Raw genomic sequence first — 230,686 nt, forward strand, 5'->3', positions numbered from 1 at the left:
TAGATTCACCATCGTACTCACGTACTTCTTTTCTTCCTACTGCATCAGCTAAGCGATGTTGCGCTTCAATTTGTACTTTAATGGCTTCGTGTGCAAACTTTATTGCTTCTACCATATCTTCTTCTGAAATCTCATCCATTTCACCTTCCACCATCATCACACTGTCTGCTGAAGCACCAATCATCATTTCGAGATCAGATTCTGCTAATTGCGCTCTTGTTGGGTTGATGATGAATTTACCATCTACACGACCTACGCGGGCTTCGGAAATAGCGCATTCAAAAGGAAAATCTGATAATTGAATAGCTGCTGAAGCGGCTAAACCAGCCATTGCTTCTGGCATCACATCTTCGTCGTGAGACATTAATTGGATCATTACCTGTGTTTCGGCACTGTAATCCTTTGGAAATAATGGACGTAATACGCGATCTACTAAACGCATCGTTAAAACTTCACCATCACTTGGTCGAGCTTCTCTTTTAAAGAAACCACCAGGATAACGTCCTGCTGCCGCAAATTTTTCACGGTAATCTACTGTTAGGGGAAGAAAAGGAAGGTCTTTTTGTTCATAGTTTGAAACTACGGTACAAAGCAACATACATTTTCCAGATTGTACAACAACAGAGCCGTGGGCCTGTTTTGCCAATTTTCCTGTTTCGATAGAGATTTCTCTACCATCGCCAAGGTCTATAACCTCTTTAAATACTTTAGGTATCATATTGTTTTTCATTGTTGTGCATAAGGTTATGCACAGTTAAAATTGGTCGTTGTCCGGTTGTCGAACAAAAGTTGTGTTGTTGTGGTGACCAATGAAAAACCTAGTGGTAGCTTTTTCTATTTGTTTCTACTCTTTCGTAGAAAATTTCAGAGGTGTTGAATTTCTGAATTTTAAACAATAAAGGGGCTTAAAAAGCCCCTTTAAAATAATTACTTACGTAATCCTAATTCTTTAACAATTTCACGATATCTTACAATGTCTTTTTTCATAAGATAATCTAGTAATGATCTACGTTTACCTACTAATTTTACCAAAGATCGTTCAGTATTGAAGTCTTTTTGGTTGCTTTTAAGGTGTTGTGAAAGGTGCTCAATACGTTGTGTAAACAATGCAATTTGCCCTTCTGTAGAACCGGTGTCATTTTCAGACTTACCGTGTTTTTTAAATAATTCTTTTTTCTCGTCTGCAGTTAAATACATGCCAATATTATTAAAATGATTTTTATGTACTGAATACCACTTTGGTAATCAAGCGGCAAAGATAAGCTAAAAAATAATAAATATGCTTTTAATGCTATTGTTTTTATATTTTATCTAAAGCTAATTTTTTAGCTGTTTTTGGATAATTAAAATTTAGTAAATTTGCGTCGTGAAAATAAAATTTCTACAGAGTATTTCTTCCTTTCTATTGGCAATATTAATTTTATTGTCAACGAGCTCTTTTACTATAAAAAAACATTTTTGTAGTGGGTTTCTTGTCGATTCGACAATTTTTACTCAGGTAGAAAAGTGTGATGAAACGTCCTGTTTTAGTACTTCAGAAACTTCTGTGGCACAACCCGATTGTTGTGATGATGAGGTGCATTTAGTGGAGGGGCAAGAAGTAGTCACCTCTAAAAAAATTGACGATTTAGATTACGAAAAACAACTGATTCTGTTTACTCTGTCGGAATCATATTTTTACCTCTTTGAAAACATACCAGCTCAATTTTCTCCACACAAAGAATACATTCCGCCCATTTTGGTGACTGATATCCAAATTTTACATCAAGATTTTTTAATTTGATTTTAGATTTTATGAAATCAAGATAGTTCTCTTTTCTTCTTTGAAAACTTGAGAAGATATCTTCTAGAAGCCTATCCATAAAATTTATAAATTAAATAATGAAAAATATAATAATAACTATAGTTATATCTTTTCTTCCTATACTTACATTTTCTCAAACTCAAGTAGAAGGTGTAGTTTACGAAGAAGGAACAAACACACCCCTTTTAGGAGCTAATGTGTATTGGCTTGGGACGCAAGTGGGAGTAGTAACTGACTTTGACGGAAAGTTTTCAATCCGGTATAAAGAATCTTACAAAAAACTAATTGTAAGTTATGTAGGATTCACTTCGGATACTTTAGATGTAAGAAATCCCACAAAAAAAATAAAAGCCACTTTAAGTCCTAAAAGTAATTTAGAAGAAGTAAAGCTAGTCGCTAGAAAAAAAGCAACTTCAAGATCTTACATTGAAGCCCAAAATATAATTAACGTAAGTAGTGACGAATTGTTAAAAGCTGCTTGTTGTAATTTAGCTGAAAGCTTTGAAACCAATCCTTCTATTGACGTAAATTTTGCCGACGCTATTTCTGGTACCAGACAGATAAAAATGTTGGGCTTAACAAGTCCATATATTCTTATAGCGATGGAAAATATTCCTACAGTACGAGGAGCCGCACAAGCTTATGGCTTAACCTTTACACCAGGTACTTGGGTGGAAAGTATTCAAATAACCAAAGGAGCTGGAAGTGTTGTAAATGGTTATGAGAGTATTGCTGGGCAAATTAATGCAGAACTACAAAAACCTACGAAAGACGATAAGCTTTTTATTAATTTATATGGAGCCAGTAGTCAACGATTTGAATTAAACACACATTTTAACACCAGAGTAAGTGATAGGTGGAGCACAGGTGTTTATTTACACGGGAATACCCATCAAGAAAAACATGATGTAAATCATGATAACTTCTTAGATATGCCACTTTACAATCAAATAAATGTAATGAACCGTTGGCAATATACTGATACCGAAAATGGCTTTGTAGGGTTCTTCAATGTGAGGTATCTTAATGATGAAAAGCAAACTGGAGAGCTGGACTTTAACCCAGATATTGATAAACTAACCACCAATGCTTGGGGAAGCGAAATTGAAACCGAACGCTACGATTTTTCTGGTAAATTTGGGTATGTAAACCCAGAATTACCTTGGCGAAGTGCTGGTTTGCAGTTTGCAATAAGTAACCATCAACAAAACTCTTACTTTGGTTTACGAACCTATAATATTGAACACAATAGTATCTACTCGAATTTTACTTATAATTCAATTATTAGTGATTCGCGACATAAAATTAAAACCGGAGTTAGGTTTACTTACGATAAGTATGATGAATTGGTAGAAACCACTTCTTTTGAGCGTAAAGACAACTCCATTGGCGCTTTTTTTGAATATAATTTTGATGACTTAGAAGACATTAATGTTACGGCAGGTATGCGTGTGGATAACCATAATAGGTTGGGGCTATTTGTAACGCCAAGAATACATGCAAAATACACGCCTTGGGATAAATCTGCGTTTAGAGCCTCAATAGGAAGAGGAAAACGCTCAGCAAACATTTTTGCAGAAAACCAAAACCTCTTCGCTACTTCCAGAAATATTAATATTAATCCTTCTGCCGAAGGAAATATCTATGGGTTAGACCCAGAGATCGCTTGGAATTATGGTGTGTCTTATCTTCAAGGTTTTAATTTATTTGGAGAAAAAGCAGATGTAACATTTGATTTTTATAGAACTGATTTTCAAAATCAAGTAGTGGTAGATTGGGAAAATTCACAAGAAATTCGCTTTTACAATTTAGAAGATGAAAGTTTTGCTAATAGTTTTCAAACTGAATTTAATTATAATCCATTTACAGGATTTAATACGCGCTTGGCTTATAAATATTACGATATAAAAACAAAATATCAAACAGGTAAAAAAATTAAACCTTTAACAGCACAACATCGTTTTTTTGCAAATGCATCGTATGAAACACCTATTAAAAATAATAGTAAATGGAAGTTTGATGTAACCTATAATTGGTTAGGTAAACAACGGTTTCCTTCCACTCAAAATAATCCTTTAGAGTTCCAGTTACCAAACTATTCACCTAATGTAAATACGGTAAATGCGCAAGTAACTAAAGTATTTTCACCAAAATTTGAAATATATATAGGAGGTGAGAATATAACCAACGTTAGACAAAACAACCCTATTTTAGGGGCAGACAACCCCTTTGGCTCAAATTTTGACAGTACATTTGTATATGGTCCAATTTTTGGAAGCCTTTATTATGCAGGGTTAAGATATAGAATCATGTAATAAACCTTAAAATTTATAAAATATGAAAACAGCTATAAGCATATTAATTTTATTAATCACAACAGTAACTTTTGCACAGAATAAAAATGCAAGAACTTCTTTAGAAGTTGATGGCGTTTGCGGCATGTGTAAAGAAAGAATTGAAAAAGCAAGTATAAAAACCAAAGGCGTAAAAAGCGCAATTTGGGATGTTCAGACTCATGAACTTAAATTGATTTACAACGAAAAGAAAACCAATTTAGATGCTATTAAAGAAAACATTCTAGCAGTAGGGCATGATGTAGAGGAGTTAAAGGCTACTAACGAAGCATACAATAGTGTTCACCCTTGTTGTAAATATAGAGATGAAGCTATAAAAGACGATCATAAAGGAGAAGGAGAAAAAGAGGGTCAAAAATAATTGAAGATAAGAGATAAAAAAAGCAGCCAAATTTGGCTGCTTTTTTTATGCTGTTTTTTCACGCATAGGTCTATTTAGTACTAAATCTAAATATTGATTTACGCGTGTTTTTAGGTCTCTTCGGTGTGTAATAAAGTCTAAAAAGCCATGTTCCTTTAAAAATTCTGCGGTTTGAAACCCTTCAGGAAGCTCTTGCCCTGTAGTGTCACGCACTACACGAGGTCCTGCAAAACCAATTAAGGCTCCAGGTTCACTTATATTAATATCACCCAACATGGCAAAGGAAGCTGTTGTTCCTCCAGTAGTAGGGTCGGTACATAAAGAAACATATGGAATGCCAGCATCTGATAACTGTGCTAATTTGGCACTCGTTTTAGCTAATTGCATTAACGAAAGTACGGCTTCCATCATACGGGCGCCACCACTTTTTGAAATAATCATTAGTGGGATTTTCTTTTTTAACGAATAGTCTGCAGCACGTGCAATTTTTTCGCCTACAACACTTCCCATAGAGCCTCCAATAAAACTGAAATCCATACAGGCAACAACTAAGTTTTCGCCCATGGATTTTCCTACTGCCGTACGAGCCGCATCTTTAAGACCGGTTTTCTTTTGAGCATCTTTTAAACGATCTGGATATTTTTTCTTGTCTTCAAATTTCAAAGGATCTTTTGAAGTCAAGTTTTTATCGAGTTCTTTGTATTTATTGTCATCAAAAAGCAATTCAAAGTATTCGTTGCTTCCAATTCTTACATGATAGCCATCTTCAGGACTCACATAGAAGTTCTTTTCAAGCTCTTCAGAGTCAACTATCTTCCCTGTTGGAGATTTGTACCACAATCCTTTTGGGACGTCTTTTTTCTCTTCTGTAGGGGTTTGAATTCCTTTTTTTGTTCTTTTAAACCAAGACATAATTGAGGAGTTTTAAGTTATAATGTGTTTACGTTGTTAAGGTCTTCAAAAGCCTTTTCCAATCGTTTTTTAAATGTTAGTTCGCCTTCGCGTAACCACTTTCTCGGGTCGTAATATTTTTTATTAGGAACCTCTTCGCCTTCTGGATTTCCAATTTGGGTTTTTAGATAATCAATATTTTTGGTAACATAGTCACGTACTCCTTCATTAAAGGCGTATTGTAAGTCGGTGTCTATGTTCATTTTTATTACTCCGTAGCCAATTGCTTCTCTAATTTCTTCAACTGTAGAACCGCTTCCGCCGTGAAAAACAAAATCAATAGGGTTGTGGTCGGTATTGAATTTTTTCTGAACGTATTCCTGTGAGTTTTTAAGAATGACAGGTGTTAGTTTTACATTTCCAGGTTTATAAACACCGTGTACATTTCCGAAGGCAGCAGCGATGGTAAATTGATCGCTCACTTTTAATAATTCCTCATACGCGTATGCTACTTCTTCAGGTTGAGTATATAATTTTGATGAATCTACATCGGTGTTGTCAACTCCGTCTTCTTCACCACCAGTAATACCTAATTCAATTTCAAGCGTCATACCCATTTTACTCATGCGTTCTAGGTATTTTTTTGAAATTTCAATATTCTCTTCAAGAGGTTCTTCTGAAAGATCAATCATATGCGAACTGAAAAGCGGCTTTCCATGTTCTTTGTAAAATTGTTCGCCGGCATCTAAAAGACCATCAATCCATGGAAGTAATTTTTTAGCAGCGTGGTCGGTGTGTAAAATAACCGTCGCGCCGTATGCTTTTGCTAAATCATGAATATGTTTTGCTCCAGTAACACCACCAAGGATAGCAGCTTTTTGGTTTTCGTTGCTTAAGCCTTTTCCAGCATTAAAATAAGCTCCTCCGTTAGAAAATTGTATAATTACGGGAGAATTTAAAGCAGCAGCCGTTTCCATAACGGTATTAATACTATTAGAGCCAACTACATTTACGGCTGGCATAGCAAAGCCTTTATCCTTTGCGTACTGATGTATTTTTTGGACTTCTCTTCCGGTTGCTACGCCGGGTTGTATGGAATGATTCATAGTTGTTGATCGTTTTACCCGCAAAAATAAGAATTTTTAATGGGTTAGAAGGGATAGTTGATTCCTATATTATAAACGGCATTACTAAAATTATAATCCTTGAACCAACGTTCACCAACAGGTCTACCTGGGTCGTGTGTTTTAAAGCCTATATCAAACCGAAGTACAAAAAAACCAAAGTCGTAGCGCAGGCCAAATCCAGAGGCAACCCCCAGTTCTTTGAGGTCTTGTATTCCATTAAATCTAAAGGCTTCTCTAGACTCGTTATCAAGAACATTCCAAATGTTTCCCGCATCAACAAAAAACGCTCCTTTAAAAGCTCCTAAAATGGTATACCGGTATTCTGCATTGAAAGCTAGTTTAAAGTTAGCTTCATTAAAATCTAAGATGCCGCCACTGCTTCCTGGGCCTAAATCATACGCTCGCCACCCTCTGTTATCGTTTGCACCACCCGCAAAATAACTTCTAGTAAAGGGTATGGTGTTACTGTTTCCGTAGGGAATGGCGATACCGCCAAATGCTCTTACGGCTAAAATATTATCGTCGTTCAACGCCCAGTGCTTTATATATTCAGTTTCCCCTTTTATATATTGAGAATAAGCTACACCTAGGGTTTCGTAATTGCCGTTCGCATTTTTCTCTTGTCCGGTCGCTTTCGACGCTAACGATAAAAAATTACCAGCGCTTTCTAATTTCCAACGTAGACGTGAAAAATTATTATCATAAATATTTTCACGGGTATCTCGGGTCCAAGTGAAGTTTGATGCAAAAATAAGGTTGTCTTCTGTAAGCCTGAATTTACGTTCTGCAATTCCTAAAACCTCTTCGTAAATATCTGGAGATACTGTATTTGGGCCGCTGTTGTCCAGAATATCATCAATAAATTGGTTTGCCTCGTTAGGAATGCCCAATGTTGGATCTTCGGAAGTAACATCCATAAAATCGTAACCTATTTCTTCAGCAATTTCATTTAGACGACTATACGTGCTTTTATAAACATTGAAATAATTGTCTGTTCTAAGGTTTCGCACATACTGTACGTTTGCTAGGTTAAATTGGTTGGTGCGTATTTTTTTGGGTTTCCAACGGTAATTAAAGATTGCGTTTAAGTTTTGCCTATCCAAGCCTATATTGTTCTGTGCACTAAAACCGACGCTTATTTCGGTAGAAGGGGACATGTATTTTTTTATGAAACCATCGGTATTAAGAGGAAATAAAATTCTGGGGAACGAAAGCTTAACATCGCCACCTACATCTGATGTATTAAAGAAACCACCATCTTTATCTGCTGAAGAACCGACGCTCCCACGACCTGATATTTCTAAAATTTCAGCACCTTTAAAGACATTTCTTATTTGAAATGTAGAACTAAAACCAATTCCGAACTGTTGAATGGTAGAAGTATATGCATCAAAATCTACTCCTAGGTTGTATTTTTTCCTTGGACTGAGCAAGATGGTTGTTATTAATTTAGTTCCTGTGGTATCTCTTGGGTCCTCTTGATAACTAATGTTGGGATACTTAAAGACTTTAAGGTCATTTATTTGGTTGTAGGTTAACGTCCGGTCTATATCTTTAAAAATGGAATTAGGCGTAATGGAAATAGCATCGGTAATAGCTTTGGGGTTGTATTTTAACTTATCAAAACTATATAATTTGTACCCTTCATGTTCAACAGAGTCTGTAGGAGTCTCGTTTCGGTTTTCATAGCTAAAATCCGTCACAATACGAATTTCATTTACCGTATGTACTTTAAATGGTTCTGTATATGTACTGTCGCCTTCGGTTACTTCCCGATTTGGTATTTGGTATTTTATATTGGCTTTATGTCCTGTGTTTACTGTGTCGGCTTCAAAACCCACGTAGTCTTGGTCAAAATGAAATAATCCTGAATTTCTAAATTGGATGGTCAACCTATCCCGTTCATCTACAAAATCATTGGCATCATATTGTTTTCCAGATTTAATAAAGCTGTTACCAATTGAGGCTTTAAAAAGTGAATCGACTACAGGAGATGCAATTTCTTTATTAATAGAATCTACAATGTATGGTTGATGTCTATTTACATTATACGTTATACTAGCTCTTTTTTTCTTTTTTTCGAGCGGAGTAATTTTATAATCTGCTTCGGTATTAAAATATCCATAACTGGCATAATAGCGCTCTAAGCGTTCTTTTGAGCTTTCAGCTTTTTCTTTGTCAATGATTACGGGAGCGTCTCCAGATTTTCGTAACCAATTGTTTAGGCCTACATAGCTATTGCCAATTTCTTGTACTTGTTTTCTAGATAGAAATTTAACCAATCGCTTTTCACGTTTTGGCCTTTTATGCAACCATTTTTGATATGTAGAATCTGGGTGCGGGTCTGCTAGATTATAAATATGAAGCCCAAAAGGGATGCCTAATAATGGTATTTTAGGATTTGGTTTCTGCTTTAATTGGCTGTATACTCTAAGGTCACTTATTTCTAAGCTATCAACTACAATTTTATTTTCTGAAAGTAAAAACTGATCATCCGGTACGCGTTTTACGGCGTTACAGGATAGAAACAGTGCAATTACTCCTAAAAATAATGCTATTTTTGTGAGGGTTTGGGCCAAGTGTTCAGGTTTACTTAATTTCAAAAATACTATAATTTGATAAGTAAAAGTAAAATAAAGTCAATAACGAGTTTAAAGCAAAAAAAGTACCGAGAAAAACACGGACTTTTCGTGGGCGAAGGTCCTAAAGTTATTTCAGAATTAAAACAAGAAGGTTTAGAAATTCATTCTTTTTTTTCAGTAAATGAAGAGGAATTCATAAACGAAAACCATTTTCATGTTACGCAAGCCGAACTTCAAAAAATAAGCTTTCTAAAAACAGCAAATACCTCGGTGGCTGTTTTTAAAATGCCTGAAGTTAAACCAGTTAATAATAAAGGATTAACAATTGTTCTTGATGCCGTTCGTGACCCAGGTAATTTAGGAACCATAATTAGGTTGTGTGATTGGTTTGGAGTAAAGCAGTTAATTTGCTCAACCGATACTACAGATTGCTACAACCCAAAAGTTGTGCAAGCTACAATGGGTTCGCTAGCAAGGGTTGCCATTCATTATGTAGATATAGAAAACTATTTAAAGGCATCTTCACTGCCAATTTATGGTGCTTTTATGGATGGGGAAAATGTTTATCGCCAAAAACTTCAGCAAGATGCTATTATTGTAATGGGGAATGAGGCAAATGGTGTTTCAGAATCTATTGAAAAATTGATTACTGAAAAGATAGCGATTCCGCAATTTGGCAATCAAAGAACAGAAAGCTTGAATGTAGCAACCGCAACTGCAATTTTGTTAAGCGAAGTTAGGCGTTTTACTGAAATGTAAAGTTAATAAAAATACCGCGGGTAGACATTTGGCTTATGTTTCCGGTCCAAGGACTGTTTGGGTCTTCGTCGGGCACCAACTCGTCACTAGTAGCAAATACCCCTCGAATGGAAGGCGTAAACTTAAAATAAAAAAGATAAAAATCGATTCCAAAACCAAGTTCAAAATAATTGGTGGTCTTGGTCATTCTAAACTCACCACCTGAGTTGTCTTGCGGATTACCTTCGTTACTCGATAGGTTTAAGGAGGTAGAAATACCCCCAACTATAAAAGGTCTGAAATTATTTAATCGCTTAGTTGAAAGTTTTACAAGCAACGGAACGTGTATATAAGTAGATTTAACTTCGCGTAGAATGTCTTTCTCTTCTTCAAAACCAGGGAATCGTAAATTTCTTTGTGTGTAGTATAATCCGGGTTCTAACCGGATGTTAACATAATCGTTAACTCGCATATCACCTACAAGGCCTACATTAAAGCCAACATCTCCATCTACAAGAATATCTGTTCTATCATCAGGATTTTCATTTTCATATTCGAATTTAAAGTCATAACTATTAAAACCTAAAAAATATCCCCATGTTAAAAAACGTTTGTCAAATGTTTCTTGGTTTGCCAATCGTTCTTTGTTAAAGAGTTGTGCTTGGGCACTATGGGTTAAAAATAGTATGGCAAGTAGAAAAAATAGTTTCTTCATATTTATTTAGTAGCTATATAAATGGTGGCTACGCCAAAAGTTTGTGGTTTGTTTTTCACTTCTATAAACCCAGTTTTGCGTAAAATATTGTTTAAGATTTCTCCATGTGGAAAAACAGAAGCACTTTCGCTTAAATATTTGTAAGCTACTTTGTCTTTTGAAAAAACACGTCCTATAAACGGCATTATGCCTTTGGTGTAAATAGAATAGCCTTGTTTAAATGGAAACTTTTTAGGAACTGATGTTTCTAAAATAACAAAAATTCCTCCTTTTTTTAGAACCCTTAAAATTTCAGAAAGGCCTTTTTCAAGGTTCTCAAAGTTTCGAATCCCAAACGAAACGGTTATTGCATCGAAGGTGTTATCATCAAATGGTAATGCTTCGGAATCTCCTTTTACAAAACCAACTTTATTTTCTAATGGGGTTCCTTCTACTTTTTTTCGGGCTACGGAAAGCATTCCTTCAGAAAGGTCTAATCCTATAATTTTTGATGCCTCGCTGGTTTTTGCAAATTGTACAGCAAGGTCACCAGTGCCCGTTGCAATATCAAGAATAGCATCTGGTTTGGTGTTTAGAACCATCTTGATTACTTTTTTTCGCCACTTTATATCGCTTCCTAATGAGATAACACGGTTTAACCCGTCATATTCACCAGAAATGGTGTCGAACATTTTTTCAACCTGCTGCTTTTTATTTTCGGCAGAACCTTTGTAGGGTGTCACTTTTTTTTCTGAACTCATAGCAAAAGCAAAACTACGTTTTTTTTGATAGTTGTATGCCATCACATATAGATTTTGAGATAGAAACTCTAACATTATTTTTTAAGTTAATATAGATTTATAAATACTTCTTAATAACTAATTTTAAATTACATAACTTTGCCACACTTATTAGAAGACGTTTATGAAGATTATTATTGCCGGTGCCGGTGAAGTGGGATTTCATTTAGCTAAATTGCTGTCTTACGAGTCTCAAGATATTACCCTTATAGATACCAAAAAAGAATCTTTGGCATATGCGGATACCCATTTGGATATTCGTGTGGTAAAGGGTGACGCTACTTCAATTTCTGTTTTGAAAGATTCGAAAATAGCTTCTACAGATCTCGTAATCGCTGTGACCTCTAGTGAAACTACTAACATAACGGTTTGTGTCTTGGCAAAGCAATTGGGGGCCAAACGGACAGTAGCTCGTATTTCAAATACTGAGTTTATTGAGAAAAAGGATGAGGTAGGTTTTACTAAATTTGGGATAGACGAACTCATTTCCCCAGAAGCACTTGCCGCTAATGAAATTGCTTTGTTGTTAGGCCAAAGTGCTTTTAATGACACTTACGAATTTGAGGGTGGAGCCCTGACCATGATTGGGCTAAACTTATCCCGTACTGCAGCTTTTGTAGGCAAAACTGTAAAAGAGGTAGGTGATTTAAATCCAGACTTAAAATATGTACCACTAGCTATACAGCGTTTCGGAACACAATATACCTTAATACCAAGGGGAGATACGCAGTTTAAAGAAGGGGATCAAGTATACTTTACAACTACTGAGAAAGGCGTTGAAGAAATGTTTCATCTTACTGGAAAAGTGAGAGAAGATATTAAAAACGTAATGATTCTTGGAGGAAGTAAAATAGGGTATAAAACAGCTCAAGATCTCTGTAAAAATAGCTTTAAGGTAAAACTAATCGAAAGTAGTAAGGACAAAGCTTTTGATATAGCTGACGATATTCCTAGTTGTCTTGTCATCAATGGAGATGGTAGAAATGTAGATTTACTGCAAGAAGAATCTATTAACGAGATGGATGCGTTTATAGCAGTTACTGGAAACAGTGAGACCAATATCATGTCTTGTTTGGTTGCAAAATCTAAAGGTGTAAAAAAAACCATCGCTTTGGTCGAAAATATGGATTATTTTCAATTATCACAATCCATAGGTATTGATACTTTAATTAACAAGAAGCTTTTAGCTGCCAATAATATATTTCGGTATGTTAGAAAAGGTGAGGTTGTGGCTATGACAAAGCTTAACAACATGAATGCAGAGCTTTTGGAGTTTAGAGTTACCACTTCTTCAAAAGTATGCGACAAAAAAATAAAGGATATTGATTTGCCTAGATCTGCTGTTATAGGAGGGGTTGTAAGAGATGGTGAAGGTTTGATCGCTTTAGGTGATTTTAAAATTAAAAATGGCGATCATATTGTAATTTGCTGTTTACCACAATCTATTAATAAGGTGGAAAAACTCTTTGTATAATGCGATCCTTTGCAAGGCTTAATCTAAAAATCATAATTCACCTTTTGGGGTTGCTATTAGTAGTAAACGCTGGTTTTATGTTTTTATCTGCATTGGTTAGCTTTATTTATAAGGATGGCGTTGTTTTACAAATTTTCAATGCAGGCCTGATTACAATGGCAATAGGTGCAATTTCCATGTTAGTCACTCGGAATCACCGTAAAGAAATTCAGAAAAGAGAAGGATATCTTATTGTAGCTTTTGGATGGCTAACAATGTCCTTGGCAGGAACGTTACCGTATATGCTAAGTGGGGCAATACCCAGTATTACCAATGCTTTTTTTGAAACTATGAGTGGATATACCACTACAGGTGCTTCTATATTAAGTGATATAGAAAGTATCCCAAAAGGCGTGCTTTTTTGGCGAAGTATCACACATTGGATTGGAGGAATGGGGATTATCGTATTAGCCATTGCTATTCTGCCTTTGTTAGGGATTGGTGGTATGCAATTATTTTCTGCCGAAGCACCGGGTCCTGGCGGTGATAAGTTACATCCACGTATTACAGATACCGCTAAACGGTTGTGGATTATCTATGTAGGTTATACGTTAATTGAAACCTTGTTGTTGAAATTAGCAGGAATGAGTTTTTTCGACGCTATAAATCATTCGTTAAGTACATTGAGTACAGGTGGTTTTTCAACTAAAAATGCAAGCGTAGCTTATTGGAATGACCAACCTATTATACAGTATATTATTATTCTGTTTATGTTTTTGGCAGGTACTAACTTTGTACTGAGCTATTTTGCATTTAAAACTAAATTTTCTAAAGTTTTTAGGGATGATGAGTTTAAGTTTTATTGTTTATTTATAGGTTCTTTTACTGTCATAGCTACCTTACTTATCTATTTTAAAGCAGATATTTCACTATCTTCAATAGAGCATAGCATGGTGTGGGGAAGATTAGAAAGTTCTTTCCGGCACGGATTGTTTCAAGTACTTGCTATTATTACTACCACAGGGTTTGTTTCAGCAGATTATACATTATGGACACCATTTCTTACCATATTCTTTTTCGGTCTGATGTTTTTGGGTGGTTCCGCTGGTTCTACTGCTGGAGGTATTAAGATTGTACGTCATTTAATCATGATTAAAAATGGAGTATTGGAATTTAAACGTGCGCTGCATCCCAATGCTATTTTACCTGTACGGTATAATAATAAGGCTGTGGGGCAACCTATTGTGTATAATATATTAGGATTCTTTATTCTATATATGCTCTCATTTATAGTCGGGGTACTAGTTTTCTCTTGGTTGGGATTAGATTTTAAAACAGCATTAGGTGGTGCTGCCTCTTCTTTGGGGAATGTTGGTCCCGCATTGGGCGATCTTGGGCCTGTAGATAATTACGGGATATTGCCCGATGCTGCCAAATGGTGGGCTTCGTTTTTAATGTTGATTGGTCGTTTGGAGCTTTTTACAGTATTAATTTTATTAACACCTTTCTTTTGGCGAAACCGCTAAGATTAAACAAATCTAACTTTGAGAAAACTGAATTAAAGTTTTATTGAAATGCTATCGGCTAGTTTCCTAGCTTTTTTAGTCACTTCGGAAACAGAACTTCCTATGGAATCGTAAGCAACTACAACCCCCATTCTTCTATGTAAGCGTGAGGAAGTTTTACCAAATAGTCTAAAATCACATTTTGAAGCTCCTGAAACAGTTTCTAATCCTTCAAAAGTTGGATTTTTCGATTCTCCGGGAGCTAAGATAACTGCACTGGCACCAATCCGTTCTTGGGTTATTTCAGGGATAGGCAATCCTAAAACAGCTCTTAAGTGGAGTTCAAATTCATTAAAATTTTGAGTGTTGGCTAAAGTAACCATTCCTGTATCGTGTGGTCGGGGAGAAAGTTCAGAAAAGTAGACTCCATCGTCAGCTACAAAAAATTCGACTCCCCAAATTCCAGAGCCAGTAAGTGCTTGGGTGACTTTTTCTGCCATTTCTTGGGCAATTTTTAAATGCGTAGCTTCCATACTAGCAGGTTGCCAGCTTTCCATATAATCGCCACGTTCTTGTCTATGGCCAATAGGAGGGCAGAAAAGTGTTTTGCCATTTCGCTGCGTAACGGTGAGTAACGTTATTTCGTAGTTAAAGTTGACAAAAGCTTCTACAATTACTTCGGCAACATCACCACGAGAACCTTCTTGCGAATATTGCCATGCTTTAACAATATCGTCTTTGGATTTAATTGTACTTTGTCCTTTTCCGCTAGAGGACATTAAGGGTTTTACTACACATGGTATTCCAACTTCAGAAACAGCTTTTTCTAAACTTTCTGCTGAAGTCGCATAGCGATAAGCTGCTGTTTTAATACCTAATTCTTTTGCAGCCAGATCACGAATAGCCTTTCGGTTCATTGTATAATTGGCAGCTTTAGCTGAAGGAATTACGGTATAACCTTGTTTTTCATATTCGTAGAAACGTTCGGTTCGAATGGCTTCAATTTCGGGGACAATGTAATCCGGTTTATGTTTTTCAACGATAACATCTAGCGCATCGCCATCGAGCATATTGATAACCTCAAAAGCATCTGCAACTTGCATTGCAGGAGCGTTTTTATAGCTATCTACGGCTATAATAGTCTGTCCTATTCGCTGTGCAGCTATAGTGAATTCTTTACCTAATTCGCCGCTGCCAAGTAGAAGTATCGTTGCCATGAAAAGGGGTTTAATTTATTCTGAAAGAACTTTTTTAATTCGTTTCATTGCTTCCACGATATCAGCTTCTGAAGCTGCATAGGAAAGACGAATGCAATTAGGGTCACCAAAGGCTTCACCTGTAACGGTTGCAACTAGGGCTTCTTCTAGCAAGAACAATGAAAAATCGGTTGCATTATTTATTTTAGCTCCTTTTATTGTTTTTCCGAAGAAACTTGAAACATCTGGAAATACATAAAAAGCACCTTCAGGCTCATTGGTTTTCATCCCTGGAATTTCAGAAAGTAGATCTAATATTAGTTTTCTCCGGCTTTTAAAAGCCTCTACCATATATTGAATCTTACTTGGTGATTCTTCTAGAGCAGTTATGACAGCACGTTGCGCAATGCAGTTGGTGCCACTGGTAACTTGTCCTTGCATTTTTGTACAAGCTTTGGCAATCCATTCTGGTGCGCCAATATAACCAATTCTCCAACCCGTCATCGCATACGCTTTTGAAACTCCGTTTACAGTAACGGTGCGATCATACATATCGTCAAATTGTGCCATAGAAGCGTGTTGTCCTGTAAAATTGATATGTTCATATATTTCGTCACTGATTACAATAATATCAGGATGTTTTACCAGCACATCAGCTAAGGCACGAAGCTCCTCTTGGCTATAAACCGAACCGCTTGGGTTGCAAGGGGAGCTGTACATAATCATTTTAGTTTTTGGGGTAATCGCCGCTTCTAGGGCTTTAGGTGTAACTTTAAAGTCGCTTTCAATACTGGTTTTTATTTCAACCGGTACGCCTTCGGCCACTTTTGCAATATCGCTGTAGCTTACCCAATATGGTGCGGGTAATAAAACTTCATCGCCTTTATTCAGTAAAACTTGAGCTAAATTAGCTAATGATTGTTTTGCTCCTGTGGAAACCACAATTTGTGAAAGCTTATAATCTAGATTGTTGTCCCGTTTAAACTTTTTAATGATGGCCTGTTTTAATTCTCTATAGCCATCAACGGGTGTGTACGCGTGATAATCTTCTTGAATGGCTTTTATTGCTGCATCTTTAACAAATTCAGGAACAGTAAAATCTGGTTCGCCTAGGCTTAGGCCGATTATATCTTTTCCTTCCTCTCGAAGTTCTCTTGCTTTGGCAGCCATGGCAAGTGTTGCCGATGTGGCCATTTTATTAACGCGATCAGAAAGTTGTTGGTTCATAGTTATAGGAGGTTATGCTGGTATTGCGGGCTTTAAACCCATTTGTTTTAAGTACTTAAAATGCGCTATAATGGCACCTCTTGTTGTTTTGTATTCATTGTATGGTAAGTTGAACTCCAAAGCTGTTTCTCGTACAATTTCAGAAATTTTAGAATAATGCACGTGACTGATATTTGGAAAAATATGATGTTCTACTTGGTGATTCAGTCCGCCTGTAAACCAATTTACCAATTTATTCTTGGTCGAAAAATTAACGGTGGTAAACAATTGATGAATGGCCCAGGTGTTTTTCATATTTCCTGTTTTGTCGGGCAAAGGCATATCGGTGTCTTCTACAATATGTGCCAATTGGAAAACGATACTTAGAATCAATCCTGCCACATAGTGCATAATGAAAAAGCCGATTAATATTTTCCACCAGGCAATGTTGAAAAATAATATTGGGATTGCAATCCAAACTCCCATATAAATAATTTTTGTAATTATTAACAAACTCCATTGTGTAATGGGTTTTGGTAGTTTTCCGTAAGAAAGCTTTTTAGACAAATAGCGTTTGGTTTGTTTAAAATCGGTTGTTAATGCCCAATTAAATGTGAGCAAACCGTATAAGAAAACACTGTAATATTGTTGAAATTTATGAAAACGACGCCATTTAGCGTGTTTAGAAAACCGAATGATACGACCCGCTTCCATATCTTCATCGTGTCCATGTATGTTGGTGTAAGTATGGTGTAATACATTATGTTGTACCTGCCAATTATAAACGTTACCCGCTAAAATATACATACTGCCACCCATGAGCTTATTAATCCATTTTTTAGAAGAATAGGAGCCATGATTAGCATCGTGCATAACGTTCATACCTACACCAGCCATTCCCACACCCATGATAATGGTGAAAAGTATTTGTGCCCAAGTAGGGAAGTCTAATGTTAACAGCAAAAAATAGGGAGTAAGGTAGAGCGAAAACATCACAATTGCCTTTACGTGTATTTTCCAATTACCGGTGCGTTGTATCTCGTTTTCCTTGAAATAGGAGTTTACGCGTTTATTCAGCGTTCTGAAAAATTTAGCAGAATCAACGCGCGAAAATTTTATATGAGGAGTGTTCACTTAGTTTGAATTAGTACAGAATTTCTTCTGAAAAATTAATGGATAAAAATACATATCTTTAAACAAATACCCTGCCGCAATTATGGAAAATTTATTCATAAACCATACTTTTACAACTTAAACCATTGGAATGGACTTGATTTTAAAATATTTTCCGCATCTATCTGATAAGCAGCAAGATCAATTTGAAAAACTAGAAACACTTTACCAGGATTGGAATCTAAAAATAAACGTGGTTTCCCGAAAGGATATTGATGAGTTGTACTTGCGTCACGTGCTACATTCACTTGGGATTGCTAAAGTTCAATCCTTTAAAAAAGATGCAAGGATTTTAGATGTTGGTACTGGTGGAGGTTTTCCCGGTATTCCTTTGGCGATTTTATTTCCAGACACGCACTTTCATTTAGTAGATAGTATTGGAAAAAAAATTAAAGTGGTTGAAGAGGTTTCGCAAGGATTAGGCTTGAAAAATATAGAAATAACCAATGATCGAGCCGAAAATATTACGGGTCAATACGACTTTATAGTTAGTCGTGCCGTGGCTCAAATGGAAACCTTTGTACGTTGGGTAAAAGGTAGAATAGCCAAAAAAAGCTTACACGAACTTAAAAATGGAATCTTGTATTTAAAAGGTGGTGATCTTACCGAGGAGCTCGCTACCTATCCAAAAACGACCATTTATAATTTAACCGATTACTTTGAAGAAGATTTCTTTGAAACAAAAAGTGTGGTACATTTGCCTTTAAAATTTAAGGGATAATTTTTTCTGAAAAAGACTATTGTTTTATTTCGTTCATTTTGTGAAACAAAAACCATCGCAAGCCAATAATAATGTTTGCATCTTTAATTTCTTTTGAAATAGATAAGCCTATTTCGGCAACAGTTATTTTTACTAATTGGATGTCTTCATTTTCAGTTTCAACACCACCACCTTTTTCATTTTTATCCTTTAAAGAAACTTGTTCTGTAGAACCTCCTGAAGATGTGTAAAACTGAGATACAAGTTGAGGTTTTGTAATTTGATAGCCTAACTCTTCGAGGACTTCACGTTCCATGTAGCTTGATGGGTTTTTACCTTTTTTCAAAGAGCCTGCAGGTATTTCCAGTATCCAGCCTTCATTGTGTTGTGTAGTAGGATATCTAAATTGGTTGGTTAATAAAATACTGTCTGTGTCACTTTCATAAAGCACAATAGCAACGGAGTCACCTCTGTGAAAAGCTAGCCGTTCTGTTTTAATAACGTCACTTTTAAAACTATCATAGGTGGTTTCAGCTTTTAACATTTTATAATGATCATTAAAAACTACGCGTTCATTTGCAATGGAATATTTCATAGTAAAAAGATACAGTAAAGAGGTTTAAAAATATTTAAAAAAGTATAAAAAAGCCCCTAAATCAGGGGCTTTTTTGTATTGAATCAATTTAAATGATTAATCTTCACCTAAAAATGGGTATCTATAATCTGTTGGTGAAACAAAGGTTTCTTTCACCATACGAGGAGAAATCCAACGGTATAGGTTTAACTTACTTCCAGCTTTGTCATTTGTTCCACTCGCTCTAGCACCACCAAATGGTTGTTGTCCTACAACAGCACCTGTAGGTTTATCGTTTAAGTAGAAGTTTCCAGCTGCATTTTCAAGAATATCAACTCCTTGTTGCAATGCGTAACGATCTTCACTAAATACAGCACCAGTTAAAGCGTATTCACTAGTTTCATCAACTAAATGAAGGGTTTCTTCCCATTTTTCATCTTCGTATACATAAATGGTTACTACAGGTCCGAAAAGCTCAGTACACATAGTGGTGTATTTCGGGTCTTCAGTTTTAATAACTGTAGGTTGAATGAAATATCCTTCGCTTTTGTCATATTCACCACCAGCTACAATCTCTGCATTATCATCTTTTTTAGCTTGGTCTATATAACTTGCTAACTTATCAAAAGAACCTTCATGGATTACTGCATTAATGAAGTTATCCATATTTTCAGGGGTTCCCATTTTAAAGGATTTTAAATCTTCCTGAACATATTTTTTCACATCATTCCAAATACTTTTAGGAATATAGCAACGACTAGCAGCACTACATTTTTGACCTTGAAATTCAAAAGCACCTCTTGAAATAGCGGTTGCTACTTGCTTCGGGTTTGAAGTTTTGTGTGCGATGATAAAGTCTTTTCCACCTGTTTCTCCAACAATACGAGGGTATGTTTTGTAATTATGTATGTTGTTTCCTATTTGTTGCCAAATATTTTTAAATACATTAGTAGATCCTGTAAAGTGCAAGCCGCTAAAGTCTGGACTTGCCAATACTGTGTCAGTAATCATTTCTGGATCACCCATTACCATATTGATAACACCGTCTGGTACACCAGCTTCTTTAAATACATCTAACACTACTTTTGCTGAATATACTTGGCTGTCACTTGGTTTCCAAATTGCAACGTTCCCCATTAATGCCGCACTAGACGGAAGGTTTCCGGCAATAGCTGTAAAATTAAATGGCGTAATTGCGTAAACGAATCCTTCTAATGGCCGGTATTCTAATCTATTCCACGCAGCCGATGTAGATTCTGGTTGCTCTTTGTAGATTTCAATCATTGACTGAACGTTGAAACGTAAAAAGTCAATCAATTCACAAGCGGAATCAATTTCAGCTTGAAAAATATTTTTAGACTGCCCCAACATGGTAGCGGCATTAATTTTTGCTCGGTATGGCCCAGCAATTAATTCGGCAGCGCGAAGAAAAATGGCAGCACGGTTTTCCCATGGCATGGTAGCCCATTTTTTTCTAGCTTCAAGAGCACCTTCAATTGCATCTTCAATGTGCTTTTTTTCAGCTTTATGATACACGCCTAAAGCGTGTTTGTGATCGTGTGGAGGCGCCATAGTAGCAGTGTCTCCAGTTTCTATATGTTTCCCATTAATGTAAAGAGGCACGTCTATAGTGCTGTTGTACATTTCTTTATAGGCTTTTAAAACTTCTTCTCGTTCAGGAGTTCCGGGAGCGTAGCTCAAGATTGGCTCGTTTTCGGCTACCGGTACTTCAAAAAATCCTTTTCCCATAGGTATATTAATTTTTTATCGGTTCGTACTTATTATAAGGCTGCAAAGGTACAAATTTAGGTTGGAGAATTTGTGTTATGGGGTTGTTAAGTTATTCGTTTATAGAAGCTGACAGAGCTTGTTTTTTAAAGAGAAACTTTGCCTAGTTGATATCACAGATTGGGCTGTGTTTTTTGTAATTTTCAAGAAGAATTATAGACTATTATAAAATATGTGTACCCTTACTTTTATTCCAAATTCTAATAATGGCTTTGTTTTAACTTCTAATAGAGACGAAGCTCCCGGTCGTAATACACTGGCTCCTAAAGTGTATTCAGAAAAGAATACTCAATTATTATTTCCTAAAGATGAATTGGCTGGTGGAACTTGGATAGGGGTAAGTAACAAAAAACGTCTTATTTGTTTATTGAATGGGGGTTTTGCAGCGCACGAGCGTAAAGATTCTTATAGAATGAGCCGTGGTATTATTGTAAAAGATTTACTAACATCAGATGATGCTGTTTCAGAAATAGATACATACAATTTTGAAGGAATCGAGCCTTTTACAATTGTTATGGTAGATTGGTCGAATCATTTACGAATATTTGAGCTAGTCTGGGATGAGTCTCAAATTCACTTTACTGAAAAACCGCTTGCTCCACAAATTTGGTCTTCTTCTTTATTATATACTAAAGAAATGAAAGAAAAACGCGAGAAATGGTTTTCAGCGTTCTTATTTGAAAATTTGAAACCCACCGCTACAGATTTACTCCAGTTTCATAAAACGGCTGGAGAGGGAAATCTTGATGTAGATGTAATAATGGATCGCGGATTTGTAAAGACAAAAAGTATTACTCAAGTTGTAAAAAATCAAAATATAGCAATGCGTTACGAAGACCTTCAAGAAGAAAAAATTGTAACAGAATTTTTTTAAATCTAGTTTAGGGCAAAAGCGGCGTGTAGTTTAAAGACAGGAACGGGCACTCTAAACCTTGTTTTAGCATCAAGATCTATTAAGGTGTAATATCCTTCCATAGAGCCGATAGGAGATGTAAGTAGGCAGCCACTGCTATAGGTGTGTTTTTTGCCAGGAGGTAGCACGGGTTTTACACCAATTACGCCTTCACCTTTAACTGTTTCTGGGGGGTTTAACGCATCTTTTATTTTCCAATAACGCGTTAATAGTTGAACGGTGTTTTCACTTTGGTTTTCTATGGTAATGGTGTATGAAAAAGTATAGCATTCTCTTTGCTTGTTAATCAAAGTTCCTTCAAACCTTGAAATAACCGAAATTTTAATCCCTTTTGTTACTTGTTCAACCATATATTTAATAAATGGCAGCTGTTGCAGCAAAGAAAAGTATGGCGGCAAAAGTTGCTCCTATCCAAAAAATGAAATTTAAAAATACAAATTTTACAATAGTTATAAAACGGCTTTGCTTATAAAAGTTCCGAAGGGCTTTATAATAATAAAAAGGACCTATTAGCAAAAGAAGGATGTTTTGAAAAAAATCAGACCCTAAAATAGTATCTGGAAGTAGGCAAACTATTAATGCTAAAAACAAAAAGCTAAATACGTGAAATATAAAAATGGTGTGATCTATATAATTATGCTTTTTCTTTGAGTATATAAGCCAAAAAAACAGAGCGTACACTGGGGTAAAGAAGAAAATAAAAAATGGAATCTTTCTAAAAAGATAGTCTAAAAATCCTTTTGGGTTGTTGCTAATTCGTTCTATAGATTCGTTTTTATTGTAAAGCCACCTATTGTATAATGTGTTTTTATGATTAAGGCTATCTAGAGCAACACTTGCCTTTTTAATGGTATGGGTTTCATAAAAGTTTCGATACATTTTAAACCGTTCGGTGCTGCTTTTTAGCCAACTTAAAGAGTCTAAACTTTCTTCAGAAAAATAAGTGATTTGTGATATGTTTTTAGTGGGTAATAAGCTGTCTTTTCTTTCAGAAATAGAGTCTTCCGCCACCTTGGCTTTGGCCGAAGCTTCTTTTATTTGTTCATTTATAGATATGAATTTATCGTAAAAATCTTCACCTTCTATCTGTTCTCCGACATCGTCGTTAAACATTGAATCTTCTTCAGGCACTATAAACGCTATAAAGCCTTGTAGAATAAAGTAGATAATAGAAACACTTAAGAAAAACCGAAAGGGGTTCGCATACTTAAGTCGTTGTCCATTTATATAATACCGGGTTATGGTGCCAGGTTTAAATAAAAGGTCTTTTACCGTGTAGCGTAAGCGGGAATCGTAACTAACAATGCTATTGATAAATTCAGCAAAAAAGTCTTTAAAAGAAAGCTGTTTGGTGCTGTTTAATTGTGAGCAATACGGGCAATAAATATCACTTAAATCCAGAGGTTGTCCGCAATTAAGACATTCTATTCCTCTATATTTTTGGGCTTTACGACTGTTAGAAGGCACCGGTTTATGTTTGCTCATCCCGTAAAGATAAAAAGTTATTTAGTTATTGGTGATGTTGGTTGAATTGCCACGTCCCATTCCAATGATACGATCATACCGTGCGCCTAAATCTCTAAAATAAACCAGTACGGTATAGTCATTTTCTGTTTGCCAAAAATTTCCACTTATAGCGCCAGGTTCAATAGAGCCATCACGGTTTACTACTACATATTTATAGTTGTAAAACCCTTGCTTAAAAAGTCGTGAATTTCGGTAGGTGTCGCTCTGTGGATCATATTTCATGTACGTGGAGCCATCTATTGTCCAATTATTAAAATTTCCGTAGAGGTGGATTTCTTTGTCGCCAATGTCTTCAAAATATTGAAGATTAAAATGCAGTCTAACATATTCTGCTTCAATATCTTGATTGTTAGCGCTAATGTTCCGTACTACAAAATTTCCGTTTATATCTGGGTTGTATGTATAGGGGCGATTAAACCTTCCTATGTCTGTAAATAGGTAGTTTTCGTACACATCACTAACACTTATGCGACTAATATTGTTGCCAGCAGCTCGAACATCTTTGTTGTCAAAAGATAAAAACTCGTTTCCACCCCAAAAAGAAGATTCTTTGTCGTATTTATATATAAGTTCATTACCAATGGTGTATTGAGGCTTGAGGTTTGTAATTGCTGTTTTTAAATTACTATTTTTCATAACCAACGTATGCACCGTTTGTTTCGGGTTGATAAGAAGTAAGGAAGGTGAGTTGATGGTAAATTGCACCGTCTGTTTTTCGTCTATAAAATTAAGGTCACGCGATCGCCTTATCTCTACACTTACACCTGCAATTTCTTCAATAACCATAAATTTTCTTGAAAAAATTGGATTGTTGTCGCTATCAAAAATTGAGAGGAGGTAATTACCACTTTTTGTGATCCTGCGGGTTTCACGATTAGGGATTGATAGAGTATAGTGTGAAAAAATCTGTAACGTGTTCAGTGAATTTTCATACGTTTCAATACGTACATCATCAAAACCATCTAAATATTCACTTTTTGAAAGGTCGCTCTCAGTCCAATCAAAGTTATGATGAGTTATCGTGTAATAAAAATCTTCTTCCTCACCATTTAAAGCGTCGAAAGAGAGTTGAAGTCTTTCGCCTAAACGAATAATAGGTAGTTCACTTTGTGCACTTGTACCTTTAAATTGAATGGTTTTAATGTAATTAGGAGCTGGAATTTCAGCTAATTGTGAGAAAAGTAAGGATGGTGTGCCAAGTAGTAAAAGGCCGAATAATATCTTCTGAAACATATTAATAATAATTTTGGTTAAAGATAATCAAATTTTGTACCTAACTAATGCTGTATGATAGCGTGGTTTTATTTCTAAATAAAATTATAATTATTTGTTGTGCAAAGCGGTTATAAATTTATAAATTTGCACACCCGAATTTTTAGCCTTATTTGTGGCTCGGGAAAAAAGATAAATGTAACACACACTATCCTATGTCCAAAGACATTAAGATTAAAAAAGGTCTTGATATTCGTTTAAAAGGAGAAGCGGACAAAACACTCTCTAATGCGCCGCGCTCACGGACCTTTGTCGTTAGACCGTCAGATTTTCACCTTATTACCCCGAAAATGGTATTAAAAGAAGGTGGGAAATTACAAGCTGGAGATCCTGTTTTTTATTCAAGAGAGAACAAAGATTTAAAGTTTGTTTCACCTGTAAGCGGTACATTGACGGCTATTGAAAGAGGGGCAAAACGCGTTATTGAGCGTATTGTAATTGAAGCTGATCAACAAGATGCTTATAGAGATTTTGGAAAGACTGATGTAAACACGGCAGATGCAGCAATCATTAAAAGCCGTTTGCTTGAAGCCGGTTGTTGGCCGTTCATTAAACAGCGTCCTTATGATATTATTGCAGATGCTGAAACCACGCCAAAAGCAATTTTTATTTCAGGTTATGCAAGTGCACCGTTGGCTGCTGATTACGACTTTGCCTTAAAAGGAAAAGAAGCAGAACTACAAGCGGCAGTTACCGCACTTAGTAAATTAACTGACGGTGCTGTTCATGTTAGTATAGGTAGCAGTGGTACTTCTTCTTTTGATAACTTAAAAGACATTACACTACATAAAGTATCTGGTCCACATCCTTCTGGAAACGTGGGTACGCAGATAGGTAAAATTAACCCTGTAAACAAAGGAGAAACAGTTTGGACTGTTTCTGCTCAAGACCTAGTTATTATAGGGGAGTTGTTGTTGACTGGGAAATTTAATGCTGAGCGTATTATCGCATTAGCAGGTTCTTCGGTTAAAAATCCTAAATATTATAGAACAAAAATAGGAGCTGAGGTTTCAACTTTTATTTATGATTCTGGTTTAGATGAAGATAACGTTCGAGTTATTAGCGGAAATGTGCTTACTGGAAATAAAATTTCACCAAAAGGACATTTAGGTTATTACAATAATATGGTTACCGTGATTCCTGAAGGAGATGATTATGAGTTTTTTGGATGGAATAAACCAGTTTTCGATAAAATTTCACCGTCCAGAGCGATGACTTTTTCGTGGTTGTTTCCGAAGAAAAAATACGAGTTGGACACCAATACGAATGGAGAGCACAGAGCTTTTGTAATTACAGGAAATTACGAAAATGTATTCCCATTAGATATTTATCCATTACAGATATTAAAAGCCTGTATGGTAAAAGACTTGGACGAAATGGAAGCTTTGGGGATGTATGAAGTAGCTCCAGAAGATTTTGCATTAACTGAATTTATTTGTGTATCTAAACAACCACACCAGCAGATTATTCGCAATGGTTTGGATCAAATGATTAAAGAAATAGGATAACGCTATGGGATTGAAACAAAAATTACATACGCTAAAACAGAAATATAAGGGTACAAAGATGGCGCCTGCATTTAATGCATTGCACACCTTTTTGTACTTGCCCAACGAAACCACACATTCAGGTTCTCACGTTAGAGCGGCAGACGATTTAAAGCGTACGATGAATACGGTGATTATGGCATTAATTCCCTGCTTAATTTTTGGGATGTTCAATGCAGGTTACCAAACCAACTTACAAACTGACCCTGAAATCACAAAAGCATTAGGCTTTTTTAGTGGTGAATTCTGGAACTGGTCTAATTTCGTTATCGGCTTGTGGAAAGTACTTCCGTTGGTGATTGTTTCCTACGGAGTGGGACTTGCAGTAGAATTTTTATTTGCTGTAATTAAAGGTCATGAAGTGGAAGAAGGATACTTGGTGACAGGTATGTTAGTGCCTTTAATTGTACCTATCGATATTCCATTATGGATGTTAGTAGTGGCTGTTGTATTTGGTGTTGTTATTGGGAAAGAAGTTTTTGGAGGTACAGGGATGAATATTTTAAACCCTGCATTAACCATTCGTGCCTTTTTATTCTTCGCATACCCAACGTGGATGAGTGGAGATAAAGTTTGGGTACACGGTGCAGTAGAAACTGCTGGGAAACCTGATGCAATTTCCGGTGAGACTATTTTAGGTAGTTTAGCACAAGGACACGAAATTAGTTACAGTGTTATGGATATGTTCCTTGGGTTTATTCCAGGTTCAGTAGGAGAAACCTCTGCTTTGCTAATATTAATAGGAGCACTATTCTTGATATTTACTAAAATAGGGAGCTGGCGTATTATGTTGTCAACAGTACTTGGTGCATTGGCAATGGGCTTGATATTTAATGGAGTTGTTTCAGCTGGATGGATAGATAATTCGAGTAAATTTTTCGGATTGATGAATACGGAATTCTGGCATCATTTAATTATTGGTGGATTTGCTTTTGGAGCCGTATATATGGCAACAGATCCTGTTACAGCATCTCAAACCAACAAAGGGAAATGGATTTATGGATTTTTAATAGGGTTCATATCTATTCTAATTCGTGTATTTAACCCAGCATATCCAGAAGGTGTGATGTTGGCAATACTATTAATGAATGTATTTGCACCAACCATTGATCACTATGTAATACAGGGGAATATTAAAAAACGAATGAAACGTTTAAAAGTTAAAACCGCATAAGTAATGGCGATTAATACAGATAAAAATAGTTATACTATCATTTTTTCTATAGTTATGGTAGTTGTGGTAGGTTCCATCTTGGCAGGTTTTGCCAGTGGTTTAAAACCAAAGATTAAGGAAAATGAACGTTTTGAAAAGCAACAAAACATTTTGTATGCAATGGGTGTTAATGAAAATGAAGGCCCTAACGACGCAACATTTGTTTCTACTGATAAAGTAGAAGCAGAGTTTAATAAATTTATCACGAAGCAATTGGTGATTCAAGGTGACGAGATTACTGAAAATGATGAAGCTTACCTTATCGATATAAAGAAAGAAGAAACTAAAGCTAAAGATCCTGAGTATACCAGAAGATTACCACTTTTTGTAGGTGAAAAAGAAGGGAAAGAGGTATATGTAATCCCAGTTCGAGGAAAAGGATTATGGGATGCTATTTGGGGGTTTGTTGCAGTTGACAAATCGATGACCATTCAAGGCGTTTATTACGATCACAAAGGAGAAACACCTGGTCTTGGTGCTGAAATAAAACAACGCTATTTTATGGACGACTTTACAGGCGAAAGCTTTTTAAAAGGTGGTGCCTTTGAAGGTATAGAAGTTTCAAAAAGTAATAATGATCCTACAAATAAAGATACAGACGATAATGAAGTTGATGCCTTGGCAGGAGCAACAATTACCGGAGACGGTGTTGCTGCTATGTTAAGAAAGGATGTTAGATTGTACGTACCTTATTTCAAAAAATTAAATCAATAAGCTATGGGATTACTTTCAAAAAAAGACAGTAAATTAATAATGGACCCATTGGCGGACAATAACCCGATCACCATTCAGGTATTGGGAATTTGTTCAGCATTGGCAATTACTGCACAATTAAAGCCATCTATTGTTATGGCAGTATCTGTGTTGTTTGTAATGGGAGTTGGAAACGTAGTAATTTCGCTAATGCGAAATATAATTCCTTCTAAAATACGAATTATTGTACAACTTATCGTTGTAGCAACCTTAGTAATTATTGTAGACCAAGTATTGAAAGCGTTTGCTTATTCTCTTAGTAAAGAATTATCAGTATTTATTGGATTGATTATTACTAACTGTATTATTATGGGGCGTTTTGAAGCCTTTGCATTAGGGAACAAACCTTGGCGTTCTTTCCTTGACGGAATTGGTAACGCTGCTGGGTACGGAGTTATTCTTATAATTGTCGGTTTCTTTCGTGAGTTATTAGGTTCAGGAACTTTATTTGGGTTCCCAGTACTTGGTAATCCTGTTGAAAAAACTGGACTCTACGCAATAGGTTATGAAAATAATGGCTTTATGGTATTACCTCCTATGGCATTGATTGTAGTTGGTATTATTATTTGGGTACAACGTAGTAAGAACAAAGAGTTAATCGAAGAAAACTAAAAGTACTGAAGTATTAGCAGCGAAGCTATTTCAAAACTAATACGTCAATACTCAATACTATAAATAAATGGAGCATTTAGAATTATTTTTTAAATCGATTTTTGTAGATAACATGGTATTCGCATACTTTTTAGGTATGTGTTCATACTTGGCTGTATCTAAAAAAGTGAGCACAGCTGTTGGTTTAGGGGCCGCTGTAATATTTGTATTAACAGTAACAGTACCTCTTAACTGGTTATTAGATCAATATATATTGCAAGAAGGAGCATTAACTTGGTTAGGTGCAGAATATGCAGATTACGACTTAAGTTTCCTTTCCTTTATTTTATTCATTGCTACCATTGCAACAATGGTACAATTAGTAGAAATAGTTGTGGAAAAATTCTCTCCTTCATTATATAGCTCATTAGGTATTTTCCTTCCTTTGATTGCAGTAAATTGTGCCATTTTAGGGGGTTCATTATTTATGCAGTCAAGAGAGATTGGAAGCTTTGATTTAGCCCTTAATTATGGTTTTAGTTCTGGTATTGGTTGGTTTTTGGCTATTGTTGCCATTGCTGCCATTCGGGAAAAAATTCGATATTCAAATGTTCCTGCTCCGTTACGTGGACTAGGAATTACCTTTATCATTACAGGTTTAATGGCAATTGGTTTTATGAGTTTCGGTGGAATGTTAACCGGTGGAGATGAAGAAACGCCATCCTTAGATGAAAATCCTGATAACCTAGGAGTTCAAGTAGAAGAAAATAAAGAATCAACTGAAACACCTGAAGTTTCAACCCTACTAACAAAAAATTAATATGTTTTTAGCAGCAAGTACATTAGGAGTTATTATTGCAACGGTTTTGGCCTTTTTGGTACTTACCTTGTTATTGGTTGCACTTTTGCTTTTTACCAAACAAAAGTTGTCACCTTCCGGTCCTGTAACCATTACCATTAACGATGAAAAGGAACTAGAAGTAGAGTCTGGCGGAACGTTACTTTCCACCCTTAGTGGGAAAAAGATATTCCTTCCCTCTGCATGTGGTGGAGGTGGAACGTGTATTCAATGTGAATGTCACGTATTGGAAGGTGGAGGCGAAGCGCTTCCTACTGAAACACCACACTTTACTCGAAAAGAAATTAAAGAAGGCGCACGTCTTTCGTGTCAAGTAAAAGTAAAACAGGATATGAATATTCATATCCCTGAAGAAGTCTTCGGAATTAAAAAATGGGAAGCAACTGTAGTTCGTAACTACAACGTAGCTTCTTTCATTAAAGAATTTGTAGTGGAGATTCCTGAGGATATGAACTACAAAGCAGGTGGCTATATTCAAATTGAAATCCCACCTTGTGAAGTGAAATTCGAAGATATGGACATCACTGCTCACCCTGAAGAGCACGAAACGCCAGATATGTTTGAAGCAGAATGGGACAAGTTTGGTCTGCGACCATTAGTAATGAAAAATGACGAAATGGTTGAAAGAGCCTACTCTATGGCTTCTTACCCAGCTGAAGGTCGTGAGATTATGCTTAACGTACGAGTTGCAACACCACCATTTGATAGAGAAAAGAATGGATGGATGAATGTAAATCCAGGGATTGCCTCTTCATATATATTTAACGCTAAAAAAGGAGATAAAGTAACTATTTCTGGTCCTTTTGGAGAGTTCTTTATAAATGAATCAGAAGCTGAAATGCTTTATGTTGGTGGTGGAGCTGGAATGGCACCAATGCGTTCACACTTGTATCACTTATTCAAAACATTGAAAACCGGTCGTAAAGTTACGTACTGGTACGGTGGACGTTCTAAAAGAGAATTATTCTATTTGGAACATTTCCGTGAGCTAGAAAGAGAGTTTGATAATTTTAAGTTTTACTTAGCCCTTTCTGAGCCAGCTGAAGAAGATAACTGGAAAGTGAAGAAAGACATACACGATGAAGAAGGCGACGGTTTTGTTGGCTTTATTCACCAAGTCGTAATCGATAATTACTTGAACCACCACGAAGAGCCAGAAGAAATAGAATTGTATTTCTGTGGTCCTCCATTAATGAACCAAGCCGTTCAAAAAATGGGAGAAGATTTTGGTATTCCAGATGAAAATATTCGCTTTGATGATTTTGGAGGGTAAGATTATCTTTCAAAAATGTAATAAAAGAGACCTGCAAGTAAAACTTGCAGGTCTCTTTTATTTGTACCATCTTCATTTATATGTACTTAATTATATTTTATTATAAATTAATTAAGATAAAAAATTTGTTGTTTTAAATATTATACTATTTTTGAAAAAATTAACAATTTTTTTTGCATTTCCTTTCATATACAAACCAAATATCAACTTTATGACACTAACTACTTTTAAAAGGTATAGAATACTCATTTCTTTACCAGTCTTTTTTTTATTAGCTACTTTTCAGGGTATAGCACAAACAAACCCATCTATTAAAATAAAGAAGAGAGATGCTCATTCCAATAATAAAACAGCAACTAATAAAAACTCTCAGCAGTCAAGTGCTATAATAGCTAATTATGATCACGAAAAGTTATCTCGGTTATATAATAAGAATGCTACTAAACAAGCGAATTTAAAAAGAGAAGCAGAACAATACGCTTTACTTCATAATATCCCATTAAAGATATACAATGAGGATGGTTCTTTTTCAGAATTACAAAAATTGGCTGATGATGGTTCTTTGATATATTATACCTTAACTAACGTTGATGCAGCTACCTCTACAAGAGCAAATTTTTTGAATACAGGAGGAGGCTTAGGTCTAGATGTAAATGGTGATGGAATGACAGCCCATGTTTGGGATGGAGGTCCTACACGGCCTACACACCAGGAGTTTGATGGTTCTGGAGGAAATAATAGGGTAGCTATTAATGATGGAGTTACAACATTAAACGGAAATAGTTTCCATGCACAACATGTTACAGGTACCATTGTAGCTTCAGGTTTTGACTCTGATGCGAAAGGTATGGCTTGGCAAGCCGATGCATTAACGCATGACTGGAATAGTGATCTTTCCGAGGCCACTGCCGAAGCAGCCAATGGAATGTTGCTTTCCAATCATTCTTATGGGTATAGAGCATCTGATATTTCAGATCAATGGTTTGGTGCGTATAGGGAAGATGCACGTGATTGGGACGAATTGATGTACAACACTCCCTATTACTTAATGGTTGTTGCCGCAGGAAATGATGGAAATGACAATTCTTCAAATGGAGCTCCATTGGACGGTGAAGCTGATTACGATAAATTATCGGGAACATCTACTTCAAAAAACAACCTTGCTGTTGCAAACGGTCTAGATGCTACTATTGATGGTAATGGAAATGTAGTTTCAGCTTCTAGAAACTCAGGTAGTAGTGAAGGTCCCACGGACGATTACCGCATAAAACCAGACATAATGGGGAATGGTACAGGTCTATATTCCACTTATGATAATGCAGACAATGCATACAATAGTATATCAGGTACTTCTATGGCCTCTCCTAACGTAACGGGAACACTGTTGTTATTACAAGAGCATTATCATAATTTATCCGGTAATTATATGAAAGCTGCGACCTTAAAAGGGATCGCGCTTCATACTGCGGATGATGTAAGCACAACAGGACCAGACGCCCAAACAGGTTGGGGATTGCTTAATGGCAAGAAAGCTGCTGAAACCCTTACTACATCTACAGCTAGTAGTGGTTCAGCAATTGTAAACGAACTAACCCTTTCTCAAGGTCAAACCTATCAAATTACAGTGCAATCTAATGGTTCAGATCCTTTACAAGCTTCGATTTCTTGGACGGATCCTGCAGGAACTCTAAATAACAACACCAACGATAATACCCCAGCTTTAATTAACGATCTTGATGTTCGTTTAGATAATGGAACAAACTATTCACCTTGGCGCTTAACTGGAGTTACAACAAATGGGAGTGGTGACAATATGGTAGATCCTTATGAGCGTATTGATATAAATAGTGCCTCTGGAGTTTACACCTTAACAGTAACACATAAAGGGACGCTTTCTGGAGGGGCTCAAGATTTCTCACTAATTGTAACGGGAGTTGTGGTTGCTACTTCCCCAGAAATAAGCTTTGCTAGTCCAACAGGAAACACTGAAGAGAATACTAATTGTAGCTTTTCTGATATTGATGTCCCTTTAAATATTGCTCAAGGTGCTTCAGAAGATGCAGATGTAACTTTTACCGTGTCTGGCGGAACTGCAACAGAAGGTCTGGATTATGATTTATTGACCCCTACAATTACATTTCCGGAAGGAACAGTTGATTTGCAAAACATGACACTCAGAATATATCATGATGGTTTTGTTGAAAGTGACGAAACAGTCGATATTGAATTTACAGTTAACCCCAATGGGGGAGATGCAATAGCAAACACGAATGCAAATACCTTCACTTTGACAATAAATGATGATGATCTTGCTCCAACTTCTTCTCAAAACAACATACTCTTTTTTGAAGATTTTGATGATGGAGACTTTGAAGTTAGTACTTCAGGAGATGGGGATTCAGACTTTTGGGGTGTAGGAAACAATGCTGCCTTAACCAGTACTTATTGGACTACCACCGGCAATGCTACAGTATTTGCTTTTACAAGTGATGATATTTGTAATTGTGATAAGTCTAACGATTTATTGTTCACTAATAGCTTTAGCTTAGATGGAGAATATACAAATGCCACACTAACTTTTGATCATGCTTTTTCTAATATACCTGGTGAGACCGGTACTGTAAATATATCTGTAAATGGAGGTAGTAGCTTTACTACTATTAGCACACTTTCCAACTCATCTGTAGATCAAGGAGGAGGTAGTTTTTCTACTCCATGGGTAAATAACAATACTATAGATCTTTCCAGTTATATTGGAGAAGCAGACGTTATTGTGCAGTTTAAATATGACGATGGTGGAAATTGGCTTTACGGAATGGCTGTAGATAATATTTCTGTTACAGCAACTTCAAATACAAATGTTCAAACGGCTGTAAATTCTGGTGCTCCAGATGAAATTTCAATTCCAGGTTCGGGTACGGTATACGCTTCAGATCCTACTTCAGAAAATGTTATGGCAGATGTAGTTAACAATAACAATGATGATTATGGCTGTACAGAAATTTCAGTCTCTAGGGCAGGTACTGGCGCACAATCCTATAACGGAAGTGTATTACCAGATTTGGCTATGGATAAAACATTTACTATAAATACTGAAACTGCTATTGCTTCTGGAGATGTAGAAATAACGTTCTATTTTTCTGAAACTGAAATTGATGGATGGGAAAGTGCAACAGGTCTAACCATAAATGATTTAGAGGCAGCAAGAGAAGACAATGCAATAGAAACTTCTTCACTTACCGTTGGTTCCTTTGGAAGTAATGTAACGTTAACAGGAACTTTTACATCACTTTCCGGAACATATTATTTTGGTTCAGCAAATACATTTGATACTTGTACTGGCGTAGTTAAAACATGGAGTGGTTCAACTTGGAGCCCTTCTGGAGCGCCTGATGATACAAACCCAGTAATTATAAACGGAACATACAGTGCCTCAATACATGGAGACTTAACAGCTTGTACACTTACTGTTTCAAGTGGAGAAAATGTTATTGTAGGAGCGGATAAATTCATAAAAGTGAATGGTAATATTATCATAGATGGTGTATTAACTGTCGAACACGAAGGAAGCCTGGTGCAAGTGGACGACAACGCTACAGTTACCAACAACGGAACGATTACCGTTGAGAAAACGAGCCCGAGCATTGGCAATAGAGGTTTTATGATCGCCTCCAGCCCAATGACTGAAGATACAAAAGCTGCTTTTGGCAACCCGATACAATTCCGAAATCATATAACGGGTAATTTTGTGCCCAATCAAGATGTTGAAGATGATTTTCCAGATGCCAATAACTTTGCTGATGACAATGGTGATAACTGGCAACAGTACGCAGGAATGATAAATCCTGGGGAAGGGTATTTAATGATGCCCCAGACCACGCCGACTATTGGAACTCCTGCTAGTTATGATTTTGAGTTTGACCAAGGAACCCTTAACAATGGTGTAATTAGCTTTACACTGGGCTATAACGGTACACAAAATGGAAGTCCGAACATATTGGGTAACCCGTATGCTTCAGCCATAGATGTAGATGTGTTTTTTGACGATAACACAATGATAGACGATGTGTATTTCTGGGAACACTTGAACCCACCATCAAATTACCCAGGCTACAATGTCAGTAATTACGATATGGGCGATATTTCCATATACAATGAAACAATGGGAGGCGTACCAGCAGCAAATGGCGGGGCGACACCTAATGAGTATATTGCTTCGGGACAAGGATTTGGAGTAAAGCCAAACAGTGGAGGAACGGTAGTTTTCAACAACGCCATGCGAGTAACCGATAACAATAATACATACCGAAACAATGAAATAGAAAAAGACCGTGTATGGGTTAATGTGTTTAATGATGCTTATAAACTGGGAAGCACAACAATGATAGGTTATTCTGAGGTAACCACTGATGGATTTGATGATGGAGTTGACAGTAAACGATTGGCAACGCCTGTATCGATATATTCTGAATTGGAAACTGGAGAACAATTGGTTATTCAAGGTCGTAAGCCTTTTGATATTGAAGATGAAGTGATGCTGAGTTTTTCTACACAGATAGAAGAAGTACAGACCTACATAATCAGTATCCATAACCTTGAAGGGATTAATGTAAGCGATGCTACAGTGTATCTATTGGATACTAAAAATGGAAATCTAACCAATTTAAGCCAAGAGGATTATACCTTCAGTAGTAATGTAGGAACGTACCAAAACCGTTTTAAGATACTATACAAAGGGACGGTATTGAATACTTCAGATAATGTATTAGAGACTATTTCGGTATTTCCTAATCCGGCACAAGATATTATCAATGTTATTTCACCAAAAGCTACAATACAATCTATAATAATGACCGATATACGAGGTAGAAAAGTAATGATTGAACAAGCTAGTAATCAAAATGAGATACAAGTAGGTGTTTCATCATTAGATTCTGCAGTTTATTTTATGACGGTATCAACTACTGAGGGAACTATTACCAAACGAGTAGTAAAAAAGTAAACATTATTTTTAGTAAATAAAGTTAGCCGTTTCAGTTTTTCTGAAACGGCTTCTTTTTATACCTAAATACTTTATATTTTTGCAATATGAGCTTACCACTAACCGAACAAGAATTGCATAACCTGGCTATGAACATAGTAGGGAAAGACTTAGAAGCAAATGGATTTGAGTTTTTGGGTGTCAATTCAAAACTGAAAAAAAATCCACAGTTTGTAGCCTTGAAAAACAAAGACCTACATTTTATCATTGTTAGGGCAACTACTTATCCCGAAGATGCTAATACGTACGATCCCGTTTTTATGCAATCTATTAAAGCTCATGCCGATAAATTTGAAGCCAAAACCTATTATGCCGGCGTTGGTTTGGGGCATGGTGACGATTACGCAAAACCCGTAATAAAAGATGAAGATTACACTATGGTGTATAATGGTTTACAAGAAATAGTATGAAGTATTTACTGATTATAGTATCCTTTTTCCTTTTAATTTCGTGTACGGAAAACACGCAAGAAGAAGCTCATATTGAAGGTAAAGCCTTTGGCACAACCTACCATATAAAATATTACTCACAAGAAGAGTTTGATGCTCAAAAGGATATTGACTCCATTGTAGAGCTTGTTAATGAATCGGTAAGCACGTATATTCCTGATAGCGATATTTCAAAAATAAATCGTGGTGACTCTAGTATAGTTGTCGATAATATATTTAAGGATGTTTTTATTCTTTCAGAAGAAATCCATAGTAAATCCAATGGATATTTCGACCCAACCATTGGTGTGCTTCGCAACGCGTATGGCTTTGGCGATGTAAAACCACTTCAGGAAATAGACAGCACTACTTTAGATTCGTTGATGCAATTTGTAGGCTTTGATAAGGTGAAACTTACTTCAGAAAATACCATTCAGAAAAAATATTCACAGATTTATTTTGACTTCAATGCAATCGCAAAAGGCTACGGAATTGATGTAATAGGAAGTTACTTGGAAAGCAGGGGTGTAAGCAATTATTTAGTTGAACTGGGAGGGGAAGTTTTAGCAAAAGGAACTAATTTATCAAAGCAAAAACCTTGGACAGTAGGGATTGAAGCAATAAATTCTGATATCGATAATCGAAGTTTTGCTGAAACCATTCCGCTGAAAAATCAAGCGATGGCTTCGTCGGGAAACTATAGAAAATTTAGGGTTGATTCTCTAACCGGAAAAAAATATGTTCATACTATAAATCCGCTCACTGGAAAGGCCGAACAAAGCGATATTACCAGTGCAACCGTTATAGCGCCAACCTGTGCCTTGGCCGATGCTTACGCCACGTCTTTTATGGCTTTAGGACTCGAAAAATCTGAAAAACTTTTACAGCAATTGCCAAATATTGAGGCATACTTGTCTTATAATGATTCAACAGGAAGGGCTCAAGTTTTTAAAACTGCTGGTTTTAAAGATTTGAAGAAGTAGCTTATCTTTTTAGAGTAAAGTGTCCTTTAAAAGTTCGTCCATCCGTAAAAGCAATAGTAAACCAATAGTCACTTGCAGGAAGGGCTTTACCATTAAAAACTCCATTCCATCCCGGTCCTTCGGGTAGAATCTGTTTCAATAATTTTCCGAAGCGATCGTAAATATAAATTTTGGTAACGGGAAATTCATCAATTCCAATAATTTTCCAAAAATCGTGATATCCATCTCCATTTGGAGTGAAAAACCGTGGATAATCAAGTACAAGTATTTCTTTTGAAACCACACCACAACCATTTTTGTCCCGAACGTACACGGTATAATATCCATTTGAAAGACCCTCAAAAGTTGGGTTATCTTGGTATACCATTTTATCGCCTAGAGCAAATTCATAGTCACCAGGACCTTCAACCTCAATGGTAATCATATTATTTTGATTGTTAAAGTCTTTGATTATTACATTGGTAATTGTGGCAATATCCGAAGGGAACACCTCTGCGCTTACGGTGGTCGTGCAATTAAACTCATTAGTAACGGTAACGCTATACGTGCCAGGACTATTTGCTTGAATAGTGTTTAAGTCTGTTCCTTCTTCCCCAGTACTCCACAAATAATTCTTATAACCACTTTGTACCGAAATAGCAATCGGTTCAGAATCATTTAAACAATAAATATAAGAAGGCTGGTCAAATACGGGATCTGGTTTTGGACTTACTACGATTTCAAATTCAGTATAATCAAAACAACCGGTACTTTTTTCATGAAAGGTAACATATATGGTTTGTGGATTGCTTGTGTTTTGAAATGTTTCTCCAATCCTGTTGGAGTCTGAAACTCTATCTTCTTCTGATCTATAATAATAAATATTAAAATCTTCTGCGGAAAGATTCCCTAAAACCTCTGCATTTTTTTCTGAAAGATTGACGGTTATCGTACCATCAAAATCATTGTCACAAACTATAATATCACTTGGTTTTGTAGCAGGTATAATGGTGTTGACGTATCCTGAAAAAGAAGTGATACTATAACAGATTGTATCATTTTCATCGGTTACACGAACAAATATTTCTTTGGGAGTATTTGAAAACTCAATAGTTGGCCCAATTGGATTGCTATTGTTTTCAGCTTCATTTTGAGAGTTATGATAAGTAAAACTATAGCCTGTTGGATCGCTAATAACTTCAGGAATAATAGTGTCTAGTACGTATTCTCCGGTACTACCATAACTACAAAGTACTACATCTTCTGGTTCTGTTAGCGTGGGGTTTCCTATTAAAAGTGAAAAGGATGTAATATCATTACAACCGTTGACGCGTTCTGCACGAGCGTAGATTGTTTGTGGATTAGATGCATTTGTATAAGGACTGGCCAAAGGATTTATACCTATATTGGCATCGTTCAGGCTTTCGTGAAAGGTAACGTCAACATCTGTTTGGGTGCCTATAATTTGAGGCTTTAAGCTATCAAGGTTAAATTCGGTGCGTTCATCTTGTGTGCCATCTGTATCACATTTGGATAAGTCTTCAACCGGGTTTGCTGTTACGTTTTCTGGTAAGGTGGCTGTTCCGTTGTAGAACAAACTAAAGCCGCCAGAACCAACTGCACGGTCAACAAGTAAATAGTACACATCGCCCGCTTCTGCTTCAATAAACTTAAGATACCCGTTTCCATCTTGACCTGGGCCTTCCTCGGTATCTGTTTCTTCCATATTTAAACCAGTGTTTGCAGATACTTCGGCAGCTTCAGGATTAGTGCTCGAACATCGTATGGAGTTGCCTAATGTAGTGCAGGTTACTTGTGGGCCATATATGGCGAAATCGTAATCGGCACCGTCATCGGGAATAATATCGAACGTAAATGTTCCGGTTTGCTCAATTATAAATTTAAACCAAATTGTGTGTGAATCAAAACTATAACAAGGTGGTTGGGTATTGCCTGGAAGGGAAAATTCATCAAAGCCTACCCCTGTTGGGTCTATTCCGATATTAGAATCACCACAAATTACAATAGCGTTTACGCAATCATTTGGGTTCTGAGCGAAAAACTCTGAAGTAAATAATAGTATAGTAAGAAGGCAGAATAATTTTAGGTTCATTGAAGTTTTAAAAATGATGTAGGCCTAAAATAATAATTTATTTTTTACAAACAGGTAACAATTCGCCTTTTGCCAAGCGGTAGGTATTGATTTCTTCTTCAGAAAAAGCCTTTGTGTAATCAAGCGCTTGAACTGAAAACCCAATTGAAGTCAGTTTCTCGAAGTAATCCATTCCATAAATACGCACGTGATCATACTGTCCAAATATTTTAGCGCGCTCTTTTGGGTCGGTTATAGAGTCGTCTTCAAAAGTTGTTTTTCTATCGTTTTCTAAAGGTATTTGCAGAATTGCTGTTCCACCTGGAGCTAAAATGCGATATAACTCTTTCATGGCTGTAGCATCGTCTGGTATATGTTCTAATACGTGGTTACAGATTATAAAATCAAATTCACCGTTGGAAAAAGGTAAGTCACAGATGTCAGCTTTTACATCTGCAATAGGGGAGTTAAGGTCTGTAGTTATATACTTTAAATTCTTCATTTTCCTAAAACGCTTATAAAAAGCTTGTTCAGGAGCAAAATGAAGAACTCTTAATTTTGAAGAAAAGAAAGACGTTTCATTTTTTAAATATAACCAACACAATCGATGGCGTTCCAATGACAACGTACCGGGCGCTAATACATTTTCGCGTACTTTTTCGTAGCCATAAGGTAGAAATTTACGATAGGATTGACCATTAATAGGATCGGTATAGTTGTCACCTCTTAAAAAAAAGGCGACAAATGGTTTCACCAAATAGCTTAACCTAATTAATAGGGGACGAGGTATTATATTCAGAAAAAAAGTAGATAGCTTTTGCATGGCTGAGCAGGTTACAGCACCAATTCTTTTTGACGGAATTCATTCTCCTCATCACTTTCAATACCCAAAGCATCATAGATATAAGCAAATGTAGATAGTAATTCTGGTTTCCCATTTATCAAGGCTACATCATGCTCAAAATGGGCGCTGGGTTTACGGTCTGCAGTTAATATGGTCCAACCATCTTTTAATTGCTCAATACGTCTCGTGCCTAAATTAATCATCGGTTCAATAGCAACAGTCATTCCTTCAACAAACTTTTTGCCACGACCTCTACGGCCATAGTTTGGCATTTCAGGATCTTCGTGCATTTTCCGGCCTAAACCGTGTCCCACTAATTCGCGAACTACGCCATACCCGTGATCTTCGCAATAATTCTGAATGGCATAACCAACATCGCCTACGCGATTCCCTTTTTTAAATTCACGGATACCCACATAGAGTGATTCTTTAGTGACTTGTAATAGCTTTTTTACTTCGGGTGTTACTTCACCCACTTCAAACGTATAAGCGTGATCACCATAAAAACCATTTTTTACAGAGCCACAATCAATAGAAATAATATCTCCTTCTTTAAAAGGAACGTCATTTGGAATACCGTGTACCACCTGAGCGTTCGGACTCATGCATAAACTGTTAGGGAAGTCGTACATTCCTAAAAAACCAGGAACAGCACCGTGATCTCTAATAAATTCTTCTGCCAATTTATCCAAGTGAAGCGAGGTTACGCCGGGTTTTACTTCTTTGGCTAACATTCCTAATGTTTTGGAAACAATTAAAGCCGCTTCTCGCATTAATTCGATTTCTTCGTTGTTTTTAGGTATGATCATGTTCTTCTTTTTTAAAAAGGAAACCATCCTTTTCTCTTTTTCTTGGTTTGTATGACCGGCTTTTCTTCGCCAATAAACTGTTGGTATATTTGTCCCCATTCTAATAAACCGCCAATATTTCGGTCATCAATAAAAATATCGGCATTTATTTTTCTGCTATATTTTGGGTCGAATTTTTCTTCAGGAAAACTTTTATTTACGGAATAAAACTCAACTCCTTGTTCTTTACAAAAAGCTACTGCATCATCTAAAGTCTTACCATTTCTGTATGTCCATAATATTAACCGATGTCCATTTTCTTGAAGTTTCTTCAACGTTTCAAAAGCAAATAGTTTGGGTTTACCAATGTTTGGGTATTGATCCTCAACAATGGTTCCGTCAAAATCTATCGCAATGGTCAAGGTTTCAGTAATCATAGCTTATTGTAAACGGCAAAAATACAAATATTGTAGCACTTACTCTTCGTAAGCGTGCTTGTAATCTGCACCGCTTAAAATAGCATACACATCAGCCTCAAGACTTTCTATAGCATATTCCACAAAGCGACCCATTTCTTCACCATCTTTATAGAAAATTATGGTTGGGACATTGGTAATATTTAATCCCTCCTCATAACCGGAAGGTGTATCTTTTTCTCGCGAAACAGTAATTAATTTGAAATTATCATAATTATAGTTAGCCGCGTCAAGAATTTTGTACAAACGCGGTGTTTCTCGCTTGCTATCGCCACACCAAGTCCCCATGAAAGTTGTTATTTTCACATCCTTTAAAAGCGGTGCTATTTTAGAAACAAGTTCTTCATCTATATTGTAAGTTTCAAAATTTTTATCAAACCAACTGCCGAAAGGGGCTTTCTTTAAGCCACTGCGATTGGCTTTTCCAAGTAAAATTACAGACTCTTTGTAGGGTACTGTTTTATTAATTTCTTCGGAAGAACTTTTTTCTGAAACCATTTGGGGAGTTTTTGTAGTTACTTCAGTTTTTTCAGTATTCATAGCGGTTTCTTTTTTAGTAGCATCTTTTGAAGAAGAACAAGCTATAAAAGTGATTGCTGTAAGGGCAAAAATTATTTTTTTCATCTTTTTTTAAATTAAGGAATCTTGTGTCATGGATTCCGGTTTAGTAACTCCCATTAGTTTTAAAACGGTCGGTGCAATAGCTCCTAAAATACCTTTTTCTACTGTTTTAATATCGTTATCTACAATAATAATAGGAACTGGGTTTGTCGTGTGTGCGGTGTTGGGTGAGCCGTCTGGGTTTCGCATGGTTTCACTATTTCCATGATCTGCTAAAACTATTGTAGTATAATCATTTTTAAGAGCTGCTTCAATAATACTTTTAGAACAACTATCAACCGTTTCGCAGGCTTTAATAGCGGCTTCAAAAACACCGGTGTGGCCCACCATATCAGGATTAGCAAAGTTTAAACAAATAAAATCTGCCGATTTTGAATTGATTTCAGGAATAATTTTATCTCGAATTTCATAAGCGCTCATTTCGGGCTGTAAATCATACGTAGCTACTTTTGGCGATGGGCAAAGAATGCGACGTTCACCAATAAAAGGTTTTTCTCTCCCGCCAGAAAAGAAAAACGTTACGTGCGGATATTTTTCGGTTTCCGCAATGCGTATTTGGGTTTTATTATTTTGCTCAAGAACCTCGCCCAACGTTTCTTTAATGTTCGCTTTATTATAAACCACCGATATATTTTTGAACGACTCGTCATAATTAGTCAGGGTGATAAACTTCAAAGGCAACGTTTCCATGTTATATTCTGGGAAATTCTGTTGCGTCAATGCTTCGGTAAGTTGTCTTCCTCTATCTGTTCTAAAATTAAAGAAAATAACGACATCGTCTTTTTCAATTGTAGCAACGGGTGTTTCATTTTCCGTCAGTACGATGGGTTCGATAAATTCATCAGTTATGTTTTCAGCATAACTATCTTTAATGCTCTGTACGGCATTGGTTGAATGTTGGCCTTTTCCAAAGACCAACAAATCGTACGCATTTTTTACACGTTCCCAACGTTTATCACGATCCATGGCGTAATACCTGCCAATTACGGAAGCTAATTTCCCTTTGGTAGTTTTAAGATGTTCTTGTAAGTCTTGAATATGTCCCGCTCCAGATTTAGGGTCCACATCGCGACCATCGGTAAAGGCATGAACAAACATATTTTCAATCCCTTCGTTATCGGCCGCAGTAAGTAACCCTTTTAAATGGTTTATATGCGAATGCACGCCCCCGTTGGATACCAAGCCAATAAAATGAACTTTTTCGTTATGCTTTTTAGCGTAGTTAAAAGCTTCTTTTAAAACAGGTTCTTCTTTTAAGGTGTCATTTTCAACTGCTAAATTTATTTTTGCTAAATCCTGATATACAATACGACCAGCACCTAAATTCATATGGCCCACTTCGCTGTTTCCCATTTGACCTTCAGGTAAACCAACGTTCATCCCGTGGGTAAGTAATTGCGCATTCGGATATTTGGAATATAAAGAATCAATAAAAGGGGTTTCAGCTTCTTCTATAGCAGAAACAGCTGGATCTTGGGTAATTCCCCATCCATCAAGAATGAGTAAAAGGACTTTTTTGTTCATGGCAGTAATTGAACTACAAAGATACTAATTGATGAAGAATAAAATGAGGATGTAAATAAACTTGGCATTTCAAAAATAGCTTTTAGTAAAACTTCTATCATAACCCTAGATTAGGAATGTGTTTTATTTTATGATACGTTAAAGCCGCTTTAATGCACTTTTTCAGTTCAATTTCTGGAATTGTATCGTCCATTTGAAAAATGATAGCTCGATTTCCTTCAAAAGCAAAAATATCTTTATAAACCATTTTAAATGTTGGTACTAACTTGCTGGTACATTTAAAATATATGGCGTATTGATTTGGTGCTTTTTCTTTCCAATCAATCCGTATGGTGCTTCCTTTTTTAACCAAATAACTAGGCTCGCCCCATTTTAAAGTTTCTTCTAAATTTGTTATTTCCTCTGTGTTTTCTGCTGTTTCAACAATCAATTTCCTAAGGTTGGATAGTTTTTTCTGAATGAAATTGGGATAGTTGTTGAAAACGGCTTCCACTTTAGGATTTGTTTGAATATGTATATTTTCCATTTGTTTAAATTAAAAGCACTATCCTCCGTACTTTTCAATAGCTTCTTCAATTTTTTCAATTCGGTTTTCCGGATCTGGGTGCGTACTTTTAAATTCGGGTAAGCGGTTAGGGCCAGCGGCAGCTTTTAAAATTCTCATCACTTCAATCATTTCACGAGGATTGTATCCTGCATCGATCATAAACTTAATGCCTAGGTCGTCACTTTCTAGTTCGTCTCCCCGGCCGTTGCCAAGCAGTACATTTTGCCCGATCCCAGCAACTAAACCACCAGCATCGGCTCCAACGGAAGCTCCTTGTGAAACAGTCTGCCAAAATTCGGTTTCTGCAATTCGCTCTGCGGAATGGCGCCCCAGTACATGACCAATTTCATGACCCAAAACACCTGCTAATTGGTCTTCATTGCTAAGTTGAGAAAACAACGCTTGTGTAATAAATATTTGTCCGCCTGGAAGCGCAAAAGCATTCACCGTTTCAGCATCTGATAACAAATGAAACTCATATTGATACGGGGTATCTTTAGCCATGCTGTTATTGACTAATTTTGCTCCCACCATATCTACATAGTTTTGCCTGCTTTGATCTTGGTAGAGTCCGCCGTATTGATCAATCATTTGTGGTGCACTTTGTAGCCCAATAGCGATTTCCTTTTCAGTAGACATAGAAATAGTCTGCTCCTTCCCAGTGTACGGATTTTCTTCTGTATTTGCACATTTCTTGAAAAAGGCGAAAGCAACGATAGCCAGACCAATAAATATCCTAATTTTCCAACTGCGTCTTGAAGCCATAATATTGGTTTTTAGAATACTAAGTTACGAAAGTAATTCGGGATTAATATCAAGAACATTTTCAGAACGGTACTTTTCTATAAATGCTTCTGAAAAATGTTCACTTCCTTTAATTTTTTCTTTTTGTAGTATGTCTTTTACATCTAACTTTTTATATTCCTGAAGCATAGGGATAGAAACTGGAGCATAGCTAAAGTGCCAAGGCTCGTACTTAAAACCTTTTCGGTTGGCGTTGTCGGTATAGACTTCATAAAACCCAAATGAGTTGGCGTTTTCGGTAAGCCAGCTTTTTAATTTGCAAAAAGGACCGGTTCCATGAAAATGTTCGGGTTGTAATACGTTTTTAGGTCGTGGAGCATTCCCATCAATAATATCAATATCAGTGCCCCAATGGTGACGAGATGTCCCGGGAATAGTGGAATATTCAATTATTTTTTCAATCGCTTCAGTTGGCGAAAGACCTTGATTTGTAAACCTATTGTATTTTCCTTCAAAAATTTGTTTTTGGCGTTCAAAGCTTCGGTAAGCAGATACTACTTCAATCTGTATGTTTTCTTCTGCAGCAGCTTTCTTCATTTTTAAAAATGCTTTTTTTGCTTCTTTATGCATTTTTGAAGTATAACTATCGCCCACAATATCGGGATTGCCCTTTCCTATTAATTGATTAAGTGTAAATTGCTGCTGAACAGCGGTAAAAGACAAGTGGGGCAATACAGCCAATGCAGTTGCTGAAAGTATCGAGGTTTTTATAAATTGTTTTCGCTTCATTTGGTATCTTCGAGGTTTATTTAAAAGTACTATAATTATAAAACTTATGAAGCTCTCTTTTGGTATAATTCCTCCTTCTGAAATTTTAATTATTATTCCTTTACTTCAAAAACTAGAAGAAAATACGATTCCAGAATCAGTTTCTAGAGAACGTGTTTTGGCAATGTCGAAAGAAAATTACGAATGTCTGGGAATCTACGATTTAGAAAAATTGATAGGTATTTGTGGACTCTGGTTTCAAACCCGTCATTATGCTGGTAAAAGCATGGAACTGGATCACGTATATATTGATAATGAATACCAAAGTAAGGGAGTGGGTAAAAAATTAATGGAATTTGTTACTGAATATGCTGTTAAAAAAGAATGTAATTGGTTGGAACTAAATACGTATGTACATAATTTTGCTTCGCATAAATTTTATTATAACCAAGGGTTTGTAGCCAAAGGCTATCATTTTGTTAAAGAGCTTTAAGTTATTTTTTTAAAGCGTTAGCTGACTGAGCGAAGTAGAAGTAGCAACTTCTACAGGATCTTTTCCTTGCTTAAAAATACGAGCATTGTGTTCGCCTTCTAAAACGATTGAGCTACCATTAACCCGTAACCAGCTTCCTTCACGTAAACCTACTACTGGAATATTATTTTGAGTGTGAAACTCTTTTATTCTAGTTTCACGGGTTTCGCCCATATGTTCACTTGAAGGGTTCGGGTCTAAATAATGTGGATTTACATTAAACGGAATTACACCTAATGTTTTAAATGATGGCGGATATACAATGGGCATATCGTTTGTGGTTTTCATACTTACACCGCAAATATTGCTACCAGCACTTGTGCCAAGATACGGTGTGCCATTAAATATGGCTTCGCGTAAGGATTCCATTACTTGGTTTTTATACAATGAGGAAACTAAAACAAAGGTATTGCCGCCTCCGGTAAAAATTCCTTTAGCTTCTTTAATCGCTTTAACAGGATCTTGGAAGGAATGAAGCCCCACCACTTTCTTATTTAGTTTTTCAAATGCTTTAGATGCTTTTTCGGTATATTGATCGTGAGAAATCCCTCCGGGACGGGCATAGGGAATGAACAGGATTTCATCGGTTTCAGAAAAAAACTCTGTCAATGCATCGGTTAAATAATCTAAATAATTTCCATTATAAATAGTTGAGGTACTTGCAACAATTAGGTTTTTCATAGTTCAGATTAAAAAATAATATGATAAATTTAACAAACGTACTTTAAAAAATGGCGTCTTTATATTGTAATTTAACTAATCATGCGTATTAAACTAACCATACTACTTGTTTTACTCCCACTGCTATCAATAGCTCAGGACATAGAAAGAGTTGTCATTGAGGGTTTTATAACCGCTCCAGTGAGTGAAGATGTAGAGGGTGTAAATATTTACAATAACTCTACCCAAAAAGGAACAGTCACCAATGATAAAGGAGAATTTAAATTAAAAGTGGGGGTTAACGATCGAGTATTAGTAACCGCATTGCAATTTCAGAGTTTTACTATAATTGTTGATAAAGGGATTGTAGATACCAAAATCATGAAAATTTATTTAAACCCGGCTGTAAATCAGTTAGAAGAAGTAATTGTGAGACCCTATGATCTTTCTGGAAACATTGTTGCCGACGTAAACAGGGTAAAAACCTACACGTTTGCACCTAAAATGGACTTATCCTATGAAGCCTTAAATTATAAATATGAATTTCAGCCAGATGCATTAACCAAAGTTGAAGGCAACGCTGCAGAAGAAGCTTTGCATGACAACGCTTTAAAAAATGGGGCTAATATATTGGGTATTATAGGACTTTTGTTTCCTGAAAATATGGAAATAAATCTTGTGAAAAATAAAAATATCGAAGACCGGGTGCAAATTTCCAGAACGCTACGGCAACGCTTCAGTAACGCATATATTGAAGAAACTTTTGGTATTCCCAAGGAAAAAGCAAATGATTTCCTCTATTTTGCCGAAGATGGCGGGTTAACCGAAACAATGCTAAAGGGTGAAAACGAAATGGAATTGCTTGATTACATGTACCAACAAAGTAATTTGTACAAAAAAAATAGTGAAGAAGAGTAATTTATTGTTATTAGTATTCTGCATCACTATAGTTGCTGAATGTTTGGCGCAACGAGAACCAATACAAGGTACCATTAGTAATAAAACTGATGTGGAAGGAATTCATGTAATGAATCTTACCTCTCGTTATAATACCGTTACAGGTGTTCATGGTAATTTTTCTATAGCAGTAAAAGAGCAAGATACTTTATTGTTTTCGTCCGTAAATTATGTGCCTAAAAAAATAGCCGTTTCTGTTGAAATAATTGAAAAAAGTATTTTAATAGTAACGCTTGACGAATTGGTAAATGAATTAGACGAAGTAGTGTTGGGGCCTAACCTGACAGGGAATCTGGAAAGCGACCTCAAAACCATTAAAACCGAAAAACAAATTAATTTTTACGATGTGGGTATCCCTGGTTTTATAGGCGAACCCGAAGAAAAAATCGTCCCCCTTTTTGTTGCTGCCTTTCCCACACAGGTAGATTTAGAAGCGTTATATAAGCATATAGGCGGATACTATAAAAAACTCAAGATCCAGCGTAAATGGGAAGGTCAAAACAACACGGTTGCTAAAGTCATAAACTTTTATACACCAGTATTTTTTGAAGAAGCTTATAATATCCCTGAAGATCGATTATATGATTTTTTACTCTTTTGTATGGAAACGAGCCTTCTTGAAAGAGATTTTAAAAAAGAAAACTATGTTTTGGTGCTGAAAATATTTGAAGAAAAAGGAATTGAATACACCAAAAGGTTGCAAGAACCAAAAACTACAGAAAAGGAATAGTTGTTGTAACATTTCAGCATATATTGCGTCCTATTAAAACACATTGAGTATATGAAATATCTAAAAATAGCAATTCTTGCTATCGTATTCCCTTTGATGACTGCTTCTGCACCAGCACATAAATTTTATGTAAGTACTACTAATATGGAGTACGTGCCAAAAAAGGAGTCTATTCAGATTATAACGAAAATTTTTATAGACGATATAGAAAAAGTACTTCAACAACGGTACAATCCTTCCATTTCCATAACCACTAAAGAAACTCAGAATGATATTGAGTACTTGAAAAAGTATATTCTTCAAAAACTGAACGTAAAAGTGAATGGAAAACCGGCAAAACTCAATTATATTGGTAGGGAATATGATATTGATATTGTAAATGTATATATTGAAATTTCAGGAGTAAAAGAATTGCATTCTGTAGAAGTAAAAAACGAAGTATTAATGGATCTTTTTGATGAACAACAAAACATTATCCATATAAAAACCCCCGAAAACCGAAGGAGTTTCATTTTAGACAGCCATAATATTAAAGATATGTTAAACTTCAACTAAACTGATTTTCATTCAGCAACATAAAAACTATTTTTAAAACTTTTTAAAATTTCAGAAATACAAATTATCTATGAAACTAATTAAATGCCTTTCCTTAGTAATCTTGTTTCTTTCAGCAGGGATGAGTTACGCACAGGATCAAAACAATGGTGACGAGCGTGAGCCGGGCCATATTAACAACAACCGTTTTAAACAATTATATGAGGAGTTTTCTACTCCCAATCAATATAGAAGTGCGAGTGGTGCTCCCGGTCCTAAATATTACCAGCAGAGAGCCGATTACGAAATGGACATCGAACTTGATGACGTAAGTAAAAAACTATATGGTAACGAAACCATTACATATACCAATAACTCTCCAGATGTGTTGGAATATTTATGGGTACAGTTAGATCAAAATGTTCGTGCCAAAGATTCAAAATCTTCATTGATCGAACCAAGTGGAGCTGCCCCAGCTGATATGGCTGGTTCTTTTGTGCAAAAACATATGGGAGCTGCTTTTGAGGGTGGTTTTAATATTCAAGAAGTTAAAGATGAAAAAGGAGGGAATCTTCCGCATACAATTAATCGCACTATGATGCGTGTTGAAATGCCAGAAGATCTTGAGCCAGGAGATGATTTTACATTTTCAATTAAATGGTGGTATAATATTCCAAACCATACAATTGATAGAGCACGTAGTGGTTATGAAGAGTTTAAAGATGGTAACCGCGGATATGTAATAGCACAATTCTATCCTCGTATGGCAGTTTATAATGATGTAGAAGGATGGCAAAACAGCCAGTTTTGGGGTAGAGATGAATTTGCATTGCCTTTTGGTGACTTTGAAGTAAATATTACTGTTCCTGCAGATCACGTGTTAGACGCTACAGGGTCTCTTCAGAATAGGAAAGATGTCTTTACCAAAGAGATGATGAATCGTTTTGAAAAAGCGAAGAAGTCTTACGATAAACCTGTAATTATTGTAACACAAGAAGAGGCAGAAAAAGCTTCAACAGGGTTTACAAAAAGTAAAAAAACGTGGGAGTTCAAAGCAGAGAATGTTAGAGATTATGCTTTTGCAACATCAAGACGTTACATTTGGGATATGATGGCCGTAAAGCAAAACAACGGTAAAGATGTAATGGCTGTGTCTATGTATCCACCAGAAGGCAACCCATTATGGGAAGAGTTTTCAACGAAAGCTGTAGCGAGTACTTTAAAATCCTACTCTCGAATGACATTTAATTACCCATACCCTAAAGCTATTTCAGTACACGCTAAAAATCAAGGGATGGAATATCCAATGATTTGCTGGAATTACGGACGCCCAGATGAAGATGGAAATTACAGTGAGCGTACTAAGTATGGTATGATTTCAGTAATTATTCACGAAGTTGGCCACAATTATTTCCCTATGATTGTAAATAGTGATGAGCGTCAATGGACGTGGATGGACGAAGGTCTTAACACGTTTGTGCAGTATGTAGCTGAACAGGATTTTGGTGAGTGGTATCCTGATGCTATTGCGCCAAACAAAAAGTATCCTTCTCGTAGAGGTCCTGCAAAGAACATTGTAAGTTATATGGCAGGCGATCAAGATTATATCGCTCCGATAATGACGAAAGGTTTAAATACTTATAACTTTGGTAGCAACGCATATGGAAAACCTGCTACAGCTTTAAATATTTTACGCGAGACTGTAATGGGGCGCGAATTGTTTGATTATGCTTTTAAAATTTATGCTAATCGTTGGATGTTTAAACACCCAACCCCAGAAGATTTTTTCAGAACCATGGAAGATGCTTCAGCTGTAGATTTAGACTGGTATTGGAGAGCTTGGTTTTATAGTACTGAATACACAGATATTGGAGTGAAGGATGTAAAACGTTTTTATGTAACTTCAAAAATGAATCAAGAAGTGCGCGATATGATGGAAGCCAGAGGAATGAAAGAGAGCGATCTCCCGCCATTAGTCTATATGATTGAAGAAGGAAGTGAAGATTACGAAGAAAGTATGAAAAATGCTTCTTTAGACGATATAACCACCTTGCAAGAATATATTATGGATAATCTTTCTGCTGAAGAAAGAGCAAACCTGAAAAAGCCAAACTATTTCTACGAAATAGTTTTTGAAAAACCAGGAGGTATCCCAATGCCAATCATTGCAGAGTATACTTATAGCGACGGAAGTACAGAGCGAGTGAAATATCCAGCTCAAATCTGGAGAAAAAATGACAAAGAAGTAGGAAAGGTAATTGCTTCAGAAAAAGAGATTGTAAAAATAGTGGTTGATCCAGATGAGGAAACAGCAGATATTGATACAGAAAACAATAGTTGGCCTAAACGTAAAAAGCTAGGTGATTTTGACAAATTTAAAAACAAAGTAGAAGAATAATTTTTTCTGAAATTTATATACACAAAGCCTCGTTGTTTTAACGGGGCTTTTTCGTGTAGCATAATATTCTTGTTTATATTTGCAATATGTATGCAGAGGCAATCTTTTTATTTATAAGCGGTACCGAAATTGTATTTATACTTTTTATTGTACTACTGGTTTTTGGTGCTGATAAAGTTCCCGAAATCGCTAAAGGTTTAGGTAAAGGTATGCGTCAACTTAAAGACGCTACAAACGATATTAAATCTGAAATCACTAAAAGTGCCGAAAAACAAGGACTTGATGTTGATATTACAAAAGATGTACGTGAAGAGATTGATAAAGTAAAAGAAGATGTAGACGAAATCACCGGTCCCATTAAACGCAGATTTTAATGTTTGACATTCTAAAAGAGTGGGACAGAGAGTTGTTTGTACTTCTTAACTCCTTAGGAATAGAAAAGTTTGATAATTTTTGGATTACCGCCACACAAATAGAAACTTGGACGCCACTTTTTTTAGTTTTCTTTTTTTTAATATTCTACTACTTTAAATGGAAACGGGGAGGAGCTATCCTTTTCTTCTTATTACTAACCTTCGGAATTACCATTTTCTTTACAGGTTTTGTAAAAGATTATTTCGCCAGACTAAGACCAAATAATGTTGAAGCATTGTCTGAGGTTATTCGTATTCTTCAAAAACCCAATAACTATAGCTTTTTTTCGGGGCATGCTTCCTCTAGCTTTTCAGTAACCACGTTTATGGCTTTAATTTTAAGGCAGAAAACCAAATGGATATTTCTCGCCTACCTTTGGCCACTTGTCTTTGTAACCAGCAGAATTTATGTAGGTGTTCATTACCCAAGTGATATACTTGTAGGAGCTTTAGTAGGTACTATCTTCGCAATTATCTTTTACAAATTGTGTAAAAAAGCATTAGAGCATGACAAGCTAAAAGTTAGGGACTTAGAGTAACTTCCTCGTGTTAATTGCTATTTTTTGTATCTTGATGTTTTATTAATTAAACCATCAAACCTATGAAAAAACTACAACTCGTAGTACTGGCCGCATTCGCAATAATTGTGATAGGCTGTACAAAAGACAATCCCCTAACAGAAGAAACACAAGAAACTAATCTTACTTCTGAAACTTCACAAGAATTATTAACTATCCCCCAAATCAACAAAATCATTGATGAACAACTACGCCGTACAGGCGATTTTAGTTGGGATAAAACGTCCGATCAAGTATTATGGAGTGCCACGGTGCACGGAAGTGGTATTTTAACCATTGGATATGGAGAAAAAGGAGAAAGTTTCAGCACTGAGAAGAATGCAAGACTTACCGATTCGAAAAATGCAATCATTTCTGAAGTAATTTCAATGGAAAAGGGTTCTCGAAAAGAAACTCTTTTCGAAGACGATGATGTACTAAATGTAATTGATGTTCAGGTAAAATCCCTGAAAACCATTACCGAATTAAGAAAACGAAACGATATTCGGTATATGGAACCCAACGCGTATTCTTTCTTTTACAGTGAACAATATCCTCAAAACAGATCGTCTAGCGGTTGTGGAAAGGATGGACAAACCTTAAACAACAATGATTACCGAACTGTTGCCCCAGGATCGTTAGTAAGTTGGACATATGATGAGCACAATATAGAACAGGCTTGGAGCTATAGTACCGGATCTGGTGTAACTGTTGGTCTAATAGATACAGGAGTGTCACAAAGTCAACCCCTTTTAGGAAGTAACTTTAACGATGGGTATAGTACAGGAAGGACTATTCAAAAATATGGAACGTTTATCGATTCAGCTTGGCCCTGGTCTAACAACTATGATGGTCCACATGATAAATGTGGTCATGGAACTAGTATGGGGTCAACCATTGCTTCCCCTAGAAATAATGATAACCTACCTGTTGGGGTGGCTTACAATTCAAACTTAATAGCGTATCGTGCTACAGAGGATGTATTATTAAACGATTACCACGAACGTAAAGGTGTAAAAGATGCCTTACGACAATTGGCAGATAGAAGCGACGTAAAAATTATATCAATGTCTATCGGGTATCCTTGGTCTATTAACAATGTAAAAGATGCTGTACGATATGCACATAGCAGAGGGAAACTTATATTTGCAGCTGGCGGAACTTCCTTAGACTTCACTAATTGGTATCCGGTGATTTTTCCTGCCAGTATGAGCGAAACGGTTGCCGTAACCGGAATAACCGATGATGGAACGTACGAACAGTGCGATACGTGCCACGATGGTAGCGAAATAGAATTTACTATTGTGATGCAACGTGCAAATGATAACGGACGTACAAGTGCGGTATTAGGCTTTTATAATGGAGATACCGATTATGTAGGAGGTTCTTCTGTGGCAACAGCAACAACTGCAGGAATTGCAGCATTGGTTTGGGAACGCCACCCAACTTGGAGTAGAAGCCAAGTATTGAATAAAATGCGACAAAGCTCCGAGTTTTACCCTAATAAAGATAGTACAAAGGGGTATGGAAATATTGATGCGTTGCAGGCGGTTCAATAAAATTTTAACTTTAACCAAACTAAAAAGGTTCAGAAATTTTTCTGAACCTTTTTTTATAAACTATATCATTCTACTAACCGTTAACCCATCTCGAATAGGCAATAAAATGGTTTCCAGTTTAGGATGTTCATTGAGCAGTTTGTTATACTCCAGTAATGCTTCCGTGTCCTTATCGTCTTTCTTTAAAGGCTGGATGACTTTTCCGCTCCACAACACATTATCACTTAAAATAACCGATCCGCTTTTTAATTTTGGAAGAATAATGTCGAGATACTTTGGATAATTACTTTTATCAGCATCTATAAAGACCAAATCAAAAATTTGAGTTAGTTTTGGAATAATTTCTAAAGCATTTCCAGTATGTTGTATTATCTGCTCTCCAAAGCCTGAAGCATTGAAGTATTTTCGTTGAAAATCGTGCAGTTCCTCATTGATATCAATGGTGTGTAATTCACCTTCTTTATGCATTCCTTCCGCTAAACTCAAAGCTGAATAGCCTGTATAGGTGCCAATTTCCAAAATGTATTTCGGGTTTATTAATTTGGAAAGCATACTCAATACACGCCCTTGTAAATGACCACTTAACATTCTAGGTGCCAATACTTTTTGCCAGGTTTCTCTATTGAGCTTTTGTAGCAGTTCAGGTTCCGGCTGCGAATGATTTTCTACGTAATTGTTTATTTCTTCAGGAAGAAAGTCCATGTTATTTGTTTAATGTATGCCACCCATCATTTTTTTAATGAATGGTGAAATTAGTATCGCAAAGATACCCACAATTATACTAATGGTACCAAAACTTGCATACACTGAAACATACGAAAATAGTTGTTGTAAACCTTCACTTTCCGTTAAAACACTTTGTAAAGTTAATCCGCTTATTTGCTCGGTAATGGTTCCAAAAAAACCAGATGAAAAAACAGATGCTTCTCCTCCTGAAACAGATGTAAGCTTAGCAATTTTCCCAGCAAAAAAGTGTCCGAAAAAATTAGCAGAAAACCAAACGCCCATGATGAAAGCGGTGTATTTTAAAGGGGATAATTCGGTCATTTTAGATAAACCGATGGGTGATAAAAATAATTATCCGATTGTCAGTACCATATAGCCTAGTATTAAATACGTCATAGAGGTTCTTGCAAAGTCGTCAACACTATTTGCAGACATGGCAAATATGAGAAACCCAAGACCAAGAAACAATAGTCCCAATCCGAATTTAACTGGGGAATTTGGATTTCTATTTCGTTTGCTTAAAAACGTCCATAACATGGAAAAAGGTATGGCAAAAAGAATGATGAATCCCGCGTTAATACTGTTGGTTCCTGCGGCGTCCATCCCCACCAAGTTTACATTTCTATCGGCAAATAAGGTTAAGGAACTGCCGGCTTGTTCAAAAATTGCAGCGAATAAAGTGTACAATATAGTAAAATAGACAGCAACCAATAACCGCTTCTTTTCCTTCATACTTACGGTTGAAATAATATACGTTATATATGCAATCAAGAACAGTGAGACAATCCACACTAAATAGCTTTCAAATTCGTGAAAACGAACAATCGTAGCAAATAACACTACTGAAACTATAGAACAAATTACAATCCATTTTCCTTTGTTTAAACCGAGCGTTTTTAAATTGTATTTTTCAGTATTTGGCACCAATCCTTTACTGCCAAATACATTGCTTTTTAAGCCGCTATTAAAAACAAGAAGTCCGGCAACCATTCCAATTCCTGCTAAAACAAAACCATAATGCCAACCGTAATTTGCGGCAAACCAAGCACAGGCTAAGGGGGCAATGGCAGCTCCTAGATTGATACCGAGATAAAAAATAGTAAATCCAGAATCTCTTCTGCTGTCTCCTTGTTGGTATAGTTCGCCTACAAAAGATGAAATATTAGGTTTAAAAAAACCGTTCCCCACAATAATCAACCCTAAGGAACCATAGAAGAAAATAGGAAGTTCAATAGTAAGAAAAAAGTGTCCCAGCACCATTAAAACGCCACCAAGTATAATTGATTTTCTATAACCTAAAATTTTATCTGCTAAAATTCCACCAATCATAGGGGTTACATACACTAATGACATATACGCCGCATACACACCAAAAGCCATATCGTCACCAAACAACAAGTGTTTAGTCATGTAAAGCACCAAAAGGGCTCGCATTCCGTAGAAAGAGAACCGTTCCCATAATTCAGCAAAAAATAAGTAAAGTAATCCCTTTGGATGTCCAAAAATCTCAGTAGGTTCGTTGTCGATTGTCGTATTGCTCATAGTTGTATGTTAAACTTTTGAGCAATGTAAAAGCGAGTCATTGAGTTTGAAATGACTGTTTTAAATTATAACAAAAAATAGTGGGTTGTGAGTAATTGTGAGTGAAGCAACAATTAATTACAAATAGCTTTATACTCTTTGTTTTCAGGTGTTTCTGAGAATTCTTCTAACAAAGCTTTGTCAATTGTTATATTTTCAGGAATGATACGTAAGCGGTACCTGCTTTCACCTATAAAGATAAAAAGATCACGTCTATCCAATTTTTCATTTCCCTCTAATTGTAGAATATCATTTATATTTTCGATAATTCGGGTGACGTAAGTTTGGTTTGTTATTTCACCGCCTAGGTTTACCAAAATACTTTGCGAAACCCCTTCAGCATATTTCCGCCTAATGGCAAACTTCAATAAGTTTTTATACTGTGTGGTTTTAGAGCCAAAATCGATTACCTGATCAACAATTCCTTTGGTAGGGATATTAATTTTAACCAAACTCCAATCTAAAAAAGAGATGGCCATTTCGTTTGGTTTCGGCATGCTGGCAAGTCGAATTACCCAAATAGTAGCCAATACCAAGAAAACAGCAATTAAAGACGTTTTAGCAATAATTTTAATAAAGTTGTTACTGAAATCATTTCCGAAGGTTAAAAAGGCTTCTGAAACTTGAGAAGTGAATGTTAGTACAATTACCAAAACAGCGATTATTCCTATTAATTTCAACCCTCTATACGCAAAGGTTCTATAAAATGAAACACCTAATAAATAACATAAAAAAGCAGATAATAATAAATCTGGAATGCTGCTTATTTTTATATTTTGAATCGTATTTGAATTCCCTAAAAGTTGCGGTAGAATAAATGTAATAGCGGCCGTAGCGACAATTAGACCAATAATTTTTTTTATATTTCTCTTATTGTGATAGATAAACTGCGGGGCGTAGTAAAAATAAAAAAGCGCCAGCAGTAGAAACATATTGTTTACAATAGAAAGCAAATTTACTCCTAATTGATACCCTTGGGTATCTATAAATGAAAAGACCATTCCCGCATAACTCCATACCCCAGAAACAACCCAAACGAACATGGCAAAACTTAAATAGAGTAGTGCTTTATCTACCCTTTTTTCAGATTCATCTTCTTCTAAAATATATTTAAACTGCTTTCTAATGTGATACCAAATCGCCAGCAAAAGCACCCCACCAATTAATGCTATAAAAATGTGAGATAGAATATAAAACCTAGCGACTTCTGTCATGAGTGTTAACTAAGAATTCTATTAACCAATTTCTTTTTAGCAGCTTCGTCATCACCGCACAGCCATTGTATTACATTATCTTCCCAAATGGCATCACATTCTTCCTCTGTTAAGATATCTCGTTCTTGAGCAAGATCTAAAATTTTACCAGGATACGAAGATTGTACAGCACTCTCCATTTCTCCTAATGGATATGGATCATCTAGGCCCATTATAACTTGCTTTGGGTCTTGATTTTCTACCAATAATTTTAACGAACCTGTATCGTGTACTAAAGTGTCAAAAAATATGTTTTTATGTCCAACTGCTTTTCTAGGGTGTGTTTTTCCTTCAAATAGATCTGGCCGACCATCAAAACCTTGAATACGGCGTCCTAAATTTATTTGTGCTAATTGTCCGCCGTGTGCAAAACACGTACGCATATTGGGGTATTTATCTGCGTACCCATTCAACGTTAAGAAGTGATATGCATCCGCACATTGCGCTAACATCCAGATAAGGTGGAAGCGCCAAGATGTGTTTTCCAATTTTATAAATTTTTCACCATCGTAGGGATGAATTTCAACCGCTAAATTATACTTGCTGGCTAGTTCAAAAATGGGTTCGTTTTCTTCATCAAAAATACAGCGCCATGTTCCAATGGTATCCATATAGTGGGTTGGTAAACATAAAAGTTGAAGCCCTAATTCTTCGACACAACGTTCAATTTCCCATAAGGCACCTCTTACAAATCCTGGGTGTACTACAAATCCGCAGGTAAATTTTGACGGATTATCGTGCTGCACTTTCGCGTTAAAATCGTTCTGAAACCGTAATGCTTGCTTCATTTCTTCTACTCGAAGACCATTTCCATATAATTGTGAAAGGTTTAAAACAACGGCGTGATCAATATCAAACCGCTCCATCCACTCTAGTTTCTCATTTAAAAAGAAACTAGAATCAGTAACGGGACGGCTCCAATCTTTTTGAAGCATAAACTTTTTATCTTCATCTACCCAAAAAATCTCCTTGTCTTTCATAAACTGAGGAATTTGTTCTGGATATGGAAGTAGATGCGAATGACCGTTAATGCGAAGTTTTCTTTTCATAGAGGGTGGCTTGTTCAGGTTTTTCGAATGATATTGTATTCAGATAAAGTTACAATAAAAAGTGTTGAGAGCAATTTAGCTTATAAGCTTTTCGTTCTTCCTCCATCAACCGGCAAGTTAATACCGTTAATGTAACTCGCTGCTTCACTGGCTAAAAAGGCAACCGCATACGCAGTTTCTTCGGGTTGTGCAAAACGGGCTGCAGGCACTAAACTCTTCATAAATTCAGCAGCTTCTTCTTCTGTTTTATCATGTTTTTTAGCAGCATTGCCTACAATGTTGTCTAAACGGTCAGTAGCTGTAAAACCGGGTAACACATTGTTTACCGTAATGCCAAAACCACCCAATTCGCTAGCGAGAGTCTTGCTCCAATTGGCAACGGCACCACGAATGGTATTGCTTACGCCCAAGCCTTCAATAGGTTGTTTTACCGAAGTGGAAATAATATTAATAATACGTCCGTAGCCCACTTTTTTCATTCCTGGAACAACGGCTTGCACTAATATTTGGTTGCAAACCAAGTGTTGTGAAAAGGCTTTGGTAAACTCTTCCGTATCTGCTGAAAAAAGAGGTCCGCCTTTTGGTCCCCCAGTATTGTTAAGTAGAATATGAAATACTTTGTCTTTTGTAGCCGCTTCAATTTTTTCTTTAAGGGCTTCAGGGTTTGAAAAATCGGCTACTATATAATCATGTCGCTGTCCGTCACCAGTGGGTAATTGCGACAGTACACCTTTCAATTTCTCTTCATTTCTGGCAACTAAGGTAACGCTGGTCCCTAACGAAGCCAACTCCATGGCAGATGCTTTTCCTATTCCGGCACTGCTTCCACAAACAAGTGCCGATTTAAAGTTTAAATTTAAATTCATGAGCTATTAATTGAGCGATTTATATACTTTGTTCTGTAAATATACTATGATTTTATGGGAAGCATGGAACAGAAAGCTTATTTCTGAAAGCCCCCAACATTTCAGAAATTTTAAGTACCTTGAAGCTTCAATTTTGCTAAAAATAACGCTATGATTTTTATTGAAAATGAAGGGGTTACAAATCCACACCTTAACTTGGCCTTAGAAGAATACATTGTCCGGAACTTCAGTTTTGACAATGACTATCTTTTGTTTTATATAAACGAACCTTCTATAATTATAGGTAGAAACCAGAATACCTTAGAAGAAATCAATCACGAATACGTAGAGGAAAACAATATTAAAATCGTTCGACGTGTGTCGGGTGGAGGAGCGGTATATCATGACTTCGGAAATTTAAACTTTAGTTTTATAACCGATCACGATATTAAGAGTTTAAACAACTTTAAAAAAGTTACAGCGCCTGTTGTAAAAGTGCTGAACAGTATGGGCGTTCCTGCCGAAATGAAAGGAAGAAATGACGTAGTAGCAAACGATAAAAAAATATCCGGTAATGCACAATTTTCTACCGGAAAACGGATGGTAAGCCACGGCACCTTGTTGTTAGATACTGATTTAAGTGAGGTTGCCAATGCATTACAAGTTAAAATGAGCAAGATTGAAAGTAAAGGCCATAAATCGGTACGGAGTCGGGTGGCTAACATTTCAGAATTTATGGATGAAAAGGTCGATATTGAAACCTTTCGATCTTTAATTTTAAAAGGGTTATATGAAGCGCGAGACGATTTTGAAACCTATCGTCTTACAGATGAAGAATGGGAAGGTGTCCACAAACTAAAAGAAGAAAAATACGACACTTGGGAATGGAATTATGGCAGTTCCCCAAAATTCAATATACAACGTGAACGCAGATTCCCAGCTGGAACACTAGACCTTCGCATTTTTGTTGAAAAAGGACACATTAAAAACTTTAAAGCATTTGGTGATTTCTTCGGAAGGGAACCGGTTGAAAAATTGGAAGAATTATTCATTGGCACCCGTTATGAAAAAACTGACATAAAAAATATACTAGAAAATATCGATATCGAAGCGTATTTCGGTGCCATACCAAAAGATGAATTTATCAATTTAGTATATGGCGCGGATGAGGAGGGTTAGTTTGTTTAATTAGTATCTATAAGAAGAAATGTTACTAGGATATTTTGATTATATATTTTTTGCTGTTCTCATTTTTCTAAATTTTAGATTTTGGAACAGAAAAATTAATTGGAAAGTAGGTTGCATAATCGGCGGATTGTCTTTTAGTGTTTTTTTACCAATTCTTTCAATTGTAATTGAGCTTACCAGAGTGGAAATCACATCAGGACCTTGGATGGATAGTTTTGAGGTTGTTTATACATTTTTACGATTTCCTACTTATTGGATAGTTGGAATTATTCAAGCAATTATTATTGGAATAAATTTGAGCCATAAAAAACAGAATTAAATAAATCTGAGTGAAACTCATTATTATTCACTACTCATAACCTTTTTTCTGTCCACTAAAAACTAACAACTACCCTCTATTGTACTTAATACAAACGTTCTTAGGCTCGGTAAAAAATCGAAGCGCTTCAAAACCACCTTCCCGGCCAACACCGCTATTTTTCATACCGCCAAAAGGGGTGCGTAAATCCCGGTTAAGCCATGTATTTACCCAAACAATTCCAGATTGTAATTGTTTTGATAATCTCATGGTTCGGTCTAAATTGTTCGTCCAAAGTGTAGCTGACAAGCCATACTTCACGCCATTCGCCATTTTTAAAGCTTCGGCCTCGGTTTTAAACGGCATAAGGGTTACTACAGGGCCAAATATCTCTTCTTGGTTTACACGGCATTGGTCGTCAAATACTTCAATGATTGTAGGTTGTAAATAATAGCCATTTTCTAAATTTTCAACGGTAACAGTTTTACCACCAAAGAGGATTTTTCCACCTTCTTCTTCGGCGATTTTAATATAGGATTGAACTTTTTCCAAATGTGGTTTTGAAACTAAAGCCCCCATATTCGTTTTAGCATCAAACGGATCACCCACTCTTAATTGCGATACTTTTTCAATAAAGTCTTTTTTAAATTTCTCGTAAATGGATTCTTCTACAAAAATGCGGCTTCCGCAAAGGCAAATTTGCCCTTGATTGGCAAACGACGATTTTACAGTTGTTTCCAACATATTCTCATAATCGCAATCGGCAAAGATGAGATTGGGATTTTTTCCTCCTAATTCCAACGATAGCTTTTTAAACATCGGTGCGGCGGTACGGGCAATATGTTCGCCGGTTTTAGTGCCACCGGTGAACGAAATAGCTTTGATGTTTGGATGTTCCACAATAGCTTGCCCGGCAGAAGGTCCCGTGCCGTGAACAATATTCAATATGCCTTTTGGTAAACCGGCTTCAGTAAGAATCTCACCTAATAAATAAGCTGTCATGGGTGTAACCTCACTTGGTTTTGCCACGACTGTATTTCCCGCTGCAATAGCTGGGGCAATTTTCCAAGTAAATAAATAGAGTGGAAGGTTCCAAGGGGAAATGCAACCTACAACACCTAACGGTTGTCGTAACGTAAAATTCATACTGTCCATCCCGACACTTTCATGTGCTTCACTGGCAAATTGGGTGATGGCATTTGCAAAAAACCGGAAATTAGCAGATGCTCTAGGAATATCGATTGCTAATGCTAAACTTAAGGGTTTGCCATTGTCTTTGGCTTCAGCTTCAGCTAATTTGACTAAATTTTCTTCAATAAGATCGGCTATTTTTAAAAGGATACGACTGCGTTCGTCGATGGTAGTATTGCTCCAAGTTGGGAATGCCTTTTCAGCTGCTTGATACGCTTTTGCAACATCATCTGCATCAGAACTTGCTATTTGAGAATATACCTCACCATTCGATGGATTATAGTTGTCCAACCACTTATTAGATTGAGGCTTGGCATATGTTCCATCAATATAGTTTAAAATCTTTTCCATAGCAGTAGGTTATTTTTTCTCTTGCGAAGTAAATAATTTTTTAAAAGCATCGTACACGGCCAAATGCAATGCATCACCGTGATCTTGCTCTTTTAAAAAGTGATAATATAAAGACGTGTTTTTCTTTTTGTTTTTGTTCAGTTTTTTATGAAGCTGCTTTGCCACTCGCTTCATCACATTTCCTTCTTCTCCAACAGCGACGTAGATTGATTTTTCTGTGCTATAAGGTTGTGGTTCTTTTTTTAACAACGATTCATAATCGTACCACAAACTCGGACTAACGATAATGTAGTTTTTAAAAAGATTAGGCTTTTTAAATAAGATTTCAGAAGCCAATAAGCCACCCAACGATTGTCCAATTAAGGTTTTTTCTGAAGTAACTGGGTATTGCTTTTCCACTAGGGGTTGCAGCTCTTTTTCTATAAATGCAATAAATTTTTCTGAATGACCGGTTTCTGGATATTTTTTAACGTACTCTTTATCGGTAGAAGGATAGGTGAAGTCACGATTCCTGCTCACATTGGCAATTCCGATTACAATGGTTTCCGGAATCATATTAATCCACGAAAAGGATCCAAACTGAACCAAGCCTGCAATATGAATAAAATCTTCATCGGCCGAACCATCCAACAAATAAATAACGGGGTATTCTTTTTCTTCGGAAAAATTATGTGGCAAATAAACGTTTAACGTTCGCTCTTCTTCTAAAGTTTCAGAATAAAACGTAAGTGTTTCTCCAATTGAGAAAGGTTCTTTTGAAACTTCAATAGGCTTTGTTTGCGCATAGCTTATTGAAACAGATAAAAAGAAAATGGACAGGACTATTTTTTTAATTGCTTTCATTGATATTAATTTTACTCACTACTCACTACTCACTACTCACTACTCACTACTCACTACTCACTTACAGGCTTATAAGCCATTGCCTTAATTTCCACCATTAAATGCGGATGCGGCAATTGATGCACTGCAACAGTGGTTCGTGCTGGGCCTGTTTCTTTTTTAAAATATTGCGCATACACTTCATTATAGCCTGCAAAGTCATTCATGTTAACCAAAAAAGAGGTTACATCGACTACATCATCCATAGTGGCGTTTTCTGTAGCTAGATAATCCTTAATGTTTTCGAGTACGGCACGGGTTTGTTCTTTAATATCGAATTGCATGCTGCCCATTTCGTCTACTTGGTTGGCACCGGCAATAGTGTTGTCGGGTAGTCTAGAGCTGGTTCCACTTATAAAAATGAAGTCTCCCACGCGTTTTACGTGTGGATAGGCTCCTCGAGGTTTTGCTTTTCCGTCGACTAATTTACTTTTGTTTCTCATGTTTTTTTATTTTAAGTTTTTTACCACCGCATCATCGTGCATAATCTCTTTGGTCTCGCGTTTTACCAATTTTAATTTTTCTTGAAGCGATAACGAATCAGGTAATTTTCCATCGTCTAGCAAGTTTAAGATGGCTTTGTCTTGTGCCCGTCCTTTTCGTAAAGCCTCATCGTAAGTGATGTGTTCGTTAAAGGTAACTAAAGAATATTTACTATAATATTCCTGTGGAAACTCCGCTTCAAAAGCAGTTTCCAGTTTTCGTTTGCGTTGGAATAATGGACTTGCCGTGTGCTCTTTCATTTCGTGAAAGTTATCGACCGCTAAATCGGCAATGGCGTCGGTGTCTTTTTTGCGATTGACTTCATATTCTTGAAAAATAGTTTCCCAGTGAAGCGTTCCGTCGGTGAGATTGCTTTCATATTTCTCTAAAATTTCATCAAAAACCACTACATCTTCAAATGAGGCATTCATTCCTTGTCCATAAAATGGAACGATTGCGTGAGCCGCATCGCCCAACAATAAAGTTTTTCCGTAGGTGCTCCAAGGAGAACATTTTATGGTGCCCAGTGGCCCTGTTGGATTATTAAAAAATTCTTCAGCTAAATTAGGCATCAATTCTAATGCATCAGGAAATTCTTTCTCGAAATATTCAGTAACCCGTTCTGGAGTGTTTAAATTTTCGAAACAATAATCGCTGTTTTTATATGGAAGAAATAGGGTAACGGTGAAACTTCCATCTAAATTGGGTAAGGCAATAAGCATATCTTCTCCGCGTGGCCAAATATGTAATGCATTGGTGTAGGTACGATATCCTCCGTCTTTTTTAGCTGGAATCTCCAGTTCTTTATAACCGTGGGTTAACCAATCTTGTGAAAAGCTAAATAAAAACTTTTTGTGCAAGAACATATTTTTTCGAACGGCTGAACCGGCACCGTCAGTTCCTAATAGAATATCTCCGCTTAAAGTGACTTCTTCATTGGTTTCATAATTTTTAAAAGTTGCTGAAGCGTTGGGCAAATCAACCGTTTTGCAACCATGATTGAAAATAATTTTCACATTCGGCATCGCTTCCGCAGCATCTAACAACAATTTATTTAAGCCTGGTCTTGAAACCGAGTTGATGTATTCATTTTTACGTCCGCTGTATTTACTTAAAAATGTATTGCTTTGACGGTCGTGAATCATTCGACCGTTCATAGGAATACACAGTTTTTTGGCGTCTTCTTCAACACCGGCAAGTCGCAATCCTTTTAAACCTCGATCACTTAATGCTAAGTTGATAGAACGCCCGGCGTCTTGGGTTGTTTTTCGTAGATCAGGTCTTTTTTCAACTAGGGTAACTTGATATCCACGTTGAGCTAATCGTAAGCTGAGTAAACTACCGCAGAGTCCAGCGCCAATTACTAATATGTTATCTTTTGTGTTCATGGTGAAGTGATGAGGTTTGCTATAGTAGAATTAATTATTTAGCACTTGTTTCAGTTTTTGGACAAAGCCAAACACATCTGCAAAACTATTGTAGAGTGGAGCAGGGGCAATACGGATTACATCAGGCTCGCGCCAATCACTGATTACACAAGATTCGGTTAATTTGGTATGTAAGCTTTTATCGGCGTTTTTTACTTGAATGGATAATTGACAACCCCGTTCTTCTGGTGTTCTAGGTGTGATAACTGATATGCTTTCATTGTTCATGTCATCTAAAAGAAATTCTAAAAAACCAGTGAGTTTAACCGATTTCTTTCGAAGATTGTCAAAACCAGCTTCCTCAAAAACATCTAACGATGCTCTAATGGCAGCCATCGATAAAATAGGTGGATTGCTCAATTGCCAGCCTTCGGCACCTGGTAAGGCATCAAAATCTTTCCGCATATTGAAACGGGTTTGCTTATTGTGCCCCCACCAACCTGTGAAACGTTTTAACTCTTTATTATTTGCGTGGCGTTCGTGAACAAAACAACCGCCCAAACTTCCTGGACCACTGTTTAAATACTTATAACTACACCAAACCGCGAAATCTGCTCCCGATTCGTGTAAGTTAGGTTGAATGTTCCCAGCTCCGTGAGCTAAATCAAAACCTACTTTACAATCGTGTTTGTGTCCTAATTCGGTGATTTTTTTGAGTGGGAACGATTGCCCGCTATAGTAGTTTGTGCTACCAATCATTAATAAAGCGATTTCGTCGCCTTGTTCATTCATAATCGCTTCTAGATCTTCAAAACGACATAACTCTTCACCTTCTCTGGGTTTCCATAGGATGAGTCCTTCCTTTTCATCATGGCTGTGAAACTTTAACTGACTTTCCATCGCGTATTTGTCGCTGGGAAAAGCATCGGCTTCAATGACGATTTTATACTTTTTATCGGTAGGTTGATAAAACGAAACCATCATTAAATGTAAGTTGGTGGTCAGCGTGTTCATCATCACCACTTCGCTAGGTTTAGCACCTACTATTTTGGCCATGCTTTCGGAAAGCAATTCGTGATACGGCAACCAAGGGTGTTCGCCTTCGGTATGGCCTTCAACCCCTAATTTGGCCCAATCTTGCAATTCTTTTTGAATATAGGTTGAGGTGGTTTTAGGTTGTAACCCTAAACTGTTTCCGCAGAGGTAAATCAGTTCGTTGTTGTCTTTATCTTGAGGAATGTGGAATTTTTTTCTGAAATGCGATAAGCTGTCTTCAGTGTCTAATTGCTTTGCAAATTCCAGTGAGTTTTGGTAGTTCATACGATTCGTTTCGGCTTCTAACAAAAATAACAATTTAATATGGTTTATAATTACTGAAGTAGTGTCCTTAACGCATAAATTTTAACGTCTTGATTGTGTGATGTTTCGTACATTTGAATTCAATATGAAGAAATTTGTACTTCTTTTTTTAGTAGTAGTTGTTTCAACAACAGCATTTTCACAATCCATCGCTAGAAAGTGGAATGAGGAAGTGTTGCATGGCATTCGCAATGATTTTGCACGGCCGGTGGTGCACGCCCGTAATCTATTTCATACTTCGGTTGCGATGTACGATGTTTGGGCTGTGTTTGATAAACAAGCTGCGCCGTATTTTTTAGGAAATACCATTGATGGTTTTAATTGTGAATTTGAGGGGTTTGAAACTTCAGAAACAGTTTCCGAAGCACAAAAGAAAGCGATTAGTTATGCGGTGTATCGATTAATGAAACAACGTTTTCAAAACTCACCTGGAAGCGAAGAAATTTTTATGTCAATAGATAGTTTAATGGATGAATTAGGCTATGATAAAAACTACTCTTCAACTAATTATAAAAATGGCAACCCTGCTGCTTTGGGAAATTACATCGCCGAGCAATTAATAGCTTTTGGACTACAGGATGGCTCTAATGAAGCCAATGATTATGAAAATCGGTATTACGAACCTTTAAATGAAGCATTGAATCTCGATTTTGTAGGGAATTCAACATTAGAACATCCAAACCATTGGCAACCATTAAAAGTGGAAAATTGGGTAGACCAAAGCGGAAATACCATTCCGGGAGGACAACCACCCTTTTTAGGACCAGAATGGGGAGCTGTCGTTCCTTTTTCCTTAAATGAAAAGGAATTAAAAACATACTCGACATCAGGTTTTGACTATAACTGCTATTTTGATCCCGGTGATCCATGGTACATTCAAGATTACAAAGGAATAGATGATCCTTACAAATGGAGTTTTGCCTTAGTTGCTGTATGGAGTTCACATTTGGACTCTACCGATGAAGTAATGATTGATATCTCACCAGCAAGTATTGGTGACTTTGATAGCACCGATTTTCCTGCCACTTTTGAAGAGTATAAAACTTTTTACGATTATAAAGATGGAGGTGATCCTAGTAATGGACGCGAGCTAAACCCTGTTACGGGTGAGCCATATGAAAAGCAGTTGGTGCCTCGCGGTGATTACGCTCGTGTGTTAGCCGAATTTTGGGCAGATGGGCCAGATAGTGAAACCCCACCAGGGCATTGGTTTACCATTTTAAATTACGTTAACGATCAGCCGGAATTAACTAAAAAATTTAAAGGTATTGGTGAGGTTCTTTCAGATTTAGAGTGGGATGTAAAATCTTACTTTATTCTGGGTGGTGCTATGCACGATGTGGCCATTTCAGCTTGGGGTATTAAGGGATATTATGATTATGTAAGACCAGTGAGTGCCATTCGGTATATGAGTGATCAAGGACAGTCGAGCGACTCAGCATTACCACGTTATAGCCCGCACGGTTTACCGCTTATTGAAGGCTATATCGAATTGGTTGAGGAGGGTGATCCTCTTGCAGGAGCTTTTAATGAAAATTTACATAAGATTAAACTATATGCTTGGCGGGGACCGGGCGAGATTGCCGACCCTAATGTAGATGAAGCGGGTGTGGGTTGGATTTTAGCAGAAGAATGGTTTCCATACCAACGCCCATCGTTTGTTACACCACCATTTGCAGGATATGTGTCTGGGCATTCTACTTTTTCAAGAGCTGCAGCTGAAATATTAACAACGTTAACAGGAGATCCTTACTTTCCGGGTGGAATGGGAACATTTGAAGTAAAAAAGAATGAGTTTTTAGTGTTTGAACAAGGCCCGAGTATGGATATGCAACTGCAGTGGGCAACGTATAGAGATGCATCGGACCAATGTAGTTTGTCCCGTATTTGGGGAGGCATACACCCGCCAATTGACGATATTCCTGGGCGTGAAATAGGTGAGAAACTAGGAAAACATGCTTTTGAGTTTGCTGAAGCATATTTCACAAAAAGGGTAGCTGAAAAAGGCGTTGTTTTTCCGAATCCTGCTTCGGAAATAGTAACAATACTTTATGAAAGTGAAATCCCATTACAGATTTCTATTTTTGACTTACAAGGTAGGCAAGTGCTTTCTCAGCCGTCAGATTTCAGTGAAAACAACAAGGCAATGCTAAATGTTTCAGCATTACAACAGGGAATGTATTTTATTACACTTCAGAATAACGAAGAACAAAATATCTTTACAACACGGTTATTAAAAAAATAAATTACTTTTTGACTGTAACGTCTGTAAAGTATAATTTAAAACTTCCTGTACTGTCTTTATGCATAGTTGCGATTTCTAAACCATTATAATTTTTATAATCCTCCCAAGTGGTTGCCATCGTTGCGACAGAGTCGTTTCCTTTGCGGTACACCCATTCTTTAATTTTGTAATCATTTCCGAAGTATAAATCATAGGCGTCACCAGGAGTATAACCGCCATCGTTACTGTATACAACGGTTAATTGGTTAAGCGTGTCTTTTGAAATTGGCGCAATAACATTCTTCTTTTCAGAAAAGGTCGTGCCTTCATCCCACATTAAATTGAAAGGAGCCAAGAGCCAATACTTATCATTAATAAAACCAGCGTCTGCTTTTTGAATGGTGCTATCCATTTTAGTTCGGGCATAGTTTACAGTATCTTTTTCTGAAACCATTTTTACTTTATCTTCTTTGGGCATCCACGTCCAAGAGCGTTGAAAATGTTGTTCGCTGCGATCCACATTGAAGGTGAACGATATTTCAGAAACGTCATCCCAGTTCTCAAAACCATTAGCATACGCAATGGCTTCTGCTGTTGTTGGGTTTTCAGGCATCTTTTCTTCTGAAGTCATTTCGGCTTCTTCATCAACATTGTTTGATTTTGCATCGTTTTTACAACTTATTAAACTAGCTGAAAGGAAAATAAAAAAGAATAGATTTTTCATATAAGGTTTACTTTCCGTAAAAATACAGAAACTTACTTTCACCACATAAATTTCGTATCTTTAATAAAAAGTACTTAATAAAGAATAATGGGTTTTACAATCTTAGACAACAAAGAAAAAAACGGTTTGAAGCAACCGTACAAAAACAAACTGTAATTGTAGATTATAAAATAGAGGGGAACACAATTTATTTAACTCGTGTGAAAGTGCCAACTGAGTTGGAAGGGCAGGGGATAGGATCTTCTATGGTAGAACAAGTTTTGCAAAAAATTGAGGCTAAAGATTTGAAGTTGGTACCTGTTTGCCCATTTGTAAAATATTATATTGACAAAAAACCAAAGTGGAATAAGCTATTAGGTTAACAAACAATAGCCCTTTCAAAATTTTGAAAGGGCTATTTTTATACGTCTAGATGGTTGAAGGTTAATCTACTGCATCTTCTACGTCATCCGCAACATCTTCAATTTCATCTCCTACTGACTTGTTTTCGCGGCAGCTAACAAAGCCGGTACTAAGTAATCCTGCGACAAAGAATAATAAAAATAATTTTCTCATAATGTAAATTTTTAAGGGTTAGTTTTTATTTATTTTAAACCTATTTAAGGTCTTCTGCCAGTGGCAAGGCGATATAATATACCAATTACTGCCAATACTAGTAAAATATGAATTAGGCTACCAACTGCATCGGGAAAACCGATATACCCAATAAGCCATCCAATAATTAATATTACTATGATAAGCCAAATTAAATCTCTCATAATGATTGTTTTTTTGTTAAGTTGGATTAAAGCTACAATAAAAAACGTGTAGTTTTAACTATTTAACCTCTGTTTAACGCGTGATGTTAACATTTTAAAAAACTAATTCATAAAATAATAGTTAATGTTTATTTATAGGCATAAAATATAATTGAATCGTCAAAAAAATGATTTTTTTATACCTTAGCTGAAATTGTATGTAAATGAATTTTCAAAAAGAGTTTAATACGAATAAAGAAACGTGGGATAAAAAGGTGGCTATCCACGCAAAGAGCGACTTTTATGATATAGAATCTTTTAAAAAAGGAAAGACTTCATTAAATAGCTTTGAACTAGTAGCTTTGGGAGATGTTTCAGGAAAATCATTATTGCATTTGCAATGTCATTTTGGGCAAGATACATTAAGTTGGAGTAGGATAGGAGCAAAATGTACTGGAGTAGATATATCAGAAGAAGCTATAAAACTTGCCCGAAATTTGAATAATGAAATTAATCAAAGTGCTCAATTTGTTTGCTGCAATGTGCTAGATGTTTCGAAACATATTTCTAAAAAATTTGACATTATTTATACAAGCTATGGTGTAATAGGTTGGTTGCCAGATTTAAAACCATGGGCACAAATGATAAGTGAACGACTAAAACCCGATGGGGTATTTTACATCGTTGAGTTTCATCCAATAGCGTGGATGTTCGATTACTTGCAAGAACCACCAGAGTTAAAGTATGGCTATCACCAGAAAGGAGTGATTTATGAAGAATATAAAGGAACGTATGCCGATGAAAATTCCGAAATAATAAGCAAAGAATATGGCTGGAATCACAGTTTGGGCGAAGTTGTCACTTCACTTGCTCAAGCCGGTTTAGAAATAGAGTTTTTACGAGAGCACGATGCTTCCCCATATAACATATTCCCTGGTTTAATAAAAGCAGAAAATCAACTTTACGAACTTCCTTCAAAATTATATCCGCTAATCTTTGAAGTAAAAGTCACAAAAAAAGGAGCTTGATTAGCTCCTTTTTAGTTCTTCTTTTTCAATTTTCTTAATGACTAGCGTCCTCTTTTAAAAGTTCCGGGAATTTTTTCTGAAACTTTTTTAAACGAGGTATAGAAACATTTTGGATATAGGGATTCTGCGGATTGTTTTTCTCATAATTTTGGTGATATCCTTCAGCATCCCAAAATTTTTGAAATGGTAATATTTGTGCAGCAACCTTCCCTTCACCTACTTCTTTTTCCAATTCGGTCACTTTATTTTCTATAATTTGTTTTTGCTCATCATTTTGATAAAAAATAATGCTTCGGTACTGTGAACCTCTGTCTGGACCTTGACCGTTTACTTGTTTTATGTTTTGAGAACCAAAATAAACATCTACCAATGTTTTAAATGAAACTACATCTGGGTTGTAAATTATCTCGACAGCTTCAGCATGACCAGTAGTTCCTGTGTTACTTGATTCGTAGGTTGGGTTTTTAGTATGCCCGCCGCTGTAGCCCGAAATAGATTCTTTTACGCCTTCTATGCTTTCATAAATAGCCTCTACGCACCAAAAACATCCGCTGGCAAAATAAGCGCGCTCCAAGCCATCTTGGGTTGCAACTTCAACTGGTTGTTGGCTTTTTTGAGCCATAGCTTCTGTTTCTTTATTCTTTTTGTTGGACTGACAGGATACCTGAAAGGATAACAACATGGCAGTAATAACTGCTAAAAAAATCTTATTCATAATGGTTTCTTTTTTTGGGTAAGTCGGTTTTGTTAAAAAATCCTTTCAAGAAAAGCAATAAAAAAAGCCCTCACATTGTATGAAGGCTTTTAAATTTTTAGTTGGAGTTGTTTATGAAACTTTAGTGAAAAGTTTATCCATTTTTTCTTTTTCTTCCTCTGCAAGAGCAGGATCTACTAAAATACGACCACTGTGCTCATCTGCAATGATTTTTTTTCTGGAAGCAATTTCCATTTGCACTTGAGGTGGAATTGTAAAGAAAGACCCGCCAGAAGCACCACGTTCTACCGCAACTACAGCTAAGCCATTTTTCACGCTAGTTCGAATACGTTTGTATGCTTTTACCAAACGTTCTTCAATTTTCTTTTCATACTTTTCAGACTCCTTGATAAGAGCTTTTTCCTCTTTTTCAGTTTCTGAAAGGATATCATCCAACTCACTTTGTTTGTGCTTTAGGTGATCTTTGCGTTCATCAAGTTGCTCTTTTGTCTTCTCGATTACTTCTTTTTTCTGCTCAATCTGTGCTTTAAACTCTTTTATGTGCTTATCAGATAATTGAATTTCCAGTTCTTGAAATTCTACCTCTTTGCTCAAAGAGTTATATTCACGATTGTTGCGGACATTGTCCTGCTGTGCAGAATATTTTTTGATAAGTGCTTTAGACTCTTCAATACCATTTTTCTTCTCTTTGATATTGCCTTCAATAACCTCAAGGTCTGTATTGAGTTTGTCAAGACGAGTGTTCATACCGGCTACTTCATCTTCCAGATCTTCAACCTCTAAAGGTAATTCGCCGCGTACATTGCGGATTTCATCGATTCTAGAATCTATCAATTGTAGATCGTACAGTGCTCTTAACTTTTCTTCTACAGTGGTTTCTTTTTTCTTTGCCATAAATTAAAAATAGCTAATAGGATTGGTGTTTATTTGTGATAAAACGATTGCAAAATTACTAATTTTTTTTGTAAGGAAAGAAACTAAAAGGTCTTTTGTGTACTGTTCACTTTCATAATGACCAATATCGCACAATAGTATATTGTTTTCAGCCGTAAAAAAGTCGTGGTATTTTAAGTCTGCTGTTACGTAAGCATCTGCTCCTGCTGCTTTTGCAGCTTTAATGGCGAAACTTCCGCTACCGCCTAAAACCGCAACTTTTTTTATTTTTTTATTCTGAAGTTTTGAATGCCGCACGCATCCCGTTTGCATCGTTTCTTTAATAAATTTTAAAAAGTTGTCTTCAGAAACTTCATTTGAAAGTTCACCTATCATCCCCATACCTAAGTGTTGGTTTCTATTTTCTAGGGTGGTGATTTCATAAGCTACCTCTTCATAAGGGTGAGAGTCTAAAAGTGCTTTCATAATTTTACCTTCTTTGTGCTTATGAAAGGTAATGCCAATTTGAATTTCTTCTTCAAAATGTGTTTCCCCTTTATTACCAATTGTTGGGTTGCTTTCTTCATTTCCGTTGAAACTACCTTCTCCCTTAATATTAAAGCTACAATTGCTGTAATTGCCTATTTCACCGCCTCCAGCTTGAAATAGTGATTCTCGTACTGTTGAAGCATCTTTAACCGGAACAAATGTCACGAGTTTTTTAATAGCATTTTCTTTAGGTATTAAAACCTTCCTGTTAGTGAGTTTAAGCTTTTCGCAGATCATGGCGTTTACACCGTTCCAAGCGTTGTCTAGAGCAGTATGAATAGCGAAAATATTGATATCGTTCTTTATGGCTTTTTGCACAACGCGTTCTACATACGTTTTTCCAGTAATTTTTTTTAATCCTGAAAAAATAATGGGATGAAAGCTCACAATAAGATTACAGTTGTTGGCAATGGCTTCGTCAACGACTTCTTCTAAGGTGTCTAAAGTAACGAGAATTCCTGATACCGAAGCATTGGTATCACCCACTAACAAACCAGTATTATCAAACCCTTCGGAATAGGAAAGGGGTGCAAAATCATCTAAAATTTGAATTACTTCTTTTACTTTCATAAGCTATAGTTCATTTTACCGTAAAGATAGTAGTTTCAACTGTTTTACCATATTTGAAAGAATTTGTTTATGATTTCATTTTAATTTTAAATCAATATGGTTCATATTCATGGTAATTAGTACTTTCGTTGTATGAAAACACTGCGCACCTTATTATTCCCTTTTGCTGTTTTGTATGGTTGGGTAACCGGTTTTAGAAATTATCTGTACAATAAAAATATTCTAAAAAGCACAGAATTTAATTTACCTATAATTTGCGTGGGGAATCTTTCGACAGGTGGGACGGGAAAATCCCCTATGATTGAGTTTTTGATTGAAACCTTACAGAACGACTATAAAATAGCAGTGTTAAGCCGCGGTTATAAACGGAAAACATCAGGCTACTTAGAAGTGTTACCCTCACACACTGCTGAAGAAACCGGAGACGAACCACTTCAGTTTAAAAAGAAATTTCCAAATGTAACCGTTGCCGTTTGTGCCGATAGAAGAACTGGGATTAAACAGCTTCAGAAAAAAACAGAAGTGATTTTGCTAGATGATGCGTTTCAACACCGAAAAGTAAAAGCCGATACCAATATCTTGTTAACGCCTTTTCACGATTTGTATATAAACGATTATATGTTGCCAACAGGTGATTTGCGTGAGCCAAGAAGTGGTGCTAAACGAGCCGATATTATTGTAATTACTAAATGCCCCACCAAAGTACCGTATTCAAAACTGCAGGAAATTGAATTTGTAATACCTTTGCAAAATCATCAAAAAATCTATTTTTCTACCATTGGATATGATGATACAATTTATGGGAAAGCAGAAAGCCTCCCATTAGATTACCTAATAGATAAAAAATTTACTTTGGTTACGGGTATTGCCAATCCTAAACCATTAGTCGATTTTATGAAAAACAAAAACTTTCAGTTTACTCATATGAAATATGCAGATCATCATCATTTTTCTTCAGAAGAAATTGAAAGATTAAAAAAAGAAGAACTTATTTTAACTACTGAAAAAGACTTTATGCGTTTACAGCACAAAATCGATAAATTTGCATTGTATTACTTACCTATTACCACGAAAATAAAGAACGGGCAAGAGCAATATTTTAAAGAGTCCATCTTAAAGCGAGTTGAAGCAAAATTTAAAAATTAACTATCAACCGGTAATTTTTTGTTTTTAATAGTACGGTAAATTTTCTCGAAGAACTCTTCAGTTTTAAAGGGTTTTGGAATTATATCATTAAAACCAGCACGGTAAAAATCATCTAAGTTTTCATCAACAGTAACTGCAGTTAAAGCAATAATTGGAATTTGCTTATCGAAGTCTCTTATCTTTTGTGTTGCTTCAATACCGCTAATACCCGGCATATGGATGTCCATAAGGATAACATCAAATTTATTTTCTTTCACTATTTTAATGGCATCCATTCCGTTATCTGCAACCATACACTTCATATGATTTTTTTCTAGTATTTTCTTAGTAATCATTTGGTTGATTTTGTTATCCTCAACCACTAAAATAGATTTGTTTTCCAGTGCTACGTAGTCTACGTCGTAAATAATATTGTTTGGGTTTTTATCTTCTTGGGCTTCTTCAGAAACGGACAGTGTTAAGTTAAACCAAAACTTAGAGCCTTTACCCAATTGGCTGTCTAAATTTATTTTACTGTTCATTAATTCGAGTAAGTTTTTAACAATGGAAAGCCCAAGACCAGTACCACCAAACTTCCGGTTAATTTGAAGGGATCCTTGAGAGAATGTTTCAAAAATACTTTTCTGTTTTTTGCGTGAAATTCCTACGCCATTGTCTTCAATTTCAAAGTGCAATTGTATTTTATTTTTCTTTTGCTCCAAGCTCTGAACACGAACGGTAACATCTCCATTTTGTGTAAACTTCAATGAATTCCCAATTAAGTTTATTAAAATTTGGGATAGCTTTAAAGGGTCGCCAACTAACTTATTAGGAATACTTTCGTCAAACTCTAAATGGAGCTTGTTCTTTTTGTCGTCAGCAGATTTTTTGAGTGCAACCAGCACATCGTTAATCCGTTTTTTTAGATTAAAAGAAGTTCGTTCAAGTTCTACTTTGTTAGCTTCTAGTTTATTGAGGTCTAATATGTTATTAATTAAAGATAGTAAGTATTCTCCTGAAAACTTTAAAGAGTTTAAGTGCTCCTTTTGGTGGTCTTTAGGGTCTTCTTCAAGCAATAAGTGTGTGAGACCGGTTACGGCATATAAGGGCGTTCTTAATTCGTGTGTTATTGTAGATAAAAATTGTGCTTTGGCCAAAGATGCTTTTTCGGCTTTCTCTTTCGCTAACTGTAATTCAGTGTTTTTATCTTTTAATAAGTTGTTTGCCTTTGCTCGTAAGTTATTGTTTTTATAGAGTGATAATGTTAGTAGGGAAAGTATTACAATTAGTGCGATACTCAAACCAGTGGTCATTTGAGTAAACTTGATGGACTTTTGCTTTTTATCTAGGTCATCTTTTTGAGTGGCGATAATTTCATTAAGGTCTCCAACATTAGACTCTACATCTACTCCTTTTGAAACAGCATCCATATATGTTTTGTAGAGCTCTTCACTCTTTTTTTCGTAGAGGGAAAGATTTTCTTCAGATTTTTTATAATCATTCTCTTTAAGAGCTATATACGAAATGGTTTTATAACTATCTGTTTTTAATTTTGTAAATGAATTAGTGTCTATTATGGTAAGAGCTTTATCTAAGGAAGCTTTTGCTTTATTAAGGTTGATTGATTGAGGACTGCTATTTAAGTTTATAAATGCTTCAGCCTTTTTTAAATGTACTTCAGCTTCTTTATAACTAAAATTATTATTTTTTAATAAAGGAATAGCAGCATCAAAATAATTTATGGCAGACTTATAATTCTTTTTTTGTAAATCTAATTGGCCCAAGCCTGAAATAACTTGTCCTTGACCAGCTTCATCATTTGATTTTATGAATATTTTGTAGGCATCTTTTAAATAAAGTTCAGACTCAGTATAATTTCCAGTATTAAGTAGTATTAATCCTTTTAAGGTGTATGCTTTAGCAATTTCCTTTTCATTACTGTAAAGGGTTTCTATAAGGGTAATAGATTTATTTATTTCTTCGGAAGCCTTTTGAAAATTCTGAAGATGATAATGCAGTTCTGCAATGTGGTACCGAATGTCCGACTTTAAAAGATCGTCTTTAGAATTTAGTGCTAATTTATTAGCTTCATTAAGTTTTAAAATGGCTACATCAAAATCTTGTTTGTGGATAGCTTGAATGGCTTTTTCTCGGGTTTTTTTTATTAAAGCAACCGTATCTGTTTCTTGCTTTTGTGCCATAACGGCTGCTGCCGTTAAAAATAAGGTGAAGAACAATGGTAACCACGTATGTTTAAATAATGCTTTGTGCATTTTATAATTTGTACTTTAACGCTAAATATAGTTATTTAATCGAAACCTGTAAGATTAAATCTACTATTCTCGATGAATATCCTCTTTCATTGTCGTACCAGCCAATTATTTTTACCATTTTCTCGCCAATTACCGAAGTCATTCCAGCATCAAATATACAAGAGTGTGTATTGCCCACAATGTCAATAGAAACAATAGGGTCTTCGGTGTATTGAAGAATGTTTTTTAAACTGGTTTCTGAAGCTATTTTGAACGCTTTATTAATTGCTTCAATTGATGTTTTATTTTTTACATTAATGGTAATATCGCATAAAGAACCGTTAGGCACAGGAACCCGAATACCACATCCGCCAATCACTGAAGCCAAATCGGGAAAAATTTTGGTCAGTGCTTTTGCAGCTCCAGTGGTGGTAGGAACAATGGATTGTGCCGCTCCGCGTGCTCGACGTAAATCCCTATGGGGTTGATCGTGCAAGCTTTGGTCTGTTGTGTAGGAGTGTACAGTTGTAATGTAAGCTTGTTTAATTTCGCAAAGATCGTGGATTATTTTAAGCATAGGTGCCGCATTGTTAGTGGTGCACGATGCATTTGAAATTATAGTGTCACTTTCATCCAAGATATCATCGTTAATACCGATCACGACGGTTTTTATATCATCTTCAAGCGGAGGAACCGAAAGAATGACCTTTTTTACATCAGCCTTTATATGTTTCTCCAACTGTTCACGAAGTTTGAACTTGCCAGTGCTTTCCACCACAATATCAATACCGTCCCAATTAATGTCGTCAATATTTTTTTCAGAAGAAAAACGGAACGACGTATCGTTAACTAATATGCTTTTTTCAGTATACGAAACCTCTCTATGTAACACGCCGTGAATACTGTCATACTTAAGCAAATGCGATAGCGTTCTGGCATCGGCCAAATCATTAATGGCAACGACATTAATTTTTGGATGATCGAGTAATAGCCTAAAAAGATTTCGGCCTATGCGCCCAAAGCCGTTTATACCAACTTTAATAGATTTTGACATAACAAACCATTTATGTTAAGTGTTTTTGGGCTTTATATGAAGATCGTACCAAAGCACCACTTTCTACGTGACGAAAGCCCATTTCAAGGCCTATGGTTTCATATTTTTTAAATTGTTCTGGGGTGATAAACTCTTTTACAGGCAAATGCTTTTTAGAAGGTTGTAAATATTGACCAATGGTTACAATATTCAACCCAACGGAGCGTAAATCTTCTAGCGTTTCAATTACTTCGTCTTCTTGTTCGCCAAGACCCAACATAATCCCACTTTTGGTACGTTCAATCCCTTGTTGCTTTAAATAGTTTAAAACCTCCAGGCTACGCTCATATTTTGCTTGTATACGAACCTCTCGGGTTAATCGTTTTACCGTTTCCATATTGTGCGAAACCACTTCTGGCTTTACCGCAATGATACGATCTATGTTTCGGGTTTCGCCTTGAAAATCTGGTATAAGGGTTTCTAGAGTGGTATTGGGATTCATACGGCGGATTGCTTTAACCGTTTCAGCCCAGATTATAGAGCCCATATCTTTTAAATCGTCACGATCTACTGAGGTAATCACAGCATGTTTAATGTCCATTAATTTAATAGAGCGGCCTACTTTTTCAGGCTCGTCCCAATCTATGGTGTCTGGCCTTCCGGTTTTTACACCACAAAAACCACATGATCGGGTACAGGTGTTTCCCAAGATCATAAAGGTTGCAGTTCCTTCGGTCCAGCATTCGCCCATGTTGGGGCAGCTTCCGGAGGTGCAAATAGTGTGAAGATCATACTTATCAACCAATCCGCGTAATTCAGTATATTTTTTACCAGTTGGTAATTTTACACGTAACCATTTTGGTTTTGGGGTTGGTTTTGTCCGTTGCAATGTTTGTGTGCTCATACGGAACAAAGATATAAATAATTATACCTGTTTTTAGGTGTTGTAAGTTAAAATCAAAAGTGATTTTTTATCACTAAAAACTCATTTGATTTTTAGTTTAAGAATTTTCAGTAATGATTTCAGCTAATAACTTCCGTGCTCTTAACAAACGGACTTTTACGTTGCTTAATGGCTCGTTTACTTGCGTAGCGATTTCATTATAACTCATTTCCTGGAAATAACGAAGGTTGATAACCTCTTGATAGGGTGTTTTTAATTGTTTTATATATCGAAGCAATTCGGTCAAGTTTTGCTCTTTTATTAACTTATCTTCAGGAGTAGGGGCGTGGTCAGCTATTTTTTGGATATGCTCCTCAGAAGTGTTGGTGGTATTTTTATATAATGAAGCATTTTTTCTTCGGCTTTTGTCTATCTGTATGTTTTTTGAAATAGCCACCAGCCAGGTGCCAAATTCATAGTTTGGATCAAAGGTTTCAATTTTATCAAACGCTTTAGCGAAGGTCTCTATTGAAATATCCTCAGCTTCGTATTCACTTTTTACACGCTTTAATTGAAAGCCGTACACTGTATTCCAAAAAGTATCTAATAAGAATTTAAAAGCACTTTGTTTGCCATTTTTAGCGTGTTCTACTTTATTAATAATATCTTCTTTCGTTACTTCCACCGGCTTTGTTTTGTTCTGCTATTCGAAATAAAGATACTCATTTGGTGGCATACTAAAAACAGTTCGAAGAATGGAATAAATGGGGTAAGATCGCTTTCCTTCAGTTTTTTGGCAGCTTTTCCAATGATTATGTACTGACAAATAAAACGAAATAAAACTAGGGCGAGTGCTATTTTCCAGTTAGCAACTATAAAAGAAATAATAGTTAAAATCCAAAACAACAAGTTTGAAGTGTAAAACAATCCTAATAAAAATTTATGAAGGGGTTTATAATGTTTGGCGGTCGTAATGTGTCTTTTTTTCTGAAGCCACCATGCTTTCCACGATTTCTTGGGAATGGAATAGGTGAATGCATTTTCTGAGACACAAATAGCAGTATTTTTAGGAGTGGCGGCTTCGTTTACAAATAAATCGTCATCCCCTGAAGGCAATTTAATATGCGACATAAAGCCTTTGTTGTCATAATATAATTTCGCGGTGTAAGCTAAATTACGACCTACGCCCATATAAGGCATATTGGCTTTTGCATACGAAAAGTATTGTAGGGCGGTCATCAAAGTTTCAAACCGAATTAATCGGTTTAATAAACCACTGCTTTTTTGATAGGCTCCATAACCTAAAATAAGTCGTTTTTCTTCTGAAAAGCAAGCCGTCATCGTACTAAGCCAATCTTTTGAAGCAGGTTCACAATCGGCATCGGTAAAGAGTAATCGTTGATTTTTAGCGCGTTTAAGCCCTAAGGTAAGGGCGTATTTTTTATTACCCCAAAAGGCTTCGTTGTTCTTTACTTTTACAATCTGAATTTTAGGATTTTCAGCTTGAAAAGACTCCATAACTTCTAACGTATTGTCGCTTGAAGCATCGTCAATTAAAATCAATTCAAAATCAGGATGATCTTGTTGCAGCCAAAGTGGAATGTGTTTTTTAAGGTTTTCAGCTTCATTTTTTGCGCAAACAATTAAAGAGACTGGATATTGTTTTTCGCTTTGTGGTATTGAAGAAGAAAGAAACGAAAATTTTGAAAAAAGAATATAAAAGCCACAGTTAATAAGTACCACTGCAGCGAGTGCGTAGAGTAGCACCATAGACTATTTATTTAATGGTTTAAGCAACGCTTTCAGCAAAACTTACTTTAAAGGCTTATTTATGGGTAGGTTCAGAGCAATTTTCAAATTCATCTGGACTTTTTCCACAAAATCCACAAGGTTCGCCTCCTTTGTTTAAAAAAGGACTTTGGCTGGCACAGGTACCGGCAAATTCACCGTCTTTTTTGCCCCATATTTTAATGGCTATCCCTGCAAAAGCCAACAATAACAATACAACTGTAATAAGTAAAATTCCCATAACTAACTTTTATAGTGCAAAAATACAATCTTTCTTGTGGATGTGGTGTGATTTTAGTTAATTTTAGCGTTAAATCCATCTAAAAAAAGATATATGAATGTATTAAAACCCCTACTATCTATTTGTATCATAGCTTCTATAACCCTTGCTTGTAAAAATGATACAAAGGAGCCTGTAAAAATAGAAGAAGATGTTGTGAAAACAGCTCCGGAAAAAGTAAAAAAAGTTAAGAAAGAGCTTACTGTTGCCGAAAAAGAACAACTAAACAGCGTTATGTCTAAATTAATGGTAACCGATGAAACGAAAAATTTTGCAAGTGCTTTGGTAAGCAGCGGTCTAACTGATATGCTGTCAAAAAACAAAGGCCCCTATACTGTTTTTGCTCCTTCTAACACCGCTTTTGATAGCATAACTAATGAAAAGAGAAGAAAAATTTTAGATCCTAAAAATAAAGAAACGCTAAGCAATTTGCTTAAAAACCATATTGTGGAAGGCGAAGTGGATTCTTCTACGTTGCTTCAAAAAAGTAAAGGAAATTCAAATACATTTAAAACACTTGGGGGTTCAACATTGACTATTAAAAAACAAGCTAGTGATCTTGTAATTGTTGATGCTAATGGAGCAAAAGCTGTTTTAGGTAAAAGTGATATAAATGGTTCCAACGGTTTGGTGCACGTTATTGATAAAGTACTTTCGTTGAATTAAATAATATTAACTTCGGGCTCTATATAAATATCAAATTTGTCTTTCACAGTTTGCTGAATGGTAAGTGCTAGTTTCCAGATGTCATTGCCAGTTGCATTTCCATAATTAACTAGTACTAAAGCTTGCTTTTTATGGACACCGGCATCGTTAAATCGTTTGCCTTTAAAGCCAGCTTTTTCTATGAGCCAGCCAGCCGGGATTTTATATTCATTATCAGATATTTCGTAATAAGGGGCCTCCGGATTTTGTATTTTGAATTCCTGAAATTTCTTTGAATTGACCACTGGGTTTTTAAAGAAACTCCCGCTATTCCCTAGTTTTTTAGGATCTGGTAATTTAGATTGTCGTATCTCAATAACTGCATCGGAAATATCTTTGATAGATGGATTTTCAATACTTTTTTCAGCTAATTGTTGTTGTATAGCACCATAACCAGTATTTAATGTATGGTTTTTTTTGGTGAGCTGAAACGTAACGGAAGTAATAATGTATTCGCCTTTAGCTTCGTTTTTAAAAATAGAATTTCGGTATCCGAAATTACAATCTTCTTTAGTGAAGCTGCGTTCTTTACCGGTAGCTATCTCGATAGCATCGCAGCTTACAAAAGTGTCCTTTAATTCAACGCCATAGGCCCCAATGTTTTGGATAGGGGCCGTTCCTACATTTCCAGGGATTAAAGATAGGTTCTCCAGTCCACCGAAATTATTTTTAATACAATATTGTACAAATTCGTGCCAGTTTTCGCCAGCCATGGCTTGAATAGTTGCTTTGTTGTCTGTTTCAGAAAGAACTTTTTTTCCTTTTAGGTTAAGGTGGATCACCAATGCATTAATATCTTTGGTAAGTAGCATATTACTGCCACCACCCAATATAAAGCGGTTGTCAAATTTTTCTTCTGAAAGAATTTGTTTTAACTCTTCAACCGAAGTGACCGCAACAAAATATCTGGCGGAACAGTCTATCCCAAAGGTATTAAAATCCTTAAGCGATTTATGTTCTTCAATTTGCATTAATTATTAGGGTATTGTTCAAGTGCAGTTTTAAGAATTTCTACGGCTCTTATAAGGCTGTCCTTTTTTAATACATAGGCAATACGTACTTGGTTTTTACCTACACCTGGGGTGGAATAAAATCCTGCAGCTGGTGCTACCATTACCGTCTCGCCATTTAGGTCAAAATCTTCTAGTAACCATTGCGCAAATACGTCACTATCCTTTATGGGTAGTTCGGCAATACAATAAAAGGCGCCTTTAGGAGTGCCAACTTTTACACCTGGAATTTCATTTAATTTTTCAATTAGCAGATCACGCCGTTCTTTGTATTCCTTGGTTACGTCATCAAAATAACTTTGTGGTGTTTGTAAGGCAGCTTCGCTGGCAATTTGTGCAAATGTTGGAGGGCTTAATCTCGCTTGGGCAAATTTTAATGCGGTACTAAGTACTTGTTTGTTTTTAGTGACTAAGCACCCAATTCGAGCCCCACACATACTGTAGCGTTTTGAAACGGAGTCTATGATGATTCCGTGTTCGGCCATGCTTTCTTCTTGAAGAATAGAGTAGTGCTTTTCATCCCCATATACAAACTCGCGATACACCTCGTCGGCGACCAAAAATAAGTCATGTTTTTTAGCGATTTCGGCCAGTTTTTTAATTTCTTCTTTAGAATATAGATAGCCTGTTGGGTTCCCCGGGTTACAAATTAATATTGCCTTTGTTTTTGGAGTGATCAATTTCTCAAATTCTGAAATAGGAGGAAGCGCAAAATTGTTTTCTATTTTTGAAATAACCGGAACAATATTAATTCCCGAAGCATTTGCAAAACCATTGTAGTTAGCGTAAAATGGCTCTGGTATTATAATTTCATCATCAACATCGGTAATACTTCCCATAGCAAAAAGTAATGCTTCACTACCACCTGTGGTAACAATAATTTCGTTGTATTCTACAGGGATATTTTGTTTGTGATAATAGGCTGAAATTTTTTTACGGTAGCCTTCAGAACCTTCAGAGCGCGTATATGCTAAAATATCAAGATGATGCAGTGAAACAGCATCCATGGCAACTTGCGGTGTTTTAATATCGGGTTGGCCTATATTTAAGTGATATACTTTTTTATTTGCTTTATAAGCTTTTTCGGCAAATGGCACCAGTTTTCTTATTGGCGATTCGGGCATGTTTTGCCCTTTTACGGATACTTTAGGCATAGCGTATGTTTTAGCTAGCAAAGGTCTGAAATTAATTTATAAATACATACCTCGGGCAGTAAACTTTCGGTTATTTTTTTTATCTTGATATAGCTTGAAAGCATTAAAATATATACCAAAACTTATCATTTTGTTTGGCCTGTTGTTATATGCCAATACACTTGTTTTTTCCCAGGGCTCGTTTCGTCTTCCAGAAGGGGATAAAAAGGATAAAATTTCTTTTAACCTAGTCAATAACTTAGTAATAATACCTGTAGAAGTCAATGGCACAACACTTTCTTTTTTGTTAGATACAGGTGTTAAGTCTACTATTATCTTTAGCTTAGATAAACAAGATTCTGTTGAATTAAAAAGTACAAAACCTGTCAATTTACGGGGGCTAGGTGAAGGAGGAGTTCTTAAGGGGTTGAAAAGTGAGAATAATGTCCTTAAAATTGGAGATGCAGTAAGTGAAGACCATACAATCTTTGTGATTTTTGAAAGTTCCTTGAACTTGTCTTCTAGGATGGGGGTTTCCATAAATGGTATTGTCGGTCTCGATTTCTTTAAAAATTTTATAGTTAAAACCAATTATAGGACCAAAAAAATAAAGTTTTACAAACCGGAAACGTATTCCTACCGAAAATGTCGCAGATGCGATATTTTCGATTTGCATTTTTATAAGGATAAACCTTACATAGATTTTGTTGTACAATTAAATAATGCTAAAAAACAAGATACGGTTACTTTATTATTAGATAGTGGGTCTAGTGATGCCATGTGGTTGTTTAACACAAAGGGGTTTTTAACCGAAGCGCCTAAAAATTATTTTGAAGACTTTCTAGGACTAGGATTAAGTGGTCATATTTATGGCAAAAGATCGAGGTTAAAAAAAGTAACTGCAGGTGACTTTGAACTTGATGATGTAAATGTCGCTTTTCCAAATAAAGAGGCTACAGAAAATTTAGAATTATATATAGAGCGTGATGGCAGTTTGGGGGGTGATTTTTTAAAACGTTTTACCGTAACCATGGATTATCCCAACAAAAAGGTTATGCTTAGGCGAAACAGTAACTACAAAGATCCTTTTAATTACAACATGAGTGGGTTAACACTGGAACATGACGGAGTTGAAATTTTTACAAAAAAAAGTAACAATAGGGAGGTAAAAAACTTCAGAGATGAGTTTACTAATAAAATAGATAATGCATCATTTAATTATTTTACTAGAACCGAAATACTTTTAGTGCCAAGATATATAGTTGTAGAAATACGAGAAAATTCCGCAGCAGAAAAATCGGGAATAATTAAAGGAGATGAAATCTTAAAAATAAACGGAAAACCAGCCCATGAATATAAGTTGTATGATTTAAATGCTATGTTTTCTTCCGAAGAAGGAAAAAAGATTGATTTGGAAGTAAGAAGGGGTGATCGGGTTTTTAAGGTGCGCTTTAGGCTCGAAAAAGTTTTATAATTTAAGTCCGAAAGTAAATACAAAGTTATTGTTTATGGTATTAACCAATGCACGATCTGTTAATCCAACATTATAAAGTTGTTGTTGTCTTTCCTGCTCTGTTCTAACGAATGAAGCATCTACATAATAATTCCCAAACGAATACCCGAAACCTAATGAATACCCGTTTAAATCATCCATAATTTGTTTATTGCTATAAGGGCTTTCTTCATAACGATACCCTGCTCGTAAACTTAATTCACTTAAGCGGTATTCGCCACCAACTCTAAAAGTTGAAGCACCCTGAAGTGTGTTGCCAATAAAAGAGTTTTCTGCAGCAAAAACTGGATCTGAAGTAGGTTTAAATGTAATTTCAGAATAGTCTTTATATGAATAATCAAAGCTGATTAATCCACTTTTTCCGAAAATATAAGCCGCACTTGCTGCTACCTTTCCGGGGGTTTTTAAATTATAATCTTCATAAATATTTAATACGTTGGGATCTATCACAGCATTGCTGGTTTGACCATCTACTGTTCTTTGAGTTTCTAAATATTGGGTGGTTTCTTCAGAAATTGTAAACCACGTTGGAGTGTCGTATGTTAAGCCAAGTCTAAGATTATTGGCAACTTTAGCAATAGCACCAACTTGAGCAGAAAAGCCAGAGCCTAATACAGAAAGGTTGTTTTCAAAACCAATCTCATTTACGGAGCTACCTTGGTTGTTATTGCCTTCAAAAAGAAAAGTGCTTTGCTTATAGTCTATGATGTGTGAATTTAGATTTATTCCGAAGAAAAAATCGTCTGTATATTGTGTGGCTAGGTTTAAGGTGTATTTCCCGCTATAGCCTTCACTAACCAATGCGTATTCTTGGTTGAAACTCCCAGGAGCTACATTTGATATATATTGCGTGTTATTTGAATTATTAGGATCTGCTGGGTCAAAAATAAAGCCTTGATATCCTAAAAAAGCATTTTGAGCACGGGTACCTTGGTTTTCACCTAGGAAGCTATATAAATCTGAGATACTTTCAGACCCTTGAAGTTCTAATAAATTTAAAGGAAGGCCTTGTGCTTGTTCTAAAAAATAGTTTGAAATGGAGTTGTTTCCCGTTCCAGCTATATATAATTCATTGTCGAAATTTTGAGTGTTATTGTAATTAATTCCCAAAGTGAATTTTTTCCAATTTGAATTTTCGTCTACATTGTCAAAAACAAAAACTCCACCTACTTGATTAAGGTTTACATCGCTACTAAGGCTTTTCGCCAACGTTCCAAAATAGAGTGTTTCGTTGTCTGTGTCTGTAACGCCTGCTGAGATGCTCGCTTCGTTTCGTAGAAAAACGGCTCCGCCAGCGGGATTAATTGCAATAGCTGATAAATCACCACCTAATGCACCAAACGCACCGCTTAATGCATTAAATCTAGCTGTACCAGTTGTGTTTTCTTGACTGTATCGCAGGCCGTCAATAATGCTTTGTCCATTAGCTGTAGTCATAGCAATGACAGTTATGAGTAAGAGAATACTTCTTTTCATATTACTTATTTTTCTTCTTTTGTTTGGGAAAATTATCCGCGTCCGCCGCCTCGTCTACTGCTGCCTCCACCGCTGCTTCTTCCTGAAGAACCAGAAGATCTGCCAGAACTTCTAATGCTACCGGAGTTACTTGAACTGCGTGAAGGAGGTGAATAAGACCTTGTTCTTCTTGAAGTATTATTGCTTCTCACCGAACGGGTGTTAGAGCTTCTTCTAACGTTATTAGAGCTTCTATTCACACTACTTCTATTTTGTCTAACCGAATTGCTTGATCTACGGTTAATAGTACTGTTTCTTACAGATCTTGAATTGCTACTTCGAGCTTGAACTCTTCTATTGCTTTCAGATCTAGAATAAGAACGTCTGTTAGTATTAGTATTAGACGATCTACCTCGTGTTTCAGTATTACTTCGGCTGTAGTCGGTATTTCTACGTCCTCGATTGTACGAAACGCCATTGTAATATCCGTTTCCGTAGTAGCCTCCGTGGCCATAGTAATTGTTGTAAAAACCATAGCTGCCATAATAAGGGTTACCCCAACCAAAACCACCAAAACCATAGTAGCCTCCATAATATGGATTACCCCAGCCACCAAAACCTATACCCCAAAAAGGTCGGTAATAGCTGTAATATGGATTGCCCCAATAGCTATTATATCCCCAATAAGGACTTCCATAATAACCATATCCAAAACCACTATTGTAAATATTTACAGAAACATTCTCGGCATTACTGCCCCAAGGTCCATAACCATCATTATAATTTCTTTCTTCAATTATTATATAGCCTTCATCATCCATATATTCTGTAGTAGTGTAGGCTTCAATATCTGTAAACACCATATCTTCATCTTCAGGAATTTCCCCAAGTTCGTTGGCTTTGGTGTTGAAGTATTGTTGGTAATAATTAGCTTTGTCTGAACTACCTTCCTCGTAAACAACATCTTCTTCTCCAGAATTATAAATGCCATCAGCATCAGAATACCCAGAGTTATAGGTTCCACAGGAGGTGAGCAGAAGGGTCGCTAACCCCAAAAATAAATAGGGGATAAATTGTTTTTGTATGTTGTATCGTGATTGCATAACTGCTTTTATTTTAATTGTTGGACTTCTTAAAAATAACTAGTTTTGTCGAGATAAACGAGAACTACTAATCATTTAACACTATAGGCACAAGTTTTGTGCCAAACTACGGGATATGGCAAAGAACTTAACTACAAGAAGCGAGGATTACTCAAAATGGTACAATGAGTTGGTTATCAAGGCTGACCTTGCTGAAAACTCAGGTGTTAGAGGTTGTATGGTGATAAAGCCATATGGTTTTGGTATCTGGGAAAAAATGCAAGCAGAACTGGATCGAATGTTTAAAGAAACAGGTCATGAAAACGCTTATTTTCCACTTTTTATTCCGAAATCTTATTTTAGCAAAGAAGCGAGCCATGTAGATGGATTTGCTAAAGAATGTGCTGTGGTTACTCATTACAGATTAAAAAATGATGAAGAGGGGAATGGTATTGTGGTCGACCCCGAAGCTAAATTGGAAGAAGAATTGATAGTTCGTCCTACTTCTGAAACCATTATTTGGGATACCTATAGAAAATGGGTGCAATCGTATCGTGATTTGCCTTTATTGATAAATCAATGGGCTAATGTGGTGCGTTGGGAAATGCGTACACGATTATTTTTGCGTACATCTGAATTTCTATGGCAAGAAGGGCACACGGCACATGCAACCGAAAAAGAGGCCATTGCCGAAGCAGAACAAATGATGAACATCTATGCAGACTTTGCTGAAAATTATATGGCTGTTCCTGTGGTTAAAGGACTAAAAACCGAAAGCGAACGATTTGCGGGTGCTTTAGAAACGTATTGTATTGAAGCTTTAATGCAAGACGGAAAGGCGTTACAAGCTGGTACCTCACACTTTTTAGGGCAGAATTTTGCCAAAGCATTTGATGTTAAGTTTGCTTCAAAAGAAGGAAAGCAAGAATATGTTTGGGCGACCTCTTGGGGCGTGTCTACCCGATTAGTAGGTGCATTGATTATGACGCATAGTGATGATAACGGGTTGGTATTGCCTCCTAAATTAGCACCAAATCAAGTGGTTATTGTTCCTATTTACAGAAACGAGGAACAGTTTGATGCGGTTAGTGAAGTAGCAAAAGATTTGCAGACTAAATTACGAGCTGCAGGCATTCGTGTGAAATTTGATGATAGAGACACTCATAAACCCGGTTGGAAATTTAATGAATATGAATTAAAAGGAGTTCCGGTACGTATCGCTATTGGACCTAAAGATATTGAAAAAGGCACAGTAGAGTTAGCTAGGCGTGATACGTTAACAAAGGAGTTTGTAAACCAAGATGAGGTGGTTGATACAGTATCTGGCTTAATGACTGAAATACAAGAGAATCTATATACTAAAGCTGTGGATTACAGAACAGAGCATACAACCGAGGTAGATAGTTATGAAGAATTTAAAAAAGTACTGAAATCGAAAGGCGGATTTATATCTGCACATTGGGATGGGACTACAGAAACGGAAGATCGAATAAAAAACGATACAAAAGCAACAATTAGATGCATTCCCTTGGCTGGAGAAAAAGAAGCGGGAAGCTGCATGGTTACTGGAAAACCATCAAGCCAGCGTGTGCTGTTTGCAAAGGCGTATTAATTTTTTTCAAAAAAAATTGAAATCTGTTTGCAGAATTGAAAATGTGTTGTATTTTTGCATCCGCAATTGAAAAACAATTGGCCCGTTCGTCTAGGGGTTAGGACGCCAGGTTTTCATCCTGGTAACAGGGGTTCGATTCCCCTACGGGCTACAAATTAAAGAAAGAGAATTATGGCGAATCACAAGTCAGCTTTAAAGAGAATTAGAAACAGCGAAACAAAGCGTTTACGCAACCGTTACCAGTTTAAAACTACGCGTAACGCAATTAAGAAGCTGAAAGATGCTACTAATAAGAAAGAGGCTGAAAAGCTTTTTCCTGAAGTAACGTCTATGATAGATAAATTAGCGAAAAACAACGTTATTCACGATAACAAAGCAGCTAATTTAAAGTCTCAGATTTCAAGACATATCGCAGCGCTATAAGCTACGCTTTCTAAGAAAAATTGTAAAAGCCCTTTCAGGAAACTGAAAGGGCTTTTTTGTTTTGTTTATATTTACGGTGGTAGTAATTAAAACTCACTTTTATAATTGCATATAGTAATATGAAATACAGCATTCCAGATAAAAGAGAACTAATCAAACCTGAAATTGAATTTCTAACTTATCTTTTTAAAAAAGCAAAACCCGAATGGAATAATACAATCAGAAATCTGAAGGTAATTGCGAGATGTGGATGCGGAAATTGTCCCAGTATATTGTTTGAAAAAAGATTGGATTCGAAAATGCAAAAAGGGAATTTAATAATAGATAGCGTTGGAAAAGGTAAAAATGATGAATTAATAGGAGTATCTGTTTTTGGAAATAACCAAATGCCCACTGAATTGGAATTTTATTCTATAGACGGAAAATCTGAAATTATAGAAATGCCAAAAATTAAAACTCTGAAATTCATAATGCAAAAATCTAGTACGTAACCTCGAAACAATTCTTACGCTCCTTACTTTTAAACCTCAAAAGGCATCAAACTACTATAATCCCCGCCATTTCGAGCGATATCACGTACAATAGAAGAGGAAACGTGCGATACGGCTGGAGAAGCTACTAAAAACACACTTTCAACATCCATCACTTCGGCATTGGCTTGGGCGATGGTCTGCTCGTAGGTAAAGTCGGCGGTGTTGCGAACACCCCGAAGAATATACTGTGCGTTTTCAGCTTTACAAAAATCTGCTGTGAGTCCTTTATACGTTTTTACAGTTACGGCATCATACTTTTTAAAAGCATCTTCAATAAACTGCTTTCGATCCTCAAGGGGGAACATATATTTTTTTTCAGCATTAACACCAATAGCGATGATTATTTCGTCAAACAAAGGCAACGCACGTTTTATAATATCAACATGACCTATTGTAATAGGATCAAAAGAACCAGGAAAAAGCGCACGTCTTTTCATTATAAAGCTGTTTTATGTTAATTATTTTTCTTCTAAAATATATTTTCTAATAGCGAAGCGGTCTCACATCTTAGTCTAAAACATCATCTACCAAAATACTAAAAAATTCTGTAAGTGTCATTCCAGATTCGCGTACTTGTTGCGGTACAATACTTTCTGGTGATAAACCGGGATTGGTGTTGGTTTCAATAAAGTATGGGGTGCCTTTTTGTATAATAAAGTCACTTCGGCTAATGCCGGTCATATTTAAAACTTCGTATATTTTCTTAGCTTCAGCTTGTATTTTCTGTGTTTCTTCTTCAGAAATACGTGCCGGCGTTATTTCTTCCGAAGCACCTAAATATTTAGCTTCATAATCAAAAAACTCATTTTGCGAAACAATTTCAGTAGTTGGCAAAGCAACAATCTTTCCGTTATTTTTATACACACCTACTTGTACTTCGGTGCCTATTAAAGCGGTTTCAATTAACACCTCGTTATCTTCTTCGTAGGCTTTTTCAATAGCAGGAAGCAGTTCGTCCATTTCTTTTACTTTACTAACCCCAAAGCTAGAGCCAGCTCTATTTGGTTTTACAAAGCAAGGAAGGCCTACTTTTTTTATAATTTCCTCTTTATCTATGTTGCTACCTTTATTTACGTAATAGGAATTGGCGCAATTAATTCCGAAGCCTTTTAATACGGATAAACAATCTCGTTTATTAAAGCTCAATGCAGCTTGGTAATATCCAGCACTGGTTTGAGGAACGCCTACTAGTCGTAAATATGCTTGAAGTTGCCCGTCTTCTCCAGGTGTACCGTGAATACAATTAAAAACAGCGTCGGGTTTTATAGTTGTTCCGTCTTTATCAAAACTGAAATCTTCCTTATGTACTGGATGCTTTGTTCCATCTTCTGAAACATAAAACCAACCTTCTTTTAGAATATGAATAGGATATGCGTGATATTTGTCTTTATCTAAAAAATCGCAAACCATCGCTCCACTTTGTAGTGAAATTTCAAATTCGCTTGAATAACCGCCCATTGCGACGGCGATATGTTTTTTTGCCATACCAAAAGTTTAAAAATAACGTTTAACAAAAATATGACTAATCCATAGAAAGATACTAACTTTGGGTTTGTTATTTTTGCCCATCAATATATAATGTATGACATTTTTCAGATTCCTCTTCACCAAAGCTTTTTTAAAACAATTGTTATTGGCCGTTTTGGCTTTAGTAGTCTTAAGTTTCCTTGTAATGTGGTGGCTTAAGGGGACTACTAACCACGGTCAAAAAATTGAAGTTCCTAGCTTGAGCAAGCTCTCTTTAGACCTTGTTGAAGACAAATTGAATGAAATGGATTTGCGTTACGAAATACTAGATTCTGCCAATTATAATCCAGATTTTCCTAAATACTCGGTAATTGAACAAATTCCGAAGGCTGGAAAATTTGTAAAAGAAGATCGAAAAATTTATTTGTATTTAAATCCTTCGGGCTATCGAAAGATTCAGGTTCCAAATGTTATAGGAAGAACACGCCGTCAAGCAGAACCTACTTTATTGGCAATGGGTTTTGAAATTGGTAAAATAAGTTACCGTCCCGATATAAGCGACCAAGTAAAAGAGCTTCGTTATAAGGGTGAAAGATTAGAGCCGGGTACCGAAATACAAAAAACAGCAGTCATCGATCTAATTGTTGGTGATGAGTCATTAAACCGAGTGCAGGAAGCAAATGATGCTGTTGAAGAAGAAACACAACCTACCGAAACAGAAAACAATGACCAATAATACTGAAGCGAATACAGAAGATTCCGGAAATGACGATTTGTATGAGCATTATCGCTATGTAGCCGATAAGGGTCAACAACCGCTTAGGGTTGACAAATACCTGATGAACAGGATTGAAAATGCTACTCGTAATAAAATTCAGAAAGCTGCGAAAGACGGAAACATTCACGTAAATGATGCTGCAGTAAAACAAAACTATAAGGTAAAGCCAGACGATGTGGTTACGGTTCTTTTTGAACATCCACCGTATGAAAACTTATTGGTTCCGGAAGATATCCCGATTGATATTGTATATGAAGATGATGATGTTTTAGTGGTTAATAAAGAGCCAGGAATGGTTGTCCATCCAGGTCATGGTAATTACAGTGGGACGTTAATCAATGCGCTTACCTTTCATTTTGATAACCTTCCAAATAACAGTAGTAATCGCCCAGGTTTAGTACACCGAATTGACAAAGATACGAGCGGGCTTCTTGTAGTTGCTAAGACGGAAGAGGCCATGACGCATTTATCCAAACAGTTCTTCAATAAAACAACCGAGCGTGAATACGTGGCTTTAGTTTGGGGGAATGTAGAGGAAGAGTCGGGAACTGTTGAAGGGAATATTGGACGTCACCCAAAAAACAGATTGCAAAACACCGTTTTTGAAGATGATGACGATGAAGAAAGAGGAAAACCTGCGGTTACTCATTTTAAAGTTTTAGAACGCTTAGGGTATGTAACCTTACTCTCTTGTAGGTTAGAAACCGGTAGAACACACCAAATTCGTGTACATTTAAAGCATATTGGTCATACATTATTTAATGACGAACGCTATGGAGGCGATAAAATTTTAAAAGGAACTACTTTTACAAAATACAAACAGTTTGTAGATAATTGTTTTAAAGCATTGCCAAGACAAGCGTTGCATGCCAGAACATTAGGTTTTGTGCATCCCACCACAGGAGAAATGAAACGTTTTGAATCTCAAATACCAGATGATATGGAAGCGTGTTTAGAGAAATGGCGAAACTATTCGAAGCACGCTATTTAATTGGTTAAATAGAATAATAAAAAATCCGAAGCAACTTGCTTCGGATTTTTTATTGGTTGTAAAAGATTGTTTATTACTTTTTCACCCATTTAGCTGTGAACGTTTTATTTCCGTTAGAAATATTCACTAAATATAACCCGCTACTTAAGTCTTTAAAATTATACTGAATAGCTTCGTTTTTTGAAATGCTTCTTTCTTCAGAAAAAACCTGCTTTCCATCAATAGTATAAAGTGAGATGGTAGCATTTTCAAGCGCTATCGATAAGTTTAAATTTAAAATACCATTTGAAGGGTTTGGGGTAAGGTTGATAGAGGTACTAGAAAACTCTTCAACTCCTGCGATAATTTCAGGAACTACCAATCCATCTCTGGAGTTGCTGCCTTTATATCCATTGCGTCTAATTTTATTTTCATCATACGGTACATTTAAATTATAAGTGGTTACATATGATGAATCAATTCCTTGACCAAAAGTCTGTGTATACGAATTTGCAGTAAGATCCATCATGCCATCATCGTCTACATCGCCAATAACAGCTCCATTTAAAAAGGTAAAACCACGTGGTCGTAAAGGGAATCCATCAATTTCACCACTACCATCTATAGAATATGCGTGAATATAACCATCACCTTCAGCATCGGTAAGGGTGCTTGGAAAAATAACTTCTAAAACACCATCATTGTTGATATCGGCAATACTCAAAACTCCTTCAGTACCTCCGTATTTTGAAATAGGAAAGTTATCGATATTTTCACCATCTGGTGTAAGTCCATAAACTACATCAAGAGGAGTACCGTCGTTACTAGTGTTTCTGTCAGACATAAAAATTTCAAACGTTTCATCTCCATCTATATCAAGAACTGTTGCTGGAGAGTATGTCCATCCTCCTAGTGCAATAGGCCATCCTGGGTAATAAGTTGCGTCGTGGTTTAAAACATAAAATCCAGCTGCATTACCGTGGTTACTGCCTATAATTTCTAAGTCATCATCACCGTCTAAATCTGCTAGAATAGGAGATTGGTAGGAGTATGAAATATTTGGGTCTGCTAATGGAAAATTCGGGAAAAGCTGTCCTTGATTGTCATAAATACGCATCCCAGTTGAAGAGGTGGCAATAACAACATCGTTATTTCCGTCGTTATCCACATCGCCAATGGAAGGAGTAAAAGCAGGAGTAGCATCTACTTGTACTGGCCAATTGCTATTAATTGGTGTCCCATCCATATTTATGGCATGAACATAGCCTTCAGCACTTCCAGCACGTTCACCGGTTATAATGTCTAACGTTCCGTTACCATCTAAATCTGCTACGGCTGGAGCGTTTATCATCCAGTGATCATCAAAATTTAATGGCCAACCTGGTAAGTCTTCTCCATTATTATCTTTTAAATAAACACGACCTACGGTGGTAGGATAACCCGTGTTAACAATTATTTCATGATTTCCATCATCATCAAGGTCTACAACAGTCGGTGGTAATAAAATAGGGCCTAAAACTGTTTTCTCCCAAAGAATGGTTCCATCACCTTCTAAGGCATATAGCGTGGTGTCAATCCCGTACAGGATTTCATCAACCCCATCATTGTCAATATCTGCTAACGTTGTCCCTCGCGAATTTTTTATGGTAGGATTGGCTTCTCTACCAAACTTAAACAAGACATCGGCTTGTTGTTTGTTTTGTGTTGCATTATAATTTTTTGGAAGTTGTACGTCTTCAACTTCAATTGTTCCATTTTCAGTTAATTTAGCTTTTTTTCCTATTTCAGTTTGTGCTGTAATAGCGGTTACACCGATAAAAGTGGCTAAACAACTGAGGAGTACATGTTTTTTCATTATTTTATGTTTAAAGTTATTTCCTAAAAGTATTTATAAGAATCTCTTCCAAAAGTTAATAATTTCTTAATTATATATTAATGTGTTAAAAATATTTCTTTATAGGTAATAATAATAGGCTTATTAAAAATATAAAACTGTTGAAATATGATTAAAGACTTATTTAATTTATTTTTGAGTTAAAACAAATAGTTATGAAAATTGTAGTATCGCCAGCTAAAACATTAGATTATAAAAGTGACTTGCCCACAAAAAAAACTACACAGCCAGAGTTTATTGAAGAAGCTGAAATATTGAATAATAAGCTAGCGCGTAAAACTAAAAAAGAAGTGGCGAAACTTATGAGTATAAGCGATAAGTTAGCTGATTTAAATTACCAACGGTACAAAGAGTTTTCCATTCCTTTTACAAAAAAGAATGCTCGCCCAGCAGTATATGCCTTTGCAGGTGATGTTTATAATGGTTTAGATGCTTACACCATTCCTGAGAAAAAGCTAGATAGCCTACAGAATACCTTGCGTATCCTATCAGGTATGTATGGAATTTTAAAACCATTAGATTTAATGCAGCCTTATAGACTTGAAATGGGAACAAACCTAAAAATACAAAACCATAAAAATTTATATGAATTTTGGGGAAACACATTAACCGAATCTTTAAATAAAGAAATGAAAGATGGTGAGTTATTTATAAACCTAGCCAGTAACGAATATTTTAAGGTTATTAATACAAAAGAATTAAAAGCCCCTGTAATCTCACCAATTTTTAAAGATTTTAAAAATGGAAAATTAAAAATAATTGCTTTCTATGCTAAAAAGGCAAGAGGAAGTATGGTGCGATATATTATTGATAAGAATATAAAAACATTAAAAGGAATTAAAGGGTTCGATTATGATGGATATTCATATAGTGAAGAATATACTGAAAACGAAAACGAACCCGTATTTATTCGCTAATGTTTAAGCATACACATCCATATCCTCCTTTTATACCCGAAAATGCGACTAAATTAATAGTGGGAACGTTACCGCCTCCTCGCTTTACTACTAAGGAGTATAAACCTGGTGATGTTAATTTTTGTTACGGAAGTAGGGATGGTCAATTGTGGCCTATTTTAAATCAACTGTTCAACTTAAATCTTTCTTTTGAAACTACCGACGAAGCGATAAAAGAACGTAAGGATTTTCTTCGAAAAGAAAAGATAGGTATTTGCGATATGGTTTCCATGGCCTATCGTGACAAAGTGGATGCTTCAGACATAGGCATGCAAAAAGTAGTATTACGAGATTTAATAAAAATCCTTCAAGAAAACCCAACAGTACATACCTTATTATTCACTGGCGGAAACAGTAAAAACGGTCCAGAATATTTTTTCAGAAAAAAGTTGAAAGAATACAATTTGAAATTAAAAATTGTTAAAAATACCGTTCCTCGAATACATGAATTTCTTCTTCCCAAAGCGTCAAGAATAATAAAAACGGTTTCACTTACTGCTCCTTCAGGAGCAGCAAACCGTGCGGTTGGCAGTCTCCAAGAATATAAAAAAATGAAAGCTGAAAATCCATCAATAACTACAATTGATTTTAGGATTTGGCAATATGCTCCACATTTTAAAAAGTAACGATACTTTTATAAGAATTTTAATTTTTTTTCAAAAATTTTAAAATTCTATTTCGATTTAAATAAAGTTACTTGCTTATAAGTCAGAATTTTACATCTTTTGTGCCAATGTCCTGTGTTGATGTGGTTTCTTTATTCTTTTTATTAACATAATTTTTAAGTATATTAACGCCATATTAACTGTTAAATTAAATTTTATACAACTTATGAAAAAAATTACTTTACTAATGGCGTTTATGGTCACGTGCTTTACGTGGCAAACCAATGCCCAAACGTACAACGGGGATGGGAACCCTCAGCCAATTGACCCTCCTGTTAATGTTAGCTCTGTAGCTAATGTTTCATTGACTGGAAATATAGGTGTCAATCCTTTAGATTACACTGTTGACAATGTTATGTTAGATATAACACATAGCTATGATGGAGATGTAGAATTGAGACTAGTATCTCCAGCAGGAACTAGTTTAGACTTATCTATCGCAAATGGTGGTTCTGGTGAAAATTATACCAATACTGTATTTGAAGATGGTGGTGCCGATATTACTGCAGCTTCTGCTCCTTTTACTGGTGTTTATGAGCCAGAAGGAGGAACATTTGCAGCTACTTTTGATGGAGAACCTATTAATGGAAACTGGACATTAGAAGTTTTTGATAACTTCGGAGGATTGGATAGCGGAACTTTAAACTCCTATTCAATCACTTTTTCTCAAATAACTATTGGCGATCCACCGGTTATTGCATGTCCATCTGATATTATGGCCGATACAGACCCAGGAGAATGTGGTGCTATTGTTAATTTTGCAGATGCAATTGCTACTGATACCGAAGATGGTATAATTGGTACAACTCAAACCCTAGGGCCACTTACAGGAGAACAATTTCCTACAGGTGATACTATTGTAGAATTTACTGCAGAAGATAGTGACGGTAATGTTGTTACTTGTCAGTTTACTGTAACGGTAACCGATATGGAAGCTCCAGAAGCTTTATGTCAAAACCTGACATTAGAATTAATGGGTGGTAGTTCTGTTTCTATTGCACCATCAGATATAGATAATGGTTCTTCAGATAACTGTGGAATTGTTGATTATTCATTAGATCAAGATACTTTTACTTGTGCAGATATAGGTGAGAACACCGTTACCTTAACAGTTACAGATGAAGAAGGTAATTCTTCAACATGTACTGCTACTGTAACTATTGAAGATAATACAGCACCAGAAATCACTTGTATAGGTGAACCTGGGATTTTTAATATATTGGAAGAATTTGAAGGAGCCTCTATACCAGCTGGCTGGACAACTGTTATTGAAGCAGGTGTTCAAGACTGGACCTTTGGTTCTGGCGTTATGCCTCTTGGAGATCCTTTTCCAACCAATGCAGCTATTTTTGATGACGATGCAGCAGGTAATGGTGAAGTGAACTTAGCAAGATTAGTTTCTCCTGCTTATGATATTTCAGCAGCTGTTTCAGCTGACGTTTCTTTTGATTATGCTATCCAAGACTTTGTTGGAAGCGGTACTTTCCTTGTAGAAGCATGGGACGGATCTGCTTGGCAAGAAGTTTTATTTATAGATGAACAAGATGTTAACCCAACTAATTCAGGGGCTATTGATATGATGCCATTTGCCAACCCAGACTTCCAAGTACGTTTTACGTATGATGACGAAGGTGCTTGGGCTTGGGGAGCTGGAGTGGATAACTTTGCTCTAAATTATGAGTTGGCTACTTCTCCACCATTAGATGTTGTTTTAGATGCAAGCGGAAATGCAACGATTCCTGCATCCGATCTTATACAAACAGTTGACGAGGCTTGTGGTTATGTTGTAACCGTAGGTGGACCAGCTACCGGTGGTGGGTCAACTACTGAAACACTTGAAACTACTTTTGTAGGTGGAAATGGTCTTGATGGAAATATGTTTGATATTGTAGCCATTAATGAAGTTACTGTTAATTCGTTTGACGTAAACCTTGATACTGGAATTACCGATGATGTAGAGGTATATTACAAATCAGGGACATGGGTAGGTTTTGAAGAAGATGCTGCTGCGTGGACATTGATTGGTACTGCTAATGTTACATCAGCTGGTGATGGTCTTCCAACACCATTAAACCTAAGTTTAGGACAAACAATTGCTGCCGGTGATACTGGTGCATTTTATGTAACTACAACTTCAGGAGGAATGAACTACACAAACGGAACAGCAAACGGTACCGTATTTGCTTCTGACGATAATATTGAGTTTTTAGAAGGTTCAGGTAAATCGTACCCTTTTGGTGTTTCTACATTTGACGCTCGTGTTTTCAACGGAAATATTATTTATGATGTAGGACCACAAATAGATAGTGATGTTAGTTTTGACTGCTCTATGTTAGGAGAAAATGAAGTTGAAGTATTTGTTACTGACGATAGTGGAAACTTCTCTTCTTGTACAGCAACAGTTAATATTATAGATGAAACTGCACCAATTATTACTTGTGCAGGAAACCCAGGACCTATATCAGTTCTAGAGGAATTTGAAGATGCTTCTGTTCCTTCTGGATGGAGTACTGTTATTGAAGCAGGTGTTGCAGACTGGACATTTGGTTCGGGCGATATGCCAATTGGTGATGATTTCCCAAGTAACGCAGCTATTTTTGATGACGATGAAGCTGGAAATGGAGAAACCAACTTAGTTAGATTATTATCTCCTATTTATAATACTAGTGGAGCTAGTACCGCTTCTCTTTCTTTCGATTATGCTTTTCAAGAAGTAGCTAGTGGAGAGACACTTTCAGTAGAGGTTTGGGATGGATCAGCTTGGCAAGAAATCTTGCTTGTAGATGTAGATACAGACCTAACAAATACTGGAGCAATCGATATGTTGCCTTATTTAAATAATGATTTCCAAGTTCGCTTTTCTTACGATGATGCAGGTGCTTGGGGCTGGGGTGCCGGAATCGATAACGTTCAGATAGATTATGAAGTAACTGACATAACGGCTATCGACATACCACTTGGACCTGACGGGACAGCAACAATCGATCCTAACAGCTTGATTCAAGGTGTGGATGAAGCTTGTGGAATTGCCACTGTAGCTTCTGATATCACTGAAGTGAGTTGTGCCGATATTGGTACGCCTATGACAATTACAATTTTTGCAAGTGATGCAAGTGGAAACATAGCCTCTTGTACTGCTGAAATTAACGTAGTTGATACTTTGGCACCAGAAGTTACTTGCCCAGAAGATCAAAGTGTTGATCCAGGAGAAGGAAACTTATTCTATGAAGTACCGGATTATTTTGCTAGCGGAGAAGGTTCTGCTTTAGATAACTGTACAGACCCTGTAACAATTACATCTCAAGATCCAGCTCCAGGAGAGTTGTTATCCGATGGTGTTTATACTGTTACTTTAACTGCTGAAGATGAGTATGGAAATGTTGGTACGTGTACTTTCGAGTTAACTGTTGAAAGTATTTTAGGTGTAGATGATAACTCATTGAGCAATTCAATATCTATGTATCCTAATCCAGCGGACAGTCAAGTTACTATTTCAAATAAATCTGATGTAGCATTACAAAATGCTGTGATTTACGATATCAATGGTAAGTTGATTAACCAATACGACCTTAGCAATATGCAAGGAAACCAGGTAATTGATGTTTCGGCATTGGCTACCGGAGTTTATGTAGTACAGATTACTGGTGAAACATCAAGCGTTTCAAAACGATTGATTATAAAGTAATCCTATTATAATAACCAACCAAAGCAAAACCCCTTCACAAATTTGTGAGGGGGTTTTCATTTATACAATATTTTAAAAGAGGATATTTTCTAAACTATTTATTTTTAGTTCCTTTTACAGTTTTTGGTTTTATTTTAAACTTCCCTCGTTTAGGGCGAAGTTTTCCATAACTTCCAATATTAATTTTGCCTCTTTTTGTTTTCTTGTCTCCTTTACCCATTATTTTTTGTTTTGTTGATCTTTAATGGTTTTCTCATCAATATCTACCTTGTTAGTTTTTTGATTCGTATTCCCGGTAGGATTGGTAGGGTTCTTTTGTTCTTCTTTACGTTCAAACTTCTTAGCCATAATGTTATAATTTTAAATTCATTAGAAAGCTAAAAATTATGAATCACAATTAGTATTAATATCCTACTAAAGTATGGTTAAAATTATCGTAACCGCTTAATAAAGGGTGAAATACCTGTCAAGCCATCCTTGGTTAGTGCTTTAATAAAAGCACTGCCTATAATAGCTCCCTTGGCTTTCTGTGTAGCTTGTGAAAAGGTTTCAGCGTTATTAATACCAAAACCAACTATTTGTGGATTCTTCAGTTGTAATCCATCAATTCTATTAAAATATGAGATTTGCTCTTCAGCAAATCCAGATGTAGCACCCGTAGTACTAGCACTGCTTACCATATAAATAAAACCATTTGAAGCCGCATCAATTTCTCTAATTCGTTCTTCGGAAGTTTGTGGAGTGATTAAAAATATATTGGCAAGATTATACTTTTCGAAGAGTTCTCGGTAGTGTAGATTATATTCAGCCAAAGGTAAGTCTGGTAAAATGAGACCATCAATACCTATTTCAGCACATTTCTTGCAAAACGCTTCTACACCATATTGTAAAACAGGATTAAAGTAGCCCATAATAATTAACGGAATAGAAATATGATGACGAATGCCTTCTAATTGTTTAAATAAAATGTCAGTGGTCATTCCATTTTTTAGGGCTTCCGTAGAGCTTGCTTGTATGGTTGGTCCATCGGCTAAGGGATCGCTAAACGGTAAACCTATTTCAACCATATCCACTCCATTTTCTTCCAGCGATTTTAAAACTGGAATGGTATCCTCTAAATTGGGATATCCGGCTGTAAAATAAATGGATAATAGCTTTTTATCTTGCTGTAATGCTGTTTGTATTCGTTTCATTATAAATTGAAATAATCGATGTATGTATTTAAATCTTTGTCACCACGACCGCTGAGGTTAATAACGATAATATCGTCTTTTTTAAATTGTCTATTTTTAAAAATGGCCAATGCGTGACTGGTTTCAATAGCAGGAATAATGCCTTCGAGTTTACTTAGTTCTAAACCTGCTTCCATGGCTTCGGCATCGGTAATGGAAATAAACTCTCCGCGTCCGCTAGCGCATAAGTGTGCGTGCATCGGGCCTACCCCCGGATAATCTAATCCTGCTGAAATAGAGTAGGGTTCGGTAATTTGTCCGTCGTCTGTTTGCATTAACAAAGTCTTGCTTCCGTGGATAATACCTGCTTTTCCTAAAGCTGAAGTAGCTGCGCTTTCTCCACTTTGAATGCCTTTACCGGCAGCTTCAACGGCAATAATACCCACATCTGGGTTATCGAGATAGTGATAATAAGCACCGGCAGCATTGCTTCCGCCACCTACACAGGCAACAACATAGTCTGGGTTTTCTCTGCCTTCTTTTTCTTGTAATTGTGTTTTAATTTCTTCTGAAATCACACTTTGAAACCGTGCCACCATATCAGGATACGGATGTGGGCCTACCACACTACCAATTATATAATGCGTATCGGTAGGATTGTTAATCCAATCCCGAATCGCTTCGTTGGTTGCATCTTTTAGTGTTTTACTTCCGCTCGTTGCGGGAATTACCGTAGCGCCAAGCATTTTCATTCGTGCTACATTCGGCGCTTGTCGCTCCATATCAATAGCACCCATATAGACAATACATTCAATGCCCATAAGCGCACAGACTGTTGCCGTTGCTACGCCGTGTTGTCCAGCTCCAGTTTCGGCAATAATGCGGTTTTTTCCTAAACGCTTAGCCATTAATATCTGCCCAATGGTATTGTTTACTTTATGCGCTCCCGTATGGCAAAGGTCTTCCCGTTTTAGGTAAACATTGGTGTTATACTTTTCAGAAAAACGTTTGGCATAATACAACGGGGTAGGACGCCCAACATATTCTTTAAGCAGTTGTTTAAATTCTTTTTGAAAACTGTCTTCCTGCATCACATCAAGGTATTGTTGACGTAATTCTTCTACATTTGGATACAGCATTTCGGGGATGTAAGCTCCGCCAAACTCACCGTAATAGCCTTTTTCATTTACGTGATAACTCATAAGTGTGATTGTATTGTGTTCAGTTTATCTATAAACTGTTGTAATTCTTGTGTATTCTTTAATCCAGGTTTTTCTTCAAATTTGCTGTTTACATCAATAGCAAATATGGGTAGTTTGGTTTTTAATATTTCTGAAAGTTGCTTTATTTCATCTAAACCAATTCCGCCACTGAGTACAAAAGGTATTTCTGAAGGATACTCTTTTAAAATATTCCAGTTAAAAGCGTAGCCATTACCGCCTTTTTCTTTTCCCTTTGTGTCAAAAAGAAAGGCAGAAACATAGGGCTCATATTCTTTTAATACGGAGAAATCGAAAGTGTCTTTTATACCAAATACTTTCCAAATTTTGCTATTTATTTCTTCTGAAGCAGCTAATTTTTCACAAAATGAAGCTGTTTCATCTCCGTGTAATTGAATAACATCTAACTGAAATTGGGTTGCTTTATTTAAAATTTCAGAAATAGTAGCATTAACAAAAACACCAACTTTTTTTACTTCAGAAGGAAGGGAAGGCATTTCGCCTTCAAAATTTCGTGGCGAGCCCTCATAAAAAATAAAACCCACATAATCCGGTTTTAGAGCAGCCACCTCCATTGGGTTATGCTTCATGCCACAGACTTTTAGTTGAATGTTTTTCATCGTAGCTGGTCTATAAATTGGTTGGCACTTTCTCCGGGGTTGTCAGTTTTCATAAAGGTTTCACCTATTAAAAAGCCCTTGTAACCATATTTTCGTAACGTTTTTATAGTTTCAGGGTTGCTAATGCCACTTTCTGAAATTTTTACAAAGTCTTTCGGTATTTTTTCTGAAAGTGCTTTGCTAATATCGATGGAAACATCAAATGTTTTTAAATTTCGATTGTTTACACCTAACATGTCAACAGTAGTCAACAAGGACCGTTGAAGCTCTTCTTCGTTATGAACTTCCAATAAAACATCTAAATCTAATTGCTTGGCGGTTTTTGAAAATTCCTTCAGCTGATTGTCACTCAATGAAGCAGCGATTAAAAGAATAGCATCAGCACCATACGCTTTCGCTTCATAAATTTGATACGAATCAATGATGAATTCTTTTCGTAACAACGGAATGTCTACACAGTTTCTAGCCAATGCTAAATCGTCTAACGATCCACCAAAATATTTGGTGTCAGTTAAAACTGAAATGCCGCAAACGCCCGCTTTGCTGTAGCCAGTAACAACTTCGGGTAAATTTACTTGGTCGTTGATAACCGATTTACTGGGCGAACGCCTTTTGTGTTCAGCGATAATCCCAGTATTTGAATTTCGCAAAGCAGCAGCCAACGAAATAGGAGTGCGGGAAAACGCTTCCGATTTTTCTAAAAGTGATATGGGAAAAAGCGCTTTCTTAGCGTTGACTTCCTTTATTTTATTCTGAATTATTTTATCTAAAATAGTCATGAGTTAAGCGCTGATTTTTTGAAGTTTTTGCAATACCTGTAAAGCTTTCCCAGATTGTAAGGAATCTTTTGCTTTTTCAATCCCAGTTTCAATACTACATTGATTGGCTACCGAAATAGCCATTCCAGCATTGGCGCAAATTACATTGTTTTGTTGCTGGGTTCCGTTTCCGGAGATAATAGTTTTAAAGATATTTGCTGAAGATTCTACTGTGTCACCACCATGAATATCAGATTGTTTAATGGTCTTAAAACCAAAATCTTCAGGCTGCATAATTTTTTCCGAAGTATTAGAAATTACTTTTACAGCTCCGGTCAATGAAATTTCATCATAGCCATCCATCGCGTGTAAAATAGCATATTTTTTATCGCTTTTTTGATATAAATAACCGTACAAACGAGCTAATTCCAAATTAAAAACGCCCACTAATTGGTTTTTTGGAAAAGCAGGATTTACCATCGGTCCCAACATATTGAAAAAGGTCTTTACGGCTAAATCTCTTCGTATGGGTGCTACATTTTTCATAGCTGGGTGAAAAAGTGGCGCGTGTAAAACACAGATGCCTGCTTCGTCTAAACTTCGTTTTAAAAAGTCAGTATCGCTACTAAATTTTATTCCCAATTGCTCCATTACATTGCTACTTCCGCTAATGGACGAAACGCCATAGTTACCGTGTTTAGTAACCAAAACGCCGGCTCCTGCCGTAACAAATGAGGAAAGTGTGGAAATATTAAAGGTGTCTTTGCTATCGCCTCCGGTTCCGCAAAGATCAATGGTATTGTAACCTTTTAAATCTACTGCAAGGCATAAATCCAATAACGCATCACGGAAACCTTCTAGCTCTTCGAGCGTGACACTTCGCATCATAAATACCGTTAAAAAAGCGGCTATTTGGCTTTGATTAAATTTTCCTTCACTAATAGAAACCAGAACATTACGAGCTTCTTCCTTGGTTAATTGTTCGTGATTTATAAGTCTGTTAAGTACTTGTTTCATTCTATTTTAAGTATAACGTAACTGATAATGACTCTAAAACTCATTAAGAGCATCAAAAATATAGAATGCTCTTTTAAAACAGCTTTAGACTTGTATAAAATACTCCTAAAGTTATTTAAAAGGATGTTTCTTAGAATAGCAAGCCTATGTTTCTAGATAAAGAAACATGCCTACTACAAAATCAGTAAAAAATTATGTTTAATTAAGTGAAAAGGTAGTGCCTTCTTTTCCGTCTTTAAGTTGTATTCCTGCTTTTTGCAATTCATCCCGAATTCGATCACTTGTTGCAAAATCTTTATTGGCACGTGCTTGATCTCTAAGTTCAATAAGCAATTGTATGGTTTCATTTAATTTATTACCATCTTGTTCATTGCTTTCTGCGATATCAACCAATCCTAATACATCGAAAATAAAATCTTGCATAGTCTCTTGTAATAGTTGCAAGTCTTTTTCGGTAATGGTTTCGGTGTCATCTAATAACGCATTGATAAACTTAGCTGCCTCAAACAACTGTGCAATAAGAATAGGACTGTTAAAGTCGTCATTCATGGCATCATAACAAGATTGACGCCATCGTGTTACATCTATACTGCTGCTTTCTGAAGTTTTTACACCGCCAATGGAGCGATAAGCATCCATTAAACGATTGAAGCCTTTTTGAGAAGCCTCTAATGCTTCTTTTGAAAAGTCTAAAATGCTTCGATATTGGGCTTGATACATAAAGAACTTAACCACAGTGGGTGCAAACGGCTTGTTGAAAATATCATTGTTACCCGTAAACATATCCCGTGGAAGAATAAAGTTTCCAGTAGATTTTGACATTTTTTTACCGTTAAGCGTAAGCATATTGGCGTGCATCCAGTAATTCACAGGATTTTGACCATTAGAAGCTTCGGCTTGTGCAATTTCACATTCGTGATGGGGGAATTTTAAGTCCATTCCGCCACCGTGAATATCAAATTGATTACCTAAATATTTTGTGCTCATTACGGTACACTCTAAGTGCCACCCTGGGAAACCATCGCTCCAAGGAGAAGGCCAACGCATAATGTGCTGTGGTTCGGCTTTTTTCCAAAGTGCAAAATCTTGTGGATTTTTCTTATCACTTTGTGCTGCCAATTCACGTGTATTGGCAATCATATCTTCTAAGTTTCGACCACTTAAAATTCCGTAATTATGATTTTCATTATATTTCATCACATCAAAATAAACAGATCCGTTTTTTTCATAGGCATAGCCTTGTTCTATAATGTTTTCTACTATTTGAATTTGCTCGATAATATGTCCCGTTGCAGTAGGTTCAATACTTGGAGGATGGGCATTGAAGGTTTCCATAATAGTATGGAAATCGACTGTATATTTCTGAACCACTTCCATCGGTTCTATTTGCTCGATACGTGCTTTTTTCAAAATAGGATCGTCCCCGCTTTCCCCATCGTTTTCTAGGTGTCCAGCATCGGTTATATTTCGAACGTAGCGAACTTTATATCCAAGGTGTTTTAGATAACGAAAAACAAGGTCGAATGATAAAAACGTACGACAATTCCCTAAATGCACATTGCTATAAACAGTAGGGCCACAAACGTACATACCGATAGTGCCTTCGTTAATAGGTGTAAATTTCTCTTTCTGCTTAGAGATGGAATTGTAGATTGCAAGTTCTTGTTCTTCGTAACGTTTCATAGTTTTCTGTTGGAAGTTAAATGATGGATCATTATTATTATCTTAATGCCTAAGTGTACCGACGGTTAAAATTCAGTATCTAGATTAATATAATCTAAAAAATCGCGTCGCGTTTCAGCGTTTTTAAATTTTCCGCCAAATTCACTAGTAACAGTACTGCTATCTATATCGCGTATTCCTCTGGAGTTAACACATAAATGCTTGGCATCGATAACACAGGCAACATCATCTGTATTTAATACTTTTTGCAATTCTTTTACAACTTGCATAGTAAGTCGCTCTTGTACTTGAGGACGTTTTGCGTAATAATCTACAATACGATTCATTTTTGAAAGACCCACAACGGTCCCGTTTGAAATATATGCGATATGAGCTTTTCCAACTATTGGAAGCAAATGATGTTCGCAAGTAGAGTAGAGGGTAATGTTTTTTTCAACCAACATTTCTCCATACTTATACTTATTGTCAAAGGTAGAGGCCTTAGGTTTTCTGTCTGGATGTAACCCTCCAAAAATTTCTTGAACAAACATCTTGGCAACTCTATTGGGTGTTCCTTTTAGGCTGTCGTCTGTTAAATCAAGCCCGAGTGTATTCATAATATTATGAACATCTTTCTTGATTCGCTCAATTTTTTCGATATCACTAAGTTCGAAAGCATCGGGACGTAAAGGAGTGTCTGTAGAACTCGCCACGTGATCATCGCCCATAGCTTCAATATCTTTTAGCTGTTTTTCTAAATCCATTTTTATTTCAAGGTGTAAAACTAAATATTGGTTGCAAAGATAGGCATTCGGTACATGCTATAAAAAATTGGCTATTGTTATTTTTAATACTACAATCCTTTGTTGTTATGTTAATTAAAAAGCATAAAAAAAAAGCCCTACTATATAGTAGGGCTTTTAAGTACTTATGTAGTGTTAATTACTTTGTTTTTTCTAAAACACTTTTACTATCTGATAAGACAGTCCCCTTTATTTTAAGGGCTTTAACAGGCTCATCGGCATTAGAATAAACTGTTACCGTTTTTCTAATAGGACCTACGCGGTTTGTATCGTATTTTACTTGAATACTGCTAGACTCACCTGGAGCAACAGCGCCATCTGGTTTTTTAGGTACGGTGCAACCGCAACTAGACTTAACATCGGTTACCACTAATGGCTCATCACCAGTGTTGGTAAATTCAAAAACACGAACGCCATCGCTTCCTTTTGCGATTTCGCCGTAGTCTATGGTTTCAGATTTAAATTCAAATTTTGCTTGTGCATTGGCGGCAAATCCAAAAAACGCTACAAATGCAATTAATGCTAATTTTTTCATGATTTCTAAAATTTAGAGTATGCTAAGGTACATATCTTTCCTACAATCTGCAAAATAACTTATTCACTTTTATAATCTTGCAGATATAGCTACTTTTGTAGGCTATAGTTCAAAAATTAGACCAAATTATGGCAGTAGCGGCAAAATATAATGCTCAAGATATTGAAAACAAATGGTATAGCCATTGGATGGAGAATGGATATTTTCATTCCGAAGTAAACGAAAAAGAACCATATGCCATTGTAATACCACCTCCTAACGTAACAGGAGTGTTGCATATGGGGCATATGCTTAACAATACCATTCAAGATGTGTTGATACGGCGTGCTCGCTTAAAAGGCTATAACGCTTGTTGGGTTCCGGGTACGGATCACGCATCTATCGCCACCGAAGCCAAAGTTGTGGCTAAATTAAAGAGCGAAGGGATTGATAAAAATAGCCTGACACGCGAAGATTTTTTAGAACACGCATGGGAATGGACGCACAAACACGGAGGGATCATTTTAGACCAACTAAAAAAATTGGGAGCTTCTTGTGATTGGGAGCGTACTAAGTTTACGATGGATGACGATATGTCAGCGTCTGTAATCAAGGTTTTTGTCGATTTATATAAAAAAGGACACGTATATCGTGGATACCGAATGGTAAACTGGGATCCGCAGGCTAAAACTACTTTATCTGATGAAGAAGTAATTCATATTGAAAAACAAGGAAATTTATATTACTTAAATTATAAAATTGAAGGAAGTGATGAGTCGCTAACCATTGCTACCACACGTCCTGAAACTATATTAGGCGATACTGCTATTTGTATTAACCCAAATGATGAACGTTTTACGCACTTAAAGGGAAAGAAAGCAATTGTGCCTATCTGTAACCGAGTAATACCTATTATTGAAGATGAATATGTAGATCTTGAGTTTGGTACCGGTTGCTTAAAAGTTACCCCTGCGCATGATGAGAATGATAAAATGTTAGGTGATAAGCACAATTTGGATGTAATCGATATTTTAAACGACGATGCTACCCTAAACGAACATGGTCTACATTTTCAAGGAAAAGGCCGTTTTGTGGTTAGAAAAGAAATTGTTGCCGAATTAAAAGAATTAGGTGTTTTAGACAAAGTAGAACAACACACCAATAAAATTGGGACGAGCGAGCGTACTGGAGCTGTTATCGAGCCGAAACTGAGCGATCAATGGTTCTTAAAGATGAAAGAATTAGCACAACCTGCTTTAGATTCTGTACTTGAAAAAGACATTAAATTAGTTCCTGAAAAGTTCATCAATACATATCGCCATTGGATGGAAAACGTCCGCGACTGGAATATTTCGCGTCAGTTATGGTGGGGACACCAGATCCCTGCGTATTATTACGGAAGCGGGAAAGAAGATTTCGTTGTGGCAGAAAGTGTAGAAGAGGCGTTGCATTTAGCTAAAGAAAAATCGGGTAATGCAGCTTTAAAAGCAACCGATTTAATTCAAGATGCCGATGCGTTAGATACTTGGTTCTCGTCTTGGTTATGGCCCATTAGTGTTTTCAACGGAATTCTGGAGCCCGATAATGATGAGATAAACTATTATTATCCTACAAAAGACTTAGTGACCGCCCCCGAAATCTTATTTTTCTGGGTAGCGCGAATGATTATCGCAGGGTATGAGTACCGTGATGAAAAACCGTTTAGCAGTGTTTATTTAACTGGAATTGTACGCGACAAACAACGCCGCAAGATGAGTAAGTCTTTAGGAAATTCACCAGATCCTATCGAGTTGATGAATAAATACGGAGCCGATGGTGTGCGTGTTGGGATGTTATTAAGTTCGCCTGCTGGGAACGATTTAATGTTTGAAGAGGACCTTTGTAAGCAGGGGAGTGGTTTTGTAAATAAAATATGGAATGCCTATCGATTAATTGACGGTTGGGAAATTTCCGAAGAAAAAGCAGAAACCGAAACCGATGCCATTGCCATCAATTGGTATAAAAATAAGTTTGCAAAAACCATCGCTGAAATTGAAGACCATTACAGCAAGTACAGAATTAGTGATGCACTAATGGCTACTTATAAGCTAGTTTGGGATGATTTCTGTTCTTGGTTGTTAGAAATGGTGAAACCAGGGTTTGGAAAGCCAATTTCGGCCACAACGTTTAAAAAAGTAATTGCTGTTTTAGAGGATAACCTTAAAATATTACATCCGTTTGTTCCTTTTATTTCTGAAGAAATCTGGCAAAGTATTACCCCTCGTTCTAAAGAAGAAGCTTTGATAGTTGCTGAATGGCCAACCGATATGGATTTTGATGAAAAACTGATAAAAGATTTCGAATTTGCTTCGGAAGTAATTTCAGGGATTCGTACTATTAGAAAACAAAAGAATATTTCATTTAAAGATACTATCTCGGTTTCTGTGATCAATAACGAAAAAGCAGAAGCTACTTTTGATTCGGTAATAAAGAAACTGGGAAATCTTTCCGAGTTAGAATATGTTTCAGAAAAAATAGAAGGAGCATTAACCTTTAGGGTTAAAAGCAATGAATACTTTGTGCCTATTGAGGGAGCGATTGATGTAGAAGATGAAATAGCTAAATTGAGTGAAGAACTTAAATATACGGAAGGCTTTTTAAAAAGTGTTCAAGGTAAACTTAAAAATGAGCGATTTGTAAACAACGCCCCTGAAAAAGTAGTAGCGATGGAAAAAAATAAGGAAGCAGATGCATTGGCTAAAATAGAAACACTAAAAGCCAGTTTAGCTTCTTTAAAATAGCTGAAAGGCGTTAAATTCTCTTAATTTCCTATAAATAAGGCGTTAATTTTCTTTTAAAACCAATTGTTTGGCTGTAATTTGAGTAAAAATATAAATTATGGATCAAGCTAAATATGACCAAATGCAAGGCATGTTGAATAAGTTGGAAGACATTAAAAACAGCCAAGAGAGCATTATTGACAAAATTAACCACGTAATAACCGATCTTTTTCAGAATCCTGACAAAGAGTTAGAAAAAGCGATGGAAGCTGCGCACGAAAAGGCATCGGCTAATGTTGATAAAATTGCGGAAGCCATTGATGAATATGAAATAAAATTCAACAAAGCACAGCAACAATAAGATAAAAATTTAATTACAGTTTAAAAGCTTCAACTTTAAATAATTGAAGCTTTTTTATTTACGATAGAGAAAATACGTGTTTACTGCTTCAATGTATTTTAGTTTTGCTTCGCGTGTTGTCATACCCTGTGTTTGAAATAGGGCATTGGTTTTAAAAGCAGAAATAAGGGGTTTGCTGCTTCGTGCAGAATCGGTATCGCTAGTGGCTCTTTTGTAATAAGCATAGAGTCGTAACAAAACATCTGCAGGAAACGGCTCAGTGTGCTCATTGATACTATCGACGGCTTTTTGAAAGGCAGTATCTAATTCTTTATCATTCATCTTGAAGCCAATATGGTAATTCCTCCTGTAACCTTTTGATTTAAGGAAACATCAATTTTTGCATCCAAAGGTAAAAAAACATCTACCCGCGAGCCAAATTTTATAAAACCGCTGTCATCAGTTTGATTAACAGTTTGTCCTTCTTCAGCATAATTTACAATACGTTTTGCCATAGCACCTGCTATTTGTCGATGCAATACATCTCCAAATTCATTAGATTTAACAACAACAGTGGTGCGTTCATTTTCTTCAGAAGATTTTGGGTGCCATGCTACTAAAAATTTACCAGGGTGATATTTGCTATAGACTACTTTACCACCAACAGGATATCGAGTTACATGAACGTTTACAGGAGACATAAATACAGAAACCTGTATGCGTTTCTCGTTGTAATACTCCTTTTCAAAAACTTCTTCGATTACAACTACTTTCCCATCAACAGGGGATAGCACTTGGCCATCATTTGTTATAAAATTGCGTTTTGGATTTCTGAAAAATTGGAGAATCAACACCAATAGCACAATCAATGAGATAACAATTCCTCCTTTTATAAAGGAATTTCCGACAAAATAATCGGCTACAAGGCTTAGTACAATGCAAATTGCAAGTGCTATTAAAATGATTTTATGACCTTCTTTATGAAACATAATAAGCTATTTGTAAAAAAGCGTAAATAAATGGGCTAGCAAAAATGATACTATCAAGCCTATCGTACAATCCACCGTGTCCAGGCATTAATATTCCACTGTCTTTTACACCAGCTTGTCTTTTAAATTTAGATTGTATTAAATCACCAATAGTGCCAAAAACGGAGGCTATAACTGCCATTATTACCCAGATAATTAGTGTGAACTCTACAGTTAGTTCTGGTTTGTAAATTTCTAAACACTTAAATATAAGAAAACCTGCTAGAATAGCCCCAACTAAACCGCCAATAAAGCCTTCAACAGTTTTATTAGGTGAAATTCGTTCTAAAAGTTTTCTTTTGCCAAAGTTTTTACCCACTATATAGGCAAATGAGTCATTAAACCAAATTAAAATAAATACGCCTCCTATTATCTCAGGAATAAAGCTTTCGTTATAAACGGGTATAAGGGTTAAAAAAACAAATCCACTTATTAAATATAATATAATGGCAACGTATTTTTTCTTTTGAAACATAGGTATTTTACTTACCCAGAGAACATCTTTTAAAAGAAAAAGATTTACAAAACAGCAAAGAATAAGTAATAAGTTTACTGCATTTATATCGAATATTGAATAGCTAAAAAAGTATAAAAGCCCTGCCAGTAAAGCGTAGGCGAGATAACTTTTTAGATGTACTAGCTTTAAAAATTCGCTTAGAGTAATTATGGAAAGAATGAAAAATAGGCCCATAAACCATTCGTGCGAGGTAAACATAGAAATAATAACTATCGAAATGTATAGCACACCCGATAGGGTTCGCACAATGAGTTCCTTCATATTATAGGTCTTCCAATAGCAACAAATATAGGTTTTTTGTGCTACTTCCGTAACTCATAAAGTCCTTTTCTTTGTCAGTTTCAAAGTCCTGAATAGTAGTGATATTGGTAGGAATTTGTTTGGTATTGCGATTTTTAATGATGCGTAGCCCCTCGCTGATGGTGTCGACCAATTGGCTAGTAGTGGCAAAAACAACAAAATTAAATGGTAGTTCGTTTAGTTTTTTTTCTTTGATTTGATTAGAAGACAATAATATAGATCCGTTTTTGCCAACTAAAGATTCGCATGTGGTTAAAAAGAAAGTGCTGCCTCCTTTTGTTGTGAAATTTAAATTAAATCCGTCAAAACGTGAAGATAGGTTTTTATCGACGCAAAAAACATCACGCTCATACCAGTCATTTTCAATTAAAATATTGTCAAATGCTTCTAAAACTTCATTTATAGATTCGCAGTATAAAAATTTACCACCATTTTTGTTGAAATTATAGGTGAATTTTTCATCTATAGGAAGCTTTTCTTCTGGGTAATATTTGCTTGTATCAGATTTTTTAGCTTTTTCATCTGACTTGTTTTTGTTAGGATTTAAAAGTCTTTTAAACAGACCCATTCATTGTTTGTTGAGGAGTTCGTAATACGTTTAACTTCAAATATATGAAATCTAACGGGAAGAATAGATACTTAAAACCAAAGTTTGTGATAAAAAAAAGATAGGTGGCCTAGTTGCTAGCCACCTTCTCTTCTTCACTTTCTTGATTTCCTTTATCGTTCTCTTCCTTTTCGATCTTTTTATTCTCTATATCTTTTTTAAAGGGACGTTCGCCAAAAATACGCTCTAAACTTTCTTTAAAGATTACTTCTTTTTCAAGTAACTCTTCAGCAAGTTCAGTTAGCTTATCTTTATTTTTTTCTAAGAGTTCGAGTGCTCTTTGGTACTGGGCTTCAATAAGATTAGAAATTTCTTTATCTATCAATTCAGCGGTCTTCTCACTATATGGTTTACTGAAGTTATATTCATTTTGTCCACTAGAATCATAATAAGTAAGGTTCCCTACCTTTTCATTAAGGCCATAAATAGTAACCATAGCCCGAGCTTGTTTAGTAATTTTTTCTAAATCACTAAGTGCACCCGTACTAATTTGATTGAATATTACTTTCTCTGCGGCTCTACCACCAAGGGCAGCACACATTTCGTCCAGCATTTGTTCAGGTCGAACAATTAGACGCTCTTCTGGTAAATACCAAGCAGCCCCTAATGATTGTCCACGAGGTACAATAGTTACTTTAACAAGTGGTGCAGCATGTTCCAGCATCCAGCTTATCGTTGCGTGACCAGCTTCGTGAAAAGCTATTGCTTTTTTCTCATCTGGAGTTATAATCTTATTTTTCTTTTCTAGGCCACCTACAATACGATCTACAGCATCTAAGAAATCTTGTTTACCAACTGCTTTGCTTTCCTTTCGAGCAGCTATTAATGCAGCTTCGTTACAAACATTAGCAATATCGGCTCCAGAAAACCCTGGTGTCTGTTTAGCTAGAAAGTCTGTATTTAATGTATCGTCAATTTTTAGAGGACGAAGGTGTACTTCAAATATCTCTTTACGTTCGCGTACATCAGGTAAATCTACATAAATTTGTCTATCAAAACGTCCAGCCCGCATTAATGCCTTATCTAATACATCAGCACGGTTTGTTGCCGCAACGACAATAACGTTTGTATTAGTTCCAAAACCATCCATTTCGGTCAGTAATTGGTTAAGCGTGTTTTCACGTTCGTCGTTTGATCCTCCAAAATTACTTTTCCCTCTAGCACGACCAATAGCGTCTATCTCATCTATAAATATAATAGAAGGAGATTTTTCTTTTGCTTGTTTAAAAAGGTCACGAACTCTCGATGCACCAACACCTACGAACATTTCAACAAAATCTGAACCAGAAAGCGAGAAAAAAGGAACTTTAGCTTCACCTGCAACGGCTTTAGCCAATAGTGTTTTACCAGTACCTGGAGGGCCTACCAATAAGGCTCCCTTTGGTATTTTACCACCCAATGCGGTGTATTTTTCAGGATTTTTCAAGAAATCAACGACTTCTTGTACTTCCTCTTTGGCACCTTCAAGTCCTGCAACATCTTTAAAGCTGGTTTTAACATCGGTTTTTTCGTCAAAGAGTTTTGCTTTTGATTTACCAATGTTAAATATTTGTCCGCCAGCACCGCCACCGCCGCCAGATGACATTCTTCTCATGATAAAAATCCAAATTGCTATAATTACAACAAATGGCAGTAAGGTTATTAAAAGGTCACCCCACATGTTTTCTTCGGTGTCCCAAACCAGCTGGGTGTCAAGATTGTTTTCTTTTTTTATTTCATTAATGTCATTTTCAAAATTCTGCTCATCACCAAACTCAAATTGATAATTTGGTTCGTTAGGACCAGGATCTAACATTCCAGAACCTGTGGATTTTGTATGGACATCTTTGTTCTTGGCTTCTTGTGTTAAAAAAACCTTGGCAACTTTATGATTTACTATTTTGACCTTTGCAACATCACCATCTCTCAAAAACTGTTCAAATTGTGATTTGGTAGTCTTTTCAGGTTGCGCCCAGCTGCCGCCGCCAAAAAATTGAATTCCCATAAACAATAGGAATATGGCTCCGTAAATCCAATAATTACTGAATTTTGGTTTTTTCTTTTCAGGCTTATTACCTTGGGGTTTATCGCCCTTTTTTTTATTTTCTAATGCCATAAGGCTTTGTTTCTTTAGTAAGTTGTTTCAATTTTAACAGATTTGGCGTCTCCCCATAATCCTTCTATATCGTAAAATTCCCGAATATGTTTTTGGAATACATGCACTACTACGTGCACAAAGTCCATTAGTATCCATTCGGCATTGTTGCTTCCTTCAACATGCCAAGGTTTTTCCTTTAATGCTTTACTAACAGTTTTTTGAATGGAGTTAACAATGGCGTTAACTTGTGTATTTGAGGCACCATTGCAGATGATAAAATAATCGCAAACAGTGTTTTCTAAATCCCTAAGGTCCAGAATTTCAATATCTTTCCCTTTTACATCTTCAATTCCTTTTAATATCTGAGTAATAAGTTGATCTGTTTCTTGTTCTTTCTTCGACATTAACCTAATTTAATTTTCGCAAAGTTATTACTTTTTTGTTTCTTGATACCCTAAAAAAAAGGATATAGCAATAATTTATTACAAGTGAAGATAATCAAACTTAATGCCATTGACTCAACTAACACCTACCTTAAAAGTTTAAACAAGGAAGTTACACTGGAAGATGAAGTAATAGTGCACGCAAAAAATCAGCTTGCAGGGAGGGGACAACGAGCGTCTACTTGGCAATCTAATCCGGGTGAAAGCCTTACATTTAGTGTGTTTAAGCGTATTGCCAACCTGCCTGCTGAAAATCAATTTTTATTAGTTATGCTAACAGCTTTGGCGGTAAAAGATGTGTTAAATGAAATAAAAGTTCCAAATGTAACTATAAAATGGCCAAACGACATCTTGTCACGTTCTAAAAAGCTTTGTGGTGTTTTAACTGAAAATACGCTGCAAAATACAGCTATAACCTCCTGCATTTCAGGGATTGGGTTAAATGTAAATGAAACAAGTTTTGAAAATCTGCCAGCAGCCACTTCCATAAGAATGGCGACTGAAAAAAAAGTTGATATAGATGAAGTGTTTCTTGCGGTTGTTAAAAGTGTGCTCAAAAGATTAAGAAGTATTCCTGTGGCTAATTTTCAGAAGATAAAACAAGAATACGAAGCTTCTCTTTTCAGAAAAAATAAAGTCTCAACTTTTGAACGTCCTTCAGGTTTACGCTTTAATGGCGTTATAACTGGCATTATGGATTCTGGTGCCCTATTAGTGGAACATGAAAGTGGAGAGTTGGAGTCCTTTCAAATGAAGGAAATTAGATTGTTGTATTAAAGGCTTGGAGGATTTGTACTGAATGTAAGTCTATTGAATAGAATTTCGGCTTTAAACCTTTCCGACCCTTCGGGCCGCCTTCCCTTAGCAAGGGAAGGAAAAGTAAACTTTAATAAATATAGGTCTATTAAAGCTTTTCCATATTGGTGGTAAGCGTTTCCAGAAATTTTGAAATAGGGCTTTTTATCATCATAGCCATCATACTGTTAAAGTCACCTTCAAATAAAAGCTCGGTTTTTGATGTAGTTTCATCAATAGGTTCCACATTGGCGGTTAACGTAAAAGGCAATTTGTCGCTAATAGCACCTAAAACTACTTCGTTGGGCGGGTTCGTTTCTTTTACTTCCAGAGCAATTTCGGGCATACCTTTAAGAGCAAAAACAAAAGCATTATCCCTGATTACTTCAAATTTACTGATGTTTTCTGGCATTAATTGCTCAAAGTTTTTTACATCACTTAAAAATAGACAAAGTTCTTCGCCTGATTTATTTACGGTTACTTTTTTACTAGTTAAGTTCATTTGGTAGTATATGCTTGGTTTGTTTTTATTTTAATTGTGGATTCCAATTAGCAGGATCCATGCGCCATGTAGAAAGCAATGTTTTTTCCATGGAAGAAATATAATTGGATTTTTCGGCTTGTTGCAATAAGTGATTATAATCACTCAACGTATGGAGTTCAATATTATTTTTTTTGAAATTCTCTTCAGAAACGTCAAAACCATATGTAAATATAGCGAGCATTCCTTTTACGTTCAAGTTTGCCTCTTTCAAAGCGTTTGCTGCTAATAAACTACTGTTTCCGGTGCTAATAAGGTCTTCAATAATCACCACGTTTTGATTTGCCTCTACAAACCCTTCAATTTTATTTTGCCTACCGTGTTTTTTTGTTTCGGGTCTAATATAACAAAAAGGAAGTCCTAAAATGTCGGCCACCAAAGCTCCAATGCCTATGGCTCCTGTAGCTACCCCGGCAATGATATCGGGCTTTCCGTAGAGTATCTCTACTTGTTTTGCTAGGTTTTCTTTAAGGTAATTCCTTATGATGGGATAGGACAATGTAATACGGTTATCACAATAAATTGGAGATTTCCATCCTGATGCCCACGTAAACGGGTTTTGTGGTTGTAATTTTATTGCATTAATTTGCAATAGTAATTCAGCCGTTTTTTGCGCGGTTTCTTTGTTTAAAATCATACTGCAAATGTATAAAGTTTTTGTTAAAGATATCCCCATAATTCTTTCAACTGAAGAAAATATTGGCGAACAATACACTTCCATACCACTTAATCTAGTCAGGTTTAAGAAACTGGTTAAAAAAATAAGCAAAGGTGAATTGCTTTATGTGAATCTCTACCATAAAAACGAAGAGAAGCTAGAGCGATTTCTTCGGAAAAAACTACCTGTAGTTGAAGCGGCTGGAGGTATGGTTTTTAATGATAAGCAAGAAATTCTTTTTATCTACCGTAATAAAAAGTGGGATTTGCCAAAAGGTAAAATTGAAAAGAAAGAAACTCACGAAGAAGCTGCTATGCGGGAAGTAATGGAAGAAACTGGAGTGCAAGATCTTGAAATACGAGAATTTTTAATGAAAACCTACCATGTTTTTAAACGGAATGGAAAGTTTAAGTTAAAAGTTACATATTGGTATAATATGTATAGTAATTATGAAGGCGAACTTAGACCAGAAGAAAAAGAGGGGATTAAAAAAGCGAAGTGGAAAAACTTCGAAAAATCCCAAAAAGCTTTAACTAAAAGCTACGAAAACATTAAATTACTATTTCCGAAGGAATATTTAACCACCCACCCGAACGATCGGGTAACGAAGGTGTGATGTTTCATAATTAGGCGATTGTTTATGTATCCAATCTAACTGTGCATACCAGTTGTTTGCAAAATTAGGGTCGTTTTCTTTTTTAGCTTCAAACTCTTTTTTTACCGCTGGGTTTTCATTTAGAAAAACTTCGGCTTTATCCTCCCATACATAGGGTGAAAAACCTTCTTTTTGTTGTAGAATGGCATCGAAAAAATTCCAGTTAAAAAACGAATCAGTAGCGGTAGGTTCTAAGGTTTCAACTAAGTAGCGTACGCCTTCTTGATTGGTTTTTGCTATATAATCTCCTTTCTTAACTTTAATAGCTTCCGTTTTAGTTGAGACTTCAGTGTTATAATGTAAATAATGGCCTTCATAAGGTTTTTTTACAGTTTCATAAGATTCAATTTTATATACTTCTGCTGTAATAACTGTATCCTTTTTTACTTTTTCAAGTTCAATTTTATTTTGTTTCAATAAATCGATTACGTTCCAATAGCCTTGAGGGATAATATAAGATTTTGGAATAGTAACAGATGCCTTTGGTTTAAAATAATCGTAATAGGTTATTTCTTTTGTATAGGGTTTATTTTGGTCATATTTTAAACGTTTAGAGCCGGTAATTTTACTGTCAATCATTTGGTCTTCATACCCTTTAAACTGTCGTGTGGATGTTTTACTGCTATCAATTTTCCATTGTACCGGATACGTAACACCAGCTTTATAGGTCAATTGGTTAGAATTACGGAGTTGGTGTATTAATTCAGCATCTTTGTCTACGATGTTAATCATACTTTTCATAAGTTCGTAAGTGCCTTCAACCCTATCTTTATAGGGTTTTAGCATATGGGTCTCTACCATCATACCTAGTGTGTTGAAAAGAGTTGCATATCCAGTGGAATAACGAGGTGAGTCTTTAAATTGTGAAAAGCCACTTTCTGGTGTCCGGTTAAAAACATTTACATAAGGCGTGATGTCCCACTTTTTCTGTTGAAGAGAATCCTCTAGTTGAGGCATTAATGCATTTTGTGTGTAGGTGCCTAATTCACCGCCTAATTTATTATGTTGAGTAAACAAATGAGTAAGGGTGTATTGGTAGTCGGCGCCATTACTCACGTGATTGTCTATAAAAACATCTGGTTTTACAGTACGAAATAGATTGATAAAAGCTTTCGCATTTTTGGTGTCTGCCTTTATAAAGTCGCGATTAAGGTCGTAATTACGGGCATTTCCACGAAAGCCATATTCCTTAGGACCATTTTGGTTAGTACGGCTGTCGCTATTTCGGTTTAAAGCGCCTCCAATATTATATACGGGTATTGCTGAAATAATAACGTTTTTTGGAGCCTCTATTTTTCCTTCTGCCAAATCACGGAGCATCAACATTGTGGCGTCAATGCCATCGGGTTCACCCGGATGAATACCATTATTGATAAGAATAACAACTTTATCTTTTTGATTTTTAAATTCAGACTCAAAGCTGCGGTTAGGATTAAAGGTTACTAATGTTAAAGGCTCACCAGAGTCAGTTTGCTGCATGGTATACATGGCGATGGAAGTATAGTTATCTGCCAGAGTTTGGTAAAATTCCATTACTTGGGTATAGGTACTTGTTTCTGTGCCGTTAGATGTTTCAAAAACGGTAGTTGACTCTTTGTCTTTTTTAGTGTTATTTGTATTGCATGAATTCAATGCAATAAATAGAAAACAAATAGATATATACTTTTTCATTTTTGAGTATTCTTTTCAACAAATATAGCATGTCCTAGCATTTTTTTCTTTTAGTTTTTTAACATATTAATTGTGATTAAAAGCTTTTTAATTTAAATCACTTTACTATATTTGTTAGAAGAATATTAAACTTTAAACTTTTTATTATGAAAAAAATTACTTTATTGGTTGCTGCTTTAGCGGTAACAGCATTTACAACAGCACAAACAGTGCTGTCACATTCAACAGATAATACCCTTTTTGAAACTGGTTCTGTTGCATGTGCTAGCGATCCAGATCAGGTGCCACAAACCGGAGATGAAGGGTCAAGTGATAATATTTTCTATAGATCTTATGTGCCTGCAAATTTTGGTATCTCAGGAGATTTTGAGGTTCAAGGAGCTAACTTCTTTATATCATTTCAAGATGTTGGAGGAACCGATCCAACTTCTTTTTTTACAGTGAGATTTTATGTTTCTGATGGTGTTTTTCCAAATGGAACTTTAATTGAAATTGCTTCTCAAGATTTATCAGCTACCGTAGCAGATCATGGCACCCTTTTTGAAGTTACTCTTGATACCCCAGTATCTGTTTCTGCTGATGCCGAAATAGTTATTGGTGTTGATTTTCCTGAAGCATTACCTGTTCCAGACAATTATGATATTAGAATAGGTATTAATGGTGCTGGTCAAGATGCTCCAAGTTATCTTACATCTGATGCTTGTGGTATTGCAATACCTACACCAGCTGCAGATGTTGGTCCTGGTTTTCCAAATAACAATATTATTTTAGATTTAGTTGGTATGGAAGTGTTAGGAGTTAATGAAGAGTTACTTTCTCAAGTTTCTGTTTATCCAAATCCTGCAACAGATGTTATTAACTTAAATGTTCCTTCTTCTGTAGAATTACAGAATGTATCAATATTTGATGTATTAGGAAAAGAAGTAAAGCGCGCATCTGCTAGCCAAGTTAGCATAGCAGATCTTTCTGCTGGTGTTTACATCCTAAAAGCTGAAACCTCTGCAGGTGAGTTGACTGAAAAAATCGTTAAGAACTAAGTAAACGTTCTTTACTTTATTATTATAGAGCCTCGCGAAAGCGAGGCTCTTTTTTGTTTTACGCATGTGTAGTTATTTTAATTCACACAGTTTTTTTCTTGTTATAAAAATCAGCTATAGTAAGGCAATATTTACGAAGCGTTTTATGCCATGATTACAAGCAAGGTTTTATGGTGTATTTGGTATTAAGTCAGATAAAACTTCATATAGCAGAATAACGAGGCTTACTTTATCACTAGAGTATTTGAATTGAATGGGGTGGGAGAGTCTTTAACTATCTGTCTAAACCAATACAGTTGTCTTTTAAAACTTTTATAAGATAGTTTTTGAATAAACCCTTACTATTAATCAATAAAAAAACCGGATATACATTTGCTTGTATATCCGGTTTCTTATTTAATCTATATTGACTACTACTTAACCATTCATAGAGACCAAAAACTCTTCGTTGTTCTTGGTGTGTTTTACTTTGTCGTTAATAAACTCCATAGCTTCAACTGGATTCATATCTGCTAAGTATTTGCGCAATACCCACATACGTTGTATCACGTTATCATCGAGCAATAGATCATCTCTACGGGTGCTTGAAGATGTAAGGTCGATGGCAGGGAAGATTCTTCGGTTAGATATTTTTCTATCCAATTGAAGTTCCATATTACCAGTTCCTTTAAATTCTTCAAAAATAACCTCGTCCATTTTAGATCCAGTTTCGGTAAGCGCTGTAGCAATAATACTCAACGAACCGCCATTTTCAATATTACGGGCAGCACCAAAGAAACGCTTTGGTTTATGTAATGCATTGGCATCTACACCACCACTTAATATTTTACCACTAGCAGGTTGTACAGTATTATAAGCACGAGCTAAACGTGTAATAGAATCAAGTAAGATAACGACATCGTGACCACATTCTACCAATCGCTTGGCTTTATCAATAACGATGTTGGCAACCCGAACGTGTTCGGTAGCTTCTTTATCAAAGGTTGATGCAACTACTTCACCTTGTACGTTACGCTGCATATCGGTAACCTCTTCTGGACGCTCATCAATTAGTAAAATAATTTGATATACTTCTGGGTGATTTGCCGCAATACCGTTAGCAATGTCTTTTAATAACATTGTTTTACCAGTCTTAGGCTGTGATACAATCATCCCACGTTGGCCTTTACCAATAGGGGAAAACATATCTATTATTCTCGTTGAAATAGTACTTTGTCTCTCGGCAATATTAAATTTTTCCTGCGGGAATAAGGGTGTTAAATGTTCAAAAGCTACACGGTCTCTTACTACATGAGGATTTAAGCCATTAATTTTTGAAATTTTAATCAATGGGAAATATTTTTCACCTTCTTTTGGAGGGCGTACTTCACCAAAAACAGTATCGCCTGTTTTTAACCCGAACAAACGGATTTGCGATTGCGATACGTAAATATCATCAGGAGATGATAGGTAGTTGTAATCACTAGAGCGTAAAAAGCCATAACCGTCTTGCATAATATCAAGAACACCTTCACTCTCTATAATACCGTCAAACTCATAATCTGGTTCTTTATAGCGATTTCTGCTGTCTTTATTACCGTTATTGCGGTTGTCTTTTTGGTGACTTTTATTATTGGTATTGTCTCTTTTAGACTTCGGATGCTTTTTCTTATTATCTGAAGAGTTGTTACTGTTCTTCTTGTTATCGTTGTCATTTAAGTTCTTGTTCCGCTTTTCATTGTCATTAGAACTTTTATTCCGCTTATCAGAGTCATTCGAGCTTTTACTGCGTTTATCAGTATCGTTCGATTTTTTTGGATCATTTTTTGTGTCCTGACTTTTTTTAGCGTTGCGGTTGTCATTGCTTTTGCTTCGCTGCTGTTGCGGTTTGTTTTGCGATGAAGATCGACTTTTGTCTTTAGGTTCTTCTTTTTTAGAAGTTGTATGGGGCGTATCGCTTTTTGCAATTTCCTTAACTGCACTAGGATTCGCAGCTTGGTAATCGAGAATTTGGTATACCAAGTCAAGTTTCTTAAAACTACGGTATTTTGGGACGTTCAGTTTTTTTGCTAATTCCTGAAGCTCAGGTAGCTTTTTTGCTTTTAATTCTGAAATTTCAAACATTTAAAAATTGTGTGTGTTTAATTATAATAATTGAGTCCTTTGAGAAGGTACTATTATTGAATATTTTTTTTGAAGATTAAGTAACCGTTATTGAGGTGGTTACGAATAGATACTGCAATGATACAACAATATTTTAAATTTTGCTTGTAATTTTTTTAAAAAGAAACCCTATTTTTGCCAATAACAGCAAATTAATTATATGTTACAACGCATGCAGACCGTATATTTGATTATTTCGGCCCTTATAATGGGAGCTTTGTATATGTGGTTTCCTGTGGTACAGGATGAAGCTGGTGTTATAGTAATTGAGCGAAGCGAACCCTTAGTGTTTGGTTTAATTTTCGGTTCTATCGCTTTAACAATTATTTCAATTTTGAGTTTTAAAAAACGGCAACGACAGTTTGTCCTTAACCGTTTAAACATCATATTAAACTTTGTATTACTGGGAGTTTTCGTTTACAGGTCGCTAACCATATCCGGAGAAACATTAGTTTCAGAGAAGGGTATTGGGGTCTTGCTTCCCATCATTTCTATCGTTTTTTTAGTGTTGGCCAATAAGGCCATTAAAAGGGATGAAGACCTTGTAAAATCAGTGGATCGTTTACGGTAAACCGTTACATCTTAGTATATTTTAGTGCGAACCCCCAAAGGATGCCACCTTTGGGGGTTTTTTATTTCTGTTTTGGTGGTTGAGTGATTTTTTGTAGAACATCGTTCTACAGAAAATCGTATCGAAACCACCAACTTTAGCGCTTAAACTCGATCACCTCTAAATTTTGAATGTTCCCCTTGTCTACTTCAAACCGTAGCATCGTACGTACGGTGTGAAACCCATGCTTGCCAATGGCACCAGGATTCATATGTAACAATCCATTTTTTTTATCAGGCATCACTTTTAGTATATGTGAATGCCCACAAATAAATAATTTTGGGGGATTTTGATATAGCTCTTCTCTCACGCGTTTATCATAACGACCAGGATAGCCACCAATATGCGTAATCCATACATCAACCCCTTCACAGGTAAATCGATTGTTCAACGGAAATTCTTTTCTAGCCTTGTCACCGTCAATGTTTCCGTAAACGGCGCGTAGTGTTTTAATTTGTTGTAAGGTGTCAGTAACTATTAAGTTACCTATATCACCTGCATGCCAAACTTCATCAGCTTGCTTTGCATATTTTAATATGTCGTTGTCTATATGGCTGTGCGTGTCACTAAGAAGCAGTATTTTTTTCAATCTGTATGGTGTTATTCGGTTCGTACTTCAAAAATAATATTTCGTAACTAGTACTTTTTATTTCGTTAATTGTACCTCGTATTTCGAACTTGGTTTTCGTATTTTTGTGTTTTCAAAAATAAATGATTCTTTGCGATATTTTATCGAAATAGCCTATAACGGTGCTAACTATTTTGGATGGCAAATACAGCCTAATGCCATTACAGTTCAAGAGGTGTTGGAAGGTAAGCTTTCTATCTTGTTAAAGACCGAAATTAAAGTCACTGGTGCTGGGCGTACCGATGCAGGTGTCCACGCTAAACAATTGTTTGCTCATTTCGATTGTAATGAAATTACAAATATTTCAGAATTATTATTCAGGTTGAATTCTTTTCTTCCGAAGGATATATCAATTTCAGAAATTTTTGAAGTTAAAAAAGATGCTCATGCACGTTTTGATGCTGTAGAACGGGAATATGAATATATGGTTTCCCTAAAAAAAGATCCTTTTGTGGATGGTTTTGCCTATCAAATACATAACAAGCCCGATGTTGAGTTGATGAACAAAGCTGCAAAAACACTATTGGACCATAACGATTTTCAATGCTTCTCACGAAGTAAAACCGATGTAAAAACGTATTATTGTAATATTAAAAAAGCGTTTTGGGAAGAAGAAAACGAACAATTGATTTTTACTATTTCAGCAGATCGTTTTTTACGAAATATGGTTCGTGCCATTGTGGGCACGCTTTTGGATGTTGGATATCATAAAACGTCTTTAGAGTCATTTCAGAAAATAGTAGAAGATAAGGACAGAGGGAAAGCTGGTGCTTCGGCTCCAGCACACGGACTGTATTTAACAAAAGTGACCTACCCTGAAACAATAATAAAATAAAAAAGTAAACCAAAATGTCGGCTAAGTGGAGTCGAAACGCAGGGAATAGTATGGCAAATTCAGGAAAAGCATTTGATTTTAAACTCTTTAAACGGTTATTGAAATTTACCAATACCTACCGTTTAATATTTTATTCTGTTGCCTTAACAGCAGTAATAATGTCGGTACTAGCAATTGTCCGCCCAGAATTGATACAACAGGCGATTGATAACTCGATTGTACCAAAAGATGGCAGTGGTCTACGATTTTATATTTTATTAATGCTTGCTGCCTTGGTGTTAGAGGTGTTGTTTCAATTCGCTTTTATATTTTATGCCAATTGGCTGGGACAAAGTGTGGTGCGCGATATGCGGGTGAAGCTTTTCAATTTAATGATGAGTTTCCGTATGAAATATTTCGATAAGAGTGCCGTGGGGAGATTGACCACAAGGGCTGTAAATGATATTGAAACCATTTCTAGTATTTTCAGTCAGGGATTGTTTATGATTTTAAGTGATTTGCTTAAAATGTTTGTAATAGGAGGGTTTATGCTTTATAAAAGTTGGAAGCTTGCCTTGATTGTCTTCGCTATTTTACCATTGATTTTATATGCCACTCGAGTGTTTCAACGAGCAATGAAAGTTGCTTTTGAAGATGTACGAAATCAAGTGGCCGATTTAAACTCTTTTGTACAGGAACGCATCACGGGAATGAAAATAGTTCAGATTTTTACACGTGAGGATACCGAGTACAGGCGCTTTAAGCAAATAAACGAAAAACATAAAAAAGCGTGGATAAAGACCGTTTGGTACAACTCTATCTTTTTTCCAATTGCCGAAATGGCTTCTTCCATTGCTATTGGTCTGATAGTTTGGTATGGAGGTCTTAATGCAGCTGGAGGTGGGGCAATTACCTTAGGTATTATAACAGCATTTATTCAATTGGCGCAAATGTTGTTCCGTCCGCTTCGGCAGATTGCTGATAAATTTAACACGTTGCAAATGGGTATGGTAGCCGCCAACCGAGTGTTTGGTATTTTGGATACCAAATCGCATATTGATGATTCTGGAACAGTAGAAATGCCACAAAGTAAAGGCCAAATAGAATTTAAAAACGTTCATTTTGGGTATGTTGAAGATGAAGAAGTGATTAAAGGTATTTCTTTTATGGTGAATCCTGGAGAAACGGTTGCGATTGTTGGGGCAACAGGTGCCGGAAAATCGACTATTATAAATTTATTGAATCGTTTTTATGAAATCCAAGAAGGGGAAATAATAATCGATGGCGTAAATACCAAGGAGTATACTTTGGAATCCCTTCGGAAACAAATTGCTGTAGTATTACAAGATGTATTTCTGTTTGCTGACACCATATTAAATAACATTACTTTAAACGATCCTTCTATTACTGAAGAAGAGGTGATCGCTGCTGCCAAAGAGATTGGAGTAGATAAATTTATAAAAACGCTACCTAATGACTATCATTACAATGTAAAAGAACGTGGTTCGATGCTTTCGTCGGGTCAACGGCAATTAATTGCTTTTCTACGTGCGTATGTTAGTAAACCAGGAGTTTTAATTTTAGATGAAGCAACTTCTTCTGTAGATACGTATTCTGAAGAATTAATACAAAATGCCACTGAAAAAATTACTAAGGGACGTACTTCTATTGTAATTGCTCACCGTTTGGCTACCATTAAAAAAGCTGATAAAATTTTAGTAATGGACGCCGGTAAAATTGTTGAGACCGGAACCCATAAAGAATTGCTCAAGAAAGAAGATGGGTACTATCGTAATTTATACGAAGTCCAGTTTATGGCAGAAGAAGCAGTATAGCTTATTTCTTTCTTTGCCCTTTCAGCTTCTATCAATTCATCTAAACTACCATTAGCTAACATAATACCCATTATAATTATTGTAAAGATGATATAAAGAGGAATTAAAAGGGCAAAGAAATAGATGAACTTTATTAAAAGCTGCAACCCTGAAAGCTTAAAAAGTCGCTTCAAAACATAGGCAAAATAGACAATCTGAATTATAAAGGATAACATAGAGATAATTCCGAAGAGAGTCTGGCTCCAAAATGTCAAGAAAAACAAACCAATACTTATAATAGAGGCTTGCGAATAACAATAGAGGTTTATTATTAAATGCTCAGCATAATTATATTTTCTTTTATTAAAAAATACGATCCAAGATAACAAGGCTAATACTGGAACGAATGTGAAGAACATTAAAGTTTGATATTCAAAAACACTTCGGTAAATAGTACGTCCCATTTCCATTTGGGCTGCATCGTTGTTTTGAAACAGTAACATTCCGTCTAATGTTTCAGGGAAAAACTTTAGTAAAATGAAGTAGAATAAACTGGATAAAGTAACTGCAATGGTAAAGTAGCCAAAAGCATGAATATATTTTTTACGAACACCATCAATATAACCACCAATTACTTCTTCTGGTTTTTTAAAGAGATCAACAAAAGTCCGTACGGGTTTATTGGAGTCAATACTAAAAAAAGCGTAATATATTTCAGATAAAAGAGAGCGAAGGGTCAATCGGTGTGTAATCACTTTAGCACCACATTCAGGACAATAATTAGTTTTTGAGGTCAGTAATTCACTACAGTTTTTACAGTTCATTTCAAATTACGTTAAGTCATTTTCTAGTTGTTTAGCAAGATCATCTATTTCGTTATAGAGTACAAACTCACCATCTTTTAGGTAGGATATTTGTCCGTTTTCTTCTGAAACAACAATACATACTGCATCCGTTTTTTCAGAAATACCTACTGCGGCACGGTGTCGTAACCCAAATCGGAGTGGAATATTTCGGTCGTTTGATACCGGTAAAATAACCCTTGTGGCTGTAATAGTGTTATTCTCAATGATCATGGCTCCATCGTGAAGTGGGCTATTCTTAAAAAAAATACTTTCTATAATGGGTTTGTTTACTTCAATATTCATCTCATCTCCCGTATTTTTTACAAAATCGAGACTGTTGTTTCGTTGAATAACAATTAGTGCTCCCATGCTTTTACGACTCATCGATTGGCAGGCATTCATAATGGCTGGAATATCAGTAGTAATTCCAGCTTCTTTAGAAAGCAACCGGAACTGTCTAAAAAATCGTTTCCGAGCATTAAGGTTGGTAGAACCGAGCATTAAAAGAAATTTCCTGATTTCCTGTTGAAACACAACAATAAGTGCAAACATTCCAACGCCTAAAAAACCACCCAATATTTTACTTAAGAGCTCCATTTGTAGGAGTTTGGTGACTTCAGAAATAGCGATGATGATTACAATTCCTATAAAAATATTGATAGCAACCGTCCCTTTTATTAGCCTATACAGGTAATACAGCAAAAATGCTACCAGTAAAATATCAATAATGTCTATAATGCGCAGGTCTAAAAATTCCAAAGGGTGTGCTTTTTATGTCTATTGGTTAAAAGTATAAAATTTATAAGTAGGGAGTAAGCATTTCGGTTAACTTAATACATTCCATAGCTTCTTTTACGTCGTGTACCCGCAAAATTGATGTCTCTTTTTGTAAAGCCAGTGTATTTAAAACCGTAGTCCCATTCAAAGCTTCTTTTGCCGAAATATTTAAAGTTTTATAAATCATTGACTTTCGGGATAATCCGGCTAGAATAGGAACATCTAATTGTTTCAATAAAGTTAATTTCTGTAATAACTCAAAGCATTGTTCTTTTGTTTTTGCAAATCCAAATCCTGGATCGATGACAATATCGTTAATCCCTGCCTTTCTTGCTTTAGCTATTTGTTCAGAAAAAAAACGGATAACTTCTATGGTAACATCATTATAACCCGTTTGCTGTGTCATAGTTTGCGGAGTACCGCGCATATGCATTAATATATAGGGTACATGCATTTTTGCAACGGTGGTAAACATGGCTTCATCTAAAGTTCCTCCGCTAATGTCATTTACCATACAAGCACCAGTCTCTACTGCTTTTTTGGCAACTTGGCTTCTAAAAGTGTCGATTGAAATTAGCGTCTCAGGAAATTCATCTAAAATGCTTTTAATGGCAGGCACAACACGGCTTATTTCTTCTTCTTCTGAAATATCTATGGCATTCGGCCTAGAACTATATCCGCCCACATCTAAAAAGGTAGCACCTTCGGTAAGCATTTTTTCTGTTTGCTGTAAAATGGAATCTTTATGTGTTGTTTTTCCACCGTCGTAAAACGAGTCTGGCGTTACGTTTATAATGCCCATGACCTTTGGTTTGGATAAGTTGATGAGCGTGCCGTTACAATTGATTGTGTTCAATTTTCTATTTTGAATTATTTAAGCGAAATTTACGGAAAATCTTAAAAACCCAATGGCTGAAACCCTAAAACAATACGATGCGGTAATTACTACTTGTAAAGAGTTGTTTACCAACAAAATGAAAGATTATGGTAGTGCTTGGCGTATTTTACGGTTACCATCCTTAACCGACCAGATATTTATAAAAGCACAGCGCATTAGAGGCTTACAGCAAAACGCCGAACAAAAAGTGGATGAAGATGAGGTTAGTGAGTTTATCGGAATCATCAATTATTCCATTATGGCATTAATACAATTGCAAAAAGGGATTGTAGAACAACCAGACCTTTCTTTGGAAGAAGCCATACAACTTTATGATGAGCAGGTGGCTATTACACGACAACTAATGATTAACAAAAACCATGATTATGGCGAAGCGTGGCGCGATATGAGAGTTTCATCATTGACCGATTTAATACTTCAGAAGTTGTTACGGGTAAAACAGATTGAAAATAATAAAGGGAAAACATTGGTTTCCGAAGGGATTGACGCCAACTATCAGGATATGATTAACTATTCAATCTTTGCCATGATTCATTTGGAACAAAAGAATAAAAACTAAAAGAAAAAGACATTATGAAAGTACTAGTAGGCATTTCAAGGATATTGGTGGGACTCCTTTTTATCTTCAGCGGTCTTATTAAATTGAACGATCCCATAGGGTTTTCATTTAAACTGCAAGATTATTTTGCCCCAGGGGTATTAAACCTAGAGTTCCTTGTTCCGTATGCCTTACTTATTGCTATTTTCGTAGTTATTTTTGAAGTATTGTTAGGGGTGACGCTGCTTATAGGCTATTTGCGAAAGTTTACCGTATGGAGCCTTTTGTTAATGATTATTTTCTTTACGTTCTTAACCTTTTACTCTGCTTACTATAACAAAGTGACCGATTGTGGTTGCTTTGGGGATGCCATTCCATTAACCCCTTGGGAATCTTTTACGAAAGATATTATTCTGCTGGTTCTTATCTTGATTTTATTCTTCGGAAGTAAATATATTAAACCTTTCTTTACTCGAAACATCCGTAGTCTCGTGATATTTGTTTGCTTTATTGGTTGTTTAGGTGTTACGTATCACGTATTAATGCATTTACCTATACTGGATTTCCGTCCTTATAAAATAGGTGCAAATATTGAAGAGGGGATGACCATTCCAGAAGGAGCGCCAAAACCTATTTACGATTATGATTGGAAATTTAATGTTGATGGAGAAGAAAAGATAGTAACCACTAAAGGCGACTATCCAGAACAAGAAGGAGCGTTTTTAGGAGTAGAGACAACAGAGATCCAAGCAGGTTATGAAGCGCCTATTCACGATTTTACTATCGAACGGGAAGGCAAAAATTATTTAGATGAATTTTTACAAGAAGAAAATCTGATAATTGTAGTAGCTTATAACTTAAATAAATCTGAAAAAGATGGATTCTTTCCAGTTCGTGATATTACGAACGAAGCACTAAAAAAAGGGTATAAGGTAATTGGAATGTCGGCATCTTCTACTGAGCGTACAAATACCTTAACAGAACGCTATAAATTGAACTTTGACTTTTATTTCTGTGATGAAACTACGTTAAAAACCATTGTTCGAAGCAATCCTGGAGTGTTGCACCTTCAAAAAGGGACTATAAAACAAAAGGTACATTGGAACGATCTGGATCAATTACAGCTTCAAGAATTGGAAACGGCAAAACCGGACTTAGACTTCAACCTAAAACAACGTTTAGATAGTATTGCTGTATTAGACCAACGCTATCGTAAACTAATGCAAGCTAAAACACCCGAAGAACGAGCAGAAATGGGTGAAGAAATGGGCTTAACCCCTGAAGAATATAACGGTGACCTTTGGTCTATGCAAACTGTTATTGACAGTAGCAATATGCTTTTTATTGAAAAAGTATTCAAAAACATGGGGTACCCAGGTAAAACACATGTAGGCGAACCTACCAATACGGCCGCCTGGTATGTGTTGCAGCATAACCCTGATAAAATACCCGAATATTTACCGCTAATAAAAGAAGCAGGGAAGAAGGGGGAAATACCTTTCCGTTTGGTGGCGATGATGGAGGATCGTTACTTAATGAACCAAGAGAAACCACAGGTGTACGGTACACAAGGAAGAAGCTATGATGATGAACGCGGTAGCTTTATCTGGCCTATTGAAAACCCCGAAACTGTAAACCAACGTCGTACAGAAGCTGGGTTTGACCAAACCATCGAAGAATATGCAAAGTTATTGTTTGGTGACGACTTTGAGTACAAAGTAGTAACAATGGAGAACATAAAACAATAAGCTGGTGACAGGGTACGTATTACAAAAATTAGGATATGCTTTATTAACACTCTTCGGGGTGGTAACGGTTATCTTCTTTTTGTTTACTATTTTACCCGGCGATCCCGCACGGATGATGTTAGGTCAAAACGAAAGTGCCGAGCAAATTGCCGTGGTGAAAAAAAAGTATGGTTTCGATAAACCGGTGGGGCTTCAATATTTGTACTACTTAAACGATTTATCTCCATTGTCTTTTCATAGCACAAATAGTGATGATTATACATTTTTTTCAGAAGGGAAATATAATGCAGCTTCTTTGTTTACAATAGGAAACACAACTGTTGTTTTAAAAACCCCATACTTACGAGAATCGTTTCAGAAGAATGGTAAAAAAGTAAGTAAGGTAATAGCAGAAACATTACCCAATACCGTCGTGCTGGCCGTATCAGCTATTATTATTGCTATGGTTTTAGGTGTATTCTTAGGCATTATATCCGTACTCTTTAAAGATGGATGGATTGATAAATTAATACAATTAGTAAGTACGTTAGGTATGAGCGTACCGTCGTTTTTTAGTGCTATTTTGTTTGCTTGGTTGTTTGGGTTTGTATTTCATGAATATACCAATCTGAATATGACTGGGAGTCTATATTATGTCGACGATTTTGGCGAAGGCAAACACATACAATGGAAAAACTTGATACTCCCAGCGATTGTATTAGGCATCCGACCATTGGCTGTGGTGTCGCAACTAATGCGTAATTCATTACTAGAAGTGCTCAATCAAGATTACATTCGCACCGCTAAGGCAAAAGGATTATCTTTTGCAACGATTATTAGAAAACACGCTTTGAAGAATTCTTTAAACCCGGTGGTTACAGCTATCTCTGGGTGGTTTGCATCTATGTTGGCAGGAGCGGTGTTTGTAGAATATATTTTTGGCTGGAATGGCTTAGGAAAAGAAATTGTAGATGCCTTAAACACCTTAGACCTCCCTATCATTATGGGAGCCGTATTAATCATTGCGATTGTTTTTATCGTGATTAATATTTTAGTAGACATTGTGTATGGATGGCTGGATCCGAAAATTAATATGTAATAAACGGTGGCATTTTGCAGTAGTAATTTTCATAATATGTATAGGTGTTTTACATATTAATTGGAAATGTAATTTGAGAATAGTATTTTTTAGCTAATGACCAACGGTTCCTGAGCGGAGTCGAAGGACTAACAACTAACAACTAACAACTAACAACTAACAACTAACAACTAACAACTAACAACTAACAACTAACAACTAACAACTAACAACTAACAACTAACGAAAAAACCAACCTCATGAGACAAAAAATAGTAGCAGGAAACTGGAAGATGAATAATGATATGGCCGAGACTGAGATGTTTTTGGTTCAATTAAAAAAGCAAGTAATTCCCGAGGGAGTTTCGCTAATGATCGCGCCTGCATTTACAAACTTAAACCATACATATCAATCTGTAAAGGATCATCCGGTGACGGTGGTAGCTCAAAATATGCACCAGAGTGAGAAGGGGGCTTTCACAGGAGAAGTTTCCGCAGCGATGCTTAAAAGCGTGGGGATCAAGACCGTTATTTTAGGACATAGCGAACGCCGTTCTATTTTTAATGAAGATAATGACTTGTTGGCCGAAAAAGTGAATACAGCTTTGAAAAATGAGATGACCGTAATTTTTTGTGTTGGAGAAGAGTTGAGTCACCGGGAAACAGACAATCACTTTAAAGTTATTAGCGAACAATTGGAAGAAGGATTGTTTCACCTTTCCGAAACTAATTGGAAGAATATAATCATTGCTTACGAACCAGTTTGGGCTATTGGAACAGGAGAAACCGCAAGTCCAGAACAAGCTCAAGAAATGCACGCCTTCATAAGAAAGACGATTGCAGATGCTTATTCTAATACAATCGCTAAGAACGTTTCTATTTTATATGGCGGAAGTGTAAAACCTGACAATGCTTCGGAAATATTTAGTCAAGATGATGTGGATGGTGGATTGATAGGTGGCGCTTCGTTGAATGTGGAAAGCTTTATGAAGATTGCAAATGCTTTTGAATAGTTGGTAGTTTGTAGTGGATAGTTTTTTACAATTTTAATATAGAAAATTCAGAAGGTGGCTGAGTGTTTTTCGTTTTCACTTAAACTAAACAAACTCAAAAGGGTTGTTGAACGAAAAATATATCGAAGCTACCGAGTAGGTAAGAAACCTAAAACCATATTATGGCTGAAATATATATAGAATACAATTTTACAGTAACGCCGGTGCAACCGGGGACGGATATTTTAATTGCTGAACTTGGATATGTTGGCTTTGAGAGTTTTGTGGAAACTGAAACAGGAGTGCTTGCTTATATACAAAAAGAAGAGTGTCACGAAAACATATTAGATGAGGTGCAGATTCTTTCATCGGAAGCGTTCACGATTGAATATAATAAAAAGGATATAGCGCAAACCAACTGGAATGCAGAGTGGGAACAAAATTTCAAACCCATTGAGGTAAATGATACTTGTGTGGTGCGAGCGCCCTTTCATGAGAAACGCGGCGTGCCGTATGAGATTATTATAGAGCCAAAAATGTCATTCGGTACTGGACACCATGAAACTACTTTTATGATGCTTCAGCATATTTTGGAAAACGACTGGAAAAATAAAACCGTACTTGATATGGGTTGTGGCACAGCTGTATTGGCCATTTTAGCTGAAAAGCGAGGCGCTACTCAATTGGATGCCATTGATATTGATACGTGGTGTGTAGAAAACTCCCAAGAGAATGTAGACCGGAATGATTGTTCACATATCACAGTTACTTTAGGTGATGCCACTGTACTGCCTAGTGAACCTACTTATGACACTATTATTGCTAACATTAATAGAAATATTTTACTGGCCGATATGGCTGCTTACCACTGCTGCCTTAAACCAAATGGCGAACTCTACCTAAGCGGATTTTATAAAGAAGACCTGACACTTATACAGAAAAGTTGCAATAAGTTAGGGCTCACTTTCGTTGAAAATAAGGAACGAACTAACTGGATTGCCGCAAAATTTGTAAATTAGTTGCTGTTATGAGTACCAAAGAGAAATTACAGGAAGACCTGTTAGTTGCCGAACAAGAAGACAAAGAAAACCAGATTGTTTTGTTTAATGATGAGGTGAACACCTTTGATCACGTTATCAATATGCTTATTTACGCCTGTGATCACACTCCGGAACAGGCGGAGCAATGTGCTATTATTGTGCACTATAAAGGGGAATGTACGGTAAAATCTGGAGCCTACCCTGATTTGGAACCCCGTTGCACCAAACTTTTAGAAGCTGGATTGAGCGCTGAGATTCAGTAGCATATTTTCTTTTTTATTACCCTCCGAAATTAGAAATCTTTTCTATTAACAAACCCTCTGCTATTTTAGGCTTTAAAAGTCGTAATTACAAAACTTATGAAGGTAGTATTGAAAGATTAATATGTTTCCAAACATCTCCCATTTTTTTTAATATATTTTTATGAAAATTAATTATCCTACTAATTTTGTAGGAAAATACAGATAAAAAATATTTTCTACTTTTTTCTCTTTCAATGAGTTATCTTGCTTTTTTTACTATTCGGTTTTTTTGTAATTTTATTGATATTATGACGATAAAAAACAGGTTTAGTTGTTAAAATGATAATTTTAACGACTTTGACTTGTTGTTTTGTTAATTATTACATAATTTCACCTCAGGTTAACCTAACAAATTATTCATTAATACAAACCATTAACTATGAGAAAATTTAAAATTGGACTTATGGGCATGTTTGCTCTAAGTCTGGTATTCGTATCCTGTTCAAAGGATGAAAACGAAGCCCCAACAACAGACAATGCAGATTTAACAGCTGACGTTTCACAAAAGAAAATCCCCAAAAAAGTGAAAGATGCAGTTATTAAACTGAATTTAAACAGTGATTATATTAAGTATGATACGTTTCATTTCCCCGATGGAACTACCGAAGAACGTCTATACATTGAAAAAGACTTAGTTCTTACTGAAGACCAGCTTTTTGCTATGGCCGATGCCGCAGAAGAAGGTGATGGCAGACAGTATAGCACTGATAATTTAGTGAGCCAAGGTCGTACTATTTCTATTATTGGGTTTACCGGTGGTAGTCAGGCGCTTTCTAGTAAGGAGCAAACGGCTTTACAGTATGCCGTTAATAATTATAATAACCTAAGTGGCGTTTCCATAAGTTTTGATTTATCCTTTGGAACCAATTACCAAGATAAGGATATGGTGGTGTATAACAATACCGTTAACAATCCTAGTGGTGCTGGAGGAAGTGCTGGTTTTCCAAGTAATGGATACCCTTATAAGTTTGTGCAAATATACGGGCTTTCAGGATATAGTACCAATGTGAACGAACACGTAATTACACATGAGATAGGGCACTCTGTTGGTTTCCGCCACACCGATTGGTTTAGTCGTCAAAGTTGTGGGCAAAACTCAAATGAAGGTGATGGGGGTGTAGGTGCCAACCATATTGATGGTACACCTACTGGTTATGATCCTACATCGATAATGTTGGCTTGCTTTAGTTCCAGCGAAGATGGGGAGTTTAATAATAACGATATAATTGCCTTACAAGAGTTATACTAGCTAACTTATTTGACTTAGTCACGTAAAAGCCTGCCCATTTGGGGGGCTTTTATTATTTGGTACTAGTAAAAGAGAAAGAAAACCCTATTTACAGACTAAGAGAGTTTTAAGCTATTTGTTTTCGGTATTTGTGCAAGTAATCAACTGGAGTCATGTCGGTGATTTTTCTAAAGACATCGCGGAACGCTTTTGAGTCTGAGTAGCCCACCTCATACATAACTTCGGTTACGGTTTTTCGCCCTATTTCTAATTCTTTTTTAGCTGCTTCTACTTTTACGCGTTGCATATATTCTACTACGGTGTTGGCGGTTGCTTTTTTAAAGCGTCGCTCAAAGGTACGACGGCTAATAGCCAGTTGGTTGCATAGTTCGTCAACAGTCATTTTATCTTGATAGTTTTGTTCTATCTGTTCTTGTGCTTTTAATATGACAGCATCATCATGTCTTTTTTGTCCCGAGAAAATCATAAAAGGAGATTGACTACTTCGGTCAATATCGATCATAAATCCTTTTGCTGCCATGACCGCTGTATCACGTCCAGCATATTTTTCAATTAAATATAAGATGAGGTTGGTAAACGAATAGGCGCCGCCACTGGTATAAATGCCATCAGCTTCAGTTAAAATTTTATCGTCCATCAAATTTGCTTGGGGGAATTGTTTCCTGAATTCGTTTGCAAATTGCCAATGGGTAGAACAGCTTTTTCCGTTGAGTAATCCGGTAGAAGCCAAAAAGAAAGAAGCAACACACAGACTTACTACTTCTGCACCTTGTTTATAGTGCTTAACAATCCAAGGAATAAAATCAGAATTCTCTTTCAAATTTACCTGAAAATCACCGTGAATAGCGGGGATGATAATAAGGTCGGTTTTTGTTACTTCTTCAATTAATACTTCCGGGTTCACTGTAAAAAGACCATGACTTTGGGTAGTTTCTTTCTCAAGGCCCACTAATTGAATGGTGAAAAGAGGTTCTCTTCCAGTTTGCTTATAAAATTCGTTAACCCATGAAAATAGTTGATGCGTACCGCCAATATTTACAACACTACTATGTCCTTTGGGAACAAGAATGGCTATATGTTTCATAATCACTATAGTATTTCCTATCAAATATACTGAAATCGATTGTCGCAATCAACCCGTTAGATTGACGGAAATGTACTCTTAACATTTGAAAAAACCTTTTTATATTTGGATAACAGTTTTCAAGACAGCATATTATATAAGTATATTGAAGTATGAAACCAAAAATGATTTGGGCAAACGTAGGAGTAGAAGACATCGAAAGGACGCAAGAATTTTATCTAGCATTAGGGTTTAAGCTAAATGGGAATCCTACAAAAGAATTAGTAAGTTTTATATTCAGCGAAACGGGTTTTGTAATTCATTTTTTTGAAAAAAAAAGGTTGCAAGAAAGCATAGAAGGGGAACTTACAGATACAACAGCAGGAAATGAAATGATGTTTAGCTTATCCATAGCAAGTAAAAAGGAGTATGATAGTTGGGTAACAGAAATAAAAAATGCGGGAGGAAAAATTTTCTTCGACTCTAATATAAATAGGAAGAAAATATATGATGAAAATGGATACTACGTTTGTGTATTTGCCGACCCAGACGGACACAAATTCAACCTTCTTTTTAATTCGAATACCTAGATAAAATATTGTAAGACAGAACCCACAAAGAAGATATTAACTTAAAACAATCAAGCTATGAAACGTAAAGAATATACAGTTACCATATCAGCTTCGCAAGAAAAAGTGTGGGAGGTACTATGGAGTGACGAAACTTATCGTAAGTGGACTGCCCCATTTGCAGAAGGCTCTTATGCTGAAACCGATTGGAAAGAAGGCAGCAAGGTGCTGTTTTTAGGTCCTAACGGAAATGGGATGATTAGTGGCATAAAAACCAGGAATGAACCTACATATATGTCAATTGAACACTTAGGGATTATTGTTGACGGAAAAAAAGATACCAGCAGCGAAGAAGTAAAAGATTGGGCGGGAGCCATGGAAAACTATACGTTAGAGGAAAAAGATGGAAAAACAAAACTTACTGTTGAGGTAGATATTGCTGAAGCCTATCTCAACAGTTTTGAAAAAGCATTTCCGAAGGCTTTACAGATTGTAAAAGAACTTTCTGAATAGCCTAAAATTTAAAAATTAGTAACCAATAAAATCATACTATTATGAAAGTACATCCGTATTTAAACTTTGACGGCCAGGCCGAAGAAGCATTCACGTTTTACAAATCTGTTTTTGGCGGGGAGTTTATATCCAATATGAAAATGAGTGAAGCCCCCGAGAGTGATAAACTACCTAAAGAAATACAAAACAGAACTATGCATATTTCGCTACCAATAGGAAACGATACCATCTTAATGGCATCCGACACCATTGAAGGCATGGGAGCGCCTTTTAAACAAGGGAATAATGCATACATCTCACTGCATCCCGACAGCAAGGAAGAAGCCGACCGGTTATTTAATGGACTATCTAAAGCTGGAGAAATAGAAATGCCTATGGAAGATCAGTTTTGGGGCGATTACTTCGGAAGTTGTATCGATAAATTCGGAGTATGCTGGATGGTGAATTACAATAAAGACTTTTAAAAACAAATCAACATGTTACAAAAATCAAAAGCTTTTAGCGGTTTTTCCGTAGACGATATCAAAAGGGCAAAAATATTTTATCAAGACACTTTGGGGTTGACTGTTAAGGACAATCCCATGGGGCTACTCGAGTTGCATATTAAAGGTGGCAATGCCATTTTGGTATACCCAAAACCAAACCATACGCCAGCCACTTTTACCATTCTTAACTTTCCGGTATCAGATATTGAAAAAACCGTTGTAGCACTCACAGAAAAGGGTGTTGTATTTGAACAATACAAAGATCTCAACACAGATGAAAAAGGAATTTCACATAACGAAGGCCCATTAATCGCTTGGTTTAAGGATCCTGCGGGGAATATACTTTCAGTTATTCAAATAGATAAATAAAAACCGATGGAAAAAGAAGAACAAATTACCGTACAAACCACAGTACATTCGAATATAGAAGCGGTTTGGAATACTTGGACCGAGCCAAAACACATTGAAAAATGGAATACTCCATCAGACGATTGGCATACCCCAAAAGCTGAAAATGATCTTAGGGAAGGTGGTAGGTTTACTTCGAGAATGGAAGCTAAAGATGGTAGTATGGGGTTCGATTTTAGCGGTGTTTATACCCAAGTGATTCCCCACAATCATATTGCTTATACCTTAGATGATGACAGAAAAGTAACGATCGACTTTAAGAAACAAGATGATACAATTGCTATAACCGAAACCTTTGAAGCAGAAAATGAAAACTCGATTGACATGCAACGCGATGGTTGGCAAGCAATTTTAGATAATTTTAAAAAATATACTGAATCGCTTTAGGCTTAAACTATAATTTAGAACTATCAAACCTATAAAGAGATTAACTTTGTTTAATCGATTTCCAGGCTTTTTTTATTCCGATTATAATAAATAGTACTACAAACCCAACAACTAAACCCACAACAAATTCGCCAAGTACAGAAGGGAAGCCTTCGACCAAATGATGCACAAAATCAATATTGTGTACAAAAAGTCCACCTGACACTAAGAGCAGTGCTATCGTACCAATTACGCTTAAACTTTTAATCACTTTTGGTAATGCTGCAATTAAAAACTTTCCAACTTTATCTGAGAAACTATCTTCTTTCTCATTTAAGTCGATTAGTTTAAGTCCAAACTCATCCATGCGTACCAAAAGGGCGACAATGCCATAGACTCCAACTGTGGCAATTAATGCAATAATAGAAACCACAATAATTTGCATAGTAAGTGTCTCTTGGGCGACTGTACCCAAAGCGATAATCACAATTTCAATAGAAAGAATAAAATCGGTTAAGATAGCCGATTTAACCCTTTCTTTTTCTAGACTCATCAACTCTTCTTTTGAAAGGTTTTGCAAGGCCTCTTCTTCGTCGCCGTGGGCATGCGGCACCAAAAACTCATATATTTTCTCAGCACCTTCATAAGCCAAGTAAAGTCCTCCGATTAAAAGGATAACTGTAACGGCTACGGGTAAAAAGGCACTCAGTAGAAAGGCAATGGGAAGAATTATTAACTTATTTAGAAAGGACCCTTTTGTAATGGACCAGAGTACAGGTAATTCCCGAGAAGACATAAACCCAGAGGCTTTTTCGGCATTTACTGCCAAATCATCTCCTAAAATACCTGCCGTTTTTTTGGCAGCCACTTTACTCATTACAGAAACGTCGTCCATAAGAGCAGCAATATCATCGAGCAATGCAAAAAATCCTGAAGCCATGGTTTGTTTTTTATAAAAATTGAAAAGTGTAAAAATCGATACAAATTTTTTAAATCTACCAATCTTGCACTAAAAGTTTATAACTAACCTCGAAAAATGATTTTTTGAGAATTATTTTGAGACTTTTATTACTATTGAATAGAATCAATAACACTACCACACGTCATCATGGCTTCTCCATAATAAGGATTTCGTATTTCTTCTTCGGTGCTTAACCAAGAAGCTCCTTTGTTACTGTTTGCCATAGGACATTTTTGAATAAAAGCAGTTTTGGATAACCCTTCTATATTTTTAAATAACGGAATTATGGTTCGATTAAGCATCACAAAGTGGCTGCGTTGGGTTTCTAAATCCTCGTTTTCTGAAATGGTTTTTAATAATTTTTTACTTTTTGTTATGTGACTTTGTTCCATTGTTCCCAATTTGGTTAAATCGATAGTGTCGATTTTGGCTTTCAGTTCGGAAGCAAATTGTGAAACCTTTTTAGCATTGCTGTTCACAAAGGCATCTTTCATAGTAAAATAATTAGGTAAAACCTCTTTTAATTGCTGTTGAACCGATTCTGAAAGCTTCATATTCATTTCAGTTTCAACTTCATCTTTCATTTCAGCCTTTCCTTGGTTCATCATTGATTTTTTACCTTGCAGTTGGGCGGCTGCGTCAACGGTAAAGGTACCGTTGGTAACGATTTCATCTCCAGACACTAATCCATCGGTAATGGTGTAATTGTCTCCAGACTTAGCTCCTAAAGTGACTTCGCGCATTTCAAAAATAGACTTTTCTGAATCTGTTTTAACATACACCAGCGATCGTTCGCCCGTCCATAATACAGCACTGGATGGCACAGAAATCTGTGAAGCTCCGGAAAGATTATCAAGGCCCTTTATGCTACCAGTAACAAACATACCGGGCTTCAATAAATTATCTTTGTTATTTAATGTAGCACGCACCATAACAGTCCGGGTCTGGGTGTTTAAAACAGGATCGATAAACGATATGGTTGCTGTAAACTTTTTAGTAGGGTAGGCGTTAGTGGTAATGGTAACCTTTTGACCTTTATTGATTTCTGAAATCTGATTTTCATAAACATCAAAAGTTGCCCAAACGGTGTTGAGGTTACTCACTCTAAGAATAGGTTGCCCTTGCTTTACATAATCTCCTTCTGCACTTAAAAGTTCTGAAACAGTACCCGAAACTGTGGCATATAAAGGAAAATTCTCTCGTACAGTACCCGAGGTTTCAATGGCATTGATTTGTTTTTCTGAAAGCTTCCACAATTTTAGTTTATTGCGAACAGCTTTATACAAGGCGGGTTGCGATTCTTTAAGTGAAGAAGCTGTAATCAATTCTTGTTGAGCAGCTACCAATTTAGGGGCGTAAATTGTAGCTAATAATTGCCCTTTAGTAACCTCCTGCCCTTTATAGTTAACGTATAAACGTTCTATACGGCCATCAAAATAACTAGCTTGAATGGCGTTGGCCTCTTCATTTTCCATTATTTTTCCGGAAAGGCCAACGGTGCCCGCTTCCATGTTCATGGCATTGCCAACAGTAGTGGTTTGAACATTTGCCAACGCCATGGCATTTTCGGTCATGGTAAATTGATTGGCTGCCAATCCATCAGATGTGCTTTCGGCAGGGATTAGATCCATCCCGCAAATGGGACAATCTCCGGGTTCCGGTTGCATAATTTGTGGGTGCATGGAGCAGGTCCACATATCAGCAGCTGTTTCTCCGGAATGATCATGATTTTGACCTTCTGCTGAAACAGCATTTTCAGAAGTTTTGCTTGAGCTGCCAAACAAAACATAGCCAAGGGCCAAGCCGCCCACTACTGCTATAAGGATGTATATTATATTTTTTTTCATAACTTATAAAATTAAAAGGCTATTTATTAGCCTCTAAGCGCTTTATCATCGCTTTCATTTCTTTGATTTCTTTTTCTTGTGCCTTGATAATATCTTCGGCTAATTTCTTTACTTCTGGATCACTTATTTCAGCTCTATTACTAGTAAGAATTGCTATGGAGTGATGCGGAATCATCGCTTTCATCCAGGCTACATCTTCAATAGGTTTTTGCGCCCTAACCAAGCCCAATGCGCTTACAAAAAGAATAAAGCTGCCAGCGAGAATCGCTATATTTTTCTTCTTGTTATTATACATGTTTCGCATAAAAAACCACATAATGACTGCCATAGCAGAAATACCCAAACACGTCATATAAAAACGGGTTAGGCTAAAATACACGTGATCGATTTCATACGTATTTAGGTACATAGTGATGTACATAGCGATAAAAGAGAATACGAGCATCAAGATGAAAGTCGTGTACTTGTTCTTTTTTGAATGATCATTTGAATTTTTCATAGGTAATGGTTTTTAAAGTTAGTTAATCGATAAAAGCAGATCGCAACCGCAATGAATTAGCAATTACCGAAACCGAACTGAAACTCATCGCCAGCGCCGCAATCATAGGCGATAGTAAGATTCCGAATACTGGAAACAAAATGCCTGCCGCAATGGGAATCCCCAAGGTGTTGTATATTAAAGCAAAAAACAGGTTCTGTTTAATGTTCTTCATAACGGCATCACTTAGGTTTCGTGCTTTTACAATGCCGTGCAGATCGCCTTTTACCAAGGTGATTTCGGCACTTTCTATAGCGACATCGGTACCGGTTCCCATGGCAATGCCGACATCACTTTTAGCTAGGGCAGGAGCATCGTTTATTCCATCGCCGGCCATCGCTACTTTTTTACCTTCGTTTTGCAAACGTTCTACTTCATCCAGTTTATCTTTTGGGAGCATGCCCGCTTTAAAATCGGCCAACTCCAATTCGTCTGCTACGGCTTTTGCAGTGTCGTGGTTATCGCCGGTAAGCATAATTACGTCTATTCCTTTTTTCTGAAGGGCTTGGATCGCTTTTTTACTGGTTTCTTTTATTTTATCACCAATAACCACATAGCCAACTGCTTCCCCGTCAATTGCCAGATAGGAAACAGTTTTCCCTTTTTTCTGAAACGATTGTGCTGTTTGTTTCAAGGTCTCGGAAAGGGTAGCATTGGCCGCTTCCATCATCTTTTCATTTCCTAAAGCGGTCTTTTTCCCGTTTACGGTGCCTTCCACGCCTTTTCCCGTAACAGAATTAAAGTTTTCAGCTTTTAGAAAATCAACGCCTTTTTCTTTTCCGTAGGTAACAGTTGCTTCGGCTAAGGGATGTTCACTTAAGTTGTTTAAAGAAACAATGTATTGCAAAACTTCTTCTTCTGAAAAAGAACCCGATTCTGCTTTTCCTATGTCTGAAACCGTAGGTTTTCCTTCTGTTATGGTACCCGTTTTATCAATAATTAGGGTGTCGATTTTATCCATTTTTTCTAGGGCTTCGGCATTCTTGATGAGCACGCCATTTTGTGCGCCTTTTCCAACCCCTACCATAACCGACATGGGTGTTGCCAATCCCAATGCACAAGGGCAAGCAATGATCAATACGGCGATGGCATTTACCAAGGCATACACATAGGCAGGATCAGGACCCCAAACGGCCCAGATAATAAAAGTGAGTATGGATACCAATACCACAATGGGTACAAAGTAACCAGAAATGGTATCAGCCAGCTTTTGGATGGGCGCTCGGCTACGACTAGCATCATTTACCATCTTAATAATTTGAGATAGGAGCGTATCAGCCCCCACCTTTTCAGCTTTCATTAAAAAGGATTGTGTCCCATTAATAGTCCCACTGCTTACTTTATCGCCACTTTGTTTATCAACCGGTATAGGTTCTCCAGTAATCATGGATTCATCAACCGAGGTGTTTCCATCTGAAATACTTCCGTCTACTGGGATTTTGTCGCCCGGTTTTACTCTTAGAGTATCACCAGTCTGTATTTGTTCTATGGTTATTTCTTCCTCTTGACCCTCTACAATACGAATGGCTTTGTTAGGAGCGAGTTTTAATAATTCTTTTACTGCGCTGTTGGTTTTACTGTGGGCGCGAGCTTCTAGTACTTGCCCCATTAACACTAAAGTTTGTATAACAGTTGCTGCCTCAAAATACACGTGTACGGTGCCAGACTCCGTTTTAAACTGGGCAGGAAAAAAGTCGGGCATCAACATGCCAAAGATACTAAAAAGCCAAGCCACTCCAGCACCAATACCGATTAAGGTAAACATATTTAAGTTCCATGTTTTAATACTTCGGTAGGCGCGTTCAAAGAACATCCAAGTAGCATAAAAAACCACGGGAGTGGAAAGGCCAAATTGTATCCAGTTCCAATATTTTTGATCTAGAATATCATATAATGGATTCTTCGGAATCATTTCGGACATGGCAATCAAAAATATGGGAAGCGTAAATCCTAAGGCAATCCAAAATTTTCCGATCAGTTTTTTATATGTTTTTTCTTCTGCAGAGACATCGGGCTCTTTTGGCACGAGATCCATTCCACAGATAGGGCAGGAGCCAGGTTCATCTTTTACTACCTCGGGGTGCATGGGGCACGTCCACTCTTCCGAAGAAGATGTTGTGTTTGCTTCGGGTACCAAATCCATTCCGCAAACAGGACAGTCTCCTGGCTTGTCATACGTTTTGTCACCTTCACAATGCATGGGACAGTAAAACTTAGTTCCTGTTGAAACGGAAACCTCTTTCTTATTAACTTTGCTTTCAGTTTCAGTTTTCTTTGGTTTTTCCCCTTCCGGATGAATACTGTATGGCCCTCCATCGGCTTCCAACGTTTTTTGAAACGTCTTAATAGAAATGTGTTTTTCCATTTCGATAGTAGCCTCTGCCTTTTCTAAATCTACCTGTACATTGGTCACTCCAGAGACCTTAGACAAGGTTTGTTCAACGTGTGACCGACATCCGTTACATGTCATTCCGTGTATGTGATAGGTATGTTTCATATTATTGAATAAAGAATTTAACAAGCAGTCCACCCGCTAACCAAAGGTAGCAAATGAAAGCTGCATATTTTAAAATGCTCTCGAGCAGTTGGCTTTTGGGGGCCATTTCGCTCATACTGTGATCCACACCTTTCTTTTTAAAAAAGCCTAGATAAACAAGGTATCCTGAAATAAGTAGAAAGACGATGTTTAAAAAGAAAGTATAATCTATTTTGAAAAACGCACTATCTTGAATTTTCACTTGGGAAGGATCTGGCAAGATATTAAACAAATCAAAGCTATAATGCAAGGCAAGCGAAGTGCCTATCAAAGCAGTAAAAAGGAGAAATACTATAAAAAGTGACATTTTCCAGCCATAGTATTTTGCATTAATACGCAGAACTGGAAACACTACTAAATCACTGAAAATAAAAGCCATTACTCCTGCAAAGCTTACACCCTTACCAAACAGCAATGCAGCTAACGGAATATTGCCCATGGATCCAATGAAAGTTAAAAAGGCTGCAACAGGCCCTACAATAATATGTTCTAGGATTTCTAGAAAGGTAAAGTCTGTATTGCCTTGGCCACTATTTATAAAAAGTGTCTGGAAAAATGAATCGGGAACAAAAGCTGCGACAATACCAGCAATAGTAAAGCCTACTGTGACATCCTTCCATACCATCTGCCATTCCATTTTATACTTTTTGGCGACTTTGGCCCAACTGCTTTCTTTTTGAATTTGTTTTTTCCAATCTTTAGAATCGTCGATTGTCTCGTCATCTTCTTTTTCAAGATTCTTTCTTGCTTTTTTAATTAAATTTTTAGGATTGATTATTCGTATAAGGATCCAGCAAATTAAAATTAAAAGTATTCCGCCTACATATTCGCCTACGACAAACTGCCAGCCCAAGAAGATGGAAATAATAATCCCTAGCTCGACAACCAAATTTGTAGAAGCCAATAAAAAAGCGATAGATGAAACGAAGCTAGCTCCCTTTTTAAAAATACTTTTTGTTGAAGCCAAGGCTGCAAAACTGCATGAGCTGCTAATAAAGCCAAAGAAGGTACCTAGTAATAAACCTTTACCTTCTTTTTTACCCATAGCTTTTTGCATGCGTTTTTCGGTCACGAAAACCTGTATCATACTGCTAATAATATACCCTAAGATAAATGCCCAAAGCGCCATCCAGAAAAATCCGGTGGTCGTGTAGGCTGCCTCGCCCCATTGTTTTAGAAAGCTTTCCATGTATACTTATCTATTTTTAAGTTGCGTTATATACGTTAGTATTTCCTTTTTGTCTTTTTCAGAAAGTATTGTATCACTATGAAATTAATAAAATTATAAATTAGTTGATTCTCATTTATTTATGGATCTTGCAAAGATAATTTTGATTGTCAGTGGTTTGTTTCATAATTATGGTTATTATCTATACAATTTGGTCTAAAGGGTTTCGAAAATTTTGATCCACAGCTTTGTATTGCGTTAGACTCATTCCTGTTTCATTTTTAAACTGTGAACTTAGGTGGTTTACGTTACTGTAATCCAATAATTGACTTATTTGCGTGAAATTTAAATCTCCAACTTGAATCAACTCTTTTACCTTTTCTATTTTAACTTTAATAAAATACTTTTCAATTGTTATTTTTTCGGTGTACGAAAAAAGCTTACTTATTTTCGAGTATTCTAGATGTAATTTTTTTGATAAATATTCAGATAATTTTTCTTTTAGCTGAAGGGGTAGTTCTTTAAAAAGCGATAGGATTGTTACTTTTACTTTTTCAACTACTTGTTGATTTATTTTGGTTAGTAATGAAAATCCGTTTCTAGTTAAAATTCTAGTGAGCTTGTCGTTTATGGCTTCTTCTTTCTTTATTTGTAGGGTAACTTTTCCCAACTCTATTTGGGTTACATTAAATTGAGCGGCTTCTAACTCTTCACGAACGACCTTAATACACCGATCGCAAACCATATTTTTTATATAAAAATCCTTTTCCATCTTAGTTGGTTAAATAGTTAATGTTTGCAGATTGTACGTAATATTCCTTAATAGCTTCAATTTGTTCGAGTTGGAATTTTAATTGCAACTCTTGAATGTCCAAAACATCATTAAAATCAATGGTGCCAGTTTCATAATTTTTAATTAAGATTTCTTCTGCATCTTTTGCTTGCTGTAGGTTTTTTTGTTGTGTGTTATAAGTTATTCGTGCTGTTTCCAATTTGCTTTGCGTGGCTTTTAACGCATTTTCAAGTTTGTTTTGTTGCTCTTCTTTTTGAGCTTTGATTTCCTGTTGTTTCAGCTTGTTTTGTTTTGAAATGGACTTGTACTTTGAATTAAAGATGGGGATAGATACCGAAACCATAGGCATGACAATGTCTTTTCCGTTATCGGTAAAATTCATATCGGGTCGTTCGGCAACCGGAATATAATCTAAACCTACTCCTAGATTAGGCTGTAACTCTTTTTGATTCAGTTCTTCTGAAGAAGCGACAGACTCATATAATTTATCATATTGTAACAATTCAGGATGAAGATTGAGGTTTCCCACTTCCGAAGTCATTTTTTTTGAAGGAAGAAACAACGAATCTACCACAGTAACCGAAGCTTCTTTATTTTTGTTTAAAAGTGTATTAAAGTCACTTTGTTTTGCTATAAAAGCTTGTTGCAACACTTCTTTCTTCTGAAGCAATTCGTTTTGTCTTATTTGTAATTTTAATACATCTACCGCCGAGGCATTGGCAACTTCAACCGAAGTTAACGCCAATTCTTCATACGTTTTTAAAAGTTCAATGTTTTCATCTAAAATGGTCTGTTTCGCTTGGAGAGCATATAACTGATAATATTTTTCAGAAATAGATAAAGCCAATTTACGTTTTGAAATAGCAAGCTTCACATAATCAGCTTCAGCCATTGAAGTAGCATATTCCTCTCGTGCTGAAAATGTACCAAACCACGGTATCATCTGCTTAACCGAAAACCGTGCCTTTTGTGCTCCAGTACGGGTTTCAGGCTCACTAATAAAATATCCGGCACTCACTTCAGTATTCGGAAGTGTATTACTTTCGTTTACTTTTTCTTCAGCAATATTATAACGCAATTCCACGGCCTGAATATCAGGGTTGTTTTGCTGCGCTTCTTGAATATAGCTTTCCAAGTCTTGCCCACTGCTTACTTGACTTAGAAAACAAGCGGCAAGAATCAGGACAAACCTGTTTATTATATCAATTTTTATAGTTTTCATTTTAATTTGTTTTTAGGTCTTGATTCATTATTCTCAATCCTTTGCTTCTTAGAAAGAACTGTTTCCGCTCGCCAACTATATAATACCGGAACTACAAACAGGGTGATTAATGCAATAAGCATCCCACCAAAACTAGGAATCGCCATCGGGATCATAATATCGCTTCCGCGACCGGTTGAGGTTAAAATGGGTAGTAAAGCAAGAATTGTTGTAGCCGTTGTCATCAAGCAAGGACGAATCCGTTTTTTTCCAGCTTCAATAACAGAACTTCGAACTTCATCTTTTGTGGCAGGCAGGTTTCTTTTTAAGGTTTGTTTAAGGTACGTAGCCATCACCACGCCATCATCTGTCGCAATACCAAATAAGGCAATAAACCCAACCCATACGGCGACACTTAAATTAATGGAATGCATTTGGAAGAGGTCTCGTAAGTTTTCTCCGAAAAAACCAAAATTTAAAAACCAGTCTTGCCCATACAACCAGATCATAATAAACCCACCGGCGAACGCAACAGCTATTCCGCTAAACACCATAAAAGAAGTAGCTACCGATTTAAATTGGAAATACAGGATTAAAAAGATAATTAATATCGCTAACGGAACAACCACAGAAAGTGTTTTTTCAGCCCGCACTTGATTTTCATAGGTACCAGTAAATTGATAATTAATCCCTTTTGGGACGGTCAATTCGCCAGCATCTATTTTATCTTGTATCGCTTGTTGTGCAGTTTCTACCACATTTACTTCAGCAAAACCATCAAGCTTATCGAAAAGCACATAGCCCACTAAAAAGGTGTCTTCACTTTTTATCACCTGTGGCCCTTTTTCGTAGCGGATATCAACTAATTCTCCTAAAGGAACAGGACTACCCCCTTCAACCGGAACATAGATGTCTTTTAAATCGGCTGGGTTTTCTCGTAACTCCCGAGGATATCGAACACGAACCGAATAGCGCTCTCTACCTTCTACAGTTTGCGTTAGCGGCATACCACCAATGGCTACTTGTAAGGTTTGTTGTACCGTTTCAATGGAAATTCCGTACCTAGCTAACTTATTTCTGTCAATATCTAATAGCAAATAAGGTTTTCCCACAATGCGGTCGGCAAAAACAGCTTGTTCTTTTACACCTTCCACTTGCTTTAAAATAGTTTCCAGCTGCATGCCAAAGGCTTCAATTTGTTTTAAATCTTGGCCTTTAACCTTAATACCCATAGGTGCTCGCATCCCAGTTTGTAACATGACCAAACGGGTTTCTATAGGCTGTAATTTTGGGGCTGAGGTAACACCCGGTAATTTGGTGACTTTTACAATTTCATTCCAAATATCGTCTGGTGCTTGAATTTCAGGACGCCAATTTCGGAAGTATTCGCCATCTTCATCTGGAATTAATTGAGGTCTCGATACACTGCTCGTACCTCGCAGTACTCGACCTGACATTGCGTCTTTCTGGTTTTCGAGTGATTCTGATTGCAAATTAGAATTGTATCGAGAAGACCCTTCGGCTGATTTCATATTACTATTTTCAACCAAACTACCATCTTTCAGCATAAACAACCCGTCGTCATTCACTTTAAAGCGTTGTGGACTTCCGCTTTCATTCAGCATATATTCCGATTTGTATTGAATGATATTTTCATACATGGAAAGTGGCGCAGGGTCGAGCGCTGACTCGGTGCGGCCAGCTTTGCCGACTACGGTTTCAACTTCAGGAATACTGGCAACGGCCATATCTAATTGTTGTAACACCCGTTTGTTTTCTTCTACACCCGCATGGGGTAGGGAAGTGGGCATCAATAGGAAGGAACCTTCATTTAGCGATGGCATAAACTCTTTTCCGGTGTTTTTCATAATTAAAAACCCTAGAATAACGATAACGGCAGGGACGGATAAGAACAATGCTTTGTTTTGTAGGCACCAATTTAAAATTCGGGTGTAGTAACGCATAAAAATCCAGAATACAGCCAGCAGCCCAAAACAGATAAAGCTTACAAACAATAAATTCATAATCAAACTTCGGTCAAAACCTAATGGGCGCCAATATTCAGCTAATAGAAAGACGATCGCTATAGCTGAAATAATAATGTTAATCGTATTGATTCGCTGTTCTCGCAGTACTAATTTGTCAGAAAAACGAGCTGCAACTTTTGGGTTTTTTAGGAAACCAGTTGCTCCAAAAGCTATAAGGGTGAGTCCTAGCCAATACCCATAAGCGACTGCTACGATTCCCGCGAGCAACAAAAATGAATGTAAAATATGACTAAAAACAGATCGTATGTTTTTCTTTCTAAAGAGAAACGCAGCAAACGGTGGAATTAAGAACAGGGCTACAATAATAGAAGCCGTAAGTGCCATGGTCTTTGTGAACGCAAGCGGGCGGAAGAGTTTTCCTTCGGCGCCAATCATCGTAAATACCGGAATAAAACTGATAATAGTAGTTAAAACAGCTGTAAGGATAGCACCAGAAACTTCAGCAGTTGCATTATACACCACATTGTTTATAGGAAGTTTGTCTTTGTTTTCTTCTAGGTGCCTAATAATATTTTCTGAAAGAATCACTCCAACATCGACCATGGTACCAATAGCAATGGCAATACCCGAAAGTGCAACAATGTTTGCATCTACATTGAATACTTTCATGGCGATAAAAACCATCAATACGGCAACGGGTAATAATCCAGAAATAAGGATGGATGCCCGAAGGTTAAAAACCATAATTACGATGACCAAAATGGTTATCAGAATCTCCAAAGTCAATGCTTCGTTTAAGGTGCCAAGGGTTTCTTGTATTAATTCGGTTCGATCATAGAAAGGAACAATTGTAAGTTGCGAGGTGCGACCATCGGACAATGTTTTTGAAGGAAGACCAGTGCTGAGTTCGTTTATTTTGTCTTTAACATTAGTAATTACTTCCATTGGGTTGGCTCCATAGCGAGCGACTACTACACCGCCAACTACCTCGGCACCTTCTTTATCTAAAATTCCACGCCGAGTTTCGGGGCCTAGACTAACTTTTGCAATCTCTTTGATGCGAATAGAAGTAAAATCTTTGGAAGTAATGACCGCATTTTCAATATCATCAATCGATTGAATATATCCTAAGCCTCGTACCAAATATTCAGCTTTATTGATTTCTAATGTTTGGGCACCAATATCTTGGTTGCTTTGTTTTACAGCTGATACAACTTGGTCTAAACTAATGTTGTATTGACGCATTAATTCAGGGTTTACATCTATTTGATATTCTTGAACGTAGCCACCAATGGAAGCGACTTCAGAAACGTCACTAGCTGAGGAAAGCGCATATTTTACGTAGTAATCCTGAATGCTTCGTAGTTCGTGTAAATCCCAACCGCCAGTAACGTTTCCGTCTTTGTCGCGACCTTCTAAGGTGTACCAAAAAATTTGTCCTAATCCTGTGGCATCAGGTCCTAATGATGGATTTACTCCTTCAGGAAGTAGGCCGGAAGGGAGTGAGTTCAGTTTTTCGAGGATTCTACTTCGGCTCCAGTAAAACTCTACATCTTCTTCAAAAATGATATAGATGCTCGATATTCCAAACATAGACGAACTTCGAATGGTTTTTACACCAGGAATTCCAAGTAATGAAGTGGTTAACGGATAGGTTATTTGGTCTTCTATATCCTGTGGTGATCGGCCTTGCCATTTGGTAAATACAATTTGTTGGTTTTCACCAATATCTGGAATGGCATCAACAGCAACGGGGTCGGTTGGTAAAATACCGGTGTCCCAATTAAAGGGTGCGGTAACAATACCCCAACCAACAAATAAAACAAGTAACAAGACTGCTACCAGTTTATTTTCTATTAAAAATTTAATGCCTTTATTTAGCATATGCTTTGATAATTAAACAGTTAAAAAAAGATTGCGAGAAGGTCACAAACAAAAGGGTTTGCTCTTTAGGTTTTGCTAAAGAGTAAAAGGGCACTGTTTAAAATATCAAATAAGGAAAGTCTGGTGTAAGACGGAAATATCTTTAGTGAGAACGGGAGGGGAATAATAGTTAAGAGAATCATTACTTTCTTCAACCGTTTCAAAAAGGTCTATATATGAATAAACAAAAGTAGCTATGAAGGTTTGCTGCTCTAAAGAAAGATTTTCAAAAGAAAGTTTTAGATTATCTTCTCCCTCTACAATAAGTTGTTTGTCCTTACAGCAAGAATCTTTAGTAATAGTAGAATCGCAATTTATTGGAGAAGTTTGTGACTCCATACCACAAGTTTTCACGTGTGATGTAAAACTGTAATCTACTAATAGTTCTCCACAATAATGCATGTTCACAGTGAATGACATAGTAGTGAAGAGCACTAAAAATGCCATAGAAACTGCACCAAATTTGTGAAATACTTGTTTCATACTAATTGCAAAGATAGTAATTTTTGAAATAGAAGAGTATTTATAAAAAAAACCACGCTCTTGGGAGCGTGGTTTCTTGAAGTTGTGACCTTGCCAGGATTCAAACCTGGAACCTCCTGAGCCGTAATCAGGTGCGCTATTCAGTTGCGCCACAAGGCCTTTTTGCTTGAAACAACATAGAAAAATAAAATTCCATTTGTTTCGGGGTGCAAATATATTTCTTTTTACCTTTATAGACAAAGCACTTTCGTAAAAAATTACAATGGATATAGAAAAATACATTCGTGAAATACCAGACTTTCCAAAAACGGGAGTAAATTTTAAAGATATAACCCCTTTATTGGCTAGCGCAGATGCTACTTCTTTTTGTTTAAAACAATTGCTAGCGTTAACCGAAAATCAAAAAATTGATAAAGTCGTAGGGATTGAATCTCGAGGTTTTTTATTTGGAACCTTGTTGGCAAAAGAATTAGAGGCTGGTTTTGTTCCTATTCGTAAAGCAGGTAAGTTACCACATGATACGTTAAAACAACCATATGCGTTGGAATACGGGATGGATGCCTTGGAGATTCATGAAGATGCTATACAAAAAGGAGATAAGGTATTATTGCACGATGATATCTTGGCAACAGGAGGAACTGCTAGAGCAGCTTGTCAATTGATAGAAAAATTAGGTGGTGAGATTGTGCAATGCAACTTTTTAATTGAGTTGGAATTTTTAAAAGGAGCTAGCAAAATAAAAACGTATGACGTACGATCTTTACTTTGTTATTGATTTATAGCATTTTTGGTAACCCAAAGTTTATACCCAAATAGCGCCAATTGAAACTTGGAAGCTTTAGAAAGATCAACTCCTTTTTTGGTGAAGTTAGGTAATATCTTTTTGTTGAGTTTTGCTAGTGCCTTAAAAAACTGCTTTTTCATATCTATATAAAAGTAAAAAAAACCTTCCTGAAATGAGGAAGGTTTAAGAAATTTATAAGAGTTGTCTTATTGTTTTGTGGTAATTTCAACAACCCCGTTAACCCCTTTTCCGCCATATTTTTTTAGTGCTTTTTTACCTTTTAGCACGTTTATTTTTTCAATGGCATCTGGAGATAGTAGTTTTAAAGCTTTTTTAGGAGTTTCTTTTCCATCAACGTAATAAACAGGGTCTTTATTTTTTATATCAGTTTTGTATTTTACAACCGTCCCTGCTTCGTTAACATAATTTCCGTCTTTATTTATCTGAAAACGGTTTCCGTTAACTTTAAAGTAGCTAGAGTCTTTCATAACATTCATTCGTAGCCTTGCATCAATTTTCATTTCTTTCATCTTTTTTTTCATTACTTCCATACGCTCCTTTTGCACCGTTTCCATTTCTTCTTGACGTTCTTTCATCTGCTCTTTTACCTTTTCCATTTCCGATTTGCGTTGTGAAATCATTTCATCACGCTGTGCCATCATTTCATCACGCTGTGCCATCATTTTTTGACGCTGCATTTTTTGTTCTTCGGTTAGAACAGTCCTCGAACTGATGGCTCCATTTTCTGAAACAGCGAGAACAAAATTATTTATTGGCTGACCACTACTCACGCTATAATTATTGTTATTACCCCGTTTATCACTATAAGCAATAGAAATACTAGTAATTTCCCCTTTACTATTAAAGTTTAGGTTGCTATAATTAAAAGTAGCGTTGTGTTCTTTTTTAAGTCTTTGCTTATATGCTTCTAGCTCTTCAACTGTTGTGTTTTTAGTGATATGTACTTGAAATCCTTTTACTGAATCTTGCTGAATAGTATTGTTTCTTTTTTCCGAAGAAAGAGAAGGTGTTACATTACTATTGTTTGTTGACTTTACTGAAGCACTCGTTTTATTATCTGGCTTACTTGCGGTATAGGATATTTGTTGTTTTTTTGAAATGTCCTTTTCATTTTTTTGATTAGTATTAACAACTGAGGATGGTTTAGCCTCTGCGTACTGTACTTTTTTATTAACATTAAAACTCCAGAGGAACAAAGCCAATAAAGGCAGGATCGTGGTAAGTTTTAACGCATTTACTTTTTTTGAATTCTTTTTGTTTAACATAACGATTCGTTTTTTAGTGAATGATTGATAAAAATTAGTAGTCAACGCTGGAATAGTAGAAGCAGATGAGGCTTTCACCAACGCTATTTGGTATTCTTTTTTTGAAGAAACCATAGCAACGGTTTCTTGGTCGGCAATGTATTCCAGATTTTCTTTCACACTTTTCTTATAAAACCAAGCAATGGGGTTGACCCATTGAAATTGGGTTATTAGGTTGGCTACTAAAATATCTATAGAATGCCATTGGTGCGCATGTACTTTTTCATGATTTAATATCATAGCAAGTTCTTCTTCACTGTGTAATGAAGGATTGTAGACTATATAATTAAAAAACGAAAATGGGAGGATAGTTTCATTTATAGCAATGTATTTGAAACCATTTTTGGTAGTATTGGGATGCTTTTTTAACAGTAACAGTAGCGAAAAAAGTTGTTTTAAAAACCGAATAAAAAATACAGCTGCAACTATGAAATAGAAAACCCCTGCAATGTACCACCAATCTATTTGTTGAGGTGTTGTTGCCAAATAAGCTGGAATTTCTTCAGAATATGCTGCTAAGTTTGTTTTGGGAGTGGAAATAGTAACTGTTTTGGTAAATTGAATAATAGGAACAACAAAAGAAAGAAGGAGTCCGCTTATTAGAAATAGTCTGTTGGTTGTAAAATGAGTATCACTTTTTAAAAGTACCACATAAACGACATGGAATAGCGAAAGGACTATTGCGGCTTTACCTATATATATAAGGATATCCATATTATTTGTTTTCTATTAACTCTAATATTTCTCGAAGCTCTGTAGCGCTTATTTTTTCTTCTTTAGCGAAAAAAGAAACCATGCTCTTATAACTGTTGTTAAAATATTTTTTAGTGGCAAGGTTCATATAGCGTTCGGTGTATTCAACTTTACTAATAACAGGGAAGTATTGGTGTGTTTTACCATACGCAGTGTATGATACAAACCCTTTTTCTTCTAGATTTCGAACAATAGTTGATACTGTATTATAATGATTTTTTTCAGGCAAGAGGGCTATAATTTCTTTAACAAAGCCTTTTTTCAGCTGCCAGAGCGCTTGCATTATTTCTTCTTCTTTATTTGTAAGTCGTTCCATATAGGGGTAAATGTAAAACTATTAATCTAGTTATAAAACTATTTTAGTAGTTATATAACTGAAAATATAGTTTATTGTTGTGTTTTCGATACAATTTTTTAATCCTTTACGATCTTACAAATTCACTCAAACACCCAGATATGAAATTGCACTTCGTAATTTGTATTTCATATTTTGTACTTCGAAAATCGTACTTCATTTTAGTATCTTCGCAGTTTAAAATTATTTTATGGGAGTTTCTATACTTTTTGTTTTTCTTGGTTTATTACTATTGGTTGTAGGAGGGGAATTTTTGGTGCGTTCTTCCGTAGCCTTGTCCTTTAAACTGCGCTTGTCAAAAATGGTAATTGGTTTAACGGTAGTTTCTTTCGCTACGTCGGCCCCAGAATTATTGGTGAGTATAGAAGCGGCACTTAGTGGTTTTAGCGATATTTCTTTAGGAAACGTAATAGGCTCAAATATTGCTAATATTGGTTTGGTACTTGGTATAACGGCTTTTATTTCGCCTTTGGCTATAGATAAGGATTTTTATAAATTCAACTGGCCGGTGATGATGTTTCTTTCCATTGCACTTTATTTTTTGTTGAAAAGCGGAAATGGATTAAATAGAATGGAAGGAGTTGTATTCCTTATATTATTAGTTTTATATCTGTACCTTTTAATTAATCGAGCTAGAAAACAAAAAAAATCAAAGCCAGTAGATGATGGAATCGATGATGGGCTTTCTAAAACTTCTAATTTCAAAATAATCATTTGGCTTGTTTTAGGGGGTCTAGGTTTGTGGGGCGGAAGTGAACTATTAGTTACAGGTGCTGTGGATATGGCAACGGCATTAGGAGTGACAGAGCGTGTTATTGCTGTAACAATGATCGCTATTGGTACAAGTGTTCCTGAACTAGCTGCATCGGTAATTGCAGCAATAAAGAAAGAAAAAGCAATTTCATTAGGGAACTTAATAGGTTCAAACATCTTTAATATTGCTTCGGTATTAGGAATCACCGCAATTATAAAGCCCATAGCAATACAAAGCCAAGAGGTGTTGACCAATGATATTTTCTGGATGTTAGGTTTTGCAGCAATTTTAATTCCATTAGCATTTCTTCCAAAGAAATTTGAAATAGGCAGATTTAAAGGATTGTTTATTCTTGCGTCTTATGTAATATTTATAAGTTTAGCTCTTCTTGAATAATTAAAGTTGCTTAAAATTATATTATTTATATTTTAACCCCTGTAATTTTAGGGGCTATTATTAATAAATAGTCATTTATTAATAAGTTAACATTAAAAATTAGGGGGTGTAAAAAAAATAAACCTATTTTTGCTCCATTCTAATTTTAAATAAAGTATATCTGTATGTCAACTTTACGATTTCACGCAATCAAAGAAACCTTTAACAGAAAACCTGTAGAAGTACAAGAACCTGAACGACGTTCCGCTATCTTCGGAAAAAACGTATTTAATGAGTCGGCCATGCGCCAATACTTAACAAAAACCTCTTACAATAGTGTAATGGATGCTATTGAAAATGGAAAGAAAATTGAACGTAGTGTAGCAGATCACATTTCAACAGGAATGAAAGAATGGGCCATTTCAAAAGGAGCAACCCATTATACACACTGGTTTCAGCCTTTAACAGGAGCAACTGCTGAAAAACACGATGCTTTTTTTGAAACTATTGATAATGGTCAGAGTATCGAGAAGTTTGGTGGTGGACAGTTAGTACAACAAGAGCCAGATGCCTCTAGTTTTCCTCACGGTGGAATAAGAAATACCTTCGAAGCTCGTGGTTACACAGCTTGGGATCCTACTTCCCCTGCTTTCTTGTATGGAACTACATTATGTATTCCAACTGTGTTTGTTTCATATACTGGAGAAGCGTTAGATTATAAAACACCATTATTGCGTGCATTACAAACAGTAGATCAAGCAGCAACCGCTGTAGCAAAATATTTCGATAAAAGTGTAACGAAAGTAAACCCAACTCTTGGATGGGAGCAAGAATATTTTCTTATTGATAAAGCACTGGCATTATCCCGCCCAGACATTATGCTTTCCGGTAGAACTTTATTAGGACATTCTTCACCAAAAGGACAACAGTTAGACGACCACTATTTTGGTTCTATACCTATGCGTGTCCTTAATTATATGCGTGATTTGGAAACTGAATGTATGTTATTGGGTATTCCAGTGAAAACAAGACATAATGAAGTAGCTCCCAATCAATTTGAATTAGCACCAATTTTTGAAGAAACCAATCTCGCCGTAGACCACAACTCCTTATTAATGGACTTAATGGACAAAATAGCAGATCGTCATAACTTTAAAGTGTTATTCCATGAAAAGCCATTTGCAGGTGTAAACGGAAGTGGAAAGCACAACAATTGGTCATTGGCTACTAATACGGGGGTTAATTTATTAGGTCCTGGAAGTACACCAATGAAAAACCTTCAGTTTTTAACCTTTTTCATTAATACTCTTAAAGCTGTCAATGATCACGAAGAATTGTTAAGGGCTTCAATTGCAGGAGCAAGTAATGATCACCGTTTAGGCGCTAACGAAGCTCCGCCAGCTATAATTTCAGCATTTATTGGTTCACAATTGACTGATGTTTTAGATGAATTAGAAAAAGTAACCGACGGAAAACTATCTCCACAAGAAAAAACAGACCTAAAATTAAATGTGGTTGGTAAGATTCCTGAAATTTTAATGGATAATACAGATAGAAACCGTACTTCTCCTTTTGCCTTTACGGGTAATAAATTTGAGTTTCGTGCTGTAGGTTCTACTGCAAACTGTGCTAACCCAATGACAGTGCTTAATGCAATCGTAGCAAAACAGTTGATTGACTTTAAGCAAAAAGTTGACAAGCTTATTAAGGACAAGAAAATGAAAAAAGACGATGCTATCTTTAATGTATTGAGAGAATATATTAAGGACTCTAAACGCATACGTTTTGAAGGTGATGGCTATGGAGAGGCTTGGGAGAAAGAAGCAAAAAAACGTGGTCTAAGTAATAATAAAACAACTCCAGAAGCTTTAAAAGCAAGAGTTTCTAAAGAATCTATCGCACTGTTTGAAGAACTTAATATAATGAGTAAAGTTGAGGTTGAGGCTCGTTATGAAATTGAAATGGAAGAGTATGCAATGCGTATTCAAATTGAAGGAAGAGTTTTAGGCGATATTGCTAGAAATCACATAATCCCTACGGCTATTCAGTATCAAAATATATTGATAAGAAACGTTAGGGGGTTAAAGGAAATTTATGGAGACAACTTTAAAAAGTTTGGGGGAGAACAATTAAACCTTATCGAAAAGATATCACATCATATTGAAAGTATTAATAAAGGAATCACAGAAATGATAGAGGAACGTAAAAAAGCAAACAAGATTGAAAATGCTGAAAAACGGGCCAAAGCATACTGTAACAAGGTAAAGCCTTATTTTGATGATATAAGGTATCACTGTGACAAATTAGAGCTTTTAGTAGATGATGAGATATGGCCTTTAACCAAATATAGAGAGTTGTTGTTCACTAAATAGTTTTAACATAATTTTAACATTTGCTTTAAAAAGTCGTTTAACGGTAGTTGAACGACTTTTTTATATGTACGTCCTTTCTTGTTAATTTAATTAATAAGAAAATTCCTACAATTTATTAAAATTTCAAGCTTATACGTGTTAACACTTATTATTGTTTGTATTTTTTTTTGCAAATTTGGATTGTATTTCAGTGGGATTGAAAACTGAAATATAACTCCTCATTTAAGTCCCTTAATCGCTCAAGACATTATTATTGTATGTTAATATCTGTTTAGTAGAACAGACATTAATTTAAAAGTGATCAAGTATAACTTGATTACATACATAAAGCATCACATTATTTATATAGTAGTATTAATGTGTGGATTTTTAAAACCAATATAAATCAATTAGTAACTAAATTTTTAAATTATGAAAAAAGTGTTTTTTTGCGCAATCGCGCTAATGTTAGGAACTGCAGCTTTCGCTCAGTTTAACCAGAGTTTTGTAAATCAAACTGGTATTTTAAATGGATCTTCTGTAAATCAAGATGGTTTCTTGAACTTTAACTTTACAGACCAATTAGGAATTTTAAATGCTTCTAATGTAGAGCAGGATGGAGCTTTAAACTTTTCTGATACAGACCAAATAGGTTTGGCTAACAGTTCAGACGTTGACCAAGATGGTCTTGCAAACGGATCTACTGTACTTCAAGTTGGAGCGTTTAATGCTTCTACTGTTACTCAGTTAGGAATTGCAAACGGTTCTTCAGTAACTCAGTTAGGTATTGCAAACACATCTGATGTTGACCAGACAGGAGCTTTTAACGCATCTGATGTTGATCAGTTAGGAATTGCAAACGACTCTGATGTTGACCAAATTGGTATTGCAAACGATTCTGATGTTGATCAAACTGGAGCGTTTAACTCTTCTACTGTAGGGCAGTTGGGTATCGGTAACCAATCTGATGTAACTCAAACTGGTCTTGGAAACAACTCTACTGTAACTCAAATAGGAATTGCAAACAATTCTGATGTTGACCAAACAGGACTTGGAAATGGATCTAGCGTTCTACAATTAGGAATTGGTAACCAATCTGATGTTGATCAAATAGGAGCTTTTAACGGTTCTGCTGTTAATCAATTAGGTATTGCAAATAACTCTACTGTAGGTCAGTTAGGTATTGCAAATACTTCATTAGTAAACCAAGCTGGAATAGCAAATGGTTCTATAGTTGGACAATTAGGAATTGCTAACGATTCAGAAGTAAACCAATTAGGATTGGCTAACGGTAGCCTTGTATTACAAGCAGGTGTATTAAACACATCTCTTGTTAACCAAGCTGGTGCTTTAAACGGTAGCATTGTATTACAAAGCGGGTTAGGACACAACAGTGTTGTTAACCAATTAGGTGTAGCTAATGGATCATTGGTTGTTCAAAGCAACTAAGATATAGTTTAGTATAAACATATATCTTTTGAAATATTAAAAAGCATGGGGGCATTTTAAAAATGCCCTTATGCTTAATTAAAAGACAATAAATTCTTATATTTACTTAAAGAATTGTTGTTTTATAACAATAAAAAGCAATAGAGATGAAAAATTTAACTAAAATACTGTTTGTACTAGTGTTTTCATTTTTTAGTATTGCTACTGCATTCTCCCAAACTTACTCGAAGGAAAACCAAAATGCTATTGAAAACCTTCAAAATAAAGCTGTTCAGCTTAACTATATATCTTCCCAACAATCACAAATTAACGCTACAAGGAGTACAGTAGCAACTGCTAATAATGTATTTGTACAACAAGTCGGAAACTATAACAGAATAGTTTCAAATACAAAATCTGATAGAAGTGATATCAATCTTTTTCAGAATGGAAACAACAATGATATTTTTTTGAAAATCAATGCCGGTACTATTAATGAAAAAGTAGTGCAAAATGGCAATAACCATAGCTTTATAGATTTTAGCCCTTTACGTTCAAATGTTCACGAAGGACAGATTTTACAAACGGGCAATGGTCAAAACTTAAGGTGGTATGGATCTAATTCCCTTTCAGAAAAGCTAAAAGTATCAATGAAAGGAAATGGGCAAACCCTTACTATCCGTAATTTTAATTAAACATGTTTTGTATAGTGCACACATACAGCATACTAATGCTTATGTTGCTATGTTCAATAAATGCTTTTTCTCAATTTTATAATAAAGAGGTAGAAGCTAAAATTGAAACAGTGACTAATACAGAGTTTATTGAGATTTCCGGTACTGCTTTAAATAAGACCAATGTAGATCAAAGTCTTCGTTATGAGTTGTCTGTTTTCAAAAAAAGTTTGACTAGTAACTCGAAAACTAAGCAAAGTGGCAGGTTTGTTTTAAAAGCAGGTGAAAAGAAAGATTTGTCTAAAACCACTATAAATGCAAAAGAAAAAGATGAAATAATACTTTTACTTTTAATTTATGATATTCAAGATAACTTAATAGGTAAAGATCGAATTGTTTTTAACGATAAAAAGCCTGACACTAAAATCATTGCTGAGAAAATAGATATTGAAACAGATAAAGCTGAAAGTGTTGATGGTGATGTTAATAGAACCAGTTATGGAATTGAATTAAAAGGAATTGTCGTAGAAGAAACTAAAACCAAACCAGGACGCGATTTTTTTAAAATGTTTTCTTCAAAATATAATTTTTATAAAATAAATGGAGAAAAAGTAGTCACTGTTAGCGAAGTCTTGGCATTAGGTATTAATACCAAAATAGAAATTGAAGTTGGTGATAAAGTGGTTTTGGAGTTTTTTCTTAGCCCCAGAAATGAGTACTTAAAGACCATGGCAGATCAAGCCATAAACGTGGTAAATAGATATTTTATAAATTTACGTAACGATAAAGAACAAATAAACAGATATTAACAACCTAAAAAATGAAAAATTTTATACCCCTTATTATTTTTTTAATAGCAACTGCTTCTTATGGACAACAACTTGTTTACAAGCCTGTAAACCCTAATTTTGGTGGAGACCCTTTCAATTACCAAATGTTGTTGAGCTCTGCGGATGCCCAAAACACTTTTAAAGATCCATCTTTACAAGAAGATGAACAGTCTGAACTTGATGCATTTAAAGAAAGTTTAAATAGACAATTATTAGATCAGATTTCTAGTCAATTGCTTATTGAGCAACTTGGTGACGATGTTTTAGCTCCAGGAACCTCAAATTTTGGAAGCTTAGAGTTAGAAGTGTATGAGTCTTCTGAAGGATTAGTAATAAATATATTAGATACCAGCAATGGTGATCAAACCCAAATTGTAGTGCCAACAAATTAAAGCTTATGATAAAAATCACAAAAAACATATTAATTGGTTGTAGCTTAATGATCTTAATGAGTTGTGGAGGGTATTTTAATCAACCGGTTGGTCCACAGAAAGCAAGAATAGGCGAAATTAGTTCACAAACCAAAAGACTGGAAGCTTTACCAGAACCTGCCGAGCCTATAATTGTTGGGGTATACAATTTTAAAGACCAAACCGGACAGTATAAGTCTATAGAAGCTGGTAGTACATTTAGTACGGCAATAACCCAAGGCGCTACCACAATCCTTACCAAGGCTTTGGAAGACTCAAAATGGTTTAGGCCAATAGAGCGAGAAAACTTAAGTAATTTACTTAATGAAAGAAATATTATTGAAACAACCAGAAAACAATATGCTGACCCTACAAACAAGGCTCCACAACGTTTAAATCCGTTACTGTTTGCAGGTATACTTTTAGAAGGCGGAGTGGTTTCTTATGATACAAATTTACTTACAGGAGGTGCTGGAGCAAGATATTTTGGAGTAGGCGGGTCAACACAATACCGTCAAGATAGAATTACTGTTTACTTAAGAGCTATTTCGACCGGAAGCGGTGAAGTTTTAAAAACTGTATATGTTTCAAAAACTATTTTATCGCAAGCGGTAGACGTCGGTATTTTTAGATATGTAAACTTTAAAAGATTACTTGAGGCTGAAACGGGTTTCACTAAAAATGAACCCACACAACTTGCTGTACAAGCAGCTATAGAAAAAGCTGTAGAAATGCTTATTATAGAAGGTGTTCAAGATAAGTTGTGGTCTACCAAAGAAGGAGCAGAAAAAAATAAAGAACTAGTAGAAAGTTACCTTTTAGATAAAGAGTTGGAAGAGTCTACAGGGTTGTATGAACGTGCTTTTCAAAAAAATAACTATAACCATACTATTAACTTAGCTTTGGGATCAACCTATATAGATGGGGATTTTTCTACAGCAGAACCAGATTTCAAATCAGAACTGGGCTATACTTATCATTTTACTCCAATGTTTGGTATTGGAGGTGACTTACAGTTATTTAGGTTGTACTCTTCACCCAATAATAGATACTGGTGGTTGTCACAAAATTTAGATTTAAAACTGAGAGTGTTACCACACGATAAACTAACGCCTATTATTTATGGAGGTCCAGGCTTTATGGTTTTTGTTGATGATTCCCCTTCAAAATTTCTGCAAGAACTTGATTCTTTCTTTAAATTAAAAGCTGGACTTGGATTACAGTACAAATTATCAGAAAGGCTTTCTTTAGAATTAAATGGAGACTTTAATAAAGTGTTTTCAGACAAGATAGACAACGAGTTTCAAGGTACAAGAGACGATTTTTATTATAATTTTGGGTTTGGAGTCAATTATAACTTTGGTTTCGGCCAAAAGAAAGTTAAACCAAACAATGCTAAATAATTTGCTATGAAAGCTAACTATATAAATATAACACTATTCGGAATTCTATTTTTGCTCATTTTTTCTTGTAGCGAAGATAAAATTGGTGAAAACCAGACAGGTTCCATAACTGGAAAAGTTGTGGAAGTGGGTACAAACACTCCTGTCGAAAATGCAAGGGTTTCATCACAGCCTTTAACGAGCACAATTTTTACAGATGAAACAGGAAAGTTCGTACTTGAAAATGTACCAGTTGGTGAATACTCAGTAGAAGCACGTAAAGATGGATTTTTAGGTGGTTTTGAACCAGCTAACGTAACTTCTAGTAAACCAGTAAATGTAATCTTTGAACTTGAACTATCAACAGCCGATAACAAGCCACCCTCTACACCTGTTTTGTTGTCACCTGGAGATGGTGTAACTTTGCAAAGTATAGAGGTTGAATTTGCTTGGGACTCTACAGATCCAGATGATGATGATTTAACTTATTCAATAGAATTGCGAAATGATATTGACGAAGAGGTGTTAATGTTTGAAAATATAACAGACACTACCTTTGTTTATTCAACATTAACTTTGGGTGCCAAATACTTTTGGCAAGTTACCGTAACAGATGAAATTAATGACCCTGTAAAAAGCCCAGTTCGCTCTTTTGATGTCATAAACGCACCGGTGGATAATAGATTTCTTTTTGTTAGAAACATAGATGGAAACAATGTAATATTCTCTGCAGATGAAGAAGGAGCAGAATTTCAGTTGACTTCAAAAGACAAAAATAGTTATAGACCAAGAAGAAATGTAGCAGCAAATAGAATTGCTTATTTACAGACCGACGGGGCAGATGTTGATATTTATACAATGGCCCGTGATGGTACCGATAAACAACGTGTAACAAACCTTGTGAGGCCTAAAGGGTTTGACTTAGCCGAAATTAATATTTCTTGGCCACCTACCAGTGATATGATTTATTTTCCAAGGTTTGATAAGCTCTACAGAATAAACTCAAACGGACAAGGTTTGGACCAAGTATATAAAACCCCAGATGGTTCATTTATCTCTGAAGTAGATGTAAGCGAAAACGATGATATTATTGCCCTAAAAACAAATAACATAAATGGATATGATATTTCTATATTTACTATAGATTTTGAAGGCAATGTGTTGAACAATATTCTTTCAGGAGTTGATGGTGGCGCAAGTGGTCTTAATCTTTCAGTTACCAATCAAATGGTACTTTATTCTTATGATGTTTCTGGCTATGAAAGCAATAATTATAGACGATTAAACTCTAGAATGTTTGTTTATGATATGGTTGAAGATACAAATACCGATATTTCTGATCAAAAACCAAACGGCACCAATGACCTAGAGCCAATATTTTCACCAAATGAAGCTGAAGTTATTTTTACAAACACTTCAAATGATGGTATATCGCAAAGAGATATTTATACAGTAGAAGTAGATCCAGGTGAACAAGGTGTTGAACGCTTATTACTATATGAAAATGCTTTTATGCCCGATTGGGAATAATATAATGACTAACCAAAATTAAAAAAGCGTCCTGCATTTCCGGGACGTTTTTTATTACTTATTTTTGCAGTTGAAAATATATTGCTATGAGTGAAGAAGTTTCAAAAAGGTATGCAAAGCGAGGTGTTTCAGCTTCAAAGGAGGATGTACACAAAGCTATTAAAAATGTGGACAAAGGGTTATTTCCTAGCGCTTTTTGTAAAATTGTTCCAGATTACCTTACAGGAGATGATGATTACTGTCTGGTTATGCATGCAGATGGAGCCGGAACAAAATCTTCTCTGGCGTATATGTATTGGAAAGAAACCGGAGACGTATCCGTATGGAAAGGGATTGCCCAAGACGCATTGATTATGAATGTGGACGATCTTCTTTGCGTGGGTGCCACCGATAATATTATGCTATCTTCTACTATTGGACGAAATAAAAATATGATTTCGGGTGATGTGATTTCAGCAATTATTAATGGCACGGAAGAACTTATTTCAGATATTAAAAAACATGGCGTTTCCATCCACTCTACGGGTGGTGAAACGGCAGATGTTGGTGATTTGGTTCGTACTATTATTGTTGATTCTACGGTAACTGCAAGAATAAAACGCAGTAATGTTATTGACAATGCAAATATTAAAGCTGGTGATGTTATTGTTGGTTTGGAATCTTTTGGGCAGGCTACTTATGAAACCGAATATAACGGTGGTATGGGAAGTAATGGATTGACATCTGCACGACATGATGTGTTCCATAACTATTTAGCAAAAAAATATCCGGAAAGTTTCGATGCTTCCGTTCCTGATGATTTGGTGTATTCTGGCTCAAAAAAATTAACCGATCCAATAGCCGAAACCTCTCTTGATGCGGGTAAATTAGTATTATCCCCAACCCGTACATACGCTCCTGTTATTAAAAAAATACTAGCTCAATTTACTAATAAGCAAATTCATGGAATGGTACATTGTAGCGGAGGAGCGCAGACTAAAATTCTTCATTTTGTAGAAAATCTTCATATTATAAAAGATAATTTATTTGAAGTTCCGCCTTTATTTAAACTCATACAGCAGGAGAGTAAAACGGATTGGAAAGAAATGTACCAAGTTTTTAATATGGGGCACCGTATGGAACTATACGTTCCAAAGGAAATAGCTTCAGAAATTATTAAAATTTCTAAGTCTTTTGATATTGATGCACAGATTATTGGGCGCGTAGAAGCTTCAGGTGAAAAGAAATTGACAATAAACACATCTCAAGGTAGTTTTATCTATAAGTAAAAACATACTTTATTTTTTTTTGATGATGCGATTTGTGATTGTTTTATTGTTAATGCTACCTATAATAGGATTGGCACAAGAGGATAGCGAAAGAGGATACGTTTTTATACTTAATACACTCCATGCGGAAAATCCAGTATATTTTCATACTCCAGTTCCTCAAGAAAAGAAAAGAGATCCCGTTTTAGCTGTTAATAGTTTGCAAAGGAAAAGGCCTGTTTTTTTTCGCGTTCCATTAAAACCTAAACCTATTAAAAGAAGAAGTGTCTATGGATTCGTGAAACCTACTTTGTGGGGCTCCTATAATAGAATAGGTGTTAATGTTAGTGAAGTAGCTTTTGTTAATTGGAACGCTGGTGGTGTGAGTTCTGTTTCAGGATTAGTAGAGGTAGATTTAAAGCGAACTTATAAAACCAAAAATACCCGTTGGAAAAACGAGCTTTTGGCCAAGTACGGTATCAATAAACAAAAAGAATTAGGTTTAAGAAAAACAGAAGACAATATTGAACTGAACAGCTCATTCGGATTTAGAAATGACAGTCTTACCAATCTTTACTATACAGCTAAGTTAAGGTTTGCCACTCAATTTTCTAATGGTTATGAGTACCCAGATACCTCAAACGAAATTTCTACAGTATTTTCTCCTGCTTATCTTTTTTTAGGAGTAGGTACGGAATATGGTGCTAATGACGGTAACTTATCTGTTTATACTTCTCCATTAACAGTAAAATCTACCATAGTTTTAGATCAAGAGTTGGCAAATAATGGTGCCTTTGGTGTTACGCCAGCAGTTTTAAATGATCAGGGTGAAGTTGTAGAAGAAGGTGATAATCTGCTTACTCAAATGGGTATTTTAATCACCAGTGAATATAAAGCTGAAATATTTAAAAATGTTAGCCTCTCAAACAAAGTGACTTTATATACCGATTATTTGGATGATTTTGGTAATATAGATGTTGATTGGCAAATAGATTTCAACTTCCAAGTAAACCACTTTATAGTGGCTAATCTTGGTTCTCATTTTAAATATGACAATGATATAAAAATGACGGTGGAGAATGAAGAAGGTGAACTAATTGAGCAAGGTCCTATTGCTCAATGGAAACAGCAATTGGGCATTGGTGTGATAGTTGAGTTATAATTTTGCTTTCATAAAACCCTTTTTCAGGTTTTTTCGTACATTTAATAAGTTTAACTAACTTTTTAACTACTAATAACCAAATTATGACTTCTCATTACTTGCCTAGCAAGTACATCAAGCTAACTATTGTTGCTGTGATGTTACTTGTGATGAACATCTTTGTTGTTCAATATTTTGAAATTGATAAAAGCCGAATTTTACGCGTAGTTTCAGTACTTTCCTTGTTTTTGTTTTTCTTATATTACAAATCTTATTCAGAAAAATTAATTCTTGTTGCTCTTGCTTTGTTTGCAACTAGGGATATTATGATTTTAGATTATGAAAATAGTTTGTTTAAAACTATTTCTTTTATGCTAACAATTGCGGCATACTCTTCAATTTTACTACTAACCCTTAAAAAGCTTAAAATCTCAAAATCTACTCCAATAATAATATTATTAGTTACCATACTTATTTTATTAAATGTTTTTAATGTGTATTATCTTTCTGATATTATAAAAAGTGGTCTGGACAACCAGTTGCAATTCGTTTTGTTTTTTATACAAGGCGGCGTGTTAATATTGTTAGGCTTTGCCGCTTTTATGTATAACGAACGCTTTCAGGGTAAAACGCCATTGATATACCTATATATGGTGTTGTGTTTTGTATTATCAGATTGCTTTGGTTTAGGTGCTTATTTTTATGAGGCGCAATTGGCTTATTTTCCCGAACGTGTTTTCTATCTTTTGGCCATTGTTTTCTTAGTCAATTTCGCACTAAATACAAAAACACAAAAAGAAGAGGGTATTTTACTTACTGAAAAAGAATACATTCTCTAAACTGTTAATACAATCGATAAAACCGCATACTATTATTGATGTGCTTGTGTAAAAAAATATTTCTTTGATTTCTATACAAAAGAAATATTCTTCAAATTATCGTAAATTTGTATCCTCTTGCTCCAACAGCAGGTTATTATAAAAAACAATATGTTAGAGAAACTTCAAATAGTAAAACAACGATTTGATGAGGTAAGCGACCTTATTATTCAACCAGATATAATTAGTGATCAAAAAAGATATATTCAATTAAATAAGGAATATAAGGACCTTAGGCTGCTAATGGACAAACGTGAAAGATATCTTACCCTTACCAATCGTATTGAAGAAGCCGAAGAAATTATAAAAGAAAGCAGCGATGATGAAATGATTGAGATGGGGAAAATGCAGCTGGAAGAAGCTCAAGAGGAGTTGCCAAAATTAGATGACGAAATTAAATTTCTTTTAATTCCTAAGGATCCAGAAGACTCCAAAAATGCGGTTATGGAAATTAGAGCGGGTACGGGTGGTGATGAAGCAAGTATTTTTGCAGGAGACCTATACCGTATGTACACTAAATATTGCGAGAGCAAAGGCTGGAAAGTAAATACTGTCGATTACAGCGAAGGAACTAGTGGTGGTTTCAAAGAAATACAAATGGAAATTGAAGGTGATGATGTTTATGGAATCCTAAAGTTTGAAGCAGGCGTACACCGGGTACAACGAGTGCCACAAACTGAAACACAAGGTCGAGTACATACCAGTGCTGCAACAGTAATGGTCTTTCCTGAAGCAGAAGAGTTTGATGTGGAAATCGATCCTAAGGATGTTCGTATTGATTATTTCTGTTCTTCTGGACCTGGTGGTCAATCTGTAAACACAACTTATTCTGCAGTACGTTTAACACACGAACCAACTGGTCTAGTAGCGCAATGTCAAGACCAAAAGTCTCAGCATAAAAACAAAGAAAAAGCGTTTAAGGTGCTTCGTTCTAGGTTGTATGATATGGAGTTAGCAAAGAAACAAGCTGAAGATGCAGCAAAAAGAGGCTCCATGGTTACTAGTGGTGATCGTAGTGCTAAAATTAGAACCTACAATTACTCACAAGGACGTGTGACTGATCACCGTATTAATTTAACTTTGTACGATTTAAGTAATATTATTGATGGAGATATTCAGAAAATAATAGACGAACTACAAATGGTGAGCAATACGGAAAAACTGAAAGAAGCAGGGGAAACCTTTTAGTGAAAATTTTAATTAAATAGATTTAATTTTCTCTCCCTGTAGGAGAGATTCTGAAAGGATACGGGTCAATGACAACACAGCAATTAGTTTCAGAAATACATAAGAAAAAGTCGTTTTTATGCATTGGTCTGGATGTTGATTTAAATAAAATTCCGAAGCATTTGTTAGAAGAGGATGATCCTATTTTTTCTTTCAATAAAGCAATTATTGATGCTACCCATCACTTGGCGGTAGCCTATAAGCCCAATACAGCTTTTTATGAAGCCTACGGAATTAAGGGTTGGAAATCCCTTCAAAAAACAATAGAATATTTAAATAAAAACCATCCCGAAATCTTTACCATTGCCGATGCTAAACGGGGTGATATAGGTAATACCTCTTCCATGTATGCTCACGCTTTTTTTAATGATTTAGGCTTTGACTCGGTAACGGTTGCTCCGTATATGGGAAAAGATTCAATAGAACCTTTTTTAGCCTTTGAAGATAAACACACTATTTTATTAGCATTGACTTCCAATGAAGGAGCTTTCGACTTTCAAACAAAGAAAATAGGTGAAGATGAAACATACAAAACCGTTTTAAAAACTTCAAAAAGCTGGAAAAACTCGGAAAACTTAATGTACGTTGTTGGAGCAACCAAAGCTGAGTATTTTTCAGAAATACGAAAAATAGTTCCAGACAGCTTTCTGTTAGTACCAGGAGTCGGTGCACAAGGCGGTAGTTTGGCCGAAGTTTGTAGATATGGGATGAATAAAAATATTGGACTTTTAATCAATTCCTCTAGAGGTGTTTTGTATGCTTCAAATAATTTAGATTTTGCTGAAGCTGCTCAAGCTGAAGCTGAAAAGCTACAACTGCAAATGGAAAAGCTAATGCATGCAGTTTAAAGATCAGCTAGGAAATATCATTTCACTTTCCAAAACTCCTAAAAGGATTGTTTCTTTAGTACCTTCTCAAACTGAATTATTAGTGGATTTAGGCTTAAAAGAAAATCTAGTAGGAATCACCAAATTTTGTGTACACCCTAAAAATTTAAGAAAAGAAATAAAAGTAGTAGGAGGTACTAAAAGTTTACACTTTGATAAAGTGAAGGCAGTTAAACCAGACTTAATAATTTGCAATAAAGAAGAAAACACTAAAGAAATGGTAGTTGAACTTCAAAAAATTGCGCCAGTTTGGGTAAGTGATATTTTTTCTATTGATGATAGTTTAGATATGATAAAACAAATTGGTTTGCTATGCGATGTAGAAGAGGAAGCTTTGTCAATTTGCTCAAAAATCATTTCTGAAAAAGAAGATTTTTTAAATTTTGTAAAAAATAAACCTACTAAAAAAGTAGCCTATGTCATTTGGAAAAAACCTCTAATGATAGCAGGTAAAAATACCTTTATTAATGAATTGTTAGTGCTCAACAATTTTGAAAATAGTTGCGAAGATGAATCCTCACGATACCCAGAAGTGGAAAAAGACTTTTTAAAACAAGCTGATGAAATTTTATTGTCAACAGAGCCTTTTCCTTTTAAAGAAAAAGATGCTATAACTTTGAGTAAAGAGCTAGATAAAAAAGTTTCGATAGTAGATGGGGAGTATTTTAGCTGGTATGGGTCAAGACTTGTAGGCGCCTTTTCATATTTTAAAAGTCTACACTCTTAAGTTTATTTCTCTGCGTATTGATATCGAAGTGATTTTATTTGTTCAAAAACCGCTTCGGCTTTATCATGAATATAATCGCTTTTTTCTTTATCCTTTAATGCGATTTCATAAGATTTTCGCATTAAATATTTATATCGTTTTTTTAATTTGTCGAGCTTTGTTTCTTTTTTAAACCAATTCATCATAACTGCTATCTTTCATGTACTACATATCTTTCATGTACTACAAAAGTAGGTGTGATAATAAAAAAGTGCTGTTAGTGTTAGGTTAATTCTATCACAATTATTTATTGTATAGATAATAAAGGCGTTAAAACCTTAACAGATGTTAATCTTGCAGGGCAAAAACCTGTCTTAACAATGTCGTGGTTCTAGATTGAGCAGAACTCCTGATTTTCTTTTCTTCAACCCCAATCATGGTGTAGACACCTTTTAAAGCTTCGTTGGTTACATAGTCAGTAAGGTCTGGGTTTACTTTATTTACAAAGGGTACTGAGTTGTATTTTGTAATGATGTTAGTCCAAATTCTATCAGCACCGACTTTTGAAAATGAGTTTTTAATTACAGGATTAAATTTAGCATATAATTGAGAATTCGTTCTGTTTTGTAGATAACTAGTAGCGGCATTGTCTGAACCTAACAGAATGTTTTTTGCATCATTAAAAGTAATTTCTTTTACTGCGTTTACGAAAATTGGTGTAGCCTCTTTAACAGCATCTTCAGCAGCCCGGTTCATCGCTTTTAGTCCTTCATCGGCTAAGCTTCCTAGTCCGATATCTCGTAAGGTTCGATCCACTTTTTGAAGCTCTTCTGGAAGTAGAATCTTTACTAATTGGTTTTTGTAAAAACCATTCTCCTTAGTCAACTTAGTAACTTGCTTCTCAATACCAAAGTCTAGTGCTTGTCGTAATCCATTGGCAATCATAGTGGGGTCTGTACCCACTTGACCAGTAGGCAGGGTGTTGACAACGTTTTGAAGCTCGGCGCAAGAAACCAACATAAATATGGAACAAAACAAAGCTATTTTCTTATAAAACATAGGAGCGTAATTTAATTTAAGTAAAGATATAAAAAAGCCCTTCAATCCTGATATAAATCGGGAGAAGGGCTTCTCTAGGTAATTAAAATAGAAATTATTTAATTACTTTAACTGTTTTAGAGGCACCATCAATGGTTACTTGCACTAAGTAAGCACCAGAAGAAAGAGCACTCATATCGATACTTGGAGAAATAGCATCCGGTTTTGCCGTAAGTACTGTTTTACCAAGAACGTCATATACTGTTACATTGTTTACTGCTGCGGCAGACTCAATGTTCAACACATCCTTAACTGGGTTAGGATACACATTAAATGCAGCTTCAGAGAAATCGTTTGTACTCAATACACCAGCTCCAGCAACTATATCATCTATATAAAAGAGAGTAAATTCACTAGGTGCATAAAAATCGATTGCACCTAAATATGTAAAAGGTGTATTGAAAGCAAATTGTTGGTCTGTAATTACTTCAGTGCCATCAATGAACATATCCCATAGTTGATTGTCTATATCATAAACACATCTAACGTTAAACCAAACGTCATGATTGAAAGAAAAAGTACCTCCTGGGTTACCATCTACGCTTCCTTCTCCTGGAGCAGCTCCAGCCTCATTAAAGTAAACGTTTCCTCCAAAAAGTGTATTTGGATCTTGTGGTTCAGTAATCCCACTTTGAGCATTGAAATAACCTTCATTTCCAGTTGGGATATACATATTCCATTGAATTGTGTAAATACCACTGTCAGGTTCACTGTCTATTAAATATAGCATATCTATACCAGCCGGAGCACCAACTTCATTAATCTCTAAAGATTGAAAACCAGAGGTTGCTTGATCAAATGATACTTGAGCTTCTTCGGCTCCACCTTCTGCACCAGACCAAGTTCTCCAAGCATCAGATTGTGGTGATATGTCTCCAATGTCATAAGAGTCAAAATCATCTGTTTGTTCAACTTGCGCCATTCCTGTAAAAGCAAACGCACACAATGTAAAACCTAATAAGTAAATTTTTTTCATAATGTTTAAATTTTAGTTGTTTAATGTTTGTTATTGATAGTAGCAATATACAAAAATATTATAATTATTACTAATTTACTAAAAATTTATTTATTTCTTACTTATCTTATGAAAGCCTTTTATTGTTGGCTTTTTCGTAAATTTGTACTTTAAGAAAAACACGAAAGCTATCTATGAAACAAGCAAAACCTTATATTCCCAAAAATAAAGTACGAATTGTAACCGCTGCCTCACTTTTTGATGGTCATGATGCGGCCATAAATATTATGAGGCGTATTATACAGTCTACAGGTGTAGAGGTTATTCACTTAGGGCACGATCGCAGTGTAGAAGAGGTAGTAAATACAGCTATTCAAGAAGATGCAAATGCAATCGCAATGACTTCTTATCAAGGGGGGCACAATGAGTATTTTAAATATATGTATGATCTGCTCAAGGAAAAAGGTGCAGAGCATATTAAAATTTTTGGTGGTGGAGGTGGAGTAATTCTTCCTGAAGAAATTGAAGAATTACAAAACTACGGCATTACTCGTATTTATGCGCCAGATGATGGTAGGGAACTTGGTTTGCAAGGAATGATTAACGATTTAGTTGAAACATCCGACTTTCCTATTGGTGAAAACTTAAATGGAGAAGAAGCAAAGCTTTCAGAAAAAAATGATAACGCTATTGCTCGTGTTATTTCAGCAGCTGAAAACTTCCCAGAAGTTGCCAAAAAAACATTAGATTCCATTCATAAAAAGAATGAAAAAAGTACCATTCCTGTTTTAGGAATCACAGGTACAGGAGGTTCAGGTAAATCGTCGTTAGTTGATGAATTGGTTCGCCGTTTTTTAATTGATTTCCCTGAAAAAACAATAGGAATTATTTCAGTAGATCCTTCAAAACGAAAAACAGGTGGGGCGTTGCTAGGCGACCGTATTCGTATGAATGCTATTAATTCACCACGAGTATATATGCGTAGTTTGGCCACTCGTCAAAGTAACTTAGCGCTTTCCAAACACGTGGCCGAAGCGGTTCAAGTTTTAAAAGCTGCGGAGTATGATCTTATTATTTTAGAAACTTCGGGTATTGGACAAAGTGATACCGAAATTTTAGATCACAGTGATGTTTCTCTGTATGTAATGACGCCAGAATTTGGCGCTGCAACACAATTGGAGAAAATCGATATGTTAGATTTTGCCGATTTGGTGTCCATTAACAAATTTGACAAACGAGGGGCTAAAGATGCACTTCGCGATGTAAAAAAACAGTATATGCGTAACCACCAATTGTGGGATACGCCTCAAGATCAACTTCCAGTTTTCGGGACGATAGCTTCTCAGTTTAACGATCCAGGAATGAACAAGCTTTACAAATCCATTATGGATGAGATTGCTTCTAAAACAAAAGCCGATTTAAATAGTAAGTATGAAATTTCAGATGAAATGTCTGAAAAGATTTTTGTAATTCCACCGGCACGAACACGTTACCTTTCTGAAATATCTGAAAATAACAGAGCTTACGACAAAAAAGCTTCTGAACAAGCTGAAGTAGCTCAAAAACTCTATGGTTTCTTCAAAACTATAGAAACCATTTCTGGAGCCACACCTACATTAGATAAATCGGGAATTGATTCTGAAGATTTAACTGTTTCCGAAGAAAATAAAGATTTAGTAAAACTTTTAGTGGCAGAGTTTGATAAAGAAAAATTGAACTTAGATCCTTATAATTGGGAAGTTATTACCGGTTGGGACGAAAAAGTAAATCGCTATCAAGAACCGGTTTATAAATTTAAAGTTCGTGATAAAGAAATTAGTATCGATACGCATACCGAGTCATTGTCACATACTCAAATTCCAAAAGTATCTTTGCCTAAATATCAAGCTTGGGGCGATATATTAAAATGGGTGTTACAAGAAAATGTGCCGGGTGAGTTTCCGTATACCTCAGGTTTATACCCTTTTAAGCGTACAGGAGAAGACCCTGCTCGAATGTTCGCCGGAGAAGGTGGGCCAGAGCGTACTAATCGCCGTTTTCACTATGTAAGTATGGGGTTACCCGCTAAGCGCTTGTCAACAGCTTTTGATAGTGTAACCTTATATGGTAACGATCCCAATCACCGTCCCGATATCTATGGGAAAATTGGTAATGCTGGAGTATCTATTTGTTGTTTGGATGATGCCAAAAAATTATATTCCGGATTTGATTTAAGTCATAAAATGACATCGGTGAGTATGACAATCAATGGTCCTGCTCCCATGTTACTTGGCTTTTTTATGAATGCGGCTATCGATCAAAGTTGTGAAAAATATATTAAGGAGCATGATCTTGAAGATGAAGTAGAAAAGAAAATCGCTAAAATTTACAAAGAAAGCGGAATGGACCGCCCAAAGTATAATGGCGAGCTACCTGAAGGAAACGACGGTCTAGGTTTAATGTTATTGGGCGTTACTGGAGATCAAATATTACCACAAGATGTGTATCAGAAAATTAAGTATGATACGTTGAAACAAGTTCGAGGAACGGTACAAGCCGATATTTTAAAAGAAGACCAAGCTCAAAATACGTGTATTTTCTCTACGGAGTTTGCACTTCGTTTAATGGGTGATGTGCAGGAATATTTTATTGAAAAACAAGTTAGAAACTTTTATTCTGTTTCTATTAGTGGTTATCATATTGCCGAAGCTGGAGCAAATCCTATTACCCAGTTGGCATTTACCTTGGCAAATGGATTTACATACGTAGAATACTATTTAAGTAGAGGAATGGATATTAATAAATTCGGTCCTAACTTATCCTTCTTTTTTAGTAACGGTATCGATCCTGAATATTCAGTAATTGGTCGTGTGGCTCGTAAAATTTGGTCTAAAGCATTAAAAGAAAAGTATGGGGCCAATCCACGAGCGCAGATGTTAAAGTATCACATTCAAACATCTGGTCGTTCGCTACATGCACAGGAGATTGACTTTAACGATATTAGAACTACGTTACAAGCATTATACGCTATTTACGATAATTGTAATTCATTACACACCAATGCCTATGATGAAGCGATTACAACACCTACGGAAGAAAGCGTACGTCGGGCGATGGCGATTCAGTTAATTATCAATAAAGAGTTAGGACTGGCTAAAAACGAAAACCCAATTCAAGGCTCATTTATTATTGAAGAGTTGACCGATTTAGTTGAAGCAGCTGTTCTCGAAGAATTCGATAGATTAACTGAACGCGGTGGTGTTTTAGGTGCTATGGAAACCATGTACCAGCGTGGAAAAATACAAGAAGAGAGCTTGTATTATGAAACGTTAAAACATACAGGCGAATTTCCTATAATTGGTGTAAATACATTCTTAAGTAGTAAAGGTTCACCAACGATTCAGCCAAAAGAAGTAATTAGAGCGACGGAAGAAGAAAAGCAAGCCCAGATAACTACATTAGAGAAACTTCATAAAACATATGAAGATAGCGCAGAAGAAACATTAAGTAAAGTGCAAGATGCGGCTATTGAAAACAAAAATATGTTTGAAGAACTCATGGAAGCGACGAAAGTTTGTTCATTAGGGCAAATTACCGAAGCCTTATTTGAAGTAGGAGGACAGTATCGTAGGAATATGTAACAGAAATCTTACGAATAAAAAAAGCCCGATATGAAAATATCGGGCTTTTTTTTTATAGGGTCAGCATCCAAGTGCGTTGTAATTTTCTAAACTTTTTCAATTCGTACCTAAGTAAATTTAAAAACTCTTTCCCATTGCTGTTAGAGTGCTCTAACCGTTCACAATTTTTATATAGTAGATTAGTCAATCTTGCTACTGAGGCTGCATGTTTGTGTTTTGCTTCAGAAAAAAGTTGACTTTCTGCCTTTAATATTTCAGGAGCTAAATTTGTAGATTGCTGCACAATATCCCCTGTAAAATAGATGTGAGGATCTTCCATTCCATCTTCTTTCAAACTAGCTAAATCGTGTGCTATATATTCTGAAACTCTTCGCGATAAAGCAAAAATCTCCTCAGCCTTTTTATAAAGGGCTGTCTGCGGAAATTTATTTGGAAGATGTGTTGCCATTATTAATATTTAAATATTGAAACCCAAATTTACTAAGAAAAACGATTAGTTGTCAGTTGAATTTAAGGTGTTTTGTTATATTTGGATTAATATTTAATGTATTTTAAAAATAAACTTTAAAAAATGATTGATGACTTAAATTGGAAGATTTTAAAGCATTTACAAAAAAACGCAAGACTGTCCAGTGCAGAAATAGGAAGACAAATTGGAATGAGCTCACCAGCAGTTTCTGAACGGATAAAAAAAATGGAGGATGCAGGTGTAATTCATGGATATCATACCGTGGTTTCTCCTTTTGAAGCTGGCTATCAATTAAAGGCAATTATAACGCTACGTGCCTTTATGGGAAAATTGAAACCATTTCTCGAAAAAGTAAAAACATATGATGAGGTTTTAAATTGTTACCGAATAACTGGTAATGAAAACATCGTGATGGAAGTAGCTTTAAGAAATCAAAAACACTTAGAGGCCTTCATCGATCAATTGATTGTATATGGCGAAACTAAAACCCAAATTGTATTATCTCATGTAGTTAAGAATAATGAAATTAAGAAAGCTTAACGTTTCATTTTAATTCAGTTAAAGTTATACCAATTAAGGTATTGTTAATATAAAAGTGAAGTGGCGTAGTTTAAATTTGTAATGAATCAACTACTACAAATTATGAAAAATTATACACTTCACTTTTTAATACTTACTATTATAACAGCTGTTATTGGGTTTTCAGGACTTGAATTTATTGGAGGCTCTGTAGTTCGATTTATTTGTTTAATTTCAGGTATTGGGTTACTTATTTCTTGTTTAGATTCAGTGCTTATTACTCGAAAAAATAGGAAATTTAAAAAACAAGTTGCACCTAAAAAGGTTAAAAGTGATTCTGGATCAAGAAACTTCAGTAATAACCATTAATTGAAACTGATTATTACTGAATAATTTCCTTTTCTATAGTTACTGTTTTTGATGGGTTTAGGTTATTTGATTTACTCATTAGTTTATGTAACCACCACACAGCCAAACATATTATCACAAGAAAAATAAACATTGTATACCAAGTAAGATTGAATCCTAAGCCATCTACAAGGTTCATACCTGCATTATGGCCAACAATGTGAGAAATTGAAAAACTCATACTGTACAACCCCATATAACTTCCTTTTCTTCCTTTTGGAGCCATTTCTAATGCTAGAGCATTTGAGAAAGGTGAACCTATCATTTCTCCAAATGTCATTAATATCATTCCTATTAACAATACACCACTCCAAGAGCTTATATTTAAAACAATAAAACTTATTGCCAAAAAGAAAACTCCCCAAAATGTAGCCATGGTTTTTGACATTTTTTTCCGTTCTAGCCAAGTTATTAAAGGCATTTCAAAAATTACAATCAATGCCCCGTTTATGAAAAATAACCATCCAATGAGATCCTCACTTAAAAAGTGTGCTTTCTCATAGTACAAGGGCATCACAGAAAAATATTGAACAAAACAGATGCTATTTGCCACCATAATGATAAAAAATAGAATAAAAAGTCCATTTAAGTATGGAGGAACTCCTTCTTTTTTTACTACTTTTTCTGTTTCATTTTCTTTAGTTTTTTTAGGCTTTAAGAGAATAAATAGACCAATAGAGGCTATCACGCAAGTAAGGCCATCAATCCAGAATAAAGAAGTATAACTAATAGTGGCTATTATAATACCACCTATTAAAGGTCCTATTGAAAAACCAAGATTAATAGCTAACCGAATAAGTGTTATACTCCGGGTTACATTACCAGGCTTACTATATACCTCACAAGCTACAAAAATGGCAGGTCGATATGCATCGGCTACTAAAATGAGCATGAAAATTCCGAAGCAAAACCCATAAAATGTATCTACAAACTGTAGAAAAACAAATCCTATACCTCCTAAAAATAAGCTGGAAACAATTACTTTGTAAAACCCTATGGTATCGGTCAATCTACCGCCAATCCATGTTCCAACTAAAGAACCTACCCCAAAGGAAGTCATAATCCACCCTACTTGCGGCAACGTAAACCCTTTTGCATTTACTAAATACAACGAAAGAAAAGGAATTACCATCGCTCCAGCTCTGTTAATAAACGTAACCAGTGAAAGCAACCAGATTTCTGGTGACAAACCCCGAAAGTTATTGATATAATTGATGTATAATTTTTTCATTTTGACTAGTATAAAAATAAAACGTCCCGGAATTTTCCGGGACGTTTTTATATTGATTTAATTTATGTTTACATAACTCAACACATACATATCCCGTTTCTATGGCTAATCACCACAGATTGTTTAACAGAATTATAGGTACGTTTTTTCATTTTTTGTTTAATTATTTATTCAAAAATAGTAAAAAATTGAATTCAATTTACATTTAAGGCACATTCCTAAAATATAATGCAATACGTATCTATTAAAATGATTTGTATATTGAGTTAAAATTTTAGTATGAAATATCTTTTTACCTCGGTTGTATTATTAATTTCTTTCTTCTCTTTAGCACAAACTAATGAAGAAATTATTCAGGGAATTGAAACCTATCACGCTTCAGAAAATGAAAAATTTGGAACTGTTGAAACTACTATTTTAACCGAAAAAGACTTTAAAGATTTTGAACAATTAGAATTTTATCCAATTGATGTATCATACAGGGTAAAAGCTGAATTTATAAGAACACCCAACGAAGAACCTTTTTTAATGCCAACTACAACAGAACGCTTACCAGAATATGTGAAATATGGAGAGGCTCATTTTACCATAGAAGGAAAAGACTTAAAGCTAAATTTATATAAAAGCACCGAACCATACAATGAGCCAGGTTACGAAGATTATCTTTTTTTACCATTTACAGACTTAACAAGTGGGGATGGCTCGTATGGTGGAGGAAGATTTCTAGACGCCAGAATTCCTGAGGGAGATACAATCGTTTTAGACTTCAATAAAGCGTATAATCCCTATTGCGCATATAATTCGCGTTATTCGTGCCCAATCCCACCTGAAGAAAACGACTTATTGGTTAGAATAGAAGCTGGCGTAAAAGCTTTTGATAAGCATTAAATAAATTTAACTAAGTACATTCCTGCAAATACTGCTGCAAAACCGATTACAAAGCTCGCTAGTGTATAGAGTGCAAAACTTAGAAAGTCACCAGATTTTAAAAAAATGTGATTTTCGTAAGCAAAGGTAGAAAAAGTAGTAAAACCGCCACAAAAACCTGTAGCAACTAATAATACAGTATTTTGAGAAACAGAACTATTTTTTAAAGCTAAGCCTAAAACAATACCAATAATAAAGCTACCTATAATATTAGCGGCAAATGTGCCATAGGGGATTCCCGTTTCTGTGCTATTTAAGTATTTACTAATCCAGTAACGTAATGAACTACCTACGCCACCACCAATAAATACCAATAATAGTTGTTTCATTTAAAGCGCTTCTGGTTTTGTTTTTTGAATTACCGGAATATATATTTCTGTAATCCAATTTGAAGGATTAGGAACGTCACCTGGATCTGTTGCATATACCTCAAACATATTGGCATCGGTGTTCATTTCCATATTGTTTTCTGCAATATACTTTTTTGTAGCTTCATAAGCTTCCGGAAGATTTGTATAATTTCCTTTAAGAGTAGTTTTAACAGCAGTAGTAGACTCCATAAAGCCTGTTAAAACGGGGCTGCCATCTGGTGTGATAACTCGATCTTTTATAGGTATAGCAGCTGAAAAAATTACAGCTCCGTTGGCTTCATCTATATTGTTATAGATTGTAAAAGGCATACCAGAAGATTGTATGTTATTCTGTTGCATATATCCCATAACTTGCCCCAGCATAGATCCCATTTTATCTCCAATTTCACTCTGTTTTGCTGCTGTGGTATTGTACATATAATAGCCACCGCTATAACGGGTTATGCCATCTACGTTAATAGCATATTGTTTCATACTTTCTTTCACAACTTCCTCAAGATTGTTTAGTCCACTGGCAAACATCTTGGAGATGCCCGTTTCCATATCGTCCTCTTGAAAGGACATAAAAACTTTTTCCATAAAAGATTGTTCACCTTTCATACCCCAAGTCACTTTCGTTTGTCCAGAGTTTTCAGTTTCTTCAAAATACCAATATACGTCACTTTTGCTATCGCCGATAGGTGTATTAAAAACAATCTCTTGTTGAATTTCTTTATTCGGTATTACTTTTACTGTTTTCATAGAACCATCACCTACAGCTTCGCTTGTCCAAGAATAAGAAGCTCCTTCACCTTCCGTTTTTTCGGCATAGTCAATTTTCATATTTTCATCTTCTTCCATCCAAGGTCCCCATTGCGGCCAACTTTTAAAGTCTTTCACATTGTTATAAACAACTTCAGCAGGAGCATTTATAACTTTTGTTTCAGCAACATCAAAACTGCCATCTTTAGTGGCAAAATAAATAGCTCCGCCAATTATGACAATTAAAAGTAAGAAAAAGAGGTATTTTAAAATTTTCATGTTAAGAGTTTGTTGGTTACAATCCATAAAGATAATCATTTTAACATAACAGCATAGTTTATAAACTTCCTTTGAGTAAAATGAATTTGCTACATTTGTTTAAATTTAAAAATCAACAAAATGAAGAATACTTTTATTATAGCTGCTGCTATGAGTGGGTTTTTGTTTTTTTCTTGTGCTGAAGAAAAGAAAGATAAAACCAATCAAGAAGTTGCTGAGGTGAAAACCGATGACTTTAACTATCAAGCAGATACCTTTGGTGATATTAAAGTGCTGCGATACCAAATCCCTGGGTGGGAAGACCTTTCTTTAAAGGAACAAAAATTAGTGTATTATCTTACACAAGCTGGTTTAGCGGGACGTGACATTATGTGGGATCAAAACTACCGTCACAACCTTAAAATTAGAAAAGCTTTTGAAAATATCTACACTTCATACGAAGGGGATAAAACTACTGATGATTGGAAAAACTTTGAAACGTACTTAAAAAGAGTTTGGTTTTCTAACGGAATTCATCACCATTACAGTACGGCAAAAATGACGCCTGATTTTAGTAAAGAGTATCTTCAAACATTATTAGATAATACTAATACTGAACTTACCGGCGAAGCTTTTGAAGTATTATTCAATGATAAGGATGCTAAAAAAGTAAACCTTAGTAAAGATGCAGATATTGTAAAAGAAAGTGCTATTAACTTTTACGGTCCAGATGTAACCACTGCCGATGTAGAAAAATATTACAGTTCTATTGAAGTAAACAAGGAAGAACCTATTGAAGTAGGATTAAACACTAAGCTCGTTAAAGAAAACGGAAAATTAGTTGAAAAAACCTGGAAAAGTGGCGGAATGTATGGTGCAGCTATCGATAAAATAATCGAGTGGCTAGAAAAAGCAGAAGGTGTTGCTGAAGACGAAAATCAAGCAAAAGCCTTAGGTTTATTAATTGAGTATTATAAAACAGGAAGTTTAGATACTTGGGATGACTATGCTGTTGCTTGGGTAAATTCTACCGAAGGTGATATCGATTGGATTAATGGCTTTATTGAAGTGTATAATGATCCAAAAGGGTATAAAGGTTCTTATGAAAATATTGTGCAGATTAAAGACTTCGATATGTCTAAAAAAATGGCTGTACTTTCACAAGAAGCACAGTGGTTTGAAGACAACTCACCTTTAATGAAAGAACATAAAAAGGACAGTGTAAAAGGAGTTTCGTATAAAACAGTAATTGTTGCAGGAGAAGCTGGAGATGCTTCCCCAAGCACGCCAATTGGAGTTAATTTACCAAACAACAACTGGATTAGACAAGCTCACGGAAGTAAGTCAGTTTCTTTAGGAAATATCATAAATGCATATAATAATGCAGGTGGAAGTGGCCGCTTACAAGAGTTTGCTCATGATGAAGAAGAGATAGCACTTGAAGAAGAATACGGAAAAAATGCAGATAAATTACATACAGCTCTTCACGAAGTTGTAGGGCACGCTTCTGGTCAGATTAATCCAGGTGTAGGGACGCCAAAAGAAACATTGAAAAGTTATAAATCTACTATAGAAGAAGGTCGTGCCGATCTTTTTGGACTGTATTATTTAATGGATCCAAAACTGCAAGAATTAGGTCTTGTTGAAGATTGGGAAAAAACTGGAAAAGCTGCTTACGATGGCTATATTCGAAATGGTTTAGTAGCACAATTAGTGCGTCTTGAATTAGGAGATGATGTAGAAGAAGCACATATGCGTAACCGTCAATGGGTAAGTGCTTGGGCTTTTGAAAGAGGACAAGAAGAAGGTGTTATCGAAAAAGTAACTCGTGACGAAAAAACGTATTACGACATCAAGGACTATAATAAATTACGTGAGATTTTTGGTGAACTACTACGTGAAACACAACGTATCACTTCAGAAGGGGACTATGAAGCTGCTAAAGCGCTTGTTGAAGATTACGGTGTAAAAGTAGACCAAGAACTTCATAAACAAGTAATTGATAGAAATAGTCAATTTAAATCACCTCCTTACAGTGGTTTTGTTAATCCTGTAATTGTTCCGAAAATGAACGAGGAGGATGAAATAGAAAGCTTTACAATTGAGCAACCAGCTTCTTTTGAAGAGCAAATGTTGATGTATTCTAAAAACTACGGAAACTTACCAGTAGAAAATTAAGATTATAAGTTAACGTATAATCAAAAACCTCCTTACAGTTCTGTAAGGAGGTTTTTTAATATGAAACAAAATTTAGTTAATTAGTTGATAAACCAAAGATAAGCTGTTCTAGCAGTAGATAAAATACCCAATTTCGGGTATATTGCTTCATCTTAGCATATTATTTACATAAATTATAAAACTGACATAGCTCTTCGTCAATCTCCTCTTGGTTTAAACCTAATTTTGATAGGTTTTCTGAAAGATTTGCAATTTCTTCCTTTTCTCTTTCATAGTCTGCTGTTGTAAGATACTTAAAGGTATTAAACTTAATTTGTGTGAAATTAGGGAACTCTTCTTGTGATACACCCCAAGAAAACGAATTTCCTTTAGTGAGAAGAACATCGTCAACAAAAAGTGTAATGGAGTTACCGTAAACACCTATTTTTGACAAGGTGTTTAACGTATTATTTCTTAAGAAAAAATAGTAATAAGCGTTTGGATTGTTTTCATCCCAAGAAAAAGTAATATCATTACTAAAAACACGAATACTGTCTTTTGGGGTTATTAAAATATCCAACAAATTGTCCCTATAAACATTACCGGTATGTTGTTTAGTGTTTTCAGCACCTTTTAATTGTTTCCAAACGTAGGTGAAATATTTTTTTGAAAAAGCACCATCGTCAATAGGTTTTGGGTAATTTTTAATTTCTGAAATTTTATAATTCCCAACATCGGCAAGTTCATATAAAGCTCCAGCTTTATCAATAAAAAGAGCCATATTTTCTTGCGAAATTTCTATAGCGCCATTACTAACCAACGTTCCTTTTTGTAGCGACTTGGTTGTATTTTCAAATTTATTAATAGGTGTCCCTTTTGTTTTATAAACTACATATTCCTGTGCTTGAATTGTAAGTGATGTTAAAAAGAGTACATATATTACTCTTGAAAAAAATAGCTTTTCCATTTGTATTTTTTATTTAATTTAAAAATCAAAATCTTATATAATCCAATAAACTCTACACTTAACACTAATACAGCTATAATCAATTCTGGTTTAAAAAGTATTTTATTTTTATATAACCACAACGAGAACCATAATAAGAAAACGGTAAATAGAAGCTGAACAACTTTTTTATTAAGCATATAACTAACAGGTTTTTTTGTACTTGCATACATAAAATATAACAATGCTATATATGTGATAATTACCGTTATTAAAAGAATAATCCATTTAGGGATTACTTTAATGAAGTCTTTGTTAATAAGCATTGCAATAATATTGGCATGTATAAGTACTCCAAACATATCTGGCGGACTTTTACCTGCTGTTTTAGTGTTTAAAGGAGTGAAAAATTTGTCTTCAATATCATAAACACTTGTATGTGGTGTACCAACGTAACCAACCAAAACAATTTTATCCTTTACAAAAAGATGTGTTTCAGTTTCCATAAATTCTTGATAGGAGAACGTAAAAAATTGATCTGTTGTCCCACTGTAATTTATGGGTATAGGTTTTGAAAGTTTGTTATTCATAGTTTCAGCTTCCCATTTTTCGCCTAAATATTTTTTTGAAACTAAAGTTGAAAAAGATGTTTGCGTAGTATCACTAAGATCTTGATAGCCTTCAAACTCACGAATAACATCTGTTTTTAAATTGAAGTTTAAATTAGAGTACCCAACAAGTTCGTGGTTTTTCTTAAAAGGACCGGCGTTGTAAGCCCAGGTGTCACCTAAAAATGCTTTGGAAAGAATGATGTTACCAGACTGTAAACTTTCTCCCAATAAAGAATCTAAAAAATTGTCTTTTCTGTCTTTGAATACTATATCGAGCCCTATAACCTTGGGTTCTTGCTTTTTTATATGTTCTATTAATTGTTGTATCTCAAACCTGTCTTTATGCTCTATATTAACCACAACAATGTCCTTAACAGGTTTTTTCTCAAACATTTCTTGTGAATAATAAAGGTCTAAAAAGCTAAAATCTTTAAAAGCATTTGTAAATGGATTGAATATGGAAAGGTTAACAATAAGAAAAGAAATCAGATATAAAATGATAACTGAAAATAAGAGGCACAGGCCGGCATCTTTCATTAATAGTTTGATGTTTTTCCTCATTTTTTATCTGTTTTAGTTGCTTTTGAAAGAGCAGCTGCAACAATACCTGCCGGCACGGTTACAATACCCAAACCAACAATTAAAATGCAGAAAGTAAATAATTTACCTCCAGTAGTAATGGGATACACATCGCCATAGCCTACGGTTGTCAAAGTTGATATAGACCACCACAAACTGTGGAAAATTGATTTAAATTTTTCTGGTTGAACTTCGTGTTCAAAATAATAAATGCCAACGGCAGATAGATATATTAAAATGGCAGTTATAAATAAAAATAGGACAACCTCTTCTTTGGCTTCTACAGCAGCTGCTTTAAAACGATTTAAGGCTTTATTGTAGCGAACAAGTTTCAAAACACGGAAAATTCTGAAGACCCTAAAAGCTCTCAGCGATCTTAGGTCTACCCCAATAGCGATATAAAATGGCAGAATTGCCAATAAGTCAATTAGTCCATAAAAACTGAAAATATATTTTAATTTAGAAGTTGCATAATACACGCGAAAAATATATTCAATAGTAAAAACCACTACACAAACAACATCGAAAATTTTTAAAAAAAGTATGGTGTTAGGATGAAGTTTTGGTATTGTTTCAACTGCAAAGGCAATCATAGAAAGCACAATGAGTATTTGAATAAAAATATCAAAACGTCTCCCTAATTTGGAGTTTATATTGGTAATCATGTTTTTTAAACGTTGCAAAAAATAAGGTTTGTTAGCTTACCATTCTCCTAACCTGGTCAGGTTATTAATAGCATCTACATTTCCTTGCCTAGCAGATTTTTTCCACCACTCTACTGCCAAATTTTTATTTTTTCGAATGCCTTTACCTTTATAATAGAGCCAGCCTATTCGTTCTTGAGCATATGCGTTACCCTTATTGGCAGGTGTTATATACATTTCAAAAGCATCAGAGTACATTCTTTGGTTAAAATAAGAATCTCCCTTAATCACCTGCTTTGCAATTGTTTCTACATCTGTTTCCTTTGTTTCTGTTTTTACGATAGGAGTAGGAGTTGGCTTTTTTGCATTTTCATCAGCCTCTATCTTAGCTAAACCTTCTGCTGCTTTTGGATGGTTTCCTTCTGCTGCTTTATTAAACCAAAAGCGTGCATTTTTCATGTTTTTAAATACGCCATAGCCTTCATAATAGCATGTTGCTGCCATGTATTGTGCCTCAACATAACCTTGTTGTGCAGCTGTAATGTACCAGTTTAATGCTTTACGGGAATCTTTATCAACTCCTCTTCCTGAGAGATACAAGTTTCCTAATAAGTGTTGGGCCTTCGCGTTTTTACTTTCTGCTGCTTTAGATAATAACTCGAATGCTTTATCGTATTCCTCATTTTGAATATAAAGGGCGCCTTTTTCTGCAGATTCTTCTACACTCATTCCATTAATACCTTCTTCAATTTTTTCAAATTCACTGGTTGCAATCACTTCAATGATGTCACTGTTTTTATCCGGATCTTGTGATCGTGTTAAAAACTGATTGCCAAAAGTAATCGCCTTATCGTAATTTTTATTTTGGTAAAATGATTTACTTAAGTGATAAACAACAGCTGGATTAGCAAAAAAGGCAGTATTGTTTATGGAGGATTGAGTGTATAACTCACTAATTTCTTTTATTCTTGGACTTTTATCTAACCCTTCTATACTTAAATAGTTAACATACGAATCCATTGCTTTTTCCTCATCATCTATTCCTGCGTAACAAATGGCTTCAAAATAGCGGATATCTTCAGTGTAGCCTTTATAATAGGTGTTTCTAGCAACACTCAATTGTTTCAAAGTCTTTCTATAGTCTTCTTTTGTTAAGGATTGATTTTTTAATTTGTTATCAATAATTTCAACCATCTTTAAGGCTACTTTATTTACGTCTTCTTTTCTAACTTTAATAGTAAGCGCTTTATTTTTTACCGATTTCCAGCCATCTTCAGCTTTTTGAGCTCTATCTATTCTAGCTGGGTGTGATGAAGATGCTTTTTCGGGTAACCTACTTGTTACTAATAACGTTTCTTCTAAAGAAGCTCCTAAATTAGCCAAAGCACGTCCGGCAAAATAATCTGCTTGTAGTTCATAATCATGATTACTACTACCGTTGTTAAGGCTATGACCGTTAAGGTGATGTCCAATTTCATGAGCAAGGACAAATTTACCAGACCAGTCGTTAGATGTACTGTTTATAAGTCCTTGTAACCAGTCGCTATCATAGATAATATACCGAACATCTTCACCGCCAATAGGAATTATTTTGGCTACTGCATTTTCAATATTTGAGCATTCTTTAAGCTCAAAACCCGCTTTGCTTACACCTGCTGTTTGTACAATTTCATTGACAATATCTTCTACCTCTTTTGGTGTGCTCATAAAGCCTAAACCAACGGTTTGACAAAGTTCATCTACCTCTTCTTCGGTATCAGCTTGTACTACATCTTGAAATTTTTGTGATAATACAGGGCTTACTGTGAAAAAAATGAAACCCCAAACTAGTATTTTCTTCATAATAAATTATTTATAAAATTTGTACAATACATTAATATTGTACTGCTACTTTTTTTCTTTTTTTAAAAACGAAACAAAATTGTCCCGTACGCTAATTACTTCTTGACCTTCTAAATTTATAAACCCTAATTTTTTATTTTTTGAATCTAATAAAATTGAAAGCTCACAATTTTCGGCACATAATTCATATTGATAATCAGGCTCAAATGCTATGCTTTTATCGTCAGTTGTATTGTAATTATTTGAGTTTGTAATTTCAGTAAGAAACGTATCTGCTTCTTTATTAATCAAACTACCTTGCTTAACTGCTTTTTTTCCATATTCATTAGTTGTTCCTTCAATTAATACATCCTCAATTTTATAAATAATTACTTTTTGAGTGTTTTGAACATGATCTAATTTTGCTATACCGACCGTTTCTTCTAGATTGATACTTTCTTTTTTAACTTCTTCCTCCTCTTTTACAATATCTTGCGAACTATACAGGCTCTCTTTTTGCCCTTTACAGCAAATTGTCAAGGCACATACCATTAGAGTGATAGCTATTTTTTTCATTTAAGATCGTTTTATGTCTAAGACCATCATTGCTGTTGTCCCTGTTTTAAATGTTGCATTAAATTTCATTTTGTCTTTTGACAGTTCTATGTTTTCCTTTGGAATTAAGCTATCATTAAATATTACATATAGTTTATCAAGCATGTCACCTTCTAGGGTGTCTAGCTGTTCTTTTACCTTTTTAGAATCTATTTTTTCTAATGAGAAGACAACAATTGTATAATCTGAATCCACATCTTTATTAAGCCTGAAAAAATACTTCTCTCCTGGAATTACCAGTTCGGCTTCTGTATTATCAAAATAAGGTGAAATTCCTTCTTGATGCGGGAAGAGTACTCCGTTTTCACCAGCGCTGTCTGCAGCAAATACATATACGTAACTTGGTTGATTAACCTTTGCATACATGCGGTATCTGGTTTCTTTTGGGTAGGATGCAGTAGTTTTATAATCACCTACTGTTTTTTCATCGGTTTCTTCTTCTTTTACTACATCTTGCCAACCAAGAACACTTTTTTTGAACGTAGCATCACCTTTAATAACCTCCATTGGATGGCCGCCTTTTAATTCGATTCGTAGTTCTCCTGCTAACGTTTTAAACTCATTTACTGGTTTGGGCTTCGGAATAATTTCTAAGGCATAGCGGGTATAGGTAACAAAATCATCATACTTTACCCATATGTATCCATTATTACCCCAATCTGTACCCCAACTGTTAATAATTTCAAAGGCTCCACCATATTTCTCATCGTTAAAGCCAACTACACACATGGCATGACCACCGCCTGTCAATTGATTATCTGGCACGTAAACACCTTTAGCTATATGCAGTGCTTTCTCTACTTTAAAACCAATTATTACAGGATTCCCGTTGTGAACGGCCCGTTTTACATTTTCTATTTTTTCTTGCTTTGTTTCGCTACCAACAATTACACGATTGTATTCTTTAATAACATTTGATTTCGCTTTTTCAAAGACATTTTCTGGTATGGCATCGTCACAAAATTGAGCATCTTTATAATCTTCAAAATAGGGAGAACCATCATTTATAAGTGAGCGTAAAGCCCGGTCTAAAGAAGCTCCTTTTTGGCAGTTATAACTATTTTCTTTGGTTGCAGCATTTAAATAGGTAAAAATAGGGGAGAAGGCTATTTTATTTATTTCTTCTTGGTCTTTTAACCCCAACTGTTTAGCTTCTACTATAGTGCGGCCGTAATAAGCTGTAGCCCAACCGGTACAAGTACCATATCCACCTTGGCTTCTAACTACCGGAGCATATTTTTTTATGGAGGCACTGGAGATATCTGCTAGATCATCAAAAAAAGCAACATTTTTTGGTTTTGACGGTATCTCTTCGTAGGCTTCATCATCAAACACCAACCCTGTGCCATGCTGAGCAAGACACAGAGAGGTGGTTAATAAAATAAAAAAGAAAACAAACTGTTTCATATGTGTTTTTTAAAGGCTTACAATTATATGCGCTCGGTTAATCCATCTTGGTCTTCAAATAATCTTCCTTCGCCTTCATCTATCAATTCATCTTCCGTATCACCAGTTTTTTCAATTATTATAAATCCAGATTCTACATTTAAAATGCCTTCTTCAGTTATAGTTCCTGAAATAGCAAGACCATTAGTTATTGAAACGGTGTTTCCAGATCCGGTTTGATTTACTCCGCTTGTTCTAATTATAATTGTAAAATTGTTCCCAGAACCAGTTATAAAAGATTCAGTACCTGTTTCTGTAGAAGTTGTATTTCCATCGGGATCTATTTGAGCACCTGTATATTCAATGCTTAAGTCATCATTGTCCTGGGAGAAAAATGAAATTCTCTTATCGAAAAACCCATCACCAATATCAAAACCATCGTCAGGAATGTTCGTTGCTTTTAAAACATTAGGGCTTATTAAATAACTTCCAACTACATCTGGAGGAGTTTTACCCGTATTAACATTAATTCCTAAGTCTAATAATCCTTGATAAGCATCTTCTGTTAAAAAGTCTATAATGTCATCCTCCGTTCCAGTAAAGCCTAAATCTTCACCATCTTCAAGAAAAGACGCTTCAGAATCAGTATCACAAGAAGACAATCCTAATAGCGATATGAATAGTGTAATATATAAGTATGATTTTTTCATCGTATTGATTTTTAAATTATAAATTTTTTAAAGGATGTTGAAACGTAAAGAAATGTTTAGCGTAACAGGAGTTTTGTTCTTAAATTTCACTTCGTCAACTTCACCATCAACTCCTAATAATTTTTCTTTATTGAATGCAAAAAGTGTTGGTGTTGTTAAAGCATCTGCTCCTACAAAAACGCCATTAACAATTTTCCAGGTTAATCGTAATCCACCTGCTACATAATAACTGCTTCCGTAGTTAGCTTCATCAGCTTTTCTTTGAAATTGTAACCATCCCAACCCTAATAGTGGAGATATTTCAAAATTTGTATCAATAGGATCACCTAATGCGAAATCATATTTTAAAGCAAAAAATCCATCATAAGCTCTAATGTCTTCTCCACCAATAATCGAGAAATAACCCATAGAGCCAAACCCTAAACCAGATTCGTTAAAGTCAGCATTTACAACTAGACCTATACCTACGTTAAAGATGTTCTCATCATTAGAAAAATTCTGCGTGTTCCCATCTTGTGTAATTTCAATTTCATCTATAAACAAGGGAATAGGCATAAACATAACACCTAAAGAGTATTCCTTAAATGTTTGTACCTTATCTTGAGTAAAAGATTCTTCTAAAGAATACTCATAAGTTTCTCCAGGGGCTTGCAGTAACATGCTAGTCTCTTGTGCTTTAGAAACGCTCCAGCACAAAACGCATAAAACAATAAGTGTAATTTTTTTCATAATTAAAATTTGGTTTATAATTTTTGTTAAAAGTAAGTTAAGACGGAATGTTACAAAATACCCATTATTGGGTATTTTTTGTAGGAAGTGGATTAATCGCTTTGTTTTCAGTGTATTTATAAGCTAAAGACTGTAGCTGTCTACTTCCTGTAATATTTAATTTTTTAATTATATTTTTTCTGTGAGTGCAAACGGTAGCCTGGCTTATAGAAAGCATTAATGCAATTTCTTTAGATCGAAAACCATTGCCAACTAAATTAAATATTTGAGTCTCTCTACGGGTAAGGTTTTTAACTTTGGGACTTTGCTGCTTGAGTACTAATGCATGGTAAATAGCCTTATCCAGAATTTTTTTGTTTTCTGAAATATGCTTTAAAGCATCCAGAACGGTTATCGTTTCACTAGTATTTAACTGAAACGAATGTTCTTTGGCTTCCTCTAGAAGTGTAGTTAATTTTGTGTAAATGTTCACAGCCCAAAAATAGAAGGGCTAAGGAATACATAAAATACCCGATTTTGGGTATTTTTTTGGTAATAGGCTCTTTTTTAAGCTAAATAATAGAGTAAGAAAATTTTTTTCAACCTTTTACATATGTTTTGATAGCTAATAGAAGCAAAATAAAAACAATAAAGCCAATAAGAATCCAAAAACTTCCTTTGTAGTATTTTTTATGAAGCTTTTTATCTTTTCGATAACTAAAAAGAATAATACCTATAAAAGCGATAGCAAAAATAGCAGCAAAAATCCATTGACCGATACTAAACATAAATGTGTAATTTTACGACTGCAAAAATACAATTAAACTACATATAATGAAGAATAAAATTGCTGCTGTTGCTGAATTTCATGAGGCTTTTGGTCTAGGAAAAAAGGAAATCCCAACAGCTACTCTAGGAAAGGAAAAAAACCTATTGCGTTATAAATTAATGCGAGAAGAGAATGAAGAATACTTGGAAGCTGCCAACGATAATGATTTAGTAGAAGTAGCCGATGCCCTTGGTGATATGCTCTATATACTGTGTGGAACAATCATTGAGCACGGCATGCAACATAAAATAGAAGAGGTGTTTAGTGAAATACAAAGAAGCAATATGAGTAAACTAGGTGCAGATGGAAATCCAATCTATAGAGAAGATGGAAAGGTCTTAAAAGGTCCCAATTATTTTAAACCGGACATTCAATCTATTTTAGACAAATAAAAAAAGCCGAAAGAAGTTCTCTTTCGGCTTTTAATTCTATAGAGTTAGCTTGTTAAGCTAAAGGATATCTCCAGCCAAAAGGATCTTCTGCTCTGTTTTGCTGAATATCCATTAATTCTTTTTTAAATCGAACAGCGTACCCATCGTTTGTTTTAGGAATATCGTAAACTGTTTCTTTGTAGCTAAAAGCACTTACTGGGCTAATTACCGCAGCAGTACCTGCTCCAAAGATTTCCATTAACTCATTGTTTTTTGCAGCTTCTATTAATTCTGAAACTTGAATCCTTCTAACTTCAGTTTTTATTCCAGCACGTTCAGCTAGCTTTAAAACGCTTTTTCTTGTTACTCCATCTAAAATTCGATCACTAATTGGAGCTGTAATCAAGGTGTCGTTAATTCTGAAGAAAACATTCATCGTTCCAGCCTCTTCTAAATACTTATGTTCATTAGAGTCGGTCCAGATTACTTGTTGAAATCCTTTTTCACGAGCCAAATTAGTAGGATAAAATTGTGCGCCATAATTTCCAGCTGCTTTGGCATAACCAACACCACCATCTGCAGAACGACTAAACTTTTCAGCAATTACAACACGCACATCACCTGTATAATAGGCTTGGGCAGGTGCCATAAGAATCATGAATTTATATTCATCTGAAGGAGCGGCCGAAACACCAACTTCAGTGGCCATAGCAAATGGGCGTATATAAAGCGAATTTCCATCACCAGGTTGTACCCAATCTTTATCAAGTTGTAAAAGTGTATGTAATGCTTCAAAAAAGAACTCCCTAGGAAATTCAGGAATCGCCATCCGTTTAGAAGAAATATTTATACGCTTAAAGTTCTCTTCAGGACGAAACAAAAACACTTCGCCATTATCATCTTTATAAGCTTTCATTCCTTCAAAAACAGCTTGACCATAGTGAAAAACCTTTGTAGCTGGCGATAACATTAAATTGCCATAAGGTTTAATCGTAGGATTTTGCCACTTCCCATCTTTGTAGTCACACTCGAACATATAATCTGTAAAATTCTTGCCAAAGGTCAATTTGTCAAAATCAACTTGATCTATTTTTGATTTTTTGATCTTTTCTATTGAAATATGCTCATTTGCGGTAAGACTCATGGAATACGTTGTTTAGCTGTCAAAATTAATTAAAAAATACTCTAAAAAAAATGTAAAAATTCCTTAAAATTGTAGAATTATAATATACGATTAATTTCTGAAAAAAATATCATGAAAAATATACTATTTGCCATTACTTTCCTATTTATAGCTATAAGTTGTAATGAGAATAAAAAAAGTGAAGAACTTAAAAACGAGACGACAACAGTAGAAGAAGTTGTTGAAACTTCAAAAGAAATGGCCTATCAGTCTTTTGGTGAAAAAATAAACGATCAAAATGTTATGACAGCTGCTGAAATGAAAGAAAAATTTGAGGCGATGAAAGTTGGTGATACTTCAGAAGTAAAGTTTCGGTCAAAAGTAAATTCGGTTTGTCAGAAAAAAGGATGTTGGATGCGCTTAGATATCGGTAATGAAGACGAAGCTTTTGTGAAATTTAAAGACTACGGTTTTTTTATGCCAAAAGACATCGCTGCCGATGAGGTTATTGTAGCTGGAAAAGCGTATGTTGAAAAAACGAGCGTAGAAGATTTAAAACACTTTGCAAAAGATGCTGGTAAAAGCGAAGAAGAAGTTGCTGCTATTACAGAGCCAGAACTTACGTATGCTTTTCTATCGCACGGAGTATTATTGCCAGAAACTGCTGAAAAGCAATAATAATGAAACGTACATTCCTTAAAACTGGCGATGGTTCTATAACGATTCATTTGCCAGATTGGGATGAGCAATACCATTCAAAACATGGAGCAATAGCCGAAGCTCAACACGTTTTTATAAATACAGGACTTTATTATTTTTGTGACAAATACACTACTAATACACTTTCTATTCTCGAAATTGGTTTTGGCACTGGGTTAAATGCTTTTTTAACCCTTCTAGAATCTAAAAACAAACAATTACAAGTAGAATATACTGGAGTGGAAGCATATCCAATTGATGTTAAAGTATTGGAAGCGTTAAACTATGCTAAGGTTTTAGATGTTTCAGAAGATGAATTTCAAAAACTTCATTCTGCAGAATGGGAAAGAAAAACCACGATTATTCCAAATTTTCAGTTATTAAAACGAAAACAATTTTTTTCTGAAATAAAAGATAAACAAATATTTCATCTTATCTATTTTGATGCTTTTGGAGCACGAGTACAACCTGAATTATGGACGCTTGAGATATTTCAGAAAATGTTTGATGCATTAAAAAACAAAGGCGTTTTAGTTACCTATTCAGCAAAAGGAAGCGTTCGAAGAAACATGGAGGCTGTTGGTTTTACTGTAGAGCGTTTACCAGGACCTCCCGGTAAAAGAGAAATGCTGAGAGCCTCGAAGAATTTATAAAACTCACTTCATACAATCTTTTTAACAACTTTAGCATATTCCAGTCTTAATATTGCGTTAAGTGCTTTGGGATTGCTTTATATATCCTGTAACTTTAAATAAAAAGCTATTAAAGGAGAATTGATTGATTTATGAAAGTATTGATAACGGGCGCGACAGGATTAATAGGTACACAATTAACAAAAGAATGCCATAAAGCAGGAATTAGTGTAAACTATTTAACTACAAGTAAAGATAAAATTGAAGATAAACCCAATTACAAAGGGTTTTATTGGAACCCTTATGAGGGTGAAATCGATGAAAATGCTTTTACCGATGTAACTACTATTATCAATTTGGTAGGCGCAACCATATCAAAAAGATGGACAAAAAGCTATCGGGAAACCATCTTGGAAAGCCGAACTAAAACAGCTAACCTTATTTATAATACTTTAGAAAAGACGAAAACAAGTGTAAAACATTTCATTTCTGCAAGTGGGGTAAGTATTTACCCAAATAGTGAATCCCGATTGTATACTGAAGAAGATACTGATGTTGATACTACTTTTTTAGCTGAAGTGGTTCAGGCATGGGAAAACGCGGCCGATCAATTTAAAAAACTAGATATGCGGGTGACAAAAGTGCGTACTGGTGTTGTTTTGGCAGAAGAGGAAGGTGCATTCCCAAAAATAGTTCAACCTATTGAAAAGGGTTTTGGAGCACCATTAGGGAATGGTAAACAATGGATGTCTTGGATTCATTTAGAAGATATTGTTTGTATTTATATCCACATATTAAAAAATGGACTTCAAGGGGTTTACAATGCAACTGCTCCCAATCCAGTTACTAATGAGAAAATGACTCGTAAAATTGCCGCATACTTAAAAAAAGACCTATGGTTGCCTAAAGTGCCAGGTTTTGTGCTGCGCTTAGTTCTTGGTAAAATGTCCATTTTAGTGCTTAAAGGACAATTGGTAAGTTCAAAAAAATTGGAAGAAAGCGGCTACGAGTTTAAATATGTAAATGTAGCACCTGCTATTAAAAATTTACTATAAAAAAAGACGGTCAATAAGACCGTCTTTTTAATCAATAATTATTTTGATTCTTTGATTACTTTTTAGCAACCAATGATATTGTCAATTCAATCTCATCATTAATAAACTTATCTCCTAAGTTATCAAATACTGATTTAGAACCGTAATTAACCCCCCATTTAGTTCGATCAATGGTAAAAGGCTTAGTTTCAATCACTACTTTATCAACGTCCATGTTTACAGTTGCAGGAAATTCAATATGGTTGGTTTTATCTTTCATAGTAAGATTCCCTTTTACCATAGTGTGGTCGCCCATTGCTTCAACTCCTGTTAATTCAAAAGTTGCAGTAGGATATTCGTTTACATTAAAGAAGTCTCCTTCTTTTCCTTCCACAGTACCCATAAGGTGTGCTTCAAGGTTAGCTTTTTTCTCACCTTCTAAATCTTCATCGGTAATGGTCTTCATGTCGATGGTAAAATTACCAGCTTCAATCATATTATCTTTTACTGAAAGTGAACCGTCTGCTATATCTACCGTTCCGTGATGGCTTCCTGTTGGCTTTTCACCGTGCCATTTAACGGTCGATGCTGCAGTATCAACTGTATAGCTTACAGCTTCCTGTGTAGTCTCGGCAACTTCTTTTGCTTCAGATGTTTTTGCTTCTTTTTTTCCGTCGTTACAAGAAATAGCTCCTATTGCAATAAAAACTGCTAGTGTACTATTGATGATGGTTTTTTTCATGGTTTATTTTGTGTTTAGTTTCTTTTTGCAAAAATAGCAGTTACAGATTTTATTATTCTTAAAATACTATTAAAATAAACACTTGACATTTTGTCATTTCATATTAAATGGCAGTACTTTTGCACCTTTCAGAAAAAACAAAAATGAACTCATTCATGAGCAAGAAAAATAAAACCAAAAAAGAGGAAGTTGCCGAAAATGATGTGGTAACGAAAGAGCAGGAACAGCAAGACACTGTAGATACAACTGAAAATGAAAAAGTTGAAGAAGATGAGCTAACAAAACTACAGGAAGCGCTAGAAAAAGAAAAAGAACGCAACTTACGTTTGTTTGCTGAGTTTGAAAATTATAAAAGAAGAACCGGCCGTGAGCGCGTAGAGTTGTTTAAAACAGCAGGGCAGGATGTCATAACATCACTACTACCAGTAATGGATGATTTTGATCGTGCCTTGAAAGAGATTGAAAAAACGGATGACAAAAACCTTTTAAAAGGGGTGGAGTTAATCCAGAATAAATTGAGAGAAACCCTTCGAGCTAAAGGATTAGAACCAATAGAGACTAATCAAGGGGAAACGTTTGATGCTGAAATTCATGAGGCGGTGACACAAATTCCCGCCCCGTCAGACGATTTAAAAGGAAAAATAATTGATGTAATTGAAAAGGGATATACCTTGGGTGAAAAGATCATCCGGTTCCCAAAAGTTGTGATAGGCCAATAATTGTATGAAGGAAGATTATTACGAAATACTCGGTTTAAGTAAAAACGCTACGGCGGCAGAAATTAAGAAAGCATATCGAAAGAGAGCTATTAAGTATCACCCAGATAAAAATCCTGGTGATGCTGAAGCTGAAGAGATGTTTAAAAAATCTGCTGAAGCATATGAGGTTTTAAGCAACCCCGATAAAAAAGCGAAGTATGACCAATTTGGTCATCAAGCCTTCGATGGTTCTGGTGGTTTTGGTGGCGGAGGTATGAATATGGACGATATCTTTAGTCAATTTGGAGACATCTTCGGTGGCGGAGGTTTTGGCGGCTTTGGCGGTTTTGGCGGCGGTGGTCGCAGAACTGTAAAAGGAAGCAACCTTCGTATTCGCGTACAGCTTACTCTTGAGGAAATAGCAAACGGGGTAGAAAAGAAAATTAAAGTAAAGCGTAAAAAAGTTGCCCAAGGCACTACCTATAAAACCTGTACAACCTGTAATGGATCGGGACAAATGACCCGTATACAAAATACTATTTTAGGACGTATGCAAACTGCTACTACGTGTAGTACGTGTAGCGGGGCAGGTCAAATTGTAGATCAAAAACCTAACAACGCAGATGCACATGGTATGTTAGCTACAGAAGAGACTGTTTCTATAAAAATACCTGCTGGAGTTGTAGACGGTATGCAGTTAAAAGTTTCTGGTAAAGGAAACGATGCGCCAGGTAATGGAATAGCAGGAGATCTTTTAGTAGCGATTGAAGAAAAAGACCATCCTACCTTACAGCGTGAAGGCGATAATCTTCATTATGATCTTTATGTAAGTTTTTCAGATGCAACCCTTGGTGCTTCAAAAGAAATTGATACTGTTACTGGAAAAGTGCGTATAAAGGTAGAGCCTGGAGTGCAAAGTGGAAAAATATTAAGACTCCGTAACAAAGGAATACCAAGTATTAATGGATACGGTTCTGGAGATTTATTGGTTCACGTAAACGTATGGACACCAAAAACATTAAGTAAGGAACAACGTGCTTTTTTCGAGAAAATGACTGACGATGAGCACTTTCAACCCAAGCCTGAAAAAGAAGATAAATCGTTTTTTGAAAAGGTAAAAGACATGTTTTCTTAAATAAACGTTAATTAAATAATTTTTACTTATATTTGATTCATCGCTACACTTTGTAGCGATAATTTTTCTTTTTCATAGCAATTTTTTTCCCACCCTTTATTTATAGAGGGTGGGTTTTGTTTTTTTAGAAACTCTAGATTTTTAAATGTATTTATTCTGAATAATCAGGTGTTGAAAATTGTAACAATCTATAGTTTTTTTGCACTAACATATTAAATTACTTAGAATACTATTTGCCTTCAAGGGCATTTCAATACCTTTACGAAATCGATAGTAAAAATTATGGAAAAACTTTTAGTAGCAAACAATGTTTCTAAAACATTTGGTAAGCATAAAGCAATCAACAATATTTCAGTTGAGGTACCAAAAGGAAGCGTCTTTGGTCTCTTAGGTCCTAACGGAGCGGGGAAAACAACTTTTATACGTGTTATTAATCAAATTACCATGCCAGACACAGGTGAGGTTATTTTAGATGGAGAAAAACTACAACCACACCATATACAATATATTGGTTATTTGCCAGAAGAACGTGGCTTGTACAAATCTATGAAAGTAGGGGAACAAGCATTGTATTTAGCACAATTAAAAGGTTTAAGCAAAACCGAAGCTAAAGAGCGCTTAAAGTATTGGTTTGACCGTTTGGAAATTGGCGATTGGTGGAATAAAAAAATACAAGAACTATCGAAGGGGATGGCACAAAAAATTCAATTTGTGGTTACCGTTATGCACAATCCAAAACTGCTAATTTTTGATGAACCTTTCAGTGGTTTTGATCCCATAAACGCTAATTTAATAAAAGACGAAATATTAAAATTACGGGATGATGGAGCAACGATAATTTTTTCAACACACCGTATGGAGTCAGTTGAGGAAATGTGTGACCATATTGCTCTTATTAATAAAGGTAATAAAATCTTGGATGGTAAGTTGATAGATATTAAACGGGAATACAAATCGAACACTTATGAAGTTGGTATTCAAGCTGAATATCCCGATGTAGTTACAGCCGATTTAAAAGAAAAATTCACCTTGTTTCCTGCTACTTTTAAAAGTATTAACAACGAATTACAGTATAAAATTCAGATTCCTGAAACACATACTGCAAACGACTTAATCACGTATTTAACTGGAAAAGGAGAGCTTACCCACTTTGTGGAAGTAATCCCTTCTGCGAACGATATTTTTATAGAAACTGTACGTAACAACTAATCAATATGAATCATCTTTTACTAATTCTAAAAAGAGAATATTTAAATAAAGTACGTAACAAGTCATTTATCATTATGACTTTTTTAAGTCCGTTAATATTGGTAGGTATTTTTACGTTGGTAGCTTATTTATCAAATATTAATAGCGATAGCGTGCGTACTATCACAATTTTGGATGAAAGTCAACTGTTTGTCGATCAATTTGAAGATACTGGCTCCATAGATTACAAACCATTGAGCGATATTTCGCTTGCTGAAGCCAAAAAACTCTCCGAAGAGTCTGAATATTATGGATTTTTGTACATTCCGAAGACACAGACTATTGATGAGCTTGCAAACAAAATCACATTTTATTCTGAAGACTCCCCTTCTTTGACTATTATGGACGATATCCAAGATGCCATAGAAGAAAAAGTAAACACAGAAAAACTACAGGAAGCAGGGATCGATTCTAAAAAAATAGAAGAGCTTCGTATTAAAATAAATACAAATTTAGAAACCTACGCTGGGCAGGAAACCTCAAAACTAGGATCGGGTCTTAAGTTAATATTTGGTGGAGCCGCTGGTTATCTATTGTTTATGTTTATCATTATTTATGGAAACATGATTATGCGCAGTGTTATAGAGGAGAAAACTAGTAGGATTATTGAGGTGATTATTTCTTCAGTAAAACCTATGAAACTGTTATTAGGTAAAATTTTTGGTACAACCTTGGCCGGAATTACACAATTTGTAGCTTGGATGTTATTAATAGGTGTGTTTAGTGTAGTTGTTACTTCTGTATTAGGTATAGACCCTTCAGCAGTACAAACTCCTCAGCAACAAATGCTAGAAGCCAATGGTAGTGGGGCGGAACAGATAGCAATGGAAGTTATTCACGAAATTAACTCATTGCCAATAGCCAATTTAATTATCATGTTTATATTGTTTTTTATTGGCGGTTATTTGCTATACGCTTCGTTATATGCAGCTATTGGAGCTGCTGTAGATAGCGAGACCGATACGCAACAATTTATGATGCCTATTTTAATGCCATTGATTTTGGCTGTGTATGTAGGTTTCTTTACTGTAATTGATAATCCACATGGTACGGTTTCTCAGGTATTTTCTTTTATACCATTTACCTCACCCGTAGTAATGCTCATGCGTATTCCATTTGGAGTACCTATTTGGCAACAAATTGTATCAGTAGTTATTTTATTTGCTACATTTATAGGTACAGTGTGGTTTGCTTCAAAAATATACCGAGTGGGTATTTTGATGTATGGAAAAAAAGCAAGCTACAAAGAGATTATCAAGTGGCTTAAATACTAATAATGATTCAGCAGGAAAACGTTTCTGAAAAAATAGAAGAAGTTGTAACGAACGATATTTGGGGAAGTATAAAAGATTTTCTCCAATTAGGCGCAAATTTTGGCGAAGGGGATAAGCAAGTAAATGTGACCATTGGCTTGTTGTTGCTTATCATCATATCATTTTTTATTGCAAGTTTTATTTTAAAGTGGATACGGCGTTTGTATACCCGTAAAATGCAAGAATCTGACAAGCGTAAGTTTATAAGTGTTTTTAAATTTATAAAATACGTTACTTACATTGTAGTTGTTTTTGTTGTTTTAAGTGTTGCAGGATTTAATATTACCCCCTTTTTAGCAGCTTCTGCAGCACTATTGGTTGGTTTGGGGTTAGCACTTCAAGACCTTTTTAAAGATATAATAGGTGGTATTTTCATTATCCTAGACAAATCACTTTTGGTGGGCGATATTATTGAATTAAACAGTAAAGTTGGTAGAGTAATAGATATAAAGTTGCGTACCACCCGTGCCATTACACGTGATGATAAGATTATCATCATTCCCAACCATAAATTTATTACCGATACTATATACAATTACACCCAAAACCATCGAACTACAAGGGAATATGTAAAAGTTGGAGTTGCTTACGGAAGTGATACAAACTTGGTTAAAGATCTGCTTTTGCAAAGTGCCGAAAAACAAAAAGGTGTGTTAAAAAGTCCTAAACCTTTCGTATTATTTGAGGATTTTGGAGATTCAGCACTTATATTTAGTATCTACTTTTATATTGGTGACAGTTTTGTCGATCCTCGTATTAAAAGTGAGATGCGTTTTCGTATAGACCAACTGTTTAGAGAAAACCAAATTACCATCCCGTTCCCGCAACGCGATGTACACTTATTTCAAACTAAAAAATAATTAACAATTTGAAAAACAAAAATAACGACGGTATTAAGAAATTTTTCACCCTATTTCTAATCCTATTTTGCAGTACTGTATTTGCACAAACCACCGATCTTGCAAGGGTTGAATATTTAAACATTCCTTTTTCAAAATCAGATAACTCCATACAAAGGTATCGAGCCCTTGTTCAAGCGCCTATTCCTTTAGATAAGGAGAATAATAGCATTTTTGTAATTAGTTTGGAGTATCGCTATATCGATTTTTCCATAAAAGATACTGATGACCAACTTGCTTTTGGTGATAATTTAGTTGATTCCTCCCAAGATATGAGACTCAATTTAGGATATACTTGGAAGTTTAACAAAGATTGGCGTTTTGGCGTTAGGGCAGGAGCACGGATTAACTCTACGTTGGAAAATAGCATAGAAAGTGACGATCTTGTGTACGAAGGTGGTATTTATGCCATTTTAGACAAAAAGGATGACTCTACAGCTACCAAGCCATACCGACTTATTTTAGGACTTACCTATTCAACTACTCCTGGACGTAATTACCCCTTGCCACTCATAAACTACTTTAGAGAATTTCGTCCTAATTGGACATTTACTTTGGGGGTGCCAAAGACCAATATACGCCATTATTTAAATGACAGTCATAAAGATGCAATACAAGCTTTTGCGACCTTGGATAATATTTATGCTAACCTTCAGAATAACTTTGTTCCAATGTCAAGCCAAAACCCAAATAATAAACAAGTGGAGAACATAGAGCATACCATCGGACTTTTAGGGTTGGGGTATGAGCACTTTTTTACAGACCATTTACTTTTTTATGGTTATGCCGCTCATTCTGTTTATAATAATTTCAGAATGGAAAATAATGATGGTGATAAAATCTACGAAATAAACTCTACAAACACTCCTTACTTTCGAGCTGGATTAAAATTCAAATACTAAGTTATGCCAAAGATTTTAATAATTGAAGACGAAGCTTCTATACGTCGTGTTTTGGTAAAAATCCTTACTGAAGAAAACGACACGTATGAAGTTACGGAGGCCGAAGATGGTCTAGAGGGAACCGAACTTATTAAAGACAAAGATTTCGACCTTGTACTTTGCGATATAAAAATGCCAAAAATGGATGGGGTAGAAGTGTTAGAATCCATAAAAAAAGTAAAACCAGAAACACCTATTGTTATGATTTCCGGTCACGGAGATATTGATACCGCTGTCAATACTATGCGAATGGGTGCATTCGACTATATTTCAAAGCCGCCAGATTTAAACAGATTGCTAAATACCGTTCGTATAGCCTTAGACCGAAAGGAATTAGTAGTAGAAAATACCCGATTGAAGAAAAAGGTAGGTAAGAACTATCAAATGATAGGGGAATCTGAAGAAATTCTTCACATTAAAGAAATGATTGAAAAAGTGGCCCCGACTGAAGCTAGAGTCCTTATAACAGGTCCTAACGGAACGGGTAAAGAACTAGTGGCCCATTGGTTACATCAAAAAAGTGACCGTAACAAAGGTCCAATGATCGAAGTAAATTGCGCCGCCATACCAAGTGAATTAATTGAAAGCGAACTGTTTGGTCACGTAAAAGGGGCCTTTACAAACGCTAATAAAGATCGAGCAGGAAAATTTGAAGCCGCTAATAAAGGAACTATCTTTTTAGATGAGGTAGGCGATATGAGTTTGTCTGCGCAGGCAAAAGTGTTGCGTGCCCTTCAAGAAAACAAAGTACAACGTGTAGGTAGCGATAAAGATATAAAAGTAAATGTACGTATTGTTGCCGCTACCAATAAAGACCTAAAAAAGGAAATTGAAGAAGGAAACTTCCGGGAAGATTTATACCATAGACTGGCTGTTATTTTAATTAAAGTTCCACCATTGAACGAGCGCCGAGATGACATTCCACTATTGGTAGATTATTTCAGCAAAAAAATAGCCGATGAGCACGGAACAGCAAATAAAAATTTCTCTGAGAAGGCCTTAAAAAAATTAAAAGAATACGACTGGACAGGAAATATCCGCGAACTTCGAAATGTAGTAGAACGGTTGATAATATTAGGAGGAACCGAAGTAAGTGAAAAAGATGTAAAACTATTTGCAACCAAATAAATACACTATGAAAGCGTTTAATATTTCAGATTATAAAGTATCTAAGAAAGTAAACATTAAAGAAACAACAACTAAAGTTGATTTAGACGCTACAAAAGATGAAGTAAAAGATGCTTTAAAAACTACCCGCAAAGATTTAGCTAAGTTTCAGGATACTATGTATGCCCATGGCAAATACGCTGCATTAATTTGTTTGCAAGGAATGGATACAGCCGGAAAAGATAGCCTAATTCGTGAAGTTTTTGAAGAATTCAACAGTCGGGGAGTAGTAGTACACAGTTTTAAAACACCTTCAAAAAACGAATTAAAACACGATTACCTTTGGCGCCATTATATAGCATTGCCACAACGTGGAAAATTCGGTGTTTTTAACCGTACCCATTACGAAAATGTATTGGTTACGCGCGTTCACCCCGAATATATTTTAAATGAAAACATACCTGATGTAAACCAAGTTTCAGATATAGATGAAACCTTTTGGCAACAACGTTTCGAACAAATAAATGCATTTGAAAAGACACTATCCGAAAACGGAACAGTAATTTTCAAATTCTTTTTAAATATTAGCAAAGAAGAACAAAAACAACGTTTGTTAAGACGATTGAATAAAAAAGACAAAAATTGGAAGTTCTCGCCCGGCGATTTAAAAGAACGTAAACTTTGGAATGAGTATATGAAATGCTACGAAGACGTTTTAAATAATACGTCGACTGAATATGCTCCGTGGTATATCATTCCTTCCGATAGCAAACCAACTGCTCGTTATTTGGTTTCAAAAATATTGTATGAAACCATGTTCAACTTTAAAGATATCAAAGAACCTGAGTTGGAACCCGAAATTAAAGCCAAGATTTCGGAATATAAAGAACAATTAAAAAATGAATAGCAAACAAACTACAATGAAAATTGGTTTGTACCGTTATTCAAATTGAAAATAGATTATCTATGAATAAATTAGCTACCCTAATTCTCACCGCTTTATTTTTCTCTCAATCCTACGCCCAAAAAGTCAATATTGAAGATTCACTTACCATTCGTAATATCTATGATATGGCTTTATTAAATGGAAAAAGCTATGATTGGCTAGACCATCTTTCCAACGAAATTGGCGGAAGACTCTCAGGTTCTTTAGAGGCGCAAGAAGCTGTTGAGTATACTGAAGCAGAATTAAATAAATTAGGTCTTGATAAGGTTTGGTTGCAACCTGTAATGGTGCCAAAATGGACGCGGGGAACCAAAGAATACGCGTATATTGAAACCGCTCCTGGACTTTCCACTACAACCGATATTTGTGCATTAGGAGGTTCCGTAGCTACACCAGCATTAGGTTTAAAAGCTGAGGTTATTGAGGTACAAGGATTAGAAGATTTAAAAAATTACGGACGGGAACAAATAGAAGGTAAAATTGTTTTTTATAACCGTCCTATGCAAGCTAATTTAATTAATACTTTTGAAGCCTACGGCGGTTGCGTAGATCAACGCTATGCCGGAGCTATGGAAGCTGCTAAATACGGAGCCGTTGGTATTGTAGTCCGCTCTATGAATTTACGTAAAGACGATTTACCCCATACGGGCACCATGAGCTATGGAGATACGCCTGCCAATCAAAGAATTCCTGCTTGTGCAATTAGTACCAATGGGGCCGATTATTTAAGCAGGGCATTGGGTATAAAACCAGACCTTAAATTTTATTTCAAACAAAACTGTAAAACATTTGATGATGTTCAGTCATATAACGTTATTGGAGAAATTACTGGAACAACATACCCAAATAAATATATTGTAGTAGGCGGTCATTTAGATTCTTGGGACTTAGGTGATGGTTCTCACGACGATGGCGCAGGCTGCGTACAGTCTATGGAAGTATTGCGGTTGTTTAAAGAAATAAATTACAAACCAAAACACAGTGTTCGGGTAGTATTGTTTATGAATGAAGAAAATGGACTTCGTGGTGGAAAGAAATATGCTGAGCAAGCAAAACTGAAAAATGAACAACATATTTTTGCATTAGAAAGTGATGCCGGCGGATTTACCCCGAGAGGTTTTTCATTCGATACCGATGCTGCAAACTTTGCACAAATTGAAAGCTGGAAACCATTATTTGAACCCTATTTAATCCATTCTTTCACTAAAGGTGGAAGTGGAGCAGATATTGGCCCTTTAAAAGATGAGAACATTGTTTTAGCAGGATTACGTCCTGATTCGCAACGCTATTTTGACCATCATCACGCCGCTAATGATACGTTCGATGCTATTAACAAGCGCGAACTAGAATTGGGTGGTGCAACTATGGCAAGTTTGGTATACTTAATTGATAAATACGGAACTAAAACTGAAATGAGCAAAGTTAAAAACTAAAAGAGATGAGTTTTTTAACAGCAGAATGGAGAAGATTAGCTTTTGCCAATTATGAAGTAGACCCTAAATCACTTCAAAAATTCCTTCCTGCTCATACCGAATTAGATATATTTAATAATACTCACTATGCTAGTCTAGTAGGGTTTATGTTTAAAAACGTAAAACTATTAGGAGTAAAAGTACCTTTTCACGTAAACTTCGAGGAAGTGAATCTTCGCTTTTATGTGCGATACAAATCTAAAACTGGCTGGAAGCGCGGTGTTGTATTTGTAAAAGAAATTGTCCCTAAAAGAGCAGTTACTTTTATAGCCAATACTTTTTATAATGAACGATATGAAACACAAAAAATGAATCATATCTGGAAGAGTAAAAACGATAGTCTCATTACGGAATACCATTGGTCACAAAAGGGTAAAGAACAGTTTTTTAAACTCGATACCGAATTAATCCCCCATTCAATTCAAGCAGGTTCTGAAGACGAATTTATAACAGAGCATTATTGGGGTTACGGCAAACAAACAGACCGTAAAACCACCGAATATGAAGTTACGCACCCTAAATGGGGTGTTTATAATGTGAATAATTATGATATTCAAGTAGATTTTGCTGCAAATTATGGGTCTGATTTTGAGTTTTTAAATGCAGCTACACCAACTTCAGTTATGCTTGCAGAAGGTTCACCTATTAGCATCGAGGGAAAAAATACCATCAAGTAGTTACCACCAAACCACAAAGAATTTTTCTACAATACCCTTTTGCTTTTTATAAACCAAAGGGGATTTTTTCTTGGCTATAAGCGAGGAAACACGTTCTTTGGCTTCGGAAAACGAAAACCAATCGGTCAAGCTTTCAGGCGAGAGCAACCATTGTTTTTTATCAGGGATTGCAAATTGAGCATCACTAGATTCTTCGGTATCAAATTCTGAAAAAGGAAGGTATGTACCCACTACACATTCTTGATAATACTCAGGGAGTTGTTCTTTGTTGAAATATTTCGGAAGAAATAAAAATGATTTAATACAAACTTGCTGCTCAATCTCAGCAATATTAAGTTGTAATTCTTTTAAAGCTACAGCTGTTTCAGAAGCGTATAATAACGGGAACTGTTTTTCTTTTACTTTATCCAGCTTTTCTTGTAAAGTATCTTTCCGGTTGGGGCCAATCCATTTGGCTGTGTATTTCGGGCCTAAACTATCATCAAACAAGTAAAATTTACAAGCCAGTTCAATATGAAGTGTTTTGTTGGTTTTACTGTCAAAAACTAAATAATCTAATTCACCCAAAGTTTGTGTTTCACCTTGTATTTGGATATTGGCCGCGTGTAACTGGTATCGTTTGGAGTGTTTCAGAAGGAATTCAAAACATACTTCCGCTTGCTTTCCCAGCATCAATTTTGAAGGAAACTGAAACTGCGAGGTATCAATTTCTTCTTTAGTAAAAGAAAAAAAAGAAAATGGAAAAGACTCCGAAACGCCTTTCAGGTCCGATGCTTTTATAAAATTATCTAATGTGTTAGTTGATATAATATCTTTTCTGTTAAGGCTTAATTTTTCGACACCTGAGTAGCGCGACGGTAGGAGGGATTTATCGAAGGCTCAGTACCCGTTAGCTCTTCACCACACTTTCATATTTTTCAATCCATTCATCAACCGTCATTTTGCCAAGTAGTTCAGCTATTAAATCGAAAGGGATTTTCTTAGGGTTTTTAAACCGAATACAGCTTTTTCCCATATCTAGTTTGTTAGAAGCATGCTTAGGCCATTCGTTCGTAAACCAATTTAGTAAGTCAGGATCGCTGTAAATTCCAGAATGATATAGCGCAATGTGGTTTTTTTGAGATGCTAAGTTTATAAAAGGCAACGGCTGTTTGGGGTCGCAATGATATCCGTCAGGATATCTGGAGTGCGGAACAACATACCCTAGCATTCCGTAATTCATTTGTTCTTTAAAGCCTTTGGGCAGGTTTTCTAAAATTAAATTCCTAAATTTTGTAATGACTTCTTTACGATCTTCAGGAAGTTCGGTGATGTATTGCTCAGGTGTTTTGGCGTGAGACTGCATGGTTTTGAAATTTTACGGAAAGTTACCAAATTTAGTCCGATTGGGTTTGCTACCTTTGCCAAAAAAATTTTCAAGTTGTTACGACAATATACTAAAGAGTTTAAATATAACATTCGTCTCGCTACGCCTGTAATATTAGGTATGTTAGGGCATACAGTAGTGGCTTTAGTTGATAATATCATGGTAGGGCAATTGGGAACCGCAGAACTTGCCGCCGTATCCTTAGGAAACAGTTTTATGTTTGTCGCCATGTCTATTGGTATTGGTTTTTCTACAGCGATAACCCCCTTGGTTGCCGAGGCAGATAGTGAAAACAATTTTGAAGCCGGTAAATCATCTTTTAAACATGGACTGTTTTTATGTTCTGTATTAGCCATAGCTATGTTTTTGGTTTTGCTATTAGCAAAACCGTTGATGTATATAATGAACCAACCTGAAGAGGTTGTCGAGCTAGCAATGCCGTATCTTAACTTAGTAGCTATATCTATTATTCCGCTAATAATTTTTCAAGCTTTTAAGCAGTTTAGCGACGGTTTATCGATGACGCGCTATCCAATGTATGCTACTATTGTGGCGAACGTGGTAAACGTTATTTTAAACTATATTTTCATCTTCGGAAAACTGGGAATGCCTGAAATGGGTGTGGTCGGTGCCGCTATTGGAACGTTGGCTTCACGTGTTATCATGGTAATTTACCTTTGGTATATGCTATCACAACATCATAAATCGAGGAATTTTGTCTTAAATATCAAATTCTTTACGCTATCAAAAGCAATGCTTAAAAAGGTATTTAACTTAGGAAGCTTATCTTCTATGCAAATGTTTTTTGAAGTAGCTATTTTCACGTCTGCTATATGGCTTTCAGGAATTTTAGGAAAAAACCCGCAAGCGGCTAATCAAATTGCCTTAAACCTGTCGTCTATGACGTTTATGGTTGCCACAGGTTTTAGTGTGGCAGCTATGATACGTGTAGGTAACCAAAAAGGATTAAAGCGATTTTTAGAATTACGCCGAATTACATTTTCTATTTTTCTGCTTTCTACCATACTAGCAGTCGTATTTGCTATATTTTTCATGATTTTTAATACAGCTTTACCAAAACTGTATTTAGATTACGATAATGCAACCGAATTTGCCGATAATTATGAAGTGGTTTCAATCGCTGCTAAATTGTTGTTAATTGCGGCTGTTTTCCAGATATCCGACACGGTACAAGTGGTAGCTTTGGGGGCATTACGTGGTATGCAAGACGTAAAAATACCTACTCTAATTACTTTTGTTGCCTATTGGTTAATCGGGTTTCCTATTATGTACTACCTAAGTACGCTTACTGAATATGGAAGCTCAGGAATTTGGTTTGGACTCTTGGCAGGTCTTACCGTTTCCGGCATACTGTTATTCATAAGATTTAATTACCTTTCAAAAAAATTAATTGCAAGTAAAGCTGAAGCAGAACTTGTCTAGTTTTATAAATTTATCAACATGACATTACCCAAATATATTTTAGGCGATAATACTGATTATCCCAACGCTATTTTTGTAATCCATACGGAGTTTCCCCGTTTTATAATCAATCTTGAAGATGATGAGGTGGAATGGCTAGAAGAATTTGACAACCACGACCAAAAAGAATTGGAGTCCGAAACTGAAAATTACATTAAAGAAGCAACCGAATTTTATGACCGCGAAGTAGCCCGTTACGAAGATGATTGAAGAACTACTGAAATATGATGCCGAGATTTTTTTGTTACTCAATAAACTGGGAAACACTTCTTGGGATGGGTTTTGGTTAATCGTGACTGAAAAATGGTCATCCATTCCTATTTATGCGTTTCTATTATACCTTGTTTATAAACATTATGGGCTAAAAGGCACTTTGGTTGTATTAATAAGTGTGGCTTTAATGATTACTGCAACCGACCAATTAGCCAATTTATTTAAATATGGAATAAAACGTCCACGTCCATGTCAAGTAGAGACCTTGCGTGAAACCATGCGTTATGTAGCAGTGCGCTGTGGCCGCTATGGATATTTTTCTGCCCACGCTGCCAGTTCGATGGCTGCAGCTGTATTTTTAAGCTTATTATTAAAAAAATGGTATAGGTATCTGCCCTTTCTTTTATTATTTTGGGCTGCTGTAGTTGCATACAGCCGTATTTATTTAGGCGTTCACTATCCTTTGGATATTGTTACCGGAATGTTTTTTGGAGGCCTAATAGGGCTGTTATTCTATAAATTACAGCTTTGGGGACAACGGAGGTTTGTGAAAAATTAGATTTAAGTAGATTCATAACGAAGGCCACTGAGTGAATAGTTCAGAATGGAAAACAAATGCTGAAATGTAGGATACTGAGTGAATAGTTAAGAATGCAATTCTTAACTATTTGTATCGAAGTACCGAAGTGTTACTTTTTCACCAAATACAAATCCCTATACAAACGATCACGGTGCGTACGACTGCCAGGGGCATTAGGATTCATATCGTAACGTGTTACTTTTTCTATGGAATAACCCTCAAATTGTTTTCTGAAATATTCTTTATCCGGTTCTGCAACGAGCACGCCAAAAGTAGCTTCATTAGGTGTTTTAAAGCGCTCGTCTTTTTTGAGTACTTCAATAGGTTGTCCGTATTCCCAAATCATTTCAGGAGTAAAGTACGTGAGTTCGTAGACGTTTAAATTGGTTTTCTGCTGCCAATCATTCAATTTAGCCAAACTTTTATATTCTGGATTAATCGTCAATGTTTTGGCGAGCGGCATTCCAAAACAGATAATGGAAGCAATAAAAGCAATGGTTAAATAGAAAACCGGTTTTATTTTTTTCTGAATTAATTTTTTAATTATAAAAACTCCAATTGCAATTAAAACAATGGAAAGTACAATGTACCAACCCCAATTTCCAGAAAGTGCTTCCGAACCTAAAAATAAATAACCACCTATTGGGAAAATAAGACCGATAGTAGCGATCAATCCGAAGTTAAAATACACAGGAATGGTTTCTCGTTTATCTTTTAATTCAGAAAACCTTCGAAAGAGATATTCAATATAAAAACCCGTATTCAAAGCCAATGGAATCAGCACTGGAAGTAAATAGCGTGATTTCTTTTCAGGAATAATTGAAAGCAATACAACCGAAACCATCGTCCACAAAAACGTAAATAAATACGCCTTTTTATTGAATACTCGATTTTTTAAATATGGAAAGAGCAAGCCAACAAAAGCAGGAATCGTCCAAACGCCGCTTTGTGTAAAAAAACTCCAATAGTAATAAAAAGGACGCACATTATAGCTGGTCCAATTTGAGGTTTCTTTTTTGGTAATGGCAGCAACATCTTGCGTATCAAAAGTGAAGGTGTACCAATGCCACCAACCTGAAACAAGTAGTGCGACTACTAAAAAGACAAGCAACGGCAGTATTCTAGATTTAAAGTTATGGTATTTGTAAACAATTCCGAAGGAAATTAAGAAGGGTAATAACAGTGCATACAAAGAAACAGGTCCTTTACTCATAAACGAAAACCCAAAAAAGAGGGCAGCGATTAACGCGTGTTGGTATTTTTTTTCTTCCGAAGTAAAAAAGAGGTATAATTGGTAAATGCAGACCATCATAAACCCGTGGGTAAAAATATCCCATTGGCCATTTCGCCCGGCAAAGACAATGTAAAAAGATGTCGCCATAATCAAGGATGATACAAAAGCGTATGTCCTGCTACGGGTAAATTTTAAAGCTAGTTTATAAGAAAATATAATTAAAACAACTGTAATTAAAGCAGCAGGAAGTCGAAGAGCGGTCAAGCTTTTTAATCCAAAAGTAGCTGCTGATAACGCTGTAAGCCAGGTGGGCAAGGGTGGTTTTTGGTATCGTGGTTCGCCATTTAATGTGGTAAGTAGCCAATTGCCATCGTGTAACATTTCACGAGCGGTTGTGAAATTTCGAGCTTCCATAATGTTCACGAAGATAGCATCGAGATTTACAAAGAATATTGCAATGCAAACTAGTATTAGTATCGTGATATGTATTTTTTTAACCTTCAAATCGACGTTGTTTTTTCCAGATAAATATATTTCGAATGTAAATTACCAATCCAGCAATATGACCAATAAACAATACGGGATCTTCTCTAAAAATTGCATAAGTTAATATCAATGAAGCCCCGACAACACTCATTCGCCAAAACCCGACGGGTAGTTGAGAGGTTTTGGTTTTTTCAGAATACAGCCATTGATAAACAAAACGCAATGTGAAAATCAATTGCGAAAATATTCCCAATAATAATAACCAGAGAGGGATATCTTCGTTGTTAAATAATTGATTAATATCATATTCGCCGTTGTTATAAGCATAAACAACGATAAAAATTGGGAAGGCGAGCAAAAATAATTGAAACCATTTAGGTGATTTCTGCCATTCACCTTGTAAATGAAGGTTTCGTATGTAAATAAAATACGTGAGCGATTGTCCTAACATAATGGCAAAATCGTCACGTAAATAGCCATAAACAAATAGTAAAAAGGAGGCCAGTAAACTCAATTTCCAGAATAGGGAAGGGGTAATAACGCGTTTACTTTTTTCTGAAAGAATCCATTGCACCAACAACCGACCCGAAAAAAGAGCTTGTGCTAAAAAGCCAATGCCATAAATAAGCCAATTGCTCATCCTTTGCTTTTTACTTGGTAATTAATGTACTTTTTTTTCATCCATAAATAGGCAAAACAATCCATTAAAGGGCCTATAAGTCGGTTCCAAACACCAAACTTGGCCGTTCCTGCCATTCTAGGAAAATGCTGTACTGGTATTTGTATAATTTTTCCATTTTGTAATAAAATCATAGCCGGTAAAAAACGATGTAACCCTTCGAACATAGGGATGCGTTTTGCATAATCGGTTTTAATTACTTTAAGGGGGCAGCCTGTATCATCCATTCCATCGTGAGTAAAAGTACGCCGAATGCCATTGGCAATTTTTGAAGACATATTTTTTACAAACGTATCCTTTCTATCGGCTCGAACGCCGGTAACTAAATCATATTCACCAATATGTTGTAATAGTAGGTTAAAATCTTCCGGTGCAGTCTGTAAATCAGAGTCAATATATCCCAAAAGTGGTGTTTCTACATAGTCAAATCCAGCTTTAATGGCAGCGCTTAAGCCACGATTCTCTTTAAATGAAATGTAGTTGAACGCTTCATTTTTGCTGCAAATGGTCTCTATTAATTCTTGACTGTTGTCCGAAGATCCATCGTTAACCAATAAAACAGCCGTTTTTTTAGTAGCTATTTTAATGTAAGCAAGTAGTTCTTTTTCTACCCGTTCCAGATTGTCTTCTTCATTGTAAACAGGGACAATTATGGTAAATTGGTACATATAGGATTACAAATTTGTTTGTGCAAAAGTATTTCTTTTTTAATGAATAATTCAGAAACATAAAAAAAGCTGTTACTTTGTACTTTGAAAAATGCAATATGAAGATACTCGTTACAGGCGCAGCAGGGTTTATAGGGTCACATACTTCGGAACGATTAGCTAACATGGGACACCACGTAATTGGGATTGATAACTTCTCTCCTTATTATAACATTGAGTTGAAAGAGCTTAATGCTAAAACTCTTTCGGAAAAAGGTGTCGAGATACTACGATTCGACCTTCGTACCGATAATTTGGTTGAAGTCCTTCCTGAGGATTTAGACTATATTTTTCATTTTTCCGCACATCCGGGTATTTCGAATACTTCGACTTTTGAAGATTATTTCTCAAACAACATCCTTGCGACTAAAAACCTGATCGATTTTGTTCTTCAGTGTAAAAAGCCACCTTTTATTATAAATATTGGTACGTCTTCTATTTATGGACTAGAGGCTACTTTTCCAGAACATGTTGCCCCTAAACCTGCTTCGTGGTACGGAGTAACCAAACTAGCTGCAGAGCAATTGGTCTTGGCAAAATCACGCGAGGGGAAATTACAGTCTACTTCCATGCGCTTGTATTCGGTGTATGGACCACGCGAACGTCCAGATAAATTGTATACGCGATTAATTGACTGTGGACTCAACAATAAGCCGTTTCCGTTGTATAACGGCAGTGAAATACACCTACGGAGTTTTACGTATGTACAAGACATTGTAGATGGTATTGTGAGTATTATTGGTAAAGAAAATATAGCAAATGGTGAGATTTTTAACTTAGGTACCGAAGAAGAAAGCACAACCGCTATTGGAATAGAAACAGTTGAAACGTTGCTAGATACTAAGATAGAAATTTCGGCTAAACCGCCACGTGCTGGGGATCAATCGCGTACCAAAGCGAATATAGATAAGGCCAGAAAATTATTAGATTATAATCCTACTACAACCTTAGAAGAAGGGTTAAAAGCACAAATAACCTGGTTTAGAGAAAGTTTTATTAAAAAATAAACTCACTCATTCAACTCCAATAAATATGTTGCCGCCTCAAACGGTGAAGTTTTATTCGCTTTAATAAGCTTTAATTGAACTTCCAATGCTTTTTTTACTTTCGGGTTGTTATAGAAATCACGTTTTAAGGTATTTTCTATAGTCTGCAATAACCAAAATTTGTTTTGCTCTGTGCGTTTATGCTGAAAGTATTCATTGTCTTTTGTTTCAGAAATATACGTTTCAATTAATTCCCAAACAGCATCAATTCCTTGATTTTCAAGTGCAGAACAAGTGAGTGTTTTTGGTGTCCAACCACTTTCTTTAGGTGGGTAGAGGTGAAGCGCACGATTAAACTCATTTTTAGCCATCTTGGCCGCTTTCAAATTTTCGCCGTCTGCTTTATTAATCACGATGGCATCGGCCATTTCCATGATCCCGCGTTTTATACCTTGTAATTCGTCTCCGGCACCAGCTAGCTTTAACAATAAAAAGAAATCGGTCATAGAATGGACAGCAGTTTCACTTTGACCTACACCCACGGTTTCAATAATAATAATATTATAGCCAGCTGCTTCACATAAAATAATGGCTTCTCGTGTTTTCTGTGCTACACCACCCAACGAGTCGCCACTGGCTGAGGGTCTTATAAATGCATTGGGGTCCTTTACCAATTCTTCCATTCGGGTTTTATCGCCTAAAATACTGCCTTTGCTCAATGTGCTACTAGGATCTACCGTGAGCACGGCTACTTTGTTCTTTTTTGAAGTCAGCAGTTTACCAAAACTTTCAATAAAAGTACTTTTTCCTACTCCCGGTACACCGGTCACCCCAATCCGTATTGATTTATTGGCGTGTGGCAAACAGGCTTCAATAATCTTTCGTCCTTGTTGCTGGTGTTTTTCTGCAGTACTCTCTATTCGTGTTAAGGCACGACTTAATTGCGTTTTGTTTCCTGCAAGCAATCCTTCCGTTATTTTTTGAGTAGAAGGAGCTTTGCTTCGATTTTTTTTCAAACGTTCTGCAGCCTTCGGGTTTAATCGCATAGGTTGATCAATTCCTTTTTTTTCTGAAAGCGCTTTGCTATTATTTTGCTTTTCTGCCATTGCTGAAATTTATGACAATTTTATGAATATCGGTTTTAAAAAGCGATGAAACCATAGTATATTGAATATTATTAAATAAAAAAAGCAAAAAATGAAAACATTATACGAAGCTACTTCAGTAGCTAAAGGAGCGAGAAAGGGACACGTTAAAACCGAAGATGGACCAATAGATCTTAACCTATCAGTACCCAAATCAATGGGTGGTGAAGGTGGTGATGGTACCAATCCTGAACAATTATTTGGTTCTGCTTACGCAGCTTGTTTTGGAAGCGCTATAGAAGCCATAGCCGAAAAAAAGGGCGTTGAGGTTGATACCGAAAAAATAAGCGTGACAGCAACAATAGGAATTGGTAAAACCGAAAAAGGTAATTTGCAATTAAAAGCAACTTTAGACTGTTATATTCCGGGAGTAGACGTGGAAACTGGAGAAGATTTGGTAAACCAAGCACATGTAGTTTGTCCATTCTCTAGAGCTACACGAGATAATATTACAGTAACCCTTAACTTGATGTTGGACGAATAAACAACAGAGTAAGTAATACAAAACAAAAAAATCCCTTTTCAAACTGAAAAGGGATTTTTTTGTTTTTAGAATAAAAGATCTAACTAAATAGCTCTCAAAGGGATTACCCTTCCTCTTTCATCGTCATCATCTTCTCTTTTATTATCATTGTTTTTTTTTGAACCTTCATCGCTGCTTTCCTTCTTTTCAGCTGCTTGTTGGGGTTCTGGAACGAAATGGGTTTCTTTATGTTGTTCAGATTGCTTAATGTACCACTGCAATTTTTGCTTTTGCTTTTCTAAAAGACTTAAAATACCATCGGGCAACTCTCTGCGCTCTAATAGTTCATCGTATCTTTTAATATTATTTATATCTCTTGATATACATTGATTTAAAATAACGGTAGCATCAAATTTTTCCAAGGCTTCTTTTATTTCTTGCCAAGTTCGGTCAATATTTCCTTTGTCTGAATCCTCTTTAAGTGGTTCTATACCGCGGGAATGCAGTTCATTGGAAATATCATGACTCATCCGGTTACGTTCGGTAGCCATATAGTTCAAAAACCGTTTTAAATGGGTAGTATGTGCATCTTGAGCAGCATTGTAATAAAGCTTTTCTGCTTCAAAACTAGCAACCAACAAACGATTTAATTTATTAAAGTCAGCGTATTTCTTCTTCATAAACAGTGATTTATACCAAATTTACTATAAAAGCTTTAGTTATGGCTGTAAATTTATATTTAATTTAAGCTAAAATATGTTAAGATTTGCAACACACGTATAAAAGTGTCGTCTTTTAACTGAACAGCAACCAAAAAAACCATCAAGCTTGTCCAATTCATTACTTGTTGAACAATGTAAACAGCACAATCGCAAAGCGCAGTTGGCACTTTATAAAAAATATTGTGATGGTATGTTTATCATAGCACAACGGTATATGAGGGACACGGCAGCGGCAGAAGATGCCATGCAAGAAGCGTTTATAAAAGCGTTTCAAAAACTGGAGCAATTCAAAGGGGACGTCACCTTTGGTGCTTGGTTGAAACGGATTGTGATTAACACTTGTCTAGATATTATCAAAGCTAGAAAGCTAGAAATACAGTCTTTAAACGAGGAGACCTTGCATATTGTTGATGAAGATGACGCATGGCATGTGCCGGACAAGACAACAGTAGAAGAAGTAAAAGCAGCAATTGCAACATTAAATGAAAATCATAAACTCATAGTGAAGTTATATTTATTGGAAGGGTATGATCATCAAGAGATTTCTGAAATCTTAAATATTTCAGAAAGTGCATCTCGAACCAATTTACACCGCGGAAAAATACAATTGCAAAAACAATTAAAACACGTACAAGATGGCACAGGATATTAGGAAGATGTTTGAAAACAGGCCTGAAGAGATTACAAAACCTTCAAAAGGTCACGAAACACGTTTTGAAAAAAAATTAGAAGAGGCATTTGGAGAAACCAAAACAAGAAAACCCCAACCCTCCTCAAACTTTATATGGCTTAAAGTGGCTGCGATTGCTATTGTGCTACTTTCTGTCGGTTTTTTTGGATACCAACAACTTTCTAAAGAAAACCCTATTGAGGTAGTTGAAGCTCCTAAACAAAATACTGAAACTAATACTAATTTGGCAAAAATAACATTGGGCGATCTTTCACCTGAACTTAAAAAAGTAGAAAACTATTACCAGACCGGAATCAATGTACAGTTAGCTTCCCTTAAAATAAAAGGCGATAACAAAGAATTAATCGATGGGTATATGAATCAGTTAAGTAAACTAAACAAAGAATATAAACGTCTTACACTAGATTTAAACGAAGCAGGCCCTAGCGAAGCAACCATCACTGCATTGATCGATAATTTGCAATTACGTTTGGAATTGCTGTTCAAACTTAAAAACAAATTAAAAGAACTAAAAAATCAAAAAGATGAGACCACAAGTATTATTTAAAATAAGTATTACCACAATTATACTATTAATTTCTACTGCAATAACAATTGCACAAGAGCAATACAAAGAAACCTTTAACGTAAAGGATGACGCTACTGTTTCAGTAAATACAAGTCATACTCGCATTATTTTTGAAACATGGAATAGAGACAAAGTTGAAGTAGAAGCCTATATAGAGGGAGAGAAGCTTTCTGAGGCAGAAAAACAAGAACTATTTGACAATTGGGACTTTAGTGTACTAGGCAATAGCAATAAAGTTGTGATAACCTCTAAAGGGGGAAATAGCTGGAATGGTATGGCCTCTATGGAGCATATGGAGGGAATGGGAGGCCTTGACTTTTTAGGCCCGATGATGGAAGAAATGATTGTTCCTATGATTAGTAATATGAAAATCCCAAATCTCCCAGATGATTTATTGAAAGATATTGGCAACATAGATTTTGATTACGAAGAGTTTCAAAAAGACGAAGAAGCTTATATAGAGAAGTTTGAAAAGCAAATGGACAAAAAATTTGGCAAAGACTTCGAAGTGAAAATGGAACAATGGGGCAATGAATTTGCTAATCAATATAACGAAGAAAAGTCTGATAGCATTGCCGCTGTTTGGGAATCTAAAATGCAAGGCTGGGGTGAAAATTTCGGAAAACGTATGGAAGCTTGGGGCAAACGTTTTGAAAAAGAAATGGAAGCTAGATACGGAGGAGAAGATGGTAATTATAGCAAAACAGTTCAAACCGATCCTTTTGGTAATAAAACCATCATCATTCAAGGGAATAAAACTAAAAAGTCTAAAACCAATAAATCAAAAGGCGTAAAAACCATTAAAATAAAAATGCCGAAAGGAGCAAAAACTGAAATTGATGTTCGGCATGGAGAAATTGAAATGGCAGATGCAGTAAATGTAAAGGCTACATTGAATCATTCACCGTTTACAGCAAATAGTATTGATGGGGGAGAAACCCTCATCAATGCTTCTTATGCACCAGTTGTAGTCAATAATTGGAATAATGGCACATTATATCTTCAATTTGTTGAAAGCTGTAACATTGCAGATGTAAATACGATTAATCTACAAGCAAACTCTAGTGATGTATTAATAGGGAATGTAGAAAAAGAAGCTATTTTAGCAGGCTCTTTCGGAAACTTAAAAGTAACTCATGTTTCCAACGGATTTAAGAATATTGATATTTTATTAGAAAATACAGATGCTGTGTTATACATGCCCGATACTGCTTTTTCTTTTTATTTCAACGGAAAAAAATCTACCTTACAATATCCAAAATCACTTGATTTAAATCGAACTAAAAATTACAACCGTGTATTGGTTAGAGGGTTTAACAAAAACAGTAATGCTGGTAAAAATGTGACCGTTAATGCCAATTACAGTAATGTAAAAATTCAATAAGCAGAGCATGTTAGCCAAAGTAAAAGCACCGCATAATATAAGCCGTTCTTTTCAAGCAAAAAGGAATTTTTCATTAATAACAATAGATTCCTCAGTCAAGTCTTCTTCAGAGTAACAAGAAGATTATTTTCTAGACAATTAGCTAATCAGGCTAACCTTCTTCTAGAAATTAAGTTTCATTTTTTTCTGAAATAGTATTCTTTCCCAAAAATCAAATGAATAAAAACCCCGAAACTAAAAGCTCCGGGGGCATCATCAATTAATAACTATTAACTAAACTCACTAATTTTTGATGATTCTAAACGTCGTGGAAGTATTTTTTCCAAACGCTTTTACAAAGTATATTCCATTTGATAATGATGAAACATCTAGTGTATTTGCTCCATTAAGAGCTTTTGTCAATACCTCCTGTCCGGTCACGGCATAGATTGAAATATTTTCTATTTCCGTTGGTGATGAAATGTTTAAAATATCACGCACCGGGTTAGGATAGTAAGTTATGTCTAGTGTAGGGGTTATTGTTTCAGTGCCCAATATAGTTTCATCTAATTTCAAAATAAAACCTACTCGTTGGTTGTTAGTGTCACGTCCTGCACCTACAATGGTACTTCCATCGGCTGAAATATCTAAAGGAAGTGACATCACAATACCTTGTGTGTCGATGCCCAATGCTTCTGCATACTCGTTAAGGTCAGTAACGCCTAAAGCTTCGGTCCAAATAAATCCGCTGCCAAACAAAGCTGGACCTTGTGGGCGATAAAAACCTACTACTACACTTCCGTCTTCAGATAGGGCGGTAGTGGCACCTCGCCACCCAGGTTGTAGCGCTGGCCCTAACGATTCAATTCCTGTAGCCTCGCTCCAACGATATGCTTGAAAATTATTGGCAAAGTTTCCGTTACCACCAATCCAAACACCGTCGTTTGATATGGCACCAGCTTCTTGTGCTCTATCTCCATTAGGGAAAGAAATAACTTGCTGTACTCCGTTGGTCCATACTGCAGCTTGTCTAAAGCCTGTTTCTGTATCTTGCCAACCTACAACTACAGATCCGTCTCCGCTCACGTTGTTGGCTCTACTACTAGCATCAGGTACTGTAGACCCTAAGTCAACAACCCCTGTACTTTCGGTCCATGAGATAGCATGAGCACCTGAAGTAGGTAGCCAACCCAAGCCAACAATAGTACTTGCATCGGCAGAAATGCCCCAAGCGGAGCTTATTTGTTCTCCACTTTGTCCGCCAATACCTCCTAAAGAAGTCCAAGTTTCGGTAGGTACATCATACATACTCATTTCTTTTAATCCATTTTCTGGATTAGTGTATGGACCAATTACCGTATTTCCATCATCAGAAATTTTTACATCCCCACCAACTCCGTTTTGTGGATTTATTCCGCCTATTGCTTCTATGCCGGTTGCTTCTTGCCATAAAAGGTTTTCACTACTATTAAAACCTACGGCACTACTACCATTTCCATTTACACCGCTAATAGTCGATTGTGAAAATAACAACAATTCACCATCTCCGGGTTCAATATAGCTTTCAATTGCTACATCAAATAATAAGAATCCACCTGCTTCAGCCCCATTGGTACCGGTTGCATGGATAGCTATGTAATATTCACCAGTGCTTGTAGGAGTAAAAATTTCTTCAGCTAGGTATGCTTGTGATTCTACATCATTTCCATCGTTGTTTCCAGGGAAATCTCCTTGTTGTAAAACATCGTTGTATGTTCCCAACACTTCAACGATCGAGCCGCTGTCTGGGGCATCGGTAATGACCAGTTCAAAATTTTCTGAAGCTGATGCATTTCCTAAGTTTAAGGCATTATAATATGCTGAAATTTGGTATTCAGCATCAGCTATTAACTGAATCTTTTTTGAAAACGCCCAGTCGTCTTTAGCTGTTGCTGAAACATTATTCGGTATTAGGGTAAGTATGGGGTCGTTTGTTCCATCACCGTCAATATCAACGCTATCGTTAAAAACCCATTCTGGTGCTGCGGTATCGGTGTTTTCGTATTCCCAACACTCTGGAGAACCATTGCTAAAGTCTTCAGCATAGGGAACAGTCGCTACTTCGGTACAATCGGGACCAATTGGAGTGTCGTTTACTGCTATGTCAAATATAAGCAAAGGAGCAGCTTGAGTGCTGTTTGAACCCGTTGCGTGAATTGCTACGTAATATTCGCCAGTAGTTGTTGGTGTAAAACCTTTTTCAGTAAAATAAGCTTGTGATTCGATATCCTCTCCATCGTTATTGCCAGGAAAGGCTCCCTGTTGGGTTACATCGCCATACGTTTCTAAAACGGCTTGAAAAGCAGCGTTAGAATTAGGAGCATCCAATACGACCAATTCAAACGTTTCGTGTGCCGTTGCCGTACCCAAGTTTATGGTGTTGTAATGTGCGGAAACAAAATATTCGGTCCCGGCTTCCATTTGTATTTTTTGGGTAAAGGCCCAATCGTCTTTTGTTACGTCTTGAACCGATGGTGGAGTGATTGATAATAACGGGTCATTTGTGCCATCACCGTCAATGTCTACACTATTATTGTACATCCACTCAGGGCCAAATCCATCTGTATTTTCGTACGCCCAACACGCAGGATCTTCGTTTTCAAAATCTTCATTATAAGGAACTGTCACAGCTTCACAAACTATAGGTGCTTCTTCTACAATGGTATTGAAAACCATAAAAACGCCAGAGTCATTTCCAGAGGCTCCAAGTGCGTGAATGGCGACATAATATTCCCCCGAAGTGGTTGGGGTGAAACTTTCTTGGGCAGTATAAGCATTTTCTAAAACGTTATCCCCAGCACTACCTGGAAATGAACCTTGTTGTGTAATGTCGTTATAGGTGCCTAAAACTTCGCTAAAACTTGCGGTTGAGTTTGGTGCGTCTGTTATAACAAGTTCAAAGTTTTCATTAGCTACCGCATTTCCTAAACCTAAGGAGTTATAGTCAACAGAAATAGCATAGGCTATTCCTGCTTCCATCTGTATTTTTTGGGTAAAGGCCCAATCGTCTTTTTCTCTATTGGAAACATTGGCAGGGATAAGCCCCATAAAAGGGTCGTTAGTTCCATTACCAGTTAAATCTATACCGTTGTTGAATGCCCATTCTGGAGCTGCGGCATCTGTATTCTCATATTCCCAACAAGCTGGATCACCGTTGCTTAAATCTTCTAAGTAGGGCAGTGTAGCCGCTACGGTACAGTCTTGTGCAAAAGTGCTTGTTACACTGCTTACACTAACTAAAAGTAGTACTAATAATTTTTTCATGATGTTAATAGTTTGATTTGCTGAGCAATGTAGAAATAAAAGTAGCTCCGTTCGGTTAATGAACGGTTAACGGAGAAAAATAATAAAAGATGAAAGTGGTTAAAGACCTACTTTTAATAAAAAGCCCCTTTTCAAAAAAATGAAAAAGGGAAATAAAAAATAAATTGATAAAAGAAGAGGCTTCTTACTGTTTTAAACTGTACTCCATACTTTTTTTGATGCTGATAAGAATCTTTTTCGATTATTTCTTCCTAGTAAAAATAGCTACTATCGCCGCCGTAACAATGCCAAATCCCAAAGCACCAAAAGCAGATTGCCACATATAATTGGTAATATTAAAATAATCGTTGGCATTGGTACGCGTCATTAAATCGTTAGTAATTGAGTACTCTATAACAGTTTTAAAGTATTCTGGGGTAATGTAGTTATGCGTTATGTATTGGGCAATAGGAGAAAGCAAGGCCACAAAAACAGTCAAGATTGTACCTGAAATAAAACCCTGTAACCAGGTCATTTTTTTGTTGTAAACCCTCCTTCTTTTCTCGCGAATTGCCAATAAGTAGATAAAAATAGCAAAAGGGGCAAATAACATGGTTAACCACCAATGGTTTGCTATGTTTTCCTCGTGCCAGCCTAATGTTTTTTCAAGTAACATCCAGGCAAGAAGGGTAATGGTAAAAACGATAGCCCATTTAAACTCTATTTTTAACTTTTTCATTTGTAGATTTTAATCGTGCTAAAGATACCAAAAAAAGAAACCCTGAAAAGTATAACTTTTCAGGGTTCAAATTAAATTTTAAAAAATAATTACGCTTCAGTAAGTACCCATTCGCCTTTATCTAATAAAGGTATGGCTTGCTTGTATTTCATAGTCTTGTTTTCACCACTCATTACGTTTTTAATGGTTACTTTTTCATTACGACCTATTTTAGGGCGTTCGCGTACAATGGTTTCGGTAACCTGTTGTTGTTGACGTTGGGTGTCACCAGCAGCACGAGATTGAGCAGCACGCTCGTCCATGTTTTGGATTTCCTCTTTTTCTTCGCTGAGTTTTTCCTTATTACGAACTTGCTTTGCTTCGGTAATTTGCTGTTGGTTTTCTTGTGGTAACTCCCCTTTAAATAAGAAGGAAATTACTTCTCTATTTACCTTATCAATCATTACTTTGAAGAGTTCAAAAGCTTCAAACTTGTAGATTAATAAAGGATCTTTTTGTTCGTGTACGGCTAATTGAACTGATTGCTTCAACTCATCCATTTTACGCAAGTGCGTTTTCCAGGAATCGTCAATAATAGCAAGAGTGATATTTTTTTCAAAATCCTGTACCAATTGCTTCCCTTCAGACTCGTATGCTTTTTCAAGATCGGTCGCTACATTTAGGGTTTTTACACCATCGGTAAACGGAACTAAAATTCGTTTGTATTGGTCTTTGTGGTTCTCATACACATTTTTAATTACCGGGAAGGCCATCTCGGCATTACGCAACATTTTCTCTTGGTAATGTTGGTAAGCAGCTTTATATACTTTTCCGGCAATCTCTAAGGTGTTCATTTTCTCAAATTCCTTTTCAGAAATAGGGGAACTCATAGAGAAATAGCGAATTAATTCAAACTCGAAGTTTTTATAATCCTGTGCCATTTTGTTACTTTCTGAAATAGCTTCAGAAGTTTCAAAAATCATATTAGCTACATCTACGCGAAGGCGCTCACCAAATAGAGCATGGTAACGACGTTTGTAAATCACCTCTCTTTGGGCGTTCATCACATCATCATATTCTAGCAAACGCTTTCTAATTCCGAAGTTATTTTCCTCTACTTTTTTCTGCGCCCGCTCAATAGACTTAGAAATCATAGAATGCTGAATCACTTCGCCTTCTTCTAACCCCATACGGTCCATCATCTTAGCGATACGCTCGCTACCAAATAAACGCATTAAATTATCTTCTAGCGACACGTAGAACTGTGAGCTACCTGGATCTCCTTGTCGTCCACTACGTCCACGCAATTGTCTGTCTACACGACGACTATCGTGGCGTTCGGTACCTACAATGGCGAGACCACCGGCTTCTTTAACTTCTTTGCTTAGTTTAATATCGGTACCACGACCGGCCATGTTGGTGGCGATGGTTACCATCCCGCTTTTCCCTGCTTCAGCTACAATATCGGCCTCTTTTTTGTGCATTTTCGCATTCAACACGTTATGTGGAATTTTACGTATGCCTAACATTCGGCTCAATAATTCTGAAATTTCTACCGAGGTAGTACCAATCAAGACTGGGCGACCCGCTTTTGAAAGGTTTGTCACTTCATCAATTACGGCGTTGTATTTTTCACGTTTGGTTTTATAAATTTTATCTTCCCGGTCATGACGTGCAATTGGGCGGTTGGTTGGTATTTCAACCACATCTAACTCGTAGATTTCCCAAAGTTCGCCTGCCTCTGTTACTGCTGTACCTGTCATACCTGATAATTTGCGGTACATACGGAAGTAATTTTGAAGGGTAACTGTCGCAAATGTTTGCGTTGCTGCTTCAATCTTCACATCTTCTTTGGCTTCAATCGCTTGGTGTAAGCCATCACTGTAGCGACGACCATCCATTATACGACCTGTTTGCTCATCGACAATCATCACCTTGTTTTCCATTACTACATACTGTGTATCTTTTTCAAATAGCGCGTATGCTTTTAGTAATTGGTTGAGGGTGTGAATGCGTTCGCTTTTAATTCCGAAGTCACGGAATAGCACTTCTTTCAGTTCAGCTTCTTCTTCCTTAGGAAGCTCTTGATCTTCAATCTTTGCTATTTCTGTTCCCATTTCGGGCATCACAAAGAAGTCTGGATTATCAGAACCGGAAAGGTACTCTACACCTTTATCGCTCAATTCTATTTGATTGTTCTTTTCATCAATCACAAAATACAGTTCTTCATCAACTTTTGGCATTTCGCGGTTGTTGTCCTGCATGTAATGATTTTCAGTTTTCTGAAGCAATTGGCGGATGCCGTCTTCAGATAAAAACTTGATCAATGCTTTGTTTTTAGGTAATCCACGGAACACACGAAGCAATTGAAAACCACCTTCTTTGGTATCTCCTTCTTTAATTAGTTTTTTAGCTTCGGCTAATACTCCTGTTAGGTATTTACGTTGTACGTTAACGATATCTTGAACCTTTGGCTTTAACTCGTTAAATTCGTGACGATCCCCTTCTGGTACAGGTCCGGAGATAATTAAAGGCGTACGAGCATCATCAATTAATACAGAATCGACCTCATCGACAATTGCGAAGTGGTGTGGGCGTTGTACAAGATCTTTAGGGTTGTGCGCCATATTATCACGCAGGTAATCAAAACCAAATTCGTTATTGGTTCCGTAGGTAATGTCTGCGTTATAGGCTTTTCTACGCTCTTCACTATTAGGGCGGTGATAATCTATACAATCTACGCTCATACCGTGAAACTCAAAAATAGGAGCCATCCAAGCGCTATCACGTTTTGCTAAGTAGTCGTTTACGGTTACCAAGTGTACACCATTACCGGCCAAGGCATTTAAATACATAGGAAGTGTTGCTACTAATGTTTTTCCTTCCCCTGTTTGCATCTCGGCTACTTTTCCTTGGTGCATAGCAACTCCACCAATAAGTTGCACATCGTAGTGAACCATATCCCAAGTCACTTCTTTTCCTGCCGCATCCCAAGAGTTTTGCCAAGTGGCTTGTTCACCATCTAAAGTAACATAATCTCTAGTAGCAGAAAGTTCACGATCGTAGGTAGAGGCGGTTACAGTAAGTGTTTCGTTGTCTTTAAAACGTTTTGCAGTCTCTTTTACCACTGCAAAAGCTTCAGGAAGTATTTCTTCGAGGGTTGCTTTTTCAACTTCGTAGCGGTTGTCTTTCAGCGCATCTATTTGGTTATAGATTTCCTCTTTCTTGTCAATATCTTCTTCCGCATCAGCATCGATCCGTAATTGATCAATTTGTTGCTGTAGGTCTTTTTGATCTTCTTTAATCTTAGCACGAAACGTATCGGACTTGGCCCTTAATTCATCTAAAGATAAGCTAGACATAGCACTTTCGTGCTCTTTAATTTTATCAACGTAGGGTTGAATTTCACTTATGTCTTTTTTGGATTTGTCTCCAACAAAAGCTTTTAAAATATTATCTAATATTTTCATGGGTTACTGGTGTGTTTTATGCTCAAAAAAAGTGCGGACAGGAAGCCGTGATTGATACCT

At 35.9% G+C, this 230,686-nt stretch carries 222 protein-coding genes and 2 tRNA genes (1 of these 224 running past the window's edge); 103 read left to right on the forward strand and 121 right to left on the reverse strand.

Features of this window, described 5'->3' with window-relative positions:
* Positions 1–718 carry the 5' end (the start) of a polyribonucleotide nucleotidyltransferase gene (locus tag DZ858_RS07120; protein WP_117159550.1) on the reverse strand. The gene continues 1,496 nt to the left of window position 1, outside the view, so 718 of the gene's 2,214 nt are visible here — the first part of the coding sequence; the start codon lies at positions 716–718; the stop codon falls past the left edge of the window.
* Positions 719–927: 209 nt separating this feature from the next.
* Entirely contained in the window at positions 928–1,197 is a 270-nt protein-coding gene (gene rpsO / locus DZ858_RS07125) for a 30S ribosomal protein S15 (RefSeq protein WP_117158875.1), read from the reverse strand.
* Between the two features lie 169 nt (positions 1,198–1,366).
* Here rpsO and DZ858_RS15410 point away from each other — a divergent pair, with 169 nt between their 5' ends.
* The 3 genes from DZ858_RS15410 to DZ858_RS07140 all read left to right on the forward strand — a co-directional run bounded on the left by DZ858_RS15410 (position 1,367) and on the right by DZ858_RS07140 (position 4,519).
* A complete protein-coding gene (locus DZ858_RS15410; protein WP_117158876.1) occupies positions 1,367–1,783 on the forward strand; it encodes an HYC_CC_PP family protein in 417 nt (138 codons plus the stop codon).
* Between the two features lie 98 nt (positions 1,784–1,881).
* Positions 1,882–4,119: a TonB-dependent receptor gene (locus DZ858_RS07135; protein ID WP_117158877.1), complete on the forward strand. Its 2,238-nt coding sequence runs from the start codon at positions 1,882–1,884 to the stop codon at positions 4,117–4,119.
* Positions 4,120–4,141: 22 nt separating this feature from the next.
* A complete protein-coding gene (locus DZ858_RS07140) occupies positions 4,142–4,519 on the forward strand; it encodes a heavy-metal-associated domain-containing protein (RefSeq protein WP_117158878.1) in 378 nt (125 codons plus the stop codon).
* 45 nt (positions 4,520–4,564) lie between these two features.
* Here DZ858_RS07140 and accD read toward each other — a convergent pair whose 3' ends face one another.
* Genes accD through tamL form a run of 3 tightly spaced genes read right to left on the reverse strand, consistent with a single transcriptional unit; the run spans position 4,565 to position 9,140 of the window.
* Entirely contained in the window at positions 4,565–5,431 is an 867-nt protein-coding gene (gene accD, locus DZ858_RS07145) for an acetyl-CoA carboxylase, carboxyltransferase subunit beta (protein ID WP_117158879.1), read from the reverse strand.
* A gap of 17 nt (positions 5,432–5,448) precedes the next feature.
* Entirely contained in the window at positions 5,449–6,516 is a 1,068-nt protein-coding gene (gene fbaA, locus DZ858_RS07150) for a class II fructose-bisphosphate aldolase (protein ID WP_117158880.1), read from the reverse strand.
* 44 nt (positions 6,517–6,560) lie between these two features.
* Entirely contained in the window at positions 6,561–9,140 is a 2,580-nt protein-coding gene (gene tamL, locus DZ858_RS07155) for a translocation and assembly module lipoprotein TamL (RefSeq protein WP_239990735.1), read from the reverse strand.
* 12 nt (positions 9,141–9,152) lie between these two features.
* On the opposite strand from tamL, the gene DZ858_RS07160 reads away from it, so the two are divergent.
* Positions 9,153–9,878, forward strand: coding sequence for a TrmH family RNA methyltransferase (locus DZ858_RS07160; protein WP_117158881.1), 726 nt, complete (start codon positions 9,153–9,155; stop codon positions 9,876–9,878).
* Here the strand turns inward: DZ858_RS07160 and porT are convergent.
* Both porT and ubiE read right to left on the reverse strand, forming a co-directional pair.
* Positions 9,865–10,572, reverse strand: coding sequence for a type IX secretion/gliding motility protein PorT/SprT (porT, locus tag DZ858_RS07165; protein ID WP_117158882.1), 708 nt, complete (start codon positions 10,570–10,572; stop codon positions 9,865–9,867). The genes DZ858_RS07160 and porT overlap by 14 nt on opposite strands.
* Positions 10,573–10,574: 2 nt before the next feature.
* Positions 10,575–11,312 (reverse strand): bifunctional demethylmenaquinone methyltransferase/2-methoxy-6-polyprenyl-1,4-benzoquinol methylase UbiE, encoded by a 738-nt coding sequence (gene ubiE, locus DZ858_RS07170; RefSeq protein ID WP_117159552.1) that lies wholly within the window; start codon positions 11,310–11,312, stop codon positions 10,575–10,577.
* Between the two features lie 163 nt (positions 11,313–11,475).
* Here ubiE and trkA point away from each other — a divergent pair, with 163 nt between their 5' ends.
* On the forward strand, positions 11,476–12,825 hold the full coding sequence (gene trkA / locus DZ858_RS07175; protein WP_117158883.1) for a Trk system potassium transporter TrkA: 1,350 nt from the start codon (positions 11,476–11,478) through the stop codon (positions 12,823–12,825).
* Complete coding sequence (locus DZ858_RS07180) at positions 12,825–14,330, forward strand: TrkH family potassium uptake protein (RefSeq protein ID WP_117158884.1); 1,506 nt, start codon at positions 12,825–12,827, stop codon at positions 14,328–14,330. The genes trkA and DZ858_RS07180 overlap by 1 nt, the downstream gene beginning before the upstream one ends.
* Before the next feature lie 32 nt (positions 14,331–14,362).
* Here the strand turns inward: DZ858_RS07180 and purT are convergent, their stop codons facing one another.
* The 3 genes from purT to DZ858_RS07195 are packed head-to-tail and all read right to left on the reverse strand — an operon-like array spanning position 14,363 to position 17,845.
* Positions 14,363–15,526 carry a formate-dependent phosphoribosylglycinamide formyltransferase gene (purT, locus tag DZ858_RS07185; RefSeq protein WP_117158885.1) on the reverse strand — a complete coding sequence of 388 codons (1,164 nt, stop codon included), beginning with the start codon at positions 15,524–15,526 and terminating at the stop codon, positions 14,363–14,365.
* A gap of 15 nt (positions 15,527–15,541) precedes the next feature.
* Complete coding sequence (locus tag DZ858_RS07190; protein WP_117158886.1) at positions 15,542–16,732, reverse strand: pyridoxal phosphate-dependent aminotransferase; 1,191 nt, start codon at positions 16,730–16,732, stop codon at positions 15,542–15,544.
* A 12-nt stretch (positions 16,733–16,744) separates the two neighbouring features.
* A complete protein-coding gene (locus DZ858_RS07195) occupies positions 16,745–17,845 on the reverse strand; it encodes a fatty acid desaturase family protein (protein WP_117158887.1) in 1,101 nt (366 codons plus the stop codon).
* 130 nt (positions 17,846–17,975) lie between these two features.
* Here DZ858_RS07195 and rsmG point away from each other — a divergent pair, with 130 nt between their 5' ends.
* Entirely contained in the window at positions 17,976–18,605 is a 630-nt protein-coding gene (gene rsmG, locus DZ858_RS07200; RefSeq protein WP_117158888.1) for a 16S rRNA (guanine(527)-N(7))-methyltransferase RsmG, read from the forward strand.
* Between the two features lie 16 nt (positions 18,606–18,621).
* Here the strand turns inward: rsmG and DZ858_RS07205 are convergent, their stop codons facing one another.
* Positions 18,622–19,179 (reverse strand): NUDIX domain-containing protein, encoded by a 558-nt coding sequence (locus DZ858_RS07205; protein ID WP_117158889.1) that lies wholly within the window; start codon positions 19,177–19,179, stop codon positions 18,622–18,624.
* A 96-nt stretch (positions 19,180–19,275) separates the two neighbouring features.
* A complete protein-coding gene (gene pruA / locus DZ858_RS07210) occupies positions 19,276–20,907 on the reverse strand; it encodes an L-glutamate gamma-semialdehyde dehydrogenase (protein WP_117158890.1) in 1,632 nt (543 codons plus the stop codon).
* Between the two features lie 211 nt (positions 20,908–21,118).
* Between pruA and DZ858_RS07215 the strand changes: the two genes are divergently transcribed.
* The gene (locus DZ858_RS07215; RefSeq protein WP_117158891.1) at positions 21,119–21,820 is read left to right on the forward strand and encodes an NRDE family protein; all 702 of its coding nucleotides are present in this window, start codon (positions 21,119–21,121) and stop codon (positions 21,818–21,820) included.
* A gap of 2 nt (positions 21,821–21,822) precedes the next feature.
* Here DZ858_RS07215 and apaG read toward each other — a convergent pair whose 3' ends face one another.
* The 3 genes from apaG to DZ858_RS07230 are packed head-to-tail and all read right to left on the reverse strand — an operon-like array spanning position 21,823 to position 24,619.
* Positions 21,823–22,209, reverse strand: coding sequence for a Co2+/Mg2+ efflux protein ApaG (gene apaG / locus DZ858_RS07220; protein WP_117158892.1), 387 nt, complete (start codon positions 22,207–22,209; stop codon positions 21,823–21,825).
* 4 nt (positions 22,210–22,213) lie between these two features.
* Positions 22,214–23,344 (reverse strand): DUF3667 domain-containing protein, encoded by a 1,131-nt coding sequence (locus DZ858_RS07225; protein WP_117158893.1) that lies wholly within the window; start codon positions 23,342–23,344, stop codon positions 22,214–22,216.
* 21 nt (positions 23,345–23,365) lie between these two features.
* Positions 23,366–24,619: a type IX secretion system plug protein gene (locus DZ858_RS07230; RefSeq protein ID WP_117158894.1), complete on the reverse strand. Its 1,254-nt coding sequence runs from the start codon at positions 24,617–24,619 to the stop codon at positions 23,366–23,368.
* 194 nt (positions 24,620–24,813) lie between these two features.
* On the opposite strand from DZ858_RS07230, the gene DZ858_RS07235 reads away from it, so the two are divergent.
* From DZ858_RS07235 to DZ858_RS07275, 9 genes are all read left to right on the forward strand, one after another.
* Complete coding sequence (locus DZ858_RS07235; protein WP_117159553.1) at positions 24,814–26,166, forward strand: Na(+)-translocating NADH-quinone reductase subunit A; 1,353 nt, start codon at positions 24,814–24,816, stop codon at positions 26,164–26,166.
* A gap of 4 nt (positions 26,167–26,170) precedes the next feature.
* A complete protein-coding gene (locus DZ858_RS07240) occupies positions 26,171–27,379 on the forward strand; it encodes an NADH:ubiquinone reductase (Na(+)-transporting) subunit B (RefSeq protein ID WP_117158895.1) in 1,209 nt (402 codons plus the stop codon).
* A gap of 3 nt (positions 27,380–27,382) precedes the next feature.
* Entirely contained in the window at positions 27,383–28,132 is a 750-nt protein-coding gene (locus tag DZ858_RS07245; RefSeq protein WP_117158896.1) for a Na(+)-translocating NADH-quinone reductase subunit C, read from the forward strand.
* A gap of 3 nt (positions 28,133–28,135) precedes the next feature.
* Positions 28,136–28,783 carry an NADH:ubiquinone reductase (Na(+)-transporting) subunit D gene (locus tag DZ858_RS07250; RefSeq protein WP_117158897.1) on the forward strand — a complete coding sequence of 216 codons (648 nt, stop codon included), beginning with the start codon at positions 28,136–28,138 and terminating at the stop codon, positions 28,781–28,783.
* A gap of 67 nt (positions 28,784–28,850) precedes the next feature.
* On the forward strand, positions 28,851–29,582 hold the full coding sequence (nqrE, locus tag DZ858_RS07255; RefSeq protein WP_117158898.1) for an NADH:ubiquinone reductase (Na(+)-transporting) subunit E: 732 nt from the start codon (positions 28,851–28,853) through the stop codon (positions 29,580–29,582).
* Between the two features lies 1 nt (position 29,583).
* A complete protein-coding gene (nqrF, locus tag DZ858_RS07260; protein ID WP_117158899.1) occupies positions 29,584–30,894 on the forward strand; it encodes an NADH:ubiquinone reductase (Na(+)-transporting) subunit F in 1,311 nt (436 codons plus the stop codon).
* Positions 30,895–31,105: 211 nt separating this feature from the next.
* Positions 31,106–35,896: a S8 family serine peptidase gene (locus tag DZ858_RS07265; protein WP_117158900.1), complete on the forward strand. Its 4,791-nt coding sequence runs from the start codon at positions 31,106–31,108 to the stop codon at positions 35,894–35,896.
* Positions 35,897–35,982: 86 nt separating this feature from the next.
* Entirely contained in the window at positions 35,983–36,345 is a 363-nt protein-coding gene (locus DZ858_RS07270; protein ID WP_117158901.1) for a Na(+)-translocating NADH-quinone reductase subunit F, read from the forward strand.
* The gene (locus tag DZ858_RS07275; protein WP_117158902.1) at positions 36,342–37,346 is read left to right on the forward strand and encodes an FAD:protein FMN transferase; all 1,005 of its coding nucleotides are present in this window, start codon (positions 36,342–36,344) and stop codon (positions 37,344–37,346) included. Before DZ858_RS07270 ends, DZ858_RS07275 begins: the two co-directional genes overlap by 4 nt.
* 1 nt (position 37,347) lies before the next feature.
* Here DZ858_RS07275 and DZ858_RS07280 read toward each other — a convergent pair whose 3' ends face one another.
* The 9 genes from DZ858_RS07280 to DZ858_RS07320 form a co-directional block, all read right to left on the reverse strand.
* On the reverse strand, positions 37,348–39,438 hold the full coding sequence (locus DZ858_RS07280) for a T9SS type B sorting domain-containing protein (protein WP_117158903.1): 2,091 nt from the start codon (positions 39,436–39,438) through the stop codon (positions 37,348–37,350).
* A gap of 37 nt (positions 39,439–39,475) precedes the next feature.
* Positions 39,476–40,240 carry a class I SAM-dependent methyltransferase gene (locus DZ858_RS07285; protein ID WP_117158904.1) on the reverse strand — a complete coding sequence of 255 codons (765 nt, stop codon included), beginning with the start codon at positions 40,238–40,240 and terminating at the stop codon, positions 39,476–39,478.
* An 11-nt stretch (positions 40,241–40,251) separates the two neighbouring features.
* Positions 40,252–41,070 (reverse strand): type I methionyl aminopeptidase, encoded by an 819-nt coding sequence (gene map, locus DZ858_RS07290; RefSeq protein ID WP_117158905.1) that lies wholly within the window; start codon positions 41,068–41,070, stop codon positions 40,252–40,254.
* 11 nt (positions 41,071–41,081) lie between these two features.
* Positions 41,082–41,486 (reverse strand): BT0820 family HAD-type phosphatase, encoded by a 405-nt coding sequence (locus tag DZ858_RS07295; RefSeq protein WP_117158906.1) that lies wholly within the window; start codon positions 41,484–41,486, stop codon positions 41,082–41,084.
* Between the two features lie 39 nt (positions 41,487–41,525).
* Positions 41,526–42,149 carry a thioredoxin family protein gene (locus DZ858_RS07300; RefSeq protein WP_239990736.1) on the reverse strand — a complete coding sequence of 208 codons (624 nt, stop codon included), beginning with the start codon at positions 42,147–42,149 and terminating at the stop codon, positions 41,526–41,528.
* A gap of 6 nt (positions 42,150–42,155) precedes the next feature.
* Positions 42,156–43,670 (reverse strand): 2,3-bisphosphoglycerate-independent phosphoglycerate mutase, encoded by a 1,515-nt coding sequence (gene gpmI, locus DZ858_RS07305; protein ID WP_117158907.1) that lies wholly within the window; start codon positions 43,668–43,670, stop codon positions 42,156–42,158.
* A 97-nt stretch (positions 43,671–43,767) separates the two neighbouring features.
* On the reverse strand, positions 43,768–44,196 hold the full coding sequence (locus tag DZ858_RS07310; protein WP_117158908.1) for a DUF1801 domain-containing protein: 429 nt from the start codon (positions 44,194–44,196) through the stop codon (positions 43,768–43,770).
* 18 nt (positions 44,197–44,214) lie between these two features.
* Entirely contained in the window at positions 44,215–44,982 is a 768-nt protein-coding gene (locus DZ858_RS07315) for a M48 family metalloprotease (RefSeq protein ID WP_117158909.1), read from the reverse strand.
* Positions 44,983–45,006: 24 nt separating this feature from the next.
* Positions 45,007–45,750 carry a M15 family metallopeptidase gene (locus DZ858_RS07320; protein ID WP_117158910.1) on the reverse strand — a complete coding sequence of 248 codons (744 nt, stop codon included), beginning with the start codon at positions 45,748–45,750 and terminating at the stop codon, positions 45,007–45,009.
* A gap of 46 nt (positions 45,751–45,796) precedes the next feature.
* Between DZ858_RS07320 and DZ858_RS07325 the strand changes: the two genes are divergently transcribed.
* Entirely contained in the window at positions 45,797–46,222 is a 426-nt protein-coding gene (locus DZ858_RS07325) for a GNAT family N-acetyltransferase (protein ID WP_117158911.1), read from the forward strand.
* Between the two features lie 9 nt (positions 46,223–46,231).
* Here the strand turns inward: DZ858_RS07325 and pepE are convergent, their stop codons facing one another.
* Positions 46,232–46,942: a dipeptidase PepE gene (pepE, locus tag DZ858_RS07330; RefSeq protein ID WP_117158912.1), complete on the reverse strand. Its 711-nt coding sequence runs from the start codon at positions 46,940–46,942 to the stop codon at positions 46,232–46,234.
* 81 nt (positions 46,943–47,023) lie between these two features.
* Between pepE and DZ858_RS07335 the strand changes: the two genes are divergently transcribed.
* The 7 genes from DZ858_RS07335 (at position 47,024) to DZ858_RS07365 (ending at position 54,069) form a co-directional block, all read left to right on the forward strand.
* The gene (locus DZ858_RS07335) at positions 47,024–47,839 is read left to right on the forward strand and encodes a carboxypeptidase-like regulatory domain-containing protein (RefSeq protein WP_117158913.1); all 816 of its coding nucleotides are present in this window, start codon (positions 47,024–47,026) and stop codon (positions 47,837–47,839) included.
* Entirely contained in the window at positions 47,826–48,608 is a 783-nt protein-coding gene (locus DZ858_RS07340) for a peptidase associated/transthyretin-like domain-containing protein (RefSeq protein WP_158548356.1), read from the forward strand. Before DZ858_RS07335 ends, DZ858_RS07340 begins: the two co-directional genes overlap by 14 nt.
* Positions 48,609–48,659: 51 nt before the next feature.
* Positions 48,660–49,163: a DUF6702 family protein gene (locus DZ858_RS07345; RefSeq protein WP_117158915.1), complete on the forward strand. Its 504-nt coding sequence runs from the start codon at positions 48,660–48,662 to the stop codon at positions 49,161–49,163.
* Positions 49,164–49,233: 70 nt separating this feature from the next.
* Entirely contained in the window at positions 49,234–51,540 is a 2,307-nt protein-coding gene (locus DZ858_RS07350; protein WP_117158916.1) for a M1 family metallopeptidase, read from the forward strand.
* Positions 51,541–51,626: 86 nt separating this feature from the next.
* Complete coding sequence (locus tag DZ858_RS07355) at positions 51,627–51,914, forward strand: Sec-independent protein translocase subunit TatA/TatB (RefSeq protein WP_117158917.1); 288 nt, start codon at positions 51,627–51,629, stop codon at positions 51,912–51,914.
* A complete protein-coding gene (locus tag DZ858_RS07360; RefSeq protein ID WP_117158918.1) occupies positions 51,914–52,492 on the forward strand; it encodes a phosphatase PAP2 family protein in 579 nt (192 codons plus the stop codon). Before DZ858_RS07355 ends, DZ858_RS07360 begins: the two co-directional genes overlap by 1 nt.
* A 62-nt stretch (positions 52,493–52,554) precedes the next feature.
* On the forward strand, positions 52,555–54,069 hold the full coding sequence (locus tag DZ858_RS07365) for a S8 family peptidase (protein WP_117158919.1): 1,515 nt from the start codon (positions 52,555–52,557) through the stop codon (positions 54,067–54,069).
* 60 nt (positions 54,070–54,129) lie between these two features.
* On the opposite strand, the gene DZ858_RS07370 is transcribed toward DZ858_RS07365, so the two are convergent.
* The 6 genes from DZ858_RS07370 to DZ858_RS07390 all read right to left on the reverse strand — a co-directional run bounded on the left by DZ858_RS07370 (position 54,130) and on the right by DZ858_RS07390 (position 59,544).
* On the reverse strand, positions 54,130–54,771 hold the full coding sequence (locus tag DZ858_RS07370) for an O-methyltransferase (protein ID WP_117158920.1): 642 nt from the start codon (positions 54,769–54,771) through the stop codon (positions 54,130–54,132).
* A gap of 9 nt (positions 54,772–54,780) precedes the next feature.
* On the reverse strand, positions 54,781–55,116 hold the full coding sequence (locus DZ858_RS15305) for a hypothetical protein (protein ID WP_239990737.1): 336 nt from the start codon (positions 55,114–55,116) through the stop codon (positions 54,781–54,783).
* A gap of 30 nt (positions 55,117–55,146) precedes the next feature.
* Positions 55,147–56,337 carry a peptide MFS transporter gene (locus DZ858_RS07375; protein WP_239990738.1) on the reverse strand — a complete coding sequence of 397 codons (1,191 nt, stop codon included), beginning with the start codon at positions 56,335–56,337 and terminating at the stop codon, positions 55,147–55,149.
* Positions 56,338–56,450: 113 nt separating this feature from the next.
* On the reverse strand, positions 56,451–57,590 hold the full coding sequence (locus DZ858_RS07380; protein ID WP_117158921.1) for a hypothetical protein: 1,140 nt from the start codon (positions 57,588–57,590) through the stop codon (positions 56,451–56,453).
* Positions 57,591–57,595: 5 nt separating this feature from the next.
* Positions 57,596–58,678 carry an amidohydrolase family protein gene (locus tag DZ858_RS07385; protein WP_117158922.1) on the reverse strand — a complete coding sequence of 361 codons (1,083 nt, stop codon included), beginning with the start codon at positions 58,676–58,678 and terminating at the stop codon, positions 57,596–57,598.
* Between the two features lie 80 nt (positions 58,679–58,758).
* Positions 58,759–59,544 (reverse strand): SDR family oxidoreductase, encoded by a 786-nt coding sequence (locus DZ858_RS07390; RefSeq protein WP_117158923.1) that lies wholly within the window; start codon positions 59,542–59,544, stop codon positions 58,759–58,761.
* 150 nt (positions 59,545–59,694) lie between these two features.
* Between DZ858_RS07390 and DZ858_RS07395 the strand changes: the two genes are divergently transcribed.
* Positions 59,695–60,702 carry a lipoate--protein ligase gene (locus tag DZ858_RS07395; protein ID WP_117158924.1) on the forward strand — a complete coding sequence of 336 codons (1,008 nt, stop codon included), beginning with the start codon at positions 59,695–59,697 and terminating at the stop codon, positions 60,700–60,702.
* A 397-nt stretch (positions 60,703–61,099) separates the two neighbouring features.
* Here DZ858_RS07395 and DZ858_RS07405 read toward each other — a convergent pair whose 3' ends face one another.
* Genes DZ858_RS07405 through kynU form a run of 5 tightly spaced genes read right to left on the reverse strand, consistent with a single transcriptional unit; the run spans position 61,100 to position 66,603 of the window.
* On the reverse strand, positions 61,100–62,551 hold the full coding sequence (locus DZ858_RS07405) for an aldehyde dehydrogenase (protein ID WP_117158926.1): 1,452 nt from the start codon (positions 62,549–62,551) through the stop codon (positions 61,100–61,102).
* 9 nt (positions 62,552–62,560) lie between these two features.
* Positions 62,561–63,394: an alpha/beta hydrolase gene (locus DZ858_RS07410; RefSeq protein ID WP_117158927.1), complete on the reverse strand. Its 834-nt coding sequence runs from the start codon at positions 63,392–63,394 to the stop codon at positions 62,561–62,563.
* A 53-nt stretch (positions 63,395–63,447) separates the two neighbouring features.
* A complete protein-coding gene (locus tag DZ858_RS07415) occupies positions 63,448–63,876 on the reverse strand; it encodes a RidA family protein (protein ID WP_117158928.1) in 429 nt (142 codons plus the stop codon).
* A 6-nt stretch (positions 63,877–63,882) separates the two neighbouring features.
* Positions 63,883–65,304 carry an FAD-dependent oxidoreductase gene (locus DZ858_RS07420; protein ID WP_117158929.1) on the reverse strand — a complete coding sequence of 474 codons (1,422 nt, stop codon included), beginning with the start codon at positions 65,302–65,304 and terminating at the stop codon, positions 63,883–63,885.
* Positions 65,305–65,334: 30 nt separating this feature from the next.
* A complete protein-coding gene (gene kynU, locus DZ858_RS07425) occupies positions 65,335–66,603 on the reverse strand; it encodes a kynureninase (protein WP_117158930.1) in 1,269 nt (422 codons plus the stop codon).
* Positions 66,604–66,727: 124 nt separating this feature from the next.
* Between kynU and DZ858_RS07430 the strand changes: the two genes are divergently transcribed.
* The gene (locus tag DZ858_RS07430) at positions 66,728–68,887 is read left to right on the forward strand and encodes a T9SS type A sorting domain-containing protein (protein ID WP_147309578.1); all 2,160 of its coding nucleotides are present in this window, start codon (positions 66,728–66,730) and stop codon (positions 68,885–68,887) included.
* A 1-nt stretch (position 68,888) separates the two neighbouring features.
* Here DZ858_RS07430 and DZ858_RS07435 read toward each other — a convergent pair whose 3' ends face one another.
* Positions 68,889–69,590, reverse strand: coding sequence for a hypothetical protein (locus DZ858_RS07435; protein WP_117158932.1), 702 nt, complete (start codon positions 69,588–69,590; stop codon positions 68,889–68,891).
* A 170-nt stretch (positions 69,591–69,760) separates the two neighbouring features.
* Here DZ858_RS07435 and DZ858_RS07440 point away from each other — a divergent pair, with 170 nt between their 5' ends.
* Complete coding sequence (locus DZ858_RS07440) at positions 69,761–69,952, forward strand: GNAT family N-acetyltransferase (RefSeq protein ID WP_239990764.1); 192 nt, start codon at positions 69,761–69,763, stop codon at positions 69,950–69,952.
* A 61-nt stretch (positions 69,953–70,013) separates the two neighbouring features.
* On the opposite strand, the gene DZ858_RS15350 is transcribed toward DZ858_RS07440, so the two are convergent.
* Entirely contained in the window at positions 70,014–70,145 is a 132-nt protein-coding gene (locus DZ858_RS15350; protein WP_262511339.1) for a hypothetical protein, read from the reverse strand.
* A gap of 44 nt (positions 70,146–70,189) precedes the next feature.
* Positions 70,190–70,348 carry a lmo0937 family membrane protein gene (locus DZ858_RS07445; protein WP_117158934.1) on the reverse strand — a complete coding sequence of 53 codons (159 nt, stop codon included), beginning with the start codon at positions 70,346–70,348 and terminating at the stop codon, positions 70,190–70,192.
* A gap of 203 nt (positions 70,349–70,551) precedes the next feature.
* Between DZ858_RS07445 and DZ858_RS07450 the strand changes: the two genes are divergently transcribed.
* Entirely contained in the window at positions 70,552–71,355 is an 804-nt protein-coding gene (locus DZ858_RS07450; RefSeq protein WP_117158935.1) for a class I SAM-dependent methyltransferase, read from the forward strand.
* 34 nt (positions 71,356–71,389) lie between these two features.
* Here DZ858_RS07450 and msrA read toward each other — a convergent pair whose 3' ends face one another.
* From msrA to DZ858_RS07465, 3 genes are all read right to left on the reverse strand, one after another.
* Positions 71,390–72,070, reverse strand: coding sequence for a peptide-methionine (S)-S-oxide reductase MsrA (gene msrA / locus DZ858_RS07455; RefSeq protein WP_117158936.1), 681 nt, complete (start codon positions 72,068–72,070; stop codon positions 71,390–71,392).
* A gap of 111 nt (positions 72,071–72,181) precedes the next feature.
* Positions 72,182–72,964 carry a zinc ribbon domain-containing protein gene (locus DZ858_RS07460; RefSeq protein WP_117158937.1) on the reverse strand — a complete coding sequence of 261 codons (783 nt, stop codon included), beginning with the start codon at positions 72,962–72,964 and terminating at the stop codon, positions 72,182–72,184.
* A gap of 3 nt (positions 72,965–72,967) precedes the next feature.
* Positions 72,968–74,062 (reverse strand): Nif3-like dinuclear metal center hexameric protein, encoded by a 1,095-nt coding sequence (locus tag DZ858_RS07465; protein WP_117158938.1) that lies wholly within the window; start codon positions 74,060–74,062, stop codon positions 72,968–72,970.
* Positions 74,063–74,194: 132 nt separating this feature from the next.
* Between DZ858_RS07465 and lpxK the strand changes: the two genes are divergently transcribed.
* A complete protein-coding gene (lpxK, locus tag DZ858_RS07470; RefSeq protein WP_117158939.1) occupies positions 74,195–75,208 on the forward strand; it encodes a tetraacyldisaccharide 4'-kinase in 1,014 nt (337 codons plus the stop codon).
* Here lpxK and DZ858_RS07475 read toward each other — a convergent pair.
* From DZ858_RS07475 to DZ858_RS07500, 6 genes are all read right to left on the reverse strand, one after another.
* Positions 75,205–77,460, reverse strand: a complete 2,256-nt coding sequence (locus tag DZ858_RS07475; protein ID WP_117158940.1) for a response regulator — start codon at positions 77,458–77,460, stop codon at positions 75,205–75,207. The genes lpxK and DZ858_RS07475 overlap by 4 nt on opposite strands.
* A gap of 31 nt (positions 77,461–77,491) precedes the next feature.
* Complete coding sequence (gap, locus tag DZ858_RS07480; protein WP_117158941.1) at positions 77,492–78,493, reverse strand: type I glyceraldehyde-3-phosphate dehydrogenase; 1,002 nt, start codon at positions 78,491–78,493, stop codon at positions 77,492–77,494.
* Between the two features lie 10 nt (positions 78,494–78,503).
* A complete protein-coding gene (gene lipA / locus DZ858_RS07485; protein WP_117158942.1) occupies positions 78,504–79,376 on the reverse strand; it encodes a lipoyl synthase in 873 nt (290 codons plus the stop codon).
* A 97-nt stretch (positions 79,377–79,473) separates the two neighbouring features.
* On the reverse strand, positions 79,474–80,040 hold the full coding sequence (locus DZ858_RS07490) for an RNA polymerase sigma factor (protein WP_117158943.1): 567 nt from the start codon (positions 80,038–80,040) through the stop codon (positions 79,474–79,476).
* Positions 80,031–81,125: a glycosyltransferase gene (locus DZ858_RS07495; protein WP_117158944.1), complete on the reverse strand. Its 1,095-nt coding sequence runs from the start codon at positions 81,123–81,125 to the stop codon at positions 80,031–80,033. The genes DZ858_RS07490 and DZ858_RS07495 overlap by 10 nt, the downstream gene beginning before the upstream one ends.
* Before the next feature lie 55 nt (positions 81,126–81,180).
* Entirely contained in the window at positions 81,181–81,384 is a 204-nt protein-coding gene (locus DZ858_RS07500; RefSeq protein WP_117158945.1) for a membrane or secreted protein, read from the reverse strand.
* A gap of 93 nt (positions 81,385–81,477) precedes the next feature.
* Here DZ858_RS07500 and DZ858_RS07505 point away from each other — a divergent pair, with 93 nt between their 5' ends.
* The gene (locus DZ858_RS07505) at positions 81,478–82,089 is read left to right on the forward strand and encodes a fasciclin domain-containing protein (RefSeq protein ID WP_117158946.1); all 612 of its coding nucleotides are present in this window, start codon (positions 81,478–81,480) and stop codon (positions 82,087–82,089) included.
* Here DZ858_RS07505 and murB read toward each other — a convergent pair.
* Complete coding sequence (murB, locus tag DZ858_RS07510; RefSeq protein ID WP_117158947.1) at positions 82,086–83,099, reverse strand: UDP-N-acetylmuramate dehydrogenase; 1,014 nt, start codon at positions 83,097–83,099, stop codon at positions 82,086–82,088. The two genes, DZ858_RS07505 and murB, sit on opposite strands and share 4 nt — an antisense overlap.
* Positions 83,099–84,292 carry a pyridoxal phosphate-dependent aminotransferase gene (locus DZ858_RS07515; RefSeq protein WP_117158948.1) on the reverse strand — a complete coding sequence of 398 codons (1,194 nt, stop codon included), beginning with the start codon at positions 84,290–84,292 and terminating at the stop codon, positions 83,099–83,101. Before DZ858_RS07515 ends, murB begins: the two co-directional genes overlap by 1 nt.
* Positions 84,293–84,422: 130 nt before the next feature.
* On the opposite strand from DZ858_RS07515, the gene DZ858_RS07520 reads away from it, so the two are divergent.
* Positions 84,423–85,745, forward strand: a complete 1,323-nt coding sequence (locus DZ858_RS07520; protein ID WP_158548357.1) for an aspartyl protease family protein — start codon at positions 84,423–84,425, stop codon at positions 85,743–85,745.
* Here the strand turns inward: DZ858_RS07520 and DZ858_RS07525 are convergent.
* Complete coding sequence (locus tag DZ858_RS07525; RefSeq protein WP_117158950.1) at positions 85,740–87,260, reverse strand: OmpP1/FadL family transporter; 1,521 nt, start codon at positions 87,258–87,260, stop codon at positions 85,740–85,742. The genes DZ858_RS07520 and DZ858_RS07525 overlap by 6 nt on opposite strands.
* Before the next feature lie 32 nt (positions 87,261–87,292).
* Positions 87,293–88,342 (reverse strand): hypothetical protein, encoded by a 1,050-nt coding sequence (locus DZ858_RS07530; RefSeq protein WP_117158951.1) that lies wholly within the window; start codon positions 88,340–88,342, stop codon positions 87,293–87,295.
* Between the two features lie 115 nt (positions 88,343–88,457).
* Between DZ858_RS07530 and proS the strand changes: the two genes are divergently transcribed.
* From proS to DZ858_RS07550, 4 genes are all read left to right on the forward strand, one after another.
* On the forward strand, positions 88,458–89,933 hold the full coding sequence (proS, locus tag DZ858_RS07535) for a proline--tRNA ligase (protein WP_117158952.1): 1,476 nt from the start codon (positions 88,458–88,460) through the stop codon (positions 89,931–89,933).
* Between the two features lie 79 nt (positions 89,934–90,012).
* Positions 90,013–90,084, forward strand: a tRNA-Glu gene (locus DZ858_RS07540).
* Positions 90,085–90,104: 20 nt separating this feature from the next.
* Entirely contained in the window at positions 90,105–90,356 is a 252-nt protein-coding gene (gene rpsT, locus DZ858_RS07545) for a 30S ribosomal protein S20 (RefSeq protein ID WP_117158953.1), read from the forward strand.
* 119 nt (positions 90,357–90,475) lie between these two features.
* A complete protein-coding gene (locus tag DZ858_RS07550) occupies positions 90,476–90,847 on the forward strand; it encodes a hypothetical protein (protein WP_117158954.1) in 372 nt (123 codons plus the stop codon).
* Positions 90,848–90,876: 29 nt separating this feature from the next.
* On the opposite strand, the gene coaD is transcribed toward DZ858_RS07550, so the two are convergent.
* Positions 90,877–91,326, reverse strand: coding sequence for a pantetheine-phosphate adenylyltransferase (gene coaD, locus DZ858_RS07555; protein WP_117158955.1), 450 nt, complete (start codon positions 91,324–91,326; stop codon positions 90,877–90,879).
* Between the two features lie 70 nt (positions 91,327–91,396).
* The gene (locus tag DZ858_RS07560; RefSeq protein WP_117158956.1) at positions 91,397–92,374 is read right to left on the reverse strand and encodes a D-alanine--D-alanine ligase; all 978 of its coding nucleotides are present in this window, start codon (positions 92,372–92,374) and stop codon (positions 91,397–91,399) included.
* Positions 92,375–92,471: 97 nt separating this feature from the next.
* Here DZ858_RS07560 and DZ858_RS07565 point away from each other — a divergent pair, with 97 nt between their 5' ends.
* Together DZ858_RS07565 and DZ858_RS07570 are read left to right on the forward strand one after the other, a co-directional pair.
* Positions 92,472–93,092 carry a PASTA domain-containing protein gene (locus DZ858_RS07565; RefSeq protein ID WP_117158957.1) on the forward strand — a complete coding sequence of 207 codons (621 nt, stop codon included), beginning with the start codon at positions 92,472–92,474 and terminating at the stop codon, positions 93,090–93,092.
* Entirely contained in the window at positions 93,082–94,125 is a 1,044-nt protein-coding gene (locus DZ858_RS07570; protein WP_117158958.1) for an RluA family pseudouridine synthase, read from the forward strand. The genes DZ858_RS07565 and DZ858_RS07570 overlap by 11 nt, the downstream gene beginning before the upstream one ends.
* A 73-nt stretch (positions 94,126–94,198) precedes the next feature.
* Here DZ858_RS07570 and DZ858_RS07575 read toward each other — a convergent pair whose 3' ends face one another.
* A complete protein-coding gene (locus DZ858_RS07575) occupies positions 94,199–95,959 on the reverse strand; it encodes a T9SS type A sorting domain-containing protein (RefSeq protein ID WP_117158959.1) in 1,761 nt (586 codons plus the stop codon).
* Between the two features lie 194 nt (positions 95,960–96,153).
* Here DZ858_RS07575 and yaaA point away from each other — a divergent pair, with 194 nt between their 5' ends.
* The 3 genes from yaaA to DZ858_RS07590 all read left to right on the forward strand — a co-directional run bounded on the left by yaaA (position 96,154) and on the right by DZ858_RS07590 (position 101,304).
* Positions 96,154–96,915, forward strand: a complete 762-nt coding sequence (gene yaaA / locus DZ858_RS07580) for a peroxide stress protein YaaA (RefSeq protein ID WP_117158960.1) — start codon at positions 96,154–96,156, stop codon at positions 96,913–96,915.
* Complete coding sequence (locus DZ858_RS07585) at positions 96,915–97,580, forward strand: uracil-DNA glycosylase family protein (protein ID WP_117158961.1); 666 nt, start codon at positions 96,915–96,917, stop codon at positions 97,578–97,580. The genes yaaA and DZ858_RS07585 overlap by 1 nt, the downstream gene beginning before the upstream one ends.
* Positions 97,581–97,785: 205 nt before the next feature.
* On the forward strand, positions 97,786–101,304 hold the full coding sequence (locus DZ858_RS07590) for an HYR domain-containing protein (RefSeq protein WP_117158962.1): 3,519 nt from the start codon (positions 97,786–97,788) through the stop codon (positions 101,302–101,304).
* Positions 101,305–101,398: 94 nt separating this feature from the next.
* Here the strand turns inward: DZ858_RS07590 and DZ858_RS07595 are convergent, their stop codons facing one another.
* From DZ858_RS07595 to DZ858_RS07635, 10 genes are all read right to left on the reverse strand, one after another.
* On the reverse strand, positions 101,399–101,524 hold the full coding sequence (locus DZ858_RS07595) for a 30S ribosomal protein THX (RefSeq protein ID WP_117158963.1): 126 nt from the start codon (positions 101,522–101,524) through the stop codon (positions 101,399–101,401).
* Complete coding sequence (locus tag DZ858_RS15355; protein WP_262511340.1) at positions 101,524–101,652, reverse strand: hypothetical protein; 129 nt, start codon at positions 101,650–101,652, stop codon at positions 101,524–101,526. Before DZ858_RS15355 ends, DZ858_RS07595 begins: the two co-directional genes overlap by 1 nt.
* Before the next feature lie 83 nt (positions 101,653–101,735).
* The gene (gene trpA / locus DZ858_RS07600; RefSeq protein ID WP_117158964.1) at positions 101,736–102,497 is read right to left on the reverse strand and encodes a tryptophan synthase subunit alpha; all 762 of its coding nucleotides are present in this window, start codon (positions 102,495–102,497) and stop codon (positions 101,736–101,738) included.
* Positions 102,497–103,678 carry a tryptophan synthase subunit beta gene (gene trpB / locus DZ858_RS07605; RefSeq protein ID WP_117158965.1) on the reverse strand — a complete coding sequence of 394 codons (1,182 nt, stop codon included), beginning with the start codon at positions 103,676–103,678 and terminating at the stop codon, positions 102,497–102,499. The genes trpA and trpB overlap by 1 nt, the downstream gene beginning before the upstream one ends.
* Positions 103,675–104,316, reverse strand: coding sequence for a phosphoribosylanthranilate isomerase (locus tag DZ858_RS07610; RefSeq protein ID WP_239990739.1), 642 nt, complete (start codon positions 104,314–104,316; stop codon positions 103,675–103,677). The genes trpB and DZ858_RS07610 overlap by 4 nt, the downstream gene beginning before the upstream one ends.
* Positions 104,313–105,095: an indole-3-glycerol phosphate synthase TrpC gene (gene trpC, locus DZ858_RS07615; protein WP_117158966.1), complete on the reverse strand. Its 783-nt coding sequence runs from the start codon at positions 105,093–105,095 to the stop codon at positions 104,313–104,315. Before trpC ends, DZ858_RS07610 begins: the two co-directional genes overlap by 4 nt.
* Positions 105,096–105,098: 3 nt before the next feature.
* Positions 105,099–106,091, reverse strand: coding sequence for an anthranilate phosphoribosyltransferase (gene trpD / locus DZ858_RS07620; RefSeq protein WP_117158967.1), 993 nt, complete (start codon positions 106,089–106,091; stop codon positions 105,099–105,101).
* Positions 106,092–106,289: 198 nt separating this feature from the next.
* The gene (cysS, locus tag DZ858_RS07625) at positions 106,290–107,774 is read right to left on the reverse strand and encodes a cysteine--tRNA ligase (RefSeq protein ID WP_117158968.1); all 1,485 of its coding nucleotides are present in this window, start codon (positions 107,772–107,774) and stop codon (positions 106,290–106,292) included.
* A 65-nt stretch (positions 107,775–107,839) separates the two neighbouring features.
* Positions 107,840–108,517, reverse strand: coding sequence for a GTP cyclohydrolase I FolE (gene folE / locus DZ858_RS07630; protein WP_117158969.1), 678 nt, complete (start codon positions 108,515–108,517; stop codon positions 107,840–107,842).
* Between the two features lie 178 nt (positions 108,518–108,695).
* Positions 108,696–109,091, reverse strand: a complete 396-nt coding sequence (locus DZ858_RS07635; protein ID WP_117158970.1) for a DUF1573 domain-containing protein — start codon at positions 109,089–109,091, stop codon at positions 108,696–108,698.
* Positions 109,092–109,219: 128 nt separating this feature from the next.
* On the opposite strand from DZ858_RS07635, the gene DZ858_RS07640 reads away from it, so the two are divergent.
* Positions 109,220–111,850, forward strand: coding sequence for a valine--tRNA ligase (locus tag DZ858_RS07640; RefSeq protein ID WP_117158971.1), 2,631 nt, complete (start codon positions 109,220–109,222; stop codon positions 111,848–111,850).
* A 97-nt stretch (positions 111,851–111,947) separates the two neighbouring features.
* The gene (locus tag DZ858_RS07645; RefSeq protein WP_117158972.1) at positions 111,948–112,190 is read left to right on the forward strand and encodes a hypothetical protein; all 243 of its coding nucleotides are present in this window, start codon (positions 111,948–111,950) and stop codon (positions 112,188–112,190) included.
* A 54-nt stretch (positions 112,191–112,244) separates the two neighbouring features.
* On the opposite strand, the gene DZ858_RS07650 is transcribed toward DZ858_RS07645, so the two are convergent.
* The 6 genes from DZ858_RS07650 to rsfS form a co-directional block, all read right to left on the reverse strand.
* Positions 112,245–112,511 carry an acyl-CoA-binding protein gene (locus tag DZ858_RS07650; RefSeq protein ID WP_117158973.1) on the reverse strand — a complete coding sequence of 89 codons (267 nt, stop codon included), beginning with the start codon at positions 112,509–112,511 and terminating at the stop codon, positions 112,245–112,247.
* Entirely contained in the window at positions 112,508–113,158 is a 651-nt protein-coding gene (locus DZ858_RS07655) for a phosphatidylserine decarboxylase family protein (protein ID WP_117158974.1), read from the reverse strand. The genes DZ858_RS07650 and DZ858_RS07655 overlap by 4 nt, the downstream gene beginning before the upstream one ends.
* Positions 113,148–113,975 carry a phosphatidate cytidylyltransferase gene (locus tag DZ858_RS07660; protein WP_117158975.1) on the reverse strand — a complete coding sequence of 276 codons (828 nt, stop codon included), beginning with the start codon at positions 113,973–113,975 and terminating at the stop codon, positions 113,148–113,150. The genes DZ858_RS07655 and DZ858_RS07660 overlap by 11 nt, the downstream gene beginning before the upstream one ends.
* Position 113,976: 1 nt before the next feature.
* Positions 113,977–114,582, reverse strand: a complete 606-nt coding sequence (locus DZ858_RS07665) for an LUD domain-containing protein (RefSeq protein WP_117158976.1) — start codon at positions 114,580–114,582, stop codon at positions 113,977–113,979.
* 109 nt (positions 114,583–114,691) lie between these two features.
* Positions 114,692–116,716 (reverse strand): ATP-dependent zinc metalloprotease FtsH, encoded by a 2,025-nt coding sequence (gene ftsH, locus DZ858_RS07670; RefSeq protein WP_117158977.1) that lies wholly within the window; start codon positions 116,714–116,716, stop codon positions 114,692–114,694.
* A 14-nt stretch (positions 116,717–116,730) separates the two neighbouring features.
* Positions 116,731–117,102 (reverse strand): ribosome silencing factor, encoded by a 372-nt coding sequence (rsfS, locus tag DZ858_RS07675; protein WP_117158978.1) that lies wholly within the window; start codon positions 117,100–117,102, stop codon positions 116,731–116,733.
* Positions 117,103–117,186: 84 nt separating this feature from the next.
* On the opposite strand from rsfS, the gene DZ858_RS07680 reads away from it, so the two are divergent.
* Entirely contained in the window at positions 117,187–117,918 is a 732-nt protein-coding gene (locus DZ858_RS07680; protein ID WP_117158979.1) for a biotin--[acetyl-CoA-carboxylase] ligase, read from the forward strand.
* Between the two features lie 127 nt (positions 117,919–118,045).
* Here the strand turns inward: DZ858_RS07680 and DZ858_RS07685 are convergent, their stop codons facing one another.
* Both DZ858_RS07685 and pyrE read right to left on the reverse strand, forming a co-directional pair.
* Positions 118,046–118,438, reverse strand: coding sequence for an SRPBCC family protein (locus DZ858_RS07685; RefSeq protein ID WP_117158980.1), 393 nt, complete (start codon positions 118,436–118,438; stop codon positions 118,046–118,048).
* Positions 118,439–118,463: 25 nt separating this feature from the next.
* Positions 118,464–119,114 (reverse strand): orotate phosphoribosyltransferase, encoded by a 651-nt coding sequence (gene pyrE, locus DZ858_RS07690; RefSeq protein WP_117159556.1) that lies wholly within the window; start codon positions 119,112–119,114, stop codon positions 118,464–118,466.
* A 7-nt stretch (positions 119,115–119,121) separates the two neighbouring features.
* Between pyrE and DZ858_RS07695 the strand changes: the two genes are divergently transcribed.
* On the forward strand, positions 119,122–119,751 hold the full coding sequence (locus tag DZ858_RS07695) for an NUDIX hydrolase (RefSeq protein ID WP_117158981.1): 630 nt from the start codon (positions 119,122–119,124) through the stop codon (positions 119,749–119,751).
* Here the strand turns inward: DZ858_RS07695 and DZ858_RS07700 are convergent.
* Positions 119,713–121,461 (reverse strand): M14 family metallopeptidase, encoded by a 1,749-nt coding sequence (locus DZ858_RS07700; RefSeq protein WP_117158982.1) that lies wholly within the window; start codon positions 121,459–121,461, stop codon positions 119,713–119,715. The two genes, DZ858_RS07695 and DZ858_RS07700, sit on opposite strands and share 39 nt — an antisense overlap.
* Positions 121,462–121,607: 146 nt before the next feature.
* Between DZ858_RS07700 and DZ858_RS07705 the strand changes: the two genes are divergently transcribed.
* The gene (locus DZ858_RS07705; protein WP_117158983.1) at positions 121,608–122,498 is read left to right on the forward strand and encodes a T9SS type A sorting domain-containing protein; all 891 of its coding nucleotides are present in this window, start codon (positions 121,608–121,610) and stop codon (positions 122,496–122,498) included.
* A gap of 417 nt (positions 122,499–122,915) precedes the next feature.
* Here the strand turns inward: DZ858_RS07705 and rho are convergent, their stop codons facing one another.
* A complete protein-coding gene (gene rho / locus DZ858_RS07710; protein WP_117158984.1) occupies positions 122,916–124,601 on the reverse strand; it encodes a transcription termination factor Rho in 1,686 nt (561 codons plus the stop codon).
* A 199-nt stretch (positions 124,602–124,800) separates the two neighbouring features.
* Here rho and DZ858_RS07715 point away from each other — a divergent pair, with 199 nt between their 5' ends.
* Entirely contained in the window at positions 124,801–125,211 is a 411-nt protein-coding gene (locus tag DZ858_RS07715; protein WP_117158985.1) for a DUF4293 domain-containing protein, read from the forward strand.
* A 136-nt stretch (positions 125,212–125,347) separates the two neighbouring features.
* Here the strand turns inward: DZ858_RS07715 and DZ858_RS07720 are convergent, their stop codons facing one another.
* Positions 125,348–125,839: a metallophosphoesterase family protein gene (locus tag DZ858_RS07720; protein ID WP_117158986.1), complete on the reverse strand. Its 492-nt coding sequence runs from the start codon at positions 125,837–125,839 to the stop codon at positions 125,348–125,350.
* A 130-nt stretch (positions 125,840–125,969) separates the two neighbouring features.
* Here DZ858_RS07720 and truA point away from each other — a divergent pair, with 130 nt between their 5' ends.
* Positions 125,970–126,713 (forward strand): tRNA pseudouridine(38-40) synthase TruA, encoded by a 744-nt coding sequence (gene truA / locus DZ858_RS07725; RefSeq protein ID WP_117159557.1) that lies wholly within the window; start codon positions 125,970–125,972, stop codon positions 126,711–126,713.
* A gap of 14 nt (positions 126,714–126,727) precedes the next feature.
* A complete protein-coding gene (locus tag DZ858_RS07730; RefSeq protein ID WP_239990740.1) occupies positions 126,728–128,527 on the forward strand; it encodes an ABC transporter ATP-binding protein in 1,800 nt (599 codons plus the stop codon).
* Here the strand turns inward: DZ858_RS07730 and DZ858_RS07735 are convergent.
* The 3 genes from DZ858_RS07735 to folP are packed head-to-tail and all read right to left on the reverse strand — an operon-like array spanning position 128,479 to position 130,984.
* Positions 128,479–129,330, reverse strand: coding sequence for a DUF3667 domain-containing protein (locus tag DZ858_RS07735; RefSeq protein ID WP_117158988.1), 852 nt, complete (start codon positions 129,328–129,330; stop codon positions 128,479–128,481). The genes DZ858_RS07730 and DZ858_RS07735 overlap by 49 nt on opposite strands.
* Positions 129,331–129,336: 6 nt before the next feature.
* On the reverse strand, positions 129,337–130,110 hold the full coding sequence (gene cdaA / locus DZ858_RS07740) for a diadenylate cyclase CdaA (RefSeq protein ID WP_117158989.1): 774 nt from the start codon (positions 130,108–130,110) through the stop codon (positions 129,337–129,339).
* 40 nt (positions 130,111–130,150) lie between these two features.
* Positions 130,151–130,984 (reverse strand): dihydropteroate synthase, encoded by an 834-nt coding sequence (gene folP, locus DZ858_RS07745; protein WP_394340446.1) that lies wholly within the window; start codon positions 130,982–130,984, stop codon positions 130,151–130,153.
* A gap of 52 nt (positions 130,985–131,036) precedes the next feature.
* Here folP and DZ858_RS07750 point away from each other — a divergent pair, with 52 nt between their 5' ends.
* The 7 genes from DZ858_RS07750 (at position 131,037) to DZ858_RS07780 (ending at position 137,952) form a co-directional block, all read left to right on the forward strand.
* Complete coding sequence (locus tag DZ858_RS07750) at positions 131,037–131,585, forward strand: DUF1599 domain-containing protein (protein ID WP_117158991.1); 549 nt, start codon at positions 131,037–131,039, stop codon at positions 131,583–131,585.
* 14 nt (positions 131,586–131,599) lie between these two features.
* Complete coding sequence (locus tag DZ858_RS07755) at positions 131,600–133,312, forward strand: BT_3928 family protein (protein WP_117158992.1); 1,713 nt, start codon at positions 131,600–131,602, stop codon at positions 133,310–133,312.
* 4 nt (positions 133,313–133,316) lie between these two features.
* Entirely contained in the window at positions 133,317–134,390 is a 1,074-nt protein-coding gene (locus tag DZ858_RS07760; RefSeq protein WP_117158993.1) for an ABC transporter permease, read from the forward strand.
* A gap of 239 nt (positions 134,391–134,629) precedes the next feature.
* Positions 134,630–135,382, forward strand: a complete 753-nt coding sequence (tpiA, locus tag DZ858_RS07765) for a triose-phosphate isomerase (protein ID WP_117158994.1) — start codon at positions 134,630–134,632, stop codon at positions 135,380–135,382.
* Positions 135,383–135,543: 161 nt separating this feature from the next.
* Complete coding sequence (gene prmA / locus DZ858_RS07770) at positions 135,544–136,380, forward strand: 50S ribosomal protein L11 methyltransferase (RefSeq protein ID WP_117158995.1); 837 nt, start codon at positions 135,544–135,546, stop codon at positions 136,378–136,380.
* Between the two features lie 8 nt (positions 136,381–136,388).
* A complete protein-coding gene (locus DZ858_RS07775) occupies positions 136,389–136,664 on the forward strand; it encodes an ATP-dependent Clp protease adaptor ClpS (protein ID WP_117158996.1) in 276 nt (91 codons plus the stop codon).
* 418 nt (positions 136,665–137,082) lie between these two features.
* Entirely contained in the window at positions 137,083–137,952 is an 870-nt protein-coding gene (locus tag DZ858_RS07780) for a M57 family metalloprotease (protein WP_117158997.1), read from the forward strand.
* Positions 137,953–138,058: 106 nt separating this feature from the next.
* Here the strand turns inward: DZ858_RS07780 and DZ858_RS07785 are convergent, their stop codons facing one another.
* Positions 138,059–139,036 carry a GlxA family transcriptional regulator gene (locus DZ858_RS07785; RefSeq protein ID WP_117158998.1) on the reverse strand — a complete coding sequence of 326 codons (978 nt, stop codon included), beginning with the start codon at positions 139,034–139,036 and terminating at the stop codon, positions 138,059–138,061.
* 152 nt (positions 139,037–139,188) lie between these two features.
* Between DZ858_RS07785 and DZ858_RS07790 the strand changes: the two genes are divergently transcribed.
* From DZ858_RS07790 to DZ858_RS07810, 5 genes are read left to right on the forward strand one after another with little or no spacing between them, the layout of a single operon-like run.
* The gene (locus tag DZ858_RS07790) at positions 139,189–139,605 is read left to right on the forward strand and encodes a VOC family protein (RefSeq protein WP_117158999.1); all 417 of its coding nucleotides are present in this window, start codon (positions 139,189–139,191) and stop codon (positions 139,603–139,605) included.
* 57 nt (positions 139,606–139,662) lie between these two features.
* Positions 139,663–140,097 carry an SRPBCC family protein gene (locus DZ858_RS07795; RefSeq protein ID WP_117159000.1) on the forward strand — a complete coding sequence of 145 codons (435 nt, stop codon included), beginning with the start codon at positions 139,663–139,665 and terminating at the stop codon, positions 140,095–140,097.
* A 41-nt stretch (positions 140,098–140,138) separates the two neighbouring features.
* Positions 140,139–140,561 (forward strand): VOC family protein, encoded by a 423-nt coding sequence (locus DZ858_RS07800; RefSeq protein ID WP_117159001.1) that lies wholly within the window; start codon positions 140,139–140,141, stop codon positions 140,559–140,561.
* Positions 140,562–140,573: 12 nt separating this feature from the next.
* Entirely contained in the window at positions 140,574–140,951 is a 378-nt protein-coding gene (locus tag DZ858_RS07805; RefSeq protein WP_117159002.1) for a VOC family protein, read from the forward strand.
* A 6-nt stretch (positions 140,952–140,957) separates the two neighbouring features.
* Positions 140,958–141,377, forward strand: a complete 420-nt coding sequence (locus DZ858_RS07810) for an SRPBCC family protein (protein WP_117159003.1) — start codon at positions 140,958–140,960, stop codon at positions 141,375–141,377.
* Between the two features lie 40 nt (positions 141,378–141,417).
* Here DZ858_RS07810 and DZ858_RS07815 read toward each other — a convergent pair whose 3' ends face one another.
* The 10 genes from DZ858_RS07815 to DZ858_RS07860 form a co-directional block, all read right to left on the reverse strand.
* Positions 141,418–142,296 carry a DUF808 domain-containing protein gene (locus DZ858_RS07815; protein ID WP_117159004.1) on the reverse strand — a complete coding sequence of 293 codons (879 nt, stop codon included), beginning with the start codon at positions 142,294–142,296 and terminating at the stop codon, positions 141,418–141,420.
* 131 nt (positions 142,297–142,427) lie between these two features.
* Positions 142,428–144,164, reverse strand: a complete 1,737-nt coding sequence (locus tag DZ858_RS07820) for an efflux RND transporter periplasmic adaptor subunit (protein ID WP_117159005.1) — start codon at positions 144,162–144,164, stop codon at positions 142,428–142,430.
* A 19-nt stretch (positions 144,165–144,183) separates the two neighbouring features.
* Entirely contained in the window at positions 144,184–144,663 is a 480-nt protein-coding gene (locus DZ858_RS07825; protein WP_117159006.1) for a DUF305 domain-containing protein, read from the reverse strand.
* A 22-nt stretch (positions 144,664–144,685) separates the two neighbouring features.
* A complete protein-coding gene (locus DZ858_RS07830; RefSeq protein ID WP_117159558.1) occupies positions 144,686–147,199 on the reverse strand; it encodes a heavy metal translocating P-type ATPase in 2,514 nt (837 codons plus the stop codon).
* Position 147,200: 1 nt separating this feature from the next.
* The gene (locus DZ858_RS07835) at positions 147,201–148,427 is read right to left on the reverse strand and encodes a permease (protein ID WP_117159007.1); all 1,227 of its coding nucleotides are present in this window, start codon (positions 148,425–148,427) and stop codon (positions 147,201–147,203) included.
* A 181-nt stretch (positions 148,428–148,608) separates the two neighbouring features.
* Positions 148,609–149,178: a helix-turn-helix domain-containing protein gene (locus DZ858_RS07840; protein ID WP_117159008.1), complete on the reverse strand. Its 570-nt coding sequence runs from the start codon at positions 149,176–149,178 to the stop codon at positions 148,609–148,611.
* 1 nt (position 149,179) lies between these two features.
* On the reverse strand, positions 149,180–150,421 hold the full coding sequence (locus tag DZ858_RS07845; protein ID WP_117159009.1) for a TolC family protein: 1,242 nt from the start codon (positions 150,419–150,421) through the stop codon (positions 149,180–149,182).
* Positions 150,418–154,272, reverse strand: a complete 3,855-nt coding sequence (locus DZ858_RS07850) for an efflux RND transporter permease subunit (RefSeq protein ID WP_117159010.1) — start codon at positions 154,270–154,272, stop codon at positions 150,418–150,420. The genes DZ858_RS07845 and DZ858_RS07850 overlap by 4 nt, the downstream gene beginning before the upstream one ends.
* A gap of 105 nt (positions 154,273–154,377) precedes the next feature.
* Positions 154,378–154,794 (reverse strand): HYC_CC_PP family protein, encoded by a 417-nt coding sequence (locus tag DZ858_RS07855; RefSeq protein WP_117159011.1) that lies wholly within the window; start codon positions 154,792–154,794, stop codon positions 154,378–154,380.
* Between the two features lie 85 nt (positions 154,795–154,879).
* Positions 154,880–154,953 (reverse strand) — tRNA-Arg (locus DZ858_RS07860).
* A gap of 103 nt (positions 154,954–155,056) precedes the next feature.
* Here DZ858_RS07860 and DZ858_RS07865 point away from each other — a divergent pair.
* On the forward strand, positions 155,057–155,569 hold the full coding sequence (locus DZ858_RS07865) for an adenine phosphoribosyltransferase (protein ID WP_117159012.1): 513 nt from the start codon (positions 155,057–155,059) through the stop codon (positions 155,567–155,569).
* Here DZ858_RS07865 and DZ858_RS07870 read toward each other — a convergent pair.
* The 3 genes from DZ858_RS07870 to DZ858_RS07880 form a co-directional block, all read right to left on the reverse strand.
* The gene (locus tag DZ858_RS07870; RefSeq protein WP_117159013.1) at positions 155,563–155,718 is read right to left on the reverse strand and encodes an SsrA-binding protein; all 156 of its coding nucleotides are present in this window, start codon (positions 155,716–155,718) and stop codon (positions 155,563–155,565) included. The two genes, DZ858_RS07865 and DZ858_RS07870, sit on opposite strands and share 7 nt — an antisense overlap.
* A 66-nt stretch (positions 155,719–155,784) precedes the next feature.
* Complete coding sequence (locus tag DZ858_RS07875) at positions 155,785–157,617, reverse strand: M56 family metallopeptidase (RefSeq protein WP_117159014.1); 1,833 nt, start codon at positions 157,615–157,617, stop codon at positions 155,785–155,787.
* Between the two features lies 1 nt (position 157,618).
* Complete coding sequence (locus DZ858_RS07880) at positions 157,619–157,972, reverse strand: BlaI/MecI/CopY family transcriptional regulator (protein ID WP_117159015.1); 354 nt, start codon at positions 157,970–157,972, stop codon at positions 157,619–157,621.
* Between the two features lie 229 nt (positions 157,973–158,201).
* Here DZ858_RS07880 and DZ858_RS07885 point away from each other — a divergent pair, with 229 nt between their 5' ends.
* From DZ858_RS07885 to DZ858_RS07950, 14 genes are all read left to right on the forward strand, one after another.
* Positions 158,202–159,161: a calcium/sodium antiporter gene (locus DZ858_RS07885; RefSeq protein WP_117159016.1), complete on the forward strand. Its 960-nt coding sequence runs from the start codon at positions 158,202–158,204 to the stop codon at positions 159,159–159,161.
* A gap of 164 nt (positions 159,162–159,325) precedes the next feature.
* A complete protein-coding gene (locus tag DZ858_RS07890) occupies positions 159,326–161,512 on the forward strand; it encodes a glutamine synthetase III family protein (RefSeq protein ID WP_117159017.1) in 2,187 nt (728 codons plus the stop codon).
* A 411-nt stretch (positions 161,513–161,923) separates the two neighbouring features.
* The gene (locus tag DZ858_RS07895; protein WP_117159018.1) at positions 161,924–162,940 is read left to right on the forward strand and encodes a hypothetical protein; all 1,017 of its coding nucleotides are present in this window, start codon (positions 161,924–161,926) and stop codon (positions 162,938–162,940) included.
* 146 nt (positions 162,941–163,086) lie between these two features.
* Positions 163,087–163,614, forward strand: a complete 528-nt coding sequence (locus DZ858_RS07900; RefSeq protein ID WP_117159019.1) for a hypothetical protein — start codon at positions 163,087–163,089, stop codon at positions 163,612–163,614.
* Positions 163,615–163,655: 41 nt separating this feature from the next.
* Positions 163,656–164,402, forward strand: coding sequence for a curli-like amyloid fiber formation chaperone CsgH (csgH, locus tag DZ858_RS07905; protein WP_158548358.1), 747 nt, complete (start codon positions 163,656–163,658; stop codon positions 164,400–164,402).
* Positions 164,403–164,413: 11 nt separating this feature from the next.
* Positions 164,414–164,815: a curli production assembly/transport component CsgF gene (locus DZ858_RS07910; protein WP_117159021.1), complete on the forward strand. Its 402-nt coding sequence runs from the start codon at positions 164,414–164,416 to the stop codon at positions 164,813–164,815.
* Between the two features lie 5 nt (positions 164,816–164,820).
* Positions 164,821–166,236 (forward strand): CsgG/HfaB family protein, encoded by a 1,416-nt coding sequence (locus DZ858_RS07915; RefSeq protein WP_117159022.1) that lies wholly within the window; start codon positions 164,821–164,823, stop codon positions 166,234–166,236.
* A 6-nt stretch (positions 166,237–166,242) separates the two neighbouring features.
* Positions 166,243–167,745 (forward strand): carboxypeptidase-like regulatory domain-containing protein, encoded by a 1,503-nt coding sequence (locus DZ858_RS07920; protein WP_117159023.1) that lies wholly within the window; start codon positions 166,243–166,245, stop codon positions 167,743–167,745.
* 86 nt (positions 167,746–167,831) lie between these two features.
* Complete coding sequence (locus DZ858_RS07925) at positions 167,832–169,013, forward strand: AIR synthase related protein (protein ID WP_117159024.1); 1,182 nt, start codon at positions 167,832–167,834, stop codon at positions 169,011–169,013.
* A gap of 22 nt (positions 169,014–169,035) precedes the next feature.
* Positions 169,036–170,154 (forward strand): DUF3078 domain-containing protein, encoded by a 1,119-nt coding sequence (locus DZ858_RS07930; RefSeq protein ID WP_239990741.1) that lies wholly within the window; start codon positions 169,036–169,038, stop codon positions 170,152–170,154.
* 83 nt (positions 170,155–170,237) lie between these two features.
* The gene (locus DZ858_RS07935) at positions 170,238–170,972 is read left to right on the forward strand and encodes a hypothetical protein (RefSeq protein WP_117159025.1); all 735 of its coding nucleotides are present in this window, start codon (positions 170,238–170,240) and stop codon (positions 170,970–170,972) included.
* A 150-nt stretch (positions 170,973–171,122) separates the two neighbouring features.
* Positions 171,123–172,199, forward strand: coding sequence for a peptide chain release factor 1 (gene prfA, locus DZ858_RS07940; protein WP_117159026.1), 1,077 nt, complete (start codon positions 171,123–171,125; stop codon positions 172,197–172,199).
* Positions 172,200–172,267: 68 nt separating this feature from the next.
* A complete protein-coding gene (pyrF, locus tag DZ858_RS07945) occupies positions 172,268–173,086 on the forward strand; it encodes an orotidine-5'-phosphate decarboxylase (RefSeq protein ID WP_117159027.1) in 819 nt (272 codons plus the stop codon).
* Positions 173,076–173,852, forward strand: coding sequence for an ABC transporter substrate-binding protein (locus tag DZ858_RS07950; protein ID WP_117159028.1), 777 nt, complete (start codon positions 173,076–173,078; stop codon positions 173,850–173,852). The genes pyrF and DZ858_RS07950 overlap by 11 nt, the downstream gene beginning before the upstream one ends.
* A 2-nt stretch (positions 173,853–173,854) precedes the next feature.
* Here DZ858_RS07950 and DZ858_RS07955 read toward each other — a convergent pair whose 3' ends face one another.
* The 3 genes from DZ858_RS07955 to DZ858_RS07965 all read right to left on the reverse strand — a co-directional run bounded on the left by DZ858_RS07955 (position 173,855) and on the right by DZ858_RS07965 (position 175,905).
* Positions 173,855–174,037, reverse strand: a complete 183-nt coding sequence (locus tag DZ858_RS07955) for a Lacal_2735 family protein (protein ID WP_117159029.1) — start codon at positions 174,035–174,037, stop codon at positions 173,855–173,857.
* Positions 174,038–174,179: 142 nt separating this feature from the next.
* A complete protein-coding gene (locus DZ858_RS07960; protein ID WP_117159030.1) occupies positions 174,180–174,890 on the reverse strand; it encodes a DUF4197 domain-containing protein in 711 nt (236 codons plus the stop codon).
* A gap of 94 nt (positions 174,891–174,984) precedes the next feature.
* Positions 174,985–175,905, reverse strand: a complete 921-nt coding sequence (locus DZ858_RS07965; RefSeq protein ID WP_117159031.1) for a T9SS type A sorting domain-containing protein — start codon at positions 175,903–175,905, stop codon at positions 174,985–174,987.
* A 173-nt stretch (positions 175,906–176,078) separates the two neighbouring features.
* On the opposite strand from DZ858_RS07965, the gene DZ858_RS07970 reads away from it, so the two are divergent.
* Complete coding sequence (locus DZ858_RS07970; protein WP_117159032.1) at positions 176,079–179,504, forward strand: methylmalonyl-CoA mutase family protein; 3,426 nt, start codon at positions 176,079–176,081, stop codon at positions 179,502–179,504.
* Positions 179,505–179,556: 52 nt separating this feature from the next.
* Here the strand turns inward: DZ858_RS07970 and DZ858_RS07975 are convergent, their stop codons facing one another.
* Positions 179,557–179,952: a hypothetical protein gene (locus DZ858_RS07975; protein ID WP_117159033.1), complete on the reverse strand. Its 396-nt coding sequence runs from the start codon at positions 179,950–179,952 to the stop codon at positions 179,557–179,559.
* Positions 179,953–180,075: 123 nt separating this feature from the next.
* Here DZ858_RS07975 and DZ858_RS07980 point away from each other — a divergent pair, with 123 nt between their 5' ends.
* A complete protein-coding gene (locus DZ858_RS07980) occupies positions 180,076–180,513 on the forward strand; it encodes an Lrp/AsnC family transcriptional regulator (protein ID WP_117159034.1) in 438 nt (145 codons plus the stop codon).
* Between the two features lie 102 nt (positions 180,514–180,615).
* On the forward strand, positions 180,616–180,861 hold the full coding sequence (locus DZ858_RS07985; protein ID WP_117159035.1) for a hypothetical protein: 246 nt from the start codon (positions 180,616–180,618) through the stop codon (positions 180,859–180,861).
* A 13-nt stretch (positions 180,862–180,874) separates the two neighbouring features.
* On the opposite strand, the gene DZ858_RS07990 is transcribed toward DZ858_RS07985, so the two are convergent.
* The gene (locus DZ858_RS07990) at positions 180,875–182,131 is read right to left on the reverse strand and encodes an MDR family MFS transporter (protein WP_117159036.1); all 1,257 of its coding nucleotides are present in this window, start codon (positions 182,129–182,131) and stop codon (positions 180,875–180,877) included.
* A gap of 279 nt (positions 182,132–182,410) precedes the next feature.
* Here DZ858_RS07990 and DZ858_RS07995 point away from each other — a divergent pair, with 279 nt between their 5' ends.
* Entirely contained in the window at positions 182,411–183,019 is a 609-nt protein-coding gene (locus tag DZ858_RS07995; RefSeq protein WP_117159037.1) for a DUF1684 domain-containing protein, read from the forward strand.
* Here the strand turns inward: DZ858_RS07995 and crcB are convergent.
* Positions 183,016–183,387, reverse strand: coding sequence for a fluoride efflux transporter CrcB (gene crcB / locus DZ858_RS08000; RefSeq protein WP_117159038.1), 372 nt, complete (start codon positions 183,385–183,387; stop codon positions 183,016–183,018). The two genes, DZ858_RS07995 and crcB, sit on opposite strands and share 4 nt — an antisense overlap.
* Positions 183,388–184,449, reverse strand: coding sequence for an SRPBCC family protein (locus DZ858_RS08005; RefSeq protein ID WP_117159039.1), 1,062 nt, complete (start codon positions 184,447–184,449; stop codon positions 183,388–183,390).
* Positions 184,450–184,569: 120 nt separating this feature from the next.
* Between DZ858_RS08005 and DZ858_RS08010 the strand changes: the two genes are divergently transcribed.
* Positions 184,570–186,606, forward strand: coding sequence for a dipeptidyl-peptidase 3 family protein (locus DZ858_RS08010; RefSeq protein WP_117159040.1), 2,037 nt, complete (start codon positions 184,570–184,572; stop codon positions 186,604–186,606).
* Positions 186,607–186,766: 160 nt separating this feature from the next.
* Here the strand turns inward: DZ858_RS08010 and DZ858_RS08015 are convergent, their stop codons facing one another.
* The 9 genes from DZ858_RS08015 to DZ858_RS08055 form a co-directional block, all read right to left on the reverse strand.
* A complete protein-coding gene (locus DZ858_RS08015; protein ID WP_117159041.1) occupies positions 186,767–187,552 on the reverse strand; it encodes a hypothetical protein in 786 nt (261 codons plus the stop codon).
* Positions 187,525–188,703, reverse strand: coding sequence for a CHASE2 domain-containing protein (locus DZ858_RS08020; RefSeq protein WP_117159042.1), 1,179 nt, complete (start codon positions 188,701–188,703; stop codon positions 187,525–187,527). The genes DZ858_RS08015 and DZ858_RS08020 overlap by 28 nt, the downstream gene beginning before the upstream one ends.
* On the reverse strand, positions 188,700–189,386 hold the full coding sequence (locus tag DZ858_RS08025) for an ion transporter (protein ID WP_117159043.1): 687 nt from the start codon (positions 189,384–189,386) through the stop codon (positions 188,700–188,702). Before DZ858_RS08025 ends, DZ858_RS08020 begins: the two co-directional genes overlap by 4 nt.
* A gap of 36 nt (positions 189,387–189,422) precedes the next feature.
* Positions 189,423–191,207 carry a sel1 repeat family protein gene (locus tag DZ858_RS08030; protein ID WP_117159044.1) on the reverse strand — a complete coding sequence of 595 codons (1,785 nt, stop codon included), beginning with the start codon at positions 191,205–191,207 and terminating at the stop codon, positions 189,423–189,425.
* Positions 191,208–191,252: 45 nt separating this feature from the next.
* Positions 191,253–191,762, reverse strand: a complete 510-nt coding sequence (locus tag DZ858_RS08035; RefSeq protein ID WP_117159045.1) for a hypothetical protein — start codon at positions 191,760–191,762, stop codon at positions 191,253–191,255.
* Positions 191,763–193,208 carry a C1 family peptidase gene (locus DZ858_RS08040; protein ID WP_117159046.1) on the reverse strand — a complete coding sequence of 482 codons (1,446 nt, stop codon included), beginning with the start codon at positions 193,206–193,208 and terminating at the stop codon, positions 191,763–191,765. It abuts the gene before it with no gap.
* Between the two features lie 23 nt (positions 193,209–193,231).
* Positions 193,232–193,897, reverse strand: coding sequence for a hypothetical protein (locus DZ858_RS08045; RefSeq protein WP_117159047.1), 666 nt, complete (start codon positions 193,895–193,897; stop codon positions 193,232–193,234).
* 27 nt (positions 193,898–193,924) lie between these two features.
* Positions 193,925–194,626, reverse strand: a complete 702-nt coding sequence (locus tag DZ858_RS08050) for a hypothetical protein (RefSeq protein ID WP_147309579.1) — start codon at positions 194,624–194,626, stop codon at positions 193,925–193,927.
* Between the two features lie 64 nt (positions 194,627–194,690).
* A complete protein-coding gene (locus DZ858_RS08055; protein WP_117159049.1) occupies positions 194,691–195,098 on the reverse strand; it encodes a response regulator transcription factor in 408 nt (135 codons plus the stop codon).
* Positions 195,099–195,439: 341 nt separating this feature from the next.
* Here DZ858_RS08055 and DZ858_RS08065 point away from each other — a divergent pair, with 341 nt between their 5' ends.
* On the forward strand, positions 195,440–195,826 hold the full coding sequence (locus tag DZ858_RS08065; protein ID WP_117159051.1) for a pyrophosphohydrolase domain-containing protein: 387 nt from the start codon (positions 195,440–195,442) through the stop codon (positions 195,824–195,826).
* A gap of 52 nt (positions 195,827–195,878) precedes the next feature.
* Here the strand turns inward: DZ858_RS08065 and DZ858_RS08070 are convergent, their stop codons facing one another.
* The gene (locus DZ858_RS08070) at positions 195,879–196,949 is read right to left on the reverse strand and encodes a branched-chain amino acid aminotransferase (protein ID WP_117159052.1); all 1,071 of its coding nucleotides are present in this window, start codon (positions 196,947–196,949) and stop codon (positions 195,879–195,881) included.
* 111 nt (positions 196,950–197,060) lie between these two features.
* Here DZ858_RS08070 and DZ858_RS08075 point away from each other — a divergent pair, with 111 nt between their 5' ends.
* From DZ858_RS08075 to DZ858_RS08085, 3 genes are all read left to right on the forward strand, one after another.
* Positions 197,061–197,606 (forward strand): DUF4920 domain-containing protein, encoded by a 546-nt coding sequence (locus tag DZ858_RS08075; protein ID WP_117159053.1) that lies wholly within the window; start codon positions 197,061–197,063, stop codon positions 197,604–197,606.
* Between the two features lie 2 nt (positions 197,607–197,608).
* Entirely contained in the window at positions 197,609–198,280 is a 672-nt protein-coding gene (gene mnmD / locus DZ858_RS08080) for a tRNA (5-methylaminomethyl-2-thiouridine)(34)-methyltransferase MnmD (RefSeq protein WP_117159054.1), read from the forward strand.
* Positions 198,281–198,411: 131 nt separating this feature from the next.
* Complete coding sequence (locus DZ858_RS08085; RefSeq protein WP_117159055.1) at positions 198,412–199,314, forward strand: TIGR01777 family oxidoreductase; 903 nt, start codon at positions 198,412–198,414, stop codon at positions 199,312–199,314.
* 55 nt (positions 199,315–199,369) lie between these two features.
* Here DZ858_RS08085 and DZ858_RS08090 read toward each other — a convergent pair whose 3' ends face one another.
* The gene (locus tag DZ858_RS08090; protein ID WP_117159056.1) at positions 199,370–200,035 is read right to left on the reverse strand and encodes a YceI family protein; all 666 of its coding nucleotides are present in this window, start codon (positions 200,033–200,035) and stop codon (positions 199,370–199,372) included.
* 155 nt (positions 200,036–200,190) lie between these two features.
* Here DZ858_RS08090 and DZ858_RS08095 point away from each other — a divergent pair, with 155 nt between their 5' ends.
* The 10 genes from DZ858_RS08095 to DZ858_RS08140 all read left to right on the forward strand — a co-directional run bounded on the left by DZ858_RS08095 (position 200,191) and on the right by DZ858_RS08140 (position 210,471).
* Positions 200,191–200,754, forward strand: a complete 564-nt coding sequence (locus DZ858_RS08095) for a nucleotide exchange factor GrpE (RefSeq protein WP_117159560.1) — start codon at positions 200,191–200,193, stop codon at positions 200,752–200,754.
* A 4-nt stretch (positions 200,755–200,758) separates the two neighbouring features.
* The gene (gene dnaJ / locus DZ858_RS08100; RefSeq protein ID WP_117159057.1) at positions 200,759–201,868 is read left to right on the forward strand and encodes a molecular chaperone DnaJ; all 1,110 of its coding nucleotides are present in this window, start codon (positions 200,759–200,761) and stop codon (positions 201,866–201,868) included.
* A gap of 282 nt (positions 201,869–202,150) precedes the next feature.
* On the forward strand, positions 202,151–203,077 hold the full coding sequence (locus DZ858_RS08105; protein WP_117159058.1) for an ABC transporter ATP-binding protein: 927 nt from the start codon (positions 202,151–202,153) through the stop codon (positions 203,075–203,077).
* 5 nt (positions 203,078–203,082) lie between these two features.
* Entirely contained in the window at positions 203,083–204,390 is a 1,308-nt protein-coding gene (locus tag DZ858_RS08110; protein WP_117159059.1) for an ABC transporter permease, read from the forward strand.
* 2 nt (positions 204,391–204,392) lie between these two features.
* Positions 204,393–205,289 carry a mechanosensitive ion channel family protein gene (locus DZ858_RS08115; protein ID WP_117159060.1) on the forward strand — a complete coding sequence of 299 codons (897 nt, stop codon included), beginning with the start codon at positions 204,393–204,395 and terminating at the stop codon, positions 205,287–205,289.
* Positions 205,290–205,297: 8 nt separating this feature from the next.
* Entirely contained in the window at positions 205,298–206,230 is a 933-nt protein-coding gene (locus tag DZ858_RS08120; protein WP_239990742.1) for a DUF6268 family outer membrane beta-barrel protein, read from the forward strand.
* Between the two features lie 3 nt (positions 206,231–206,233).
* A complete protein-coding gene (locus DZ858_RS08125) occupies positions 206,234–207,397 on the forward strand; it encodes a sigma-54-dependent transcriptional regulator (RefSeq protein WP_117159061.1) in 1,164 nt (387 codons plus the stop codon).
* Positions 207,398–207,404: 7 nt separating this feature from the next.
* Positions 207,405–208,283 (forward strand): PPK2 family polyphosphate kinase, encoded by an 879-nt coding sequence (locus tag DZ858_RS08130; protein ID WP_117159062.1) that lies wholly within the window; start codon positions 207,405–207,407, stop codon positions 208,281–208,283.
* A gap of 59 nt (positions 208,284–208,342) precedes the next feature.
* The gene (locus tag DZ858_RS08135) at positions 208,343–209,755 is read left to right on the forward strand and encodes a M20/M25/M40 family metallo-hydrolase (RefSeq protein ID WP_117159063.1); all 1,413 of its coding nucleotides are present in this window, start codon (positions 208,343–208,345) and stop codon (positions 209,753–209,755) included.
* A 5-nt stretch (positions 209,756–209,760) separates the two neighbouring features.
* On the forward strand, positions 209,761–210,471 hold the full coding sequence (locus tag DZ858_RS08140; RefSeq protein ID WP_117159064.1) for a YqjF family protein: 711 nt from the start codon (positions 209,761–209,763) through the stop codon (positions 210,469–210,471).
* Here DZ858_RS08140 and DZ858_RS08145 read toward each other — a convergent pair whose 3' ends face one another.
* Positions 210,472–211,143: a DUF1853 family protein gene (locus DZ858_RS08145; RefSeq protein ID WP_117159065.1), complete on the reverse strand. Its 672-nt coding sequence runs from the start codon at positions 211,141–211,143 to the stop codon at positions 210,472–210,474.
* Between the two features lie 217 nt (positions 211,144–211,360).
* Positions 211,361–211,816, reverse strand: a complete 456-nt coding sequence (locus DZ858_RS08150) for a DUF1801 domain-containing protein (RefSeq protein ID WP_117159066.1) — start codon at positions 211,814–211,816, stop codon at positions 211,361–211,363.
* A gap of 75 nt (positions 211,817–211,891) precedes the next feature.
* On the opposite strand from DZ858_RS08150, the gene DZ858_RS08155 reads away from it, so the two are divergent.
* From DZ858_RS08155 to DZ858_RS08165, 3 genes are read left to right on the forward strand one after another with little or no spacing between them, the layout of a single operon-like run.
* Positions 211,892–213,280, forward strand: a complete 1,389-nt coding sequence (locus tag DZ858_RS08155; RefSeq protein ID WP_117159562.1) for an MATE family efflux transporter — start codon at positions 211,892–211,894, stop codon at positions 213,278–213,280.
* Positions 213,281–213,298: 18 nt separating this feature from the next.
* On the forward strand, positions 213,299–213,529 hold the full coding sequence (locus DZ858_RS08160) for a hypothetical protein (protein ID WP_117159067.1): 231 nt from the start codon (positions 213,299–213,301) through the stop codon (positions 213,527–213,529).
* Entirely contained in the window at positions 213,522–214,091 is a 570-nt protein-coding gene (locus tag DZ858_RS08165) for a phosphatase PAP2 family protein (protein ID WP_117159068.1), read from the forward strand. The genes DZ858_RS08160 and DZ858_RS08165 overlap by 8 nt, the downstream gene beginning before the upstream one ends.
* A 130-nt stretch (positions 214,092–214,221) precedes the next feature.
* Here DZ858_RS08165 and DZ858_RS08170 read toward each other — a convergent pair whose 3' ends face one another.
* From DZ858_RS08170 to DZ858_RS08180, 3 genes are read right to left on the reverse strand one after another with little or no spacing between them, the layout of a single operon-like run.
* Positions 214,222–215,850, reverse strand: coding sequence for an ArnT family glycosyltransferase (locus tag DZ858_RS08170; protein WP_117159069.1), 1,629 nt, complete (start codon positions 215,848–215,850; stop codon positions 214,222–214,224).
* On the reverse strand, positions 215,840–216,472 hold the full coding sequence (locus tag DZ858_RS08175; protein WP_117159070.1) for a lipid-A-disaccharide synthase N-terminal domain-containing protein: 633 nt from the start codon (positions 216,470–216,472) through the stop codon (positions 215,840–215,842). Before DZ858_RS08175 ends, DZ858_RS08170 begins: the two co-directional genes overlap by 11 nt.
* Positions 216,469–217,179 carry a glycosyltransferase family 2 protein gene (locus DZ858_RS08180; protein ID WP_117159071.1) on the reverse strand — a complete coding sequence of 237 codons (711 nt, stop codon included), beginning with the start codon at positions 217,177–217,179 and terminating at the stop codon, positions 216,469–216,471. Before DZ858_RS08180 ends, DZ858_RS08175 begins: the two co-directional genes overlap by 4 nt.
* 98 nt (positions 217,180–217,277) lie before the next feature.
* Between DZ858_RS08180 and DZ858_RS08185 the strand changes: the two genes are divergently transcribed.
* Positions 217,278–218,225, forward strand: coding sequence for an NAD-dependent epimerase/dehydratase family protein (locus DZ858_RS08185; RefSeq protein WP_117159072.1), 948 nt, complete (start codon positions 217,278–217,280; stop codon positions 218,223–218,225).
* A 2-nt stretch (positions 218,226–218,227) separates the two neighbouring features.
* On the opposite strand, the gene meaB is transcribed toward DZ858_RS08185, so the two are convergent.
* Positions 218,228–219,310 (reverse strand): methylmalonyl Co-A mutase-associated GTPase MeaB, encoded by a 1,083-nt coding sequence (meaB, locus tag DZ858_RS08190; protein WP_117159073.1) that lies wholly within the window; start codon positions 219,308–219,310, stop codon positions 218,228–218,230.
* A 91-nt stretch (positions 219,311–219,401) separates the two neighbouring features.
* On the opposite strand from meaB, the gene DZ858_RS08195 reads away from it, so the two are divergent.
* Positions 219,402–219,833 carry an organic hydroperoxide resistance protein gene (locus DZ858_RS08195; protein ID WP_117159074.1) on the forward strand — a complete coding sequence of 144 codons (432 nt, stop codon included), beginning with the start codon at positions 219,402–219,404 and terminating at the stop codon, positions 219,831–219,833.
* A gap of 83 nt (positions 219,834–219,916) precedes the next feature.
* On the opposite strand, the gene DZ858_RS08200 is transcribed toward DZ858_RS08195, so the two are convergent.
* Complete coding sequence (locus DZ858_RS08200) at positions 219,917–220,492, reverse strand: PA2169 family four-helix-bundle protein (RefSeq protein ID WP_117159075.1); 576 nt, start codon at positions 220,490–220,492, stop codon at positions 219,917–219,919.
* A gap of 148 nt (positions 220,493–220,640) precedes the next feature.
* On the opposite strand from DZ858_RS08200, the gene DZ858_RS08205 reads away from it, so the two are divergent.
* Genes DZ858_RS08205 through DZ858_RS08215 form a run of 3 tightly spaced genes read left to right on the forward strand, consistent with a single transcriptional unit; the run spans position 220,641 to position 223,177 of the window.
* Positions 220,641–221,186 carry an RNA polymerase sigma factor gene (locus tag DZ858_RS08205; RefSeq protein WP_117159076.1) on the forward strand — a complete coding sequence of 182 codons (546 nt, stop codon included), beginning with the start codon at positions 220,641–220,643 and terminating at the stop codon, positions 221,184–221,186.
* Positions 221,170–221,772 carry a hypothetical protein gene (locus tag DZ858_RS08210; protein ID WP_117159077.1) on the forward strand — a complete coding sequence of 201 codons (603 nt, stop codon included), beginning with the start codon at positions 221,170–221,172 and terminating at the stop codon, positions 221,770–221,772. The genes DZ858_RS08205 and DZ858_RS08210 overlap by 17 nt, the downstream gene beginning before the upstream one ends.
* Positions 221,750–223,177, forward strand: coding sequence for a YggN family protein (locus DZ858_RS08215; RefSeq protein ID WP_117159078.1), 1,428 nt, complete (start codon positions 221,750–221,752; stop codon positions 223,175–223,177). The genes DZ858_RS08210 and DZ858_RS08215 overlap by 23 nt, the downstream gene beginning before the upstream one ends.
* Positions 223,178–223,459: 282 nt before the next feature.
* On the opposite strand, the gene DZ858_RS08220 is transcribed toward DZ858_RS08215, so the two are convergent.
* The 3 genes from DZ858_RS08220 to secA all read right to left on the reverse strand — a co-directional run bounded on the left by DZ858_RS08220 (position 223,460) and on the right by secA (position 230,626).
* The gene (locus DZ858_RS08220) at positions 223,460–226,459 is read right to left on the reverse strand and encodes a T9SS type A sorting domain-containing protein (protein WP_117159079.1); all 3,000 of its coding nucleotides are present in this window, start codon (positions 226,457–226,459) and stop codon (positions 223,460–223,462) included.
* A gap of 241 nt (positions 226,460–226,700) precedes the next feature.
* The gene (locus DZ858_RS08225; protein ID WP_117159080.1) at positions 226,701–227,177 is read right to left on the reverse strand and encodes a DUF4199 domain-containing protein; all 477 of its coding nucleotides are present in this window, start codon (positions 227,175–227,177) and stop codon (positions 226,701–226,703) included.
* A gap of 89 nt (positions 227,178–227,266) precedes the next feature.
* Entirely contained in the window at positions 227,267–230,626 is a 3,360-nt protein-coding gene (secA, locus tag DZ858_RS08230) for a preprotein translocase subunit SecA (RefSeq protein WP_117159081.1), read from the reverse strand.
* Positions 230,627–230,686 lie beyond the last annotated feature (60 nt).

This window comes from Marixanthomonas ophiurae (genome assembly GCF_003413745.1).
GTDB lineage: Bacteria > Bacteroidota > Bacteroidia > Flavobacteriales > Flavobacteriaceae > Marixanthomonas > Marixanthomonas ophiurae.

Bases quoted from the DNA above. Each gene is read 5' to 3' on its own strand.
- rpsO (WP_117158875.1), bottom strand. From the start codon at position 1,197: ATGTATTTAACTGCAGACGAGAAAAAAGAATTATTTAAAAAACACGGT.
- DZ858_RS07135 (WP_117158877.1), top strand. From the start codon at position 1,882: ATGAAAAATATAATAATAACTATAGTTATATCTTTTCTTCCTATACTT.
- DZ858_RS07140 (WP_117158878.1), top strand. From the start codon at position 4,142: ATGAAAACAGCTATAAGCATATTAATTTTATTAATCACAACAGTAACT.
- accD (WP_117158879.1), bottom strand. From the start codon at position 5,431: ATGTCTTGGTTTAAAAGAACAAAAAAAGGAATTCAAACCCCTACAGAA.
- fbaA (WP_117158880.1), bottom strand. From the start codon at position 6,516: ATGAATCATTCCATACAACCCGGCGTAGCAACCGGAAGAGAAGTCCAA.
- porT (WP_117158882.1), bottom strand. From the start codon at position 10,572: ATGAAGAAACTATTTTTTCTACTTGCCATACTATTTTTAACCCATAGT.
- ubiE (WP_117159552.1), bottom strand. From the start codon at position 11,312: ATGAGTTCAGAAAAAAAAGTGACACCCTACAAAGGTTCTGCCGAAAAT.
- trkA (WP_117158883.1), top strand. From the start codon at position 11,476: ATGAAGATTATTATTGCCGGTGCCGGTGAAGTGGGATTTCATTTAGCT.
- DZ858_RS07180 (WP_117158884.1), top strand. From the start codon at position 12,825: ATGCGATCCTTTGCAAGGCTTAATCTAAAAATCATAATTCACCTTTTG.
- purT (WP_117158885.1), bottom strand. From the start codon at position 15,526: ATGGCAACGATACTTCTACTTGGCAGCGGCGAATTAGGTAAAGAATTC.
- DZ858_RS07190 (WP_117158886.1), bottom strand. From the start codon at position 16,732: ATGAACCAACAACTTTCTGATCGCGTTAATAAAATGGCCACATCGGCA.
- rsmG (WP_117158888.1), top strand. From the start codon at position 17,976: ATGGACTTGATTTTAAAATATTTTCCGCATCTATCTGATAAGCAGCAA.
- DZ858_RS07205 (WP_117158889.1), bottom strand. From the start codon at position 19,179: ATGAAATATTCCATTGCAAATGAACGCGTAGTTTTTAATGATCATTAT.
- pruA (WP_117158890.1), bottom strand. From the start codon at position 20,907: ATGGGAAAAGGATTTTTTGAAGTACCGGTAGCCGAAAACGAGCCAATC.
- DZ858_RS07215 (WP_117158891.1), top strand. From the start codon at position 21,119: ATGTGTACCCTTACTTTTATTCCAAATTCTAATAATGGCTTTGTTTTA.
- apaG (WP_117158892.1), bottom strand. From the start codon at position 22,209: ATGGTTGAACAAGTAACAAAAGGGATTAAAATTTCGGTTATTTCAAGG.
- DZ858_RS07225 (WP_117158893.1), bottom strand. From the start codon at position 23,344: ATGAGCAAACATAAACCGGTGCCTTCTAACAGTCGTAAAGCCCAAAAA.
- DZ858_RS07230 (WP_117158894.1), bottom strand. From the start codon at position 24,619: ATGTTTCAGAAGATATTATTCGGCCTTTTACTACTTGGCACACCATCC.
- DZ858_RS07235 (WP_117159553.1), top strand. From the start codon at position 24,814: ATGTCCAAAGACATTAAGATTAAAAAAGGTCTTGATATTCGTTTAAAA.
- DZ858_RS07240 (WP_117158895.1), top strand. From the start codon at position 26,171: ATGGGATTGAAACAAAAATTACATACGCTAAAACAGAAATATAAGGGT.
- DZ858_RS07245 (WP_117158896.1), top strand. From the start codon at position 27,383: ATGGCGATTAATACAGATAAAAATAGTTATACTATCATTTTTTCTATA.
- DZ858_RS07250 (WP_117158897.1), top strand. From the start codon at position 28,136: ATGGGATTACTTTCAAAAAAAGACAGTAAATTAATAATGGACCCATTG.
- nqrE (WP_117158898.1), top strand. From the start codon at position 28,851: ATGGAGCATTTAGAATTATTTTTTAAATCGATTTTTGTAGATAACATG.
- nqrF (WP_117158899.1), top strand. From the start codon at position 29,584: ATGTTTTTAGCAGCAAGTACATTAGGAGTTATTATTGCAACGGTTTTG.
- DZ858_RS07265 (WP_117158900.1), top strand. From the start codon at position 31,106: ATGACACTAACTACTTTTAAAAGGTATAGAATACTCATTTCTTTACCA.
- DZ858_RS07270 (WP_117158901.1), top strand. From the start codon at position 35,983: ATGAGCTTACCACTAACCGAACAAGAATTGCATAACCTGGCTATGAAC.
- DZ858_RS07275 (WP_117158902.1), top strand. From the start codon at position 36,342: ATGAAGTATTTACTGATTATAGTATCCTTTTTCCTTTTAATTTCGTGT.
- DZ858_RS07280 (WP_117158903.1), bottom strand. From the start codon at position 39,438: ATGAACCTAAAATTATTCTGCCTTCTTACTATACTATTATTTACTTCA.
- DZ858_RS07285 (WP_117158904.1), bottom strand. From the start codon at position 40,240: ATGCAAAAGCTATCTACTTTTTTTCTGAATATAATACCTCGTCCCCTA.
- map (WP_117158905.1), bottom strand. From the start codon at position 41,070: ATGATCATACCTAAAAACAACGAAGAAATCGAATTAATGCGAGAAGCG.
- DZ858_RS07295 (WP_117158906.1), bottom strand. From the start codon at position 41,486: ATGATTACTGAAACCTTGACCATTGCGATAGATTTTGACGGAACCATT.
- DZ858_RS07300 (WP_239990736.1), bottom strand. From the start codon at position 42,149: ATGAAAAAAATAATTTTTGCCCTTACAGCAATCACTTTTATAGCTTGT.
- gpmI (WP_117158907.1), bottom strand. From the start codon at position 43,670: ATGAACAAAAAAGTCCTTTTACTCATTCTTGATGGATGGGGAATTACC.
- DZ858_RS07310 (WP_117158908.1), bottom strand. From the start codon at position 44,196: ATGGAAAATATACATATTCAAACAAATCCTAAAGTGGAAGCCGTTTTC.
- DZ858_RS07315 (WP_117158909.1), bottom strand. From the start codon at position 44,982: ATGGCTTCAAGACGCAGTTGGAAAATTAGGATATTTATTGGTCTGGCT.
- DZ858_RS07320 (WP_117158910.1), bottom strand. From the start codon at position 45,750: ATGAAGCGAAAACAATTTATAAAAACCTCGATACTTTCAGCAACTGCA.
- DZ858_RS07325 (WP_117158911.1), top strand. From the start codon at position 45,797: ATGAAGCTCTCTTTTGGTATAATTCCTCCTTCTGAAATTTTAATTATT.
- pepE (WP_117158912.1), bottom strand. From the start codon at position 46,942: ATGAAAAACCTAATTGTTGCAAGTACCTCAACTATTTATAATGGAAAT.
- DZ858_RS07335 (WP_117158913.1), top strand. From the start codon at position 47,024: ATGCGTATTAAACTAACCATACTACTTGTTTTACTCCCACTGCTATCA.
- DZ858_RS07345 (WP_117158915.1), top strand. From the start codon at position 48,660: ATGAAATATCTAAAAATAGCAATTCTTGCTATCGTATTCCCTTTGATG.
- DZ858_RS07350 (WP_117158916.1), top strand. From the start codon at position 49,234: ATGAAACTAATTAAATGCCTTTCCTTAGTAATCTTGTTTCTTTCAGCA.
- DZ858_RS07355 (WP_117158917.1), top strand. From the start codon at position 51,627: ATGTATGCAGAGGCAATCTTTTTATTTATAAGCGGTACCGAAATTGTA.
- DZ858_RS07360 (WP_117158918.1), top strand. From the start codon at position 51,914: ATGTTTGACATTCTAAAAGAGTGGGACAGAGAGTTGTTTGTACTTCTT.
- DZ858_RS07365 (WP_117158919.1), top strand. From the start codon at position 52,555: ATGAAAAAACTACAACTCGTAGTACTGGCCGCATTCGCAATAATTGTG.
- DZ858_RS07370 (WP_117158920.1), bottom strand. From the start codon at position 54,771: ATGGACTTTCTTCCTGAAGAAATAAACAATTACGTAGAAAATCATTCG.
- DZ858_RS15305 (WP_239990737.1), bottom strand. From the start codon at position 55,116: ATGACCGAATTATCCCCTTTAAAATACACCGCTTTCATCATGGGCGTT.
- DZ858_RS07375 (WP_239990738.1), bottom strand. From the start codon at position 56,337: ATGAGCAATACGACAATCGACAACGAACCTACTGAGATTTTTGGACAT.
- DZ858_RS07380 (WP_117158921.1), bottom strand. From the start codon at position 57,590: ATGACAGAAGTCGCTAGGTTTTATATTCTATCTCACATTTTTATAGCA.
- DZ858_RS07385 (WP_117158922.1), bottom strand. From the start codon at position 58,678: ATGAAAAGAAAACTTCGCATTAACGGTCATTCGCATCTACTTCCATAT.
- DZ858_RS07390 (WP_117158923.1), bottom strand. From the start codon at position 59,544: ATGAATTTAAATTTAAACTTTAAATCGGCACTTGTTTGTGGAAGCAGT.
- DZ858_RS07395 (WP_117158924.1), top strand. From the start codon at position 59,695: ATGATTTTTATTGAAAATGAAGGGGTTACAAATCCACACCTTAACTTG.
- DZ858_RS07405 (WP_117158926.1), bottom strand. From the start codon at position 62,551: ATGGAAAAGATTTTAAACTATATTGATGGAACATATGCCAAGCCTCAA.
- DZ858_RS07410 (WP_117158927.1), bottom strand. From the start codon at position 63,394: ATGAAAGCAATTAAAAAAATAGTCCTGTCCATTTTCTTTTTATCTGTT.
- DZ858_RS07415 (WP_117158928.1), bottom strand. From the start codon at position 63,876: ATGAGAAACAAAAGTAAATTAGTCGACGGAAAAGCAAAACCTCGAGGA.
- DZ858_RS07420 (WP_117158929.1), bottom strand. From the start codon at position 65,304: ATGAACACAAAAGATAACATATTAGTAATTGGCGCTGGACTCTGCGGT.
- kynU (WP_117158930.1), bottom strand. From the start codon at position 66,603: ATGAACTACCAAAACTCACTGGAATTTGCAAAGCAATTAGACACTGAA.
- DZ858_RS07430 (WP_147309578.1), top strand. From the start codon at position 66,728: ATGAAGAAATTTGTACTTCTTTTTTTAGTAGTAGTTGTTTCAACAACA.
- DZ858_RS07435 (WP_117158932.1), bottom strand. From the start codon at position 69,590: ATGAAAAATCTATTCTTTTTTATTTTCCTTTCAGCTAGTTTAATAAGT.
- DZ858_RS15350 (WP_262511339.1), bottom strand. From the start codon at position 70,145: ATGAGAAAATTATTTTTATTATTCTTTGTCGCAGGATTACTTAGTACC.
- DZ858_RS07445 (WP_117158934.1), bottom strand. From the start codon at position 70,348: ATGAGAGATTTAATTTGGCTTATCATAGTAATATTAATTATTGGATGG.
- DZ858_RS07450 (WP_117158935.1), top strand. From the start codon at position 70,552: ATGAATTTTCAAAAAGAGTTTAATACGAATAAAGAAACGTGGGATAAA.
- msrA (WP_117158936.1), bottom strand. From the start codon at position 72,070: ATGAATAAGATTTTTTTAGCAGTTATTACTGCCATGTTGTTATCCTTT.
- DZ858_RS07460 (WP_117158937.1), bottom strand. From the start codon at position 72,964: ATGGCAAAGAAAAAAGAAACCACTGTAGAAGAAAAGTTAAGAGCACTG.
- DZ858_RS07465 (WP_117158938.1), bottom strand. From the start codon at position 74,062: ATGAAAGTAAAAGAAGTAATTCAAATTTTAGATGATTTTGCACCCCTT.
- lpxK (WP_117158939.1), top strand. From the start codon at position 74,195: ATGAAAACACTGCGCACCTTATTATTCCCTTTTGCTGTTTTGTATGGT.
- DZ858_RS07475 (WP_117158940.1), bottom strand. From the start codon at position 77,460: ATGCACAAAGCATTATTTAAACATACGTGGTTACCATTGTTCTTCACC.
- gap (WP_117158941.1), bottom strand. From the start codon at position 78,493: ATGTCAAAATCTATTAAAGTTGGTATAAACGGCTTTGGGCGCATAGGC.
- lipA (WP_117158942.1), bottom strand. From the start codon at position 79,376: ATGAGCACACAAACATTGCAACGGACAAAACCAACCCCAAAACCAAAA.
- DZ858_RS07495 (WP_117158944.1), bottom strand. From the start codon at position 81,125: ATGGTGCTACTCTACGCACTCGCTGCAGTGGTACTTATTAACTGTGGC.
- DZ858_RS07500 (WP_117158945.1), bottom strand. From the start codon at position 81,384: ATGGGAATTTTACTTATTACAGTTGTATTGTTATTGTTGGCTTTTGCA.
- DZ858_RS07505 (WP_117158946.1), top strand. From the start codon at position 81,478: ATGAATGTATTAAAACCCCTACTATCTATTTGTATCATAGCTTCTATA.
- murB (WP_117158947.1), bottom strand. From the start codon at position 83,099: ATGCAAATTGAAGAACATAAATCGCTTAAGGATTTTAATACCTTTGGG.
- DZ858_RS07515 (WP_117158948.1), bottom strand. From the start codon at position 84,292: ATGCCTAAAGTATCCGTAAAAGGGCAAAACATGCCCGAATCGCCAATA.
- DZ858_RS07525 (WP_117158950.1), bottom strand. From the start codon at position 87,260: ATGAAAAGAAGTATTCTCTTACTCATAACTGTCATTGCTATGACTACA.
- DZ858_RS07530 (WP_117158951.1), bottom strand. From the start codon at position 88,342: ATGCAATCACGATACAACATACAAAAACAATTTATCCCCTATTTATTT.
- proS (WP_117158952.1), top strand. From the start codon at position 88,458: ATGGCAAAGAACTTAACTACAAGAAGCGAGGATTACTCAAAATGGTAC.
- rpsT (WP_117158953.1), top strand. From the start codon at position 90,105: ATGGCGAATCACAAGTCAGCTTTAAAGAGAATTAGAAACAGCGAAACA.
- DZ858_RS07550 (WP_117158954.1), top strand. From the start codon at position 90,476: ATGAAATACAGCATTCCAGATAAAAGAGAACTAATCAAACCTGAAATT.
- coaD (WP_117158955.1), bottom strand. From the start codon at position 91,326: ATGAAAAGACGTGCGCTTTTTCCTGGTTCTTTTGATCCTATTACAATA.
- DZ858_RS07560 (WP_117158956.1), bottom strand. From the start codon at position 92,374: ATGGCAAAAAAACATATCGCCGTCGCAATGGGCGGTTATTCAAGCGAA.
- DZ858_RS07565 (WP_117158957.1), top strand. From the start codon at position 92,472: ATGACATTTTTCAGATTCCTCTTCACCAAAGCTTTTTTAAAACAATTG.
- DZ858_RS07570 (WP_117158958.1), top strand. From the start codon at position 93,082: ATGACCAATAATACTGAAGCGAATACAGAAGATTCCGGAAATGACGAT.
- DZ858_RS07575 (WP_117158959.1), bottom strand. From the start codon at position 95,959: ATGAAAAAACATGTACTCCTCAGTTGTTTAGCCACTTTTATCGGTGTA.
- yaaA (WP_117158960.1), top strand. From the start codon at position 96,154: ATGAAAATTGTAGTATCGCCAGCTAAAACATTAGATTATAAAAGTGAC.
- DZ858_RS07585 (WP_117158961.1), top strand. From the start codon at position 96,915: ATGTTTAAGCATACACATCCATATCCTCCTTTTATACCCGAAAATGCG.
- DZ858_RS07590 (WP_117158962.1), top strand. From the start codon at position 97,786: ATGAAAAAAATTACTTTACTAATGGCGTTTATGGTCACGTGCTTTACG.
- DZ858_RS07595 (WP_117158963.1), bottom strand. From the start codon at position 101,524: ATGGGTAAAGGAGACAAGAAAACAAAAAGAGGCAAAATTAATATTGGA.
- DZ858_RS15355 (WP_262511340.1), bottom strand. From the start codon at position 101,652: ATGGCTAAGAAGTTTGAACGTAAAGAAGAACAAAAGAACCCTACCAAT.
- trpA (WP_117158964.1), bottom strand. From the start codon at position 102,497: ATGAAACGAATACAAACAGCATTACAGCAAGATAAAAAGCTATTATCC.
- trpB (WP_117158965.1), bottom strand. From the start codon at position 103,678: ATGAGTTATCACGTAAATGAAAAAGGCTATTACGGTGAGTTTGGCGGA.
- DZ858_RS07610 (WP_239990739.1), bottom strand. From the start codon at position 104,316: ATGAAAAACATTCAACTAAAAGTCTGTGGCATGAAGCATAACCCAATG.
- trpC (WP_117158966.1), bottom strand. From the start codon at position 105,095: ATGACTATTTTAGATAAAATAATTCAGAATAAAATAAAGGAAGTCAAC.
- trpD (WP_117158967.1), bottom strand. From the start codon at position 106,091: ATGAAACAAGTACTTAACAGACTTATAAATCACGAACAATTAACCAAG.
- cysS (WP_117158968.1), bottom strand. From the start codon at position 107,774: ATGAAACGTTACGAAGAACAAGAACTTGCAATCTACAATTCCATCTCT.
- folE (WP_117158969.1), bottom strand. From the start codon at position 108,517: ATGGATTTAGAAAAACAGCTAAAAGATATTGAAGCTATGGGCGATGAT.
- DZ858_RS07635 (WP_117158970.1), bottom strand. From the start codon at position 109,091: ATGAAAAAATTAGCATTAATTGCATTTGTAGCGTTTTTTGGATTTGCC.
- DZ858_RS07640 (WP_117158971.1), top strand. From the start codon at position 109,220: ATGGCAGTAGCGGCAAAATATAATGCTCAAGATATTGAAAACAAATGG.
- DZ858_RS07645 (WP_117158972.1), top strand. From the start codon at position 111,948: ATGGATCAAGCTAAATATGACCAAATGCAAGGCATGTTGAATAAGTTG.
- DZ858_RS07650 (WP_117158973.1), bottom strand. From the start codon at position 112,511: ATGAATGATAAAGAATTAGATACTGCCTTTCAAAAAGCCGTCGATAGT.
- DZ858_RS07655 (WP_117158974.1), bottom strand. From the start codon at position 113,158: ATGTTTCATAAAGAAGGTCATAAAATCATTTTAATAGCACTTGCAATT.
- DZ858_RS07660 (WP_117158975.1), bottom strand. From the start codon at position 113,975: ATGAAGGAACTCATTGTGCGAACCCTATCGGGTGTGCTATACATTTCG.
- DZ858_RS07665 (WP_117158976.1), bottom strand. From the start codon at position 114,582: ATGGGTCTGTTTAAAAGACTTTTAAATCCTAACAAAAACAAGTCAGAT.
- ftsH (WP_117158977.1), bottom strand. From the start codon at position 116,716: ATGGCATTAGAAAATAAAAAAAAGGGCGATAAACCCCAAGGTAATAAG.
- rsfS (WP_117158978.1), bottom strand. From the start codon at position 117,102: ATGTCGAAGAAAGAACAAGAAACAGATCAACTTATTACTCAGATATTA.
- DZ858_RS07685 (WP_117158980.1), bottom strand. From the start codon at position 118,438: ATGAACTTAACTAGTAAAAAAGTAACCGTAAATAAATCAGGCGAAGAA.
- pyrE (WP_117159556.1), bottom strand. From the start codon at position 119,114: ATGATTTTAAACAAAGAAACCGCGCAAAAAACGGCTGAATTACTATTG.
- DZ858_RS07695 (WP_117158981.1), top strand. From the start codon at position 119,122: ATGTATAAAGTTTTTGTTAAAGATATCCCCATAATTCTTTCAACTGAA.
- DZ858_RS07700 (WP_117158982.1), bottom strand. From the start codon at position 121,461: ATGAAAAAGTATATATCTATTTGTTTTCTATTTATTGCATTGAATTCA.
- DZ858_RS07705 (WP_117158983.1), top strand. From the start codon at position 121,608: ATGAAAAAAATTACTTTATTGGTTGCTGCTTTAGCGGTAACAGCATTT.
- rho (WP_117158984.1), bottom strand. From the start codon at position 124,601: ATGTTTGAAATTTCAGAATTAAAAGCAAAAAAGCTACCTGAGCTTCAG.
- DZ858_RS07715 (WP_117158985.1), top strand. From the start codon at position 124,801: ATGTTACAACGCATGCAGACCGTATATTTGATTATTTCGGCCCTTATA.
- DZ858_RS07730 (WP_239990740.1), top strand. From the start codon at position 126,728: ATGTCGGCTAAGTGGAGTCGAAACGCAGGGAATAGTATGGCAAATTCA.
- DZ858_RS07735 (WP_117158988.1), bottom strand. From the start codon at position 129,330: ATGAACTGTAAAAACTGTAGTGAATTACTGACCTCAAAAACTAATTAT.
- DZ858_RS07750 (WP_117158991.1), top strand. From the start codon at position 131,037: ATGGCTGAAACCCTAAAACAATACGATGCGGTAATTACTACTTGTAAA.
- DZ858_RS07755 (WP_117158992.1), top strand. From the start codon at position 131,600: ATGAAAGTACTAGTAGGCATTTCAAGGATATTGGTGGGACTCCTTTTT.
- tpiA (WP_117158994.1), top strand. From the start codon at position 134,630: ATGAGACAAAAAATAGTAGCAGGAAACTGGAAGATGAATAATGATATG.
- prmA (WP_117158995.1), top strand. From the start codon at position 135,544: ATGGCTGAAATATATATAGAATACAATTTTACAGTAACGCCGGTGCAA.
- DZ858_RS07775 (WP_117158996.1), top strand. From the start codon at position 136,389: ATGAGTACCAAAGAGAAATTACAGGAAGACCTGTTAGTTGCCGAACAA.
- DZ858_RS07780 (WP_117158997.1), top strand. From the start codon at position 137,083: ATGAGAAAATTTAAAATTGGACTTATGGGCATGTTTGCTCTAAGTCTG.
- DZ858_RS07785 (WP_117158998.1), bottom strand. From the start codon at position 139,036: ATGAAACATATAGCCATTCTTGTTCCCAAAGGACATAGTAGTGTTGTA.
- DZ858_RS07790 (WP_117158999.1), top strand. From the start codon at position 139,189: ATGAAACCAAAAATGATTTGGGCAAACGTAGGAGTAGAAGACATCGAA.
- DZ858_RS07795 (WP_117159000.1), top strand. From the start codon at position 139,663: ATGAAACGTAAAGAATATACAGTTACCATATCAGCTTCGCAAGAAAAA.
- DZ858_RS07800 (WP_117159001.1), top strand. From the start codon at position 140,139: ATGAAAGTACATCCGTATTTAAACTTTGACGGCCAGGCCGAAGAAGCA.
- DZ858_RS07805 (WP_117159002.1), top strand. From the start codon at position 140,574: ATGTTACAAAAATCAAAAGCTTTTAGCGGTTTTTCCGTAGACGATATC.
- DZ858_RS07810 (WP_117159003.1), top strand. From the start codon at position 140,958: ATGGAAAAAGAAGAACAAATTACCGTACAAACCACAGTACATTCGAAT.
- DZ858_RS07815 (WP_117159004.1), bottom strand. From the start codon at position 142,296: ATGGCTTCAGGATTTTTTGCATTGCTCGATGATATTGCTGCTCTTATG.
- DZ858_RS07820 (WP_117159005.1), bottom strand. From the start codon at position 144,164: ATGAAAAAAAATATAATATACATCCTTATAGCAGTAGTGGGCGGCTTG.
- DZ858_RS07825 (WP_117159006.1), bottom strand. From the start codon at position 144,663: ATGAAAAATTCAAATGATCATTCAAAAAAGAACAAGTACACGACTTTC.
- DZ858_RS07830 (WP_117159558.1), bottom strand. From the start codon at position 147,199: ATGAAACATACCTATCACATACACGGAATGACATGTAACGGATGTCGG.
- DZ858_RS07835 (WP_117159007.1), bottom strand. From the start codon at position 148,427: ATGGAAAGCTTTCTAAAACAATGGGGCGAGGCAGCCTACACGACCACC.
- DZ858_RS07840 (WP_117159008.1), bottom strand. From the start codon at position 149,178: ATGGAAAAGGATTTTTATATAAAAAATATGGTTTGCGATCGGTGTATT.
- DZ858_RS07845 (WP_117159009.1), bottom strand. From the start codon at position 150,421: ATGAAAACTATAAAAATTGATATAATAAACAGGTTTGTCCTGATTCTT.
- DZ858_RS07850 (WP_117159010.1), bottom strand. From the start codon at position 154,272: ATGCTAAATAAAGGCATTAAATTTTTAATAGAAAATAAACTGGTAGCA.
- DZ858_RS07855 (WP_117159011.1), bottom strand. From the start codon at position 154,794: ATGAAACAAGTATTTCACAAATTTGGTGCAGTTTCTATGGCATTTTTA.
- DZ858_RS07865 (WP_117159012.1), top strand. From the start codon at position 155,057: ATGGATATAGAAAAATACATTCGTGAAATACCAGACTTTCCAAAAACG.
- DZ858_RS07870 (WP_117159013.1), bottom strand. From the start codon at position 155,718: ATGAAAAAGCAGTTTTTTAAGGCACTAGCAAAACTCAACAAAAAGATA.
- DZ858_RS07875 (WP_117159014.1), bottom strand. From the start codon at position 157,617: ATGGATATCCTTATATATATAGGTAAAGCCGCAATAGTCCTTTCGCTA.
- DZ858_RS07880 (WP_117159015.1), bottom strand. From the start codon at position 157,972: ATGGAACGACTTACAAATAAAGAAGAAGAAATAATGCAAGCGCTCTGG.
- DZ858_RS07885 (WP_117159016.1), top strand. From the start codon at position 158,202: ATGGGAGTTTCTATACTTTTTGTTTTTCTTGGTTTATTACTATTGGTT.
- DZ858_RS07890 (WP_117159017.1), top strand. From the start codon at position 159,326: ATGTCAACTTTACGATTTCACGCAATCAAAGAAACCTTTAACAGAAAA.
- DZ858_RS07895 (WP_117159018.1), top strand. From the start codon at position 161,924: ATGAAAAAAGTGTTTTTTTGCGCAATCGCGCTAATGTTAGGAACTGCA.
- DZ858_RS07900 (WP_117159019.1), top strand. From the start codon at position 163,087: ATGAAAAATTTAACTAAAATACTGTTTGTACTAGTGTTTTCATTTTTT.
- csgH (WP_158548358.1), top strand. From the start codon at position 163,656: ATGTTGCTATGTTCAATAAATGCTTTTTCTCAATTTTATAATAAAGAG.
- DZ858_RS07910 (WP_117159021.1), top strand. From the start codon at position 164,414: ATGAAAAATTTTATACCCCTTATTATTTTTTTAATAGCAACTGCTTCT.
- DZ858_RS07915 (WP_117159022.1), top strand. From the start codon at position 164,821: ATGATAAAAATCACAAAAAACATATTAATTGGTTGTAGCTTAATGATC.
- DZ858_RS07920 (WP_117159023.1), top strand. From the start codon at position 166,243: ATGAAAGCTAACTATATAAATATAACACTATTCGGAATTCTATTTTTG.
- DZ858_RS07925 (WP_117159024.1), top strand. From the start codon at position 167,832: ATGAGTGAAGAAGTTTCAAAAAGGTATGCAAAGCGAGGTGTTTCAGCT.
- DZ858_RS07930 (WP_239990741.1), top strand. From the start codon at position 169,036: ATGATGCGATTTGTGATTGTTTTATTGTTAATGCTACCTATAATAGGA.
- DZ858_RS07935 (WP_117159025.1), top strand. From the start codon at position 170,238: ATGACTTCTCATTACTTGCCTAGCAAGTACATCAAGCTAACTATTGTT.
- prfA (WP_117159026.1), top strand. From the start codon at position 171,123: ATGTTAGAGAAACTTCAAATAGTAAAACAACGATTTGATGAGGTAAGC.
- pyrF (WP_117159027.1), top strand. From the start codon at position 172,268: ATGACAACACAGCAATTAGTTTCAGAAATACATAAGAAAAAGTCGTTT.
- DZ858_RS07950 (WP_117159028.1), top strand. From the start codon at position 173,076: ATGCAGTTTAAAGATCAGCTAGGAAATATCATTTCACTTTCCAAAACT.
- DZ858_RS07955 (WP_117159029.1), bottom strand. From the start codon at position 174,037: ATGATGAATTGGTTTAAAAAAGAAACAAAGCTCGACAAATTAAAAAAA.
- DZ858_RS07960 (WP_117159030.1), bottom strand. From the start codon at position 174,890: ATGTTTTATAAGAAAATAGCTTTGTTTTGTTCCATATTTATGTTGGTT.
- DZ858_RS07965 (WP_117159031.1), bottom strand. From the start codon at position 175,905: ATGAAAAAAATTTACTTATTAGGTTTTACATTGTGTGCGTTTGCTTTT.
- DZ858_RS07970 (WP_117159032.1), top strand. From the start codon at position 176,079: ATGAAACAAGCAAAACCTTATATTCCCAAAAATAAAGTACGAATTGTA.
- DZ858_RS07975 (WP_117159033.1), bottom strand. From the start codon at position 179,952: ATGGCAACACATCTTCCAAATAAATTTCCGCAGACAGCCCTTTATAAA.
- DZ858_RS07980 (WP_117159034.1), top strand. From the start codon at position 180,076: ATGATTGATGACTTAAATTGGAAGATTTTAAAGCATTTACAAAAAAAC.
- DZ858_RS07985 (WP_117159035.1), top strand. From the start codon at position 180,616: ATGAAAAATTATACACTTCACTTTTTAATACTTACTATTATAACAGCT.
- DZ858_RS07990 (WP_117159036.1), bottom strand. From the start codon at position 182,131: ATGAAAAAATTATACATCAATTATATCAATAACTTTCGGGGTTTGTCA.
- DZ858_RS07995 (WP_117159037.1), top strand. From the start codon at position 182,411: ATGAAATATCTTTTTACCTCGGTTGTATTATTAATTTCTTTCTTCTCT.
- crcB (WP_117159038.1), bottom strand. From the start codon at position 183,387: ATGAAACAACTATTATTGGTATTTATTGGTGGTGGCGTAGGTAGTTCA.
- DZ858_RS08005 (WP_117159039.1), bottom strand. From the start codon at position 184,449: ATGAAAATTTTAAAATACCTCTTTTTCTTACTTTTAATTGTCATAATT.
- DZ858_RS08010 (WP_117159040.1), top strand. From the start codon at position 184,570: ATGAAGAATACTTTTATTATAGCTGCTGCTATGAGTGGGTTTTTGTTT.
- DZ858_RS08015 (WP_117159041.1), bottom strand. From the start codon at position 187,552: ATGGAAAAGCTATTTTTTTCAAGAGTAATATATGTACTCTTTTTAACA.
- DZ858_RS08020 (WP_117159042.1), bottom strand. From the start codon at position 188,703: ATGAGGAAAAACATCAAACTATTAATGAAAGATGCCGGCCTGTGCCTC.
- DZ858_RS08025 (WP_117159043.1), bottom strand. From the start codon at position 189,386: ATGATTACCAATATAAACTCCAAATTAGGGAGACGTTTTGATATTTTT.
- DZ858_RS08030 (WP_117159044.1), bottom strand. From the start codon at position 191,207: ATGAAGAAAATACTAGTTTGGGGTTTCATTTTTTTCACAGTAAGCCCT.
- DZ858_RS08035 (WP_117159045.1), bottom strand. From the start codon at position 191,762: ATGAAAAAAATAGCTATCACTCTAATGGTATGTGCCTTGACAATTTGC.
- DZ858_RS08040 (WP_117159046.1), bottom strand. From the start codon at position 193,208: ATGAAACAGTTTGTTTTCTTTTTTATTTTATTAACCACCTCTCTGTGT.
- DZ858_RS08045 (WP_117159047.1), bottom strand. From the start codon at position 193,897: ATGAAAAAATCATACTTATATATTACACTATTCATATCGCTATTAGGA.
- DZ858_RS08050 (WP_147309579.1), bottom strand. From the start codon at position 194,626: ATGAAAAAAATTACACTTATTGTTTTATGCGTTTTGTGCTGGAGCGTT.
- DZ858_RS08065 (WP_117159051.1), top strand. From the start codon at position 195,440: ATGAAGAATAAAATTGCTGCTGTTGCTGAATTTCATGAGGCTTTTGGT.
- DZ858_RS08070 (WP_117159052.1), bottom strand. From the start codon at position 196,949: ATGAGTCTTACCGCAAATGAGCATATTTCAATAGAAAAGATCAAAAAA.
- DZ858_RS08075 (WP_117159053.1), top strand. From the start codon at position 197,061: ATGAAAAATATACTATTTGCCATTACTTTCCTATTTATAGCTATAAGT.
- mnmD (WP_117159054.1), top strand. From the start codon at position 197,609: ATGAAACGTACATTCCTTAAAACTGGCGATGGTTCTATAACGATTCAT.
- DZ858_RS08085 (WP_117159055.1), top strand. From the start codon at position 198,412: ATGAAAGTATTGATAACGGGCGCGACAGGATTAATAGGTACACAATTA.
- DZ858_RS08090 (WP_117159056.1), bottom strand. From the start codon at position 200,035: ATGAAAAAAACCATCATCAATAGTACACTAGCAGTTTTTATTGCAATA.
- DZ858_RS08095 (WP_117159560.1), top strand. From the start codon at position 200,191: ATGAGCAAGAAAAATAAAACCAAAAAAGAGGAAGTTGCCGAAAATGAT.
- dnaJ (WP_117159057.1), top strand. From the start codon at position 200,759: ATGAAGGAAGATTATTACGAAATACTCGGTTTAAGTAAAAACGCTACG.
- DZ858_RS08105 (WP_117159058.1), top strand. From the start codon at position 202,151: ATGGAAAAACTTTTAGTAGCAAACAATGTTTCTAAAACATTTGGTAAG.
- DZ858_RS08110 (WP_117159059.1), top strand. From the start codon at position 203,083: ATGAATCATCTTTTACTAATTCTAAAAAGAGAATATTTAAATAAAGTA.
- DZ858_RS08115 (WP_117159060.1), top strand. From the start codon at position 204,393: ATGATTCAGCAGGAAAACGTTTCTGAAAAAATAGAAGAAGTTGTAACG.
- DZ858_RS08125 (WP_117159061.1), top strand. From the start codon at position 206,234: ATGCCAAAGATTTTAATAATTGAAGACGAAGCTTCTATACGTCGTGTT.
- DZ858_RS08130 (WP_117159062.1), top strand. From the start codon at position 207,405: ATGAAAGCGTTTAATATTTCAGATTATAAAGTATCTAAGAAAGTAAAC.
- DZ858_RS08135 (WP_117159063.1), top strand. From the start codon at position 208,343: ATGAATAAATTAGCTACCCTAATTCTCACCGCTTTATTTTTCTCTCAA.
- DZ858_RS08140 (WP_117159064.1), top strand. From the start codon at position 209,761: ATGAGTTTTTTAACAGCAGAATGGAGAAGATTAGCTTTTGCCAATTAT.
- DZ858_RS08145 (WP_117159065.1), bottom strand. From the start codon at position 211,143: ATGCTGGGAAAGCAAGCGGAAGTATGTTTTGAATTCCTTCTGAAACAC.
- DZ858_RS08150 (WP_117159066.1), bottom strand. From the start codon at position 211,816: ATGCAGTCTCACGCCAAAACACCTGAGCAATACATCACCGAACTTCCT.
- DZ858_RS08160 (WP_117159067.1), top strand. From the start codon at position 213,299: ATGACATTACCCAAATATATTTTAGGCGATAATACTGATTATCCCAAC.
- DZ858_RS08165 (WP_117159068.1), top strand. From the start codon at position 213,522: ATGATTGAAGAACTACTGAAATATGATGCCGAGATTTTTTTGTTACTC.
- DZ858_RS08175 (WP_117159070.1), bottom strand. From the start codon at position 216,472: ATGAGCAATTGGCTTATTTATGGCATTGGCTTTTTAGCACAAGCTCTT.
- DZ858_RS08180 (WP_117159071.1), bottom strand. From the start codon at position 217,179: ATGTACCAATTTACCATAATTGTCCCTGTTTACAATGAAGAAGACAAT.
- DZ858_RS08185 (WP_117159072.1), top strand. From the start codon at position 217,278: ATGAAGATACTCGTTACAGGCGCAGCAGGGTTTATAGGGTCACATACT.
- meaB (WP_117159073.1), bottom strand. From the start codon at position 219,310: ATGGCAGAAAAGCAAAATAATAGCAAAGCGCTTTCAGAAAAAAAAGGA.
- DZ858_RS08195 (WP_117159074.1), top strand. From the start codon at position 219,402: ATGAAAACATTATACGAAGCTACTTCAGTAGCTAAAGGAGCGAGAAAG.
- DZ858_RS08200 (WP_117159075.1), bottom strand. From the start codon at position 220,492: ATGAAGAAGAAATACGCTGACTTTAATAAATTAAATCGTTTGTTGGTT.
- DZ858_RS08210 (WP_117159077.1), top strand. From the start codon at position 221,170: ATGGCACAGGATATTAGGAAGATGTTTGAAAACAGGCCTGAAGAGATT.
- DZ858_RS08215 (WP_117159078.1), top strand. From the start codon at position 221,750: ATGAGACCACAAGTATTATTTAAAATAAGTATTACCACAATTATACTA.
- DZ858_RS08220 (WP_117159079.1), bottom strand. From the start codon at position 226,459: ATGAAAAAATTATTAGTACTACTTTTAGTTAGTGTAAGCAGTGTAACA.
- DZ858_RS08225 (WP_117159080.1), bottom strand. From the start codon at position 227,177: ATGAAAAAGTTAAAAATAGAGTTTAAATGGGCTATCGTTTTTACCATT.
- secA (WP_117159081.1), bottom strand. From the start codon at position 230,626: ATGAAAATATTAGATAATATTTTAAAAGCTTTTGTTGGAGACAAATCC.